Origin of the sequence: Pseudomonas sp. CYM-20-01 (assembly GCF_023169845.1) — a bacterium.
Taxonomy (GTDB): domain Bacteria; phylum Pseudomonadota; class Gammaproteobacteria; order Pseudomonadales; family Pseudomonadaceae; genus Aquipseudomonas; species Aquipseudomonas azotoformans.
In genome coordinates this window covers 2809956-3040641 of the sequence record NZ_AP025169.1, presented here as the reverse complement: position 1 = coordinate 3040641, position 230686 = coordinate 2809956, and the positions used below count along the sequence as shown (strand labels likewise).

General features: G+C 59.2%; 160 protein-coding genes and 5 pseudogenes (2 of these 165 only partly in view). 77 read left to right on the top strand and 88 right to left on the bottom strand.

What is annotated here, in order from left to right:
• The 5 genes from M2497_RS13635 to M2497_RS13615 form a co-directional block, all read right to left on the bottom strand.
• Positions 1–1877: the 5' portion of a MacB family efflux pump subunit gene (locus M2497_RS13635; RefSeq protein WP_248487951.1), read on the bottom strand. Its footprint begins 82 nt before the window's first position; the window shows 1877 of its 1959 coding nt (coding positions 1–1877); the start codon lies at positions 1875–1877; its stop codon lies beyond the left edge, outside the window.
• Positions 1878–1880: 3 nt separating this feature from the next.
• Positions 1881–3032 carry a macrolide transporter subunit MacA gene (gene macA, locus M2497_RS13630; RefSeq protein ID WP_248487950.1) on the bottom strand — a complete coding sequence of 384 codons (1152 nt, stop codon included), beginning with the start codon at positions 3030–3032 and terminating at the stop codon, positions 1881–1883.
• A gap of 421 nt (positions 3033–3453) precedes the next feature.
• On the bottom strand, positions 3454–14748 hold the full coding sequence (locus M2497_RS13625) for a non-ribosomal peptide synthetase (protein WP_248487949.1): 11295 nt from the start codon (positions 14746–14748) through the stop codon (positions 3454–3456).
• Positions 14745–27572, bottom strand: coding sequence for a non-ribosomal peptide synthetase (locus tag M2497_RS13620; protein ID WP_282579051.1), 12828 nt, complete (start codon positions 27570–27572; stop codon positions 14745–14747). The genes M2497_RS13625 and M2497_RS13620 overlap by 4 nt, the downstream gene beginning before the upstream one ends.
• Positions 27573–27949: 377 nt before the next feature.
• On the bottom strand, positions 27950–29569 hold the full coding sequence (locus M2497_RS13615; RefSeq protein ID WP_248487948.1) for a PvdJ/PvdD/PvdP-like protein: 1620 nt from the start codon (positions 29567–29569) through the stop codon (positions 27950–27952).
• 142 nt (positions 29570–29711) lie between these two features.
• On the opposite strand from M2497_RS13615, the gene pvdM reads away from it, so the two are divergent.
• From pvdM to M2497_RS13600, 3 genes are read left to right on the top strand one after another with little or no spacing between them, the layout of a single operon-like run.
• Entirely contained in the window at positions 29712–31061 is a 1350-nt protein-coding gene (gene pvdM, locus M2497_RS13610; RefSeq protein ID WP_248487947.1) for a dipeptidase, read from the top strand.
• 18 nt (positions 31062–31079) lie between these two features.
• A complete protein-coding gene (locus tag M2497_RS13605; RefSeq protein WP_248487946.1) occupies positions 31080–32351 on the top strand; it encodes an aminotransferase class V-fold PLP-dependent enzyme in 1272 nt (423 codons plus the stop codon).
• 34 nt (positions 32352–32385) lie between these two features.
• On the top strand, positions 32386–33246 hold the full coding sequence (locus tag M2497_RS13600; protein ID WP_248487945.1) for a formylglycine-generating enzyme family protein: 861 nt from the start codon (positions 32386–32388) through the stop codon (positions 33244–33246).
• 472 nt (positions 33247–33718) lie between these two features.
• On the opposite strand, the gene M2497_RS13595 is transcribed toward M2497_RS13600, so the two are convergent.
• Positions 33719–34549 carry a N(5)-hydroxyornithine transformylase PvdF gene (locus M2497_RS13595; RefSeq protein WP_248487944.1) on the bottom strand — a complete coding sequence of 277 codons (831 nt, stop codon included), beginning with the start codon at positions 34547–34549 and terminating at the stop codon, positions 33719–33721.
• Positions 34550–34750: 201 nt separating this feature from the next.
• On the opposite strand from M2497_RS13595, the gene M2497_RS13590 reads away from it, so the two are divergent.
• Together M2497_RS13590 and M2497_RS13585 are read left to right on the top strand one after the other, a co-directional pair.
• A complete protein-coding gene (locus M2497_RS13590; RefSeq protein ID WP_248487943.1) occupies positions 34751–36403 on the top strand; it encodes a cyclic peptide export ABC transporter in 1653 nt (550 codons plus the stop codon).
• Positions 36404–36547: 144 nt separating this feature from the next.
• Complete coding sequence (locus M2497_RS13585) at positions 36548–38944, top strand: TonB-dependent siderophore receptor (protein ID WP_282579057.1); 2397 nt, start codon at positions 36548–36550, stop codon at positions 38942–38944.
• Positions 38945–39097: 153 nt separating this feature from the next.
• Here the strand turns inward: M2497_RS13585 and M2497_RS13580 are convergent, their stop codons facing one another.
• The 3 genes from M2497_RS13580 to M2497_RS13570 form a co-directional block, all read right to left on the bottom strand.
• Positions 39098–53992, bottom strand: coding sequence for a non-ribosomal peptide synthase/polyketide synthase (locus tag M2497_RS13580; protein ID WP_248488202.1), 14895 nt, complete (start codon positions 53990–53992; stop codon positions 39098–39100).
• A gap of 73 nt (positions 53993–54065) precedes the next feature.
• On the bottom strand, positions 54066–61847 hold the full coding sequence (locus M2497_RS13575) for an amino acid adenylation domain-containing protein (RefSeq protein ID WP_348984774.1): 7782 nt from the start codon (positions 61845–61847) through the stop codon (positions 54066–54068).
• Between the two features lie 3 nt (positions 61848–61850).
• The gene (locus tag M2497_RS13570) at positions 61851–75887 is read right to left on the bottom strand and encodes a non-ribosomal peptide synthase/polyketide synthase (protein WP_248487941.1); all 14037 of its coding nucleotides are present in this window, start codon (positions 75885–75887) and stop codon (positions 61851–61853) included.
• A 208-nt stretch (positions 75888–76095) separates the two neighbouring features.
• Between M2497_RS13570 and M2497_RS13565 the strand changes: the two genes are divergently transcribed.
• Positions 76096–76347, top strand: coding sequence for a type II toxin-antitoxin system HicA family toxin (locus M2497_RS13565; protein WP_185710291.1), 252 nt, complete (start codon positions 76096–76098; stop codon positions 76345–76347).
• Positions 76344–76709 carry a type II toxin-antitoxin system HicB family antitoxin gene (locus M2497_RS13560; protein WP_248487940.1) on the top strand — a complete coding sequence of 122 codons (366 nt, stop codon included), beginning with the start codon at positions 76344–76346 and terminating at the stop codon, positions 76707–76709. The genes M2497_RS13565 and M2497_RS13560 overlap by 4 nt, the downstream gene beginning before the upstream one ends.
• Here M2497_RS13560 and M2497_RS13555 read toward each other — a convergent pair whose 3' ends face one another.
• Positions 76710–77882, bottom strand: coding sequence for an MFS transporter (locus M2497_RS13555; RefSeq protein ID WP_248487939.1), 1173 nt, complete (start codon positions 77880–77882; stop codon positions 76710–76712).
• Positions 77883–78023: 141 nt separating this feature from the next.
• Here M2497_RS13555 and M2497_RS13550 point away from each other — a divergent pair, with 141 nt between their 5' ends.
• On the top strand, positions 78024–78611 hold the full coding sequence (locus M2497_RS13550) for a TetR/AcrR family transcriptional regulator (protein WP_248487938.1): 588 nt from the start codon (positions 78024–78026) through the stop codon (positions 78609–78611).
• Here M2497_RS13550 and M2497_RS13545 read toward each other — a convergent pair.
• From M2497_RS13545 to M2497_RS13535, 3 genes are all read right to left on the bottom strand, one after another.
• The gene (locus M2497_RS13545; RefSeq protein ID WP_248487937.1) at positions 78595–79950 is read right to left on the bottom strand and encodes an MATE family efflux transporter; all 1356 of its coding nucleotides are present in this window, start codon (positions 79948–79950) and stop codon (positions 78595–78597) included. The two genes, M2497_RS13550 and M2497_RS13545, sit on opposite strands and share 17 nt — an antisense overlap.
• A gap of 24 nt (positions 79951–79974) precedes the next feature.
• A complete protein-coding gene (locus tag M2497_RS13540) occupies positions 79975–80547 on the bottom strand; it encodes a DUF2239 family protein (RefSeq protein ID WP_248487936.1) in 573 nt (190 codons plus the stop codon).
• Positions 80548–80628: 81 nt separating this feature from the next.
• A complete protein-coding gene (locus M2497_RS13535) occupies positions 80629–81360 on the bottom strand; it encodes a GntR family transcriptional regulator (protein ID WP_248488201.1) in 732 nt (243 codons plus the stop codon).
• A gap of 113 nt (positions 81361–81473) precedes the next feature.
• Between M2497_RS13535 and M2497_RS13530 the strand changes: the two genes are divergently transcribed.
• The 3 genes from M2497_RS13530 (at position 81474) to M2497_RS13520 (ending at position 85704) form a co-directional block, all read left to right on the top strand.
• Positions 81474–82829, top strand: coding sequence for an adenylosuccinate lyase family protein (locus M2497_RS13530; protein ID WP_248487935.1), 1356 nt, complete (start codon positions 81474–81476; stop codon positions 82827–82829).
• Positions 82830–82981: 152 nt separating this feature from the next.
• Positions 82982–84286 carry a cation:dicarboxylase symporter family transporter gene (locus M2497_RS13525; RefSeq protein ID WP_058424726.1) on the top strand — a complete coding sequence of 435 codons (1305 nt, stop codon included), beginning with the start codon at positions 82982–82984 and terminating at the stop codon, positions 84284–84286.
• Between the two features lie 11 nt (positions 84287–84297).
• Complete coding sequence (locus M2497_RS13520; RefSeq protein ID WP_248487934.1) at positions 84298–85704, top strand: class II fumarate hydratase; 1407 nt, start codon at positions 84298–84300, stop codon at positions 85702–85704.
• 61 nt (positions 85705–85765) lie between these two features.
• Here M2497_RS13520 and M2497_RS13515 read toward each other — a convergent pair whose 3' ends face one another.
• Entirely contained in the window at positions 85766–86596 is an 831-nt protein-coding gene (locus tag M2497_RS13515; RefSeq protein WP_248487933.1) for an IclR family transcriptional regulator, read from the bottom strand.
• 242 nt (positions 86597–86838) lie between these two features.
• Here M2497_RS13515 and M2497_RS13510 point away from each other — a divergent pair, with 242 nt between their 5' ends.
• The 7 genes from M2497_RS13510 to M2497_RS13480 are packed head-to-tail and all read left to right on the top strand — an operon-like array spanning position 86839 to position 93278.
• Complete coding sequence (locus M2497_RS13510) at positions 86839–87867, top strand: ABC transporter ATP-binding protein (protein ID WP_248487932.1); 1029 nt, start codon at positions 86839–86841, stop codon at positions 87865–87867.
• Complete coding sequence (locus M2497_RS13505) at positions 87864–88709, top strand: ABC transporter permease (protein WP_248487931.1); 846 nt, start codon at positions 87864–87866, stop codon at positions 88707–88709. Before M2497_RS13510 ends, M2497_RS13505 begins: the two co-directional genes overlap by 4 nt.
• Positions 88710–88713: 4 nt before the next feature.
• Positions 88714–89508, top strand: coding sequence for an ABC transporter permease (locus M2497_RS13500; RefSeq protein WP_071495296.1), 795 nt, complete (start codon positions 88714–88716; stop codon positions 89506–89508).
• Entirely contained in the window at positions 89508–89798 is a 291-nt protein-coding gene (locus M2497_RS13495) for a (2Fe-2S)-binding protein (RefSeq protein WP_248487930.1), read from the top strand. The genes M2497_RS13500 and M2497_RS13495 overlap by 1 nt, the downstream gene beginning before the upstream one ends.
• Complete coding sequence (locus M2497_RS13490; protein WP_248487929.1) at positions 89795–91138, top strand: FAD/NAD(P)-binding oxidoreductase; 1344 nt, start codon at positions 89795–89797, stop codon at positions 91136–91138. Before M2497_RS13495 ends, M2497_RS13490 begins: the two co-directional genes overlap by 4 nt.
• A complete protein-coding gene (locus M2497_RS13485) occupies positions 91135–92232 on the top strand; it encodes an FAD-dependent oxidoreductase (RefSeq protein WP_248487928.1) in 1098 nt (365 codons plus the stop codon). The genes M2497_RS13490 and M2497_RS13485 overlap by 4 nt, the downstream gene beginning before the upstream one ends.
• Positions 92233–92246: 14 nt before the next feature.
• Positions 92247–93278 carry an ABC transporter substrate-binding protein gene (locus M2497_RS13480; protein WP_248487927.1) on the top strand — a complete coding sequence of 344 codons (1032 nt, stop codon included), beginning with the start codon at positions 92247–92249 and terminating at the stop codon, positions 93276–93278.
• Here the strand turns inward: M2497_RS13480 and nadE are convergent, their stop codons facing one another.
• The 3 genes from nadE to M2497_RS13465 are packed head-to-tail and all read right to left on the bottom strand — an operon-like array spanning position 93279 to position 95930.
• Positions 93279–94088 (bottom strand): ammonia-dependent NAD(+) synthetase, encoded by an 810-nt coding sequence (gene nadE / locus M2497_RS13475; protein WP_248487926.1) that lies wholly within the window; start codon positions 94086–94088, stop codon positions 93279–93281.
• 1 nt (position 94089) lies between these two features.
• The gene (gene pncB, locus M2497_RS13470; RefSeq protein WP_248487925.1) at positions 94090–95307 is read right to left on the bottom strand and encodes a nicotinate phosphoribosyltransferase; all 1218 of its coding nucleotides are present in this window, start codon (positions 95305–95307) and stop codon (positions 94090–94092) included.
• A gap of 11 nt (positions 95308–95318) precedes the next feature.
• The gene (locus tag M2497_RS13465) at positions 95319–95930 is read right to left on the bottom strand and encodes an isochorismatase family protein (RefSeq protein WP_248487924.1); all 612 of its coding nucleotides are present in this window, start codon (positions 95928–95930) and stop codon (positions 95319–95321) included.
• Positions 95931–96062: 132 nt separating this feature from the next.
• Here M2497_RS13465 and M2497_RS13460 point away from each other — a divergent pair, with 132 nt between their 5' ends.
• The 9 genes from M2497_RS13460 (at position 96063) to M2497_RS13420 (ending at position 104537) form a co-directional block, all read left to right on the top strand.
• A complete protein-coding gene (locus tag M2497_RS13460; protein WP_248487923.1) occupies positions 96063–97208 on the top strand; it encodes a site-specific integrase in 1146 nt (381 codons plus the stop codon).
• The gene (locus M2497_RS13455) at positions 97208–98887 is read left to right on the top strand and encodes a hypothetical protein (protein WP_248487922.1); all 1680 of its coding nucleotides are present in this window, start codon (positions 97208–97210) and stop codon (positions 98885–98887) included. Before M2497_RS13460 ends, M2497_RS13455 begins: the two co-directional genes overlap by 1 nt.
• On the top strand, positions 98884–100767 hold the full coding sequence (locus tag M2497_RS13450; protein WP_248487921.1) for an integrase: 1884 nt from the start codon (positions 98884–98886) through the stop codon (positions 100765–100767). The genes M2497_RS13455 and M2497_RS13450 overlap by 4 nt, the downstream gene beginning before the upstream one ends.
• Positions 100764–101210, top strand: coding sequence for a TetR family transcriptional regulator (locus tag M2497_RS13445; protein WP_248487920.1), 447 nt, complete (start codon positions 100764–100766; stop codon positions 101208–101210). The genes M2497_RS13450 and M2497_RS13445 overlap by 4 nt, the downstream gene beginning before the upstream one ends.
• A 327-nt stretch (positions 101211–101537) precedes the next feature.
• Positions 101538–102569, top strand: coding sequence for a tyrosine-type recombinase/integrase (locus tag M2497_RS13440; protein ID WP_248487919.1), 1032 nt, complete (start codon positions 101538–101540; stop codon positions 102567–102569).
• A gap of 210 nt (positions 102570–102779) precedes the next feature.
• On the top strand, positions 102780–103067 hold the full coding sequence (locus M2497_RS13435; protein ID WP_248487918.1) for a hypothetical protein: 288 nt from the start codon (positions 102780–102782) through the stop codon (positions 103065–103067).
• Between the two features lie 135 nt (positions 103068–103202).
• Positions 103203–103520: a hypothetical protein gene (locus M2497_RS13430; protein WP_248487917.1), complete on the top strand. Its 318-nt coding sequence runs from the start codon at positions 103203–103205 to the stop codon at positions 103518–103520.
• Positions 103517–104119 carry a DUF262 domain-containing protein gene (locus tag M2497_RS13425; RefSeq protein ID WP_248487916.1) on the top strand — a complete coding sequence of 201 codons (603 nt, stop codon included), beginning with the start codon at positions 103517–103519 and terminating at the stop codon, positions 104117–104119. Before M2497_RS13430 ends, M2497_RS13425 begins: the two co-directional genes overlap by 4 nt.
• 226 nt (positions 104120–104345) lie before the next feature.
• Positions 104346–104537 (top strand): hypothetical protein, encoded by a 192-nt coding sequence (locus tag M2497_RS13420; protein ID WP_248487915.1) that lies wholly within the window; start codon positions 104346–104348, stop codon positions 104535–104537.
• 204 nt (positions 104538–104741) lie between these two features.
• Here M2497_RS13420 and M2497_RS13415 read toward each other — a convergent pair whose 3' ends face one another.
• The 7 genes from M2497_RS13415 to M2497_RS13385 all read right to left on the bottom strand — a co-directional run bounded on the left by M2497_RS13415 (position 104742) and on the right by M2497_RS13385 (position 109736).
• Positions 104742–105236 (bottom strand): GNAT family N-acetyltransferase, encoded by a 495-nt coding sequence (locus M2497_RS13415; protein ID WP_248487914.1) that lies wholly within the window; start codon positions 105234–105236, stop codon positions 104742–104744.
• A 163-nt stretch (positions 105237–105399) separates the two neighbouring features.
• Positions 105400–105834 carry a hypothetical protein gene (locus M2497_RS13410; RefSeq protein ID WP_248487913.1) on the bottom strand — a complete coding sequence of 145 codons (435 nt, stop codon included), beginning with the start codon at positions 105832–105834 and terminating at the stop codon, positions 105400–105402.
• A 57-nt stretch (positions 105835–105891) separates the two neighbouring features.
• Positions 105892–106260, bottom strand: a complete 369-nt coding sequence (locus M2497_RS13405; RefSeq protein WP_248487912.1) for a histone-like nucleoid-structuring protein, MvaT/MvaU family — start codon at positions 106258–106260, stop codon at positions 105892–105894.
• A 77-nt stretch (positions 106261–106337) separates the two neighbouring features.
• Positions 106338–106739 (bottom strand): hypothetical protein, encoded by a 402-nt coding sequence (locus tag M2497_RS13400; protein WP_248487911.1) that lies wholly within the window; start codon positions 106737–106739, stop codon positions 106338–106340.
• Positions 106732–107235, bottom strand: a complete 504-nt coding sequence (locus tag M2497_RS13395; RefSeq protein ID WP_248487910.1) for a 3'-5' exoribonuclease — start codon at positions 107233–107235, stop codon at positions 106732–106734. The genes M2497_RS13400 and M2497_RS13395 overlap by 8 nt, the downstream gene beginning before the upstream one ends.
• Before the next feature lie 34 nt (positions 107236–107269).
• Positions 107270–109528, bottom strand: coding sequence for a hypothetical protein (locus M2497_RS13390; RefSeq protein WP_248487909.1), 2259 nt, complete (start codon positions 109526–109528; stop codon positions 107270–107272).
• Positions 109529–109553: 25 nt separating this feature from the next.
• Complete coding sequence (locus tag M2497_RS13385; RefSeq protein WP_248488286.1) at positions 109554–109736, bottom strand: hypothetical protein; 183 nt, start codon at positions 109734–109736, stop codon at positions 109554–109556.
• Here M2497_RS13385 and M2497_RS13380 point away from each other — a divergent pair.
• Positions 109668–110324, top strand: a complete 657-nt coding sequence (locus M2497_RS13380; protein ID WP_248487908.1) for a histidine phosphatase family protein — start codon at positions 109668–109670, stop codon at positions 110322–110324. The genes M2497_RS13385 and M2497_RS13380 overlap by 69 nt on opposite strands.
• Positions 110325–110384: 60 nt before the next feature.
• Here M2497_RS13380 and M2497_RS13375 read toward each other — a convergent pair whose 3' ends face one another.
• From M2497_RS13375 to M2497_RS13350, 6 genes are all read right to left on the bottom strand, one after another.
• Complete coding sequence (locus tag M2497_RS13375) at positions 110385–111239, bottom strand: hypothetical protein (RefSeq protein WP_248487907.1); 855 nt, start codon at positions 111237–111239, stop codon at positions 110385–110387.
• 436 nt (positions 111240–111675) lie between these two features.
• Positions 111676–113259 carry a TOPRIM nucleotidyl transferase/hydrolase domain-containing protein gene (locus tag M2497_RS13370; RefSeq protein WP_248487906.1) on the bottom strand — a complete coding sequence of 528 codons (1584 nt, stop codon included), beginning with the start codon at positions 113257–113259 and terminating at the stop codon, positions 111676–111678.
• Between the two features lie 94 nt (positions 113260–113353).
• Complete coding sequence (locus M2497_RS13365; protein ID WP_248487905.1) at positions 113354–113947, bottom strand: DUF4326 domain-containing protein; 594 nt, start codon at positions 113945–113947, stop codon at positions 113354–113356.
• Positions 113944–114387, bottom strand: a complete 444-nt coding sequence (locus M2497_RS13360; protein WP_122768509.1) for a DUF488 domain-containing protein — start codon at positions 114385–114387, stop codon at positions 113944–113946. Before M2497_RS13360 ends, M2497_RS13365 begins: the two co-directional genes overlap by 4 nt.
• A gap of 9 nt (positions 114388–114396) precedes the next feature.
• Positions 114397–114966, bottom strand: a complete 570-nt coding sequence (locus M2497_RS13355; RefSeq protein ID WP_248487904.1) for a hypothetical protein — start codon at positions 114964–114966, stop codon at positions 114397–114399.
• A gap of 772 nt (positions 114967–115738) precedes the next feature.
• Positions 115739–118051 carry an AAA family ATPase gene (locus M2497_RS13350; protein ID WP_248487903.1) on the bottom strand — a complete coding sequence of 771 codons (2313 nt, stop codon included), beginning with the start codon at positions 118049–118051 and terminating at the stop codon, positions 115739–115741.
• Between the two features lie 436 nt (positions 118052–118487).
• Between M2497_RS13350 and M2497_RS13345 the strand changes: the two genes are divergently transcribed.
• Genes M2497_RS13345 through M2497_RS13335 form a run of 3 tightly spaced genes read left to right on the top strand, consistent with a single transcriptional unit; the run spans position 118488 to position 121235 of the window.
• Positions 118488–119489, top strand: coding sequence for a hypothetical protein (locus M2497_RS13345; RefSeq protein ID WP_248487902.1), 1002 nt, complete (start codon positions 118488–118490; stop codon positions 119487–119489).
• Positions 119486–120550, top strand: a complete 1065-nt coding sequence (locus tag M2497_RS13340) for a hypothetical protein (protein ID WP_248487901.1) — start codon at positions 119486–119488, stop codon at positions 120548–120550. Before M2497_RS13345 ends, M2497_RS13340 begins: the two co-directional genes overlap by 4 nt.
• 10 nt (positions 120551–120560) lie before the next feature.
• Positions 120561–121235, top strand: coding sequence for a hypothetical protein (locus M2497_RS13335; protein ID WP_248487900.1), 675 nt, complete (start codon positions 120561–120563; stop codon positions 121233–121235).
• A gap of 821 nt (positions 121236–122056) precedes the next feature.
• On the opposite strand, the gene M2497_RS13330 is transcribed toward M2497_RS13335, so the two are convergent.
• On the bottom strand, positions 122057–122752 hold the full coding sequence (locus M2497_RS13330; protein WP_248487899.1) for a hypothetical protein: 696 nt from the start codon (positions 122750–122752) through the stop codon (positions 122057–122059).
• Positions 122753–123032: 280 nt separating this feature from the next.
• Between M2497_RS13330 and M2497_RS13325 the strand changes: the two genes are divergently transcribed.
• Positions 123033–123518, top strand: coding sequence for a hypothetical protein (locus tag M2497_RS13325; protein WP_248487898.1), 486 nt, complete (start codon positions 123033–123035; stop codon positions 123516–123518).
• A gap of 235 nt (positions 123519–123753) precedes the next feature.
• Here the strand turns inward: M2497_RS13325 and M2497_RS13320 are convergent, their stop codons facing one another.
• Positions 123754–124197: a helix-turn-helix domain-containing protein gene (locus tag M2497_RS13320; RefSeq protein WP_122686565.1), complete on the bottom strand. Its 444-nt coding sequence runs from the start codon at positions 124195–124197 to the stop codon at positions 123754–123756.
• 96 nt (positions 124198–124293) lie between these two features.
• Between M2497_RS13320 and M2497_RS13315 the strand changes: the two genes are divergently transcribed.
• From M2497_RS13315 to M2497_RS13305, 3 genes are all read left to right on the top strand, one after another.
• Positions 124294–125235: an aromatic alcohol reductase gene (locus M2497_RS13315; RefSeq protein ID WP_248487897.1), complete on the top strand. Its 942-nt coding sequence runs from the start codon at positions 124294–124296 to the stop codon at positions 125233–125235.
• Positions 125236–125510: 275 nt separating this feature from the next.
• Positions 125511–126065 (top strand): restriction endonuclease, encoded by a 555-nt coding sequence (locus tag M2497_RS13310; protein ID WP_248487896.1) that lies wholly within the window; start codon positions 125511–125513, stop codon positions 126063–126065.
• A gap of 194 nt (positions 126066–126259) precedes the next feature.
• Entirely contained in the window at positions 126260–127075 is an 816-nt protein-coding gene (locus M2497_RS13305) for a DUF1206 domain-containing protein (protein ID WP_248487895.1), read from the top strand.
• A gap of 33 nt (positions 127076–127108) precedes the next feature.
• Here M2497_RS13305 and M2497_RS13300 read toward each other — a convergent pair whose 3' ends face one another.
• The 3 genes from M2497_RS13300 to M2497_RS13290 form a co-directional block, all read right to left on the bottom strand.
• Positions 127109–127312 carry a hypothetical protein gene (locus M2497_RS13300; protein WP_064053019.1) on the bottom strand — a complete coding sequence of 68 codons (204 nt, stop codon included), beginning with the start codon at positions 127310–127312 and terminating at the stop codon, positions 127109–127111.
• Between the two features lie 11 nt (positions 127313–127323).
• On the bottom strand, positions 127324–127731 hold the full coding sequence (locus M2497_RS13295; RefSeq protein ID WP_248487894.1) for a hypothetical protein: 408 nt from the start codon (positions 127729–127731) through the stop codon (positions 127324–127326).
• Between the two features lie 216 nt (positions 127732–127947).
• Entirely contained in the window at positions 127948–128502 is a 555-nt protein-coding gene (locus M2497_RS13290) for a hypothetical protein (protein WP_248488200.1), read from the bottom strand.
• 305 nt (positions 128503–128807) lie between these two features.
• Between M2497_RS13290 and M2497_RS13285 the strand changes: the two genes are divergently transcribed.
• Positions 128808–129275 (top strand): transcriptional regulator, encoded by a 468-nt coding sequence (locus M2497_RS13285; protein ID WP_248487893.1) that lies wholly within the window; start codon positions 128808–128810, stop codon positions 129273–129275.
• A gap of 373 nt (positions 129276–129648) precedes the next feature.
• Positions 129649–130257 (top strand): annotated as a pseudogene (locus M2497_RS13280) (histidine phosphatase family protein); the annotation flags it as partial.
• An 859-nt stretch (positions 130258–131116) separates the two neighbouring features.
• Here M2497_RS13280 and M2497_RS13270 read toward each other — a convergent pair.
• Entirely contained in the window at positions 131117–131365 is a 249-nt protein-coding gene (locus M2497_RS13270) for a CsbD family protein (protein WP_248487892.1), read from the bottom strand.
• Between the two features lie 100 nt (positions 131366–131465).
• Positions 131466–131645, bottom strand: a complete 180-nt coding sequence (locus M2497_RS13265) for a CsbD family protein (RefSeq protein WP_248487891.1) — start codon at positions 131643–131645, stop codon at positions 131466–131468.
• A 219-nt stretch (positions 131646–131864) separates the two neighbouring features.
• Here M2497_RS13265 and M2497_RS13260 point away from each other — a divergent pair, with 219 nt between their 5' ends.
• From M2497_RS13260 to M2497_RS13250, 3 genes are all read left to right on the top strand, one after another.
• Entirely contained in the window at positions 131865–133178 is a 1314-nt protein-coding gene (locus M2497_RS13260) for an ATP-binding protein (protein WP_248488199.1), read from the top strand.
• 98 nt (positions 133179–133276) lie between these two features.
• The gene (locus M2497_RS13255) at positions 133277–133486 is read left to right on the top strand and encodes a hypothetical protein (protein WP_248487890.1); all 210 of its coding nucleotides are present in this window, start codon (positions 133277–133279) and stop codon (positions 133484–133486) included.
• Between the two features lie 525 nt (positions 133487–134011).
• Positions 134012–134278, top strand: a complete 267-nt coding sequence (locus M2497_RS13250) for a DUF2790 domain-containing protein (protein WP_248487889.1) — start codon at positions 134012–134014, stop codon at positions 134276–134278.
• A gap of 166 nt (positions 134279–134444) precedes the next feature.
• On the opposite strand, the gene M2497_RS13245 is transcribed toward M2497_RS13250, so the two are convergent.
• The gene (locus tag M2497_RS13245; RefSeq protein ID WP_248487888.1) at positions 134445–135371 is read right to left on the bottom strand and encodes a LysR family transcriptional regulator; all 927 of its coding nucleotides are present in this window, start codon (positions 135369–135371) and stop codon (positions 134445–134447) included.
• Between the two features lie 316 nt (positions 135372–135687).
• On the opposite strand from M2497_RS13245, the gene M2497_RS13240 reads away from it, so the two are divergent.
• The 6 genes from M2497_RS13240 to M2497_RS13215 all read left to right on the top strand — a co-directional run bounded on the left by M2497_RS13240 (position 135688) and on the right by M2497_RS13215 (position 142090).
• Positions 135688–137124 (top strand): NAD-dependent succinate-semialdehyde dehydrogenase, encoded by a 1437-nt coding sequence (locus M2497_RS13240; RefSeq protein WP_248487887.1) that lies wholly within the window; start codon positions 135688–135690, stop codon positions 137122–137124.
• Between the two features lie 12 nt (positions 137125–137136).
• On the top strand, positions 137137–137469 hold the full coding sequence (locus tag M2497_RS13235; RefSeq protein WP_248487886.1) for a carboxymuconolactone decarboxylase family protein: 333 nt from the start codon (positions 137137–137139) through the stop codon (positions 137467–137469).
• Positions 137470–137471: 2 nt separating this feature from the next.
• The gene (locus M2497_RS13230) at positions 137472–138473 is read left to right on the top strand and encodes an NAD(P)H-quinone oxidoreductase (RefSeq protein ID WP_248487885.1); all 1002 of its coding nucleotides are present in this window, start codon (positions 137472–137474) and stop codon (positions 138471–138473) included.
• Positions 138474–138946: 473 nt separating this feature from the next.
• Complete coding sequence (locus M2497_RS13225) at positions 138947–139351, top strand: helix-turn-helix domain-containing protein (RefSeq protein WP_282579049.1); 405 nt, start codon at positions 138947–138949, stop codon at positions 139349–139351.
• 162 nt (positions 139352–139513) lie between these two features.
• Positions 139514–139903, top strand: coding sequence for a DUF2946 domain-containing protein (locus tag M2497_RS13220; protein ID WP_248487884.1), 390 nt, complete (start codon positions 139514–139516; stop codon positions 139901–139903).
• Positions 139904–140095: 192 nt separating this feature from the next.
• On the top strand, positions 140096–142090 hold the full coding sequence (locus tag M2497_RS13215; RefSeq protein WP_248488197.1) for a TonB-dependent receptor: 1995 nt from the start codon (positions 140096–140098) through the stop codon (positions 142088–142090).
• A gap of 175 nt (positions 142091–142265) precedes the next feature.
• Here the strand turns inward: M2497_RS13215 and M2497_RS13210 are convergent, their stop codons facing one another.
• Both M2497_RS13210 and M2497_RS13205 read right to left on the bottom strand, forming a co-directional pair.
• The gene (locus tag M2497_RS13210) at positions 142266–142631 is read right to left on the bottom strand and encodes a histone-like nucleoid-structuring protein, MvaT/MvaU family (protein ID WP_248487883.1); all 366 of its coding nucleotides are present in this window, start codon (positions 142629–142631) and stop codon (positions 142266–142268) included.
• Between the two features lie 283 nt (positions 142632–142914).
• Positions 142915–143670: a hypothetical protein gene (locus M2497_RS13205; RefSeq protein ID WP_248487882.1), complete on the bottom strand. Its 756-nt coding sequence runs from the start codon at positions 143668–143670 to the stop codon at positions 142915–142917.
• Positions 143671–144471: 801 nt separating this feature from the next.
• Here M2497_RS13205 and M2497_RS13200 point away from each other — a divergent pair.
• The gene (locus tag M2497_RS13200) at positions 144472–146532 is read left to right on the top strand and encodes a TonB-dependent receptor (RefSeq protein WP_348984779.1); all 2061 of its coding nucleotides are present in this window, start codon (positions 144472–144474) and stop codon (positions 146530–146532) included.
• 642 nt (positions 146533–147174) lie between these two features.
• Here M2497_RS13200 and M2497_RS13195 read toward each other — a convergent pair.
• The 3 genes and pseudogenes from M2497_RS13195 to M2497_RS13185 form a co-directional block, all read right to left on the bottom strand.
• Positions 147175–147795, bottom strand: a pseudogene (locus M2497_RS13195) (GGDEF domain-containing protein); the annotation flags it as partial.
• 213 nt (positions 147796–148008) lie between these two features.
• Positions 148009–148371 carry a histone-like nucleoid-structuring protein, MvaT/MvaU family gene (locus tag M2497_RS13190; RefSeq protein ID WP_248487880.1) on the bottom strand — a complete coding sequence of 121 codons (363 nt, stop codon included), beginning with the start codon at positions 148369–148371 and terminating at the stop codon, positions 148009–148011.
• Between the two features lie 188 nt (positions 148372–148559).
• Positions 148560–150584, bottom strand: coding sequence for a methyl-accepting chemotaxis protein (locus M2497_RS13185; protein WP_248487879.1), 2025 nt, complete (start codon positions 150582–150584; stop codon positions 148560–148562).
• 294 nt (positions 150585–150878) lie between these two features.
• On the opposite strand from M2497_RS13185, the pseudogene M2497_RS13180 reads away from it, so the two are divergent.
• Positions 150879–151316 (top strand): annotated as a pseudogene (locus M2497_RS13180) (transposase); the annotation flags it as partial.
• A gap of 407 nt (positions 151317–151723) precedes the next feature.
• Here M2497_RS13180 and M2497_RS13175 read toward each other — a convergent pair.
• From M2497_RS13175 to M2497_RS13160, 3 genes and pseudogenes are all read right to left on the bottom strand, one after another.
• On the bottom strand, positions 151724–152785 hold the full coding sequence (locus M2497_RS13175; protein WP_236295262.1) for a GGDEF domain-containing protein: 1062 nt from the start codon (positions 152783–152785) through the stop codon (positions 151724–151726).
• A gap of 539 nt (positions 152786–153324) precedes the next feature.
• Positions 153325–153486: pseudogene (locus M2497_RS13165) on the bottom strand (universal stress protein); the annotation flags it as partial.
• A 53-nt stretch (positions 153487–153539) separates the two neighbouring features.
• A complete protein-coding gene (locus tag M2497_RS13160; RefSeq protein ID WP_122757363.1) occupies positions 153540–155027 on the bottom strand; it encodes a SulP family inorganic anion transporter in 1488 nt (495 codons plus the stop codon).
• A 467-nt stretch (positions 155028–155494) separates the two neighbouring features.
• On the opposite strand from M2497_RS13160, the gene M2497_RS13155 reads away from it, so the two are divergent.
• On the top strand, positions 155495–156817 hold the full coding sequence (locus M2497_RS13155; protein ID WP_122757361.1) for a chloride channel protein: 1323 nt from the start codon (positions 155495–155497) through the stop codon (positions 156815–156817).
• 3 nt (positions 156818–156820) lie between these two features.
• Here the strand turns inward: M2497_RS13155 and M2497_RS13150 are convergent, their stop codons facing one another.
• The 4 genes from M2497_RS13150 to M2497_RS13135 all read right to left on the bottom strand — a co-directional run bounded on the left by M2497_RS13150 (position 156821) and on the right by M2497_RS13135 (position 162996).
• Positions 156821–158098: a DUF2254 domain-containing protein gene (locus tag M2497_RS13150; protein WP_248487878.1), complete on the bottom strand. Its 1278-nt coding sequence runs from the start codon at positions 158096–158098 to the stop codon at positions 156821–156823.
• Between the two features lie 289 nt (positions 158099–158387).
• The gene (locus M2497_RS13145; protein ID WP_248487877.1) at positions 158388–160028 is read right to left on the bottom strand and encodes a methyl-accepting chemotaxis protein; all 1641 of its coding nucleotides are present in this window, start codon (positions 160026–160028) and stop codon (positions 158388–158390) included.
• A gap of 705 nt (positions 160029–160733) precedes the next feature.
• Positions 160734–161951, bottom strand: a complete 1218-nt coding sequence (locus M2497_RS13140; protein ID WP_248487876.1) for a DUF1444 family protein — start codon at positions 161949–161951, stop codon at positions 160734–160736.
• A gap of 262 nt (positions 161952–162213) precedes the next feature.
• A complete protein-coding gene (locus tag M2497_RS13135) occupies positions 162214–162996 on the bottom strand; it encodes a DUF4253 domain-containing protein (RefSeq protein ID WP_248487875.1) in 783 nt (260 codons plus the stop codon).
• Positions 162997–163209: 213 nt separating this feature from the next.
• Between M2497_RS13135 and M2497_RS13130 the strand changes: the two genes are divergently transcribed.
• On the top strand, positions 163210–163446 hold the full coding sequence (locus M2497_RS13130) for a hypothetical protein (protein WP_094774137.1): 237 nt from the start codon (positions 163210–163212) through the stop codon (positions 163444–163446).
• 141 nt (positions 163447–163587) lie between these two features.
• Positions 163588–163992 (top strand): hypothetical protein, encoded by a 405-nt coding sequence (locus M2497_RS13125; RefSeq protein WP_248487874.1) that lies wholly within the window; start codon positions 163588–163590, stop codon positions 163990–163992.
• Positions 163993–164095: 103 nt separating this feature from the next.
• Here the strand turns inward: M2497_RS13125 and M2497_RS13120 are convergent, their stop codons facing one another.
• The gene (locus tag M2497_RS13120) at positions 164096–164395 is read right to left on the bottom strand and encodes a hypothetical protein (RefSeq protein ID WP_248487873.1); all 300 of its coding nucleotides are present in this window, start codon (positions 164393–164395) and stop codon (positions 164096–164098) included.
• Between the two features lie 579 nt (positions 164396–164974).
• Here M2497_RS13120 and M2497_RS13115 point away from each other — a divergent pair.
• Both M2497_RS13115 and M2497_RS13110 read left to right on the top strand, forming a co-directional pair.
• The gene (locus M2497_RS13115) at positions 164975–165676 is read left to right on the top strand and encodes a glutathione S-transferase C-terminal domain-containing protein (RefSeq protein WP_056789364.1); all 702 of its coding nucleotides are present in this window, start codon (positions 164975–164977) and stop codon (positions 165674–165676) included.
• A gap of 233 nt (positions 165677–165909) precedes the next feature.
• Complete coding sequence (locus M2497_RS13110) at positions 165910–166473, top strand: TetR/AcrR family transcriptional regulator (protein WP_056789362.1); 564 nt, start codon at positions 165910–165912, stop codon at positions 166471–166473.
• A 348-nt stretch (positions 166474–166821) separates the two neighbouring features.
• On the opposite strand, the gene M2497_RS13105 is transcribed toward M2497_RS13110, so the two are convergent.
• The 3 genes from M2497_RS13105 to M2497_RS13095 form a co-directional block, all read right to left on the bottom strand.
• Positions 166822–167442 (bottom strand): hypothetical protein, encoded by a 621-nt coding sequence (locus M2497_RS13105; RefSeq protein ID WP_048402005.1) that lies wholly within the window; start codon positions 167440–167442, stop codon positions 166822–166824.
• 201 nt (positions 167443–167643) lie between these two features.
• On the bottom strand, positions 167644–167928 hold the full coding sequence (locus M2497_RS13100) for a hypothetical protein (protein ID WP_003191463.1): 285 nt from the start codon (positions 167926–167928) through the stop codon (positions 167644–167646).
• Positions 167929–168132: 204 nt separating this feature from the next.
• Entirely contained in the window at positions 168133–168552 is a 420-nt protein-coding gene (locus M2497_RS13095; protein ID WP_248487872.1) for a hypothetical protein, read from the bottom strand.
• Positions 168553–168807: 255 nt separating this feature from the next.
• On the opposite strand from M2497_RS13095, the gene M2497_RS13090 reads away from it, so the two are divergent.
• The 3 genes from M2497_RS13090 (at position 168808) to M2497_RS13080 (ending at position 170828) form a co-directional block, all read left to right on the top strand.
• The gene (locus tag M2497_RS13090; protein ID WP_248487871.1) at positions 168808–169302 is read left to right on the top strand and encodes a hypothetical protein; all 495 of its coding nucleotides are present in this window, start codon (positions 168808–168810) and stop codon (positions 169300–169302) included.
• Between the two features lie 168 nt (positions 169303–169470).
• Positions 169471–169806 (top strand): hypothetical protein, encoded by a 336-nt coding sequence (locus M2497_RS13085; protein WP_177113987.1) that lies wholly within the window; start codon positions 169471–169473, stop codon positions 169804–169806.
• Between the two features lie 287 nt (positions 169807–170093).
• Positions 170094–170828: a hypothetical protein gene (locus M2497_RS13080; protein ID WP_248487870.1), complete on the top strand. Its 735-nt coding sequence runs from the start codon at positions 170094–170096 to the stop codon at positions 170826–170828.
• Positions 170829–170926: 98 nt separating this feature from the next.
• On the opposite strand, the gene M2497_RS13075 is transcribed toward M2497_RS13080, so the two are convergent.
• Positions 170927–171637, bottom strand: a complete 711-nt coding sequence (locus tag M2497_RS13075) for an SOS response-associated peptidase family protein (RefSeq protein WP_248487869.1) — start codon at positions 171635–171637, stop codon at positions 170927–170929.
• A gap of 99 nt (positions 171638–171736) precedes the next feature.
• Between M2497_RS13075 and umuD the strand changes: the two genes are divergently transcribed.
• From umuD to M2497_RS13050, 6 genes are all read left to right on the top strand, one after another.
• Positions 171737–172168 (top strand): translesion error-prone DNA polymerase V autoproteolytic subunit, encoded by a 432-nt coding sequence (gene umuD, locus M2497_RS13070; protein WP_169374461.1) that lies wholly within the window; start codon positions 171737–171739, stop codon positions 172166–172168.
• The gene (gene umuC / locus M2497_RS13065) at positions 172155–173435 is read left to right on the top strand and encodes a translesion error-prone DNA polymerase V subunit UmuC (protein WP_248487868.1); all 1281 of its coding nucleotides are present in this window, start codon (positions 172155–172157) and stop codon (positions 173433–173435) included. Before umuD ends, umuC begins: the two co-directional genes overlap by 14 nt.
• A 243-nt stretch (positions 173436–173678) precedes the next feature.
• On the top strand, positions 173679–173807 hold the full coding sequence (locus tag M2497_RS30670; RefSeq protein WP_256588646.1) for a hypothetical protein: 129 nt from the start codon (positions 173679–173681) through the stop codon (positions 173805–173807).
• A gap of 531 nt (positions 173808–174338) precedes the next feature.
• Entirely contained in the window at positions 174339–174707 is a 369-nt protein-coding gene (locus M2497_RS13060) for a hypothetical protein (RefSeq protein WP_038443869.1), read from the top strand.
• A gap of 61 nt (positions 174708–174768) precedes the next feature.
• The gene (locus M2497_RS13055) at positions 174769–175941 is read left to right on the top strand and encodes a DUF3800 domain-containing protein (RefSeq protein ID WP_248487867.1); all 1173 of its coding nucleotides are present in this window, start codon (positions 174769–174771) and stop codon (positions 175939–175941) included.
• A complete protein-coding gene (locus M2497_RS13050; RefSeq protein ID WP_248487866.1) occupies positions 175934–176470 on the top strand; it encodes a hypothetical protein in 537 nt (178 codons plus the stop codon). The genes M2497_RS13055 and M2497_RS13050 overlap by 8 nt, the downstream gene beginning before the upstream one ends.
• A gap of 270 nt (positions 176471–176740) precedes the next feature.
• Here M2497_RS13050 and M2497_RS13045 read toward each other — a convergent pair whose 3' ends face one another.
• Complete coding sequence (locus M2497_RS13045; protein WP_248487865.1) at positions 176741–178180, bottom strand: hypothetical protein; 1440 nt, start codon at positions 178178–178180, stop codon at positions 176741–176743.
• Positions 178177–179163 carry a nucleoid-associated protein gene (locus M2497_RS13040; RefSeq protein ID WP_248487864.1) on the bottom strand — a complete coding sequence of 329 codons (987 nt, stop codon included), beginning with the start codon at positions 179161–179163 and terminating at the stop codon, positions 178177–178179. The genes M2497_RS13045 and M2497_RS13040 overlap by 4 nt, the downstream gene beginning before the upstream one ends.
• 324 nt (positions 179164–179487) lie before the next feature.
• Between M2497_RS13040 and M2497_RS13035 the strand changes: the two genes are divergently transcribed.
• Positions 179488–180117, top strand: a complete 630-nt coding sequence (locus M2497_RS13035; RefSeq protein ID WP_248487863.1) for a hypothetical protein — start codon at positions 179488–179490, stop codon at positions 180115–180117.
• A 740-nt stretch (positions 180118–180857) separates the two neighbouring features.
• Here M2497_RS13035 and M2497_RS13030 read toward each other — a convergent pair.
• The 3 genes from M2497_RS13030 to M2497_RS13020 all read right to left on the bottom strand — a co-directional run bounded on the left by M2497_RS13030 (position 180858) and on the right by M2497_RS13020 (position 182228).
• A complete protein-coding gene (locus tag M2497_RS13030) occupies positions 180858–181241 on the bottom strand; it encodes a hypothetical protein (RefSeq protein ID WP_248487862.1) in 384 nt (127 codons plus the stop codon).
• 90 nt (positions 181242–181331) lie between these two features.
• Positions 181332–181778, bottom strand: a complete 447-nt coding sequence (locus tag M2497_RS13025) for a hypothetical protein (RefSeq protein ID WP_348984773.1) — start codon at positions 181776–181778, stop codon at positions 181332–181334.
• Between the two features lie 54 nt (positions 181779–181832).
• Complete coding sequence (locus tag M2497_RS13020; RefSeq protein WP_248487860.1) at positions 181833–182228, bottom strand: hypothetical protein; 396 nt, start codon at positions 182226–182228, stop codon at positions 181833–181835.
• Positions 182229–182485: 257 nt separating this feature from the next.
• Between M2497_RS13020 and M2497_RS13015 the strand changes: the two genes are divergently transcribed.
• A complete protein-coding gene (locus M2497_RS13015; RefSeq protein ID WP_248487859.1) occupies positions 182486–182983 on the top strand; it encodes a transcriptional regulator in 498 nt (165 codons plus the stop codon).
• A 355-nt stretch (positions 182984–183338) separates the two neighbouring features.
• Positions 183339–184031: an NUDIX hydrolase gene (locus M2497_RS13010; protein WP_248487858.1), complete on the top strand. Its 693-nt coding sequence runs from the start codon at positions 183339–183341 to the stop codon at positions 184029–184031.
• 125 nt (positions 184032–184156) lie between these two features.
• On the opposite strand, the gene M2497_RS13005 is transcribed toward M2497_RS13010, so the two are convergent.
• Both M2497_RS13005 and M2497_RS13000 read right to left on the bottom strand, forming a co-directional pair.
• Positions 184157–184930: an L-iditol 2-dehydrogenase gene (locus M2497_RS13005; RefSeq protein WP_248487857.1), complete on the bottom strand. Its 774-nt coding sequence runs from the start codon at positions 184928–184930 to the stop codon at positions 184157–184159.
• A gap of 19 nt (positions 184931–184949) precedes the next feature.
• Positions 184950–186260, bottom strand: coding sequence for a sugar ABC transporter substrate-binding protein (locus tag M2497_RS13000; protein ID WP_248487856.1), 1311 nt, complete (start codon positions 186258–186260; stop codon positions 184950–184952).
• 212 nt (positions 186261–186472) lie between these two features.
• On the opposite strand from M2497_RS13000, the gene M2497_RS12995 reads away from it, so the two are divergent.
• The 3 genes from M2497_RS12995 to M2497_RS12985 all read left to right on the top strand — a co-directional run bounded on the left by M2497_RS12995 (position 186473) and on the right by M2497_RS12985 (position 189556).
• Positions 186473–187393 (top strand): AraC family transcriptional regulator, encoded by a 921-nt coding sequence (locus M2497_RS12995; RefSeq protein ID WP_248487855.1) that lies wholly within the window; start codon positions 186473–186475, stop codon positions 187391–187393.
• 172 nt (positions 187394–187565) lie between these two features.
• Complete coding sequence (locus tag M2497_RS12990; RefSeq protein ID WP_248487854.1) at positions 187566–188513, top strand: nucleoside-specific channel-forming protein Tsx; 948 nt, start codon at positions 187566–187568, stop codon at positions 188511–188513.
• Between the two features lie 14 nt (positions 188514–188527).
• Positions 188528–189556, top strand: coding sequence for a purine nucleoside permease (locus M2497_RS12985; protein WP_248487853.1), 1029 nt, complete (start codon positions 188528–188530; stop codon positions 189554–189556).
• Between the two features lie 9 nt (positions 189557–189565).
• Here M2497_RS12985 and M2497_RS12980 read toward each other — a convergent pair whose 3' ends face one another.
• The 6 genes and pseudogenes from M2497_RS12980 to M2497_RS12955 form a co-directional block, all read right to left on the bottom strand.
• Positions 189566–190525: a zinc-binding alcohol dehydrogenase family protein gene (locus tag M2497_RS12980; RefSeq protein ID WP_248487852.1), complete on the bottom strand. Its 960-nt coding sequence runs from the start codon at positions 190523–190525 to the stop codon at positions 189566–189568.
• 30 nt (positions 190526–190555) lie between these two features.
• Positions 190556–190729: a DUF1427 family protein gene (locus M2497_RS12975; protein WP_076955279.1), complete on the bottom strand. Its 174-nt coding sequence runs from the start codon at positions 190727–190729 to the stop codon at positions 190556–190558.
• Positions 190730–190797: 68 nt separating this feature from the next.
• Positions 190798–191582: pseudogene (locus M2497_RS12970) on the bottom strand (helix-turn-helix transcriptional regulator).
• A 120-nt stretch (positions 191583–191702) separates the two neighbouring features.
• On the bottom strand, positions 191703–191873 hold the full coding sequence (locus tag M2497_RS12965) for a metallothionein (protein ID WP_248487851.1): 171 nt from the start codon (positions 191871–191873) through the stop codon (positions 191703–191705).
• An 89-nt stretch (positions 191874–191962) separates the two neighbouring features.
• On the bottom strand, positions 191963–192415 hold the full coding sequence (locus M2497_RS12960) for a DMT family transporter (protein ID WP_248487850.1): 453 nt from the start codon (positions 192413–192415) through the stop codon (positions 191963–191965).
• Between the two features lie 4 nt (positions 192416–192419).
• A complete protein-coding gene (locus M2497_RS12955; RefSeq protein WP_248487849.1) occupies positions 192420–192908 on the bottom strand; it encodes a DMT family transporter in 489 nt (162 codons plus the stop codon).
• A gap of 117 nt (positions 192909–193025) precedes the next feature.
• On the opposite strand from M2497_RS12955, the gene M2497_RS12950 reads away from it, so the two are divergent.
• The 3 genes from M2497_RS12950 (at position 193026) to M2497_RS12940 (ending at position 194815) form a co-directional block, all read left to right on the top strand.
• Positions 193026–193958, top strand: coding sequence for a LysR family transcriptional regulator (locus M2497_RS12950; RefSeq protein ID WP_248487848.1), 933 nt, complete (start codon positions 193026–193028; stop codon positions 193956–193958).
• A 123-nt stretch (positions 193959–194081) separates the two neighbouring features.
• The gene (locus tag M2497_RS12945; RefSeq protein WP_248487847.1) at positions 194082–194441 is read left to right on the top strand and encodes a type II toxin-antitoxin system prevent-host-death family antitoxin; all 360 of its coding nucleotides are present in this window, start codon (positions 194082–194084) and stop codon (positions 194439–194441) included.
• Positions 194438–194815: a type II toxin-antitoxin system VapC family toxin gene (locus M2497_RS12940; protein ID WP_248487846.1), complete on the top strand. Its 378-nt coding sequence runs from the start codon at positions 194438–194440 to the stop codon at positions 194813–194815. Before M2497_RS12945 ends, M2497_RS12940 begins: the two co-directional genes overlap by 4 nt.
• A gap of 23 nt (positions 194816–194838) precedes the next feature.
• Here M2497_RS12940 and M2497_RS12935 read toward each other — a convergent pair whose 3' ends face one another.
• From M2497_RS12935 to M2497_RS12925, 3 genes are all read right to left on the bottom strand, one after another.
• The gene (locus tag M2497_RS12935; RefSeq protein ID WP_248487845.1) at positions 194839–196161 is read right to left on the bottom strand and encodes an Nramp family divalent metal transporter; all 1323 of its coding nucleotides are present in this window, start codon (positions 196159–196161) and stop codon (positions 194839–194841) included.
• Positions 196162–196200: 39 nt separating this feature from the next.
• On the bottom strand, positions 196201–197754 hold the full coding sequence (locus M2497_RS12930) for a DUF726 domain-containing protein (RefSeq protein ID WP_248487844.1): 1554 nt from the start codon (positions 197752–197754) through the stop codon (positions 196201–196203).
• Between the two features lie 102 nt (positions 197755–197856).
• Complete coding sequence (locus tag M2497_RS12925) at positions 197857–198654, bottom strand: helix-turn-helix transcriptional regulator (RefSeq protein WP_248487843.1); 798 nt, start codon at positions 198652–198654, stop codon at positions 197857–197859.
• Positions 198655–198856: 202 nt separating this feature from the next.
• Between M2497_RS12925 and M2497_RS12920 the strand changes: the two genes are divergently transcribed.
• On the top strand, positions 198857–199759 hold the full coding sequence (locus M2497_RS12920) for an EamA family transporter (protein WP_248487842.1): 903 nt from the start codon (positions 198857–198859) through the stop codon (positions 199757–199759).
• A 45-nt stretch (positions 199760–199804) separates the two neighbouring features.
• On the opposite strand, the gene M2497_RS12915 is transcribed toward M2497_RS12920, so the two are convergent.
• On the bottom strand, positions 199805–200110 hold the full coding sequence (locus tag M2497_RS12915; RefSeq protein WP_248487841.1) for an XRE family transcriptional regulator: 306 nt from the start codon (positions 200108–200110) through the stop codon (positions 199805–199807).
• On the bottom strand, positions 200103–200468 hold the full coding sequence (locus M2497_RS12910) for a type II toxin-antitoxin system RelE/ParE family toxin (RefSeq protein ID WP_248487840.1): 366 nt from the start codon (positions 200466–200468) through the stop codon (positions 200103–200105). The genes M2497_RS12915 and M2497_RS12910 overlap by 8 nt, the downstream gene beginning before the upstream one ends.
• A gap of 243 nt (positions 200469–200711) precedes the next feature.
• Here M2497_RS12910 and M2497_RS12905 point away from each other — a divergent pair, with 243 nt between their 5' ends.
• Positions 200712–202520 (top strand): monovalent cation:proton antiporter-2 (CPA2) family protein, encoded by a 1809-nt coding sequence (locus M2497_RS12905; protein ID WP_248487839.1) that lies wholly within the window; start codon positions 200712–200714, stop codon positions 202518–202520.
• 72 nt (positions 202521–202592) lie between these two features.
• The gene (locus M2497_RS12900) at positions 202593–203147 is read left to right on the top strand and encodes a hypothetical protein (protein ID WP_248487838.1); all 555 of its coding nucleotides are present in this window, start codon (positions 202593–202595) and stop codon (positions 203145–203147) included.
• A gap of 68 nt (positions 203148–203215) precedes the next feature.
• Here M2497_RS12900 and M2497_RS12895 read toward each other — a convergent pair whose 3' ends face one another.
• The 14 genes from M2497_RS12895 to M2497_RS12830 form a co-directional block, all read right to left on the bottom strand.
• Positions 203216–203935 (bottom strand): alpha/beta fold hydrolase, encoded by a 720-nt coding sequence (locus M2497_RS12895; protein ID WP_248487837.1) that lies wholly within the window; start codon positions 203933–203935, stop codon positions 203216–203218.
• Positions 203936–203946: 11 nt separating this feature from the next.
• Positions 203947–204702, bottom strand: coding sequence for a precorrin-6A synthase (deacetylating) (gene cobF / locus M2497_RS12890; RefSeq protein WP_248487836.1), 756 nt, complete (start codon positions 204700–204702; stop codon positions 203947–203949).
• Between the two features lie 45 nt (positions 204703–204747).
• Entirely contained in the window at positions 204748–205302 is a 555-nt protein-coding gene (locus M2497_RS12885; protein ID WP_248487835.1) for a histidine phosphatase family protein, read from the bottom strand.
• 578 nt (positions 205303–205880) lie between these two features.
• Complete coding sequence (locus M2497_RS12880) at positions 205881–206858, bottom strand: LysR family transcriptional regulator (protein ID WP_248487834.1); 978 nt, start codon at positions 206856–206858, stop codon at positions 205881–205883.
• Positions 206859–206909: 51 nt separating this feature from the next.
• Positions 206910–207851: a peptidylprolyl isomerase gene (locus M2497_RS12875; protein ID WP_248487833.1), complete on the bottom strand. Its 942-nt coding sequence runs from the start codon at positions 207849–207851 to the stop codon at positions 206910–206912.
• Positions 207848–208300, bottom strand: a complete 453-nt coding sequence (locus tag M2497_RS12870) for a YbjN domain-containing protein (protein ID WP_183133336.1) — start codon at positions 208298–208300, stop codon at positions 207848–207850. The genes M2497_RS12875 and M2497_RS12870 overlap by 4 nt, the downstream gene beginning before the upstream one ends.
• A gap of 20 nt (positions 208301–208320) precedes the next feature.
• On the bottom strand, positions 208321–208947 hold the full coding sequence (locus M2497_RS12865; protein WP_071495333.1) for a DNA repair protein: 627 nt from the start codon (positions 208945–208947) through the stop codon (positions 208321–208323).
• An 18-nt stretch (positions 208948–208965) separates the two neighbouring features.
• Positions 208966–210666, bottom strand: a complete 1701-nt coding sequence (locus M2497_RS12860; RefSeq protein ID WP_248487832.1) for a putative porin — start codon at positions 210664–210666, stop codon at positions 208966–208968.
• 43 nt (positions 210667–210709) lie between these two features.
• Positions 210710–211414: an energy transducer TonB gene (locus M2497_RS12855; RefSeq protein ID WP_248487831.1), complete on the bottom strand. Its 705-nt coding sequence runs from the start codon at positions 211412–211414 to the stop codon at positions 210710–210712.
• A gap of 3 nt (positions 211415–211417) precedes the next feature.
• A complete protein-coding gene (locus M2497_RS12850) occupies positions 211418–211843 on the bottom strand; it encodes a biopolymer transporter ExbD (RefSeq protein WP_010211136.1) in 426 nt (141 codons plus the stop codon).
• Between the two features lie 11 nt (positions 211844–211854).
• Complete coding sequence (locus M2497_RS12845; RefSeq protein WP_248487830.1) at positions 211855–213654, bottom strand: MotA/TolQ/ExbB proton channel family protein; 1800 nt, start codon at positions 213652–213654, stop codon at positions 211855–211857.
• A gap of 24 nt (positions 213655–213678) precedes the next feature.
• Positions 213679–215262: a ShlB/FhaC/HecB family hemolysin secretion/activation protein gene (locus tag M2497_RS12840; protein WP_248487829.1), complete on the bottom strand. Its 1584-nt coding sequence runs from the start codon at positions 215260–215262 to the stop codon at positions 213679–213681.
• A gap of 59 nt (positions 215263–215321) precedes the next feature.
• The gene (locus M2497_RS12835; RefSeq protein WP_248488196.1) at positions 215322–215915 is read right to left on the bottom strand and encodes a transposase; all 594 of its coding nucleotides are present in this window, start codon (positions 215913–215915) and stop codon (positions 215322–215324) included.
• 942 nt (positions 215916–216857) lie between these two features.
• Positions 216858–217334 (bottom strand): Lrp/AsnC family transcriptional regulator, encoded by a 477-nt coding sequence (locus M2497_RS12830; RefSeq protein ID WP_071491274.1) that lies wholly within the window; start codon positions 217332–217334, stop codon positions 216858–216860.
• A 159-nt stretch (positions 217335–217493) separates the two neighbouring features.
• Here M2497_RS12830 and M2497_RS12825 point away from each other — a divergent pair, with 159 nt between their 5' ends.
• From M2497_RS12825 to M2497_RS12815, 3 genes are all read left to right on the top strand, one after another.
• Entirely contained in the window at positions 217494–219281 is a 1788-nt protein-coding gene (locus M2497_RS12825) for a tyrosinase family protein (protein WP_248487828.1), read from the top strand.
• Positions 219278–221011 carry a hypothetical protein gene (locus tag M2497_RS12820; RefSeq protein ID WP_248487827.1) on the top strand — a complete coding sequence of 578 codons (1734 nt, stop codon included), beginning with the start codon at positions 219278–219280 and terminating at the stop codon, positions 221009–221011. Before M2497_RS12825 ends, M2497_RS12820 begins: the two co-directional genes overlap by 4 nt.
• Positions 221012–221078: 67 nt before the next feature.
• Entirely contained in the window at positions 221079–222668 is a 1590-nt protein-coding gene (locus M2497_RS12815) for a hypothetical protein (protein ID WP_248487826.1), read from the top strand.
• 67 nt (positions 222669–222735) lie between these two features.
• Here M2497_RS12815 and M2497_RS12810 read toward each other — a convergent pair whose 3' ends face one another.
• Positions 222736–230686, bottom strand: partial view of a filamentous haemagglutinin family protein gene (locus M2497_RS12810; protein WP_248487825.1) — the 3' portion only. Its footprint extends 4502 nt past the window's final position; the window shows 7951 of its 12453 coding nt (coding positions 4503–12453); its start codon lies off the right edge, out of view; the stop codon is at positions 222736–222738.

The window sequence follows — 230686 nt, the reverse complement described above, 5'->3', positions numbered from 1 at the left end:
GTCGAACAGGCAAACGCGGTGATGACCGAGCCCAGGGAAAACACCATCTCCCATTCCTTCACAAACAACGAAAACAGAAAGCCCAGGGCATAGGACAGCGAGATCCCGATCAGCCCGCCGATCAAACACACCATCACCGCCTCCACCAGGAACTGCTGGCGAATGTCCGATTGCCGGGCGCCCACCGCCATGCGAATACCGATCTCACGGGTGCGCTCGGTCACCGACACCAGCATGATGTTCATCACCCCGATACCGCCCACCAGCAGTGAAATCACCGCGATCAACGACAGCAACAGTGCCAGGGAGCGGCTGGTTTTCTGCACCGTCTGCATGATGCTGTCGAGGTTGTTGGTGAAGAAATCCTTGGTGCCGTGGCGTTGCAGCATCAGCTTGTTGACGTTGTCTTCGACCACCTTGCTCGGTTGGCCGTCCTTGATGCGCACAGTAATGCTGTCCAGATGACGTTGCCCCAACAAACGCCCCGCCGCCGTTTCATAGGGCACCCACACGTTCAGCGCCTTGCTGGCGGCGAACATGTTTTTGTTGTCGGCCGTCACGCCGATCACCGTGCACGGCAGATTACCCACCAGGATCACCTGGCCCAACGGGTCGACGTTCGGCCCGAACAGACGATGGCGGGTGTTGTGGTCGATCACCACCACCTGGGCCTGGCGGCGTGCATCGCTTTCGCTGAAGGCGATACCCGCTTCGAGCTTCAGCCCCTTGACCTTGAAATAGCGGTCACTCACGCCATTGACCTGCGCGTCCAGGTCGATATTGCCAAAGCGCAGCAACAGGTTGCGGCCCACCACCGGCGTGGCGCTGTCGACGTAATACAACTGGTTCAACGCGTCGACATCCGAGGGCATCAACGTCTCGATGGCCGAGGCGCGGCTGTCGCCGAAACTGGTGCCGGAAAAGATATCGATGGTGTTGCTGCCGATGGCCTGGATGTCCTTGAGCACATAACGCTTGGCGCCTTCGCCGATGGCCGAGATCGACACCACCGAGGTGATGCCGATGACGATACCGAGCATGGTCAGCAAGGTGCGCATGCGATGGGACACCAGCGCGACCCAGGCCATGTTGAAGGCTTCCTTGAACAGCCCCAGGCTCGCCACCAGACGCCGGGCGCCGCTGCGCTTGGGCTCGATGGGGGTTTCGCTGGGCAGCTCCAGGCCGACACTGGCGTTGGCCTTGTCGCTGACTATCTCGCCATCGCACACCTCGACAATGCGCTGGGCGTTCGCCGCGACCTTGGGGTCGTGCGTCACGATAATCACTGTATGCCCGGCGGCGTGCAGTTCAGCGAGGATACGCATGACCTCCTTGCCGCTGTGGGTGTCGAGGGCGCCGGTGGGTTCGTCGGCGAGGATCACTTCACCGCCGTTCATCAACGCCCGGGCAATACTCACCCGCTGCTGCTGCCCGCCCGACAGCTGACTGGGACGGTGGCTGGTGTGGCCCGCCAGCCCCAGGCGCGCCAGCAGCTCGCGCGCACGGCTATGGCGCGCGGTTTCCGATGTGCCGGCGTAGATCGCCGGCATCTCCACGTTATGCAAAGCGCTCAAGTGCGCCAGCAAGTGATAGCGCTGGAAGATAAAGCCGAAGTAGTCACGGCGCAGTTCGGCCAACTGCTCGTCCCCCAGCGAGCGGGTCTCGATGCCATTGATCTTGTAGCTGCCGGCCGTGGCGTAATCCAGGCCGCCGAGGATGTTCATCAGGGTCGATTTACCCGAGCCCGAGGCACCGATGATCGCAACCATTTCCCCAGCGTGAATCGTCAGGTCGATGCCCTTGAGCGCAATGAACTCACGCTCGCCGGCCATGAAACTGCGGGTGATGCCCTTGAGTTCCAACAGTGGCTGGGTCATCCGTCAGTTCCCCGCCACAGCCGGCGTGGCATCGCCGATCACCACTTTGTCACCTTCGGCCAGGCCGTCGAGGATCTGCACCTTGACGTTGTTGTTGATCCCGGTCTTTACATCCCGCGACATCGCCTTGCCCTTGGCATCCAGCACCCGCAGCGGGTAGCTGCCGTCATTGTTGCGCGCACCGAGCGCCGCCACCGGCACCATCAACGCGGCCTGGGCGGTATCGAGCACGATACGCACCTGGGCGGTCATGGCGATACGCAGGCGGTGATCGGGGTTGGGCACGTCGAACAGCGCGTTATAGAACACTGCGGTGTTCTGCTTTGGCGTGCCGGCGGTCTGGGTTTCCAGGAAGTTCTGCGGCGCCGGCTCGGTGCCGCGCAGCTTGGCGTAGTAACGCTTGTCGGCTTCACCGAGGATGGTGAAGTACACCTGCTGGCCGGGGCTGATGTGAATCACATCCGCCTCGGAGACCTGGGCCTTGACGGTCATGGTGTCCAGGTCCGCCAGCTTGAGCAGCACCGGCGCCAGCTGGCTGGCGATCACGGTCTGGCCTTCCTGGGTGACGATGCCCACCACATCGCCGTCGATGGGCGCGACGATGCGGGTGTAGGCCAGGTTGACCTTGGCAGTGTCGATCTGGATGTGGGCGCTTTTGATCTGCGCATCCAGGGACAGCAGGTTGGCCTGTTGCACCTGGAAGTTGGACTCGGCGTCTTCAAAATCCTGGCGTGAAACCGACTCGTCGATCTGCAGGCCTTTGTAGCGCTCGTACACGGACTTGGCCTGCTTGAGCTGGGCCGCCGTGGCGCGGCGTTGGGCCTGGAGGTTTTCTTCGTCGACTTGGGCTTTGCGCAGGGTGTTTTGCAGGACCAGTGGGTCGATTTCGGCGAGCCATTGGCCCTTTTTCACTTTGTCGCCGACCTTGACCTTGAGGGACTTCAATTGGCCGGAGACCTGGGCGCCTACGTCGACCTGTTTGATGCCTTCGAGCAGGCCGGTGGCCAGGACGGCGTTTTCGATGTCACCGCGTTCGGCGGTGGCGGTGAGGTATTGGGGGGCGTCGGCGGGGGCCTGGACCGTGTAGATGATCAGGCCGATGGCGACTGTGATGACTGTGAGCATTCCTAGTTTGCGTAACTTTGACTTTTCCATGGGTGGCCTTTGATCGAGTACATATCCGTTATTTAGGTAACGGCCGCTTATGGTTCCGCCCTTACGGCGGCTCACTTTTGAAAAGCGCAAAAGTAAGCAAAACGCTCTTGCCCAAACACTCGGGCTCGGTGTGCCCGAACGAAGGTCAGCGTGGTTTTACGGGGCGTCTGGGATCAAACGCCAGATCACCAGCAGATCAAAAGCAGGCTGATATCTACCTGATGTATGGAGATAAAACTGTGGGAGGGGGCTTGCCCCCGATTGCAGTGGGACAGCCACAGATGCATCAACTGACACACCGTCATCGGGGGCAAGCCCCCTCCCACACTCGAGCCGCGAACGACAAACACAATACCGGTCGGCCCTGAGGCCGCCGGGCTAGCCGTTACCGACGCGACGGATATGTACACCGACAATCCACTCAAGAAACCACCTCCCCAACCACCACCCCATCCACCCACCAACGCGCCAACCCAACCACATTGGGCGCCTTGAGCAACGTAAAGTGATTCCCCCCGCCATACCAAACCTGCAACCCACTCCCCTGCCGCCGCCACCCCTCGACCATCAACCCTTGCTCCCGCTGATTCCCCGCCGCATCCAGCGCCGGATCCTCCGCCAACACCAACCGCACCACGCCCTTGAACCGCGCACCCGGCCGATACTCTGTACGCAACGCCGCCGCATAAGTGCGCGCCGGCCCCTCCATCGCACCCACCGCAGAACGCCCCGGCAACAACCCGACACCAACCATGCCGGCATGTAACCGCCGCCGCTGCGCCACCTCATCACTCGCGGCAAAATCCCCCGGATCAATCCCCAGCGACCTGCCGGCCGACAACTGCATCGCCTCGATCAAGCGCAGCAACGCCGCCGTCGTGGTGTACACCTTAGCGGCCCCACCAGGCGCCTCACTGTCGATCACCGTCAACGACGCCACTTCGCGCCCGGCCGCTTGCAATCGCAACGCCATCTCCAGCGCGACCCAGCCACCAAACGAATGCCCGACCAGATGCACCGGCCCCTGCGCACACTCCTGTTCCAAGGCCATCAAGTAACACGCCGCCGCCGCTTCCACCTGGCTATGGGGCACCGCCTCACCGTCCAGCCCACGCGGCTGCAAGCCAAACAGCGGCCAGTCACGCCCCAGGGCCTCGCCCAAGCCGACAAAGCCGGTGACGCTGTCTCCCGCACCCGGCACACAGAACACCGGCGCATACCCCGCCCGGCCGCTCTGAATACGCAACATGGGTTGATGCGGCGCCTGCACCACCGGCGAACAGGCCCTTAGCACCTCGCTCATCGCTCGCCCGAGCGCCTGGATATGCGGCGCCTGCATCATGCTCTGGTGGTCCCCCGGCACCTGTACCTGGCGCAATTGCCCCGGCGCCAATACCTCTTGCCAACCCAGCGACTCACTGCGCCGCGACAACTCGGTCGGGCGCTCACCCGCGCTGAACAGGTACACCGGAACCGGCAACGGGAACAGGCTGTAGTGCGCCAACGCATGCCCGTGGCCGACTTCGCGCTGGATATAGTTCAAGAGCTCCGCGTCCGTCGCCGCCGCCATTTGCGCGTGCAGCACACCTTCATCGCGACAACGTTGCAGCAGGCGCGCAAAGTCCAGCTGTCCAACGTCTGCCTCCAAGTGTTCAAGGCTCGCCAGTTCATCCGCACCTCCCTGTGCTTTCCAATACGCCGTGCACTGCAACAGCAAATGCCGCTTGAGCGCGTCCGGCCCGCTCCAGCGCGCCTTGCCCTGGTCGGTCATGCGCGGCACGTAGCTGTCGATCAGGCCGAGGAACTCCACGGCCTCATCCAGCCCCAGCAGTTGCATCGCCACTTCATAGGCCAGCACGCCGCCAAACGACCAGCCGGCCAGCCGATAAGGTCCATGGGGTTGAAGGCCGCGAATCAAGCCGACCAACCGCGCCGCCAAGCCTTCCATAGTGTTCAGGTGCGGTTCGCCCAGGGCCACGCCCGGCAGGCCGTAGATCGGGTAGTCACCCGGCAGGTGCTGGCCCAGCGCCGGGAAGTACACGTCCATGCCACTGAACTCGTGCACCAGGAACAACGGCGCCTGCGCTCCCCTGCTGCGTACCGTGATCACCGACGTGTCGCGTACCGGCGCGGCGGTACGCTGGCGCAACAACGCAGCGACAGAGGCCACGCTGGCGTGCTGGAACAGCTCGGCCAGGGACAGGTGCAACCCAGCGTCTTCCACCAGGGTGACCAGGCGGATCGCCAGCAGTGAGTGCCCACCCAATTCAAAGAAGCTGTCGTGGCGCCCAACCTGTTCCAGCTTCAGCACCTCGGCCCACAGCGCTGCCAGGGTCTGTTCCAGAGCATCCACCGGCGCTTCAAACTCGCGGCGGTGCAAGGCTTCCAGCGCGGGCACCGGCAAGGCTTTGCGGTCGACCTTGCCGTTGGCGGTCAACGGCAGGTGCTCCAACGGCACGAAGGCCGACGGCAGCATGTAGTCCGGCAACTGGCCTTGCAGGTAGGCCCGCACGCTGTCGATGCCGAGGGGCTCATCGGCCCAGGTGAAATACGCCACCAGGCGCTTGTCACCCGGTGCGTCTTCACGGGCCAGCACCACCACTTCCTGGATACCGGCGAAACCGGCCAGGCGCGCTTCGATCTCACCCAGTTCGATACGGAAACCACGGATCTTCACCTGGTCGTCATTGCGCCCGATGCATTCCAGCAGGCCCTCCGCCGTCCAGCGACCGAGGTCGCCGGTGCGGTACATCAAGGCGCCTGGGATAAACGGGTCCTGCACAAACTTTTCGGCGGTCAATTCAGCACGGTTCAGGTACCCCTTGGCCACCCCGTCGCCGCCAATGCAGATTTCACCGGTCACGCCCACAGGCACCGGCTGCAACTGCGTGTCCAGCACATGCACCTGCGTGTTGGCGATCGGTAGGCCAATGGGCACGCTGTCGGCCGTCTCGGCCAGCGACCGCACTTCGTAGGTGGTGGCGTAGGTGGTGGTTTCGGTCGGCCCGTAGCAATGCACCAGGCGCAATGCCGGTGCCTGCGCCAACAGGCTGCGGAACGCCGCCGGGTCGGCCCGCTCGCCGCCGCACAGCAGGATGCGCAAGCCCGCCAGGGCCTGGGGAATCAACTGCACGTACTGGTTGAACAACGCGGTGGTGACAAACAGCACCGTCGCGTCCGCCAAGGCCACGCCGAAGGCGGCCGGGTCGAGCAAGGTGGCATGGTCGATCACCTGCACCTGGCCGCCATTGAGCAACGGGCCCCACACGTCCATGGTGCTGGCATCAAACGCCGGGTTGGAGGCGAAGGCGACGCGGTCGCTGGCATTGAAGTCGGCATAGCCGTTGTTCAGCACCAGGCGCGTGATGCCGCGATGGGGCACCAACACGCCTTTGGGCGTGCCGGTGGAGCCGGAGGTGTACATGATGTACGCCACGCTGTCCGACGACTGCGACAGATCCGGGTTATGGCTCGGCTGCGGGTCGAGGGCCAGGGTGTCGAGGTCCAGGCGCTGCACGGGGTAGTCGACGGCAACGTCGCTGCCGGTCAACAACCAGGCCGCGCTGCTGTCCTGCACCATGAACGCCTGGCGCTCGGTCGGAGCGTTGATATCCAGCGGCACGTAAGCGGCGGCGCACTTGAGCACGGCCAGCTGGCTGACCAGCAAGTTTAGCGAGCGCGGCAGCAGGATTGCCACGTGATCGCCGGGACGCACCCCAAGGCCCAGCAGATGATGGGCCAGCCGATTGGCGCGGCTGTTCAGCTCGCCATAACTGAGTGATTGCTCGCCATGCAGCGCCGCCATGGCTGCGGGACGCGCATGGGCCTGGGCTTCGAACAAACGTTGCACCGTATGCTCACGCGGGAATGCGCGGGTGGTGGCGTTCAGGTCGAGCAATTGCTGGCGTTCGGCGGCAGGCAGGATCGGCACGTGGCCGATGGCCGTCGTACCGCCCTGTTCCAACGCCTGCACCACCTGCTCCACGGCGATGCGCAGGTAGTCGCACACGCGGCGGGCGCCCTGCCCCACGGCTTTGAAGGAGAAACCCGCACCCAGGTCATCCACGCTCACCGACAGGCCATAGTTGCTGTGTTCCTCGGCCTTGAGCAACCGGATGCCCTGCCAGGCCTCGCTCGCCACCTGCGGCGCACTGTGGCGGTAGTTGAACAGCGTATCGAACAGCGGCGTCGTCACCGGCACGCCGCTGCAGCGCTGGGCCAAGGCCAACGGCGCCTGCTCGTGGCTGAGCAGTTGAGTGAGGCGTGCGTGGGTGGCACGCAACGCGTCGCGCACGCTGTGCCGACCCAGGTCGACCCGCAGCGGCAGCGTGTTGATGAACACCCCCATGGCCCGCTCGGCCCCTTCGCCGCCTTGCAGACGACCGAGCATCACGCTGCCGAACACCACCTGCTCACGGCCCGAGACCTTGCCCAGCACGTGCGCCCAGGCCAGGTGCATCAGGCTGGCCGCGCTCACGCCGGATTGCCGGGCCTGGGTGCGCAGGCGTTGGCTCAACGCCAGGTCAAGGGCACAGTGAACCTGCTCATTGCCGCCGAGGTTTTCCAAGCGGGTCGGCTCGTCGATCTCGCCCAGCATCTCGCGGAAGAACGCCTCATGATCGTCCACCCCCAAGCGGGTCTGGGCCACATAGTTGCGATACGGCACCGGCACGCCCAGGCTGTGTTGCGTGCCCGAGAGAAACGCCTGCATTTCGTGCTGCAAAATCTCCAGGGCGATGTGGTCCATCACCAGGTGGTGGAACAGCAAGGTGGCACTGTCTTCACTCACCACCAGGCGCATCAGCGGCGCCTGGGACAGGTCGAGCCGCTCCGGCATCGGCCCACGTTCGACCCGCAGCGCGGCCTCGCGCCACACCACCTGCACCGGTTCTTCCAGGCCGTCCCAGTGGAACGACGAACGCAGGCTGTCGTGGCGCTGGATCACCGCCTGCAAGGCCAGGGCAAATGCCTCCAGGCGCTGGGCGCTGTCGAACGCAAACTGCGCCCGCAACACATAGTCGTCGCCGCCCTGCGCGGCGCGATGCTGATAGAGCATGCCGGCCTGCAACGGCGCCAACGGGTAGATGTCCTGCACATTCGCCGCGCCGCCCGGGATGCAGGCGACGATACGCTCGATGGCCGGCTGGTCCAGCTGGATCAACGGCAACATGCCCGGGGTGATCGCGGTGCAATCGGCAGCAATGCCATTGACCGGCACCGCCACTTCGCGCCCGCCGCCCAACGCGGCGGCTAACGCCGACAAGGTCGGCTGGCCGAACAATACCTTCACATCCGCCGACAACCCGAGGCGGCGCATGCGCCCCATCAGGCTCACGGCGAGCAACGAGTGGCCACCCAGCTCGAAGAAGTTGTCGTAACGGCCCACGCGCTCCACGTTGAGCAACTCGGCCCACAGGCAGGCCAGGGCGATTTCCGTGTCGCCCTGGGGCGCTTCGTACTCGCGCACCACCACCGAGTCCAGGCCCGGCGCGGGCAGTGCCTTACGGTCGAGCTTGCCGTTGGGGCTCAGGGGCAGCGTCTCCAGATGCACGAAGATCGCCGGCACCATGAACTCCGGCAGGTGCTGCAACAGGTGCGTGCGCAAGGCATCGATCTCGCTGAACGCCCCGGTGTAGTAGGCAATCAGGCGATTGTCACGGGCGATCACCGCGGCTTCATTGACCTGCGGGTAGTCGGTGAGGCGCGCCTGGATTTCCCCCAGCTCGATGCGCAGGCCACGGATCTTCACCTGGTCGTCGTTGCGCCCCAGGTACTCGATAGTGCCGTCCACCAGGTAGCGGCCTACGTCGCCAGTGCGATACAGGCGGCCATCGGTGAACGGGTCCTTGAGGAAGCGTTCGGCGGTCAGTTCCGGGCGGTTCAAGTAACCGCGCGCTACTTGCACGCCGCCGATGAACAGCTCGCCGACCACGCCCAATGGCACGGGCTGCATCTGTGCGTCGAGCACGTACAGGCGGGTGTTGGCGATCGGTTTGCCGATCGGTGTGTTGTCCGGCGTCACCGGCCCGGCGCAGTTCCATGCGGTCACATCCACAGCGGCTTCGGTCGGGCCATACAGGTTATGCAATTGGCTGCCTGGCAATTGCTGCTTGAAGCGCCGCACCAGGCTGCCGGGCAAAGCCTCGCCGCTGCACATCACGCGCACCAGTCCAGCTGCCTGGCTCACATCGCCATGGGCCAGGAACACGTCGAGCATCGACGGCACGAAGTGCAGCGTGGTGATCTGCTCGGCGGCAATCACCTCGCACAGGTACGCCGGGTCTTTGTGACCGCCTGGGCGCGCCATCACCAGGCAGGCGCCGGTGAACAGCGGCCAGAAAAATTCCCACACCGACACGTCGAAGCTGAACGGGGTTTTCTGCAACACCCTGTCGTGGGCCTTGAGACCGTAGGCGTCCTGCATCCACAGCAGGCGGTTGACCACGCCGGGGTGGTCGTTGATCACACCCTTGGGCTGGCCGGTGGAGCCAGAGGTGTAGATCACGTAGGCACTGACGGCTGGCACGTGAGGGTTGTCGACAGGTTGCTGTTGCCAGGTCGGCTGGTCCAGATCGACCACCGGCACGTCCCCCAGCAATGCCCGCGTCGCGCCCTGGGCCAGCACCGCCACCGGCGCGCTGTCTTCGAGCATGTAGGCGATGCGCTCCAGCGGGTATGCCGGGTCCAGCGGCACATAGGCGGCGCCGGCCTTGAGGATCGCGTACAGGCCGATGACCATGTCCAGGCCGCGCTCCACGCAGATCGCCACCCGCGAATCCGGCTGCACGCCCAATTCCAGCAGGTAGTGGGCCAGTTGATTGGACCGCGCATTCAGCTCGGCATAGGTCAATACGCGGTCATCGGCCTTGACGGCGATGGCGTCCGGCGTCCACGTCACCTGTGCTTCGAACAGGCCATGCAAAGTCTGCTCAAGGTCATAAGCCACTTCGGTGGCGTTGAAATCAAACAGCAGGTGCTGGCGCTCGCGCTCATCCACCAGAGGTACCTGTTCCAGCACGGCCTGGTCGTTGTCCACCATGGCCTGCAACACGCGGGTGAAGTAGCCGACGTAACGCTGCACCGTCGATGCGTCGAACAGCGCCACCGCGTATTCCAGCGCACCGATGATGGTGCCCTGCACTTCCGACAAGTCCAGGGACAGGTCGAACTTGGCAAAGTGGCTGTCCTCGACGATGCCCTCCAAGGCCAGGTCGCCCAGGGCCAGGGTCGGTGCGCTGCTGTCCTGCCAGGTCAGCAGGGTCTGGAACAGCGGGCTGTGGGCCAGGCTGCGCGGTGGCCGGGTGATCTCCACCACTTGTTCGAACGGCAGGTCCTGATGGGCCTGGGCTTCCAGGGCCTGGGCCTTGACCCGCGCCAATAGCGCTTCGGTGCTCAGCTCGCCGGAGGTGTCGATACGCACCGCCAGGGTGTTGACGAACAGGCCGATCAGCCCTTCCACTTCACTGCGCGTGCGGTTGGCCACCGGCGAGCCGATCACCACATCGTGCTGCCCGGAGAGCCGCGCCAGCAGTGAGGCCCAGGCGCTCATCAAGGTCATGTACAGCGTGGTGCCGTGGCGTTGGCTCAAGGCCTTGAGCCCGGCAGTGAGGCGTTCGTCCAGGCGCACCGCGACGCTGCTGCCGGCGTAGTCCTGCTGCGCCGGGCGCGGGCGGTCGGTGGGCAGCGTGAGCAAGGCCGGCGCACCGGCCAGGGCCTGTTGCCAAAAGGTGCTCTGGCGCTGCAGCACTTCGCCGCTGAGCCACAGGCGCTGCCACACGGCGAAGTCGCCGTACTGGATCGGCAACGCCGGCAAGGGGTCGGGCTGGCCGTGGCTGAAGGCCTGGTACAGCGCCATCAGTTCACGGGTGAGCACGCCCATGGACCAGCCATCGGAGACAATATGGTGCAGGGTCAGCAACAGCACATGGTGATCGCCGGCCATCACCACCAGGCGCCCACGCAGCAGCGGGCCGCGCTCCAGGTCGAACGGTGCCGAGGCCTCGCCATGGATCAACGCGTCCAGCGCCTGCTGCGGCTGCGGGTGGCGGCGCAGGTCTTGCACTTGCAGGGGCAGCACGTCTTCGGCGGGCACGATCACCACCTGGGCCTCGTCGCCGTGCTGGGCAAAGCGACTGCGCAGGGTTTCGTGGCGCGCGACGATGCGCGCCAGCGCCCGTTGCAGCGCTTGCACATGCAAATGCCCACGCAGGCGCAGGCCGATGGGAATGTTGTAGGCGGTGTTGGCGCCTTCCATCAGCGCCAGGAACCACAGGCGTTGCTGGGCGAAGGACAACGGCGTGGGTTCATCGCGATTGGCCGGGAGAATAGCCGGCAAGGTGCTGCGACCTGACTGAGCCAACACCTCAGCCACCGCTGCCAACTCGGCATTGGCAAACAAGTCGCCCAGCAGCAACTCGACACCCAGGCGCTGACGGACCTGCGAGACCATGCGCATCGCCAGCAACGAATGCCCACCCAGTTCGAAGAAGTGATCACGCCGCCCCACGCGCTGCACCTGCAGCACATCGGCCCAGATCTGCGCCAGCACGTTCTCGATCTCGCCTTCCGGCGCCACGTACTCGCGGGTAAACAGCGCCGCCATGTCCGGCGCCGGCAAGGCCTTGCGGTCGAGCTTGCCATTGGCGGTCAGGGGCAACGTGTCCAGCTTCACGTAGGCGACCGGCACCATGTAGTCCGGCAGGTGCGCCACCAGGTGGGCGCGGATATCGCCCACCGCCAGCGGGTCGAGTTGGCGCTGTTCGGTGAAATACGCAACCAAGCGCTCGTCACGCACCAGCACCACGGCTTCCTGGATACCCGCCAGATGATTGAGCTGGGTTTCGATTTCGCCCAGCTCGATGCGCATGCCACGGATCTTCACCTGGTCGTCATTGCGCCCCAGGTACTCGATGTTGCCGTCCGGCAGCCAGCGTGCGAGGTCGCCGGTGCGGTACATGCGCCCGGGGTTGAACGGGTCGTGCAGGAAACGCTCGGCGGTCAGCTCCGGGCGGTTCAGGTAACCGCGCGCCACGCCTTTGCCGCCCACGTACAACTCCCCCGTCACGCCCAGCGGCACCGGCTGCTGTTGCTCATCCAGCAGGTACGCGGTGGCGTTGGCGATGGGTTTGCCGATGTGCAACGGCTGGCCCGCCTCGACCTTGCCGGAGGTGGCGACCACCGTGGCCTCGGTGGGGCCGTAGTTGTTGATCAGCTCAAAACGCTGGGCACGGCCGAACTGGCGCAGGCGATCGCCACCGATCAGCAGCGTGCGCAGCGTCGGGTGTTCGAGCTGCTGGCTGAACGCATACTCGGCCACCGGCGTGGGCAGGAAGCTCACATCCAACGGCTGCGCACACCACCAGGCCAGCAGTGCGTCGACATCCTCGGCGCCGTCATGGGCCGGTGGCAGGTGCAGGGTCGCGCCCACGCACAGCGCCGGCCAGACTTCCCAGGCCATCGCGTCAAAGCCAAAGCCGGCGACACTCGCCGTATGGCGCCCGGCGCACAGGTCAAAGGCACGGCAATGCCAGTCCACCAGGTTGGTCACGGTGTGGTGCTCGACCATCACGCCCTTGGGCAGCCCGGTGGAGCCGGAGGTGTAGATCACATAAGCCAGGTTGGACGGCGTGACCGCCACCTTGGGATTGCTCGCCGAATGGTGCTGCCAGGTGTAGCGGTCGAGGTTGATCACCGGCACTTCGAGGGCCGGCAGGCGCTCCAACAGCGCCTGCTGGGTCAACACTGCCACCGGCGCGCTGTCGCTGAGCAGGTAGTTGAGGCGCTCGGCCGGGTGGGACGGGTCCACCGGCACATAGCAGGCGCCGGCCTTGAGGATCGCCAGCAGCCCGGCAAGGGTGTCGAGGCCGCGACGGGCAACGATGGCGACGCGGTCGTCGGGCTGGACCCCCAGCGCCAGCAGGTGATGGGCCAGCAGGTTGGCTTGCTGGTTGAGTTCGGCATAGGTGAGCTCGCGGCCCTGATGCACGGCGGCAGTGGCGTCGGGACTGAGCGCGGCCTGGGCTTCGATGCGCGCGTGCAGCGTGTCGCCTTGGGGGAAATCCGCCTGGGTGGCGTTGAAGTGCTGCAACAGCAAGCGCTGTTCGTCGGCGGGAACCACTGCCAGCTGATTCAGCGCGGTATGCGGCGCCTCCTCCAGAGCCGTCACCAGATGGTCGAGGGCGGTTTGCAGGTAGGCGCAGACACGCTGCGGATCGACCTGGGTAGTCGCCAACAGCCGCAGGACAAACCCTTCGCCGAGGTCATCGACGCTCAAGGTCAGCGGGTAGTTGGTGCGCTCATCCGAACGCAAGGTCTCGATGCCCTGCCACGCCGCCACCGCCTCGCTGCTGGTGCCGGTGCCGCTGTGGCGATAATTGAGCAGCGCGCTGAACAATGGCGTCGGCGCCAGCACCCCGCTGCAACGCTGTGCCAGGGCCAGCGGCGCGTGTTCGTGACGCAACAGCCCGGTGAGGCGCGCATGGGTGGCCTTGACCGCACTGCGCAGGTCGTCGTCGCCCACGTCCACGCGAAACGGCAAGGTGTTGATGAAGATGCCCAAGGCGCGGTCCGTAGCATACCCGCCCTGCATGCGCCCCATCAGCACGGTGCCGAACACCACCTGGGACTTGCCGGCCAGCACACTCAGCACCCGCGCCCAACCCAGGTGAAACAGGCTGGCGACGCTGACCCCAAGCACGCGGGCCTGAGCGCGCAGGCGCTGGTTGAGTGTGTCTGTCAGCGGCCAGTCGAGTTCATTGATGCCACGGCCATCGCCCTGCACATCCTGCAGGCCGAAGGGCAAGGTCGGCTCCAGCACATCGCCGAGCATCTGCTGGAAGAACGCCTCGTGTTGTTGCTCGCTGACCCCCAGGCGCGCCTGCGCCACGTAGCTGCGAAACGGCACGGCGTGCCCCAGTTGCCCGGCGTGGCCTTGCAGCAACGCCTGCATTTCATGGCGCACTACTTCCAGGGCGCTGTGGTCCAGGGCCATGTGATGGAACAGCAGCATGGCGACGATGCGCTGCTGTGCCGGGTCGTTGGCCCAGGCCAGGCGCAGCATGGGCGCCTGGGTCACGTCGAGGCGGTAATGGCGGGCGTCGAAACGCGCATGCAACTGGCCGGCGATATCGCCGTCGGCCGGGTCCAGCTCCAGCGCCTGCACCGGCAGCGTTGCCGTGCGCCACACCACTTGCGAGGGTTGCTGCAAGCCGTCCCAGACCACGCCGGTGCGCAGGATGTCATGCCGGTCCATCACCCCTTGCAGGGCCTGGGCAAACGCCTCGAAACGCTCGATAGAGTCGAAGGCGAACTGCGACTGCATCACATAGGGGTCGCCCTGCTCGGTGCTGACGTGGTGGAAGAGAATGCCTTCCTGCAGCGGCGCCAATGGGTAGATGTCCTGGATATTCGCCACCCCGCCGTCGACGGTGGCGACGATCCGGTCGATCTCGTCCTGGCTCAGCTCGGACAGGGTCAACATCGCCGGGGTGATCTGTGTGGCGCCAGCCGGGATGCCATTGGCCGGCACCTCGTTGGCCGCCGAGTAGTCACCAGCCTTGATCAGCTCGATCAGCGCCGGTTTATGTTCGCGCAGGGCGGCGAGGATCAACGGGTCGCTCAGCGCTTGCTTGTTGCCTTGTACCGACAATTGCTCGCCCTTGAGCGCGAGTTGCACATCCTTGGTTTTCAGCGTCGCCAGCAGTTCGAGAATGCTCACAGGACGATCTCCATTCGTTCAGTCATTGCGGCGTAGCCGGCCAGGGTCGGCTGTTCGAACAACCCACGCACATCGGCTTCCATGCCTTCCTGGCGCAAGCGCCCGATCAAGCTCACGGCGAGCAGCGAATGCCCGCCCAGTTCAAAGAAATTGTCCTGGCGCCCTACCCGTTCGACGTTGAGCAGTTCGGCCCAGAGTTGCGCCAGAAGGATTTCGGTGTCGCCCACCGGGGCTTCGTAGTCGCGCAGGGTCAAGGCATCGGCGTCTGGCGCCGGCAGTGCCTTGCGGTCCAGCTTGCCGTTGGGGCTCAACGGCAACGCGTCCAGGTGCACGAACAGCGCAGGCACCATGAACTCCGGCAGGTGCTGCAACAGATGCTCGCGCAGGTCGGCTGAGCGAGCGCCGGTGTAGTAGGCGACGAGCCGCTCTTCACGGGCCACCACCGCGGCTTCGCTGACCTGGGGATGTTCCAGCAGGCGCGCCTGGATTTCGCCCAGTTCGATGCGCAGGCCACGGATCTTCACCTGGTCATCGTTGCGCCCGAGGTATTCGATGTTTCCGTCGGCCAGGTAACGCCCCAGGTCCCCGGTGCGATACAGGCGGCCATCGGTGAACGGGTCCTTGAGGAAGCGCTCGGCGGTCAGCTCCGGCCGGTTCAGGTAACCCCGCGCCACTTGCACGCCGCCGATGTACAGCTCGCCGACCACGCCCAATGGCACGGGCTGCATCTGTGCATCGAGCACGTACAGGCGGGTGTTGGCGATGGGTTTGCCGATGGGTGTGTTGTCCGGGACGTCCGGCCGTGCGCAGTTCCATGCGGTCACGTCCACCGCTGCTTCGGTCGGGCCGTACAGGTTGTACAGGCCGATGTCCGGCAACTGCTGCTTGAAGCGCCGCACCAGGCTGCCGGGCAAGGCTTCGCCGCTGCACATCACACGGACCAGTCCGGCGGCCTGGCTTACATCACCATGGGCCAGGAACACGTCGAGCATCGACGGCACAAAGTGCAGCGTGGTGATCTGTTCGTTCGCGATGACTTCGCACAGATAGGCTGGGTCTTTGTGACCGCCCGGGCGCGCCATCACCAGGCAGGCGCCGGTGAACAGCGGCCAGAAGAACTCCCACACCGATACGTCGAAGCTGAACGGTGTTTTTTGCAGCACCCGGTCATGGGCCTTGAGGCCATAGGCGTCCTGCATCCACAGCAGGCGGTTGACCACGCCGGGGTGGTCGTTGATCACGCCCTTGGGTTGCCCGGTGGAGCCGGAGGTGTAGATCACGTAGGCGCCATGTGCCGCGACCTGTGGATTGTTGGTGGGTTGTTGCTGCCAGGTCGGCTGGTCCAGGTCGACCACCGGCACGTCCCCCAGCAATGCCCGCGTCGCGCCCTGGGCCAGCACCGCCACCGGCGCGCTGTCTTCGAGCATGTAGGCGATGCGCTCCAGCGGGTATGCCGGGTCCAGCGGCACATAGGCGGCGCCGGCCTTGAGGATCGCGTACAGGCCGATGACCATGTCCAGGCCGCGCTCCACGCAGATCGCCACCCGCGAATCCGACTGCACGCCCAATTCCAGCAGGTAGTGGGCCAGTTGATTGGCCCGTGCATTCAGCTCGGCATAGGTCAATACGCGGTCATCGGCCTTGACGGCGATGGCGTCCGGCGTCCGCGTCACCTGCGCTTCGAACAGGCCGTGCAGGGTCTGCTCCAGGTCGTAAGCCACTTCGGTGGCATTGAAACCGGCCAGCAGTTGCTGACGCTCCTGGGCCTCCAGCACCGGCAGGCGGTTGACCGCCCACTGCGGTGCCTGCTCCAGCGCGTCGACCAGGCCCTGCAAGGTCACCTGCAGGTAACCGCAGATGCGTTGCGCGCCAATCGACTGCGCGGTCATCGCGGTGAGGCGGAAACCGTCGCCCTGATCGTCCACGTTCAACGTCAACGGGTAGTTGGTGCGTTCCTCGCTGGCCAGGGTCTGGATGCCTTCCCAGGCCTGGGACACCGGCGCCAGCCGGCTGTCGCTGTGGCGGTAGTTGAGCATCGCACTGAACAACGGCTGCGGCGCGGCAACCCCGCTGCAACGCTGGGCAAGGGCCAGGGACGCGTGTTCATGGCCGAGCAGCGCGGTCAGTTGTGCATGGGTCTGCTTGACCGCAGCGCGTACGCCGCGCCCATCGATGTCGACGCGCAACGGCAAGGTATTGATGAACATGCCCAGCGCACGGTCACTGCCTTGGCCGCCTTGCATGCGGCCCAGCAGCACGGTGCCGAACACCACGTGTTCCTGGCCGGACGTGCTGGCCAGCACTCGCGCCCAGGCCAGGTGGAACAGGCTCGCGGCACTTACCCCCTGCAAGCGGGCCTGGGTGCGCAGGCGCTGGTTGAGCGACGGGTCCAGGTTCAGTTGCAGCTCTTCAATGGCGTTGCCGTCGCCGCGCACATCCTGCAAGCCAAACGGCAACGTCGGCTCGCTGATATCACCGAGCATCCCGCGGAAGAACTGCTCATGCTCCGCTTCGCTGACGCCCAGGCGGGCCTGGGCCACGTAGTTGCGGTACGGCGTGGCCGCACCGCTCGGCTGCGGCAGCCCGAGCAGGCTGGCCTGCATCTCGTGGCGTACGCCGTCGAGCGCCGTGTGGTCGAGGGCAATGTGGTGGAACAACAGGATCGCGACCACCCGCTGATGCGCCGGGTCCGGCGCATACACCAGGCGCACCAGCGGCGCCTGGTTCATCGGCACACAGTACTGACGCGGGTCGAAGCGCTGGTGCAGGTGCTCAAGCACATCCGCCTGCACCGCCAACTCGGCCTTGCGCCACACCACTTGCAGCGGTTGCGCCAGGCCCTCCCAGACCACGGCGGTGCGCAGGATATCGTGACGGTCGATCACCTGCTGCAACGCCTGGGCAAAGGCATTCAGCCGCTCAAGGTTGTCGAACGCCAGGTGAGATTGCAGCAGGTACGGGTCGCCCTGCCCGGCCGTGATGTGGTGGTACAGAATGCCTTCCTGCAACGGCGCCAGCGGGTAGATGTCCTGCACGTTGGCGGCGCCGCCGGGCACTTGGGCGACCACGTGATCAATCGTCGCCTGGTCGAGTTGCACCAATGTCAGCAGGTCCGGGGTGATGCGCCGGCAATCGGCAGTAATGCGATTGGCCGGCACCTGCACTTCGCGGCCACTGCCCACGGCGGCGGCCAGGGCGGCCAGGGTCGGCTGGCTGAACAGCACGCGCACATCGGCACTCAGGCCGACCTGGCGCATGCGCTCGATCAGGCTGACGGCCAGCAACGAGTGGCCGCCGAGTTCGAAGAAGTGGTCATGGCGCCCCACCTGTTCAACCTGCAGCACCTCGGACCAGAGGCGCGCCAGGGTGGTTTCCACCTCGCCTTGGGGCGCTGCGTATTCGCGGGTCAGCAGTGCCGCTTGATCCGGCTCCGGCAGGGCCTTGCGGTCCAGCTTGCCGTTGGCGGTCAGGGGCAATGCCTGCACCTGCATATAGGCGACCGGCACCAGGGCCTCGGGCAATTGGGCTTGCAGGTGCGTGCGCAGGGTTTCGATGTCCAGTGGTTGCTGTGCGGTGAACCAGGCAATCAAGCGGCCGTCACGCACCAGCACCACCGCTTCGCCGACGCCTTCCACGGCCGCCAGGCAGTTTTCGATCTCGCCCAGCTCAACCCGCACGCCGCGCACTTTGACCTGGTCATCGTTACGGCCCAGGTACTCGATAGTGCCATCGGGCAACCAGCGCGCCAGGTCGCCGGTGCGGTACATGCGCCCGGCGTTGAACGGGTCTTGCAGGAAACGTTCGGCGCTCAGGTCCGGGCGGTTCAGGTAACCGCGTGCCACGCCGCTGCCGCCCACGTACAACTCGCCCGCCACGCCCACCGGCACCGCACGCAAGTGCGCGTCCAGCAGGTAAACACGGCCGTTGGCGACGGGCCGCCCGATATGCAGCACCTGCCCGGCGCGTACGCGGCCGGAGGTGGCGACCACCGTGGCTTCGGTGGGGCCGTAGTTGTTGATCACCGCAAAGCGCCGTTCGTGGGTGAACTGGCGCAGGCGATCACCACCGATCAGCAGGATGCGCAGGGTCGGGTGTTGCAGCTGCTGGCTGAACGCGTACTCGGCCACCGGCGTCGGCAGGAAGCTGACGTCCAGCGGTTGCGCCAGCCACCAGGCCAGCAGTTCGTCGATGTTTTCATTGCCCAGATCGGCCGGCGGCAGGTGCAAGGTCGCGCCCACGCACAGCGCCGGCCACACCTCCCAGGCCATGGCATCAAAACCGAAACCGGCCACGCTGCTGGTGTGGCTCGTCGCATCCAGGCCAAAGGCCTCGCAGTGCCAGTGCACCAGGTTTTCCACGCTGCGGTGTTCCACCATCACGCCTTTGGGCTGGCCGGTGGAGCCGGAGGTGTAAATGACGTAGGCCAGGTGCGCCGGGGTCAAGGCGGTGAGCCGTGGGTTGCTGACGGGATACTGCTGCAGGCCTGGGTCGTGCAGGTCCAGCGTGGCGATGCTGCCCAACAGGTCGCGGGTAGTGGCTTCGGCCAGCACCGCCACCGGCGCGCTGTCCTGGAGCAAATAGGCGATGCGCTCGGCGGGATAGGCCGGGTCAATCGGCACGTAACCGGCACCGGCCTTGAGGATACCCAGCAAACCCACCAGCATCTGCGGGCCACGCCGGCAGCACAGCGCGACGCGGTCGTCGGGCTGTACACCGAGCCCCAACAGATGATGGGCCAGTTGGTTGGCGCGCCGGTTGAGCTGTTCGTAGGTCAGCGCCTCACCGTCCTGCACCACCGCAACGGCCTGGGGTTGGCGTTCGGCCTGCACCTCAAAGGCACCATGAACGGTTTGCCCCTGCGGGAACTCCTCGGCGGTGGCGTTGAAATCGCGCAGCAGGGTTTCGCGCTCCGCCGCCGGCAGGATCGGCAGTTGGTTGAGCACGGTCGTCGGTGCGGTTTCCAGGCAGTCCAGCAACTGCTCAACAGCGTTATGCATGTAGCCGCACAAGCGCTGGGCGCCGATCTGCGGCAGCGCCAGTACCGTGAGGGCAAAGCCTTCACCCAGGTCATCCACGCTCAAGGTCAGCGGGTAGTTGCTGCGCTCTTCGCCGCCGAGCAGTTGCACGCCTTCCCAGATGCCGTGGCCGTCGCGGGCCATTTCACCGGGGCTGCTGTGACGGTAGTTGAGCAAGGCGCTGAACAGCGGCGATGCACCTGCCACGCCGCTGCAACGCTGGGCCAGCGCCAGGGACGCGTGTTCATGGCCGAGCAAGGCACTCAAGCGCCCATGGGTGGCCTTGACCGCAGCGGCGGCAGTGGCCGCCACATCCACGCGCAAGGGCAAGGTGTTGATGAACATACCCAGCGCACGGTCCGCGCCGTCACCGGCCTGCATGCGCCCCATCAACACGGTGCCGAACACCACGTCGTCACGCCCGGACACCAGCCCCAGCACCTGTGCCCAGGCCAGGTGCATCAGGCTCGCGGCGCTGACGCCCAGTTGCCGCGCCTGTTCGCGTACCCGTTGGGCCAGCGCGGCATCCACAGCCTGTTCAGCTTCCTCGATATCGCGCCCATCGCCCTGCACGTCCTGTACACCAAACGGCAAGGTCGGCTCATCCACATCGGCGAGCATGTCGCGGAAGAACGCCTCGTGCTCCTCCACGCTGACACCCAGGCGCGCCTGGGCCACGTAGTTGCGAAATGGCGCCGCCTCGGGCAGGTCCTGCGCCTGGTTGAACATGAACGCGCGCATTTCCTGGCCCACCACCTCCATGGCGGTGTGATCCAGCGCCAGGTGATGGAACAACAGGATCGCCGCCACCCGGTGATGCTCCGCGTCCTGGGCATACACCATGCGCAGCAACGGCGCCTGGGTGATGTCCAGGCGGTAGTGACGGGCATCGAAGCGTGCGTGCAACTGCTCGATGATGTCGCCGTCGGCCGGGTCCAGGTCGACCGCTTGCACGCTCAACTGCGCCTTGCGCCACACCACTTGCACCGGGCTGTCCAGGCCCTCCCAGACCACCCCGGTACGCAGGATATCGTGACGGGCCACCACCTGTTGCAGGGCCTGCATGAAGCCGTGCAAACGTTCGAGGCTGTCGAATGCCATGCGCGATTGCAGCAGGTACGGGTCGCCCTGCTCGGCGCTGATGTGGTGGTAGAGAATGCCTTCCTGCAACGGCGCCAGCGGGTAGATATCCTGCACATTCGCCGCTCCGTCGGGCACGTTCGCCACGATACGTTCGATGGCCGCCGGGTCGAGTTGCACCAGCGTCAGCATCGACGGCGTGATCCGGGTACACCCCTGTGGAATGCCATTGGCCGGCACCACGATTTCCCGGCCACTGCCCACGGCAGCCGCCAGCGCCGCCAGGCTTGGCTGGCTGAACAACACGCGCACGTCGCAGCTCAGACCGACCTGGCGCATGCGTTCGATCAGGCTGACCGCCAGCAGCGAATGCCCGCCCAGTTCGAAGAAATGATCATGACGGCCAACCCGCTCCAGCTTGAGCACGTCCTGCCAGATCTGCGCCAGCTGGGTTTCCACGTCGCCCTCCGGCGCCTCGAAACCACGGCTGAGCAGCGCACTCTGGTCCGGCACCGGCAGGCCCTTGCGGTCGAGCTTGCCGTTGGCGGTGAGCGGCAACAGCTCCAGCCACACATAGGCCGAGGGCACCATGTAGTCCGGCAATCGGCCTTGCAGGTGAGCGCGCAGGGCTTCAATCTCCAGCGCCACACTGGCCGTGTAGTAGGCCACCAGGCGCTTGTCGCCGGGCTGGTCTTCGCGGGCCAGCACCACCACGTCCTTCACGCCCGGGAAACTGGCCAGGCAGGTCTCGATCTCGCCGGGTTCGATGCGGAAACCACGGATCTTCACCTGCAGGTCATTGCGCCCCTGGTACAGCAAGGTGCCGTCGGCCTGCCAGCAGGCCAGGTCACCGGTGCGGTACAGCAGGCCCTCGCCGAAGGGGTTCGGGATAAATTTCTCGGCGGTGAGCTGCGGTTGGTTCAAATACCCCGTGGCCACGCCCGCGCCGCCGATGTACAGCTCGCCAACCACACCCAACGGCAGCGGTTGCTGGCGTGGGTCCAGCACATAGGCCTGGGCATTGGCGATCGGCCGCCCGATGGGGATGCCGCCCTCGCCGACCCGGGTGATTTCATGGGTGGTGGAAAACGTAGTGGCTTCGGTGGGCCCGTAGCCATTGAGCAGGTGCTGGGGCTTGCCGTGCCTGAGCACCCGGCCGATCACCTGGGGGTCGAGGACATCGCCACCGACGATCAGGTAGCGCAACTGCGCGAACACCGGCAGCAGCGCGTCGGCGTACTGGTGGAACAGCCCGGCGGTCATCCACAGCACGTTGACGGCTTGCTCGTGCAACAACGCAGCGAACGCCGCCTGGGACAACAGCACCGCGTGCTCGACCACCACCACGCAGCCGCCATTGAGCAGGGGCGCCCACACCTCGAGGGTGCTGGCGTCGAATGCCGGGTTGGAGGCGAACGCCACGCGGTCGCGCGCATTGAAATCGGCATAACCGTTATTCAGCACCAGGCGCGAGATAGCGCGGTGCGGCACTTGCACGCCTTTCGGCGCGCCGGTGGAGCCGGAGGTGTAGAGGATGTAGGCGACGCTTTCGGCAGCCTGCGGCAGTTCCGGGTTGCGCGGCGACAGCGCGTCCAGGTTCAGGTCGGCCAGGGTCGTCAGCACCCGGTGTGCGCCACTGTCCTGCACGATGAATGCCTGGCGTTCGACCGGCGCGTTGATGTCCAGCGGCACATACACCGCGCCGCACTTGAGGATCGCCAACTGGCAGATCAGCAGGTCGAGCGAACGCGGCAGTGCAATCGCCACGCTCTCGCCGGGTTGCACACCCTGGTTGAGCAAGTGATGGGCCAGGCGGTTGGCGCGGCGGTTGAGGTCACGGTAACTCAGGGACAACGCGCCCTGCACTGCCGCGACCGCTTCCGGCCGGGCCAGCGCCTGGGCTTCGAACAACTGGGGCACGGTAAGGTGCGCCGGGTACTCACGGGCGGTGGCGTTGAAGTCCACCAGTATCTGATGACGCTCGGCCGCCGGCAGGATCGACACGGCCTGCAACGGCGTGGTCGGCGCCTGCTGCAACGCCGTCACCAGATGGCGCAGCGCGGTGAGCATATAGTCCCCCACGCGCTGCACATCCAGGCTCGCCACGCCTTGTACCGTGAGGGCAAAGCCTGTGCCCAGGTCATCGACGTTGAGCACCAGCGGGTAGTTGCTGCGCTCCTCGGAACTGAGGATCTGAATGCCGGAGGCCGCGAACGGGTTGTCTCCCGGCGCCTCCCCCGGTGCGCTGTGGCGATAGTTGAGCAAGGTGCTGAACAGCGGCAGCGAACCCGGCACGCCACTGCAGCGCTGGGCCAGGGACAACGACGCATGTTCATGCCCGAGCAACTGCGCCAGGCGCGCATGGGTGGCGCGCACGCCGGCTTGCACACCCACGGCACCGAGGCTGACCCGCAACGGCAAGGTATTGATGAACATGCCCAGCGCCCGGTCGGCACCTTCGCCACCCTGCATGCGCCCCAGCAATACCGTACCGAACACCACCGACTGTTGGCCGGACACCTGCCCCAGCACCTGCGCCCAGGCCAGGTGCACCAGGCTCGCGCTGCTCACGCCCAGTTGTCGCGCCTGTTCGCGCAGGCCCAGGCTCAATGCCGGCTCCAAGGGCAAATGGGCCTCGATGATACCGCTGCCATCGCCATTCACGTCCTGCAGGCCGAAGGCCAGGGTCGGCTCGTCGATGTCGCCAAGCATCTCGCTGAAGAACGCTTCGTGCTGCGCCTGGCTGACGCCCAACCGCGCCTGGGCCACGTAGTTGCGGTACTGCACGGCGGCGGGCAGTTGCGCGCTGTTGCCGGCCAGGCTGGCGCTCATTTCTTCCACCAGCACTTGCAGCGCGGTGTGGTCGAGCAGGATATGGTGCAACAGCAGGATGCCGACAAAGTGGCCCTGCTCTTCGGCGTAGACAAAGCGCATCAGCGACGCACGGCTCAAGTCCAGGCGGAAGTGACGCGGGTCAAAGCGTTGCTGCAACTGCGCCAGCGGTTCGTCGATGCGCTCCACGGCCAGCGCTGCCTGGCGCAATACCACCTGCACCGGCTCGTCGAGGCCTTCCCAGAGGATCGCGGTGCGCAGGATGTCATTGCGCTCGATCACGCTGTGCAGCGCCTGGACAAACGCGTCCACCGCCGTGTGGTCGTCGAAGCTGAACTGCACCTGCAACACGTAGGGATCGCCTTCGGTGGTAGCCAGGTGGTGATACAGGATACCGGCCTGCAACGGCGCCAGGCCGTAGATATCTTGCACATTGCTGACGCCGCCGGGCACGCTCTGGATAATGTGGTCGAGGCCAGCCTGGTCCAACTCCACCAGGGGCAGCATGTCCGGGGTGATGTGCCGGGTGGCGGCGGTAATCCGGTTGGCCGGCACCTGCACCTCGTGCTGCCCCCCCACCGCAGCGGCCAGTGCCGCCAGCGTCGGCTGGCCGAACAGCACGCGCACATCGGCGCTGAGATCGACCTGGCGCATGCGCTCGATCAGCTTGACCGCCAACAGCGAGTGGCCGCCGAGTTCGAAGAAGTTGTCGTCACGCCCCACCCGGTCAAGCGTGAGCAGGTCTTGCCAGATCGCCGCGATGGCCGTTTCCACCGCGCCTTGGGGCGCCTGGTAACCGCGGCGCGCCAGGGCATCGGCATCCGGCGCCGGCAGGGCCTTGCGGTCGAGTTTGCCGTTGGTGGTGAGCGGGAATTTATCCAGCAGCACAAAGGCACTGGGTACCATGTAGTCGGCCAGGCTCAGCAACAGGTGGTCGCGCAGGTCGGCGGCACGTAGTTCGCCCTCGGCTATCACGTAGGCCACGAGGCGCTTGTCGCCCGGCTGGTCTTCACGGGCGATGACTACCGCGTCACGCACGCCCTCGGCGCTGGCCAGGTGCGCTTCGATCTCACCCAGTTCGATACGGAAACCACGGATCTTCACCTGGTCATCGTTGCGGCCCAGGTATTCGACGCTGCCGTCGGCCAGCAGGCGGCCAAGGTCGCCGGTCTTGTACAGGCGCTGGCCGCTGGCCGGGTCGACCAGGAAGCGCTCGGCGGTCAGCGCTTCACGGTTGAGGTAACCCCGCGCCACCCCGGCGCCGCCCACGTACAACTCGCCCACTACCCCCAGCGGCAACGGCTCGCGGCGTGCATCGAGCACATACAACTGCAAGTCGGGAATGCGTACGCCAATTGGGCTGACGCCGACCAACTGCGCATCCGCCGCTTCCAGGGCGCGATAGGTCACGTGAACGGTGGTTTCGGTGATGCCGTACATGTTCACCAGTTGCGTGCCGGCGTTGATCGCCCGGGCGTACCACGGCTTGAGCAGGCCCGGTTCCAGCGCTTCGCCGCCGAAGATCACCTGGCGCAGGGAATGGGACTGGGGGTTCTGGCCCTGCGCAGCGATCAATTGGCGGAAGGCGCTGGGCGTCTGGTTGAGGACGCTCACACCGGCTTCGCAGAGCAGCGTGTAGCACTCGTCCGGCGAGCGGCTGACCAGTTGCGGCACGATCAGCAACTGGCCGCCGTGCATCAGCGCACCCCAGATTTCCCATACCGAGAAGTCGAAGGCAAAGGAATGGAACAACGCCCAGACGTCGTTGCGGTTGAAGCCGAACCAGTGTTCGGTGGCGGTGAACAAGCGCGCAACCTGGCGGTGTTCGATCATCACGCCCTTGGGCTGGCCGGTGGAGCCGGAGGTGTAGATCACGTAGGCCAGGTGGGCCGGGCTGAGGTCGACGCGTGGGTTGACGATGGACTCGCCGCGCAAGCCATTGAGGTCGATCTGTGGCAGGTCGCCGACCAGATGGCACGTATTGGCTTGCACCAATACCGCCAAGGGTGCGCTGTCGGCCAGGGTGTAGGCGATGCGTTCCAGCGGGTAGGCCGGGTCGATCGGCACGTAGCCGGCGCCGGCCTTGAGGGTGCCCAGTAGGCCGATGATCATCTCCGGGCCGCGCTCCACGCAGATCGCCACGCGATCATCCGGGCGAATGCCCTGGGCCAGCAGGCGATGGGCGACCTGGTTGGCACGTTCGTTGAGCTGGCGGTAGGTAACGCGCTGGTTGTCAAAGCGCAGGGCAATCGCGTCAGGCTGGGCGGCGGCGTGGGCTTCGACTTGATGGTGGATCAGTGCGGTATCGGCGTATTGGGTGGGGCTGTGGTTGAGGTCGTGCAGCAGGGTGTGGCGTTCGGCGTCGGGCAGGATGTTCAGGCCGCTGAGCGGCATATCCGGTCGCTGCTCAAGGGCGTCGGCCAGGCTGTCCAGGGCGGTATGCAGGTAAGCGGCGACCCGTTCGGCGCCAATGGCGGCATCGACCATCACCGTCAGCGCAAAATCCTCGCCCAGGTCATCGACGTTGACCGTCAGCGGGTAGTTGGTGCGCTCCTCGGCACTGAGCACGCGGATGCCCTCGGCCACCTCGATCACCTCGGCCATGTCCGTGGCGGCGCTATGGCGGTAGTTGAGCATGGCGCTGAACAACGGCGTCGGCGCCGCCACGCCACTGCAGCGCTGGGCCAGCGCGAGGGAGGCGTGTTCATGGTTGAGCAATGCCGTGAGGCGCTCATGGGTGGCCTTGACCCCGGCCCGCACGCCCTGCTCGCCCACATCCACGCGCAGGGGCAAGGTGTTGATGAACATGCCCAGGGCTCGCTCCCCGCCCTCGCCCGCGCCCATGCGCCCGAGCATCACGGTGCCGAACACCACCGCGTCACGCCCGGCGACCACGCCCAATACGCGGGCCAGCGCCAGGTGCATCATGCTGGCCACGCTCACGCCCAGCGGGCGGGCCAGGGTACGCAGGCGGCGACTCAGTGCGCTGTCGACGGGGACGCGCGCCTCGTCGATGCCCAGGCCATCGCCCTGCACGTCCTGCAAGCCGAACGGCAGCGTCGGCTCGTCGATATCCGCCAGCATCTCGCGGAAAAACGCCTCATGGGCCTGCTCGCTGACGCCATGGCGCACCTGGGCGATATAGCTGCGAAACGGCACCGGCTCACCGGCCTGGGCTTGTTCGCCGGCCAGGTACAGCTGGATCTCGTGGCGCACCACGTCAAGGGCGGTGTGGTCGAGGATGGTGTGGTGAAACAGCAACGTTGCCGCCACGTGCCCGTCCGCTGGATCTGCGGTGTACACCAGGCGCAGCAGCGGTGCCTGGCCCAGGTCCATGCGATCGGTGCGCGCATCGAAGCCCACGGCCTCGCACGACAGGGTTGCCTTGCGCCACACCACTTGCAGCGGCTCGTCGAGACGCTGCCAGACCATCGAGGTGCGCAGGATGTCATGGCGATCTATCACCCACTGCAAGGCTTCGGCAAACGCCTGCAAACGTGCACGACTGTCGAACTCGAACTGCGCGTGCAGTACGTAGGGATCGCCCTGCTCCGCCGACAGATGGTGGTAAAGCATGCCCTCCTGCAGCGGCGCCAGCGGGTAGATGTCCTGCACATTCGCCGCGCCACCGGGGATAGCGGCGACGATACGGTCGATGGCCGCCTGGTCGAGGCTGACCAGCGGCAGCATGTCCGGCGTGATGCGGTAGGCCGGGCTCAGCCAGTCACCGCCATGTTCAGCGACCAGTTCCAGCAGGCGCGGCTTGTGGGCGATCAGTTGATCCCACAGCGCATCGTCCAGCGCCTCGTCGTCACCAAGGATGATCAGGTCGCCTTCTTCCAGTTGCAGACGGATCGCGTGGGTGGAAATCGCTGCCAATAATTCGCTGAACTGCATGGGGGGAACCTGCCTGATAAGTCACGGTTGAGAAGAAAGTCCGTTTTCAGCTGCCGTTTGGATCGGGTCTGCTGGGCGCACCGCGGTCAAAAAACGCGGGCGCAGCCGGGGGCCTGGAGAGGCTTCCGGCAGGCTTGGAAAATTAAGGGATTTGGCGGGCGGGGGGTGACATGGGAAGCGGGGACAAGGTGGGACGGGGTTGGTTCAATCTCGGAGGGATTCCCGTGGTGGGCGGGTCTGTTGTAGTGAGCGGGCTTGCCCCGCGCTGGGCTGCGAAGCGGCCCTAATCCGGCCACCTCGTTTTACCTGAAAGAACACACCGGCTTTGATGGGGCTGCTGCGCAGCCCAGCGCGGGGCAAGCCCGCTCACTACAGCCTCAGGCAAGTTTCAGGTGACGGGCATACCACGGTCGTCTCGGCACCCGCTTGAACAGCCCCTGCAGCCTGTTTTCGTCTTCACCGAAGGTGATGCGCAGCGCCAGCTTCATGGTCTCCGGGTCCATCTCCATCGACCGGCCCATCTGCAACCCTGGGGTGGTGCTGCAGCCGTGGGTATCCGGCCCCAGCCAGGGGTCGCCGACTTCCACCCAGCGGCCCGGCGCGAACCAGGCTACGCCGTTGACCTCCATGCGGCGGACTTCGCCCGGATTGAAGCGCTCATGGGCGCGAAACCAGTCTTCGATGCGGTCGTCGATCCAGCCGTGGAAGTGCCAGAACACCGGGTTGACGTGGGAGGAAAACGGGTCGCCGAGGAAGTCGTTTTCCGCCGCGTACCAGCGCGGGGCGAAGTCGGAGGGGTCGCGGGCCATGGGCACCGGTGCGCCGTTGGACGGGTCGCGGGGCACCGAGGCCCAGCGCATGTGCAGCCAGTCGTGCAGGCCCAGCTCCATTTCGGAACCGAGCTGCCCCAGGGTGAATCTGGCCAGGTAGCGCGGGTCGCGGTACTGCGACTCCCACACCTGGAAATTGCTGTGATAGGTCTCGGCGGCCTTGATGTCGCTGACCCACTGGGTGTAGTCGCTGTCATCCGGCGCCCACCAGGTGGGCGGCAGCGCAAAGCCGTCGTGGTTGTCGAAGTAGCGCAGAAAGCCCAGGCGATCGCGCTCCAAGGCCGGTTGCGGCTCGGGGAATTGCGGCCATGAAGGCAGGTCCTGCATGGAGCGCGCGGTGCCGAGCATGTGGCGGTGCATGAAGAAGAAGTCGATACCCGAACCGTTGCGGTCCTTGCGCTTGCCCCGGGCGTCGCGCTCCTGGCCACGCGGGCCGGGTTGCCAGCCGATGCCGCGCAGGGCGTCGCGCTTTTCTTCGGAGAGTTTGTGCCACTGGTCACGGGTGGCATGCCACAGTTGGTGGAACAGACGGTGTTCGGGGGAGATCAGCCAGGCCAGCAGGGTCGGGTTGAGACCGATGCGTTGCCGGGCCTCGGGGAACCACTGTTTATGCGCGATAAAGCGGTTATCACGCTCGACCAGCGCCAAGGGCCGGTCGAGGTCGAGGATCTGACCGCTGAGTGTGCTGCTGCCGGCATTGGCAAAATCCGCCCAGACCTGGTCAAGGGTCATCTTGAACTCATAGGCGGGGACGCCGTCAATCGCGTCGCGGTCGATCAGGCGCCAATAGAGCACGGCGCTCTCCCCTGTCAGCAGGTCACCCAGCACGCGGTAACGTGGCTCGCCCCTGGCGCGCAGGTTGGCAGCGGTGTCCAAGTACCCCCTCAAGCCACGTCCACGGGGGGCGATGTCGAGCAGCAACTCCAGACCTTCCAACGGCAGGCCCTTGAGGCCGGCGTCGCGGCCTTCCAGGCGCAGGCTCCACACCCCACGCAGCGTGTTCGCTAGGTGCTGGCCGGCGGTATCGGCCAGGTCTACCGTGGCTTCGCCGGGGGTGATGGGCAATTCTTCTTCACGCGTCAACTCGCGATGGGCATAGAAGGCGGCCGGCACAGCGGCGCCGGTCAGCGCCAGGCCTGCGATGAACCCACGTCGAGAGATGGTCATTGTCTACCTTAGGAAACGGCTTTATCAGAGCTAGAACGTTTGCACGCCGGGGAAATTTACCGGCGCGCCCTGCCCGCCTAAATTTCCCTGCCTATCACTCGTTCTTTCCTGATAGCGAAGGCCTCAACTGACTGAGATGGCAATGACAAAACCACGTTCGAAAAAGGCGCTGTATATCGGCTTGCCGTTGGCACTGGCCATCGGTGCCGGGGCCGGTTTCCTGGTCTGGGATCACTGGTTCAAGGGCAATGCCGGTTACCCGTTGGAGGTGATCAAGCAGGCCAATGAAATGCAGGACCGGCTGTTGTCGTTCGACAGCCATATCACCGTGCCCATCGATTTCGGCACCGCTGGCAACGAGGCGGACAAGGACGGCAGCGGCCAATTCGACCTGGCCAAGGCGGCACGCGGGCGCTTGTCCGGTGCGGCCCTGACGATATTCGGCTGGCCGGAAATCTGGAACGGCCCGAATGCACCGCACAAGCCCACCGACGGTTTTGTCGAAGCCGCCCGCAACGAACAGGAAGTGCGCTACAAGATCATCAGCGGCATGGTGCGCGACTACCCCAACCAGGTCGCCATCGCCTACACCCCGGATGATTTCCGGCGCCTGCACGGCGAAGGCAAGTTCGCGATCTTCATCAGCATGCTCAACGCCTACCCGCTGGGCAACGACCTGAACCTGCTGGACCTGTGGGCGGCGCGCGGCATGCGCATGTTCGGCTTCAGCTATGTAGGCAACAACGCCTGGTCGGACTCGTCGCGCCCGCTGCCGTTTTTCAATGACTCCACCGACGCCCTCGACGGTTTGTCGGACATCGGCAAGCAAGCGGTGCACCGCCTCAATGACCTGGGGGTGATCATCGATGTATCGCAGATGTCGACCAAGGCCCTGGAGCAGGTGGCGCAGTTGAGCCGCACACCGATGGTCGCCTCCCACTCGGCGCCGCGTGCGTCGGTGGATATCCCGCGCAACCTGAGCGACAAAGAGCTGCAACTGATCAAGCAGAGCGGCGGCGTGGTGCAGATCGTGGGCTTCTCCGCCTACCTGCGCCCGTTGAGCCAGCCGACCCGGGACAAGCTCAATGCCCTGCGCGCACGGTTCGACCTGCCGCCCCTGCCCAACCTGGCCGTGGCCTTGATGCCGGGCGACGCGATCATCGCCGCCTGGCCGGAACACAAGTTCGGCGAGTACGCCAGCGCGCTGTACGGCATCCTCGATGAAGAACCCAAGGCCACCCTCAAGGACCTGGGGGACGCCATCGACTACACCGTGCGCAAGATCGGCATCGACCATGTTGGCCTCGCCTCGGACTTCAACGATGGCGGCGGCGTGCAGGGCTGGAACAACGTCGGCGAAATCCGCAACGTCACCGCCGAACTGATCCAGCGCGGCTACTCCGAAGCCGATATCGCCAAACTGTGGGGCGGCAACTTCCTGCGGGTGTGGGACCAGGTACAAAAATCCGCCAAGCCGTTGGCCAACCGTTAATCATCCAGAAGCCAGTCCATGACCGACCGCCGTACGTTCCTCAAGCAGGCCGGGGTATTTGCCGCCAGCCTGCCACTGGGCGCCGCCCTGCTGCCCCAGGCTATCGCCGCCCCTGCATCGAATGACCCATGGACGGGGTTCAAGCAACTGTTCAACCAGGACCCGGACTACCTGCATTTTTCCAACTTCCTGGTGGCCACGCACCCCAAGCCGGTGCGCGAAGCCATCGAGCGCTACCGCGCGCAGATCGACCGCAACCCGGGCCTGGCCATGGACTGGGGCCTGCAGGAAACCTGGAAACGTGAAGGCCAGGTGCGCGAATGGGCCAGTCGCTACCTTAAGGCCACGCCGGCGCAGATCGCCCTCACCGGCAGCACCTCCGAAGGGCTGGCGATGATTTATGGCGGGATCAAGGTGCGGCCTGACCAGGAGATCCTCACCACCGTCCACGAACACTACGCTACCGAGTTCAGCCTGGACTTCCGGGTGCGCAAGGAGCAGACCCAGGTCCGCAAGATCAGCCTGTTCAAAAACGCCAACCAGGTGTCCGTGGACGAGGTGCTGGGCAATATCCAGCGCAATATCCGCCCCAACACCCGTGTACTCGGCATGACCTGGGTACAGTCCGGCAGCGGCGTGAAACTGCCCATCGGCGAGATCGGCAAGCTGGTGGAAGAACACAACCGCAACCGCGACGACAGGGACCGCATCCTGTATGTGGTGGACGGTGTGCACGGTTTCGGCGTGGAAAACCTCGACTTCCCGGACATGCGCTGCGACTTTTTCATCGCCGGCACCCACAAGTGGATGTTCGGCCCACGGGGCACCGGTGTGGTGTGCGCCCGCGACCCGCAAAACCAGTACGTGACCCCGATGGTGCCGACCTTCTCCGAAGACAAGGACTTCGCCACCACCATGACCCCGGGCGGTTATCACGCCTTCGAGCATCGCTGGGCGGCGGATGAGGCTTTCAAGCTGCATCTGCAGTTGGGCAAGGCGCAGGTGCAGGCGCGCATCCACGCCCTGAACAGCGAACTGAAAGACCACCTGCTGGCGCACCCGCGTATCGAGTTGGTCACCCCGCGCAGCCCCGAACTGTCGGCCGGCTTCACCTTCTTCCGGGTCAAAGGCCAGGACAGCGATGCCGTGGCCGACTACATGATGAAAAACCGCGTGGTGATCGACGCGGTGGACCGTGATGTCGGCCCGGTGATCCGCACTTCGCCCGGCCTGCTTAATTCCTCCGATGAGATCCAGCGTTTCATGACGCTGCTGGACCAACGGGTGTAATGCACCGCTTTTCCACTTTGAATGAGAGGACCCCATGAACAACCCCCTCACGGCATTGGCACTCACCGCCCTGTGCGGCGCCTTGCTGCCCAACCTGGCCCAGGCCGCCACGCCGCAACCCGGCAAAGTATTCAAGGACTGCAAAGACTGCCCGGAAATGGTGGTGCTGCCGGCTGGCACCTTCACCATGGGCACCCCCGAGGATGAAGTCGGCCGCGAGCCGGATGAAGGCCCGATGCATGAAGTGACTTTCGCCAAGCCGTTCGCCATGAGCCGCTTCCACATCACCGCCGGCGAGTGGGACAGCTATATCCGCCAGACCGGCGTGAAGATCGCCGACGGCGACACCCGCCCCGGCCGCGAATGCATCGCCAGCAAGCCGCGCTACCCCCAGGGCCCGCGCCAGCCGGCGGTGTGCATGGACATGGACGACATCAAGCAGTACGTCGCCTGGCTATCGAAGAAAACCGGCCAGCAGTACCACATGGTCAGCGAAGCCCAGCGTGAATACGCCGCGCGTGCCGGCTCCACCGGACCGTTCCCCTTCCCGTTCGACGAGGGCAAGGACTACAGCATTGCCAAGCACGCCAACACCTATGGCCCGGCCGATGGTTACAGCTACTCGTCACCGGTCGGCAGCTACCCGCCGAATGCCTTCGGCATGTACGACATGCATGGCAACGTCTACGAGCGCGTGGCCGACTGCGAACACCCCAACTACATCGGCGCGCCCACCGACGGCAGTGCGTGGATGGAGCCGAACTGCGAGGGCTACATGATTCGCGGCAATGATTGGGGCGAGGCACCGGTGTTTTCACGCTCGGGCAACCGCAACACCATCTACCCGCAGACGCGGGGGGATTGGATTGGGTTCCGCGTCGTACGCGACCTCTAACCGCACTGGAAATCCATTTGTGGGAGGGGGCTTGCCCCCGATGGCGGTGTATCAGTCACTCCCGCCATCGGGGGCAAGCCCCCTCCCACATGTTTAACCGTGCCTGCTTTAGATTGCCTTGCCTTCAGCATGCGCGATGTGCGCGGGTTGGATGGGGTTTCGCGTCATGCGCGACCTCCAGGAACACTGGAAATCCATTTGTGGGAGGGGGCTTGCCCCCCGATGGCGGTGTATCAGTCACTGCCGCCATCGGGGACAAGCCCCCTCCCACATGTTTAACCGTGCCTGCTTTAGATTGCCTTGCCTTCAGCATGCGCGATATGCGCGGATTGGATGGGGTTTCGCGTCATGCGCGACCTCCAGGAACACTGGAAATCCATTTGTGGGAGGGGGCTTGCCCCCCGATGGCGGTGTATCAGTCACTGCCGCCATCGGGGGCAAGCCCCCTCCCACATGTTCAACCGTGCCTGCTTTAGATTGCCTTCCGGGCCAACAACGCCAGCCCTTCATGCAACGCCGGGAACAGGCTGTTGTTGAAGTTGTTCCAGCGCAACTCAAGGATGGTGTCGTCCGGCGCGATCTCGGTCTTGAGCACGTCGTGGAACACTTCACCGGAATCAATGCCGTTGTCCACGTAGTGAAACGAGGCACCGGTGAGGTACAGCGGCTCGGATGGCGTGGTGGCCTTGGTCGCCCAATCCGTGACCGTCAGCCCCCGCGCACCGTACAGCGCGTTCCAGGTGGCATAGGCGCCGCGACGTTCGTACGGCGATTCGATACGGGTGATGCCCGGGTGGATGTTCATGATGCGGCCGGCAAACGGCGCACCAGGGCGCACCAGCTCATCGAGGATCACCAGCAGGCCGTCGAGCACCACGATGTCCGCCTTCAATTCCACCAGCGTGTCGTGCAGGCGACGTTCGAAGTCCTGCTTGCCGGCGATGTGTTCCGCGCTGCCCCGTGGCAGGCGCCGATAGGTGGACGGCACGCTCAGCAACAAGTCATTGACCAGGCGCCCCTGCACGCGCAGGTCGGCCGGGTACAGCCATTGGCTGCCCGGCTGGTAGGCGAAGCCGTAGTCGCGGACCAGTTGCTGGTCGCGCGGGTTCTGCTCGTCATCGTCATATACCACGCCCACCAGGTTGTAAGCCTCGCCCAGCGGCGTGTCGTTCAGGGCCCCTGCCAGGGATTCCAGCACCGACATCATGTAGCGCTCGTGGTCCTTGTAGGCCACTGGCTGTCCTGCCTTGTCGGCGGCGGCATTGCGCAGTGACCACACGTACACCAGATTCCTTTTCGTCATTGTTTCGCTCTCGCTGGATAAATCAGGCACGCGCCAAAACGCGTGCGGCTACTCCACAAGAACGAACCAGGCCCCGCCTAATTTATCCATCCCCGCCACCGCCGGGCACGCCGCGCTAAATAGTCACGCCAATCCTTCGTTTGTCATGGGTAAGGGTCTGTGTGCCCAGCCCCCTCTTTTTTCACTTTCCGGGAAGTATTTATGACCGACCCCAAGCGCGGCGCCTTCAAAGGTTTGCTCGCATTGCTCAGGCCCTTTCGCACCATCGTGACCGTCTCCGTCGCCCTGGGCATGGCCGGCGGCCTGGCCATCACGCTGTTGCTGGCGACCATCAACAACGCCTTGCACTCGTCCACCGGGATGACGCAGGGGGTGATTCTGACGTTTGCGGCGTTGTGTGTGCTGGCACTCACCAGCTCGATCGTCTCCGATATCGGCACCAACTATGTGGGCCAACGCATCATTGCGGCACTGCGCAAGGAACTGGGTGAGAAGGTGCTTTCGGCGCCCATCGAGCAGATCGAGCAATTTCGCTCTCACCGCCTGATCCCGGTGCTGACCCATGACGTCGACACCATCAGTGATTTTTCCTTTGCGTTCACGCCGCTGGCCATCGCGACTACCGTGACCCTGGGTTGCCTTGGCTACCTGGCGTACCTGTCGGTGCCGATGTTCCTGATGATGATCGTTGCCATCGTGATTGGCAGCAGCGTGCAATTCATCGCCGGGCACAAGGGCATCCGTGGCTTCGACGAAGCCCGCGACCAGGAAGACGAATTGCAACGCTACTACTCCGCGATTGCTTCCGGTGCCAAGGAGCTGCGCATCCACCGCCCACGTCGCTACCGCATGAACACCCACCGCATCCAGGAAACCGCCGACCGCATCAGCGATATCCAGGTGCGTTCGGTGAACATCTATATCGTCGCCAAGACCTTCGGCTCGATGCTGTTCTTCGTGGTCATCGGCCTGGCCCTGGCGATGCAGGCCTATAACCCGAACCCGGACCCCGCAGTGATCACCGGCTTCGTGCTGGTGCTGCTGTACATGAAAGGCCCGCTGGAGCATGTGGTTGGCTACTTGCCGATCATCGGCAAGGCGCGGATTGCCTTTGCGCGCATCACCGAGCTGTCCGACCGCTTCTCGTCACCCGAGCCGCACTTGCTCATGGATGGCAGCGAAGCCCCCACGCCGGTGGTCAACAGCCTGGAATTGCGCGGCGTGACCTACAGCCCGCCGCCGGTGGAAGGCAGCCAGCCGTTCCACCTGGGGCCGATCAACCTGAGCATCCAGCAGGGCGATATCGTGTTCATTGTCGGCGAGAACGGCTGCGGCAAGACCACCCTGATCAAGCTGTTGCTCGGTTTGTATCAACCCCACGCCGGGGAAATCCGCCTCAACGGCGAAACCGTGACCGACCCGGCGCGCGACGACTACCGTCAGCTATTCACCACGGTATTCGCCGACTACTACCTATTCGATGACCTGGTACAGGGCAGTGCCACGCAGTCGCTGGACAGCGCCGCCAAGTACCTGGAACGCCTGGAAATCGCGCACAAGGTCAGCGTCAAGGACGGCGTGTTCAGCACCACCGACCTCTCCACCGGGCAGCGCAAGCGCCTGGCCCTGGTCAACGCCTGGCTGGAAGAGCGCCCGGTACTGGTATTCGACGAATGGGCCGCCGACCAGGACCCGGCCTTCCGCCGCATCTTCTACACGGAACTGCTGCCGGACCTCAAGCGCCTGGGCAAGACGATCATCGTGATCAGTCATGACGACCGCTATTTCGATATTGCCGACCAGTTGGTGCGTTTGAGTGCCGGAAAAGTCGTTGCAGAACTGGAGCCCGCATAAATTTTTCCGGTTTATGCGAGTGCGAACGTCTCATATGCAGCAATGAGAATTAACCGCATTAAGTACCTATCTGCTAACATCTAAAAAGAGAAACAATCCATGCCAGTACGGCTTGCCCTCAGCCCGTTGAGCACCGCAGTCTCCATGCGACGGGCTTTGAAATTAAACGTTCTCCCCAGTGCCCTGGCCCTTGCGGTCAGCCTGCCAGTGGCGGGCTATGTTCAGGCGCAAGAGTTCGAATTGAACATCCCGGCGCAACCTTTGAGTACAGCGTTGCAGGTATTCGGTCAACAAACCAACCTGCAGCTCCTGTATAGCCCGGACACCGTCAAAGACAAACACAGCAGCGCCGTCAGCGGCAAGATGGATCCGGTGCAGGCCATCGAACGCCTGCTGGCCGGTACTGGCGTGAGCTACAGCCTGCAGGGCAGCTCGATGATCATCAACGCACCCGCCTCCGGCACCGGCGCCTTGGAGCTGGGCGCGACCCAGATCAATGCCAACCAGTTGGGCACCATTACCGAAGGCACCGGTTCCTACACGCCAGGTACCATCGCGACCGCTACGAAGATGGTGCTGACGCCGCGTGAGACACCGCAGTCGATTTCCGTCGTCACCCGCCAGACCATGGACGACTTCGGCCTGAACGGTATTGACGACGTGATGCGCCACACGCCAGGCATCACTGTCTCGACCTTCGACAGCGAACGAACCAACTACTATTCCCGCGGCTTCCCGATCCAGAATTTCCAGTATGACGGCGTACCCACTACGCGCAATGAGGGTTACTCGGCTGGCCAGACCCTCAGCGACATGGCTATCTACGATCGCGTCGAAATCCTCAAGGGCACCACCGGCCTGATGACCGGCGCCGGCGGCCCTGGCGGCACCATCAACCTGGTGCGCAAGAAGCCGACCGCCGAATTCCAGGGCCACGTAGGCCTGGGCGCGGGTTCATGGGACAACTACCGCTCTGAACTGGACGTGAGCGGCCCGCTGACCGATAGCGGCAATGTCCGCGGGCGCGCCGTTGTGGCGTACCAGGACAAGCATTCGTTCATTGACCACTACGAACGCAAGACCAATGTCTACTACGGCATCCTCGAATTCGACCTTTCCCCGGACACCCTGCTGACCGTTGGCGCCGATTACCAGAACAACGATCCCAAAGGATCGAGCTGGTCGGGCAGCCGCTCGCTTTTCGATGGTGTAGGCAATGAAATCAAGTTCGACCGTGGCTACAACAACGGGCCGAAGTGGAGCAGCTGGGGGCAATACAGCCGCAGTGTATTCGCCACCCTGGAACACGCCCTGGATAATGGCTGGATCGCCAAGGCCAACTACAGCAACCAGCTCAATGGGTACAACGCGCCATTGGGTTATGCGTCGCCGATCTCGGGCACTACCGACAGAACTGCAGTCTATGGTTCCAAGTTCACCGGCAAGACCATCAGCAACAACGGTGACTTCTACCTCTCCGGGCCGTTCAGCCTGGCTGGGCGCGAACATCAGTTGGTCGTCGGGTCCTCGGTGTCGCGTTCACACTGGGAAGGCAACGACTATTACGGCTATGAAGCGACCTATCGAGACAGCAACAATTTCCCGCTCTATGAATGGAACGGTGACAGCCTTGAACCACAATGGGGCCCTGCCCACGAAAAAGACGACATCACCCGCCAGGCCGCCGTCTACTTCTCGACCCGCCTGAGCATCACCGATGATCTGTCCGTATTGCTCGGCTCACGCCTGACCGACTACCGCCTGACCGGCACCAACGATTCGCGCGAAACCGGCAAGCTCATCCCGTATGCGGGTGTGGTGTATGACCTGAACAAAAATTTCTCGGTGTACGGCAGCTATACCTCGATCTTCATGCCGCAACAACTGCGGCCCGACCGCAACAACAAGATGGTCGAGCCAGACGAAGGCGAGAACTACGAGATTGGCCTGAAAGGTGAGTTCTACGACGGCCGCTTGAACGCCAGCCTGGCCTACTTCGAGATCCATGAGTCCAATCGTGCCGAGGAAGACACTGAGTACAACAACAATATGCCGGCCAACTCGCCTGTCGAGTGGGCCTACAAGGGCGTCCAGGCCACAACCAAGGGCTATGAAGCCGAGATCTCAGGTGAACTGCTGCCGGGCTGGCAAGTGCAGGCGGGCTACACCCACAAAGTGATCCGCGATGACGACGGCAAGAAGTTCTCCACCTGGGAACCTCAGGACCAGCTGAACTTCTACACCAGCTACAAGCTGACGGGCGCGCTCGACAAACTGACCCTCGGCGGCGGCGCCCGCTGGCAGGGCGAGGCCTGGCAGGACGTCTACAACCGCGGCAAGAGAGTGACCCAGCGCTTCTCCCAAGACCCGTACTGGCTGGTTGACGCAATGGCGCGCTACCAGATCACCAAAAACCTCTCGGCCTCGGTGAACGTCAATAACGTGTTCGACAAGCGCTACTACACCAACATCGGGTTCTACACCTCGTCCTACGCCGGCGACCCACGCAACGTGATGTTTTCGACCCGCTGGGACTTCTGACCCTACACCGGCACCCCCCGACACCCTGAGCAGGCAACACCTGCGCAGGGTGTTTTTTTATGGGCGGTACGGTGCCTCTGCCGTGCACACCTTTGCCCCACAAAAAAGCCCCGGCTCACACCCATGAGCCGGGGCTTGTGGTTTAAGCGACGGTTACTCCATGGCCATCACAAAGCTGCGTATGAACTCGGCATTGTCGATGATCCGTTCGTGGTCCACATCGATCTCCACCGACCGCACCACCGCCTGGCCGAGCACCCGAGCCATACTGTCTTCGATCAACGCCTTGTGCTGGCCCGCACGGCTCATGGCCGCCCACCAGCAACTCACCGGCGCCTTGAGTGGCTTGAAGTCAGCCTGCTCCATACGCTTGAACAAGGTGCGGTCAACCTCCCAGGAAACCTGTGCCTCGTTGCCACCCAACAGCGTTTGCTGAATGTCGCGGAAAGCTTCACCCAAGGTGGTTTCAGCCCATTCGATGAACCCTGCCCATTGCTGATCCGCCGTGTCGTCGGCCACTTGCAAAGCCTGCCAGGTGCGATGGATCGCCTCTGCAAACGCAGGGAACATCACACCGAGCAAGGCCACGCGCCGATCATTATCGGAGATCTCGCGCTCATCGGTGATGACGGCCGCATCCCAATACTGAGTGAGCCAACGCGGGGGGGCCGAGTCGATCCAACCCACGAACTCCACGTTCCGGCCCGCCTGCTCCAGGCCATGCGCAACCTCTACCGCGAGGTTGCCGCCCAGCGACCAGCCGGCCAGGCGGAAGGCGCCTTCGGGCTGAGCTTCCAGTAACTGCGTGATGTAATCCTCGACCATGCTGGCCCAGGTCGGCACTTGCGCACCCTCCTCGGCCAATGCGCGACAAATCACACCGACCACAGGCCGCTGCTCACGCAACGCCAGGGCCAAAGCCTTGTAGCAATGCACCGAACCATAGCTGGGGTGGAACAGGTAGACAGGCGTGCCCGTGTTCTGACCGTTGAGCGGGACCAGCAGCGAACGACGTGCCGTCCCTTGCAGGCAACCGACTTGCGCACGCACGGTCGGGTTGAGCATCAACTGGCTGACAGAAAGGTCGATGCTGCTGGCCTTGCGAATCCGCTCCTTGAGCATCAATACCAACAGCGAATGACCACCCAACTCGAAGAAGTTGTCGTTCACCCCAACTTGCTCTACGCCAAGTACATCGGTCCAGATCGCGGCGATTTTCTGTTCGAGCTCATTCTGCGGTGCCTCAAAACGCTGGGTCGACTGAGTGTCCGGCTTAGGCAATGCCTTGCGGTCCAGCTTACCGTTGGGGCTCAGGGGCATCTGCTCCAACAACAGCCATTGTGCCGGCACCATGTAGTCCGGCAAATGGCTGGCCAGGTGGGCACTGAGGGTTTCACGCCACTGCGCATCCTGCTCCTGCAAGACCAGGTAGCCAACCAGGTATTGGCCGTCTACCGCCAATACCGCCGCTTCACGCACCGCTGCATGCTCCAGCAGCCGCGCTTCGATTTCACCCAGCTCGATGCGCAGGCCGCGCAGTTTGACCTGATGGTCGATGCGCCCGGCGTATTCGATCACGCCGTCTTCGCGGTAGCGCGCCAGGTCACCGGTGCGGTACAGGCGCTCCCCCTTGATGAAGGGATGGGCGACAAACCGTTCGGCGGTGAGTGCCGGACGGCGGTGGTAACCACGCGCCAGACCGATCCCTCCGAGGTACAACTCGCCCAACACACCCACCGGCACCGGTTCGAAGTTGCTGTCGAGGATGTAGCAGCCCAGGTTGGCAATGGGTTTGCCGATCGGTACCGCGTCACGGCCTTCATCGACGCAGGTCCAGTGGGTCACGTCGATGGCCGCTTCAGTTGGGCCGTACAGGTTGTAGAGCCCGGCTTGCGGTAGCTTGGCGAAGACTTGCTGCTGGGCATCCACCGGCAATGCCTCGCCGCTGCACACGATGCGTTGCAGGCTTTGGCAGGTGGACACCGCCGGGTCCTGAAGGAACGCCTGCAGCATCGACGGCACAAAGTGCAGCGTGGTGACCTGCTGCTGATTGATCAGGTTGATCAGCCTGGCCGGATCCCGATGATCCCCCGGCGCTGCCACCACCAGGCGCGCACCGGTCATCAAAGGCCAGAAGAATTCCCACACCGATACGTCGAAGCTGAACGGCGTCTTTTGCAGCACCGTGTCACTGACGTCCAGGCCGTAGGCTTCCTGCATCCAGTGCAAGCGATTGGCCAGGGCTGAATGCCGGTTGCCGGCGCCTTTGGGTTGGCCGGTGGAGCCCGAGGTATAGATCACGTAGGCGAGGTTTTCGCCGTCCAGCGTGATGCCTGGGTTGGCGTCGCTGTAGTGCTCGAATACAGACTCGCCCAGCACCAGGGTTTCCAGCCCCTGAGGAATCGGCAACTGTTCACGCAAATGCGCCTGGGTCAGCAGCAGTTTCACGCCACTGTCGTCCAGCATGTAGGCCAGGCGCTCACGCGGGTACTCAGGGTCCAGCGGCACATAGGCACCACCGGCCTTGAGCACCGCGAGCAAGCCCACCACCATGTCGATGGAGCGTTCTACCGCCAGGCCCACCAGCACGTCCGGGCCTACACCAGCTTCAATCAAGCGATGCGCCAAGCGGTTGGCCCGACGGTTCAGTTCGGCGTAGCTCAGGCGCTGTGCACCAAACACCAAAGCCGGTGCTTCTGGTGTCAGGGCTACCTGCTCTTCGATCAACTGATGCACGCCGCGCTGCAACGGGTACTCACGCGCCGTTGCGTTCCAGTCCTCAACGATCCGTTGACGCTGTGCGGCGGGCAGCGACGGCAAGTCCGCCAGGCGCTCCACCTGCGGCAGCGTCAAGGCTTGCAGCAATTGCTGGAAATGTTCCGCCAGGTGCACGATGTCCTGTGCGTCGAAGGCGGCGTGAGCGTAGTTGAACTCCACCGCCAGGCTGTCACCGATGCCCAGCAGCACGGTCAGTGGATAGTGGGTCTGTTCCAGGCTGTCCATCGCACCGAACCGCAGGCCCGCCGGCGAGCCCTGCTCCAGCGCTTCGGACACCGGGTAGTTCTCGAACACCAGGATGCTGTCGAACAACGCCTCGCCACCAAGCCCGGCCCAACGCTGGATCTCGAACAGCGGCGTGTGCTCCTGTTCACGCAGGCGCAGGTTTTGTTCCTGCACTTGCTGCAACCAAGCGTCGACGCTCAACTGCGGGCTTGGAGTGGCCACCACCGGTAGCGTGTTGATGAACAACCCGACCTGCTGCTCGATACCCGCCAACTCGGCCGGACGCCCCGCGACCGTGGCGCCGAACGCGACCGTGTCAAGGCCGGTATGCCGTTGCAACAGCAAGAGCCAGGCGCTTTGCACCAGCGTATTGAGGGTCACCTTGTGGCGCTGGGCGAAAGCCTTGAGCTGTTCGGTCGCCGTCTGCTCCAGCGTCAGGTGATGAACGCCATTGGCCTGGGGCACACCCGACTCATGGGTGATGCCACGGGAAAGGCGCGTGGGCTCCTGCAAACCGGCCAACTGGGCTTTCCAGAAGGTCTCGCTGGTGAACGGGTCCTGGGCCTGCAACCAACCGATGTAATCCCGGTAGCGCCCACTGGGTGCGCGCACCGACTCGCCGGCATACTGTTGCAGCACCTCGCCGAACAGCTGCGAGGCACTCCAGCCATCCATCAGGATATGGTGGTTGGTGTAGATCAAATGGTGGCTGTCGGGACCGGTACGGACCACCATCAGGTTCAGCAAGGGCGCCTGTTCCAGCACAAAACCATCGGCTCGCAGGGTATGCGCCAACGCGTCAAACGCCTCGCCACTGTCTGCGCGCTGCTGCCAATCGTGCTCGACAAACGGCACCTGCGCCGTCCGGTACACCACTTGCAACGGCTGCTCCAACTCGGTCTGCCAGAGGAAACCGGTCCGCAAGATATCGTGGTGCTCCAGCGCGACCTGCCAGGCTGCGCGGAAACGCGCCACATCCAATCCTTGCACCTCAACGCGCATTTGGTTGATGTAGTCGCCCGAGCCCTGGCCAAACAGCGATTGGAACAGCATGCCCTGTTGCATCGGCGACAGCGGGTAAAGGTCTTCGACCTGGTTCAACGGCAACCCCAAGCCATCCAACTGCGCCTGGTTCAAGCGCGCCAGCGGGAAGTCCGACGGCGTGGCGCCGGCCTGTCCGGGCTGGCAGCAGTGCTTGATCAACGCCTTGAGCTCTTCGGCGTAGTCATCGGCCAACTGCTGGATGCAAGCGGGATCGAACATCTGCTGGCTGAATCCCCAGTTCAGGTTCAGCTCGCCGCCGTACACCTGGCCATTGATTTCCAACCAGTTGCCCAGCGATGCGTCCGGGCTCTGATCGTTGCCGGCAGCGTCACCGGACGGCGCAAACAGCCCCTCGTGTTCAGGGCTATCAAAACTCGCATCGAACTGGCCCAGGTAGTTGAAGGTAATGCGCGGCTGCGGCAAGTCTGCCAATGCATCGCGTACCTCGGGCTGGCCCAGGTAGCGCAAGGCACCAAAACCGATGCCCTTGTCGGGAATGGCGCGCAGTTGTTCCTTGATCCCCTTCAATGAGCCAGCCAGGGTTGCAGCCGGCGTGAGTTTGACCGGGTAAATGCTGGTGAACCAGCCGACCGTGCGGGTCAGGTCGATCTCCTCGAACAGGTCTTCGCGGCCATGGCCTTCGAGGCGGATCAGGGTGGAATCGTGGCCGGTCCAGCGCCCGATTACCCGCGCCAGCGCCGTCAGCAGCAGGTCGTTGATCTGGGTGCGGTAGGCGGCAGGTGCATCCTGCAACAGGCGGCGCGTGTGAGCGGCGTCCAGGTGCGTGATCGCACTGCCGGCATGCCGGTTGCTCAAGCTCGCCTGCGGATTGGCGCCCGGCAGGTCAGATTCGGCGCCGTGCAATTGGGCTTGCCACCATGCCAGTTCCCGGGTCAGTGCGTCGCCTTTGGCATATCGCTGAAGCCGCTGCGCCCAGTCGCGGGTCGAACTGGTCTTGGCGGGCAACGCCACCTTGGCGCCACTGGCGAGTTGGCGATAGGCCGTTTGCAGGTCCTCAAGGAGGATCCGCCATGACACGCCATCCACCACCAGGTGGTGGATAACCAGCAGCAAGCGTTGCGTACCATCGTGCAATTGAACCAGCACCGCACGCATCAACGGGCCCTGGTCGAGGTCGAGGCTGCGTTGCGCCTCCTCACCCAAAACAGCCAGCTCTTCGATATCGTGCAGCACGCTTTGCCACAGCACGGCATCGGCCTGGTGGTGCTCGGCGGCGCGATACATACCCTGCCAGCCGTCCGTGCCCTCGACAAACCGGGAACGCAGCGCATCGTGATGCACGATCAGCGCCTGCAAGGCCTGGGTAAGCAGGCCAGCGTCAAGGGGCTCATGGGCTTTGAGCACCACCGACTGATTCCAGTGGTGACGCTCGGCAATCTCATCGGCAAAGAAAGCCTGCTGGATCGGCAGCAGCAACGTTTCGCCACTCAAGGCCGCCTGATCAATCGTCAACCCGTCGTCCCCCTGGCGTGCCACACCGGCCAGGCTTTGTACGGTCTGGTGCTGGAACAGGTCCTTGGGCGTAAAGCGGATTCCGGCCTGCCGCGCACGGCTCACCACCTGGATTGAGATGATTGAATCACCGCCCAGCTCGAAGAAGTTATCGTTCAGGCCCACTTGCGGCAAGCGCAGCACGTCGGCCCAGATCGCCGCGAGTTGTTGTTCCAACTCGCTCTGCGGTGCCACGTAGGCCTGTTGCAACAGGCTGGCGTCCGGCTGCGGCAGGCCCTTGCGGTCCAGCTTGCCGTTAGGGGTCAGCGGCATTTGCGCCAGGAACATGAAGTACGCCGGCACCATGTAGTCCGGTAGACGGGTTTTCAAGGCGCGGCGCAAGGTTTCGCGCAACTCGGCTTCGTTGGCCAGGCTGGCATCTGCGGGCACCACATAAGCTACCAACTGCTTGCCGGCCGGGCCGTCCTGGGCGACTACGACGGTTTCACCGACGTTGTCCTGTTCGCGCAGACGCGCTTCGATTTCGCCCAGCTCGATACGGAAGCCTCGGATCTTCACCTGATGGTCGACGCGCCCCAGGTAATCCACCACGCCATCCGGGCGGCCACGGGTCAGGTCGCCGCTGCGGTAGGCACGGCTGCCAGGCTTGCCAAACGGGTCCGGCACGAAGCGTTCGGCGGTCAGTGCCGGACGTTCCAGATACCCACGGGCCACGCCTTCGCCGCCCAGGTACAACTCGCCAGCCACGCCGATAGGTTGCAGGTTGAGTTGCGAGTCCAGCACGTAGCCATTGCGATTGCCCAGCAATGTGCCAATCGGGGCGTAGACCGCGCCGCATGGGTCGCCCTTGCGCGCTTTCCACAGCAGTGGCGTGACCACCGTTTCCGTCGGGCCGTAGCCGTTGAACAGATAGGTCGGCTTGAGTGCGCGCCAGGCCAGGTCGTAGCTGGCTTGGGCTACGGCATCGCCACCGAAGCAGTACACGCGCACCTTCGGCGGGTTGCCGTCACGCTCGGCATGCTCGGCCAACTGCTGCAGATAAACCGGCGGGAACACCGCCATGGTCACGTTGTGGCGATGCATTTGCTGGTAGGTGTATTCCGGCAGCCACAGGCTGTCATCGCGGATCAGCACGCTGGCACCGTTGATCAACGGGTGCATCCAGCCTTCATGGGAGCCGTCGAAGGCAAACGACATGAAGTGTAGTTCGCAATCGGCGGGCGAGGTTTCATAACGCTCGCCGGTGGCGATGATGTGAGCCACCAGCGGACCGTGGGATACCGCCACGCCCTTGGGCAGGCCGGTGGAGCCGGAGGTGTAGATCACGTAGGCCAGGTTGTCGCCGTCCAGTTTCACATCAGGCGCCGTGTCGCTGTAACCGGACCATTCCTCGGTGCGATCAATCGCCAGGCTGTCCAGACCCTCGGGAATAGGCAGTTGTTGCAACGCGCTGGTGTGGGTCAGCAGCAACTGGGCACGGCTGTCCTGCATCATGTACAGCAGGCGATCTCGCGGGTATTCGATATCCAGCGGCACGTAGACGCCACCGGCTTTCATCACAGCAAGGAACGCCACCATGATTTCGGCACTGCGCGGCATGGCAATCGCCACGCGCACTTCCGGGCCGACGCCACGGGCGATCAGCGCATGGGCCAGGCGGTTGGCCTGGCTGTCCAGTTCGCCGTAGGTCAGGGTCTGTGCGTCGAACTTCACTGCCACGGCATCGGGGGTTTCGCGGGCCCGGTCGGCCACTCGCTCGTGCACCAGGCGCTCGGCCGAGAAGCCGGCATCGGTCTGGTTCCACAGCTGCAGGATGTGCCGTCGCTCGTCCTCGCCCAACAGGTTCAGTTGGCTGATGGGTTGCTGTTGGTCGGCAACCATCGCTTGCAGCAGGTTCTGCCAATGCCGCGCCATGCGCTCGATGGTGGAGGCATTGAACAGATCGGTGGCATAACCCAGGGTGGCCCAGATACCGTCAGTGCCTTCATGCACGTCCAGGTCCAGGTCGAAGTGCGCGGTCTGGCTTGCCCATTCCATGCCTTCGACACGCAAGGTGGACAGTTGATGCTCGGTTGCGCCCAGACGTGCTTCGGTTTGATGGTTGAACATCACCTGGAACAGCGGGTTGAGGCTCAGGCTGCGCTCGGGTTGCAGTGCCTCCACCAGTTGCTCGAACGGCAGATCCTGATGGTCCTGGGCTTCCAGCGCACGGCGGCGGGCCTGCTGCAACAGTTGCAGCACTGAGGTCTGCTCGTCGATATCGGCCTTGAGCACCTGGGTATTGACGAAAAAGCCCAGCAACCGCTCGGTTTCAACTCGGTTGCGGTTGGCAATAGGCACGCCCACGCGCACGTCTTCCTGGCCGCTGTAGCGATGCATCAACGCCTGGAACGAGGCCAGCAACAGCATGAACATCGTCACGCCTTCGCGCTGTGCCAGGCCTTTGAGGTCGGCGACCAGGGCCGGCGGCAACTCTACAAACAGGCGCGCACCGCGATGGCTTTGCTCAGCCGGGCGCTGGTGGTCGAACGGCAGTTCGAGTACCGGTTGGTCGCCACCGAGCAACGCCTGCCAGTAGCCCAGTTGCCGGTCCTTCTCGCCGGCGTCCATCCACTCGCGCTGCCAACGGGCGTAATCAGCGTACTGGATCGGCAAGGCCGGCAACTGCACCTCCAGGCCCTGACTGTAGGCGCTGTACAGTTGCACCAGTTCATCGACCATGATCTGCATCGACCAACCGTCCGAGACGATATGGTGCTGGACCAGCACCAATACATGCTCGTCGTCGCTCAGGCGCAACAGCGTAGCCCGCAGCAGCGGCCCCGCTTGCAGGTCGAACGGCCGGGCGATCTCGGCTTCGACCTGCGCCTTGACCTGCGCTTCATCGCTCTGACGCAATGCAATCTCGACACGTGCCTGCGGCAGGATCACCTGCACGGTCTGCTCATCGCCCTGATGCAGATGGGTACGCAGGCTTTCATGGCGCGCCACCAACGCATCGAAACTGCGCTGCAGCGCGTTCAGGTCCAAACGGCCCTTGAGGCGCAGAGCGCTGGGCACGTGGTAGGCAGTGCTCTCGGGGTCGAGCAACCAGAGGAACCACTGGCGTTCCTGGGCGTAGGACAACACCAACGGCAGCTCGCGAGACGCGGGAACCAACGCCGGCGCCGTCGAACCGCCGCGCTTGCCCTCGGTGTGCAGCGCGGCCACAAACCCCTGCAGGCGCGGTTGTTCGAACAGCACACGCAAGGGTAACTCGATCCCCAGGTTATGCCGCAGGCGTGAAGCCACTTGCATGGCCAGCAACGAATGCCCGCCGAGTTCAAAGAAATGGTCGTTCAAACCGATACGCTCGGCGCCGAGAATATCTGCCCAGATCGCCGCGACCTGCTGCTCCAGCGCACTGATGGGGGCCACCCAGTCCTCTGTCGCCTGAGCCGCTTCCGGGCGTGGCAGGGTATGCCGGTCCAGCTTGCCGTTGGGGCTCAGCGGCAGGCGCTCCAGAAACATGAAATGTGCCGGCACCATGTAGTCCGGTAGCTCATCGCGCAACACGCCACGAATACGCTCACGCAAGCCAGGCTGCTCGGCTTCCGTCAATGGGGTGACGAGGTAGGCGATCAGTTGCTGGTCGGCAGCGATCACCAACGCTTCGCGCACGTCGTCCTGTGCCAGCAGGCGCGATTCGATCTCGCCCAGCTCGATACGGAAGCCACGTACCTTGACCTGGTGGTCGATGCGACCGATATACTCGATCACGCCATCGGCGCGGTAACGGGCCAGGTCGCCGGTACGGTACAGACGCCCTCCCCCGAGCGGGTCGAAGGGGTCGGGGATAAACCGTTCGGCGGTCAGCGCGGCGCGGTTGAAGTAACCCCGTGCCAGCAGCGGCCCGCCGATCACCAATTCACCCGCCACGCCCACGGGCACCGGGTTCAGGCCGGCATCCAACAGGTAAATCGCACGGCCGTCCAGCACGCGACCAATCGGCATCATTTGCGTAACGGTCTCGCGACCCTCCACGTAACCGGCGCAATCCAGAGCGGTTACCGTGACGGTCGCTTCGGTGGGGCCGTAGGTGTTGAGCAGGCGCACGTGGCCCAGCCCGGCATCACGCCAGGAGGCCAGCCCTTCCGGTGGCATCGCCTCACCACCGGCATGCACCTGGCGCAGGCGGCCGTAATCGCGCACACCGCGCTCGGCAAAGTCACGAGCGATCAGGTGCCAATAGGCGGTGGTCAGGTCAACCACCGAAATGTCATGTTCGATCAGTTGCGCATAGAAGGTGTCGCTGTCCCACAACTCACCGCCGCGCACCACCACGGCGGCACCGCAGCACAGCGCCGGATACAGCTGTTCGACAAACCCGTCGAAGTTGAACGTACCGAACTGCAACACACGGTCAGCCGCAGTCAGTTCGAACAGCTCGATAAACACCTCGACATGCCGTGCCAGTGAGGCCTGATCGATACCGACGCCCTTGGGCCGCCCGGTGGAGCCGGAGGTGAACATCAGGTACGCCAGGTTCGCGGGGAACGCCCGTATCTCAGGATTGCTGCCCGGGTACTCGGCCAGCCAGTCCGCACCCTCTTCCAGGCAAATCAACGTCAGGCCAGGGCTGATCGGCAAGCGCTCCAGCAGCGGCTGCTGGGTCAGCAACAGTTGCAGGCCGCTGTCTTCGATCATGCATTGCAGGCGGTCCTGGGGGTATTGCGGGTCCAGCGGGACATAGGCGCCACCGGCCTTGAGCACCGCCAACAGCGCAACGATCATCTCCAGCGAACGGTCCACGGCCACGCCGACCAGGCTGTCGGCGCCCACGCCCTGCTCGATCAGTGCATGGGCCAAGCGGTTGGCCCGCAGGTTGAGGTCGGCGTAGGTCATGCGCCGCTGATCCATGATCAAGGCGATAGCCTGGGGCTGGCTGGCCACCTGTTGTTCGAACTTTTGCAGCACGCTGCCATGGGCGGCACGCGACGGTTGCGGCGGGTTCCACGCGTACAGCATCTGCGCTTGTTCATCTCTGCCCAGGATCGGCAAGTCGGCGACACACTGCTGGGCATTGCCCGCCACACGCTTGAGCAAGTTCTGCCAATGGGCGGCGAAGCGCTGCAGGGTGCTCGCGTCGAACAGTGCGGTGGCGTAAGTCAGCGAAGCCAGCAGCCCCTCACCAGACTCTTCGGTGTCCAGGCTCAGGTCGAAATGCGCCGTGTGACTGTCCCACGTCAACCCTTCCACACGCAGGCCAGGTAGTTGCTGACCATCGCGATGGGCTTGCGCAGCCGACTGGTGGTTGAACATTACCTGGAACAACGGGTTGTGGCTCAGGCTGCGCTCAGGTTGCAAGGCTTCGACCAACTGCTCGAATGGCAGGTCCTGGTGGGCCTGCGCGCCCAGCGCCTGTTCCTTGACCTGTTGCAGCAGTTGGGCAAAGGTCATGTGCCCGTCAATCTCGGCCTTGAGCACTTGGGTATTGACGAAAAAGCCGATCAACTGCTCGGTTTCCAGACGGTTGCGGTTGGCGATCGGCACGCCAACGCGGATGTCCGACTGGCCGGTGTAGCGGTACAACAGTGCCTGGAAGGACGCTAGCAACAGCATGAACATCGTCACGCCTTCGCGCTGTGCAAGGGCGCGCAAGCCCTCAACCACCGACGACTCCAGCACCAGGTCCAGGCGTGCCCCCTGATAGTTCTGCATGGCCGGACGCGGCCGATCCAGCGGCAACTCCAGCACCGGTTGCACATCTCCCAGGCGCGCACGCCAGTAGGCCAGCTGGCGCTCCTTTTCACCCGCCTCCATCCAGCTGCGCTGCCACTGGGCATAGTCGGCGTACTGAATCGGCAACGGTGCAAGGGTGGGCTCAAGGCCCTGGCTGTAGCCGGCATACAAGCTCACCAGCTCATCGACCATCACTTGCATCGACCAGGCATCCGAGACGATATGGTGCTGCACCATGACCAACACATGCTCGCGTTCGCTCAGTTGCAGCAGCTTGATGCGCAGCAATGGCCCGGACTGCAGGTCGAATGGCCTGGCGATTTCGTCTTCTACCATCGCCTGCAACCGGGCCGGCTCAGTCGAGCCAAGCACTTGATAGTCTATGACCGGCGCGACTTGCTCGATCACACGCTGGACAGTCTGGTGCGTATCGGCAAAAAACACCGTACGCAGCGTTTCATGGCGCTGCACCAGAGTATCGAAGGCCCTTTGCAGGGCGTTGCGATCCAGCGCACCCACCAGGCGCAACGCGGCCGGAATGTGATAAGCCGCACTGTCCGGTTCAAGCTGCCAGAGGAACCACTGGCGCTCTTGAGCATAGGAAAGCAGCAAGGGTTGTTCGCGGTCAGCCAAGCTAATGTGCGCAACATCGGCGCCCTTTTCACCCAGCGCCTGTACAAACGCCCCCAAAACCGGTTGTTCAAACAGGCTCTTGAGCGCTACGTCGATCGCCAATGCCTGGCGTACCCGCGACACGACACGTGTCGCCAGCAAGGAGTGACCGCCCAGCTCGAAGAAATGATCTTCAAGGCCAACCTGTGGCACCCCCAACACTTCGGCCCAGATCGCGGCCACTTGTTGCGCCTTCTCGCCGACCGGTGCCACATAGCGTTTTTGCAGCAGGCTGGCGTCCGGCTTCGGCAGCGCCTTGCGGTCCAGCTTGCCGTTGGGCGTCAACGGCAGGCGCGCCAGGAACAGCATATGCGCCGGCACCATATAGTCCGGCAACACCGCGCGCAGCGCGGTCTTGAACGTCTCGCGCAGGGTGCCCTGATCGGTTTCCGATGTCACGGCGTGCGTCACCAGATACGCCAGGAGCTGGTCATTCTCGGCCACCACCACCGCTTCACGGACAGCGCTCTGCTCACGCAGGCACGCCTCAATTTCCCCCAACTCGATACGGAACCCGCGCACCTTGACCTGATGGTCGACGCGGCCGATGTACTCGACCACACCATCCACGCGATAACGCGCCAGGTCGCCGGTGCGGTACAGCCGCTCACCGTTGTGTGCAAAGGGGTTGGGTACGAAGCGCTCGGCGGTCAGCGCAGCACGACCGTGATAACCCCGGGCCAGGCCGACACCGCCGATCAGCAGTTCGCCGCTGACGCCGACCGGTGTCGGAGCGAGTTCGGCATTGAGGATAAACAGCGATGTGTTGGCAATTGGGCGACCGACAAACGGCAACGGTTCAACCAATGGGTGGGCCGCCGACCAGATGGTGGTTTCCGTCGGGCCGTACAGGTTCCACACCGCGCCCTGCTGGGCCAGCATGCGCTCGGCCAGGTCGGCCGGCAGCGCTTCGCCGCCGCACAGGCACTTGATCCCGTGCAGCACGGCACGGCGCTCGCTGTCGAGCAGCATGCGCCAGGTCGAGGGCGTGGCTTGCACGACCGTGATCGCCTGTTCATGCAGCAGGCTCAGGATGGCTTCGGGGTCCTGGGAAACAGGCTTGTCCGCCACCACGACCGTGCCGCCCACCGCCAGGGGGACATAAAGTTCAAGGGCGAAAATATCGAAGGAGAAGGTGGTCAACGACAGCAACCGCGCCTTGGCGTCGATGCTCAACGTGTCGGCCATGCCCTGGGTAAAGCTGCTCAGGGCGCCATGGCGCACCATCACACCCTTGGGCTTGCCGGTGGAGCCGGAGGTGTAGATCACATACGCCAGGTGCTCATCGGTCAGCGCGACCTGCGGGTTGTCACTGCTGTAACGGGCGTCCTCCTGTTCACTGATGAACAGCACCTGTTGATCGGCTGCCAGCGGCAGGCGCTCGTGCAGGTCACCGGCGGTCAACAGCACACGTGCGCGGCTGTCTTCGAGCATGAACGCCAGGCGGTCGGCCGGAAACTGCGGGTCGAGCGGCACATAGGCGCCGCCCGCCTTGAGCGTGGCCAGCAAGGCCAGCACCATGTCCACCGAACGCTCCAGCGCCACGGCCACCAGCACATCCGGGCCGACACCGGCCGCGCGCAGGCGATGGGCCAGGCGGTTGGCGCGCAGGTTCAGTTCTGCGTAGCTCAAAGACTGGCCGTTGCAGACCAGCGCTGTCGCGTCCGGACGGGCCTGTGCCTGGGCTTCCAGCAGGCGGTGCACCCCGACATCCTGGGGGAACACCTGATGCGTGTTGTTCCAGGTGTGCACCAGTTGCTGCCATTGCGCATCGTCCAGCAACGGCAGCTCGCCGACGCGGACGTTGCAATCCTGCACCACCTGTTGCAACAAACGGTGCCAGTGCGCGAGCAAGCGCTCAAGGCCCGGCGCGTCAAACAGGTCAGTGGCGTAGGTCAACGACGCCTGGATGCCCTCAGCCGATTCCTGGGTGTCGAGGTTGAGGTCGAACTGCGCGGTCTTGCTCTCCCATTCCAGCCCCTGCACGTGCAGGCCGGTGACGCTGCCGCCGCTGCGCTGGGTATCGGTCTGGTGGTTGAACATCACCTGGAACAACGGGTTGTAGCTCAGGCTGCGTTCCGGCTGCAGCGCTTCCACCAGTTGCTCAAAGGGCAAGTCTTGATGCGCCTGGGCTTCTACCGAGCGCTGGCGGGTTTGTTGCAGCAGTTCATGGAAGGTCATCTGGCCGTCGATATCGGCCTTGAGAATCTGCGTATTGACGAAAAAGCCGATCAGGCGCTCGGTTTCCACCCGGTTACGGTTGGCCACCGGCACGCCGATGCGAATATCACCCTGGCCGCTGTAGCGATGCAACACGGCCTGGAACGACGCCAGCAACAACATGAACACCGTCACGCCTTCGCGCTGCGCCAGGCGCTTGAGGCCCGCCACCAGCGACGCTTCGAGCGTCAGGTCGAGCCGTGCACCCCGGTAGCTCTGCACCGCCGGTCGCGGTCGGTCCATCGGCATTTCCAGTACCGGTTGCTCGCCACCGAGCATGCCGGTCCAGTAGCCCAGTTGGCGCTCACGCTCCCCCGCCTCCATCCAGCTGCGTTGCCACAGCGCATAGTCGGCATATTGAATCGGCAAGGCCGGCAATTGCAGGTCCTGGCCCTGCACATGGGCCGCGTAGAGCTGGACCAGCTCGTCGACCATCACCTGCATCGACCAGCCATCAGACACGATGTGATGCTGGACCAGCACCAGCACATGTTCCTCAGGCGCCAGGCGCAGCAGCTTGACTCGCAACAGCGGGCCTTGCTGCAAGTCAAACGGCTGGGCAATTTGCGCTTCCACCAGGTCCTTGAGCTGCGACTCCCGGGCGTCGACCACGGCGATCTGCACCCGCGCCTGCTCGGCAATCACCTGCAAGGCACTGTCGCCGTCCTCCTGCAAATGCGTGCGCAGGCTTTCATGACGCATCATCAGCGTGTCAAAGCTGCGCTGCAATGCGGCCACGTCCAAGGGCCCGCTCAGGCGCAGGGCCCTGGGCACGTGATAAGCGGTGCTCTGCGGCTCCAGTTGCCACAGAAACCATTGCCGCTCCTGGGCATAAGAGAGTCGAAGAGGCTCACCGTCCTGACGCTTGAAAACCGGGGCTATCTCAAACAGGTTGATGCCTTGCTGCTTGAGCATTACCGCCAACGCTTTCTTCTGTTGCGCCGAAAGTGACCCTACCGACTCGATTAATGCTTGCACGCCACGCCCCTCAGGAAATCAATTTATCCAAATCTTCTGCTGATAGACGTTTGAGGGCCTCCAAGGATTTAGCCAATGCGTCCTGCACCGGCGAATTATTTGTCTGCCGGGCCGCCACATAGGCACTGAAATCGGCCAGGGTCGGGGTGGTGAAGATCGATTTGACGTCGAACTCCGCGTGCAATTGCTCGCGCAGGCGCACCACCACCTGGGTGGCCAGCAGGGAATGCCCGCCCAGTTCGAAGAAGTTGTCGTTTAGCCCCACACGCTCAACGTCCAGCACCTCGGCCCAGATCGCGGCAATCTGTTGTTCCAGTTCGCTGTGCGGGGCCAGGTATTCGCGGGCTTGCAGGTTGGCGTCGACCTTCGGCAGCGCTTTGCGGTCCAGCTTGCCGTTGGGGCTCAGGGGCATCTGCTCCAGCAGCATCCACTGGGCCGGCACCATGTAGTCCGGCAGCTGTTGCGCCAGGTGAGCGCTCAGCACATCGCGCCAATCGTCGCCGGCGTCTTGCAACACCAGGTAGCCCACCAGGTGCTTCCCGTCCACCGCCAGTACGGCGGTTTCACGGACCCAATCGTGTTCCAGCAGGCGCGCTTCGATCTCACCCAGTTCGATGCGCAGGCCGCGCAGTTTGACCTGGTGGTCGATGCGACCGGCGTATTCGATCACGCCGTCAGGGCGATAGCGGGCCAGGTCACCGGTGCGGTACAGGCGCTCGCCCTTGATGAAGGGATGGGCGACAAAACGTTCGGCGGTCAGCGCCGGGCGGCGGTGGTAACCACGGGCCAGACCAATCCCACCGAGGTACAGCTCGCCCAACACACCCACCGGCACCGGCTCGAAGTTGCTGTCGAGGAGGTAGCATCCGAGGTTGGCAATCGGGCGTCCAATCGGCACGGCATCGCGGCCTTCATCGACGCAGGTCCAATGGGTCACGTCGATGGCGGCTTCGGTCGGGCCGTACAAGTTGTAGAGCCCGGCTTGCGGCAGCTTGGCGAAGACTTGCTGCTGGGCATCCACCGGCAAGGCTTCACCGCTGCAAACAATGCGATGCAAGGTGTGGCAGGTTGCGACCTTCGGGTCTTGCAGGAACGCCTGCAGCATCGACGGTACAAAGTGCAGCGTGGTGACCTGCTCTTGATTGATCAGGTTGATCAGCCTGGCCGGATCGCGGTGATCGCCCGGCGCTGCCACCACCAGTCGCGCGCCGGTCATCAGCGGCCAGAAGAACTCCCACACCGATACGTCGAAGCTGAACGGGGTCTTTTGCAGCACGGTATCGCTGACCTCCAGCCCATAGGCTTCCTGCATCCAGTGCAGACGGTTGGCCAGGGCTGAATGCCGGTTACCGGCGCCTTTGGGTTGGCCGGTGGAACCCGAGGTGTAGATCACGTAGGCGAGGTTTTCGCCATCCAGCGCGATGCCTGGGTTGGCGTCGCTGTAGGCTTCAAAGGTCGACTCACCCAGCACCAGGGTTTCCAGCCCCTGAGGGATCGGCAACTGTTCACGCAAGTGCGCCTGAGTCAGCAGCAGTTTCACGCCACTGTCGTCCAGCATGTAGGCCAGGCGCTCACGCGGGTATTCCGGGTCGAGCGGCACATAGGCGCCACCGGCCTTGAGCACCGCCAGCAGGCCCACCACCATTTCAATGGAGCGCTCCACGGCCAGGCCCACCAGCACGTCCGGGCCTACCCCGGCTTCCATCAGGCGATGGGCCAGGCGGTTGGCGCGACGGTTCAGTTCGATATAGCTCAAGCGCTGCCCGGCAAACACCAGCGCCGCGGCATCCGGCGTGCGCGCCACCTGTTCTTCGATCAACTGATGCACGCCCTGCTGCAACGTGTAGTCCCGCGCCGTGGCGTTCCAATCCTGAAGCACCTGCTGACGTTCAGCCGTATCGAGCATCGCCAGGTCGCCCAGACGTTGCTGGCCACCCTCAAGCATGGCGTGCAGCAGATTGACCAGGTGACGTCCATAGGTGTGTACCGTGCTTGCATCGAAATGCGCACGCGCAAAGCTGAACTGCACCGACAACGTATCGCCGACGTCCACCAGCACCGTCAGCGGGAAGTTGGTCTGTTCGCGGGATTCCGGCAGGCCAAAACGGATACCGCTGCCACCGTTTTGTTCCAGGGCCTTGGACACCGGGTAGTTCTCGAACACCAGGATATTGTCGAACAGGGCTTCACCGCCCTGCCCGGCCCAGCGCTGGATGTCGTACAGCCCGGTGTGTTCATGCTCGCGCAGGGCCAGGTTGCGGTCCTGTACCGCTTGCAACCAGGCCGCCACGCTCTGCTGGTCATCTACGGCGCTGATCACCGGCAAGGTGTTGATGAACAGCCCGATCTGCTGCTCCACCCCCACAAGCTCCGCCGGGCGGCCGGCCACCGTGGCGCCGAAGGCCACCACCGACTGCCCGCTATGGCGCTGCAACAGGATCAGCCATGCGGCCTGGATAAGCGTGTTGAGCGTCACTTTGTTGTGGCGTGCAAAGGCCTCGAGACGTTCAGTCTGAGCGCGATCCAGGCTCAGTGGGTGCTCGCCGTGCCCGTCTGCCGCCAGCGGCTGGCTGCTGCCCAGGCGAGTGGGTGCTTGCAGCGTGCCCAACTGTTCGCGCCAGAAGGTTTCGGTGGCAGCGGCATCACGCTGCTGCAACCAGCCGATGTAGTCGCGATAGCGCCCCGCCGCTGGCGGCACCGCCACGCCAGCGTAGCGTTGCAGCACTTCGCCGAACAGGCGCGAGTTGCTCCAGCCGTCCATCAGGATGTGATGGTTCGTGTAGATCAGCTCATGGCGTTGCTCGTCGGTGCGTACCAGTACCAGGCGCACCAGCGGCGCCTTGGCCAGGTCAAAGCCCTGGCGGCGCTGGGCTTGCTGCAGGTTGTGCAATTCCAGTTCGCGTTCTGGCATGGCGCGCCAGTCGAGGTGTTCAATCGGCAGTCGGGCTTCGCGGTACACCACCTGGCACGGCCATTCCAGCTGGCCTTCCCAGAAGAAGCCGCTGCGCAACACGTCATGGGCTTGCACCGTGGCGTCCCAGGCCTGCTGGAACCGCGCCACATCCAGGCCCTCGGCGGTCACGCGGATCTGGTTGATGTAGTCGCCGGCTGCTTGCTCGTAGAGGGTGTGGAACAGCATGCCCTGCTGCATGGGCGACAGGGTGTAGAGGTCTTCGATGGCATCGGCGGCCAGCGGCAGGGATTCCAGCTGCGGCTGGGTGAGGCGCGACAACGGGAAGTCAGAGACGGTCACGCCGTGGTTGCCAGGCGCGCAGCAATGCTCGACCAATGCAGTCAGTTCACGGGTAAACGCCTGGCTCAAGGCTTCGATCTGCGCAGGGTCGAACATCAGCGGGCTGAAGGTCCAGCCCATGTGCAGCTCGCCGCCGTATACCTGGCCGTTCAACGTCAACCAGTTACCCAGCGGTGCCTCCGGGCTCTGCTCGGCACCGGTGCTCTCCGCCGCCGGTACGAACAAAGCGTCCGGCTGATCAAAGCTGCCATCGATCTGGCCCAGGTAGTTGAAGGTAATGCGCGGCACCGGCAACTGGCCGAACACCTGGCGCGTGGCGTCGTCGCCCAGGTAGCGCAGCGCACCGAAGCCCAGGCCCTTGTCCGGCACGGCGCGCAGTTGTTCCTTGATCTGCTTGATCGAGGTCGCCAGGGAGTCGGCCGGGGTAAGGCGCACCGGGAACAGGCTGGTGAACCAGCCCAGGGTGCGAGTCAGGTCGATGTCGTCGAACAGGTCTTCGCGGCCATGGCCTTCCAGTTGGATCAGGCTCGAAGCCTGCCCGGTCCACTGGCAGATGACACGTGCCAGGGCGGTCAGCAGCAGGTCGTTGATTTGGGTGCGGTAGGCCGTGGGCGCCTGTTGCAGCAGTTGCCGGGTGCGCTCGGCATCCAGTTGGCTGACCACGGTCTGGGCCAGGCGCCCGGGACGCGCGCCCTGCGGATCGCGGCAGGGCAAGTCGGTCGACACGCCCTGGAGCTGTTGCCGCCAGAAGGCTTTTTCCGGCGCGACCGCTTCGCTGCGGGCATGGGCCTGCAAACGCTCGGCCCAGGCTTTGAACGACGAAGTCTTGGCCGGCAAGCGCCGCTGGCGATACAGGCTTTGCAGGTCCTCGAGGAACACGCGCCAGGACACGCCGTCCACTACCAGATGATGCATGACTAGCAACAGGCGCTGGGAACCGTCGGCCATCTCGGCGAGCACTGCACGCAGCAGTTGGCCTTGTTGCAGGTCGAGGCTGCGCTGGGCGCGCTCGCACAGGGCATGCAGTTCGGCCGCATCCTCCACGCTGGCCTGCCAAAGCAGGGTGGCAGCTGGCGCGTCGTGGCGTGCGGTCCAGCCTTCGGCCTGTGGGGTGAAGCTCAGGCGCAGCACATCGTGGTGCTGGGTGAGTGCCTGCAACGCCGTCTCCAGTGGCTCGGCAAGCAGCGGCTGGCGCGGCGTCAGCAGCAAGGACTGGTTCCAGTGATGGCGGTCCGGCAAGTCCATCTCGAAGAACAGTTGCTGGAACGGCAGCAACGGAGTCGCGCCCTGCACCGGGCCCTGGTCGATCACTTGCGCGGTCTGTAATTGCGCCACGCGGGCCAGGCTGCGCACCGTCTGGTGCTGGAACAGCGCCTTGGCGGTGAAGTGGATACCGGCGGCACGGGCACGGCTGACCACTTGAATGGAGATGATCGAGTCACCGCCGCGCTCAAAGAAATTGTCGTTCAAGCCGACTTGCTCGACGCCGAGCACCTCGGCCCAGATCGCTGCGATCTGCTGCTCCAGCGCACTCTGCGGCGCTTCGTAGTGCTGGGTGGATGCGGGCTTGGGCAGGGCCTTGCGGTCCAGCTTGCCGTTGGGGCTCAGCGGCATCTGTTCCAGCAGCACCCATTGGGCCGGGACCATGTAGTCCGGCAGGTGCTGGCCCAAGTGGGCGGCCAGCACATCGCGCCAGTCATCGCCGGCGTTTTGCAGCACCAGGTAGCCCACCAGGCATTTGCCCTCCACCGCCAGCACGGCGGTTTCGCGGACCCATTCGTGTTCCAGCAGGCGCGCTTCGATTTCACCCAGTTCGATACGCAGACCGCGCAGCTTGACTTGGTGGTCGATGCGCCCGGCGTATTCGATCACGCCGTCTGCGCGATAACGCGCCAGGTCTCCGGTACGGTACAGGCGTTCGCCTTTGACAAACGGATGCGCGATAAAACGCTCGGCAGTCAGGGAAGGACGACGGTGGTAACCACGGGCCAGGCCGATGCCGCCCAAGTACAGCTCGCCGAGCACGCCGACCGGCACCGGTTCGAAATTGCTGTCGAGGATGTAGCAACCAAGGTTGGCAATCGGACGGCCAATCGGTACGGCGTCACGGCCTTCGTCGACGCAGGTCCAGTGGGTCACGTCGATGGCAGCCTCGGTCGGGCCGTACAGGTTGTAGAGCCCGGCTTGCGGCAGCTTGGCGAAGACTTGCTGCTGGGCATCCACCGGCAAGGCTTCGCCGCTGCACACGATGCGTTGCAGGCTTTGGCAGGTGGACACCGCCGGGTCCTGAAGGAACGCCTGCAGCATCGACGGCACAAAGTGCAGCGTGGTGACCTGCTGCTGATTGATCAGGTTGATCAGCCTGGCCGGATCCCGATGATCCCCCGGCGCTGCCACCACCAGGCGCGCACCGGTCATCAAAGGCCAGAAGAACTCCCACACCGATACGTCGAAGCTGAACGGCGTCTTTTGCAGCACCGTATCGCTGACCTCCAGGCCATAGGCTTCCTGCATCCATTGCAGGCGGTTGAGCAACGCCGAATGACGGTTGCCCGCCCCTTTCGGTTGACCGGTGGAGCCCGAGGTGTAGATCACGTAGGCGAGGTTTTCGCCGTCCAGCGTGATGCCTGGGTTGGTGTCACTGTAGGTCGCGAATGCAGACTCGCCCAATACCAGGGTTTCCAGCTCCTGGGGAATCGGCAGCTGTTCACGGATATGTGCCTGGGTCAGCAGCAGTTTCACGCCACTGTCGTCCAGCATGTAGGCCAGGCGTTCACGCGGGTACTCAGGGTCCAGCGGCACATAGGCACCACCGGCCTTGAGCACCGCCAGCAGGCCCACCACCATGTCGATGGAGCGCTCGACCGCCAGGCCCACCAGCACGTCCGGACCTACCCCAGCTTCGATCAGGCGATGCGCCAGGCGGTTGGCACGGCGGTTGAGTTCGGCATAACTCAGGGCGATATCGTTGAAGCGCAACGCCGGCGCATCCGGCTGCGCCAGCGCCTGGGCTTCGATCAACTGATGCACCCACTGCCCTTGCGGGTAGTCGCGCTCGGTGGCGTTCCACTCGACGAGGATCTGCTCGCGCTCTTGGGCGTTGAGGGTCGCCAGGTCCTGCAACGGCAACGCGGTATCTGCCACGGCGGCACGCAGCAGGCTCAGCCAGTGCTCGGCCATACGCGCTACGGTGGCGGCGCCGAACAGGTCGGTGGCGTAGGTCAGGGACGCCCAGATCCCGTCGCCGCTCTCCTGGGTGTCCAGGCTCAGGTCGAACTGGGCACTGTGACTGTCCCATTCCAGGTTGGCCACGCGCAGCCCCGGTAGCTGCTGTGCCACGGCCGGAGAATGGGCCTGATGGTTGAACATCACCTGGAACAGCGGGTTATGGCTCAGGCTGCGCTCCGGTTGCAGCGCTTCTACCAACTGTTCAAAGGGCAAGTCCTGATGGGCCTGGGCTTCCAGCGCGCGGCGCTTGGTGTGTTGCAGCAATTGGGCAAAGCTCATCTGGCCATCGAGGTCGGCCTTGAGCACCTGGGTGTTGACGAAAAAGCCAATCAGCGATTCGGTCTCGACGCGGTTGCGGTTGGCAATCGGCACACCGACACGAATATCCGGCTGGCCGCTGTAGCGGAACAAAAATGCCTGGAACGAGGCCAACAGCAGCATGAACATCGTCACGCCTTCCCGCTGGGCCAGCGCCTTCAACGCGGTGACCAGTGCCGGCTCCAGCGTGATGTCCTGGCGCGCCCCGCGGAAGCTCTGTTGCGCCGGGCGCGGCTGGTCGAACGGCAATTCCAGTACCGGTTGCGTGCCGCTGAGCAATTCACGCCAATACTCCAGTTGCCGCGCCTTCTCCCCCGCCTCCATCCAACTGCGCTGCCACAGGGCATAGTCGGCGTACTGGATCGGCAACGGCGCCAACGCACAATCCTGGCCCTGGCTGTAGGCGGCATAGAGCTGCATCAGCTCCTGCACCATCACGCCCATCGACCAGCCATCGGAGACGATATGGTGCTGCACCAGCACCAGCACGTGTTCCTCTTCACTCACGGCGAGCAAGCTGACCCGTAGCAACGGGCCGTGCTGCAGGTCGAACGGACGGGCAATCTCGGCCTCGACCCATGCCTTGAGCTGTGTTTCGTCGACGGCATGCTCGGCGATTTCGATCACCCCATGCTCCAGCACTTCCTGGGCACGCTGCTCACCGTCCAGGTGCAGGCGCGTGCGTAGGCTTGCGTGGCGGGCCACCAGGGTATCGAAACTGCGTTGCAGGGCGGCCTTGTCCAGCTGGCCGCTCAGGCGCAGGGCGCCGGGGACGTGGTAAGCGTCGCTGTCCGGGTCCAACTGCCAGAGAAACCACTGGCGTTCCTGGGCGTAGGACAGCGGCAGGTGTTGGCCATCCTCACGGATCGACGCAATCGGCAATTGAGCGAAGCTCATGCCCCGGCTTTGCAGGCGCTGGTAAAACTGCTGGCGCTGTTCCAGAGGCAGGCGAAGAAAGCGCGAAACCAGATCGATGTTAGGGTTGGAAAGCATGGGTCAAATCGCCTCTAGTTCGCTCAAAAAGTCACGAAGATCATCAAAGTCTTCCGCGCTGCCGGCGCGGAAGGTGGCGGCGGCCTGCACGTAGGCACGCAGCGTTTCGGTCTGGAACACTTCCACCAGCGGCACTTCCAGGCCCAGCTCGGCCTGGACCCGCGAGGTGATCTGGATCGCCAACAGGGAATGGCCGCCGACCTCGAAGAAGTTGTCGTTCAGGCCCACTTGCGGCAGGCGCAGCACATCGGCCCAGATCACGGCGATCTGCTGCTCAAGCTCGGTTTCGGGAGCCACATAGGCCTGCTGCAACAGGCTCGCATCCGGCTCGGGCAGGCCCTTGCGGTCGAGCTTGCCGTTGGGGGTCAGCGGCATCTGTGCCAGGAACATGAAATGCGTCGGCACCATGTAGTCCGGCAGGCGGGTCTTCAGGGCGCGACGCAGGGTGTCGCGCAACTCGGTTTCGTTAATCAGGCTGCCGTCTGCGGGCACTACATAAGCCACCAACTGCTTGCCGGTCGGACCGTCCTGGGCCACCACCACGGTTTCGCCGACGTTGTCCTGCTCTCGCAGGCGTGCTTCGATTTCGCCCAGCTCGATACGGAAACCTCGGATCTTCACCTGATGGTCGACACGCCCCAGGTAATCCACCACGCCATCCGGGCGGCCACGGGTCAGGTCGCCGCTGCGGTAGGCACGGCTGCCGGGTTTGCCGAACGGGTCCGGCACGAAGCGTTCGGCAGTCAGTGCCGGGCGTTCCAGGTAACCCCGCGCCACACCCTCGCCGCCCAGGTACAACTCGCCGGCTACGCCGATGGGTTGCAGGTTGAGTTGTGAATCCAGCACGTAGCCGCTGCGATTACCCAACAGCGTGCCAATCGGGGCGTAGACGGCGCCGCATGGGTCGCCCTTGCGCGCTTTCCACAGCAATGGCGTGACCACCGTTTCCGTCGGGCCGTAGCCGTTGAACAGATAGGTCGGCTTGAGTGCGCGCCAGGCCAGGTCGTAGCTGGCTTGGGCAACGGCATCACCACCGAAGCAGTACACGCGCACCTTCGGCGGGTTGCCGTCACGCTCGGCATGCTCGGCCAACTGTTGCAGGTACACCGGCGGGAACACCGCCATGGTCACGTTGTGGCGATGCATTTGCTGGTAGGTGTATTCCGGCAGCCACAGGCTGTCATCGCGGATCAGCACGCTGGCACCGTTGATCAACGGGTGCATCCAGCCTTCATGGGAGCCGTCGAAGGCAAACGACATGAAGTGCAGCTCGCAATCGGCGGGCGAGGTTTCATAACGCTCGCCGGTGGCGATGATGTGAGCCACCAGCGGACCGTGGGATACCGCCACGCCCTTGGGCAGGCCGGTGGAGCCGGAGGTGTAGATCACGTAGGCCAGGTTGTCGCCGTCCAGTTTCACATCAGGCGCCGTGTCGCTGTAACCGGACCATTCCTCGGTGCGATCAATCGCCAGGCTGTCCAGACCCTCGGGAATAGGCAGTTGTTGCAACGCGCTGGTGTGGGTCAGCAGCAACTGGGCACGGCTGTCCTGCATCATGTACAGCAGGCGATCTCGCGGGTATTCCACGTCCAGCGGCACATAAACGCCACCGGCCTTCATCACCGCCAGGAACGCCACCATGATTTCGGCACTGCGCGGCATGGCAATCGCCACGCGCACTTCCGGGCCGACGCCACGGGCGATCAGCGCATGGGCCAGGCGGTTGGCCTGGCTGTCCAGTTCACCGTAGGTCAGGGTTTGCGCGTCGAATTTAACGGCGACTGCATCCGGGTTTTCCCGGGCGCGGTCGGCCACCAATTGGTGAACCAGACGCTCGGCCGAGAAGCCCGCGTCGGTCTCGTTCCACAATTGCAGGATGTGCTGTCGCTCGTCCTCGCCCAACAGGTTCAGTTGGCTGATGGGTTGCTGTTGATCGGCGACCATCGCCTGCAACAGGTTCTGCCAGTGGCCGGCCATGCGTTCGATGGTCGCCGGGGCGAACAGGTCGGTGGCATAACTCAGGGACGCACGCAGCGTCGCCTGGCTTTCCTCCACATCCAGCGCCAGGTCGAACTGCGCCACACCTTCATCCCAGCTCAGCACCTCGACATCCAGTTCGGCGAGCCGCTGCAAATGATTGGCGGCCGAGGTCACGCGATGGTTGAACAGCACTTGGAACAGCGGGCTCAGGCTCATGCTGCGCTCGGGCTGCAAGGCTTCGACCAGTTGCTCGAACGGCAGGTCCTGATGGGCCTGTGCTTCCAGGGAACGCTGGCGCACCTGCTGCAACAGTTGCACCACACTCATCTGCCCATGGATATCAGCCTTGAGCACCTGGGTGTTGACGAAGAAGCCGATCAGCCCTTCGGTTTCCAGGCGATTGCGGTTGGCAATCGGCACGCCGACGCGCACGTCTTCCTGGCCGCTGTAGCGGTGCAGCAGCGCCTGGTAGGACGCCAGCAGTACCATCGGCAAGGTGACTCCGACGCTCTGCGCCAACTGACGCAGACCGCTCAGCAGCAGAGGTTGCAACTCAATGCCCAGGCGCGCGCCACGCTGGCTTTGTACTGCCGGGCGCAAGTAGTCGAAAGGCAGCTCCAGCACCGGCTGTACGCCACCCAGCTGAGCCTGCCAGTACGCCAGTTGACGGGCCTTCTCACCGGCTTCCATCCAGTTGCGCTGCCACAGGGCGTAATCGGCGTACTGGATCGGCAAGGCTGGCAAGTCGGGCATCCGGCCCTGGTTGAAGGTGGCGTACAACTGCACCAGTTCCTCGACCATCAATTGCATCGACCAGCCATCGGAGACGATGTGGTGCTGCACCAGCACCAGTACGTGGTCATCAACAGCCAGGCGCAGCAACTGGGCCCGCAACAGCGGCCCGCGCAGCAGGTCGAATGGCTGCGCAACCACTTCTGCGACCCGCGCTTTCAGGCCATCTTCCTCGGTGTCAAGCAGGCTGATCTCGATCAGGCCCGAGTCTTCAATCACCTGTACCGCGCCGCCAGCGTCCTGGCGCACATGGGTGCGCAGGCTTTCATGGCGTGCCAGCAAGGTGTCGAAACTGCATTGCAGAGCAGGCAGGTCGAGCAGCCCTTTCAAACGTAATGCGCTGGGGATGTGATACGCCGTGCTTTGCGGGTCCAGTTGCCAGAGGAACCATTGGCGCTCCTGGGCATAGGACAACGGCAGCGGTTGATTGCGGTCAGCCTTGAGCAACGCGGGTGCAACCACGCCCTCCTCGCCCAGCGCCTGAACGAAATCCTCCAACCGCGGGTGTTCGAACAGGGTCTTGAGTGCCACTTCCAGTGCCAGCACCTGGCGAACCCGCGAGACAACACGGGTGGCCAGCAGCGAATGCCCGCCGAGCTCGAAGAAGTGATCGTCAAGGCCGACCTGCGGCAGCTCCAGCACCTCGGCCCAGATCGCCGCGACCTGCTGCTCACGCAGTGTCACTGGCGCCACATGGCCATTGCTCAACTGTGCCGCGTCCACCGCAGGCAAAGCCTTACGGTCGAGCTTGCCGTTGGGGGTCAGGGGCAGGCTGTCGAGGAACACCAGGTGCGCCGGCACCATGTAGTCCGGCAGGCGCTCGCGCAGGGCCGCCTTGTAGGCTTCTACCGTGTCGGGTACCGAGCTGACCAGGTAAGCGATCAAGCGGTCGTTATCGGCCAGGACCACGGCCTCGCGCACGCCGGCATGCTCGCGCAGGCAGGCTTCGATTTCACCGAGTTCGATGCGGAAGCCACGCACCTTGACCTGATGGTCGACGCGGCCGATGTATTCCACCACGCCATCGGCACGGTAGCGGGCCAGGTCGCCAGTGCGGTACAGGCGTTCTCCTGGCGCACCATACGGGTTGGGCACAAAGCGCTCGGCCGTCAGCGCGGGGCGCTCGTGGTAACCACGGGCCAGGCCGACACCGCCCATCAGCAGTTCACCGGCAGCGCCCACCGGGCTCGGTGTCAACCCGGCATTGAGGATAAACAACGTGGTGTTGGCGATAGGCCGCCCGACAAATGGTTGTGCGTCATGCAGACGATGGGCCGCCGACCAGATGGTGGTCTCGGTGGGACCATAAAGGTTCCACAGCGGGCCTTGCAGGTCGAGCATGCGCTGGGCCAGGTCCGCCGGCAGCGCTTCGCCGCCGCACAGGCTCTTGATACCGTGCAGCAGCTGGGAGCGTGGGCTTTCCAGCAGCATGCGCCAGGTTGACGGCGTGGCTTGCAGCACGTTGGCCGATTGGCTGTGGACCAGGTCGATGATCGCTTCCGGGTCGAGGGCAAGTTCCTGGCCGCTCAGCAATACGGTGGCGCCGACGGTCAACGGGACGTACAGCTCCAGGGCGAAGATGTCGAACGAGAAGGTGGTCAGTGACAACATCCGTGCGTCAATGCCGATGTCCAGGGTATCGGCCATGCCGCAGGTAAAGCTGCACAGCGCCCGGTGGCGTACCATCACACCCTTGGGCTTGCCGGTGGAACCAGAGGTATAGATCACATAGGCCAGGTGTTCCGGCGTGACCTCGACCTGCGGGTTGTGCTCGGCAGCGTCGGCGGCGTCGACCATCAATACCTGCACACCCTGCGGGTGCGCCAGGTGACCGATCAAGTGTGGCTGGGTCAGCAGGACCTGTGCGCGGCTGTCGTCGAGCATGAAAGCCAGGCGATCCGCCGGGAATTGCGGGTCCAATGGCACATAAGCGCCACCGGCCTTGAGCGTCGCCAGCAGGCCGACCACCATGTCCAGGGAGCGCTCGACATGCACCGCCACCAATACGTCCGGCCCCACACCCGCCGCGATCAGGCGATGGGCCAGGCGGTTGGCGCGGCGGTTGAGTTCGCCGTAGTTCAGGGCTTGGCCATTGAATTGCACCGCAAGGGCTTGCGGCTGTGCCACGGCCTGGGCTTCGAACAATTGGTGCACGCAGCGTTCGCGGGGGTAGTCGACAGCGCTGTCGTTCCACGTTTCGACCATCTGCTGCCATTGCGGCGCGCTGAGCATCGTCAGTTCATCAATGGTTTGGGACGCATCCTGCACCACCGCGTGCATCAGGTTTTGCCAATGCTCGGCCAGGCGATCCAGGGTAGCGGCGTCGAACAGGTCGGTGGCGTAGGTCAGAGAGGCCCATAGGCCAGCAGCGGACTCCTCAGTCTCGAGATTCAAGTCGACCTGAGTGCTGTGCCCTGCCCAATCCACCGCTTGCAGGTCCAGGCCAGGCAACTGCAGCGGCGCGGCGCGCAGGCGGTCCTGGTGATTGAACATCACCTGGAACAGTGGGTTATGGCTGAGGCTGCGCTCCGGTTGCAGGGCTTGCACCAGTTGCTCGAACGGCAGGTCCTGATGGGCCTGGGCCTCGAGGGCGCGCTGCTTGACCTGGACGAGCAATTGGTCGAACGCCATCTGCCCGTGCACATCGGCCTGCAGCACCTGGGTATTAACGAAGAAGCCGACCAGGCGCTCGGTTTCCAGGCGATTGCGGTTGGCAATGGGCACGCCGACCCGGATCTGGGATTGACCACTGTAGCGATGCAGCAGGGTCTGGAACGACGCCAGCAGCAGCACGAACAAGGTTACGTCCTGACGCTGGGCCAGGGCCTTGAGCCCGGCGACCAACGCGCTGTCCAGGTGCACCTGGCGGCGTGCACCGCAATGGCTTTGCACGGCCGGGCGTGGGTGGTCCAGGGGTAGTTCCAGCACGGCATGCTCGCTGCCCAGGCGCAGGCGCCAGTAGTCGAGTTGGCGTTGTTGCTCACCGGCTGCCATCCAATCACGTTGCCACTGGGCATAGTCGGCGTACTGGATGAGCTGCGTCGGCAGTTCGGCCCGGCCCTGATACAGCGCCACCAGCTCATCGACCATCACCTGCATCGACCAACCGTCGGAGATGATGTGGTGCTGGGTGATCACCAGTACATGGTGCTCGGCCTCGATTTGAAGCAATTTGACGCGCATCAGCGGGCCATTGACCAAGTCGAACGGGCGTTGGATCTCCTGCGCCACGGCAGGCTCGATCGCCCAGGCCTCGACCTGTTGGTGTTCGATCGGCAGCGCAAGGTGCGGGTGAATCCGTTGCCAAGTGTGCTCGCCCTCTTCCACAAAGGTGGTGCGCAACGGCTCATGGCGTTGCACCAGGGCCTGGAACGCCTGTTCCAGCGCCGCGACATCCAATCGGCCACGCAGGTGCAGGGCGCTCGGCACGTGGTAGGCGGCGCTGGACGGGTCCAGTTGCCAGAGGAACCATTGGCGCTCCTGGGCGAACGACAGTGCCAGCGGCTGGTCGCGCGTCACTGCCACCAGCGGTAGCGCAGTGGTCGCCTGCAACCCTGCGCAAACATCGGCGAACGCCTCCAGCGTCGGTTGTTCGAACAATGCCCGCAGCGGCACTTCCAATTGCAGTGCGTGGCGCACCCGCGAAATGACTTGGGTGGCCAGCAACGAATGACCGCCACGCTCGAAGAAGTGGTCATTGAGCCCCACCTGGTCCACTTGCAACACCGCTTGCCAGATGGCGGCCAAGCGCGTTTGCAGCGGGGTTTGCGGCGCCAGGTAGGCCCGGCGTGCGTGATTCAAGTCCGGTACCGGCAGTGCGCGACGGTCAAGCTTGCCATTGTTGTTCAACGGCAAGGCGTCGAGGACGACCCAGTGCCCCGGCACCATGTAATCCGGCAGGGACTGGCGCAAGGTGGCCGCCAATGCCTGAGCGTCCACGGTCTGCCCGTTGGCGGCAACCACGTACGCCACCAACTGCGTGCCCGTCGCGCTGGATTGCGCGATGACCGCGGCTTCACGCAGCTGCGGCAAAGCTTGCAGGCTGGCTTCGATCTCACCCATTTCCACGCGGAACCCGCGGATCTTCACTTGATGATCGATGCGCCCGACATACTCCAACGCACCCGCCTGGTTATAGCGCGCCAGGTCGCCACTGCGGTAAAGCCGTGCGCCGGGCACGGCGGAAAACGGGTCCGGCAGGAAGCGCTCGGCGGTCAGCGCCGGGCGGTCGAAGTAACGTTGGGCCAAACCGTGTTCGGCGCCGATGCACAACTCGCCCACACCCTCGGTGGCGAGCAATTCGAAACCACTGTCCAGCACATACAAGGAGCGACCGTCGATGGCCCGGCCAATCGGCACGCCAAACGCATCACTGGCGTCCGCCAACTGGCAAGTGTGCACGCTGGACACCACAGTCGCTTCGGTCGGCCCGTAGGTGTTGACCAGGCGCACGTCGCACAGGCCGGCGGCGTGCCACGCACGCAACCCTTCCACCGACATCGCCTCGCCGCCGACATGCACCTGACGCAGGTTGCCCAGGGTGCGCTGGTCGAGGGTGCATTCCTTGGCCAGCAAATACCAGTAGGCCGCCGGCAGGTCCGCCAGGGTCACCCCCTGCTCGACGATGTGCCGCGCCAGTTGCCCTGCGTCCCACAATTCGTCGCCACGCATGATCAGCGCCGCGCCCACACACAGCGGCGGGTAGCATTGCTCGACAAAGCCGTCGAAGCTGAACGTGGCAAATTGCAGCACCCGGTCTGCCGCGCTCAAGCCGCTGTAGACCTCGGCGCTGTCGCAGAACTGGCCGAGGGCGGCATGGTCGATGGCTACACCCTTGGGCAGCCCGGTAGAGCCCGAGGTGTAGATCACATAGGCCAGGTCGGCAGCGGCGGCATGGTTGGTTGGATTGGTCGACGGGTAGCCTGCCAGTTCTTCTCCGGACGCGGTGAAACTCTCACGCGCCAGCCCTTGGGGCAACGGCAGGTCGGCCAGCAGCCCGGTTTCGCTGAGCAGCAGGTCGAGCCGGCTGTCTGTCAGCATGTAGGCCAGGCGTTCGGCCGGATAGTTCGGGTCCAGCGGCACATAGGCGGCGCCGCTTTTGAGCACCGCCAGCAGGCTGACGATCAACTGCGGGCCACGTCGTGCCGCCAGGCCGACGCGCTGGCCTGGGCCAACGCCCAGTTCCAGCAGGCGATGGGCAAGCCGGTTGGCGCGAGCATTGAGCTGGGCGTAGCTCAGGTGTGCGTCACCCGCCTGCACGGCCAGCGCGTCAGGCGTGGCGGCGGCCTGGGCGGCGATGCGTTCATGCACGCGCAGTTGGCGCGGGACGGCACCGGTCGCCCGGCTATGGGCGAGAACGTCGCGGCGTGTGGCGGGGTCCATCAGGCGCAGGTTGCCCAGCGGTGCTTGCGCGTCTGCGAGCATCTGCACCAGCAGGTGGTGCAGGTTGCCTCCCAATCGAGCGACCTGTTGAGCGCTGAAACGGGCCTGGTCGTAGCCGAACTCCAGGCGCAGGCTGGCGCCCAATTCGATCCCCAGGGTCAGCGGGTAGTGGGTCTGTTCATGGTTATGCAGGCGGCCGAACGTCAGGCCGGCGGGTGCGCCTTGTTTCAAGGCTTCGGCCACCGGGAAGTTTTCGAACACCAGCAAGGTGTCAAACAGCGCAGCGCCCTGCTGCCCCGCCCAGCCCTGGATGTCGTAGAGCGGCACATGTTCGTGGTCGCGCAGGCTCAGGTTGAGGGCTTGCAGCTCGCTCAGCCAGCCAGCCACCGACAGCGCTGGCGAGGCCGCGCTGATGATGGGCAGCGTGTTGATAAACAGGCCCAGTTGTTGCTCGATCCCCGGCAACGGTGCCGAGCGCCCCGCCACCGTGGCTCCAAAGGCCACGCAGTCCTGCCCGGTATAGCGTTGCAGCAGCACGCTCCATGCGCCTTGGAGCACGGTGTTGAGGGTGACTTTATGGCGGCGGGCAAACTCACTCAGGGCACGCGTGAAGTCGTCACCCAGCACCACCTGATGGTCAGCCATGCCCTTGCCTTCGACCGGCACACGCAGCGCCTGCGCAAGCAGGGTTGGCGCTTGCAGCGGCGCCAGGGCAGCCTTCCAGAACGCCTCGCCCGACGCTTGCTGGTGCAGCCAGCCCAGGTAATCGCGGAACTGCCCCAGCGGCGCCGGCACGCTGTGCCCGGCGTAATGAGCGATGACCTCGCCGAGCAACTGGGCGTTACTCCAGCCGTCCATAAGGATGTGGTGGCTGGTGAAGATCAGGTGCCAGGCCTTACCGGCACCGCGTACCAGCATCAGGCGAAACAGCGGCGCGGCATTCAGCGCGAAACCTTTCTCGCGCTCGGCAGCGGCGAGCGCATCGCAATCGGCGTCGATGTCTTCGATCACGTGCAACTGCACATCGACTCGGCGCTGGATCACTTGATGCGCGCTGTCCAGGCCAAGCCAGTGGAAGCTGCTGCGCAGGATGTCATGCCGGTCCAGCGCGGCTTGCCAGGCACGGCCGAACGCCAGCAGGTCCAGGCCGTCGATATCCAGGCGCAACTGGTTGATGTAAGCCTCGGCCTCGGGCTCATAGAGGGTGTGGAACAACATACCCTGCTGCATCGGCGACAACGGGTAGAGATCAGCCATCGCCGGCCCGGCGATGGGCAAGGCATCCAGTTGCTGCTGGGTCAGGCGCGCCAGGGGGAAGTCCGAAGGCGTGACCTGCCCCGCCGGCGTGGCGCAGCAGTGTTCGATCAGGGCCTGGAGTTCAGCGTCATAGTCATCCGCCAGGCGTTGGACAGTCGCCACCTCGAACATCTCGCGACTGAACCCCCACCGCAGGGCCAGCTCACCGCCGTACACCTGCCCTTCCACCGTCAGCCAGTTGGCCAGCGGCGCCTCGCAATCCTGGGCCTGCCCGCTGCCCTGGGTCGCCGGAACAAACAGCGCTGCTTCGTTGAACTGGCGGTCGAACTGGCCAAGGTAGTTGAAGGTGATGCGCGGTGCAGCCAGGGTCGACAAGGTCTCACGCACGTCAGGCGCACCGAGGTAGCGCAGCAGGCCGTAGCCAATGCCTTTATGCGGCACCGCACGCAGTTGCTCCTTCACCGACTTGATCGCCGCCGACAGCTCGCCTTCGGCTTGCAGGCGCACCGGGAACAGGCTGGTAAACCAACCCACGGTGCGGCTAAGGTCGAGCGTGTCGAACAGGTCTTCGCGACCATGGCCCTCCAGTTGGATCAGCGCGGCGGGCTGCTCGCTCCAGCGGCTGATGACGCGCGCCAAGGCGGTCAGCAGCAGGTCATTGACCTGGGTGCGGTAGGCCGCCGGGGCGTCTTGCAACAGTTGGCGGGTGTGATCGGCGCTGAGGCGGATTTCGAGGGTGCTGCCCAGGCGGTTTTGCAGGCTGCCCTGGGGGTTGTCGCACGGCAGGTCGGCGCTTGCGGTCTGTGCCTGCCAGTACGCCAGTTGCGCGTCCAGCGTCTGCGCGTGGGCCTGCAATTGCTGCGCCCACTGCTGATAGGCGCTGGTCTTGGCCGGCAACGCGGCGTTGCCGTAGGCCTGTTGCAGGTCTTCGAGCAGGATACGCCACGATACGCCGTCCACTGCCAGGTGATGCACCACCAGCAACAGGCGCTGGGTGCCGTCGGCCATGCTTGCCAGGACCGCACGCAGCAGCGGGCCCTGTTCAAGATCGAGGCTGCGTTGAGCCTCATCGCACAGTGCGGCCAACTCAGCCTCGCCGGCGACCTGGGACTGCCATAACGAAGCGCTCGCAACCGGCTCGGCATGAGCCTGCCGCCAACTATCCGCCTGCTGCACAAAACGCAGGCGCAGGGCATCGTGGTGGTTGATCAAGCGGGTCAAGGCGGCGTCAAGGCGCACGGGCTCCAGCGTCTCTCGCGGGGTCAGCAGCAACGACTGGTTCCAGTGCTGGCGCGCAGGAATCGCCTGCTCGAAAAAGCTGTGTTGCACAGGCGTGAGGAGCACCTCGCCGGTGACCGGTCCCTGATCGATGAGGGGCGCCTGCTCGAAGGTCGCCACCAGCGCCAGGCTGCGCACGCTCTGGTACTGGAACAGGTCCCGCGGGCTCAGGCGAATGCCCGCCTGGCGCGCACGGCTGACCACCTGGATGGAGATGATCGAATCACCGCCCAGCTCAAAAAAGTTGTCTTCCAGACCGACTTGCTCCACGCCGAGCACATCGCTCCAGATCACTGCCAGGGCTTTTTGCAAGTCGCTTTCCGGGGCGACATACGCCTGCTGAGGCGCGGCGTCGGGCAACGGCAAGGCCTTGCGGTCGAGCTTGCCGTTGGCGGTCACTGGCAGCCTGGCCAAGTGCACTATATGGGTCGGCACCATGTATTCCGGCAGGCTGTCGAGCAGCCAGGCCTTGAGGTCGGCCGGCGCCTGGTCTTCCAGCACCAGGTAGGCCACCAGTTGCTTGCCGCCTTGCACCAGCACCACGGCTTCACGCACCGAGGGGTGCTGCATCAGGCGCGTCTCGATTTCGCCCAGCTCGATACGCAGGCCGCGCAGCTTGACCTGATGATCGAGGCGACCGAGGTATTCGATCACCCCATCGGCACGCTGGCGCACGCGGTCGCCGGTGCGATACAGGCGCGCACCGTCACCGAACGGGCTCGGCACAAAACGCTCGGCGGTCAGCGCCGGGCGCCGGTGGTAACTGCGCGCCAGGCCGGCGCCGCCCAGGTACAGCTCACCGCTGACCCCAGCAGGCACCGGGTTGAGCTGGGCATCGAGCACGTACGTAGCGAGATTGGCGATGGGCCGGCCGATGGGCACGCTGTCGGCGCCTTCGTCGACGCAGGTCCAGTGCGTCACGTCGATGGCGGCTTCGGTCGGGCCGTAGAGGTTGAACAGACCCGTCTGTGGCAACTTGGCGAACACTTGCAACTGCGCATCCAGCGGCAAGGCTTCGCCGCTGCAGACGATGCGTCGCAGGCTGTTGCAGGCTTGCACGCCCGGTTCATGGATAAACGCCTGCAGCATCGACGGCACGAAGTGCAAGGTGGTGATGCGGTGTTGCCCGATGGTCTCGATCAGGCGCGCCGGTTCGCGGTGTTCACCGGGCGCGGCAACCACCAGGCGGGCGCCGGTCATCAGCGGCCAGAAGAACTCCCACACCGACACGTCGAAACTGAATGGGGTTTTCTGCAGCACCGCATCGCTGGCGTCCAGGCCATAGGCCTGTTGCATCCAGCACAGGCGGTTGACCAACGCGCGATGGCTGTTGCCGGCGCCCTTGGGCTTGCCCGTTGAGCCGGAGGTATAGATCACATAGGCCAGGTTCAGCGCCTGCAGATCGACGTGTGGCGACTGGCGGCTGTAACCGTCGAGCCAGTTCGCGGATTGGTCCAGGGCAATCACCTGAATGCCCTCGGTGGGCAGCAAGGGCAACAGGGCGCGCTGGCTGAGCAGCAACTGAATGCCGCTGTCTTCGATCATGTAGGCCAGGCGTTCCCGTGGGTATTCAGGGTCCAACGGGACATAGGCGCCGCCGGCCTTGAGAATCGCGAGCAGGCCGACCACCATCTCGATGGAGCGCTCGACGCAGATCCCCACCAGCGCGTCAGGGCCGACGCCCTGCTCGCGCAAGGCGTGGGCCAGTTGGTTGGCACGGGCATCGAGCTGGGCGTAGGTCAGCGTGGTCGCACCGAACACCAGCGCCGGCGCATCCGGCGTGGCCTGCGCCTGGTCTTCGATCAGGTGATGAACGCCGCGTTCGGTCGGGTACGCCTCGGCAGTCTGGTTCCATGCGTGGACCAGCACCTGTTGCTCATCCGCAGCCAGCATCGGCAGCTCGCCGATGCGCTGCTCGCCTTCGCCCACCATGGCCTGCAACAGGCGTGTCCAGTGCAGGGCCATGCGCTCGATGGTTGGCGCGTCGAACAGGTCGTTGGCGTAGGTCAACGCTGCGTGCAGGGTGCCGGATTTTTCATAGGTGTCGAGGGTCAGATCGAACTGAGTGGAGCGGCCTTGCCACTCCACCAATGCCAGTTCCAGGCCGGAGGCGGTGCTGACACTGGTAATGTCGGCCACCACCGGCTGGTGGTTGTACATCACCTGGAACAGCGGCGTATGGCTCAGGCTGCGCTCGACCTTGAGAGCTTCCACCAGGCGCTCGAACGGCAACTCCTGATGGGCGTGGGCGCCCAGTGCGTGTTCCTTGATGCCTTGCAGCAGCTCATTGATGCGGGTTTGCCCGGTCAGCTCGGTACGGAAGACCTGGGTGTTGACGAAGAAGCCGATCAACCCTTCGACTTCAGTGCGGTTGCGGTTGGCGATCGGCACGCCGACGCGGATATCGCCCTGCCCGGTGTAGCGATGCAGCAACACATTGAAAGCACCGAACAACAGCATGAACAGGGTGACGTTGTGTTTTTGCGCGCAACTACGCAGCTGTGTGGCCAGCGCAGGTTCAATCGCGAAGTTGTGGCGCGTGCCCTGGTAGCTCGGCATGGCCGGGCGCGGGCGGTCGGTGGGCAGCTCCAGCACCGGGTGTTCATCGCCCAGGCGCGCTTGCCAGTAATCCAGTTGGCGCGCCTGCTCCCCGGCTTCCAGCCAACGGCGCTGCCACAGGGCGTAGTCGCTGTACTGGATCGGCAAGGCCGGCAGTTGCGGGGCTTCATTGCGCTCGTGGGCGTCATAGCAGCGGATGAACTCGTCGATCAGCACGTTCATCGACCAGCCGTCGGAGACGATGTGGTGCAGGGTCAGCAGCAGCACGTGTTCCTGCGCGTCGAGCTTGAGCAATTGCACGCGCAGCAGCGGACCGTTTTCCAGGTCGAACGCCAGCAGGGATTGACGGGTCGCGGCCTCATTGACGGCCTGTTCGCGCGCGGCGGCGGCCAGGTGACTCAGGTCCAGGTGCTCGACGGTCAACCAGGTATCTGCCGGCACTTGCAACAGGCGCTCGTCCGCCTGGCGCTGGAACACTGTGCGCAGGGTTTCGTGGCGCGTGACCAGGCTGGCGAACGCCTGCTCCAGCGCGCCGAGGCTCAACGCCCCCTTGAGTCGCACCGCTCCCGGCAGGTTATAGGCGCCGCTGGCCGGGTCCAATTGCCAGAGAAACCACATGCGCTGCTGCGCGTAGGACAACGCCTGGCGATCCTGCGCCTCCACCCCTGCCGGAATCGGGAACCGGGAAAAATCCACGCCTTCTTTCTGCAGGGCCTGCAGGAACAATTGGCGTTTTTCCAGGGGCAACCCGATAAACCGGCGAGCAAGTTTCAAGGAGTCTTCAGCATTCATTTCTTGGAGTCCGGAGCAGTAGGCAGGAAGCACAAAGGCACGTCGTCCCTATAAAACGAACCGGACAGGGAAAAATTAGCGGGGATGGCAGGCGCGGCGCACGGTGTCATCAAGGGTTACATCAATCTCGGGAAGACCACCCGAACACGAGCTAGCATTGACGAACACCACTTTTTGCAACTACATTTAGTTACACGCAGGGAACGCCGTGTCCAAAAATGAAAAGCTGCTCGCCAAATTGCTCAACGAGCAAATGACATTTACCTGGCCCGAGCTCGTCACGCTGCTGCGTCGGCTGGGCTACACACAGATTGAAGGGGCTGGAAGCCGCGTCAAGTTCGACATCGGCGACCCCAGTGCAATGATCACCTTGCACAAGCCTCACCCTGGCAACGAACTGAAACACTACATTCGGCGCCAGATCATCGAACAATTGAAATCAGGAGAGCTGATTCAGTGAACAACCAACTGAAACACAACGGCTACATCGGCTCCATCGAAGCCAGCCTCGAAGACAACTGCCTGTTCGGCAAGGTCTTGTTCATCAAGGCGCTGGTGAGCTACGAAGGGAAAACCGTCGCCGAACTGGATACGGCCTTTCGTGAGGCGGTGGATGATTACCTCGCCACCTGCCAGACCCTGGGGCATGCACCAGAGAAACCTTGCAAAGGTTCCTTCAATGTCCGGGTCGGCCATGACCTGCACCTGGCGGCGGCGCTGGCGGCAACCCGCAAAAAGGTCACGCTCAATGACCTGACCCGCCAAGCGTTGAACGAGTTTCTGCAGCATCACTGCGCAGACGCTTGCCCTGCGATCAACTGATCATCCTAGCCGCCGATACCCCAACACCGCTGCCCCCAACACGACCGCTCCCGCCGCCAGCGCCACCCAGAACCCGCTGGTGGCGCCAAAGTGGTCGATCATCCACCCGGAGCTCGCCGCACCGATGGCCACGCCGATGCTGAGGCCGGTGATCAGCCAGGTCATGCCTTCGGTCAGTCGACTGGCGGGCACGACCTGTTCCACCAAGGCCATGGACACAATCAGGGTGGGGGCAAAGAACAGCCCGGAGACAAAGACCGCCACCGCCAGCCCTGCGATGTTGGTCACCAGCAGCAACGGCAAAGTGGTCAACGCCGTGGCGATGCCGCACAACAGGAACTGCCGGGGCAACGGCGCCTTGAGCTTGAGGGTGCCGAACGCCAGCCCCGCCAGGCACGAACCGATGGCGTAGACCGACAGTACGATGCTCGCAGCCGCCGGCTGGCCCTGATGCTGGGCAAAGGCGACGCTGACCACATCTACCACGCCGACGATCACGCCCATGGCCAGCAGCAGGATCATCAGGATCAGCACCGAGGGCGAGGCGATCAGCCAGCGACCGTGATGCCCCTGATGCGCGTGCACCGGTGGCTCGGTCTCGCGCTGCAACACAAAGGTGGTGACGCCCACCGCCAGCAACAACGCGGCCACCAGCGGCCCGGCTTCCGGGAACAGCACCACGCACAGACCCACCGAGATCGGCGGGCCGATGATAAAGCACACCTCATCCAGCACCGACTCCAGGGCAAATGCGGTCTGCAACTTGGGCTGGCCGCGGTACAACTCGGTCCAGCGCGCCCGCACCATGGCCGACATGTTAGGCATGCAACCGGCCAGGGCAGCGAACAGGAACAACGTCCAGTTCGGTGCCTGCAAGTGGGTGCACAGCAGCAACATCAACAACGCCCCGCCGCCGATCGACGCGGCAATCGGCAACACCCGCCCTTGGCTGTAGCGGTCCACCAGCCTGGATACCTGCGGCGCGCAAAACGCCGTGGCCAGGGCAAATACCGCCGCCACCGAGCCCGCCAGGCCGTAACCGCCGTGCACCTGCGAGAGCATGGTGATCAAGCCGATCCCCGTCATCGAGACCGGCATGCGCGCCAGCATTCCCGCCAGTACAAAAGCCCGGGCGCCAGGGACCTGGAACAACTCGGCATAAGGGTTTGCCATCCTGCTGACCTCTTCCTGAATGCCCCGGAACTTGCTATTTAATAGGTTCGAGGCAAAATACATACGGTGCGTATGTGACAAATCATGCGTAACATACGCAGCGTATGTCAATCTTTCACTTGCCCATTGCGAGCCCTACCTATGAGCCGAGCCCGTGCCGAAATGATCGAAGACACCCGCGCCAGGCTGATCGCCAGCGCCCGCGAAGCCTTCGCAGCCCAGGGTTACGTCAACACCTCAATGGACGATTTCACCGCCCGCGCCGGCCTGACCCGGGGTGCGTTGTACCACCATTTTGGTGACAAGAAGGGCTTGTTGGCTGCCGTCGTGGCCCAACTCGACAGCGAGATGGATGCGCGCCTGCAGCGTATTACCGATGAGGCCAGCGATCCCTGGGTCGGCTTTTGCGAACGCTGCCGCGCTTACTTACGCATGGCCCAGGACAGTGAGGTCCAGCGCATCGTATTGCAGGACGCGCCCGCCGTCCTGGGCGATACCGGCGCCCAGCAGCACTGTGTCGAATCGCTGCGCGAACGCCTGGAGGCGTTGATGCAAACCGGTGTTATCCACCCTGCCCCGAGCCACGCACTGGCGCAGTTGATCAATGGAAGCTTGCTCAACACCGCTTTGTGGATCGCCCGGGGTGAACACCCGGACGAGCGGCTGGAGCAAGGCTTGCAGAGCCTGGAACTGTTGCTGCGCGGCCTGAGCCTTACACCAACCGCTTGATCTGCTTGTGTCGCCACACCAGCCGGTAATACACAGTCTGCAACGCCAGCATGGCCAGGTAGGTCACCGGAAACGCCATCCACACCCCTTCCAGGCCGAAGTGGGCGTTGAGCACGTACGCCATCGGCAGTTCCACGCAGAGCACGCAGAAGATCGAGATCGCCACCGGCATCAACACCACGCCGCTGGCGCGCATGATCCCGCCCACCACCGCCTGGAAACCGAACACCAGGATGCTCCACAACATAATGTGCAGCAGGTGCTCGGCATTGGCCCGCGCCGCGTCATCGGTGATGAACAAGCCGAGCAGCCAGTGGGACAGCAGGTAGCCGAGCACGATCAGCCCACCGGTGAGGCAGGTGTTGATCAGCAGCCCGGTGCGCAGGATCGGCCCGATGCGCTCCAGGCGGCCGGCACCAATCGCCTGCGCGCCGAGGATCGATGCGGTGATGGCAATCGACAGCGCCGGGAACTGCACGTAGTTGACGATCTGCGTGACCGCGCCATAGGCCGCGGTGGCCTGGGAACCGTGACCGTTGACCAGGGCGAGGATAACCAGCTCCGACAGCGACAACACCACCATCTGCAAGCCCGTGGGCAAGCCGATGCGCAGGACCTTGCCGAGAATGACCCGATCCAGGCGCAGGGCCGCCAGTAGTTCGCGATCCGGCGCCATCACATGATGCTTATGCCGCAGGCGCAGGATCAAAAACAGCATCGCCGCAGCATTACCCACCAACCCGGCGTAGACCGCGCTCTGGATACCCAGGGGCGGCAGGCCGATCCAGCCACGGATCAGCGCCGGTGTCAGCAGCAGGCCGACCAGGGTCGAGACCATCAGCGCGAGCAATGGCGAGATCGTGTCGCTGACGCCACGCAGCAATTGGGTATAGAGAATAAAGACCAGCAGCAGCGGCATGATCAACATCATCATCTGCGCATAGCCCACGGCATCGTCGAGCACATCCACCGGCGTGCCGAGCGCCTGCAACGCCGGGCGTGCAAACAGACTACCGAGTACTGCTGCGATCACCCCCACCAACGCGCCCAGCGTCAGGGTGGCGCCAGTGATCACCTTGACCAGCGCGGTTTCCTGCGCGCCCCACGCCTGCCCGATCAGTACCGAGGCGCCGGCCCCCAGGCCGATCACCAGGGCGATAAAAAAGAACACGATGGGAAACATCCCCGACACCGCCGCCAGCGCCTGGGTGCCAAGCATCTGCCCGACATAGATACCGTTGAGGGTGCCGGAAAAACTTTGCAGGAAGTTGGACAGCACCATCGGTGCCAGAAAGATCAGGTAGATCTGCCACAACGGCCGTTGCTGGGTGACGTCCATGAGGTTCGAATCCAGGAGTTGTTGTCAGACAGGGAACGCGTCGCGCGACAGCCAGGCCAGGTAGGTCTGCACGTCTACAGGCCAGTGCGCGATCTTGCGGGAAAAGTCCGCCGCATCAAAGGCAAATAACGCGCGCGAGGCGTCTTCAAAACCGGGCAGGTCACCGCCGACGGCACTCATGAACCGATAGCCGGCTTCCTTGGCCTGGCGTATCCGGTCACGAGAAGCATGGGCAGTGCGCGCTTCATCCACCAGCCGCCGCAACGCCGCCGAAGCACCGCCGCGTTGCTGGCCCAGCCATTCCCAATGACGCGGCAACAGCGTGACTTCCCGCGCGACCACCCCCAGTTTCGGGCGTCCGACCGAGGGGGGAGTGGGAGGCTCGTCGGTCACGTCGACCTGGGCGGGTGGTTCGGGCGCATAGCCCGCAGGCCAGGGAAAATCGACCTGATTGCCGGTGGCATCGTCGAAGACCAGGAAGCTGCCCGTGGGTTGGTCAAGCTCGGCGAGCGTCGTGGCGACGTCGGCATAGGAACCTGCCGCCACACGCTGGTGGCGGACAAAGGCAGTGCAAGCAGGAAAAGTGTGCGTAGGCATGCTTATTACCCGGATTATATTTATTTTACCCGGATCATATTAGCCAAAGTTTTGCCACATGCAAGGTTATTGTCGTAGGGGTCAGACCTTGTCGCGTTTCATCTGCATGGTCAGGGTGAACCGGTCTGCCGGGTAGACCGTTTCCGACACTGCAATCACCCCTCCGGCCTCATCACGGTACTGGCGGATGATATTCAGCCCCAGCGCCCCGCCCTGTGCCTTGAGGCTGGCCGCCAGTTCGGTCGACAACTGCACCGGCCGCACCTGCTGGTCCACCACATCGATATGCCGTGAGAACGCTTTGCCGATCAGCGCGGCGATCAGTTCGTCCGGGTGCTTGCGCGCTTCGGGGATGACTTCTGCAAAGGCCTGTTCGGCGTATACGTCGGTCCAACACAGCGGCGCATTGCCAGCACCGGCATCGACCTTGATGCTCGACACGCAGAAGTAATGCCCACCCGGCTCCAGCCCCAGGCGCCGGGCCTGGGCGATGTCGACGACAAACTCGCGCACGGCCTGGATATCACGGATATGGGTTTCGGCGACCTGCACCAGGTCGGCCACAGAGGCCATCGCCTGGGAATACCCGCCCTGGGGCGACGCGGCTTCGACCCGCGTGCCCACACGCTTGCGCCGCGAGACCATGCCTTGCCCCTGCAACTGGTCAATGGCCGCGCGCACGGTGTGCCGGCTCACCGCGTACAGCGAACAGAGTTCGAACTCAGTCGGCAGCAACGACCCCACCGGGTAACGGCCGCTGCCAATCTGATCGATCAAGTCCTTGGCCACCGCCGCATAACGCCTCTGGCTCACGCTTTCCATTTTTACCCTCGTTGTCGAGTTGACAGTGTATCAGCACAGGCGTAATCATAATGTACGGACATATTAAATATGTATGATTTAAAAATAACAATTAGGATTTGCCCATGTCGAGTACCGTTTTTGATTCCGCCCTGTTCCGCGACATGTTCGGCACCGCCGAAATGCGCGGCGTGTTCTCTGATAAAGCACTGATCGAGCGTTACATCGAAGTGGAAGTCGCCCTGGCCCGCGCCGAAGCGCGGTGCGGGGTGATCCCCGGCGACGCCGCCGAGCAGATCGCCGCGCTGTCGCGGTACGAAGCCCTGGACCTGGCGCTGATGCAGCACGAGACCGAGATAGTCGGTTACCCGATCCTGCCGCTGGTGGAGCAACTGTCGAACATCTGCGGTGAAGCCGGCCGCTACGTGCACTGGGGCGCCACTACCCAGGACATCATGGACACTGCCGTGGTCCTGCAAATACGCGCTGCGCTGGCCATCGTCGAGCGTGATATCCAGACCGTGCGCGGCCTGCTCGCTGGCCTCGCCGCGCGCTATCGCGACACGCCGATGGCGGGTCGCACCCACTTGCAGCACGCACTGCCGATCACCTTCGGCTACAAGTGCGCGGTGTGGCTGAGCATGTTTGATCGCCACGCCGAGCGCCTGGTGGAGTTGCGTCCACGGGTCGAAATCGGTCAATTCGCCGGCGCGGCCGGCACCCTCGCTTCCCTGGGCGACAAAGGGTTGCAGGTGCAGGAAGCCTTGATGGCCGAACTCGGCCTGGGCGTGCCGCAAGCCACCTGGCATGTGGCCCGTGATGGGCTGGCCGAGACCTTGAACTTCCTCGGCCTGGTCACCGGCTCCCTGGGCAAGATCGCCCTGGACATCATGATGATGATGACCAGCGAACTGGGCGAAGTGTACGAGCCCTTCGTCAAGGGCCGTGGCGCCAGCAGCACCATGCCGCAGAAGCGCAACCCGATTTCCTGCGAGCTGATGTATGCCGCCGCCAAGGGCGTGCGCCAACACGCCGGGCTGATGCTCGACGCGATGATCCAGGACTTCGAACGCTCTACCGGCCCGTGGCAGGCGGAGTGGATCGCCATCCCCGAAGCTTTCGCCCTCAGCGCCGCGTCCCTCGGCCAGGCGACCTTCATGCTCGCCGGCCTGGAAGTGCGCCCCGAGCGCATGCGCAGGAACCTCGACATGACCCAGGGCCTGATCGTCGCCGAAGCCGTGATGATGGGCCTCGCCCCGGCCCTCGGTCGCCAGGTGGCCCACGATGTGGTGTACGCCGCGTGCCGCATGGCCAACGACCAGGGCACCAGCCTGCTCGACGCCCTGCTCGCCCAGGGCGAAGCCACTGCGCAATTGGATGTGGCCGAACTGCAACGCCTGACCGACCCCGCCAACTATCTGGGGCTGGCGCCGCAGATGGTGGATATCGCGCTGGCGCGCCAGGGCGCGGTCCCCCGCTGACCTGAAAACCAATGGAGGTCCAACTGTGGGAGGGGGCTTGCTCCCGATAGCGGTGTATCCGGGAAAAATCAGGTGGCTGACACCCTGCTATCGGGGGCAAGCCCCCTCCCACAGAGCGTCATCCGAACCATAACAACAATGAGATCACAGACATGTCATCCACCCCCGCCAAAAAACCGCTCTACAAGGACCTGACGTTCCAGGTCGTCGCCGCCATGTTCCTCGGCATTGCCTTCGGCTTTCTTGCTCCGGAGCTGGCCGCCAGTTTCAAGATCCTCGGCGATATCTTCCTCAAGCTGATCAAGACCGCCGTCGCGCCGCTGGTGTTTTTCACAGTGGTCCACGGCATCGCCTCGGCCGGTGATATCAAGCGGGTCGGCAAGGTCGGCCTGCGCGCGCTGATTTACTTCGAAGTGGTGTCGACCATCGCCCTGGCCATCGGCCTGTTGTGGGGCAACCTGCTGCAGATCGGCTCCGGCATGCATGACGCCCACCCGAGCAGCGCCGCTGCCGCCGCCGCGAGTGCCGCCGTAGCCAAGGGGCATGCGCCCGCCTCGACCATGGACTTTATCTACGGCATCTTCCCGGACAATTTTGTCGGTGCCTTCGCTGGCGGCCAGTTGCTGCAAGTGCTGGTGATCTCGGTGCTGTTCGGCTTCGCCCTGCTGGCCCTGAAGCCCGAGCGCCGGGAAGTGATCGAGGACGGCCTGAACCGTATCTCTGAATGCTTCTTCGAGTTCATCAACCTGATCATGAAATTCGCGCCCCTGGGTGCCTTCGGTTCGGTGGCATACGCGGTGGGCAGCAATGGCACAGCGGTGCTGATGTCCCTGGCCAACCTGGTGTTGATGTTCTACGTCGGCATCGCCTTCTTCATCTTTGTGGTGCTGGGCGCCGTGTGCCGGTTGAGCGGCTTCAGCCTGTGGCGCTTCCTCACCTATATCAAGGATGAAATCTTCATCGTGCTCGGCACCGCCTCGTCGGAAAGCGCCCTGCCGCGCCTGCTGCAAAAGCTCGAGAAATTCGGCTGCTCCAAGCAGAGCGTCGGTCTGGTACTGCCTACCGGGTATGCGTTCAACCTCGACGGCACATCGATCTACATGTCGCTGTGCGTGCTGTTCATCGCCAACGCCTACGGTGTGCCGCTGAGCTGGGAACAACAACTGGGCATCATTGCGATCATGTTGGTGACCTCCAAGGGCGCGGCGGCGGTGTCGGGTGGCAGCTTTGTGGTGTTCGCCGCGACCGTGACCGCCATCGGCGTACTGCCGGCCGAAGGCCTGGCGCTGCTGTTCGGCGTGTACCGCTTCATGTCCATGGCGATTGCCACCTGCAACACCATCGGCAATAGCGTGGCCACGGTGGTGGTATCGAAATGGTCCGGCGAGTTCTCCCAGCAGACCGCCCAGGGTGAATATCAACGCGTGCTCGGCCGTGCCGCCGGCGCTGCGCTTTAACGAGGCTCCTGATGACTACTCAGCGAATCGAACACGACGCGTTCGGCCCGGTGTCCATACCAGCCGACCGCTACTGGGGCGCACAAACCCAGCGGGCACTGGAGGTGTTCGGCGGCAAACAGCCGTTCCCAGCCAGCGTGATCCGCGCCTTCGGCCACCAGAAACGCGCGTGTGCCCGTGCCAACGCACGCCTCGGCGCGCTGGCACCGGCCCTGGCGCAGGCAATCGAACAGGCCGCGGACGAACTGGCCAACGGCGAGCTCGACCTGCACTTTCCGCTGTCGATCTGGCAAACCGGCTCCGGCACCCAGACCAACATGAACGCCAACGAAGTGATTGCCAACCGCGCCAACCTCGCGCTAGGCGGTGAACTGGGCAGCAAGTCGCCGGTACATCCCAATGACCATGTGAACCGCTCGCAGTCGTCCAACGACAGTTTCCCCACGGTGATGCACCTGACCACCGTGCTGGAACTGCGCGGTCGCCTGCTGCCTGCATTGGGCCATCTGCGTGATGGACTCAACGCCAAGGCAGACGCCTGGCAGGACGTGCTGAAAATCGGTCGCACCCACCTGATGGATGCGGTGCCCATGAGCCAGGGCCAGGCATTTGGCGCGTTTGCCCAGCAGATCCAGCACGGTATCGCGCGCATCGAAGCGTGCATGCCGCGCCTTTGCCTGCTGCCCCAAGGCGGCACGGCGGTGGGCACTGGGTTGAATACACCTGTCGGTTTTGACGTGGCGTTCTGCGAGGAAATCAGCCGGCTCACCGGCGAACCCTTCGAAACCAACCCGTGCAAATTCGAAGGCATGGGCACCCACGATGCCCTGGTCGAAGCCTCTGGCGCGCTGAATGTGCTGGCCGTGTCATTGACCAAGATCGCCAATGACATCCGCCTGCTCGGTTCGGGTCCGCGCTGCGGCCTGGGTGAATTGATCGTGCCGGACGATGGCCTGACCTCCTCGATCATGCCCGGCAAACGCAACCCGACCATTGCCGAAGTACTGGTGCAGGCGGCGATGCAGGTGATGGGCAACCACACCACGATCACTCTGGCGGGCGCTTCGAGCACCTTCGAATTGAACGTGGCCAAGCCGGTGCTGATCCATAACCTGCTGCAATCGATCGACGTGCTCACCGACGGCGTCGACCTGTTCACCCACAAGCTGCTGAGCGGCCTGGAGGTGAACCGCCCGCAGTTGGCACACAACGTGGAGCATTCATTGCTGATGGCGACGGTGCTCAACCCGCTGCTGGGTTATGACCGCGTGGCCCAGATCACCCGCAAGGCCGCGGACGAGGGCTTGTCACCCAAGGAGGCGGCCGTGCAATTGGGCTTGATCAGCGCCGAAGAGTACGAACAACGGGTAAGGCCGGAAACGATGATTAATCCCACTGCGCCGACAAACAAGGGCTGACCCACCTCACTCGCGAGCCAGCCCGCTCAGACTTTTTGATCTTCATCGTGGCTGAAATGGGTTATCCGCCAAAGGTTTGTGAGGGCCTGCGCAACGTCGGATCAAACGGATTGATCCGTGGCCCGATCGCCGCCGCTTCGCGCTTGAGCAACTCCACCACCATCGGCAACCGGCCCGGCCCCAGGCGATCGCTGATGGTCGCCACACTCAACGCCGCCACCGCGTGCCCATCCCGATTGAGGATGGGTACGGCCAACCCGGCCATGCCTTCCAGCACCCCGGTATTGCGCGCCGCATACCCCAGGTTACGCACGTTCTCCACTTCCGAGCGCAACAGCACTTCGTCATACAGGTGGAAGTCCTTGAGCCGTGGCAGGTTGTAGCGGATCACGGTTTCGCGCTCTTCCTCCGGCAGAAAGGCCAGGATCGCCAGGCTGCCCTGCCCCACACCCAATGCCACGCGCCCGCCGATATCGCCGGTGAAGGTGCGGATCGGGTACGGGCCTTCGCTGCGGTCCAGGCAGATCGCATCGAAGCCGCTGCGCGCCAGCAGGAACAGCGAGTCACCCAATGACGCACTCAGGCGCAGCATGCTCGGGCGCACCAGGTCGCGCAGGTTGCCGGTCTTGCTCGCGTTTGCCGCCAGGGCGAAGAACTCCAGGCTCAGGCGATAGCGCTTGCTGCGGGCGTCCTGCTCGACCATGCCTTCGTCCAGCAGGCTGCGCAGCAGGCGATGGGTGGTGGGTTGCGACAGACCCACCTGTTGCGCCAGCTGGGTGACGCGTTCGCCGCCCTCCGGCACGTCACCCAGGGTGCGCAACAGCGCGAATAGACGAGACACCCCGCCCGCCCCGACTTCTTTGCGGCTTTGATTTCGATCAGTGGAATCCATAACACTCAATCTCTTGGTAAATTCCGGTGAGTGAATAAATCTGAAAATAATAGTCCGTTCAGTGAAATTCCATCTTCCGCCCATCCTAGTCTTCGTCCTAATCTGCGTCCACAGGGGCGAAATGAACAACAACCGGCAGCCGACTCAAGATCGAGCGCCAACGCACCGGCAACAGCTCATTCGCATCTGCCCAAAACAAAAAAGCGCGTTTCGACGCGACTCAAAAAAGGTGGAACGCAGACATGGCATTTCTCCAACTCAACGCCTTGAGCAAACGCTACGGCGCCGTCGACGCGGTGGTCGCCACCGACCTGGCGGTGGAAAAAGGCGAGTTCGTTTCCCTGCTCGGCCCCTCGGGCTGCGGCAAGACCACCACCCTGCAAATGATCGCCGGCTTCGTTGACGTGAGCGGCGGGCAGATCCTGCTCGATGGGCGCGACATAACCCACGCCAAGCCCGCCAGCCGTGGCCTGGGCGTGGTGTTCCAGAGCTATGCGCTGTTCCCCCACATGAGCGTGCGCGACAACGTCGCCTTCGGCCTGAAGATGCGCAAGGTGCCGGCCGCCGAGATCGCCAGCAAGGTGAAAACTGTGCTGGAACTGGTGCGCCTGGCCCAGCATGCCGAGCGCTACCCCCGGGAACTGTCCGGCGGCCAGCGCCAGCGCGTGGCCCTGGCCCGTGCGTTGGTGATCGAACCGCCGGTGTTGCTGCTCGATGAGCCGCTGTCCAACCTCGACGCCAACCTTCGCGAAGAGATGCAGTTCGAGATCCGCCGCATCCAGTGCGCCGTCGGCATCACCACCTTGATGGTCACCCACGACCAGGCTGAAGCGCTGTCCATCAGCGACCGCGTGGTGGTGATGCAGGCCGGGCGCGTGACCCAGATCGACGCGCCGTACAAGCTCTACGAACACCCACGCACGCGCTTCATCTCGGACTTCGTCGGCAAGGCCAACCTGCTGGCTGGCGATTACGATCAGTTGGGGATCCCGCAAGTACGGCATGAACGCGGCGATGGCGAGTTGGTCCTGAGCCTGCGCCCGGAGAAGATCACGCTGGTGGATGTGGGCGCCGGCCGCCTGCAAGGCAAGGTGCTTGATCGCTACTTCTTCGGCAGCCAATGGCTGTACCGCATCCACACCGACCTGGGCGAGATCACCGTGGTGCGCAGCAACGATGGCAGCGCACCACTGGGCTGCGGCGCGGCGGTGGGCCTGGACTGGCATGCGGACTTGCTGCGCGTACTGGCAGCCGACGAGGTGCACGCATGAGTCGCGGTTACCTACTGTCGCTGCCGGCGCTGGTGCTGTTTGTCGGGCTGCTGATTTTGCCGCTGGGCCTGACCCTGGTGCTGTCGTTCAACGTGTTCGACTACCAGGTAGGCGTGAAGGCCGATGAATGGACCTTGGCCCATTACCTGTCATTGTTCAGCGACTCGTACTTCTACGAGATCTTCTGGCGCACCTTCTGGATCAGCGCGCTGGTGACCCTGCTGTGTGTGGTGATCGGTGTGCCCGAGGCCTACATCCTCAGCCGCATGGGCACGCCGTGGCGCTCGATCTTCCTGATCCTGATCCTCACGCCGCTGCTGATTTCGGTGGTGGTGCGCGCCTTCGGCTGGAGCCTGCTATTGGGCGCGGATGGCCTGGTGAACCAACTGATCCAACTGCTCGGCGGGCGCCCGGTGAAGCTGCTGTACACGCCGTTCGCGGTGATCATCGCGCTGGTGCACGTGATGCTGCCGTTCATGATCATCCCGGTGTGGACCTCCCTGCAGAAGCTCGACCCGTCGGCGGAACAGGCCGCATTGTCGCTGGGCGCCAGCCAGGCCACGGTGATGCGCAAGATCGTGCTGCCGCAGGTCATGCCCGGCGTGCTGTCCGGCACTCTGATCGTGTTCGGCCTGGCCGCGAGCTCCTTTGCGATCCCCGGCCTGCTTGGCGGGCGCCGCCTGAAAATGGTCGCCACCGTGGTGTACGACCAGTACCTCTCGGAACTCAACTGGCCCATGGGCGCGACCATCGCGGTGGTGCTGCTGTTGGTCAATCTGCTGATCATGCTGAGCTGGAACCGCATGGTCGAAGGCCGCTATAAAAAGTCCCTGGGGGTTTAAGCGCATGTCCAGAAACGGTCCTTTGGCCCTCGGTTTCCACGGCTTGGTGGTGCTGTTCATGATGGCGCCGCTGGTGGTGGTGTGCCTGGTGGCGTTCACCCCGGAAAACACCTTGAGCCTGCCCACTTCGGGCTTCTCGCTGCGCTGGTTTCGCGCGGTGTTCGAGCGGGCCGACTTTATCCAGGCGTTCTACAACAGCCTGGTCCTGGCCTTCACCGCAGCCAGCCTGGCCACGTTGATTGCGGTGCCGGCGGCGTTGGCGATCAGTCGGTACACGTTCCCGGGGCGCAACTTCTTCAGCGCGTTGTTCCTGTCGCCGATCATCATCCCGCACCTGGTGCTGGGCGTGGCGATGCTGCGCTTGTTCGCATTGATGGGCGTCAACGGCAGCTTCACCTGGCTGATGCTCGCGCACGTAGTCATCATCACACCCTATGTGCTGCGCCTGGTGCTGGCGGCCGCCATCGGTATTGATCGCAGTGCCGAGCAGGCCGCCGAATCCCTGGGGGCCGGCCGCTTTACGCTGTTTCGCCAGATCACCCTGCCGATGATTCTGCCCGGTGTCGCCGGCGGCTGGTTGCTAGCGTTCATCAACAGTTTCGATGAAGTGACGCTGTCGATCTTCGTCAGCTCGCCGGCCACGCAAACCCTGCCGGTGCGCATGTATGTGTACGCCACCGAGTCCATCGACCCGATGATGGCGGCGGTGTCGGCGCTGGTGATTGCGTTGACGGCGGCCACCATGATTCTGCTGGACCGGGTCTACGGCCTGGACCGCGTGCTGGTGGGGAAACATTGATGGCCTTGTTCAAACGTGTGGCCGAGACCGGCCGCCCTGCCCTGTCCTTTACCCTGGACGGTCAACCCGCCAGCGGCTTGCTTGGCGATACCTTGCTCACCGCCGTGCTGACCTGCGCCGAACACCTGCGCGGCAGTGACTTCAGCGCCGAGCGCCGCGCCGGTTTCTGCCTGATGGGCGCCTGCCAGGACTGCTGGGTGCGGCTTGAGGACGGCCGCCGCGTGCGCGCCTGCTCGACGCTGCTGGAAGAAGGCCAGGCGATCAGCCGTGACCCGGGGCGCCAGCCATGAAGCCGGTGGTGATTGTGGGCGCAGGCCCGGCCGGGATCAGCGCGGCGCGCACCCTGCTCGACCATGGCATCACACCGTGCCTGATCGATGAAAGCCTGCGCGGCGGCGGGCAGATCTATCGGCGGCAACCCCTGGGCTTCCAGCGCACCGCCAGGCAGATCTACGGATTTGAAGCGAGCAAGGCCCAAGCCGTGCACCGCACGATGGATGAGCTGGCGCCGCTGATCGACTATCGACCGCAAACCCTGGTGTGGAATGCCGAGGACGGTCGCCTGGACATGCTCAACAATGGCCGGGCCGAGAGCGTCGAATACACCAGGATCATTGTCGCGACCGGCGCCACCGACCGTATCCTGCCGGTGCCGGGCTGGACCCTGCCCGGCGTGTACAGCCTGGGCGCGGCGCAGATCGCCTTGAAATACCAGGGCTGCGCCATCGGTGAGCGCGTGGCGTTCTGCGGCAGCGGGCCGTTGCTGTATCTGGTCGCCTACCAATATGCCAAGGCCGGGGCCAAGGTGGTGGCGGTACTCGACAGCGCGCCGTTCAGTGCACAGTGCCGTGCGCTGCCGGCGCTACTCGGGCAACCACTGACCTTGGCCAAGGGCCTGTATTACCGCGCCTGGCTGAGCGCCCATGGGATTGCCGTGCATCAGGGCGCCACGCTGCAGAAGATCGACGGAGAACAGCGAGTCAGCGGCATTCGTTGGGGTGAACACCGTCTGGAATGCGACGCCGTGGCTTTCGCCCACGCGTTGCGCAGCGAGACGCAACTGGCGGACTTGCTCGGCTGTGAGTTCGCCTGGAACAGCTTGAACCGCGCCTGGTTGCCGCAACGGGACAACGCCGGGCGCAGCAGCGTCAACGGTGTGTACCTGGCCGGCGATGGGGCCGGCATCATGGGTGCGGACGCCGCGCAAATGGCCGGTGAACGTGCGGCATTGGCGGTGCTGGAAGATTCTGGCGTGGCGATTGATCAGCGCCGCCCCGCCGTATTGGAGCAGCAACTGGCGCGCATCCAGCGTTTTCGTCATGGGTTGGAAACCGCGTTCCCCTTCCCCGAGCAATGGGCGGCCCAGGCGCCGGACGCGTTAATGGTGTGCCGTTGCGAAGAAGTCAGCGCCGGCGAGATACGCGCGGTGGTGGATGAAGGCCACTGGGAGCTCAACCGGGTCAAGGCCCACTGTCGCGTCGGCATGGGCCGCTGCCAGGGCCGGATGTGTGGGCTGGCGGCGGCGGAGATTGTCGCCGAACGCAGCGGTCGCGCCATTGAACACGTGGGCCGCCTGCGCGGCCAGGCACCGATCAAGCCGCTGCCGTTTGGCGTGGAGGTGCAGCCATGATCGACGTGATCGTCCTCGGCGGCGGCATTGTCGGCGCCTCGGCGGCCTTGATGCTCGCGCAGAAAGGCCAGCACGTGGCCTTGGTGGAGCGGGATTTTTGCGGCTCGCATTCCAGTGGCGTCAACTATGGCGGCGTGCGGCGCCAGGGTCGGCCCTTGCACCAACTGCCATTGTCCCAGCGCGCCCATCAACTGTGGGCCGACTTGCCAGGGTTGATCGGCATCGACGGCGAATACGTGCGCTCCGGGCATTTGAAGCTGGCGCGCAGTCATGCCGATTTCGCCGCGTTGCAGGCGTACGCCGAGCAGACCCGTGGCTTTGGCCTGGGCCTGCAGTTGCTGGATTACGCCGAATTGCGCGCACGCTTCCCCTGGGTCGGCGATATTGCCGTGGGCGCCTCGCTGTGCCCGGAAGACGGACATGCCAACCCGCGCCTGGTGTCTCCTGCCTTCGCCCGTGCCGCACAGCGTTATGGCGCCGTCGTGTACGAGCAGGCCGAGGTGATCCGCATCGAACATGACAGCCGCCGGTTCCAGGTGAACTGCGCCAACGGCCTGCACCTGCAAGCGCCATGGCTGCTCAACTGCGCCGGCGCCTGGGCCGGAAGCGTCGCCGCGCAGTTTGGCGAAGCGGTGCCGATCACCTCGGCGCATCCGGCGATGCTGGTCACCGAGCCCTTGCCGGTGGTGATGAACGTGAGCACCGGCGTTGAAGGTGGCGGGATTTATGCGCGGCAGGTCGCTAGGGGCAATTGCATCCTCGGCGGTGGTCGCGGCTTTGCCCTCGGCCCGCTGACCGCGCGCCCAGGGCAGGCGGCGGTGCTGGAGATCCTGCGCAACGCCGGCGAACTCTACCCCTTTCTCAAGGGCGCCCAGGCCATCCGTACCTGGAGCGGCACCGAAGGTTACCTTCCCGATCACGAACCGGTGATCGGCCCCAGCAGCACCCAACCCGGCTTGCTCCACGGTTTCGGCTTTGCCGGCGCCGGGTTCCAGCTCGGTCCCGCGGTCGGTGAAGCCCTGGCAGAGATCGTCTGCAGCGGGGCCAGCCGCCACCCCATCGAAGCGTTTTCCATCCGTCGTTTCCAAGCCTGAGAGGAAAAACATCCATGAACCCACGTATCGCGCTGTCCTGCTTGTCCCTCGCCCTGCTCGCCTCAACGGCGCACGCCGCGCCCACGCTGTACCTGGGCATGAACGGCGGCACCATGGAACGGGTGTACGCCGACAAGGTGCTGCCCGCGTTCGAAAAAGCGAATAACGTCAAGGTGGTGATCGTGCCCGGCACCTCGTCGGACATCCTCGCCAAGGTCCAGGCCAACAAAGACAACCCACAGATGCACGTGATGTTCCTCGACGACGGCATCATGTACCGCGCGATCTCCATGGGCTTGTGCGACAAGCTGGCGCCGAGCCCGACCCTGGAGCAGATCCCGGCCAAGGCGAAGATCAAGGACGAAGCCGTAGCCGTGACCCTCGGCGTAACCGGTCTGGGCTACAACGCGAAAATGTTCAAGGAAAAAGGCTGGGCCGCGCCCACTTCATGGATGGACCTGGCCGACCCGCGCTTCAAGGAGAAAGTGGTGTTCCAGTCCCTGGCGTCGTCCACCTTCGGCCTGCACGGTTTCCTGATGTTCAACCGCATCCAGGGCGGCGACGAAACCAACGTGGAACCCGGCTTCAAGGCCTGGCCAAAGACCGTCGGCCCCAACGTGCTGGAATACATCGCCAGCTCGGCGAAAATCTCCGAGATGGTGCAGACCGACGAAGCCGCGATCTTCCCCCTCACCCCAACCCAGGTCGCCACCCAGAAACTGCTCGGCGTGCCCATGGAATACGCGCAGCCCAAGGAAGGCGCGGTGGTGCTGAACGTGGCCGAATGCGTGATTGCGCGCAATGACCAGCCGGAACTGGCGCAGAAACTTGCGGCCTTCCTGCTGACCGCCGAAGCCCAGGCCCCTGCGCTGGAAGAAGGCGACCAGATCCCCTCGAACCCGACTACGCCGACCACCGACAAGACCCGTGCACGGGTGGAGGCGATGCAGGGTTACTTGCAGACGGCGATTTCGATTGATTGGGACCAGGTCAACCAGGCGCGACCGGAGTGGAATGCGCGGTGGAGTCGGTCAATCGAGCGTTAATCAAAGGGGCGCAATCGGCAGCGCGCGTTTGTGCGCTGTCTTGCTGTACGCCCCCTCGACAATCGTCCTCACCCGCTCGCTCACCGGTTCGCCCATCAGGTAGGCGTCGATCTCTGCGTAGGTGCAACCGTAGGCATGCTCATCCAGCTTGCCCGGCACCAGTTCTTCCAGGTCGGCCGTCGGGTGTTTGTGCACCAGATTGGCCGGGGCGCCGAGGGCCGTGGCGAGCAATCGCACCTGGGTCTTGGTCAGGCCCGACAACGGGGCCAGGTCGCAGGCGCCGTCGCCGAACTTGGTGAAGAACCCCATCAACGCTTCGGCGCCGTGGTCGGTGCCCACCACCAGGCCATTGTGCAGGTTGGCCACGGCGTATTGCGCGATCATGCGCGTGCGGGCCTTGACGTTGCCCTTGATGAAATCGACATGCTCGGCGCTGGCTTCGGCGGCGGCCAGGCTGGCCATCAGGCCGTCGACGCTGGCGGCGATGTTGAGGGTGTCGATGTGGTCCGGGGTGATGAAGTCCAGGGAGGCCTGGGCGTCACGTTCATCGGCCTGGGTCTTGTAGGGCAGGCGCATGGCGATAAAGCGTGCGGTGTAGCCCTCGCTGCGCAGTTGCTCTGCCGCCAATTGGCACAGGCGGCCGGCGGTGAGGGAGTCGACGCCGCCACTGATGCCCAATACCAGGGCCTTGCAGCCTGAGTGGCGCAAGGTGGTCTTGATGAAGTCGATGCGCCGTTGGATTTCCTCGGGTTCGCCGCCTTGGGTCAACGCGCGATTGATGTTCAGTTCCCGTGCGATACGTTCTTGCATGTCACACCTCCACACTGCCAACGTTGAACACTTGTGCTGCGTACTGCAAAAACGAGGCGTCTTCGCAGACGTTCTTGATCGGGTCATCGGAGAATTTCACCACTGGCTCGCCGTGCACCCGCACCAGTTTCATCACGATGCTCAGCGGCTCCACGCCGTCCACATCGCAGGCCAGGCTGGTGCCCATGCCGAAACCGAACTTGGCCTTGCCGCGCACGTGACGCAGGATCGGCAGGCATTTTTCGAAGTTCAGGCCGTCGGAGAACATCAGGTCCTTGGTCATCGGGTCGATACCCAGCTGCTTGTAGCGAGCCAGTACCTTGTCGGCCCAGACGATGGGATCGCCGGAGTCCTGGCGCAGGCCGTCGTAGAGCTTGGCGAAGTACAGATCGAAGTCCTTGAGGAAAAAGTCGGTGCTGATGCAGTCGGTCAGGGCGATCCCCAGGCGGCCACGGTACTCACGCACCCAGTTTTCCAGGGCGGCGTTCTGGCTCTCGCGCAGGCGCCCCAGTTGCTGGTGCACCATCAGCCATTGGTGAGCCATGGTGCCGATCAGCGGCAGGTCGAATTCGTAGGCCAGGTGCGCGTTGCTGGTGCCGACGAACTGGCCGGGGAAGTCGCGGCGCATGATGTCGACCACTTCGCGCTGGGCCTTGAACGACAGGCGCCGACGGGTGGAGAAGTCCGACACACGCAGGTCGGCCAGTTCATCGCGGCTGAGGTTTTTCTCCAGCCAGTCGAACTTCTGGTAGAGCTTGCGGGTGACGTCTTCGAGGGTCACATCGGGGTATTTGTCACGGTTGCGCAGCTCGCTGACCAACGCCAGCACCGGTTGCTCGAACATGATGCAGTGCAGCATCGGACCGACCACGCGGATGTTGAGTTGGCCGTCGACTTCACTGACGTGGATGTAGCGCAGGTTGAATCGGAACAAGCCGAGGAAGCGCTCGTAATCCGGGGTGAGGTATTCGCGAAAACGAGGGTTGAACAGGAAGCGCAGTTCGCCTTCGCGCATCCGCAGGCTGGCGAGTTTCTCCAGCTCGGCACGGATTTCAGGAATCAGGTGGCCGAGTTTTTCCCTGGAGCGGACGATGAAGTTGTATTCCACATCGACGTTAGGGTACTGGTGCAACACTGCCTGCATCATGGTGAAGGTGTAGTAATCGGTGTCGAGCAAACCCTGGATCACCGGGGATTCGTAGTCGTAGGCACTTTCCATGGTGTTTCTCCTTAACGCATGGCCATCGCGGCCAGTTCTTCGCGGGTGCGGCTGATCGCAGCACCGGCCTTGAGCAACTCATTGACCGCCTGTACACCGCCCTCCTCGCTGATGCCTCGGCACGCCGGCAGATGCAGTACCACTTCCAGGCCGGCCTTGAGCAACTGCAGCGCGGTGGTCTTGACGCAGTAATCCAGGGCCAGGCCGCCGACGATCACGCGAACCACGCCTTGGCCTTTCAAATACTCGATGACGCCGGTGGACAGCTTGTCGTGCAGGTCGTGGTAGCAGGCGCCGTAGGGATGCAGGTCGGGTTCGACGCCTTTCCAGATGAAGTAGTCGTAGTCATAGGGCGTGGGCAACTCGTCCAGCAGGTTGAAGCCTTCGGTGCCCGGCACACAGTGACTCACCCAGGTCACATCGGCGTGGTCCAGGCCGGTGGGTTGCAACATGTCGCTGTGCTGCGCCACCACCCAGGGCGCGTGCGGGGTGTGGGCGTCCTTACTGCCGATACGATGGCCGGCAAGGCTGGCCATGTAGTTGAGCTCGGCGCCGATCCGGTCACCGCCGGCCACCGGCAACTCGTTGGGGCACAGCGGCGTGAAGCTCTTCTGTTCTGACACCTTGTAACAGTTATATCTGCATGGTATTAAAGATCTTAGGTCTATCTGACGGGGAGTAGAGGGCAGCAGTAATAGCCTTCATGCAATCCATGCAGACAGAGCAAACGTGATCGGTTGATGAATGGGTGGTAGATGGAGCTTGTCTGGGGCACAGAGGATTTCTTGATCGCAGGACATCCGTACCGAGGATTTCCGATTCTGCTGTGGGACTCGATGGAGAGCTGCACTCCCGCCAATCAGTTCTTCCGCTTCTACCTACTTCGCGGAGAAATCGGCTCGAATCTATCCCGGCCGAATACCGGACGAGCACTTTACGACTACTTCAGTTTCCTACAAGCCCATCAACTTGATTGGTGGGACGTAGATCGCGGAGAGGCCAAGAGCCTTCTGGCCGCTTACAGAGATTACTGCCTGAAGACATGCGAGCTGGGATCAAACACTACTCGCCAGCGAATGATGTACATCTGCAAGTTCTACGAATTCGCTCTAGAAAAAGACTGGGTGAAGCGCCTGCCGTTCAGTCACGAAGAACGTGCAGTGCCACGCCAAAACAGCTTCCTTGAACATATCGACGCCAGTGGCGGCAAGGCCTTGGTGAACGATGTGATGCCGCGCCATCACAAGCAACTTCCCAAGTTTCTGAGCATGGCCGAGGCCAAGTCGCTCCTGACCGCAGCAGAAAATCCACATCACCGAATCATGATTCAACTGGCACTACGCACAGGATTGCGTCGTAACGAACTGGCTACTTTCCCGGAGGCGTATATTTTCGACCCGGACAAAGCTGGTCGAATCGAACGCAATCTCCGAATTAAGCTTGATCCGTGCGACGGCACCGGGATGGAGACCAAGGGTAGCAAGGAGCGATATATCTGGATTAGTCGCAAGTTCATGTCCGAGCTCTACCGCTACCGCTCTAAGGTGCGTGGCGAGCGGGCATGTCTGGGCAAGAACCAAAAGGCGCTTCTCCTCAACCGTCTCGGAGAACCCTATAGCAGTGCTGGCAAGAGCCTGAATCGGATAATCAACCAGACTGGCAAGCATGCAGGGTTTGAAGTCCATGCGCATATGCTGCGCCATACCTACGCGACCCACACCCTGTTCAACCTTCAGCGCACCCCAGAGAACGGGATCGATCCTCTAACGTATCTGCAACGTCAACTTGGCCACAGCTCGATTCAAACCACGATGATCTACCTGCATTTGGTTAACGAAATGGCCGATGAAGCCGTGCTGGCATATGACGACGAGCTGAACGAAATGGCGGGTGTTGCCTGATGGGGAAGCGCAAAGTATTTATCAAGACTGATCTCAGCGTCCCGAAAGTCGAACACGGCTTCGACACAGAGGGCAATGTGTACATTCTGCCCGAGGTGATTCCTCCGGCGAACACCTCTGTAGCATTCGGACGTAATAGCTCCAGCCGTCGAGGATTTGATTTTGCAAGATGGTATGGATCTGGAATTGACTCCATTACCTATGCCTGTCAGCGCCAAATTGAGCGCTTCCTAGCGGGGCAAGAAGGCGACCTCGCGGTACCTACGGTCGTTGGCCATTGCAACGCTGGTCTGACATATTTCCTGGATTTCTGCATTCTCCAGTCGATGGCTTTCGAACGTGACTTAACATTGAATGATGTGAGCCGAACGCTCATCGACAGCTATCTTGGCCATTTATCCGGAAACGGTCTAACGACTACCGGACAAAAGAACATCTACACAAAAACTAAAACTGTACTGGTTGCTCTCGGGCAACGGGGCATCTTCCCCTTGGTCGCATCTGGCGACGAAGCCACCTTTCCACGTAATCCATTTCCGAACTCCAGCCGTAAGGCCAAGGGCGAGACGGCACTGTCCAAGCGAGAGCGGCAAGAATTCGCGGCGGCTCTACGACAAGCCATCAAGCCAATATGGGCCGATGTCCCGACGGTAACCAGCGAACTATTGGTCTATGCGTTACTTATAGTTGCTCTGCACACTGGCCGTAATACCACTCCTTTGCTGGAAATGGGCCGCAATTGCTTGCGCGCGCACCCTAAGGACGACACGGTGTTTGTGGTGCTATGGAAGCGACGTGGCTATAGCTCCAGCAAAGTAGTTTTGCGCGCTGAGTCGAAAGCTGAACGTCTATTAGAAGCAACACCCAGCGTTAGAACTAACGTTGAGCGTTTGATCCGCCGCGTGATCGCCTTGACTGAGCATTTGGATGCAGAAGCACCGCCTGACATCAAAGGCCGTGTATGGCTGTTTCGAAGTCGAACCATAAGATCAATCGGTCAAGTCACAGAGCTGCAGGCGCGTATGGTGGATTACGGAATAAACCGTCTTGTAGCTGATTATGGCCTGAAAGATAGTGATGGAAAGCCACTGCGAATTAATATTTCCCGCTTGCGCAAGACGTTTGGAAATCGAATTTTTGAGCTTACTGATGGAGATCTAGCAACCACCGCCGTTGCTCTTGGGAATACCCCACGGGTAACCGACCAGAACTATTTAGCTCCGACTGAGGAAGCCCGTCGAAACTGGCGGTTTATGGGGGAGGTACTGGTGGGAGAACTACTGACTGCGACCATTGGTGCTACCTATAAGGAAAACCCTCTGGGCCACTGCGGCGATCCAGCAAATGGTCAATTCGCTCCGAAACGTGAAGGAGCTACATGCATGAATTTCATGAACTGCCTCCGTTGCAAAGACTACGCAGTGACCGCCGAAGACCTGTACAAATTGTTCAGTTTTTACTTTCGAGTGTTGAGCGAACGCTCTCGCATGGACAAGGGGCGCTGGGCACGTGAATACGCGCATATCCCCCGCCTTATCGATAACTATATCGTTGCCGAAGGACTTCGTCGCGGAGTTTTCAAAACGGCAGCAGTAGACGCTGCTCGTCAGCGCGCCCGTACCAATCCACATCCGTTCTGGTCGGTTGACCTGATTGCCAGCTTGGAGATCTTTTCATGAGTGAAAAGGTATCAGAAGACCTGCCGTGGCCGCCCCTGAAGGATCAGCCGAGCGATGTTCGCGGGCTTAGTAACTCTGAGCGCGACAAGCTAATCATCACGGCAACTCAGGTCGATGGACAGTGGATCATCCGCAGCCGGTACGGTGACGACGTCTGGCACCTTGAAGGTTTTCCAAGCAACGTGAGGGCATCCTCAAAACAGCTCAATTTCAGCAGCATGCCACCAGTATTCCGAGCAGTGATGAAGGCTATACTTTATCGCTACATCCGACGAGGTCGACTAGAGGCAGGCCGACCTAGGGGCAATACGATTCGAGATCTGGCTAATAGCATGCAGCCATTTCTGCGTCACTTAGAGAAGCTTGATATCGCAAACCTTGGGGCGGTAACTCCCTTGATCGCAGCAACCTATGTGACCGCCTGCAAGGCCTATCGGCAAATCAAAAAATCTGAGAAACCCCTTACACTCAATGCGCTAAAGAGCCGCTACGACGCAGTAGAGGCGATTTATGAGTTGAGCCAATATACAGACGATCAGATGCCTGGGCATCCGTGGCACGGCACTTCAGCGAAGGCGATGGCAGGACAACTTGGTATAATCAGCAGCGGCCGAACACCGCTTATGTCCGATGAGATATTTTGCACGATCTTCGAGCGAGCATACAGACAGGTTGAAGACGGAAGGTTGTTACTAAACCTCCGGGATGATCTTGATGTTATCGCATTAGAGCGCAGGGGCCGCCTTGCTACAGGCATATATAAAGCAAAAAATAAGCACTTGAAAGCTAAGGGCTGGGATGGTGGTGTGCAAACTTTAAGTACGGCGCTGATATCCCTGCGGACGGCCTGCTATATAGTCCTGGCGAGTACCTCGGGTTGTCGGAACCACGAGCTGGCCAATCTGCAGTCGAACGCCCACCACCGCACTGAGGACGACGAAGGTACGACCTATCATTGGATGCGCTCTAAATCCGAGAAGACTGATGAAGGGATCCACGACTGGATGATTCCAGAGATCGCAGTACGGGCCCTGCGTATCATGGAGCGTTGGGCTGTTCCATATCAAGCGAAGATCGCGGCTGAGATTATCCAGCGACGTCGCACCAACCCCCACGACCCGCTCATCGCAGAAGCTCAAAAGCATCGCCATTCACTCTTTCTCACTACAACCGCTTTCGAAGGGATTGGTTCGCGTACCCTTTCTGGTGGCTCTTGGGACGACTATCTCAAAAGCTTTTCCCACGACTGCAAGCTAAGTTGGAATCTTACCAGCCATCAATTTCGTCGTAAATTCGCTAACTATGCCGCGCACAGCCGCTTCGGAGACCTACGATACCTCAAAGAGCATTTTGCCCATTGGTCATTGGACATGACCCTTGGCTATGCCATGGACGATGGCTGGGGGCAGCATCTGGATCTTGACCTTTACATGGAAATCCAAGATGAGCTGGAGGACATCAAACTCGGCGTGGTCGATAACTGGATGGGCGATGAATCGTTGGCAGGAGGCTATGGACACTCCATCAAGGGATGGCGGCGAGATCCTCAAAACCTGCTGATCTTCAAAGATCGTGCCTCAATGCTGAAGTCCGTCTCTGAGAGCACAGCCATCCGCAGCAACGGCCATGCCTGGTGTACGGCAGACAACGACGGCTGTGTCGGCAATACCCTCGAACGCACGCGTTGCACTGGCTGCGAACACTCAGTGATTGGGAGCACTCATGCACCTATGTATCAGCGGCTCTACGATGATCTTAAAGAGCTTCTGCTCTGCAAGGACATCGGTGAAGGTGGTCGCCAACGCGTCGAGCGCGACCTAAAACGTTGTCGAGATGTGTTGGTACAGCTGGGTATGCCTCCTGAGGATCTGAGCGCATGAAGAGCAAGGACAAAACGTCCAACTACAAGCCTGCCATGGATCGAGCGAAGGATCTGAAGCTAGCCATCTATGCTATCCAGAATGGTCGGGCTCGTACCGGTGAAACTAAGGTGACCATCGCCGCTGTGGCCCGTGAGGCCGGAGTATCGACGGCGCTCATCCATAATCATTACCCAGCAATCGCTGAGGAGATACGACAGATCCAGGGGCGATCTAGTCGTGCCATGCGAGATGTAAAACATCAGGATCTGATTGCCGAGCGTCAGAAGTCTAAGGGCTACCGTCATGAGATTGAGGAGCTTCAGGCCAAGCTCGCCAGACTCGCATCCATCAATGAGGTACTGCTGTACGAGAACGAGACCCTAAAGGCTAAGGTGAAAGAGCGAAACGTGGTTGAACTGGTTTCGTCCACCCGCACGGATAAATCTCGAAATAGTCATTGATGCTACTGTTGCCGTGGCATGCCCTGCGCGGACGGCTGTCGTTAACCAAGCCTGTCTACGACGAGTCTTGGCCCTGCGGGCTTCCATCCTCATGCTCTGCCCGCTCCGCGTGCCTTATCAGTCACGTGGACGCATCTAGGTCGTCCATTTGATCCAATAGACAAGCGCTACGAATATGCTAACTTGACCGCCTCGGTTCCCTAGTCGAGATCGGGCGGTCGGTTCGCCAAGGCGGTATAGCCACAGGGTGCTTCATCTCTTTCGCTTCATATGCATTCCGACAATAGTCAGAGGGCAGCCGACACCGCTGGCGAATTGGAGGATGCTATGCGCGTACCAATCTCTCTTGCTGACCTACGTATCAAATACGGCTTCAACCGTATCGCCAAAAAGCTCCAGCGCAATTGGCGGAGCACTTTTTCCCTATCCCTCGCATCCTCGCAAGAAATCCTCTCGAAGGGTCTTGGCTATCAGGATCTTCATGATCTGCAAAAATCGGCTAACGAGCACCCCAAGACTGTCGCCGTGCCTACTCAGGATGAAGTCAGGGACGGGATCAGTAGCTCTATTACCGATTTCTGTCAGTCGAAGAAAGTAACTGACATGAGCGAGCGCGACGTCAACCACTTGGTAAGGTTGCTGCCCCTACACGAGCTTACCGTGTTCCAGACTTCACGCTCACAACAGGCCGGTACTCTCGCTTCTCAGTCCGTCTTTGAATTAATCACAAGGTCAGCCAATGAGCTGGCTGGGGCTGCCAATCAGGGACAGTCGAAGCGTCCCGCACACCTACGCGACGATCTGAGTGCAGAGCTTCTGAAGCCTCCAGCAGACCCCATCAGCCAAGAAGAACTGAAAAGCTTTTGGGAGGTTGTAGAGCGCAAGGGTAGTCTTCATGACCAATGTTTATGCCTGGGTTTGCTGCAAGGTATTCGTCCGCTTGAACTGCTAAACGTCAAAGCTCATGACGTTCACACTACTGACCAGCACTCTCTCCTACGGATCAAGAATTTTAAAACGCGCAGTCGTAGTGGTCAGCTATTTATGCCTCCCGTATTCAGTACCCTTATTGATCAGTACGTACGCCAAGCGAAGATTACTCCAATGGGTTACCTCTTCCCTTCTCACAACGACGCCAATGTCCCAATGTCGCTCGAACAAATGCATCGGATTATTGGAGTCTATCTGCGAGAGGCCATAGCTAATCCATCTCAGAGGCGTGCATCCTCCATTCGCCAATCCATGCTCCACGTTGCTGCGAAACATATTCTCGAGCGGATAGCGCAAAACATGGGACATCAGGGTAGCGGGATGACGATGAAGTATCTGCGCATTCCGAACTCAAGCTCTCAAAAGTGATGATTTGGCAGGGGCCACGGTTGGTTTATGCCGTGCCCTAGCGGGCCGGCTGTCGTGAACCAGGCCCGGCGATACTCGCCGTTGTCCTGGCCCTGCCGGGCTTCCATCCTCACGCCTGCGCGCTCCGCTTGCATCAAAGATAAGACGAAGTCGCCTGCTGGAAAATAAGAGGTCTCCCCAAGCTGGGAGACCTTGCTAAGGGAGAACTCTATGATGCCTCAGTCACCATACGAACAACACCGTGAAATCCTTCTGAACGGTATGTACGGAACAGCCTATCGGTTGCAAGAGTTCGTCCTCTATCAGCTTGATCCTTGTAGGTACACTTTCGACATCGATGAGCATCGCGGTGGGTTCGACAGCGTCCACCTTCAGATCTATAAGGATATGAAGCAGTGGTACTGGGACAACGGCCCATCAAGCGCCGGTTTTAAAGAAATCGCCAAAGCACTTCAAGCCAGGTACACCCAGTATGAAATCGGTTTTCAAACGCTGTAGCTAGGTAACAGTCCTCCAACAAATCAGCTCCAGCAGCTGCGCTTGAGCAAACCTATATCTCTTCAAAAAAATCGCTTCAGGCTCAAGGTTTTCCGAAACCAACCGTTTGTGATGGATAAGTACCTTTTTTGAGCGATGGCTTTGACCCTCTCTACAGATGACTTCGCACAGCGCCTGAGCGGCGCCTTATCGCTCCCTTCCACGACTCTCGGCAACCGCCAACGGCGCACTTTGGAGCGGCTGATCAGCTACATCGAATCGTCAACCTGCACATCCGAATTCGACAAAGCGGCGGCCTACGCTGAGGGCTATGCACATGCATTGGCCGATAGCGGCCAGATCGATATCTCCACAAATCGGGATCTGGTGATCATTGCAACGGTGGATGCATGGCGATGCGCCCGTACTTACCCGAATACTTCAACCAACCTGAGCCACCCAGGAAAACTATGACTTCCATTTTTAAACGCTACGCCGACGGCGGAACATCAGACAGGCACATCCATATGCCGCAGCGTGTTTTGCCCACGACCGTCAGTCATTGTCCCCTCGAGGTTTTGGTGGGCCTGTGGGAAAAGTATCTCGTAGACCCCTCCTCTGCTCATGAGCATTGTCCATGGGCAGCGCGCTTCGTTATGGGTATGCCTGTTCCAACTTGGGCGCGAGGCGTGGAATGGAACCTCGGTCAGAAGTCTCGCTTCATCTCAGCAGTATGGTCAGGCGCGGATCTTGGGAGCTACCTCACGAATGACTGGTACGAGCCAGAGATCGCTGGCAGGGCATTGGCCGAAAACAGCGAGATTCTGGTTGATGGTCAGCAACGGCTTCACAGCCTTGAAGAGTATTTCCTTGATCGTCTTGCGGTGCCAGATGCACAAGGTCAGCCAAGGGTCTGGTCTGAACTCGGCAATGGTGAACGGAAGCGTTTTTTGTCGACGATCTTTACCCACGCGAGGGTGTCTTCTGGCGATGAGGTAGCATTACGCAAAACGTATGATCTTTGCGCGCAGGGGGGTGTTCCTCGGTCATTTGAACAGCGCGCCTTGAGGTAGTATTCGACACTGCGGTTGTCGTGGCATGCCCTAGCAGGGACGGCTGTCGTTAACCAAGCCCTGTCTACGACAGGTCTTGGCCCTCCGGGCTTCCATCCTCATGCCCTTCGACCCTCCTGGTCTGCGCGCTCCGCTTGCATGATGATCAAACTCACCACCTAGCTTGGACATTCCCTGCGGCTACCACATACTAGCTTCCATCCATCGTGGAGTGAGGCTAGGCGAAATGGCATGGTCATTTTGGAAGGACAAACGCCCTGAATGGGTTCAAGCGGAAGAACGAGATTTCATCAAAGCTGCGAACGGCCTGAAGACACTGCAGGTGACACCACGAGGCGGCATGAGAATCGACCCGGAAGAACTCAGGGATCAGATCCTCGCGGCCCGTGAGTTATACAAAGACCTGGTTCAGAAATAACGGCAGCGTGTAAGCAACCTGCTTGCAGCCACCGCCATTTAGCATGCTTTCAGAACGGCAAAAAAAGGTGTCCGAGGAAGCTCGACTCACTGAAACCATGGCGCCCACGTCAGTGGCTTACCGTCCCGAGCCAACTGCGTAGCTTACCCACGCGGAGGTAACGCAGTCATTCGATTGAGCCGCACGCGCGATGGACTCCAGTGATCAATCCCATCTCTTTTTGATTCCCATCTCATGCCAAGTGCTGATCTCGTCGGAAGTCATCGCCTGGATATATCGATAACCCTGATCCTTGAAAAAGTCTACGTACTGATCTCTGCAACGCAGGTGCATCGACTTTTTGCCTAGCCCCTCGGCGATGGGCTCAACGTTAGCGATCAGTGCTGCTAGGTCATCGCTGTGAAAGGACGGATCGATTGCGATTGATCTGATGTGGAAGCAAGGTGCGCTCGCATCAGCATTGCACTGATCTTTGAACCCTTCTTCCGTAATGAAATCGTCATCCGAGTGGCCAAAATGAGCAAAGCCTACGAACTTTCCTTCATGCTCATATATGAGGAAGTTCTCGGGATTGCGCTGAATCCACTCCTGAAATTCTTCCAGGGTCGCGTTCGCGTCGCCAACCCAGGCTAAGCTCTCGACGCGGAAGCAATTCGCTGCATCGTCAGGGGTGGCAGAGCGGTATACAGATGCCCACATATCATTACCTCGATGATCCTAGAAGCGGGCATGGTAATGGGTATGCAGGTTCCACGCACCACATGAAGCGGGCCGTAATGCCTGCCCTAGAGCCCTCTCTGCTAAATCTGCGCCGTTAATTTGCCTGACCCATCGAGCGTATCAGAAGAGCCCTATGGCGAGTTCAGGAGGCGAATGATGATTCACGGCTATTGAGCTGCGCCAGCACCCGTTCTAGAAAACGGCGCTCTTCCCCATAGAAGAATGCAGAGGGTTCATGAACCGCCAAGTGCTTGATGTCCTGCTCCCACCCGCAATACCAAGCGTCTGGTTTGTCGACATAGATACCAGGTCGGTCGGCGAATTGGTCGCCGGTGATGTCGACGATCAGACCGTCGACTTCAAGCCAGGCATGTGAAGCGCCGTCCTTCATCCCGCAAACGTAGAAGAATTCGCCGATCCCTTCGGTGTTCAAATAGTCGCCCATGAGCTCAGAAATGATCCCACAGCATCCGCGTGGAAAACCTTGGATGTGCATAGGGACATTGCCAGTCTGTACCATCGTCTCGACTGCCGACCTGAAGGCACCTGCCAACTCAAACACGGCTGAACGAAGCATCTCCTATCCCCCATAAAGAAGGGCCCCGCAGGGCCCTCTATTTGTACTCAAACGATTTCACTGCGCCAGCCAGCTCTCGACGGTGTCGGAACCGTATTTAGCTTTCCACTCCTTCAGAACCTTGTGGTTGCCGCCCTTCGTCTCGACAACTTCGCCCGAGTGAGGATTTTTGTAAACCTTCACAGCGCGAGCTTTACGGGTGCCCTTGGTTTCAGCCGCTGCTGGAGAACGGCGGTTTGAAGAATGCGGATCGAGAATCGCGACAATGTTGCGCAAGCTGTAACCATACTCACCTAGCAGGTCACGAAGTTTCGTTTCGAATTCTATTTCACGCTTCAGACCATCATCGTTTTTCAGTGTTTCAAGCTCTGCCAATTGGGCAGCAAGCTGTTGTTCAAGCGCGCGGAATTCAGCGAGACGGGACATGTAACACCTCAGATATTTAGTGTTACCAGTATAGTCAGCACTATCCAAAGTAGACAATCGAAGGTGCCCTCCGACGCCTAACGCTGACGCTCACGCCTTGCAGACATGTGAGCATCCAAGTGCTTCATTTCAGCCTGCCATTGAGTCAGAAATTTGTCCCAGTCATGAGCGTACGGGCCATCGACCAAGCGCGTCGAGCCGATGCTCGCTTGTAGAAAACGCTCACGCCACGGCTGAGGAATATTGGCCTCGTCAACGATGTTGATACCGGAACTGTGGCGCTCAATCAGGACTGCTTTGCGGACAGCATCAATATCGAGATGTGGATGACTCTGGTTTAAGTCGACGCGCTCTTGGTCTTCAATGTCGTCAAGCACATTCAAAATAGCGACAGCTTGTGGGTTGCCCGGCACCAGGTGCGAAAGTGTCCAGAGGGCTTTGCGCCTAACAGACTCACGCGTACGAAGATCATCAGCCATGTTCAGTGCCTCGATTGGAACCGGCAGTCAGTCGACGATAAAGGTCGGCTAAGAGGCGAGCATCCAGCAGCGCGTGATGTGGAAGCTCCGGGAGCGTCACGTTGCAGATATCATCCGCTTCGAGATGCCTGAATAGCAGGATCAGGTTAGTCGCGCGATTGGCAACGTTACCTGGCCAACGATGATCTACGTAGGCTAGTTGGCAGAAGAGATCCCAATCCCATTCTGGAGCATCGGAGCAAACCTCGAGGGGGCCTTCCAGGTCGCTCAGAAAAGCAAGCAGTGATGCTTGAGCTTCGGACAGAGTTTGCCCATGCAGTGACAGGTCAAGCTGTGGCAGGACGTTTTGAATTACAAAGTCGCTACAGTCCTGAGTCACGTACGTGTCTGTGAGCTCGACGTAGTATTCATGGCCGACTTCAGAGACTAGGGCCAAGGAAATCAACTTCGTGTCTCGGTTGAGCTGAGTGAACTCACAGTCCAGGAATAGCTTCATCCTCTCCTCCGTAGCCCTTACCTTTTTACCTAGTTTAGAGATCTACATCGTCAAAGATGTCACGTCCTCCACCCGTTGCAGATGGCCGAATCAAATCGCTCCGTCCGACTGCTGGCTCCTCATACCGCTCTTGCGAGACCTCACTCACCCAATCGTCGACTCGACGCCGTTGGGTATCGAGCACATCCTCGATACCGGGCCATTCCGGAAAGGCCGCGTAAATACCCTCTAGCTCATCAATAAAATCACAAAAGTGGTTATCAGGATCGTTTTCGTAGCAATACGATTCCTGCAGGGATTTGCGAACCCTGTCCAGGTCAGGCAGCACATATTTCTGTACATCGCTGTAGAATTCTTCTCGCTCGTGGCTAGTGAAGAACTCATGCATCTCGTTATCGTAGATGTGCCCGAGTTCATCATGATCAAAGACAAAGTCCCGAATCTTGGTGGAAAACGCTTCTCGTGCTGACTCAGGTAAAAGCCCTTGCCGTAGTAGGCGGAGCGCTAGATCAGACGACCTCGTAAACAGGTTTATCGCGAAGTCACGAACCAAGCTGGAGTGCAGCTTTCCATCAGTTTTCGAGTAGATGTCCAAGAACACGTCATTTGTCCTGCGCTGCAGAAAAGAATACAGCCTTCCCCGCCTGGTGCGCTCCATGTCGCCCTCGCATGCAACGTATTCACAGCACCGGTTCGCGACTTCTGCGAACATACTTGAAGGCAAAATCGTAGCGTTTTGAACCCCAGCGTTGCCGCATGTCACCAGTTCCATCAACCGCTCAATCGGTGTTCCATCCACAAAGATCTGCAGATGTTCAGGACTCTGGGCGAGTATCAACGCAAACGCATCCCCAATCGTAGGATGCTTGTATCGCCAGAAACGTCCATCAGCTGTATCCGCTATCTGAAGAAAACTTCCCCGGAGGCTACCAAGAGCTCGGATACACCCGGCCTGGCTACCGCCCAACCTCTCAATTGTCTGCATCTCGCCGCTAGACAGACTCACCGGGCTTTCGATTGCTCCATGCTTCATGTAGAGAAGAGCAAGTGCGGCCTGGCTCTCGTCATCCATTCCCTGCATCGTCTCGACGAGCCATCGCTCCTGCTTCGCGACAAATTCGTCGATATTTTTCTGGTCAATCTTTAGCGCTTTGGTGAATTCAACGCTCCCCAAGCGCCGAGCAGTCTCCGGAGCGAACCGACTGTGAGCTGCCACTGCAGGAAGAAATTCCTTCAAGACCGTCCGAACTCGCTGTGGTTGGTTTCCAAGCTTTACATGGTTGTAGAGGATTTCTGACCTTTCCTGGGAGGTCAGCTCTTTCACGTCGATGACAACCTGGCTCTCTTCCATCAGAGGAAATGCTGTTTTCTTGAGGTCACGTCGGGCGCTGTTGTAAATGTAGTCACGGCTGGTCAGAACTATCCGATGCCCGCCTCGGATCATGGTCGTGAGAGCGGGAAGAATCCGGTTCCACTCCATCACCAAGTCCGCTTCGTACTGCATCGCCCCGAAGGCGTCATCAACCCATACGAACTGCGATGCTTCTTCAGTATTCCAGTGATCTCTTATCTGCTCAGGCCTCTCCAGCTTCAATACTAGGCTTCCCCATTTGTCCATCGCACACATTGCCATGAGTGAGGCAATCGTTGTCTTACCTGCTGCGGGCTCTCCAACCAAAAGAACAAAGCCATGCTGCTGAAGGGCTTGAAGCGCTTTGCGATAGGTGCCCGTCACCACGAGCTTTGAAAGGTCGGGAAGCTCCGTCAGCAACGCCTTCGTCTGCTTGTACCGTCTTTCATCCAAGATCTGGCTAAGGTCGCCAAGACCATAGAGTCGGGGCACGTTCATGCGCAGATCACTATTCAGTTGGATCCTCTCGCAGATCCAGGTAGAACCCAGCAAAAGCACGTGCTTGGCCCCAGCATCCTCAAACGCCAACCGTATTTTGAGATTGCTATCCCCTGTCCAGCTTGCGTTTGTCATCAGGACATAGACATCACACTTTCCTTTGGCGACGAGTCTGCGCACCTTTTCAAGCTCACCAGTCACATCAGATAGAGTGAGATTGTGATCGCGGCGCGATGTGAACTTGCATTGGATGACGAATTCGCCTGCATACACTTCGTTTGGCTGAGGAGACCACGTCCCCTTGAACCCACCATCGCGGCCTCCGTCATTTCCTTCAAGGAACGTCTCGACTGTTTGGCCCAAAACTGTTGAGGCCACCGCCATGCACAGTTGCTGAAAACTATGCCAACCTAAGAGATGAAGGTCGTATTTTGGGGGTGTCATGGGCATTCGATCCTTGCAGCTAAATCTAGAGGTAGGACATAAAGCCATCATAGCGGAACTGCAATAATGCCGGGGCTGTGGTGGCAGAAACCGCAATTACCTGGTTCGAGGAGGGGAGAATTGTGAGGATAATTGACATATGAAACATATCCGGCTGATTCGCCATGGAGAGAGCGCCGCGAACGCGGGCGAAGCCAGTACGGATCATGCGAAAATCCCTCTTACGGCGAAGGGGGTTGAACAGGCGTACTTGGTGGCCAACTCCTTCACCGGTGCTCCCGGTCTGATCGTTGCCTCTTCCTTCTTGCGAGCTCAAGCAACAGCTATGGCTACCGTAGCGAAGTTCCCAGACGTCCCGTACGAGATCTGGCCCATTCATGAATTCACATATCTTGAGCCAACACGGTGTGTGAACACGACCGTTGCCGAGAGGCGAAGGTGGGTCGAAGCGTATTGGTCTAGATCGGATCCTGCGTTCGTGGACGGTGCCGGTGCGGAATCTTTCCTAGATTTCATAGCCAGGGCTCAGGCTTTCCTGGGTAGGCTTTCGGATCATCCTGCACAAAACATCGCTGTATTTTCACATGGGCAGGTCATCAATGCAGTGGCTTGGCTGATTGAGCGTAAACCGCAGCAGATAGATGACCGAGCTATGGCTGATTGTCGTGAGTTCGAAATCCTGAGCCGCGTCCCCAACTGTGGCGGTTACACGATGACTAAGCCGGCTGAAGACACCCATTGGAGAGCGAGACTCTCAATGCCTGAAGAAAGAGGCGAGGCGCGCCCGGAGCGGTGATGCCAACCTCGTTGCAAACCGAGTTGGCATTAATATACTGAGCAGCGGCTTCGCCAGCTTCTACAAGATGGTACCCAGCACCTCTTTCAGGCTCTCGCCCTCACTGTTCTCAAAAATGCCGGCCTCACCGAACAGCACCTGGATGTTGGCTTGTGCGAAGAATTCGGCTGCCGCGAAGTCGGATGCAATGCTCGCCGGCAGTACCAAGAATAGCTTGGTTTCGGCACTACCGAAGCGATGCCGGTAATACGCAAGCTGACCAAATGCGGTGTAAAGCTGTGCCGACATCGAGTCGCTGGTTTTGACCTCAAAGATCACCTTGGCCTTGTCAGTAGCTTTGTCCACTAGCGCCAAATCGACCTGATGCTTACCAACCTTGAGTTCGGAATGCCCCTCAACAAGCTCATCCAGCTTGCGGTGGAGGGCGTTGCAAAGCGGGCCGTGAAGATATTGGTACTCGCAGGTGTCCTGGCTTCGGGTATAGGACTTAGTTCCTTCAAATTCTTCCCGACCCCGCCACTTCGCATCCGATTCATCTTCGTCGTCGAGGGCTTCACTTGAACCCTCGGCATCATCCTCCAATTCCGCTTTTCTCTGTTCCTTGAGTTGCTTTACCTTGAATAGGAACTCGGCGATGTCATTCGCGATGCTAGGAGAATTCGTTGAAGAGACTGCAATCACATCTGCCGGTCGACCGTCATCATCAACCTCCATCAGCCAATCCTGGAAGTGCTTGAACGCATCTGCGCGGGGCACTCGGCCACGAAATGCTGTGAAGGTGCCGCGATGTCCGATTAGAGTTTCACCGTCAGGAGCAGATACCAACACTCCTGACACCTTGCGATTGATGCCGTTGGGAATGTTTATCTCAGCATCAGGTGAGAGTGTGCCGCCCTCAAAGTTCAGCTTGAACAAGTGAGCTTGTCGCCCATCCCAAGGTGGAGGGACGGCGAACAGAATCTCCCCAAGATCAGTCTTCAAGGCATAGGTGCGGCAAGGTGCTCTATCTCCACTTGGAAACGCCCACTCAACACTCCCACGAGACTCTGCTCTCTCAATGAGAGCCTGCTGAAAAGAGCGAATTCCTCTACGAAGCCGAGCGTTCCTTGCGATGACCTGTACCACTCTATCCCCTCGCTGACCAAGAGCCCCTCAGATGCTCGGAAGCATCCATGGCGCTCATAGCTGACGATAGTAGCACTTTGACGCACTTCAATGTCTAGGGCGACATTTACCTATGCCTGAAGGTTGGGGCAATTTATCAAAAATGATCGTCGTTATGTTTCATAACCAACGCTTCGTGCTGGGTAACTGCCTACTGAGGAACTCTATGGAGCTCCTCTCCGGGCTGCTAATCAGACAAAAAAGTTTTCTTTTTAGTGAGTCGGATCGCAGACTCAATCACCTCGATAATCTCAGATGGAATTTTATCACTTTCCACCAACACAGATATCTTTTTAGCAAAATCCACCTTATTAAATTTCGCCTTCTTCTTTTCATGAAGAACACGATCCACATTTTTATCAAACGTCTTAGATGGATCAAAATCACCCACAACAATCTTCTCCCCATCGGGATAAATCTCATTAAGAACCGCCACTGAAGACTCAAGATCAAATAAATCTTCGTAAGCGCCACGCTCTATATAAGTTAAGTGATATTTATTTTTATTGCCTTTGACTTTCCGAGCAATCCCTTCACGCTCTTTTCTAGCATCAGAATCCAGAAGACAGACCAACTTCAAGTTCGGATACTTCTGCATGTTGCTCAAGAAATCAGCATAGAGCTTTTGCTTTGATGCCGAGTTATAGACCTTGATCCCATATTTAGCAAAAATTACTCCTCGCCGCAATGCGATTAAGGGAATCGATATTTCTTCAGTATCCCCTTCAACCAATATCAGGCAACGAGGTCTTTTTACTGAATTAAGGCCAGATACAAAGTTACCAAAACCTTCTACCACCCTACGCGTATAGCTGGAGAGATAAAAATCAAAAAATAGCAGCCCCAGCCTCCTTATAAGCTCACGATTTTGCATGAGCAGCATATACTGGGCAATTTCTTCAGGAAGTTTCATTTCCTGATCTAGCCCACAGCACGGGCATATAAAGGAGTCTACTAAATGAGGAGGATACAAATGAGCCTGCTCTCGGATAGCAGAAAAATCCTTAGTAAAGCGGTCATCATTTAGCTTTTTCTCTAACCCTTCCAGGCCCAGATCCCGAAACACACTGTGCTCTAAGCAATAATATGTTTGAGCCAAAGCACCGCTTAATTCTAGCCCAACAGCATCTGGGGTAATCTTTCGAACAGTAAACGCTGAACTTATTTCACCCAGCCCCTGAACTGTGACACCTCTGTACAACTGAAAGAACACCGACAGCTCTTCCAGTGGCGGAAAATTCATTAGGCGGAAAATTAAATTCAGCTGCCTCGACCGTGTGCCTGGAACCAAATCTGCTGGCAGAAACTCCTCGAGCCCACCGTCAAGGCCAAGCCTATCGAAGTTTAGATACTCTTTCACAAGCTCGTAATTATCATCAATAGCTGAATGAGGAACTTTCAAATGCTCCTCGATTGCAGCAAATGCACTCGACGCCACATTTCCATCTGAAAGACTACAAAGCATTAATGAATAGGGGGTAACCTCAAGCCTCCAAGCAAACTCATACTTCACTCCCGGAAGATAATTCTCATAAAGACGACGCATTGCTTGAGCCCAAAACTCCCTGTACAATAGAAACTTATCTGTTGGAACAAGACCCGTACATGTGCCTTCAATCATCGAAACAGATTGAATCATCGAATCCATAAGATGATCAAAACCATGCAAGGCTATGCTCTGCAGCGTAACCTCAAGACTTTTCAATATCTCATCGAACGGTATGAAATCCCAGACACCTTCCAAATCCCTTTCACCCAATCTTACACCCACAACCTCATCCTTATAAAAATCGGAAAACACACTAAGCGGCAACATTATCCATTAGCAACTCACCGCCAAGCTAAACGCCAATACAAGTGGAGTTTCACAGCCCATCATCTAGAGCATTCAAATGCGAAGCAAGTACATCACCATGGCATGCAGCAGGCTTACAGTGGCACGCGATCACCTTGCCCCTGATGATGCCAAGGTTGTGTTCGAGGTTTTCAGATGCCTTGAGGAAGCCACGACCGAAGTCGTAAGCAAATTTCCGAATGACCTCATCACGATCACCATCCTGCCCCATCTGGTATGGGTTGCCCCAGATACTGCCTCGACCAATGTAGACGTCGTAAAGGTCTCCCCGATCCTTGTTCACCACAAAGGTGAGCTGCAACGGAACGACGCGGGTTGGTATGGCGACTAGGCTCAATGCTTCTCTCAACCCAGCAAAGCACTCGCGATCCTCGAACAGAATCGCGTGCGTTGCTTTTTCCACGGCCAAGGCCTGGTCTTCCACCAGCTCGAACGGGATGCTCTGCTCTTCCGCGTAAGCGTTCACGTAACCGTTGGGATCAGCCATGGCCAAAAGCTGAACCTCGAGTGATTGGCTGGTGTAGAACTGCACCTTCCTCTGCAGCTTCGAGTAGCAGAGGAATTCCTTTGGGTAGGCGATGAGGATGGTCTTGGTATCACTCATACGAGATGCTTGACGTCGATGGACTCGTCGCTCCAATGCTCTTTCAGGTATTCGGTTACCAGCCGGCGATGGCATTGGTGCGGTTGGTGCTCACTGCAGAGCAGGCATCCCCCTTCCATCAAGTCACGGCGCACATGCTTTTCGATGTTGCGCTTAGCCATCAGACTCATGAACTTCTCCTCGTACTGCTGCCAGGTGATGTCCTTCTTCTGGTAGGGCGAGAGGATCTCCTTAGTAGGAGCCAGGTCAGGCAGGTGGACGTAGTCGACGTCACAGATCTCCTTCAAGAAATACTTCAGATCGTCACGCTTGGCGAAGCCGGATAGCTGTGAGATGTTGTTCAGTCGAACGTCCACAACACGCTTGGCGCCAGAGAGTTTGATCAGAGAGAAGAAGCGCTCCGCCTTCTTCTCGGTGAAGCCGATAGTCAGTATTTTCATGATCATCCGTTAAAGAATGGCTGCTACGAGCTTGTAGGCATATCCAGTATTGGGATCGATGTCGCCAAGGCTCACCGTAAAATAGGTGATCCCTTCTGGGTGATGGGTGCCAGCCCCTAAGCCTAAGAAATGGCGTTCCGCGAGCTCATCTGTCACGCTAAATGCGTACTGGATCCGGCTGTATGTGAAGGATGCGCGAGCCTTAAGCCTGGGATTACCCCACTGGGCACTTTCCGCTGAAACCCTAACAGAAATCCTCTCTGGCCGAATCAGAAATAGCGACTCCCTCCGGACGCGCAAGAATTCAGGAGGAACACGGTCATTTACCCCGCATCGACTATGATGACCTGACTCCCAAAGCCTCGCCGGGTGATCTTCAAGCTGCGCAAGGTCACTCAGACTCAGATGGCCATGCGAAGTCCACAAAGGCGGGTGAAGGATGAGATGATTTTCGTTCTGGTAGGGATGGTTCTGCGGGCCAGAGAACGTCGCCGAGGTGAGATCCCGAACCTGTGCAGCCTGGCCATTAGTGTAAGTACGCTCCGCATCCGATATAGAGTCGTGCTCGCGATTGCTCACGGGACGAATCCAGACCCCATGGTTCTCCCCGCCCCATAACTTTCCAGCTATACAGTGACCATAGGGCTTCTTTGAGCTGGCCAAGCATACGAACTGATGCGAATACGGCATTTCTGAGATTCCTTCCATGGTAGCGATGCGCCACCCGTATCCTGCTCGTATATCATTCCCTTATCAATATCCTCGTCGCGCAGAGATAGTCGGTGGCGCAGCCTGTACCCTGCTAGGCAACCCTAAGAACGTCGTCCTACCGAAGCGAAGGAATCGTCAATTAGATTCGACGACGAGATACGTTGTCTCCTATTGCCGTTAGGTACCTGGTTGAATTACAGGGTGTGCGGTAATCGAGTAAAACTTTGCATCGCTGAAATTCGAGTGTCTGGCCTTCTGGACGTCCTGAAATCAGTCATAGTTCACGAGGCTACCTGGTACCTGAAGATAGCTGAAGTCATGAACTTCTTGCGTTTGAGAACACGCCCAACTCTATTGAACAACAACGAGCTGAAATGGAACCCCCTGAAATCCACGCCCCGTTTATCCCCAGCGACTGCGAGAGAAACCTGTTCGCGGAGGCACTCAAAAAACGCATCAAACTGCAGTAAAATCTGGCGCAGCCAATTCATTGCCACAATCAGACTTAACAGTTGAACGTTTTCGGACTTCCCCCAAGCCAGGTCATGTCAGTTAGCGGACACCGCGCCACGCCTACCAAGCTGCTCCAGCACCCGCTCGAGGGATCGGTGCTCTTCGCCCACCGCTCATGTAAGGGGGTTTACCGAAACGTTCTCATCTGAATAAATCCTAGAGCACCTTTAGCAAACGGAAGAAGCTCGGCCTGGTTGATCTCCACCCTGGTGTAACCGCCTGACGTATCGTGATGAAAAGCCGCAGCAAACTCATTAAAACTAACAAGATCCGCATGCAAAGGCAGCAGTAACGCCAAGGGGTTCGGCGGCACGGCTGCTTTGACCTGGCCCAGCATGTCACCCACCGTCTGGCCTTCCTTGAACTTCTTCGGAAAGCACCGGTGGAGATGCCCTTCTACCAGCAGACGCAACGCCTTCGCCACTTCAAGTAAGCTGCAAGTCGTATCCCCGGCGATGAAGCGCTCAACTAACTGATAGTGTTTGTAGTAATCCGATGAGCAGTATTCATCCAGATCAAAAATATCCAAGTAGCTGTACTCTTCCGCATCGCGATGGAGAGAGTATTCGCCGACACTCGCACATTTTTTCCGCTCCACTCGACGTTTGACCTCCCTTAGGAAATGCGCATCATGCCCAAGGGCGATTACCTGCGAACACTCAGCTACCATTTTCAGTACCGCATCTACGGTGTTGTGTCGTCGGTGTCTATCCAAACTGGTGAACACGTCATCCAAAACGACTGACGTTTCAGCTCGCTTCGGATCTGCAAATAGGCGCGCAAGGAAGAAAGCGAAAGCGAGCGTTCGCTTGTCACCCTCACTCAACGCGGCATGGAACGACAAGTCGCCAGTAGTTTTAGGCCCGATCACCACACGGGCACCTCTGATCTTGAGCACGTATTCCGAACGCAGGCCGCCTCCTAAATGAGTGGAGCCTAGGGCATCAATTTCAAAAGGCGCTGAAAACTTCCTTAACCAACCGTTAATCGCATCTTGGAAAGTTAGCAGGGTTGCGGCCATCAAATTGTCTAGCTCAGTGCGTGCGGCTTCCCTCGCACGCTCCGCAGTCCGCAACTGAATCCTTGAAGCATCCAGCCCTTCAATCAATTCCAGCACCGCAGGACTGAATCTGTTTTTCGTGATTGCAAGCACTTCCCTTTGTTCACTCAGAGCAGCTATATCAGGTGCTACGAGCCTTTGTTTATAAGCCGAGATGCGATCATTGAGTTCACCAATCTGCTCATTAAACATGCGAGCTTGATCGCTCAGCTCACTAAGCATAGAGACGGCAGCCATAAATGGCTTTGAATCCAAAGCATCGAGAGGATTACCTTCCTTGGCGGCTACAATTTCGAGCAACGCCGCCTCAACACATTGAAGCAGCGAGGCTGCTGTCTCGAAATCCAGCTGGGGAATTTCATCAATTAGCGACGTCTCAGACCAGACGCTGCGTAGCCCTAGGTTGTACTCATTGCATGCGCGCCAGCTTGCTAACTGCTGTTCTCCGACACGCTCCTTGACCAAATTACGAAGCTGAGTAACGCGTTTTTGGTACTCCGAATAGGATCCGTCAAAGTAGAGCCTAAATGCCTTAAGCAGGCCGAGATCCTGAGTTGGCTGGCCGCAGAATGGACATTCACTATCTGGTTGGTGCTGCAGCCCTTCAGCAGCCCAGCGCTCTGTCGCTGTCCCATTATGCTTCGCGAAGTGAGCTTTCGCTGTTTCCTCTGCAGTGATGGAGATACTCTCGAATGAACTCTCCAACAGGCTAGGAATATCGTCAAAATTGAAAGCTGGATACGGCGCTGGCCGGAATTCAGGGCGCCGACGAATTTGATCAGACGCTCGAGCTTCGGCTATTAGCTTATCAGTTTGAACTATCAGCTCATCCACATTTGGAATAGAGGCAAGCTTGATGTACTGAGCGAGCGGAAGCTGTCCTCGATATCCTTGAAGAGCTGCCTCCGCTGAGTTAACCGTTACTGCGCTCTCTTTCACTGCAATAGTCTCAGCATCAAATTTAGTGCGCTGTAATACTGCTGCATCACCTAGTGCAAGATCCAGCAGCGCCTCCCTCTGCTCCGGAAGGACACCTGAACTGGCATACACATTTCGATCAACGAAAGCTTGGTTAAATACATGCAAATTGGGTTTCTGCCCAGACCAAGCATTGCCGTCGAACTGGGCATTGAAAGCAGCGCCCGTGCCCCCTTGGTTAAACCGTAAAACGACTTTTTGAGGGTGTGTCGCCCCTACAGTCTTCCTATCTGAGAGATCCTTGGCATCGAAAGTAGAGCAGGCTAATAGCACAGACGACAATGTCGACTTGCCCCTAGCGTTATCGGCATAAATTAGGCTGACTTTCTGAAGGTCGACAGGTCGCTGAGCTGCTTTTTTCAGAACTCCGACGTTGTCGATGCTTATGACTTTCTCGAGCAAGAGCACACCCCGCTAAGCTGTCCGTACGCTTCAGCGAACCCCACGCGCTGAGAGCTCGCGGGGCACCACTGACCTTTGCCGAACGAATTTAACTCATCCTGGTGAGTTTGGATGGCATAGCGCCATATTTTTCTAGGGACGCACGCTCTACAGCCGTGCTGACTGTGCGCCCTCGATTGAGCCTCGTAAGCCACGGTTATACGCTACGTCTTGGCCCAGTAGGCTGACATCCCAGGTTCTTCTGCATTAGTAGCCCCAAACCTTGCCCGAAAGGAGTTTCGGTAGGAGGCTCAAATGGCGCCTTAATCCACCTGCATACCGCGCTACCTGGGTGCAACAAAGGTATCAAGCTGCAAAGTTAGCGTACTACCTGAAACCTCCTGCTATGATGGCCATTAGCCTATTGGCCAATCCGAAAATTTGCTAGGGATGCACCATGTCGGAAACAGTAAATATCGGCGAAATTGCTGAGGCGCTAGTCCAAGACATATTTTCTTATTTTAAATGGGAAATAAAACCCCGTTGGAATGAAAATTTCAGTTGCCACTGCCCTCACCATCTTACGCCTACAAAAAAACCTAAGGACAAGCATCCTGGCGATGTGATTTTTTTCTATGAAGATCCATACCTTGGATCGACTATCTACCTGCATTCCGATTTGAAAGCTTACAAAGAAGAGTCAATCACCAAAACAAAGGTTCGCGACGCTTTTAAAGCGTTGGCCATGTCTATTGAATGCGCGCAGGACTCTGAGTCTTGGAGAAGTACGTTCAGCATAGATACATCTGAAGAGCATGAGGTTCGCGGACTACTGGTCGTCCACAATCATGATCATGGCTACCACAAAGTGTTTAGCGACCTGATCGATAACATAGGCTTCGATTCCATCCCAATTCCGGCAAATGTTTGCCTTCACTTCTTTGGCCCTGAAGATTTGATGCGCTTATACAGCATCGCAAATGACATTATGCGATTAATGCACCAGCGCAAAATATCGCCTGACTATACATTCTATTATCCAGACTTAGTAATGCGACACCGGCAGGGTGATGTTTGGGGACAACCAGCAACTGTAGAAGCGCTTACCAGCCCCTACCTTATTCTGCAGCACAGCAACCTACAGGCAGGGAACAACTCACAGGCTGGTTACGTCGTATATTACAACAGACCCGGTGCATCGCCTGAAGAGTTTGAATATCTCCTCGATAGTCTGTCCAGATACCAAATGCTAGAATCGGGAAAAGAAGTCCAAATTCGTGTCACCCATAAATCCCCACATCACGATGTGACGGCGAACTTCAACCTTGCGAAAACAAAATACGCAAAAATGTGGGGATTCGATCCTATACGGGAGCAGGTTCTAAACGACATAAAAATCTCTTCTATCACATCGATGGTAGATGGTTACAATATCGCATGGATGGGGTGGAGAGAATGAAAAAGGGAAAATTTGGCCCCGCACTTTACTTCGCATCTGACAAAAACGTATTTGATGCGCTCGTACAAAAACATAAAGTTGACGCACAGACGTTGACCACTCTATTTAGAAATAGAAATACTATCGTCTCCAAGGCAACAGACCGCGAAGTATTGGCTGATTATTTTTCCCGACTTACTCATGACTACTACGATCACAAGCTCATTTCCGAAAAAATCGGAATAGCTCCACGTAGGGAGCGCTCAACAACAGTAGAGCTCGTGGGAGAACTGGATGTCAACGATGTTCGCTCAGCTATCGAGGAATTAAAACGTGAGATTATCGAATCAGGAGATAACGCTTACATCTCACGAGATGGTGACAACTTTAGTTTAACTATCCAATACTCCAGATTCGACTACAAAAAATCTGAGTTCGCACAGCTCGTTGTTAAGGATGCAGTAATCGAGTTTACTAAAACAGGAAACGGATATAGTATTGTTTCGCCCCAGAATGATTTCACCAACGAAATTCGGGATGAAATAGTATCAAGCATAACAACGCAAGCATCTACCCAGATTGAAAAGTTTATCGTCACACTTTTTGACAAACCATCACCTCAGGCAAGAACAAAATTCTTTATTGACTTAATCGATGGCCTTGACGGTTTTAGCAAGCGGGATGTTACGGATGTTTACGTGTATAAGCCTAAGCCATCCGATGACGATAGAGACGACCTAACAAGCGACGAAGACGAAACGCACATAGAAAAAGTATTGCTCCGTGGAAACGGTGTGAACAGGTCAGGCATCCTTAATGACTTAGTATCATCGGACACTTACTTTATTGTAAAAATTTGCTGGCTAACCAAGCGAGTATTAGGGAACGGCGATATTTATAAGCTCGAGGCGTCTTTTGCAGACCCTAAAGACTGTCATAAATTCTCTGTTCTGTTGAAGTCAGTCCACCCAAACATTGATGGAAAATTCCCTCGTTCCAGAACTCCTTTAAAACCTGAAATTGATGAACTATCCAAGGCGATTGAGACGTCCGCTAAAAAAGCCATGTTAGCTATAAAATAGTGAGGCAAGCATGATCTCAAGACTCAAGTGGTATGCCGTTCGAGTTCCTTGTTCTGTGGATGAGTTTCTACAGAAACTGGCGCAGAACCGATACGATCCCTCACTAAATAGTGGTTTCATAGTAAATATTCCAGATCGCTCATTCCAATTTTTTTGGAGAACATCTATATATGCTACGTCTATAGACCTTGACGGTATCAGCAAGCAAAATGAAGTCGTGTCAACGTGTAGTCAAAAGGTAACACTACTTGGTACTGATCAGCTGATGTTCCGAATGGAAGACCCGCCCCGCTCCTCTAAAGAGCTTCTCAACAGTTTAGACAAAATACTTGGCTTCGGATTTAGCTGCGAGCAAATATTTGTCACTGATAAAATAGTCAAAGACTCAATCAAAAGCTTCCAGACGATCACTCTGAACTCGTTAAAACTATCCGGATCCATTAGCTCCATTGCTGCAACCGCACGTGTTGAGATCGCCTCCAAGGTCGGAATTGATCCCGAGAGCGTCGAAGGTTTTGGTTTGTCGCATTCAGTAGTCGACGCAGGATCCTACTCCGTGCGCTACAAAGGTCTGACGGGCCAGGTAGGGTTCACGAGAACCGGAATTTGTAAGCTGAGCGGTGACCTTTCCCCTCGAGTGCAGGCTTACATTGAGACAACTTTAATGGCCCACCTCAAGAAATGAATGCATCCCAGCAGAAATTCGGTAGTGAGATCTGCCTGAGTCATCCTCGGGGAGATCTCTCGTTCCATTGTTGAACATACATTAGGCAAGACGATGCGGATATATATTGGATACCAGGACGGCACAGGCACAGTCACAGAGAGGGAAATATCAGACCTGCGCAAGGAAGCCGATAAGACTATCGATGCTTTTTGCCACCTTCGAAGCGACCGTAGAAGTTTCAATCTTGACCGAATAATACGCTCGGTGGCAGTTGACACGGGCGAGCATCTCAACCCATATCAGCTAGTCCCGCTCATGCGAGCTCCAGACTCCCTTGACTCGCTTACCTGGCAAGTCAGACCAGCTATAAAGGCTTTGAAGTTTTTTAGCCTAACCACCCGAGGCTTTTCGAAGAGGGAGCGTCAGCACCTGAATAAATTCGTCAAAGAATTGGTTGCCCTTCCGCAAAGCGACGAGGAAATCAGTGACTGGGTCTACGATCTTTGGTGCGCTGATTTGTACCAGTACCGTGACGGGGACTACAAAGAATACAGAGGGATACTGGAATACATCCCGCCCTCGCTTTTGGGGGTGTGCCGCGCATACGCTATTAGAATAGTAGGAGGGGCCGCTAACAAACCTGAAAACTCAGCATGGAGTGAAAGGATTGAAGAAGAATTCGGGCCACGCCCGCTGGTCTGAATCCTCGATAACCGTTCCATGGCTGTTGACGCAAAGAAACAACCAGCCATGGTACAGTTAAATTATGAGTTATCTTAATCGCTGATCTACAAGGACGTAACGCTAGCTAGCCAACCAATCAATCAAAACATGGTTAGTCACTTTTCGCCTAAGTAGCCGCAGACCACTGCATACACTGCAGGCTCTTGGATAAAAATAACGGCTAAACTTAAGAATACCATCCCGAAAATCGCGGACACCACTCCCCTTACGATACCGAAGTCATTGACGCCTCGCTGAAGTTTTACCGAGCAAACAGTAAATGCAAGGTAAAATACGCCGATTAAAAAGTTCGACGTCCTGGAAACAGAACTTGCGGATATTGTTGCAGTGACATTCGCTCCAAATTCCCCGAGCTCACAGCTATGCGCTAAAGCGGTCATTCTCGAACCCAGCGCTGGCATCTCAGCGATCTTCATAAAGACTAGGCAAATCGAGATATAAAAAAATGAGTTGATCGTAGAAAACAGCGCCCCCTTTCCAAACATGAAACGTGCGCCTAACCAGAAGCAAGCTCCATAGAGGATCAGGAGCATGCAATTCAGGGCAACCATGACGGCTACAAAGTCTTTACTCAGCTCTATCCCAATCCCTTTCAGCGATGGAAAGCTTAGTAGTGATAACGCAACGGCCATTACGAGCCCGATCAAGCTGGCTTGCGCACACCAGTAATTGCGCAGCTTCATATCTTTGAAAAATTCGCTCGGAGTAATTATGGAACGCTGTAGATCTTTAGCTCCAGCCACGAACGTGGGAAAAACGCTCTTGATCACAGAAAATATACCGTCAGACACGCACAGCCCCTTAGCTAATTAGTGAACATTTATCATCGGCGGCACTCACTAATTCCTTAGCGAAACTACAATATTTTTTCACTGGTATTTTTCGAGTGTTACCTGTTCGTTCGCAGCATTCTTCTTAAAGCGTAGTGATGCGCCACGCGCTTTAATACGGTTATGATTTACATCAACTAGAACAACGTGATCCTCCACCCTTCTATGGGCTGCTATACCACGAACTGGGGGTGTGCTCCGCTTAAACCGAATCGGCGCTCAAAAATTCAGGAAAGCCCTCATGGCCCAGCCGCTTTTCGACTTTGACCTCAAACGCGTCTCGCACAAGCACTACATAACAGGCAAAGCCGCCATCAATTTCCCCCATCCTGGAAGCACCACGGGTGGATGGCATTTCCTTGCATATTTTGATCGGGAATCCGGCGTGGCCAAGGTGTCGTTAGCAGGCATTCATTACCCTGACACCACAGCCTACTTTGGCGATCTGGGCATCATCGACGTGACCGATGAGCTCGCAAAGCGTGGATGGTCTGTGGATGGCCATCGCCTGTGCATGGCAGATCACTACAGAGCCGCTGCGGACATGATCGTGAGATGGGCATTGAGCGCGTCCAACCACTGCAGCGTCGAGATTGATGATTGGTTTCCCTCTCGAGCTGAAAGACAGCGACTGCTTGAGATTCTAGATACAGGAAGGTCAAAGCTTTCCGAGGTTGGCCGATGGCAAAAAGTAGAAGTGTGGTTGCGTACACAAACCTTCAGCTAGGCGCTTGAACAATCCAATTGGCTGTCGCCGACTCCCTGCGTGGCAGCTGCCGAGCCGACCGTGATCATGAGTCTTATCCAGTCGGCGCGCTTCGATGGGCTGAATCCGTGTGAATATCTGAGGGACGGTTGGCTAGCCTGCGAGCGCAGGTGGCGAGAAAGCTTGAACAGCAACGACTTTGCCAATGGTCACAGGCCCATTCGGGCGGTGTGAGCAATGATTATCGAGGCGGTTCTCAATCCAATGGAATCGACGTGGGTATTTGCCATTCAGGTTTTTTATCAACCTGGCTGTCGAAAATCTGCCGTGCCTTGCGGAAATCCTCGACGTTGGAGACTACCCAAGTCCAGATAGGGGACATACGAACCAACAGCCCCATACCGAGCGGAGTCAGCTCATACTCGACACGTGGCGGAACCTCACCGAACTCGCGGCGAACCACTAGGCCATCTCGCTCCATGGAGCGTAGCGTCTTGGTCAACATCCGCTGAGTTACACCAGTCATCTGCCTTTTTATTTCGGCATGACGCATGGTGCCGTACACCCCCAAGGCGTGCAGGATGCCCAACGACCAGCGGCTGCCTGCGTGAGCAAGCACTTCCCGCCTGACACCATCATCATCTTCTCTCAAGGTTCGGCAGATTGTCTCTGCCTGACTAAGAGCCTCCTGATCGGTCATTTCATTGTCTGGTATCACAGGTGTGCCTTCTTACGAGCGTTTCCTAATCGTGCAAGCATTGGTTCATCTTACAGGCAACAGGTCTCAGGAGAAATCATGACCGAAGTGACCCAATTTTCGCCGCAATCCATTCTGGTTCTAGGCGCCGGTGAGCTTGGGCTCCCGGTCTTGCGCAATCTCGCGAGCGTGGCAGCGCGCGCGCCCGGTTCCACAATCAGCGTCCTTCTCAGGGACTCGACCATCAACACTAAAGTGCCTGAGAAAAAGGCCGAAATCGATGGGCTTCGGGGCCTAGGCATCCAGATGGTGGCCGCAGACCTTGTGAACGACTCTATCGATCAACTGGCTGAGGTATTCGCACGCTTCGATACCGTAATAGGCTGTGCGGGCATGGTCGCAGGCCGGGAAACTCCGATGAAGCTGGCTACCGCTGCGCTCAAGTCCGGTGTGAAGCGCTACTTCCCGTGGCAGTTTGGTGTCGACTTCGAAGTAATCGGTCGGGGCAGTCCTCAGGATCTGTTCGATGCTCAGCTTGATGTTCGCGAATTGCTTCGTGCCCAGGATAAAACTGAATGGGTAATCATCTCGACTGGTATGTTCACCAGTTTCCTGTTCGAGCCTGTATTCGAGGTGGTTGATTTCGAAAATAATACCGTGAACGCGCTTGGTAGTCTCGAGACCAGCGTGACGCTCACGACTCCAGACGACATCGGTGCATTGACAGCGGAAATCGTTTTCTTCGAACCTCGCTTTCGCAATGAAATCGTTTATCTATCGGGAGACACAGTGACATATGGAGAGGTGGCGAGCCTCCTCGAACGCGTACTGGGCCGTCCATTCAAACGTAACGTGTGGACTGTTCCGTACTTGCTCCAAGAGTTGGAGAAAGATCCAACGCATCACATCAAGAAGTATCGCGCTGTGTTTGCCCAAGGCAGAGGCGTGGCTTGGCCTAAATCGGGCACTTTCAACGCACAGCAGTCGATTCAAGTCACGACCGCTGAGAAGTGGGCTCAGGCAAATTTAGCAACCTCTTAACACAAGGGCGTTATGCACATATATGCCAACGTCCTTCTAGAGTTTCATGACATGTCATTTGAAGAGGCGCAGAAGTACGTCTATGCGTTCTGCATCGGGCCTGAGGGGGGCTTGGCCAACCTTCTAGCCGAGTCTGGCCGAGGTGAATGGGGTGGGCAGGCTGGGAAAAATCGAAGCTTGGCCCACCTCGCTGTAACCTCATCACAGCAGTTGGTGCAGGAGCCCGCCCCGCTAGCCAAAGCTGGACGGGCAATCTCTCATTTCAAGGACGACAAATGTTTCCACCAATGGCAAATCCCAACCTCGAAATCAACGCCACTGAATTCGAATGCTTGGTCAGGGACTGGATCGTAAAGCAAGGTGGTGAACTGACATCGCTGGAGGTGAGGCATGACGTCAAGGTGGAGGCCTTCGACTCAACCTACCAGATCGATGTGCTGGCGAAATTCCAGGCCTTTGCGGGCGCCGAATTTATCGTCCTGATTGAGTGCAAAAAATACCGTAATGCAGTCGAGCGGGAGCTGGTTCAGGTATTGCACGACAAGGTGCGATCTGTGGGCGCTCATAAAGGAATGCTGTTCACCACAACAGGGTTTCAATCTGGAGCGATAAAGTACGCTACGGCACATGGTATAGCCCTGGTCTCGATAATCGACGGTGTAGCTACCTACGAAACTCGCTCGGCGTATCCGGTTGCGGCGAAGCCACCGACTTGGCTCAACCTTCCGAAATTTGCGCTTTGGCACGTCGGTGAAAATGACGCCGGCAACATCACGATGAAATCCTTGGGGCGTGCTGATACAGAGCTCAACGAGATGTTTGGTGACTAAACCTAACTCTACAGCCTAGGTACCTATAAACCTCCCCGTTAGTTGGTTCTCCAAGAAATGGATGGGCGTACTGCACTAATGTTTTATGCCGGCAGTCGTCTTGGGTAACGAATTCCCCGCAGTCACGGGCTTTATATAGAACCCTACCCTGCAAGAAGGGTCTGCTCTAGTATCAGATCTCGGGAATACATCGAATGTCCGCGCAACACAGCCTAGTAATACTCGCTCGGGGAGGCTACGCCGCTCGGGGAATGCTGTATTTGATCATCGGTATTTTCGCGTTGCTCGCAGCACAAGACTCGACAAAACCGAAGGACAGCCACAAGAGCCTGGAAGCATTGCTGAGCCAACCATTCGGCTATTTTTTGGTTGGGCTTGTGGTGGCGGGTCTGCTCGCGTTTGCGGCGTGGCGCGTGCTTCAGGCAACGCGTGATGTCGATCATCATGGCAAAAAATTCAAAGGTTTGGTAATTCGCGCAGGCCTGTTCGCGGGAGGTATGGTCAACGGCGCTCTAGCGTTTTTTGCGTTGGGCCTACTCATTAGCGGTATTAAAAGCTCGGGCGATTCCGGAGGGCAAACCAAAGACTGGCTAGCGCATTTCCTATCCTGGGATCACTCGAATTTGTTGGTGTACCTGATCGCTCTCGTTCCCCTTGGTGTGGGTGTTGCTCACATCATCAAGGGATGGAAGGCGTCGTTCGAGAAATATTTTGAAGCTGACGAAGACGTCATGCGGTATGTCCGTCCGGTGTCGCGGTTCGGCCTAATAGCCCGAGGGGTTGTTTTTATAGAGATTGCGTTGCTGCTTGCAATCAGTGGTTCCACTTATCAAGCCATGGATCCACCTGGTATGAAGGAATCACTGGATGCGCTCCAAAATCTACCTGCTGGTTGGTTGATTTTGATGGTGATGGCCTTAGGGCTGATTGCTTTCTCGGTTTACAGTTTCTCTGAAGCCTTTTGGCGCAAGATCAACATGGATGTGCCGGGAGTGCCGAGCAGGGGTTGATGAGAAACGGAAGTCTTACAGCCATGCAGAGCCTTACTCGCACCAAGGCCCCCATGTTGGCGGGTTATCTACGATATCGATGGACGTGCTGAGTTCGTCTTGCATGTGCTCGAAGACTCTGTCGAGACGCGGATGAGCTCTCGATTCTCGGAGTGCATTTACTAATTCCAGAAGCTCTCGGCCCTGGGCTAGCGGCATCTGGATATCGCAGTACACCGTGTCATCGTCTTGTCCCATGCCCTCACCGCTCAGTCTTTTTTAGATTTATTTCTTGCGGCCCGATGCTGCTCCAGGTGTCGCATCTCTTCTTCCCAACTCGCCAGGAATTTATCCCAGCCTGAGGCGTATGGCCCATCGACCAACCTGGTCGACCCGACGCTTGCCTGGTAGAAACGCTCTCTCCAGGGTTGCGGAATAGTCTGCTCCAAAATGATGATGATTCCGGAGTTATGGCGCATCACCGAGACAGAGTTACGAACCTGAATGAGGTCGAGTGGCTTATCGCTAGAGGGGGTGTCGTTTCGCTCTTGGTCGTCGAGATCATCGAGGATGGCAAGGAGGTCGGATGCAGTGGGATCGCCAGGACGGAGGCATGCAAGGGCCCACAGAGTCCTTCGTCTAGCGCCCTCAAGCTGACGGAGTTCATCGTGGGTCATTTCAGCCGCATCCTTGTTGATTTGATATCTGGCAGTAGCTATGGCGTGCCGCCTGCGGCGGAAGGCTGGCGAGAACTGAGCCACGGCTGCGCCGCGTCTCAGCCCGTTGGGCGCTCATCCTGCACGCCTGCGCGCTCCGCTTGCCTGATACTCGCATGGAAAGGCGCAGCGAGCCGAAGCCAGGGCAGGTTTAACCGTGCCCTATGTACAGGACTATTACTTATGGAGCTTACTGAAGCGACTCGATAGCACTGCAGCTTCGGTAGTTTCCCAAGCTTCAGGATTAGACGTAGCGTTGAACATCACCCATGCCCTCCACAGGAAAAAGGCGGCAACCAAGCTCGACTCAATTACTGCAAATACCGTAGTGGTATACATATAATCTGAATTTTCCCCGAAGAAAAACAGCACTGGAAAGATCGAAGCGATCCAGCCAGCGACGAAAGTTAGACAAAATGCGATGGCCGCAGTGACCGTCAGGAAAATCGGGACTTGATATCTATACTGGGTTGCAAATAATTTCTCGCCGTTTTGCTTCGCTAGGCCGTACAAGATGCCTGTGTTTTTTTCTTTGTCATTGTTTCTTTTAAACAGGCCATACAAAGTTACACTCTCGCCGACCTCCAACTCTTCATAAAGCTTGTTCGACACTTGCAAATTCGGGATAACTGCACCGTCAATGCTGACTTTAGCTTTATGCCCGCCGTTCATTCGATCAATAGATCGAACGTAGTCAACTTTTCCTGAAACTTTCACGCAATCGAACTTCATCACTCACTATCCCTGCCTTCGCTTAAAAAAGTGGATCTGGTTCTTGCCAAGACGTCGCTCAGTGACGATTGCAGGCAGGCTTACGCGGGCCATAAATGTCGGACTTGATGAGCGCGTCTCCCATCGAGACGTCCCTGGCCGTGTCTTAGGTGCTGCTCTCATGACCAATCCATCATCAATCCAAACATCCCGCCGCTATGTTCAAACGACTGCTTGGCAAACCATATGTCACGATAATATCACTATGATCTGTTTATCGAAACACGCTTGCCGTGGCTCTATCCTCAGTTTTGAGGATCCGACTCATGCATCTGAAAGAAGCGCTGGCAGGAGCATTGCGTGGAGCTCGTGCTCATCAGGGGTTGAGTTACGAAGAGTTGGCGGGGGCAACGCACAGAACGTACGTGGGGAAGCTTGAGCAGGCCCGAGCGAACGCGACGTTGGAGAAACTGGACGAGATCGCTGACTATCTAGGCCTCGACCTTTTGACTATGGTCACTCTCGTCATTGCTGCGCAGGGTGACGAACTTCCATCCGAGGCTTTGCAACGTACTGCCCTGCGAATCAGGGAATTCGAGATGTCTGGAGGGTGGCAGTTGGTAGAGGAGCAATTCAGTGATGGAAAGCTCATCAAGCGCTCCCAAGGTAAGCCTAAGCAGCCGCTTAAAGCGGACTACGTTCGAGTCCTGAAAGCGCAAGGTTTCGACAGAAAAACAATCGCTGAAAAGCTCGGCATTGCCAGAAGCACAGTCCAAAAATACTGGAATACATAAGCCTGCAGAACATCAGCAATCCTGCAATCTAAGCAAATCGAGGTTTATGGCGCGCCCTATCGGGTCGGCTGTCGTAAACCATGCCATGGCTGACGCTAAGTCATGGCCCTCTGGGCTTCCATCCTCGCGCCTCCGGCCTTACTGGCCTGCGCGCTCCGCTTGCTCTCGTATATTTCCTTCGACGGAAGAAAATCCAGGGATATCTTCAGCACTGCGCAATAGAGTGTAGTCATCCTGTCTGTCCATATTTCTGTTGGAAGGTGCAGTCGCGGGGTGGACAATAGGGTTTTGGTCACTTGATAGATGGCCATTGAGGAAGGAACCTTGGGGATCTAAGAGAAATGAGGGCCGAATCTGTGCGAGTATTTCGTAAATGAAGCATGTGAGACTAATACGACATGGAGAGAGCGCTGCGAACGCGGGCCAAGCCACTTTAGATCACTCGACCATTCCTCTGACTCCGAAAGGATTCGAGCAAGCGCACCTGGTGGCTCTGTCGCTCAACCATCCTCCGGCTCTGATCGTTGCTTCGCCTTTCACCCGAGCGCATTCAACCGCTATGGCGACTGCAGCGGTGTTTCCTCATATCCCTTTTGAAACTTGGCCCATTCAAGAATTCACTTACCTTGAACCCGCGCGGTGCATTAGCACAACCGTCGCTGATCGGCGCGAATGGGTGGAGGCGTATTGGGCCAAAGCAGATCCTGGTTTCACGGATGGTGAAGGCGCTGAGTCATTTCTTGATTTCATAGCTAGAGCTCAGTCTTTCTTGGAGCGTCTTGCTGAACATCCCGCCCAAGACATCGTTGCTTACTCTCATGGCCAGTTCATTAACGCTGTAGCCTGGCTAATTGAGCGCAAATCGCTCGGCATTGACGGCGGAGCTATGGTGGACTGGCGTGAGTATGAGATCGCAAACCACGTGCCCAATTGTGGTGAGTGTCTGCTTTCGAAAGATACCGACGAAGCCGGTTGGAAAGTAAGCCGGTCAGCCACTAGGGAGCCACGAATGGACTCCACTTGGCGCGTGCCGGGCAGAGCTTATCAAGTCACTCGAGATCCCGAACGTCTGCTCATTGAGGAGCGCGCCGAGACTCTCGCAGCAGCAGGCTACCCTCCGCCAGACGATGATCCGGCTATGTACGCTGAGCAAAGGCTGAAAGAGGCCAGAACCGCAGCTCGTTCATCCCAAGTAGGTAGCGTTAGCGGAAACACTACGGCGGAGATCTCAGCGAGAAAGGTATGCCAATTATTGCGAGAGGTCATCTTCGAGCGACGGTCGATGACCAAGGTCAGTCAGCCGTCTTGGGATGAGATTTATGCGGGCCATTTCGTGGTGAGCGTCGAGGGTTGGCGGATATCGATCTACAACGACTGTGACACGCTCGACTACTGCGAAGAGTGCATCAGCTCTGATGGGCGACGCTGGTCGTTTGACTCTGGAGATCGCTTTGGTACTGACCCAATAGCGTTGCTCAGCACTTGGGAACATCAGACGCTTGAGCGTCTCCTGAAAGCGCTCTAGGGAGCCAAGTTCGAACGGGCCTCTACGAGGACGGCTGTCGTAAACCAAGCCTCGATGTTGCCGAGTCTTGGCCCTGTGGGCTTCCATCCTCCCGCCTGCGCGCTCCGCTTGCTACTGACCCCAAGTCACCCTTCCAAGAGATTTGTGGCCCAATAGCTTCGACGTAATTTGGACGTGCTGCTTGGATGGAAGTGAGTTGTGCATACCTGCCCTCGTACGCCCGCAGCCCGCTGATAGACAGTTCTAGGGGACGGAGGCGATAAACGTTAAAGGAACGTTAAAGGGAGCACCCCTGTCGAAACGTCCTTTTCCTTACTCAGCGACGAAAGAGACGGTCTAGAACCAGCAGAGCAATTGCACCAATCGCGATTGCAGCAACTGGTTTCTCTTTAACGAACGTGGATACGCTGCCCAGGGCATCGCCATAGGTTTGAGTCAGCTGACCGGCAGCTTGGCGTCCCGCACCTTCGGCTTCCAGCTTCGAATCACCAAGCAGTTTTCCGACTGCGCTTTGGGCTTTGCCGGCAACCTTTTCTACAACGCCTTCTACCTGCTCACTTCTCATGATTGATTAAACCTTCGTATAAGTTGGAAGCTCAGAATGATTGAACTGCGATGGCTACCATCCGATAGCCATCCCAGCGAAACGGTGTTACCGCCTAGAACTAATTTTTGTCTACGGCGTCTTTGACCTTGCCAGCCACTTGCTGTGCTTCACCTTTCTTTTCTTGGATGGCACCTTCGACCTGTAGCTTCTCATTGCCTGTGACCTTGCCGACACCTTGCTTCACGTTACCGATAGCTTCGTTGGCCAGGCCTTTGATTTTGTCTGAAGTACCACTCATGGTTGTCTCCCGGTTAGGAATAGGTGTCCTATCTGGACAGAAAAATTGACTGGCGACTGCGACCGGGAGTTCCACGGTTGACGACTACCACTCGTCGCCGGCCCTTCGAGTGCTATCTGGAAACAGGTACATCGCTGTTCGGATGGAGAAACAATTTCTTGCTGTCCAAGCCATCAAAACAGCATGATCGCCCTACTGCCCTCAGCGATGCATAATCAGATGCCCCACATTCCTGCCCCCTTTCCTCCGAACGAGGATGAAAGAGCCCTGTCGCTAGAGCATCTCGGGGTGCTGGACTCAGCTCCGGAGAAAGAATTCGACGATATCGTCGTGCTCGCGAGCACCTTGTGTGAAGTACCGGTCGCGCTGGTTTCTCTGGTGGACAGAGACCGTCAGTGGTTCAAGGCGTGCGTCGGGCTCGACGTGAGGGAGACGCATCGGGATCTGGCGTTTTGCGCGCACGCGATCCTGGCTCCCGCCGATGTGTTGACTGTCGAAGATGCCAGACTCGACCCGCGCTTTGAACACAGCGCACTGGTGCTTGGCCCGCCCTACATTCGCTTTTACGCGGGAGCTCCTATCATTGACGATACGGGGCACGCTCTGGGTACGGTGTGTGTAATTGATACCAAACCGCGAACCCTGACAGCACCGCAGCGCACGGCGTTGTTGGCATTGGCGAGACAGACCGTTTCGTTATTGCAATTGCGCCTGCTAAGACATCAACGAGAGCGTCGAGCAGAAATTCTTGAACAAGAACTGGCCCAGGCAAATGCGCTTAATCAAGTGGCCGAAGAGTCACTGCGTCACGCCAAGCGTATCTCCTCCCTTGGAATGGTCACGGCCAGTATTGCGCACGACTTCAACAACATTCTTCACGCGCTTAGTGCAAGCTTGCAGATGATCCGCTTGCGCGCCAGACGACCGAAAGACGTAGAGAAATTTAGTGATACCGGGTTGCAGGCGGTCGAACAGGGACGACAGTTAGTAAGTCATCTGCTCTCGTGTGTTCGACTCGACAGCCCAAATCTGGTGTGCATTGACGTTAATGCCCGACTTGAGGCAATGCGCGATGTGTTGTTCCGCACCGCGACCGAAAGTGTTGAGCTGACTTTCGACCTGTCAGCCCCCAATACCGCTGTGATGTGTGAAGAGGCCCAGTTGAATGCGGCTGTGTTGAACCTTCTCACGAATGCCAGGGATGCGCTCGGGTCAGCAGGAAGTATCTGCATTTCAACTCGACTGGTACGGGTTGAGGATGATGTTGCACTGGCTGGAGGCAATTACGTGGTGCTCAGCGTTACTGATACTGGGCCAGGTATACCGGGCGACCTGGCGGCTAAAATTTTTGAGCCTTTTTTCACCACAAAGGAAAGAGGAAAAGGTACGGGCTTGGGTTTATCTCAAGTCCGTGAGTTCGCAGAAAATGCTGGGGGCACCGTCATCGTAGAGACTGCTCCCGACAAGGGAACAGTCGTATCTTTGTACTTGAAATCATTGGGTCGAATCGATTCTGCGGTTAACCCCACATAATCAGCGTAGTTTGAAGATTTTGGCAGGTAACGTTCGTGACATGATTCGCGTGTATGCCGGCCCGATACGCTGTTGTTCCCAACATGGAGGTGACCCAAATGCATGCTGAGTATTCGCTATCAGATGTGCTGGAAAGGATGTACCAGAATCAGCTCGCCCTTGAGGCAGCCTTGATGGAGTTGACGTTGCACGCTGAAGCTCAAGGTAACGCTGATGTCGGAGACAATGTCCGAGGGGCGCTTTACACAATCGGTGAGAACGCTGGCCACATCAAACAAGGTTTGGCTCGCCTCAAAAAAAATGAATGATTATCCCGTTTACAATTTTTTCACATCCATCGGCGTACGGTGAACTCAGCTCTTTTTACGTTTCAAAGCCCGCTCTCCCCATCGCGGGCTTTTTTTTGCCCGCAATAATGCTGCGAGTAACCTAGATCCGACCTGACTTACGCAATGTGAGCTCGGTGGAGGCAGACAATGATCAGGCATTAAGTAGCTGACGTAGGAGATGACCTAGGAGAGAGCGAAGGCCAATTTGCGCGCTACGTCACCAACAAGCATCTCATCGCCTATTTTGGCCCATCCCGCGATTATTGTCTGAATGCATAACAGTCTTTCCCAAATTCGCGTCTATTTCCCGAGGGTGCGCGAGCATAAAGTTTGTCCTGTCAGCGCAGCAAACAGCTTATAGCACGCGGCTCTGCAACTGACGCGTAAGACGCTTGAAATCGTCAGCAAACAACACGCTTCGCTTAGAGCGATCAGTAGCTCTGTGCGTCTTATCGACCAAACTTACGATTTCTAACATCAAACTTAAATTGAAGGCAATCCCCCATGAAAGCTCCGATAGTAATGATCGCACTCTTTGGTTTTAGCTCTTTGGTTATGGCGCAGGAAAGCACTACTCAAGTTCAAGATCAACAAGTGCCTGTTGAACAATACAGCTACTCCACGCATCTTGACGTTGCTAAGGTGGTTTCTAAAACTGAGGTAGCGGACGTGTGCGGTGTTGTGCCGATGCGCATGACCTATGAGGATTCTCAAGGCAAGCGGCATATCTTGGCGTACGAAGTGATGGGCAGCGGCTGCAGCAACGGTTGACCAATCAATCCGTAAAATAATTGCGCCTCAGAGCTTTTTACACTGAGGCGCAAAATTAAATACTCGCAACTCTGGAGCTTAATTCTGCGGAACAATTTATATTTGGCCTTATTTAACCTCACTAATCCTGAAACTACAGCCCCCATCAAATCTTAATAGGATTACTTCAGGCAATGAGTTCCTCAGAGGTATTCATTAGCTGAGTACCTACCCGACTTTTTAACGTATCGATGAAGCGAGTAATTTTTGCATCGATGAACTGGCGTGATGTATAGACGGCGTAAACGTTACGCTCGTAGGTATGATACTCAGGCAACACGCGGACGAGCCTGCCCGAACGCAAGTCCTCGATGGCAGAGAAACCGGCCAGCAAACCTATGCCTGCTCCCTCTCGTATGGCGACCGCCATCGCTTCCATATCATTGACGCTGAAACTCGGGCCCTTGGGGGCAAACGTGGCATCCCCGGTCTTGCTCTTCAATTGCCACTCATCCCGCACATAATCGACGGTACCCAACAGCAAACACTGATGATCATCGAGATCTTCTGGCGTCACAGGGGCCGCGTGCCGCTCTAGATACTCTGGAGACGCAACCAGCACACAATGGCTAACGCCGATCTTTTGGCTGACATACGCTGAATCAGGCAGTGTTCGGGCAATCAGAATCGAGACATCCAATTGGTCTTCCAGCAGGTTAGGCATTCGCTGAGAAAGCATTAAATCCACGGTAACATCGGGGAATTCTCTGCGGTACTCCAGCACGGCAGAGGTGACCAGTTGCCGCGCAAGCCCCGGCACACAATGCACACGCAATGTCCCCCTAGGTTTCAACGCCGCGTTACTCGCCTCAGCCTCTGCATTTTCAAGGTCTGCCAGAATTTTGGTACAGCGCTCATAGAAGCGCCGGCCAGCGTCTGTCACCGAAAGACGGCGGGTCGACCGCTGCAACAGGCGAGTGTCGAGCACGTTTTCAAGCGCGGAAACCGCACGCGAGACGTTGCCAACCGTAGAGTCCAGATGGTTTGCCACAGCAGTGAAACTGCCCATCTCAACAACTTTGACGTACACGGACATGTTCGTAAGCTTATCCATCCAACTCTACCTATCGATCTAATTCCAAGCGTTCTTCACTTCAGAAGTACGCAACCCTAGAACCATTGAAACCTTGAACCTCGAGCCGGACTGCCTTCACCGCGTAACGTGGGCGGTGTTTGCAGATGCTACACGCTCCTGGCCGTGCTCGATATTACCTCCAGACACAACAATGATTCCCTCCTTGCCGGCTAAATCAAACGGCTCGTACTCCATAGACTTGGTTGCACAGGGCGCCTGAACAAGCACTGCAGGCTGACAACCCAGGCGCCGAGTTTTGTACGAACTTTTGATAGACCAACCGAAGGGCAACCCCATGAACACGTCTTACGACCCGCTTTATCTTTTTATCGGTGGTGAATGGATCAGTGCCGAAGGGCGCGCAACCGCCGCTGTCGTTAACCCCGCAACCGCACGTGAGATAGGGCGCGTTCCACTCGCCACAGCAGGCGACCTTGATCACGCACTCGAAGTGGCAAAACTGAGCTTTGAACAATGGCGCCAGACCGTCCCTGACCAGCGCGCAAAGATTCTCAAACGAGCCGCTGATCTCATCCTGGAACGGGCCCCACATATTGCCGAGCAAATGACACTTGAAGAAGGCAAACCGCTTGGGGAAAGCCTGGATGAAGTAACGCGTACGGCTGAATACTTCGAGTGGTTTGCCGAAAGCGCCCGCCGTATTGATGGTCGTGTAGTCCCGGCCAACCGTCCCGGTGTGCTGCAAATGGTAAAACGCCAAGCCATCGGCCCAGTTGCTGCATTCACGCCTTGGAATTTTCCGGCTATTACCCCAGCTCGCAAACTCTCGGCGGCATTGGCCGCAGGTTGCAGTGTCATTCTCAAACCCGGTGAAGAAAGCCCCTCCACAGCGCTGGCCCTGGCACGAGCTCTAGATGACGCAGGATTGCCTAAAGGCGTGCTGCAGGTAGTGTTTGGCGTGCCGGATCAAGTGTCCAGCCACCTGATCGCTTCCTCCATCATCCGCAAGGTGACCTTCACAGGTTCTGTACCCATCGGTCGGCTACTGTCAGCCCGCGCTGCCGAGGGCGTCAAGCCGATCACCCTTGAATTGGGAGGCCATGGGCCGGTGTTGGTATTCGATGACGCAGACATCGAAAAAGCAGCCGTCGAAGGTGTTGCCAATCGGTTTCGCGGGACTGGTCAAGTCTGCATCTCGTCAACGCGGTTTCTTATTCAGCGTGGCACCTATCAAAGATTTGTAGATCAATTTGTGACGGCCACCCTCGCGTTGAAAATTGGTGATGGCCGGACGCCTGGCACCCAGGTCGGGCCGCTAGCCAATCCAAGGCAGCTCGCCAAGATGGAAGAGCTGGTGGCTGATGCTGTTGCCAAAGGTGCACGCGTATTGGCCGGTGGTAAGCGCCTGGAATGCAGCGGCTACTTTTTTGAGCCCACCGTGTTGGCGGATGTACCTATGAACGCCCGAGTCATGCATGAAGAACCATTCGGGCCAATCGCCGTGCTGATGCCATTCGATCACTTGGCTGATGGTTTGAAGGAGGCTAATCGCCTGCCCTACGGGCTTTCAGCCTATGCGTTCACTTCTAGCGCTCGGACTGCCATTGATGTCGCTGACGGGCTAGAGGCCGGGATGATCGGTATCAACCAATACCGCATCGTCGCCACAGAACTTCCTTTCGGCGGCATGAAAGAAAGTGGCCATGGTTCGGAAGGTGGCATTGAAGGCATCGAGCATTACCTCACCAACAAATTCATCAGCCAGGTTTAAGGAAGCATCATCATGTCCAATATCAATTTCAGCAGCCCTCGTGAAGCGGCCCGGGCGTTTACACCAAAGCTTTCGCAATTCGTTGATTCGACGCTGTACCCGCAGATATGGAGCGATCCGGCATTGTCACCACGCGACCGGAGCTTGATCACAGTGGCCGCATTGATTGCCGGTGGTCACTCTGAAGAGTTGCCTGCGCATCTGCGAAGGGCTTTGAGCAATGGGGTGAACCATGACGAAATCGCCGCCGCGATAACTCACCTGGCTTTCTACGTAGGCTTTCCAGGCGCCATTACCGCATCCGCTATCGCCAATGCCACCTTTACCGAACCGGAGAAAAACTGATCATGAAAGCCATCAACATTAGAGAGTTCGGCGCGGCGGACGTACTTGAGCTAGCAGATGCTCCCAATCCTGAAGTACGCCCGACTGACTTGCTGGTGAGGGTTTATGCCGCTGGTGTGAACCGTGCAGATCTGACTCACCGAACCGGCGGCTATGGTCATCCTAATTTTGGTGATTCACTGATCATCGGGCTTGAAATCGCAGGTGAGGTAATCGCCAAGGGTGATTTGGTCTCGGGCTTCGAAGTCGGTGATCGAGTGATGGGCGTCGTTGGAGGTGGGGCCTATGCCGAGCTTGCACGCATCGACTACCGCATGGCCATGCTGATACCTGCGCAGTTGGACTATGTGCACGCAGCAGCTATTCCCGAGGTCTTCGTCACCGCCCATGAAGCAATGATGCACCTGGCTCGCCTCAAGTCTGGCGACTCGGTATTAATCCATGCCGCTGCGGGTGGTGTGGGTTCTGCCGCCGTCCAACTAGCATACGCCACCGGAGCCACGGTATATGCGACAACCGAAGGCAGCAAGCTGGCGCGTGTCGAGCATTTAGGCGCGGATGTCGCCATTGACTACAAGACGCAGGACTTTGCTGAAGTAATCGCAGACAAAACCAATGGCCGAGGGGTTGATGTCGTCATTGATTTTGTTGGCGAGCCCTACTTTGCACGCAACATCGCATCACTTGCTCATGGAGGCCGGCTTGTCCAGGTCGGCATCCTGGGCGGAGGCGGCAAGGTCAGCGTCGAGTTGGAGCATATCCTTTACCGCCACTTGCAAATCATCGGTACTGTCATGAAGTCCCGCACACAGCCAGAGAAGCACGACATGATCAAGCGCTTCCGCGAGCACTGGCTTGATCGCTTCGATGGCGCAGGAAGTCTGGAGCCGGTAGTTGATAGCACTTTCCCGCTGTCACGATCTGCCGATGCCCATCGCCGAATGGAGTCTTCCGAAAACGTTGGAAAAATCATCCTGACGATGCAACCTGCTGACTTGATTTGAGCACGGCTTTAGATTGCGCTCTTCAAAGAAAGGCCAAGGTGCTTCCTATGCATCTTTGCACTCTCCAGGTGATGGGCGTGCTTTGTACGCCGAACTCACCCTGGACTTTTAATTTGCATAAGTGCTGGGGCCATTTGGCCTCAGCAGTACCGAGTGGATCCGCATCAAACCTTTAATCGTCGTGAATCAAGGGTAATAAAGATGCCAACTCATTTCGCGAAAAAATCCTGACCTCATTTGCGTTGCTTGCATCATTCGCAACGGCAACATCGGTGTTTGAATATACCCACCTGAAGAGCGAAACACCGGCTGCTGAAAGCACGCTACATATAGCTCGAGCAAGCTGCATGTTTCATCTCTGCTTCACTGGAGCATGGAATGCAGGCATACCGTGATAGGCTTCCACGTAACTAGAATGGCTCCTTCCAGGGTATCCACGCCCGAAGGGACAGGCTCAAATCAGGAACGTGTTTATGTCACTCAAAAATGCCTTCGCTGCCGTGCTTAAAGCGATGCGAGCTGGTAAAGGACTGACTCAGCGGAACCTGGCTGAAGTCAGCAGTCGGACATACGTCTCGAAACTAGAACGCGGTCAATCGAGTCCAACGCTAGAGATGATCACCGCGCTTAGCGGCCCACTCAATGTGCATCCTCTGACCCTAGTAGCCATTACCCTTTGCGCCGAATCGGGGGAGTCCACCAACGCTTTGCTGCGCCGGGCTCAAGATGAATTAGCAGATCTAGCCCGTGACGGAATTCTTATGAGTTTGTCGATTTCGTCGCACGATGGCTCGCCGGTGGCACGTCCTTTTACTAAGATCTCAAGTCGTCGCTCAGTGACGAACTCTCCGCAAGTAGAATTCTGCTTCGTGGAGTAGACGATCCCCGACGCAGTGACACCGTATGGACTGATCGTACTCGTCAGCCAGCTATCTCGGGAAAGGAATGGCGTTACCTGTGGCGAAATAGCGCACGCATGAAACTTTTACATTGCTCCTTAATTCCGGCTAAATAATCGCCCCTCTACGCTGACCTTGAACATGTCCTCGTTGAAACGCATAAGCCCTTGGATCGCCTGCCTGGCCGTGTTGCTAAACATGTTTGCCATGCCGTTGAGCCGCGCTATGCAGACGCCGGATGTTCAGCTGATGCTTTGGGGTGGATTCTGCTCGGGAGGTGGTTCTCAAGCTTTACCTCCAGCCTTCGAGAAAACAATCGACACTGTCCAGCAAGCCCCTTCAAAAACGGTTATGCAGCACGGTGATTGCTGCTGTGGCCATGCTGGAATGGCAGCGCTTCCCTCTAACTACTACCGACACTTCTTACCGCAATACACATCCGACACTTCCCTCGACAATCCTGAACTGCCGAAGCTCCATCCCAGGATTCGATGGCCAAGCCTCAGTCCACGCGCCTCTCCCTTCGCCTGATCACAACGCCGCGACATTGCCCGGTGCTGTCTTTTTAAATCTTTTAGCGGCCTCGATGGACGCTAAACGCCCTTGAAGTTTCTTGATCATCAGGAAGTGCGTGCTATGCCTGCTTCACTTACTTTGCGTCATGCAAAGCGTCTGTCTGTGTCCCGTTCCCTATGGCCGTTGATGTCGGTTGGCCTATTCGCAATGAACCCTTTGTGCTCGGCTCTGGCCGATGTCGGTAAAGTCGAAGACTCGACCCTGACTTTGGGCACCGTGAACGTTCAGGGCACAGCCAGCGGCCCCTTGAGCACCAGCAGCGTGCTCAGCTCAGTGGATATCCTCGGGGGAGACATCTTGGAAAAGATGCCGGTCAATTACAGCTGGGAGTTGTTCAGCCGAGCTCCGGGGGTGATGCTCACGGAGTTCAACCAGGGCACGACCTCAGGGAAAATTTCCTTCCGGGGCTTTAACGGCGAAGGCGAAGTGAATGCCGTCAAACTGTTGATCGACGGCATTCCGAGCAACAGCAACGACGGCAACATGCCGTTCATGGACATGATTTTCCCCATGGAGCTGGACAGCATCGAGGTTGTCCGAGGCACCAGTGATGCGCGCTATGGTCTGAATAACATCGCCGGTAACGTCAACATGCTGACCCGCACCGGTGGGGACTACAACAAGGCGCGGATTCGGTACGGCAGCTTCAACACTCAGGAAACCCAACTTGCCAAGGGCATCGAAAGCAGCAACTGGACTCAGAACTACTTCTTTGCCTATCAAAAATCCGATGGCTACAGGGATCATTCCCAAGCAGACCGCTTTTCTATGTCTGGTAAGTGGTTTTACACACCGGATGACGACAGCTACCGAATCGGTTTGATCGCCCGTCACTACGAAGCTGAGGCTCAGGAGCCTGGCTATTTGACGGAAGATGATGCCCGCCATCATCCGACCATGACCAACAGTTTCAACGCCACCGACAAGGGCACTCGGCGTATGAATCAGGTCAGTCTGCATTTCGATACGGACTTGGCTGAGAACCTCGCATGGTCGGCGAAGACCTACGTCAACACCTTCGATGATCGACGCTGGACGCAATATTGGCGCACTAGCTCCCAACAGGAGCGTGATGCCTATGAAACTCAATATGGCGCCCTCACATCTCTGACATGGCGACCGGAGGTCAGCTGGCTGTATGACTTCGCCTTGGAAGGTGGTGCAGACGTGCAGCAGCAACAAAACAAGAGTGAGCGCTATCGCACCAAAGACCGTGCTCGTCTGGCAACTACCAGAGATCAGCAGTTCGACTTCGACACCTACGGCGCCTACGTCCAGGCCGAGATCAAACCTTTCCAGTCGCTGAAAATCGTACCGGCGTATCGGGTCGATAAAATCCAGGGGGATTTCACCAACGAAATGACCGGCCTAGATTACGATATCAACGACTATGGCCTGATCAAACAACCTAAGCTTAGCGTGGTCTATTCGCCCTGGGACGTGGCCAGTTTTTATGCTAACTGGGGCCGTACCTTCCAAGTTGGCACCGGCGCGGCAGCCTACAAAATCCCGCCAAGAGATACCGATCTGGCACCTTCAATCAATGAGGGTTGGGAAACAGGCATCAAGTTCACCCCGGCGGACTGGATTGATGGTCGCGTCGCCTACTGGCAGCAAGAAGCCTCGGGTGAAGTCAGTCGCCGCCTCAACGACCCGAGCGGCGAGTCGGACAACGTCGGTGAAACGCGACGGTGGGGTTATGACTTGCAGATGAACCTGCACCCAAACGAACGCACTGAAATATGGATGGCCTACTCTTGGCAGTATTCGAAAATACTCCAACCAAGCGCCACTTTGCCCAACAGCAAAGGCCAGGAAATCGACCATATCCCCCATCACCTTTACAACGCTGGGGTCAGCTATGACGCGACACCTGCGTTACAGCTGACGGCCTGGATGAACGGCCAGACCAACTACTACCTGGAACGAGAAAACACTAAAGGAACGTATGGCGGATACGTGCTGATGAACCTCGGCGCAACCTACAAAGTGACCGAGTCAGTGAGCGTCGATCTGCAGTTGAAAAACCTCACCAACCGCTATTATGAATACGTTTGGTACGACCCTGATGGTGCCCAAGCATCCCTGCACTCACCAGGTGATGGGCGCGCTTTGTACGCTGGGCTCACCCTGGACTTCTGAAGTGGTAACGGTTGAGAAACAGCGACTATTCTGAATACGCCTGATCACCGCAAGATGAATTGATGAGGAGAAAGGTTAGCAAACGAACTGCTCATAGCCCTATTCGACAAAACCAGTTCGTCATCCGTGAGATACAAAAGGGCCCTTGAGGGCCCTTTTGTTGTACTCACAAAAATCACTTGCTCAGCCAAGACTCAACAGTCGCGGCGCCGTGCTTCGATTTCCAATCTTTAAGCGTTTTGTGGTTACCACCCTTGGTTTCGACGACTTCACCTGTATGTGGGTTTTTATAAACCTTCAACTGGCGAGGCCTGCGGCTGCCTACCTTGGAATCGGCGGCTGGAGCGCGACGGCCAGCTTGTGGATCTAGCAGGTTGATCACGTCCTTAAGGCTGTAGCCGTATTTTACGAGCAAATCGCGCAGCTTCTTTTCGAAATCAATTTCTTTTTGCAGCCCTGCATCGCCTTTCAGAGCTTCGAGGGCTTGGAGCTGTTCCGCAAGGTGTTTTTCGAGCTGACGAAATTCTGCGAGCTTAGACATGAGATCCTCCCAATTAATTAGTATTGTGAAGTTACACCAAAATATACACTTCAATGAAGAAGGATTATTAATTCAGACATCGAATAAACTACTTGGTTATTTGCCATTGAGGGGGATGTAGCAAAAACTCTTGGTAAACGGAGACCCTATTAACAATAGGGGCGCTAGATTTCACGTCTATCCATCCAGTCAGTCACTGACTGGAATGGGGCGGCGGCGATTCAAGGTCAACGTCCGGCTGGTCAAAAGCTTTGATTTGCATGTAAGTGCCTAAACAAACTGCCTAGAGCTGCATGACGGCAAGCGCCCTACGTAGGGGGGCGTCGGATATCTGGATGGGGCCGTGGAATGGCACATCCATGTCCAATACAAGGTAAACAGAAGCGGCGATGAGCAATGAAGAGATGATGAACATTCCAATTACCATCGAGTTCCGTGGTGCGCGGTATCCAAAACTGGCGAAGATGAGTGTCAACCACGCGACCAGCATACCGATCAAAGGGCCCGGAATCGCCCCCTCTGACTGTTCGACGATCCTCCAGCGTTGCTCAATGAGCGAATGGTACTGCTGACGGATATCCTGAAGCATCGTTTCATGGAAGCGATCCGGAGGGGTTATACCGGTCAATGACTTCCCGATATCGTCCAAGTATTTGGCCGCCTCACTATTACGGTGCTGCAATGCTTCGTCACCTCGATATGGGGTCTCGATAGCACGCTCAAGGTAAGCGATCAGATGGCTCCTAGTATCTTGTGTCGCTTCTCCGTAGCCACGCAGAGTCCGGTCAAAAATTATCAGGCTGGTTGCATACCCATGGAAGTTTGCGTCAATTGACTCAAAGGTGTTCTTGGCAGAGTTGATCATCAGACCAAAGACCAGCGAAGTCATAACCACAAAAATGTTGGCTACCAAGCGAATGACGGTGTTGGTGTCGTCATCCCTATGGTGGGTCGCCAGCCTAGGGTACCAATGCATCATTAGAAGCGAGGCAGCAACTAGGCACGTGAAAATGGCCAGTGCGATCCAGAGTGAGTTCATGCATCCGCGCCCTGATCAATGGGGTCAAGTATTGAAGGATAGACTGTCGATTGTTCTGCGAATTCTGTTCGTCTAAGTTTTGAAATAGCCGCGATATTGGGCGGGGATCCGGCGTTGGTGAAAGACAGGTATTGGCTCAACGCAGACGTACCGTATGAGCCAGACGAGTTAATTTGAGCGAGCCACAATCTTGGAGGAGCGAACCCAGCCCCCCTCCCAAACCTGCCTTGGCTGTACTCGGCTACGTAGTGAGCAAACAAAATCATCAGCAATTGGCCAGTTACATGACATTTGAAGAGCTCGTCGCGTGTGACCTCAACCCGATATCGGCACCTGCACGACAGACCGCCAACTAGCATTCTGGTTGGTGTCATTTGCCGTGCTCATGATGTTGCTCGGGCCATTGATTGATCAGGGTGCTGCTTGGGTGAAGCATGCGGGATCGGCGGACGATCACTGCATGACGATGCAGAATGATTCGTACCGCCTTCAAGGCGCCCACCTTGACCACCTGCTAGATGCGTGCGGCTATTGCTCGTTGTTCTTCCACACTCCAAGTATTCCTCAGGCGCATTACCGCGATTGGGGCGCAGCGTTGCGAACTCTATGTGCAGTTGATCTGCTTAGAGATATTTAACATTCGGTTACAAAAGTCAGTGGAAGCGTTACGTTATAACGAATTAAGGTGCTGGCCGTTTGGCTCCGGACGTCAGCACGCTCTTGATCGCTGCTTCCGCGATATTGATTACCGTCGCCAGCCAGTTTCCCTTAATCACTGCGATCTGTAGTTTCGGAGATACCATGAAATCCGCCCCGGCCTCATTCGCTGTTCTAACAGCGCTGGCCTCAGCCGTCCTCCATGCCGCCGAGTCTGGAAATTCAACGATCACTCTGGGAGAGGTACGCATTTCGCAGCAGGAAAGTACCGCTTTGCGCACCGAGAACATACTTACTTCTGTCGATGTCCTAGGCGGCGATCAGGTAGAAGACAAGAACGTAATGAACAGCTGGCAGTTGCTGGGACAGATGCCCGGTATCCAGCTGACCGAGACAGGCCAAGGCGCCGAGTCCGGCAAAGCTACTTTTCGTGCGTTCAATGGCGAGGGCTACATCAACGGCATCAAGGTGCTGATCGACGGTATTCCGAGCAACGTCAACAGCGGCAACCAACGCTTTGTCGACATGATCTTCCCACTCGATATCGACCATATCGAAGTGGTACGTGGGACTAATGATCCGCGCTACGGCTTGCACAACATTGGCGGCAATATAAATTACGCCACCCGCCAGGGCGGAAACTACACCGATAGCCGCCTGACCTACGGCAGCTTTAATACCCGTGAAGTACAACTAGCCATCGGCCACGAAGACGGCAACTTCGCGCAGAACTACCTAATGGCCAAACAGGATTCGGACGGATCCCGCGATCATAGCAATTCGAATAAATATGCCTTGGGTGGCAAGTGGTTTCTCAGCAACGACGATCAAACCCTCCGGATCGGCGCCATCGCACGCCTCTATCACCATCAGGCTGACGAAGGTGGGTTCCTCACTCGCGAAGAGCTGCACGCCAGCCGTAAGGATTCGCCGGAAAAGAACGACAATGACCGTAGTGACCGCGACATGAAGCACTTGAGCCTGCACATGGACTGGCAGCCAAATGACGATCTGAACCTGAGCAGCAAGCTGTACTACAACAGCTACAACGATGACCGCTCGATCACCTTCACCAGTTATCAGCCTGGAAATGCTCCGCGCCAGCGTCGATTCTGGGACGAACAACAGCTTGGGATGCTGAACAATCTGACTTGGCGCGCCAACGACTGGCTCACGCTCGATGGCGGCATAAACTATGAGGAGCAGAACAACTCATACGAACGCAGACGTTTTGCGTATGGGGTGCCGACCGATTTCGATGCGCCACCAGCGCGCATTCAGAATGACGATCACTACACGTTGTATAACGTGGGTGGCTACGTTCAAGCGATTATCCAGCCGACCGACTCCCTTAAGATTATCCCCGCGATGCGTGTGGACAGGTTCAGCGGTAGTACCAAGGCGTTCAACGGCACTTCAATTGCAAAGGGGTCTCTGCAGGATTACGGTTGGATCGAGCAGCCCAAGCTCAGCGTGGTCTATAGCATCAATCAAGATATTGACGTCTATGCCAACTGGGGTCGCACCTTCCAGATACTCACCGGCAACGCCGATCCCGGTTATCTAATTAACGGGGCTTCCCACTACGATCCGTCAATCAATACCGGTAAGGAAGTAGGCATAAAATACCGCCCATTCGCCGGTACAGAGACGCGAGTTGCAGTATGGCAACAAGACGCAACCGATGAAGTGTCGAACATGCCAGCGACAGGCACGACAGTTGGACTCGGAGAGACTCGTCGTCGAGGTGTCGATATGCAGTTCACTACCCAGCTTAATGACCAATGGATGATATGGGGCTCGCATGCAATCCAAGAGGCCAAGGTGGTTAAAGCTTTTGATGCCAACGGCAAATCCTTGGCGGGCAAGGAAGTCTTCTCCACGCCAAGATATATCAGCAATCTGGGCGTCGATTATCGCATGAACGATGACTGGCGCTTCGGCATGCAGGCCCGAGCTCAAGGTGATTACTACATCGACACGGCTAATGAAGCCGGGAAATATGGTGGCTTCGCCGTGCTAGATGCCAATGTCAGCTATCGCTTGAGCGCAACGACCAGTATCGACCTTCAGGTTAAGAACCTGACCGACCGAGACTATGAGTACGTCTGGTACGACAACTTCTTCTGGGGAGGCGACGACCAGGCGATGTTTTCACCAGCACCAGGCCGTTCGGCTTATGTATCGCTCAATATGAAGCTTTAACACTGTGTTATCAAAGAGAGCAAAGTCAGAGGTATCTCTGGCTTTTTGGTTCTTGAATGTTTGACTCATTTAGCATTACGGGTAGAGCGTCGCATTCCTGCGCATTCGGCCCCTTCTGCGAAGATGCGCACTTTTAAGAGGCCTGAGCGCAATCCGCTCGGCGTTGGTAGTGGAGCTATGATGGCCTGGCGTGAGGATGAAATCGCGAACCACGTGCCCAATTGTGGTGGGGGCCTGTTTTCGAAAGAGCCCTACGAAGCCGGTTAGAGAGTAAGCCGGCCTGCCCCTGAGGAGCCAAGAATAAACGCCAATTTGGAGTGTGCCGGGCAGAGCCTACCGAGCTGCTCGTGAGTCCGAGTGCTCATTGATTGAGGAGTTGCTATGGCTCTCTCAGCTGTGTGAAGCGCTCTAGGCCAAGGCAGGCTTCCAGGCTATCGAGCTGTAGTTGGTAATCGGGCCAGAACAAGGATGGCCCCAGATCGAATCGATTGGTCTAATCTGGCACGGCTTCGCCTGTACTCGTAAGCCCTACACATAGCGCCTTTCCACCAAGCCTCTCACGCGCGTCAAAAATAACGTAATCATAAATTCCTTGGGATTGGAGTAGATACGCTGCGTATAGAACCCTACGAAACTCTACGTTTAGCGCTCTGAGACAGCAAACCCCAGAGCTTCGCTCGGTTGGGGCGGCGGCGTTGCAAACCGCAAAGTATTCCGACCGGAGCCCTTTGCTTCATAAAGTGCCGAATCTGCGATGGTAAGCAGGCTGGCTGTGGTGTCTCCTTCAGTGGGAACCACACAGCAAACACCGATACTGATGCGCAGCGAAATCTTTGTCTTATCATACTGAGCTGGCGATTCGGCCAACGAAGCGCGGAGCTCATCTAGCACAGCTACGGCCCCTTCAGTATTAGTGCTCGGCAGCAAGATCAAAAACTCCTCACCTCCATAACGACCAATACTGTCGGAATGGCGAATGCGCAGGGTTAGATGATTGGCACAGTGCCTAATAACTTCGTCTCCTGCCAGATGGCCATACCTGTCGTTTATGTGTTTGAAGTGATCGATATCGACCATAGCAACTGCCAGGCTCGAACCGTCTCGGCGCGCACGCTCCAACTCCGTCGAAAACTGATCAAGGATGGCTCGACGATTTAGGATACCGGTCAGCACATCTCGCAGCGCCATGTGCTGAAGCAAAGCCTCGCTGCGCTCTTTAGCCAGGAGCACCAAGCCCAGGGAGATCATCATCGCAGTGAAGGTATTTCCACAACCCACCTAGCAGTTCGTATAGGTGAAGCAATGGAAAGAGTGAGCTTCTTGTAAAACCTACCTTACGTGCGGGGTTCCATTTACCTGGAGAAAAAATGGGCGCGCTGCTGAGAGGAAGTCCGGTAATGCTGAGAGCGCTGCCGGCGAACCAAAAGTTAAGCCCAAAAAAGGGCCATCACTGGCCCCTATGTACTCAACCCCAAATCACTTGCTTAGCCAGGACTCGACAGTCGCTGCGCCATGCTGAGTTTTCCATTCCTTCAGGCCGCGATGGTTCCCGCCTTTCGTTTCAATGATTTCACCGGTGTGTGGGTTCTTATAAACCTTCACCTGGCGAGCCTTGCGTGTGGCTTTAGGCTCAGATACTAGAGCGCGGCGACCAGCTTGTGGATCAAGCAGGTTGATCACGTCCTTCAGGCTGTAGCTGTATTTTGCGAGCAAATCTCTCAGCTTCGTTTCGAATTCGATTTCTTTCTTGAGGCCGGCGTCACCCTTGAGAGCCTCAAGCGCTTGGAGCTGTTCGGCGAGGTGTTTTTCGAGTTGACGAAATTCTGCGAGTTTGGACATGGGAGTTTCCTGAGCAATTAGTATTGTCACGTCACATCAGAATAGACACTCGAATGAAGGAGAAGACTCAACTCTTAGACCCTATAAAATGCTGGGTGTCCTTCGCTTCTGATTGAATCAACTCGCTATCGGTAGGCGCGTAAGAAAAAGCTGGAGGAGCCAACAAGTTGGGCTCCCCATTTCTCGCGCTAGAGCTTGAAACGCGAAACGACAGTACGCAGTTCCCCTGCCAACAGCGACAGCTCCTCAGCAGTCAAAGCGTTGTCCTCTATGCCTTCCATTAGCGCCACACTGCCGTTACGAATCTCGGTCACATTGCGATTGATATCCTCCGAGACAGCATGCTGCTGAACCGCCGCGCTGGCTATCTGGGTGTTCATGCCGACGATTTGCTCAACGCCGTCATTGATTGCATCCAGGCTGGTCGAGGCCTGATCAGCCGACTCGATGCATTCCTGCGCGCGCAGCTTGCCCGCTTTCATTTGCTCGACGGCGTCGCCTGTCGCCAGTTGCAGCTCCTGGATAATCCGGCGGATCTCTTCAGTGGAGTTTTGTGTGCGCGAGGCCAGCGTTCTGACCTCGTCGGCGACCACCGCGAATCCTCGACCCTGCTCACCGGCGCGGGCCGCCTCAATGGCCGCGTTCAACGCCAACAGGTTTGTTTGATCAGCAATGTTACGGATCACCTCAATAACGCCGCCGATCTGCTGGCTGTGTTGCGCAAGCGCCGAAACCTTTTGCGCACTGCGATCCACCTCATCGGCCAAGGCTTCAATAGTCACGCGGGTTTCCTGCATCCTCGCCAGGCCGGTGTTGGAGGACTGGCTGGCGTGCTCTGCGGCGTGGGCGGCGCCCTCGGTGTTTTGCGCCACGTCCGCAACGCTGGTGGTCATCTCGTTGATAGCCGTAGCGACTTGTTCGGTTTCGCTTTGCTGTGCGCTCATCGCGCGTTTAGCCGTGTCAATCGACACCCCAATGCGCTGCGCCGCATCGGAGACCGATTGTGAACTGCGCTCGACCTGAGCCAGCGAAGAGCTAAACGCCTGCGCCATATGGTTAAGGCCGTTGCCCACATCGGCCATTTCGTCTTTACCGCGCACGTGAATGCGCACGCTCAGGTCGCCCTGAGCAATGAGTTGGGTGGCAATCAACACATCGTTGATAGTGCGACGCATGGCGCTGTAAATGCCGCTGAACACATACACCAGCAACAGGCCAAGAACCACAAACATGCCGAGAATGAATAGGCGTTCCGAAGTTTTTTCCTGAACACGGCGTTCAAGCGCATTCAGTAGTGCTTCTTGCAACGTGTCTTGCGCCTTGTACAACTCAGCCACCACCGCATTGCCTTTGGCTGGCAGATTCTGAACGCCGGTGATGGTGTCGCTTGGTGCGTCAATCAATACTTCAAGGTCGGCGCGGAAACTGTCCAGGCTCACAAAAGCACTGGTGATCGGTGCCTGAATACTATCAGCGAGGGCAGGTTCTCTGCGACGCAACAGGGCCAGGCTTTGTTGAAGTTCTTTGTGGATGAGTAACTCATTTTTGAGCATCGACTTAATAACGCTGCGCGCACCCGAACTCAACTTTTGTCCGTCATGCAGTCCGCTGGCAAGCCCCCGCAATTGCCCGACGATGTTGATTTGCCGTGGCAGCCTCAAGGTGCTCTGGTCGATCATGAAAAGCGATGCGTAATCTTCATCCAACACCATGCCCGACGTGGCCGAGACGTAGTAAACGAAGTTCAATGTCTCGGTGAGTTGATCGTTCCAGTTGTCGAACATCTCGTTTGGGTTGGCATCGGCCTTTGCCTGCTCGATCAACCGCTGTGCCGCCGTGTACAGACGCTGCACGCGATCACCGGTTTCCAGCTGCGTGTTGAATTGCCTGTCGGTTGCGGCCAGTTTCGAAAACGCGTCCTCCAGCTTCATCTGGTTGGCCGATAGATCGGCTTGAGCGGTTCTATCACCGCTGAGAAAGCGGTTCGTCAACGCACGTTGCAACATTGATAAGCGCAGTACAGGTGTGACGTCCAACAGATAGCGCTGGCCCAATTGTTCCGAGCGAATAACCTCAAGGCTCTCGTTTATCTGATGGATGACGCGCGTACCGAGTAGAACCAGAGGGATGAAGACAATGATTGCGAGCACACCAAATTTCGTGGGGAAGCGTAATCGGTTAGCCAGGTGTACGGCAGGAGCAAGGATATTCATAGAGTTCTCACAGCCCGGAACGGGACGGTTTGTAGTTGGTTTTTGTTGAGAACGCTCCATTTTCTCGAGTGCCTGGCTCTGTCTGGCTCATTCGGCTAATCACGTTTTATGTAATTAAACGTTTCAGTCATCCTGTCGGCATTCAGATTGATAACTTTATGAAAAGTTGTACATATATTTATTTTTGTACAACCTTGGAACGCCTCGAGAGCGGTGATGTCGATGAGCCATCAACGCTTCAAAACGGCTCTTTATCGGGAAGCGCTGCAGTCGCTAATTTAGTTAGGCGAATGGATCGCCGAGCAGGCCTTGCGGTACATCCAGTTGCTGTACGAAATCGAGAGCGAAGTCCGCGACCTGGAACCGGATTTACGACGCCAAATACGGCAGGAAAAAGCTGTGCCGGTGATGGATAGGCTGCATGCCTGAATGATCGCCCAGCGCGATCTGGTGCCCGAACGTTCGGCCATCAGTAGAGTGCTGGATTACAGCCTGAAGCGCTGGGCAGCGCTGTCGCGCTACCTGGAAGACGGGGTCGTCCCCATAGACAACAATTGGTGTGGAAATCAAATCAGGCCATGGGCTCTTGGACGCAAGAACTGACTCTTCGCCGGATCGCTGCGCAGCGGAAAACCGGCGGCGGCGATCATGATTGTGATCCAGTCTGCGCGACTGAATGGGCATGATGTTTATGCTTATTTGAAGGACGTGCTCACGCGTCTGCCGACGTAGCGGGCGAGTTTGATCGATCAGTTGCTACCGCATAAGTGACAACCGGTTTAATCAAGCTAGGCGTGATGGACGGACGCATACGCAGGGTCTTGAAAATGACTTAATCGTACTGATACGACGAATGGAGATTTTGTGTAGGGATACCACCAACTCTGGTCTATATAGCAAGAAAATTGGCGTGATGTAGTCGAGGATAGCGCTCTTTGCCTGGGACGTGTGAGCGCCCGCCTGTCATTTGTGGTGTGGCGGTTACAGGATGAACGGTAACGTTTACACCACTCATTCGCGCGACTCAAGCAGTGACTATAAGTGACGTCGCGATTCGACACGTTGAACAGAAATTGCGAAAGTACCCTCGCAACCTGCTTGTTCAACTCTACGACTGCCCATGTGAAACGTGAACAGCCCTAATAAGCACTGTCGTTAGCGCGTATTTCTATCTGTGGTGGGGGGTCGATACCGACCACTCGATTACGTCCCGCACGCTTGGCTGCATATGCACGACCATCTGCAACTTTTAACAGATCGTCAAGGTGCTCGCAATTACTACCGAAAACTGCGACACCCGCACTCAGGGTCATGTTCAGTTGCTGGTCAATGAGCTCTAAGGGCGTCGCGGCAAGGTGCTCGCGCAAGGTTTCTGCGATTAGCATGGCCTGTTCCGCCCTGGCCCCCGGCAACAGAGCGGCGAACTCCTCTCCGCCCAGACGACAAAGTAGATCGGTGGCTCGCAGACGTTTCGTTAGTACGCTGGCAAAATGGCAGAGCGCTTGGTCACCTGCGTCATGGCCAAAACGGTCGTTAATTTGCTTGAAGTGATCTATATCCAGGTACACCAGCGCTAGGGGCGAACCATTGCGTAGGGCCCACTCTGACTCACGCTGAAATACCTCGGCCAGCTTTGCGCGATTAGCCAACCCGGTTAAGTGGTCGGTAGTCACTAGCTCTATCAGACGCTGTTCGGTAAGAACTCGGGTACGCTCATAAGTGTGCGAGAAAATGGTGATTGCCAATGTCGCTAGACCAATGTCGAGAACGAAGCCAATATCGTCCACTGGACTCTTTTCTGCATGGTGCCTGGTGATCATGTACAGGCCAAGACTGACGAACAGCAGAGAACCAATCAGCCCCAGACGTAAGCCAAGCAGCAGGTAAAGAATTATCGGTATGGTCTGGATCCAGGCAAATATTCCTACCGATGTCTCTGGCGAGGCGAGCGTGAACATCATAACAGTGAAAAATGGCAGCAGATAAATGATGGTCAGGGCTTGTAGTTGTTTGGTGCGGTCAATGATCATCAGCATGTACAGCGAGATGAACGCGTAAGCTAGTTCCAGCCCGGCCAGCAGCCAGTAACCACGGTTGGCGTTGAACAGTGAGAAGAAGATACCAAAGCACAGAGTTGTCCAAAGCAGCGACTTGAGCATCATGCGTCTGTGTTTCTCGCTATGGTCAATACGGTTGGGCATCGTATTTCCTTCGGTCATGCAAGCTGTAGTGGCAATTGGCTACCACCAGTGTACCTCTTATCCACACTGAAATTGGCAACTCCGCCAACCACCTATCTATTACCGTCGAGAGTCGATTTTCGGTCGCGCTGAATTAAGCGGGCCGCCGAATCACATCGACCTGATTTGGGTATAAGGTAAAAGCTGTCCGCTAGGCTCTATTTTGTGACCTAGGAACCGTGAGGTAGCCCTGGAAAAGTCAACTGTCCCCAATGCTAGCCCCCCCCTTGAGTGTTGATGTGAAAGAAAAGAATCCCGAAGCGGTAGGATTTATTTACATTGCGGGTGTGTTCAAACAGGTCTTTCTCCGCTGGATGGCGAGGGCCGCCCCTCCCCTTGCTGTACCTGAGCCTGCCCGGCTAGAGCTGTAGTAGTGAATCGCTCCTAGCTTATGCTTCGGGGCGATTCATTATTCAACAGGCCGGCATCCTTTGATTCGGTAGCAATTGCACGATCTTACTGGCTCTCTGTGTCGGCAACGTGTCAGCACATCTTTGAGATAATGTAGCCAGCTCCTCCAGCAAATGCTCTTGACTGCCAAGGCCGATATTGCCGCTCAGGTCTGCAGATGCAGGGCATTTCTCCTCATCCAATACATGCAGCAAGGTCAGGGGAGCGCTGAGGCGTAGCCAGGCCCATGCTACGTAATCGAAGACCGCCAATGAGGATTATGAGTTATCAATGCATGCCGTTACGTGGGTCATTGTCGTTCTCCTTAGTGGCTTATGAGCTTGTCGATGGCACCGGGTTTGTCATGAACAGCGAATCGGTCAACGATTGTTGCGCTGGCTTCATTGAGACCGAGCACTTCAACCTCCGCGCCTTCACGGCGGAACTTGATCACGACCTTATCCAGCGCTGCGACGGCGGTGATATCCCAGAAATGCGCCTGTGTCAGATCGATGGTGACTTTGTTGAGAGCTTCCTTGAAGTCAAAAACTTCAGTGAACTTGTCAGCAGAGCTAAAGAACACCTGGCCCACGACGCGGTAAGTCCGATGCGATTCCGTCTCTTCCAGTGTGCTCTCGATATCTAGGTAGTGCCCGACCTTATTGGCAAAAAACAGCGAAGCCAGCAGCACACCTACAAGTACGCCATAGGCTAGGTTGTGAGTGGCAACGACGACCACGACAGTCGCCACCATAACAAGGTTGGTCGACAGCGGATGCTCTTTCAGATTGCGCAAGGAATCCCAGCTAAACGTGCCGATGGACACCATAATCATCACTGCTACCAGTGCCGCCATAGGGATTTTGGAGAGCCACTCGCCAAGAAATACCACCATCAGCAGCAGGAAAATGCCGGCACACAATGTTGATAGACGGGTACGACCACCGGATTTCACGTTGATGATCGATTGGCCGATCATGGCGCAACCTGCCATGCCGCCAAGCATGCCGGCAGCGATGTTGGCCACACCCTGGCCTTTGCACTCGCGGTTTTTATTGCTGGTGGTATCGGTCAGATCGTCGACGATAGTCGCGGTCATCATTGACTCGAGTAGACCTACTACGGCCAAGGCAGCCGAGTAAGGGAAAATGATGCGCAGGGTTTCAAAGTTCAGCGGCACTTCGGGCCAAAGGAAAATCGGCAACGTATCCGGCAGTTGGCCCATGTCGCCTACAGTGCGGATATCCAAGCCAAGGTAAATGGCGATGGCAGTCAGGGTCAGGATGCACACCAACGGTGACGGAATCAGCTTGCCGATCTTCGGTACGTATGGGAACAGGTAGATGATCCCGAGACCCGCTGCGGTCATGGCATATACGTGCCAGGTGACATTCGTAAGTTCCGGCAACTGCGCCATGAAAATCAGGATCGCCAATGCGTTTACGAAACCTGTGACTACCGACCGTGAAACAAACCGCATCAACGAGCCAAGCTTCAGGTAGCCGGCAAGGATTTGAAGTACGCCACATAGTAGGGTCGCGGCCAGGAGGTACTGAAGTCCATGCTCTTTTACCAGCGTAACCATCAGCAGTGCCATGGCGCCTGTCGCCGCCGAGATCATTCCGGGACGCCCGCCGATAAAGGCGATGACGGCACAAATACAGAAAGAGGCGTACAGACCGACTTTGGGATCTACCCCGGCGATGATGGAAAAGGCGATGGCCTCCGGGATCAGCGCGAGTGCGACGACGACTCCTGCGAGCACGTCTCCGCGAACGTTAGAAAACCACGTTTGATTAATTTTTTGCAGCATAGAAATATCCAAGGCAATGCACCGCACGCACACCACACAAATGGCGAGCGCATCGATACGAATTCAAATTGTGAGGATTATTTGACTGTGTGCTTTGGGTGTAAGAACCGGGCATACAGCAGCAAGCACCGCGGGCGAAACAGGCGGGTGCGAGGTGTTGCGAGGGGGCGTAGCGCTAAGGTGGCGTAGGCTGCCAGTAGATCGTTTGGAGTACAGTCATGCTGATGTTCCTGTAGCTCAAGGCGGAGGCGGCACTGATAATACCTTAAAGCTAATTTTGATTGCGACCCGTTACCTGACCGACGGCGCTTCGCATTAAGTGATGCCCTTCAACGGCGCTTCTTCTACTCCGCTCTACCTGCCGGCCCCCTCCTTATCCCACTCGCTGCGCTCCAAGGCCGTTTGGAGCCAACGTGTTATTTGTATAGTCTTGCCCTGAATACGGCCACTTGAACGGGGGTTCCGGATTGATCAAACCGATAATGCTGTTACGCCGAGGCTTCGCCTCCATGCGCTGGCGCACCAGGGTCACGTTGTGGATTGCGGCAACCATTGCCGGTCTGCTAGTGGTGGCTTTTGCAAGGTTGGCCGACGTAGCCCTGGCGCAGTTTGCTCAACAGACCGCTGAGAGAGCGTGGCTTCCTCTTATTTACACCCCACTGATCGGCATGCTCGTAGTCTGGGTGACAACACGTTTTTTCATTGGCGCCCAAGGCAGCGGAATTCCTCAGGTAATCGCGGCAACACGGCTTGCGCGTCAAGGTAAGCCCATTAACCGACTGGTTTCACTACGCATTGCTTTCGCCAAGATAAGCCTTGGAACTCTGGCGCTGACGGGTGGCTTTTCGGCGGGGCGTGAAGGCCCCTCAGTTCAGGTTGCCGCGTCCATCATGCACTTCTTTCACCGATTCCTGCCCAATGCACGAATCGTACGCAGCGAGGATCTCATCCTGGCGGGAGGTGCGGCGGGTATTGCAGCTGCATTCAATACGCCCTTGGCAGGGATTGCATTCGCGGTAGAAGAACTGGGACGCAAGCTGGAAACCCGTACCAGTGGCGTTCTTCTCAGTACCATCATCCTTTCCGGGATGGTCGCGATTGCGCTGCAGGGAAACTACAACTACTTCGGTCATTTCGGCATTCAGGACATCAACCTGGACATAGTCATCCCGGCATTAGTGATAGCCATTGGATGTGGCCTGTTGGGTGGTTCGTTTAGCCGGATGTTGTTATGGCCACAACGGCATCCACATTTCATGATCTGGCAATGGAGGCGCCTGCACCCAGTGTGGTTTGCCGGAATCTGTGGATTGGTCGTCGCAATATTGGGTTGGTTGAGTGGCGGAATGTCGTTCGGTAGTGGGTACGGCATTACCTCTCAGGTCATCGCATCTGATGTAGCCCTGCCATGGCACGCCCCCATTACTCGCTTCTTGGCGACCGTAGTGACGTATTTTTCCGGTATTCCAGGAGGTATTTTCGCCCCCTCGCTCGCTGTAGGGGCCGCAGTCGGCGCCAATACCGCAGAGCTATTCCATCTGGCCGCGCAGCCCACTATTGCACTCTGCATGGTCGGATTTCTGGCTGCCGTTACTCAGTCGCCAATCACCTCAGCAATCATTGTGATGGAGATGATTGATAGCCACAGTATGGTGATCAGTCTCATGGCCGTCGCTTTGATTGCCAAGGCTGTCAGTTCAAGAATGGGCCCTGAGTTGTATCAGCAATTGGCGCGAGGCTTTCTCGAGAGTGCAGAACCTGCCGCTGCGCCAAAGAACCCAGCTCGATAGGCCTTATCGTGTCATCGTTCTAGCCAGCGAGCTCAGTTGATCCTTCTCATGCTGCAGCGCTAGCGTGGTCTCCGCACGAGCGATTAGAAGATCCACGTGCCTGTCGCATGCACCTTTAAAAATCGCTGGGTTTATTTCAGCGAGACTGATGAGGGCTTTCAACAGGCGTACGTTAACTTCCAGCAAAGCTGCACCGTCCCTGCTGATCGGGGCAAAAAAATCATCGAACAGATCATCAACCGTCAATCTTCGGACAAAGACCTGTTTACACCCTTGGTCTGTTTGCGAGCCGGAGACGTGAGGCTTGCCCCAGCGAGTTAAAGTCCTCACTCCCCGGCCAATGACATCGATGGCTGTTCCTGGGTCGTTCACCGCAGGCGATAAGGCGCGAGAAGCGATTTCCGAGAGCACACAAAGTCCGAAGCGTGGATCATTTTCAAAGGTTCGACGGACGCCGATGGTTAGGGTTGCAAGAATCCTCTCTCTTGCAGTATCGGTATCACCGGCCATCGTGTTGCCCAAGCTCACAATGTGAAGGAGTGGCATTCCCTCGTGCACAAATGTCCCCGGAAGCACCTCCAGATAAATCTTTACTTGATCGTCCTGCGCGAAAGCTCCGAGTGCACTTACATCAATATGTTGCACGTAACCTGTCAGCTCACTTTTGACGGTTATTGCGCCGAGAGGTAGCGACAGGTCTGTCGGGTAAGCTGAACCGCCCAAGTAAGGCCACTGAACTCGTTGAGTGATTGCCTCTATCGCAGCCTTCTCGACGCGGTCGATGGTTTCCCCAACCCTTCCGAGCTTTGACAGGTGATCGATCCAGCGCAGGAGGGTGTAAACGATCAGGATGACCACAATTATCGTTACTGCGAACAGCAACACCCGACCTTGCGTGCCATAAGCACCCGTGCTCAACGCGATGATCCCCACCAGGCTAAACAGGAATGAGCCTATAAACGTGGCAAGGGCATTTTGGGTCGTGGTGTCTTCCATTACCAAGGTGGTGGCGCGCGGTGTCACTCCGCTGCTCGCGGCCCCATAAGCGGTGACCATCGTGCTCAACGAGAAGGTTGTGACGGCCAGCATGCTGGAGGCAATGATCCCCAGAATTTTGTCTACGGCATCTGCGCCGACGCGCGCTGGCAATGACTCCGGAATGAAGTCTTTGAATACAACAGCGAGCAGAGCCGTAGCCACCCCTAAAAGGGAGAACAGGGAGGCTCTGAACCACAACCGTTTGGTAAGTTGATTCGTTACCCAACGCCAACGAGCAATCATGTGCAATCCTTCAGTGACTACGTCAGTTGAGTATCGGGCGGCGCAGAAGTTTTATCGGAAATTTGAAACGGGTTTACATCCTGGCTAGAGATGAAGCATCTCACAGGTATGAGTGTTGCCGCGATTGCGCGCGTAACGTTCACGAACCCTTGCAACTTGATGAAGAGAAGTTGTTAAAACGTTGATGTTGTCTGTTCAGATAATGGCCGTATCAGAACGTCAGGTTATTCCGCGCTCGTGTAACGTAGGGTGAAAAGTGCGCCAGCAAAAGCGCACTTTTTTACAGGATCTAAAGCTTAAATTTGGCTACCAACTGGTTGAAGGACACTGCTAGCCTCGAGAGTTCGTGGCTTGAGGCATTTGTCTGATGCGCTCCGGTAGCAGTTTGAGCTGACAAGCTTTGAATGTTGACGAGGTTACGATCCACCTCACGAGCAACCTGTGCCTGCTCTTCTGACGCGCTTGCGATCACTAGATTGCGTTCTGTGATTGCAGCTACCCCCTCAGTGATTGACTCCAGAGCAATGCCTGCAGCCTGCGCAAGCTGACGTGTGTTATCTGCCTGGCTCTGACTCTTAGTCATGGTTTCTACTACAGAGGTAGCGCTTGTCTGAGCAGCGTTAATCATCCCCTCGATTTCGATAGTCGATGATTGGGTACGATGAGCTAGAGCTCTTACCTCGTCAGCTACTACTGCAAATCCGCGACCTTGCTCGCCCGCTCGAGCAGCTTCAATGGCCGCATTCAGAGCTAGGAGATTGGTTTGGTCAGCAATCGACCTGATGACCTCAAGCACCTTGCTGATTTCTTTCGTCTGATGAGCAAGCTCTTGAACCTGTGAGCTCGATGAGTTGATTTCCCCAACCATTCCTTCAATCGCTATAACAGCTTCTCCAACCTTAGTTTTGCCAGCCATGGCGTTTTGATTGGTTCTTTGCGATATTTCTGCTGTAGAAACGGCATTGCGAGCGACTTCATCGACCGCAGCTGTCATTTCATTCACAGCGGTAGCAGCCTGTTCGATTTCGCTATTCTGCTGAGTAAGACCCCGTGTGCTCTCGTCCGTTACGACGCTCAGCTCTTCTGCTGCCGAGGCTAGCTGATCTGATGCACTGGATATATTTTGAATTGTGCTTCGAAGGCTCGCCTGCATCTCATCAAGGGAGGACAGTAATTTCCCGGTTTCGTCCTGGCTACCTGCGTCAATACGTTGCGTAAGATCTCCAACTGCAATACGCTCTGCAGCAGATACTGCATAGGAGAGTGGCCGGGTAATGAGTCGCGTAATAACAACACCCAGGCCCATTGCCAGGACGAACGCGATTACCATACCTGCAATCATCGTTAGCTTAGAACTTTGAATAAGAGCATCGCTTTCACTTCGGAGATCGTCCGCTTGATCATTGTTAGATGCAATTATCCCTAGCATCTCTTTCTCAGCGAAACCGTACTTATCGCTGACGTCTCCTATCAGTTGCAATCTCGCCCCTGGCAAATCCCCCGACATCAAAGTATTGGCGAACTTCTCTCCCGCATTTATATAAGCAGGCCAATCCCGTTCAAAATTATCACCTAAGGCCTTTTCGTCATCGCGCAGCGGGGTGCTACGATAAATAGCAAATGCTTTCTCTACAGCACGCTGGCGGTCAGATAATGATTTTTGAGTGGTTGCGAGTTCCCCCTCAGCTGCACCACCAGCTTTTTGTGCCAGCAACAAGTACAGGTCTCTATTGTGATAAATTACTTGCTGCAGAGCTTCATTCACCTTGTTAATTGAAGTTATATTATTGCTAAACACAGATGAGATCGCATCGCCCAGCCGTGAGTTTCCGTTCATCCCGACGAGCCCAATCGCGATAGTTATCAATGCGCATATCAAGAATGATATGGACAGTTTTGCCGCAAGGCGTAAATTCAGGAACCAAGTCATAGAGCTTTCTCTTCATAGGGGAGATCTGGTTAACCTTGAGGCACGCCATTGATCAGGAGAGGTATCGGCAAGAAGGGACGATTATTGAGCTTTTTTCTCACGCGCAGCTTAAATATATTTATTATTATGTTTGTCACCCTAACCTCAAATAATATTGATTTTAATAACAATTCGCGCTTCATATTAAGGTTGTTGAATATTCACTGATAACAACTTGGCTGATTTAGCTTCTCATCCATTGAAGGCCGCCTTTCCCAGTTGGGTGCGAAGCAATCTGAATAGCTGATGCCTCTCTGATCCTTCCACTAGATCGAGTCAGCTAGGAATCTGAGAGCGCCATTCCAGCTTAACCAGAGTAAGTCGGAAAGCGCTGAGTAACCGGAGCAAGCGGAGCGCGCATGCTGGCACAGCCGAAGGCGTGAAGGATGGACGCCCGCAGGGCCGAGATACGGCGGGACGCGGAAGCTCGGTTCACGACAGCCTGCCCGCGCATAGCGGCTCGCCAACTGAAGTAAGTCAGTCAGATCTTGCGGCCCGACTCAGTAGCGCTAGAGAAGCCACCAACCCCACATCGGTAAACTCCCAAATTTTCCCACCAGGATAAGCAATCAAAATGGGGAGTGTATCGTAATGATAAATTGCGACTGCTGCTTTGCCAGCTCAGCGATACCTCCATTGCAGTGCGCCAGAGTAGTAGAGCACTGATCACAAGGTAGTCAGGCGATTAAGCTGCTCAACCGAAGGAAATCCCAGTGTCCGATAGCGACGTGGATAGCCCGCTTCTGCAGCCAGCAGATCGCCAAGCTCGGATTCAAGTTCACTCCAGGAGACGGTTTTGACTGTCGCTTCCCCACCCTCAACAGGTTCAACCAAAGCGACGCGATCTGTCTTGGGCAACAGCGTCAGCACACCTTTTGTCCAGGCGCTCATCGATACCGTTTGGTTTGGTTGGTCAGCCATTTGGAAGAGGTTGTAGGAGGCGACGAAGATGTCGATGCCCTTTTCCAGATTGAGCTTGTCGAGCAACTCTTTCTGATTGGCATAATTACTCTGCAGCAGCAAATGCTCCAGTGTAACCAACCGACTGCTGACCCCTTCATCATCACAGTTAAACGGTATGATATCGCGACCTTCGTAGGTGTAAATATCGGTAGAGACAGCACGCCCCCTTTCAAGAGCCTGGAAAGCAAGCTCTACCATCTGACGAATTCCCTGTTCGTCCTTGTCTCCAGTGACCATCAGGACGTCTCGACTGGGCACCATGAACACTGGCCGACCTTTAACTGGCACGCGCTGAAGGACATCTGGCAACAACACCCTGCTGGTGTCGTACCCATCCGCCCACTCCCCAGCGTATAGGCCTGGAATAATCTCACCGAAGGCTTCGTTTGTCGTATCACGCAGGTTCTCGATGGAGATCTTTACCGCCTCTTCCATCGTCACACCCCAATGTGCTTCGGGGCCATTGGTAAGGGTGGCAGTGGACTCGGGCGAATCGACAGCAAGCAGAATAACGCAGTCTCGGCCCAAAGGCTGTGAAACATAATCGTACTGCTTGTCGCCATTTTTACGGGCGTGTTCCAGTCGAATTTCTTCAAGCATGGCAAGGTTGCGAATCACCGGACGCAGCTGTGCTTTGACATTATCAAACACAGTCTCGGTTTTTCTACCCGCCTCTAACAGCGTCGATACGTATCCGGTCAGAACGGCGGACTTCTGTGCTTTGTCTGCATTTTGATAGTCGCGAAAGGCATTATGGAGATTGAAGTACGATCCATCCCCATGGCGGATGCGAAACTCGTTCTTCTCAAAATTCATATTCTCGCTGAAGCCAGCTTTACGAGTCGAATCCATAAATTTTTTGGCAAATGCTTCATCAGTTAGCGGTCGATTGAAGAATTTGTCGAGCAGGGAAAAAAGCATGTACAGAATCCTTTTTGTCAGCAGGCAATTGTAAACAGCGGGAATTGGGTAGGCTTAAACTTGTTCAGAGCTTGGGACGGCTGCTCTCCATATCGACAGCTATCAGACGAAATTGAGGTTACGTAGCGGAAAACGAGCAGCGCCAATCATGTGCCTGATTGTAGTGGATGTGTGGATACTGCCCTCATACAAGGCGGCAAAAAGCTCCAGACCTCTCACAAGCTTTGTTAACTATTCAGCCGGACTTTGGATGCGACGAAGCTCACTCCACGTAACGGAGCCAAAGATGCGTCCGACCGGAGATCGCCTGCGCAACTTTGGAAACACGTCCCTTTAGGTTTTCATCGCTAGTGTTATAGAGCGCACAGAAGTCTTTGGCTACGACGTTAGCAAGTGATGTATCAGGCGGTTCAGCACGAATGAAGCCGATGTAAGAAGCACCTACGCCCATCAACTCATAGCCATGCGCTTCTGAAAAATGACGCGCAACGGCAAAGTTTTTCGCGGGATCCAGATCCGAAGTGAAATAGCCATTCGGAAAAGCCGCGAGTGCCTGGCAGGACTGCTGAACGGGTACCAGGAGCGCTGAAAGAGGCTGCTCTAGAAGAGAGATAGGGTTGTTCTGGTAACCGATCCACTCCTGGAGGGCCTGCTGATCTAGCGTCAAACCATGAGTACAAGCATCCTCGAAAGACGTGGCTGCAACCAGGGTCATGAAATTGCGAAGACAGATTGCGAACTCCTCTTTCGTAGTCGGATAGCCTATGTATTCACCATTCTCAAAGCACTCTGGAGGCAAGCCCGCTATGTCCTGCTCCGATGCATCGTCCATCCCTAAATTATTGCGCACATGTCCCGAGGTGTAGCGGGCTTGGTGCAGATCATCGAGCGAGAACAGAGGTTTAAAGCCTGGATGCGCCTCAGCAATCTTACGACGAGCTTCGGTCAGATCGTCAAAGCTGGTAATCCCGCTCACGCCGTACTCATCGCATGTACCTACAGACGGATTATCACGCTTGCCGTTACCGCGAAATTCGATATCCATAAACCGTGGCCAGCTCCATTTTGGTACTGAATTGAGTGAGTAATCCTAAGCGTTTCAGGATCATCATTGAAGGTCTGCCGCCAAGCGACAATAAGTCTTCCTGCCACCACATAGCAGCGCGCTACGCTAACTTTGACGTTCGCACTTCGAGGTAATGTTGATGTCCGAAACTGGCCTACCATGCGATTTCTAATCGACTCAGGGAAGAAACTGATGACTACAGATCCGTTATGTCTAGTCTTTGTGCCGGCTCTGGCGGCAGTGCTGCAAGCCGCCGAGGATAAAAAGGGCCAGCCGCTTACCGAGATTGAGGTGTGTGAAATCCGAGACAGATCCACCTGCATCGCTTTGCCTTTTAGCGCAGCCTTGGCAATGGAAGAAGATCGTGGTTATCCAGACATCGTCGCGGAGGACTGCTGGAATGAATGGCAACGTCTACGCTCCCAGTGATTTGCGCCTGTACCAAAACAATGCAGCCCTTCTGTGATCAGACAATCATCCGACTGTAAGCAACCGTTGCTCTCTGTCGGCCACGAGACGCTAGTAGCACACCGAGTACCTCCCTATCTGCCAAAAGTGAGTCATCCCCTCATGAACGAAGGTTGGCAAAACGACGACTATTTCATCATCTTCGCGGAGGATGAGAGCTTACCTGCCATGAAGGCCTACGGATTTGATCATCATCTTCCGGGGTACACGCTATTAGGTCTAAGAGGATGGGACGACTTTATCGTCATCAACTCTTCCGGAGTAATGTTTACCATTCCGACGCTGCCACTCGATGCGTCCTATGCCGCGCCGTTTGCCCTTCCCCAGCAGATTTCCCTTGAGCCGGACGAGCGGTTCGCTGGCAAGATCAAGTGGTATACGAAGCCCTTAGTCTTTGGGGGCGACCCGGCGGACAAAACAAATTTCGCATGGATCACTCACGAGCAACATGCTGAACTTGTCATCTGGTGGAACGAACAGTACAGGAGCGCCAAAGCACAGAGCTAGTGCAATTTGCCCATAAAGCGGAAATCGCAACACATGCTCAAATGGCGTACTGAGGCACTCACGACTAGCCGAGACCCTATTTTTTTACCAGAGCTGCTGGGTGCTATCGATGAGTGTCCGTCTCCTCAGCCGGATAAAACTCGCCTTCCTTCCCCATCTTTTCCAGCCGTTCGCGCACCATCAACTCAACGTTGGCCACAGCAGCGTGACCGCCAGGGTTGACCACCTTCACGCAAAGACGTCTGACATTCTGATCGTGGGTGCCCTCGCTCATCATCTCGTGGGTGAAGACCTGTTCGCCACGCCATAGGCATAGCTGGGTATGAGTCCCGCCGAGCCATATCTCGTTGATTGATCTCAGGTCAGTGGTCGCCAGTTGATCGACGGTGATTGTCTTATCCATTGCGCTGTACCTTACCCGTGAGTAGACACAGGTAGACTTACAGGCATAGCGGGTCGTTCCAAGCGTCTGCAGCTCAACCGCGCCAATGGTGGAAAGCAAGCCCCGGATCAAGCTCGGAAAATCGAAGGAGGACAGTACGAACAGATCGGGGGAATCCCATTACTAAAGCGCCTGGGCCTAAATGCGGATGGCAGCGCCTGGATAACTTTAATCACCTCTCACCAGGCCAATACCGCCGGCTCAATAATTAGCAGAAAACGGAAGAAAGCACTGACCTCAGACGCGTTCCTGCAACGCTCGCGATGGCGTGACGCCTGTGGTGCGATAGGAGCTATCGGTCATCAGCCTCCTCTCGCTTCTGGGGAACGGCATGAAAACTCAACTTTTAGAAGCAACACCTATCCGTCAAACCTTGCATCTACCAGTAGCATCCGCGTAAGCCCTATGGGCTGAATTAATTGTAGACACAGCCAAAGCCTAACAAATGTTAGGTATGTTCTTGACTCAGGTGGGTTTGACTCGTATGGTCTACCTACCTAACAACAGTTAGGTTTGAATTCACCTATTCAGGACTGAGCCATGACTACCAAATTGCAGCTATTCACTTCCCCTTCGGCTTTCCCCAATCCGCAGCGACTTCGGTTATTCATGCATGAAAAAGGCATTGCCGATCAGTTCGATGAAACCATCTATGACATGGCGCCTGGTGGCGAGCAGCGCGGATGGCGTCACCTAAATATGAATCCATGGGGTGAAACACCCACGCTCCAACTGGCAGATGGCAGCTTCATCTCTGAAACGCCTGCTATCGTTCGTTTTCTCGACCAGTCTTATCCGGGCCGCAAAATCATGGGTGAGACTGCGTTAGAGCAAGGCCTGGACAACATGTGGGATAACAGGATCTGGGTGCATATCCTCTATCGGATCGTCACGGCTTTTCATGTGTTGCACACAGGGCTCGGCTTCAAACTTGAACTGACGAAGAACGAGGCATGGGGCGAGCACTGCCGTAAGGAGGCACTGACACACGCGGCCTTGGTGAATCGTCATTTGGCTGACGGTCGAGAATGGTTGCTGGGCGGTACCGATCCCACGTTTGCGGATATCACGCTGGCAACCGCCATTGCGTTTTCCAAGTTCCCGGTAAACGCCACCCCGCTAGACGAACGCTTTGAGCATCTGGATGCGTACTGGCAGCGCTGGCAGAAACGCCCAAGCTTCCAGACTGCATACGCTGATCGCAACAGTGGTATACCAGAACTGGATCTGCCCTCAGACTAATCTGTCTTAATGGGCAGTATGAGCGGTCGGGATCGCCATCACATGGCGGTCTCGGTGCGAGTGATTCAGATGGTTGAAAATGAGCGAAGCATGACTCGTTCGATTTATGCCAGCAATGTGGACACTGAACAGCTTAAATACTCTGTTCTTTACTGACTTAACGAATGTTAGAACTTTTTGCTTTAACATAGCCCGCCTCCCCAGAACTCGTCCGACGTACGAAAGGCACGACTATGAGCAACAACGCCCGCGAGGCCATACTCCTGGCTGCCCGAAACATCGCCCAGTCACAGGGGTACAACGGCCTGAATTTCCGCGATTTGGCGCATGAGGTTGGAATCAAGCCAGCCAGCATCTATTACCATTTTCCCAGCAAGGCGGATCTGGGAATTGCTGTTGCCAAGAGGTATTGGCAAGACGGTGCGGCTGCGCTTCAGGCTATATCTGAGCAAACCCCGAACCCCGCCGAAGCTCTGCGCCGATTTCCTGAGATCTTTCGTCGCTCACTTGAGGCTGAAAACCGGCTTTGTCTTGGCAGCTTTGTGGGGGCGGAAATCGATAATCTCCCCCCTGCAATGGCCGAGGAGATTCAGGCTTTTGCACAGGTAAATATTGCCTGGTTGAGCCAGATGCTTGTCGCTGCGAAATTCTGCGAGGCAGCCGATAGCGAAGTGCGCGCGCGCGCTATTTTTTCGGCTGTGGCGGGTGCTCAACTTATCGCAAGAAGCAGGTCAGACATCTCACTGTTCGATACTCTGATTGAGGCCTATCGTGCCTATGGGCCGCTGCCGGCGTAGTGGCAGCTTTTAGCCGACTGCGGCTCATTGTGAACGGGCTTCGGGCTGAACACGCCAGTCGTATAACGTAGTTACTAGCCGAACACAGACGCCCTTTCGAGCAGTCAAATTGAGTTGAATAGACCGAGATATGAAATGGTTGCGGTGCTCTCCGGTAAGCGCACCAGCGGCTCTACATCGGTAGTGGTCGAACGTCGGTCGCCCCAGATGGCATTCGAACCCAGCCTCTTCAAGGGCGGCTTTCGCGAGCCGAGCCGCCGGGGCGTCTCGGCCCTTCGGGCATTCATCCTTCACACCAACGGGCTTCGGCATGCGCGCACCGCTTGCGAGGGAACGCGCCACTCCTCGTTAATCTGTAACCTGCGGGCAAGGGTTAAAAACCTCGGTTACGTCGAGTGTTGTATGCCACGGGATGGCAGTGCCTGACACCATTCCGCCTACGGTTTGCTTTCGACCCGACTTGCGCACATATCCGCCATCCGTCCCAGTGAAGACGTGCTGCCCTGGCTTCGTCAGATAATCAAAGAAACTGACTTTCACAGGCACATTCATTTGCCCACCCGGCGTAATGACGGCGAGCATGATCGCTCGGTCTTTGGTGAATACAACGAACGGTTCGACTCCAGTGCGACCACCAACTGTCTTCACGCACTGCACTTGTTCTGGGAGGATGCGTGCGGTTTCAGTGTAGGTGTGGTTGTTGTAGAGGCTGAGGATCAGGCCTTTGCTGGTCAACACTCCCAGGCCTTGAGTGGCCCTGCAGCTGCCTTCGCTTCCATATGGGAACAAGCACCAGTTAGTTTCCGATACGGCTTGAATATCCGATGGTGCAATTTTCAGATCGCGCTGGATTTGGGCTTTTGATTCCGGCGTGTCGTAAGGGATCATGACGCATCCGCCGACTGTCACTGCTGCGATGAGGCCTATGGCCGCAGCTACGTTTTGAACTGATGATTTGAAGGTGTTCATTGTTCGCGCTCCTTGCTGTATTACCACCACTGGAAGGCTATGGCGATTTTGGTAGCGAACCTTACGGCATGGGCGAAAAGCAGTCATCCTCGTGCTGATAACTGGATCGGTAGATGACTTGATTGGACGCTTACCTATTTCTGACCGATTGCTGCATCCTGGCAAAATCGTACGCAATACCTTGCTTAAAGAGCAAGCAACTCAACGCTCGAGCCTGTCGTCACTCTCCTCCGACATTTTGGTACTCGCTTTCATCGCAGATAGCGTCGGCTTGGCAGCAGCGATGACAAGGCGCCATTGAGGGAGCGCAATTGCCGCAGCGTCGTTCTCTATGAGTTCAGGTGTTGCTTCGCAAAAATCCTCGATGGCTGCGCTTACATTTACCAAAAAAACGCTCTGCATTGGAGTGAACCCCTGATCGACGAAGTATCCTTTTGGCGACGGAGTTGGCACCCAATCTTCCCATGAATTGATTAACTCATTCATACCACACCGAGGTGGCTCATTCTCGCACTCAATAAGCCACTCAAGTAGCTCGACAATTCGATTTCGTATTCGTTGGTAGACAAGCTGTCTGGTCATAATTTCACGTCTGGTTGAATCGTCATCCGCCCCTAATGAGGACAATTTTAGCCTTAATCCAGTGCCCGCCCCTGGTCAAAAACGGGCCTAACCTATGAGGCCGTCAGCTCAGTTGAACAGGCCGAGATATGTGATGGTTGCAGTGCTCTCCGGCAAGCGCACCAGCGGCTCTACTTGGGTAGAAGTCGAACGACGGTCACCCCAGATGGCATTCGAACCCACCATTATAAAATGCGTGAACTCTCCTGCCCTAGAGCTGACCAACGCTCTCTCGGACTGACTGCGGATTTGCGCTATGACGTCTTGTGGGGTGCCGGCAAGCTCAACGAAATCTGAATCCATAGAGAACCCCAGCTCCTCCGCTAGACGCCAGGTTGGATTGCGGTCTTCCCACGAAATGTACTCGGCTACGCTTACGCTTTCAGGGGGCTCTGGCTCCCACTGCTCAAACACAAATTTCTTCGCCTCGGATTCAGTGGCGAAATTGGCACCGAAGAGATGGAAGGGCCAGCAGCCGTCTTGCATCATACGATCTCGATTATTGATGAGTCTTCAGGATCGTACCTGATTAAAGTTGGAGGAGCAGCTTGTCAGGAAAACCCGAATGGCACGGATGCTCACAATCCAACCTCATCATTGTGACTAGGTTGAAAGCTGCCAATACGCCCCGGTGCAATAGGCTGCCCCTCAAGCGTGGAGAGTAGCGATCTGAAACGCGGGGTGATATCACTGGAGTATCATCATTCTCTATGACCCAGCCGCACCGCACTAAAGGACTTCGCCATGCACCAAGTTATCAGCGCCGCTTACTACCGACCTGGATTCGCCAGGAGCGCTTGCGCATGGTTAATGATTGACGGCATTGGCATTGAGCAATGGCTGTCCACTCATCTCGAATGGTCAGACGTCGCAAGCCTTGGTCTTTCTCTGATCTGGCTTATCGACGAAGACGAAGACGCTCTTGCGAACCGTCGCATCATCCCGATGGAGGATGGGAGCTCCACAATCGTGCCGTTGCTGGTCTGTAGCGATGACATGAATTTCGACTGTATCGTCTTGGTCGCTGAGCAGATAATCGAAGGTGACACAGTACACTGGCGGCGCTTTGGTCGTAGTATTTCGGCCAAACTGGAAGTTGGAATCTCGACAAAATGGATCGCCGAGAGCAAGCCGGTAAGCTTTGCATTGGAGGATTTCCAAAACGCATTGGAGCAGTTCACTCAGTTGTCGAAGACGAAGCCAGACAACCATTGCGATGAACCCTTAAGCCCTCAATAGCCTAGATTACGTTGCATCATTTTTATCGCTATCTAGCCCACTACCACGTTGAAATGTTGACCACGTAGCCCGAATTCACAGTGACCATACATGCTCCCAGAGGACACGCTGGAGCCGCCATCCTAGTAGAATTCGTCGAGCTGATTACCGCCCACTTTGAGATGTTCTATGAGCTCTGAATTAACTGAAGAAGAAATGCGTCATGCTCTATTCGGTACCCCTCAGCCAGCAGAGCAGATATCTGCTCCTCTAGCGCAGGAGCCAGCGGAAGAAGTTGTGCTCGCGAAACCCGTGGTCGCTCCAGCAGCCAAGAAGAAGGTGGCGAAAGCATTTACGCCCAAGCTGCGGGTCACGCTACGGGTTGGAAACGAGTTCGAGGGGAAAATGATCGAGTTGATTCACGAGGCCGATACGTTGAGCTCGTTGCTTGCTGAGCAGGAGGCTGTGAAGGCTGCTAGGAAGAAGTACAAGTACGTGGATGTGGTATGGGTTAAATCGATGTAGACGAGCCACTGGGCCGATGAGCTTTCTATCTCTAACGAGCGCCCCCCCTTAACTCGGTGGCGTCGTCGACGAACAGCCCTTCATTTCTGAGTAAGTCTGGCAAACCAGCATAATTTTGTTTTTAGGCTCAAACCCACGATCAATCATGCAGCGCTGCACTTTCGCAGTGCATCCGATGCTGACAACGCACAGACTTTCAAGAATGACTCCTCGGCGCTTGGTTGAGACGTAGGCATGACAGGAGGGCTGCACCGTGCTCTCTAGGACTTTTAGATAATGAGTGGAAAATGTCAGAAGACAGACTGAAAAAGGGTTCGGAACAAAAAGCGGCTACGTTCATGGGTTGGGGGAAGCTGGGAGCCCTAGCGTTGGCCATTTCAGCCCCCATTTTTTACTTGAACGGAAAGGCTTATCACGAGGGCTATCTCTCCTACTTGAACCTTGACCCGTCCATGTTTCCTCTGCAGGCAACGGAGTATATCGGTGAGACCGCTGTGGCATGGTTCAGGGTCGTTGTAAGTTGGTTTACCTCCGGACTCGACAGCTTGGGACGAAATTGGCTGTTGGCGCTTCTAGGCATGGTTGGCCTAAGCCTGATTTTTGGTCTCGTTGATTTCATGACAGACCGTACGGGCTCTGTTAATCAAAGAAATCAGAAGCCTATAAAAGCGAAGAAACGGTCTTTTCTTAAATCCTGGCGACGGGCAGGACTGTTTCTGTTCGTTGGAAGTTATGGTGTTTTCATCATCCTGTGCTTGATCTCAATGTCACTCGCGATGGTAATTATGCCTTTTAGCGATGCAGGACGAGAAACCGCTAGGGAAGACGTTAAGCAGGGTTTTAGTGATTCCCCCGTCGTGACTCTAAAACTACCCGGATCTGAAGAAGTCACCCAGTTCCGGATCATCCAGTGCTCGGATAAATTCTGCGGGCTTTTTGCTAACGGCAGGGCATATACCGTACCAGTATCAGCCATTACCTGGGCGGTCTCAGGTATGCCGGGTGTCAAAACTGGGGGTTGATCTAAGCGACGTCCGTTCTTAATAAAATCTAATATCCGCTACTCATGGAACGGCTGAGCAACGCTGCAGCTGCCCTCCATCAACATTACGGTACGTACTCATCCATCGCCGTCTGACGCCCCTGCGAGCGGCTCGACCAATTCTGGGCCCTGATTGCGAACACTACCCACAGCCTTGCTTACCTTGTACCAATGAAAATCGGTAGCAGGCCAGCAGTGTTCCATCGCGATTTCCCGCGCGCGTTCAGGGGAAGTATCTGAGGCGATCCATTCGCGGGCGTGCTCAGGAGCCAAAACCAGCGGTTTCCGATCATGGATATCTACCATCCCTTGATCGCTGGCGGCGGTGATGATGACGAAGCCGTCGCGAGGGTCTGGCTCCAAGCCCTGGTGAACCTCAGCTAACCCAGCGAAGAACATCGGAGCCTGCTCCTTCAGGGTTATGAAGTAAGGCTGTTTTTTCTTTGGATCAGCCGGATCGTTGACCCACTCAAACCACCCGTTTGCCGGTGCAAGTACACGACCGCTTGGCCAGAGCTGATTGAAAAACTTCCCAGTCATGACTGTTTCAACCCTGGCGTTTATCGGGTCAGGACGCTTTCCTTTCGCCCAAAATGGTGACCATCCCCATTTCACCTTATCTACGCTTAATTGGTCGTCCACTGGCCGAATGATCTCCACACGGGTCGAGGGTGCGACGTTGTATCGCTCTACTGGCCAAAGATCGTAGCCGTTGATCACCAACTGCTCTGGCGCAAGCTCCTTCAGGTAGTGATCCATCGATTCGTAGATCGAGTAGCGTCCGCACATGCTGTCACCCGTCGAATAGTGATGCTTATGAGATTGACCACAAGCGAAGCAAATCGTTAACTGTATATACGTACAGTCTACCAATCTAAGGCTTGCATCATGAGCGTCACCATCCTCGGCCCTCTCGCTACTGGCGGTAAAAAGCTGCCCCTTTATTCATCCAGGGTACCGGCGGGCTTCCCCTCCCCTGCGGCTGATCACATCGAAAAGCACATTTCCCTCGATGAGCTATTCGATATCCGCGCGCCGCACGTGTACTTGGTGAGGATTGACGGAGATAGCATGCAGGGCGCCGGAATCTATTCAGGGGATCTGGTGGTTGTTGATCGAAGCATCGATGCGGTCAGTGGCGATATCGTCATCGCCGCGCTGAACTCGGAGCCTTTCTGCAAGCGCCTGCTTCTGCGTGAGAACGCCGTACTCCTCCTGTCGGAGAATCCGAAATATCCTGTAAGACATGTCATGGAGGGCGATGAGCTGGTGATCTGGGGTGTGGTGAAATACAGCGTGCGCGATCATGACAACACTTGAGCCTGTCTTCGCCCTAATTGACTGCAACTCGTTTTACGCGAGCTGCGAGCGAGTGTTCAGACCCGACCTAGCCAAGACACCCATCGTGGTGCTGTCCAACAACGACGGCTGTGTGATTGCGCGCAGCTACGACGCCAAACCTTTTGTGAAAATGGGCCAGCCATACTTCCAGATCAAAGACCATCTACGCCGGCATGGAATCGTGGCCTTCAGCAGTAATTACGCGCTCTATGGCGACATGAGTGAGCGCGTCATGACGATCATCGAATCGATGGTGCCAGCGTTAGAGGTTTACAGCATTGATGAGGCGTTCGCCGATCTCACGGGCCTCCCAGGTGATGTGTCTGCTTTTGGACGGCACGTGCGCACCACCCTGCTCAAGCGCACGGGAATTCCAGTCGGGGTGGGTATTGCCCGCACCAAGACCCTAGCGAAGCTCGCAAATCATACCGCCAAGCGCCTGTTAGATATCACCGGTGGTGTGGTCGATCTCTGCGATCCGTTCAAACGCGACTGGACGCTGCGCAACACCGATGTCGGCGAAGTCTGGGGCATTGGCAAGCGCATGAAGGCCCACCTGGAAACGATGGGCATCAAGACCGCAATGGACTTGGCGAAAACCGATCCGTGGATGCTTCGCCAGAAATTCAGCGTGGTAATCGAAAAAACCGCTCGAGAGCTTGCCGGCACCTCCTGTCTGGAACTGGGTGAAGCTGACCCACCCAAACAAGAGATTTGCTGTAGCAGGATGTTCGGCACCCGGCTCACACAGATCGAGCCGATCAAGGAGGCCGTCGCCACATACACCCAACGCGCGGCGGAAAAGCTCAGAGCGCAGAACTCGCTGTGCAAGAAGATCCGCGTGAGTATCAGGACAGGCATGTTCAATCCAGAAGAAGCGAAGTACGCGAGCGGCGCACTGGTCGAACTCCCCTACCCGACAAACGACGTTCGACTCATGACCAAGGCTGCAACCGAAGCGGTCAATCGCCTCTTTCGACCAGGCTTCAAGTACAGCAAGGCGGAGGTTCTGCTGATTGATTTGCGGCAGCCTGGCGAATTCACGGATGACCTGTTCGTGCATTCGCAACCCGTAATGGCTGATAAGGTAATGAGCGTCCTGGATGAGATCAATGGCCGGTGGGGAAAGGGAGTCGTCCGGTTGGCTAGCGTGCCTGCGGCGCCTGGATGGGCGATGCGTAGAGATTTGATGAGCCAGAGCTACACGACGAAGGTAGATCAGTTGTGGACGGTAAAGGCTAGGTAGCAGACAGGTGCGGTCTGGCGATGCTCGAATGATTCTGGAGGTGCAGTGCTACCTGCAAGATGTAATCAATGAACGTAAAATCAACACGTTACCTGTCGTTAGATTTCCAGTAGATGAGCCAAAGCTAATTCGAGTTTTCACATACCTAAAATCAAGTATCTCTTGCCTATTGAAAGTATCCGTCCGTACCAATAGGATGATCCCGCAGCAACTAAAATAAAACTAACATCAAGGAGAGATTTTATGGCGCTTAAACCAGGCCCCAAACCGATTGCCAAATCAACCGGCGAAGTTGATAAGCGTCGTCGTGACAATAAAGACACGCCAAGTAACAATCCTGACTTGAAGCCTAGCAAGTCTACAAAAAAATAGCTTGTCGCTGGCAGAAGCTACTTTAATGGTAGCTTTTGTCATTGAAGCTTATTGGGTGTGAATGCATAGTCTGTAATTTCGCTTTATCTGACGATCAGTGCCCTTTCTATGACCGCTACAACGACATATTGAATAGCATCATTGCGGCACTGCCTGAGAGTTGAATTACACTGGCTCATCAAGATACCCTCCTGGTTGAGTGCGTACAGTATTTTTCAATACGGTTGAACTGCTGCTGTTTCGCGAAGAAGCTAAATGACCGCTTTTGGCCGTATATAGCCGTAGCAGATATGCTCATAAACGAAAACCAGCCGGTTGCTAACCGAAAGTACCGTTCTTACATGAAGGCACCCTTGCTCCCACGATTTAGAGCTCAATGGTTCGGAGTTTTTATGGTCTGCCCTGCCTCGAGTGCATTTATTTATGTGTGTGGTGCCCTGTCGGCGAGAGCGAGCACAGGTGATCAAGGAGACGATGGCTTTTAGCCTCGATGCCAGCTAGATTTGGAGCTTTCTACGATCAAGGAAGGATATGAAAAAGCTCATCGCAGTAATGGGAATCTGTGTTGCACTTGGCGGTTGCGCTACGTCCCACTACACCGCAGGACGAGACTTTCCGTCGGCCAGTGTAGCGAGCATCACCAAAGGCAAAACGACAACTACTGAGTTGAAGTCCCTGTTTGGTGAGCCCTACGCCAAGAGTGCTGTCAGCGAGACTGACGAAAAGTGGATCTACACCTACACCAATGGCTCAGCCCACGCCCAAAGCTACGTGGTCACCATGAAGGTGACGACTACGGGCACTCAGAAAACCCTCGACGTCTTGATCCGCAATGACGTGGTAATCAATTACACGTTCAGCGAAGGCCCCGCTCCAGGCACTACCACTGCGACGAACTAAGTTCGCCACCTTGCCATTGGGCGACCCACCGCGCTCAGTACGTTGTTGATGGAGCAAGATCATGGACAGAACATATGCCTTCGTGGATGAGTCCGGGAATTCCGACATTGATACGTCAAAGGGAGGAAGCTCGGGCTTTTTCATCGTGTGCTCCATTCTGGTGGCAGAGAAAGACCTGGAAGCTGCTTATGCCCAAGCTAAAGCACTCCGCATGCGTCATTTTCAAACAGGTGAGATCAAATCCAGCAATCTGAAGCCCAAAGATTCAGATCGCCGTGCCCGAATCCTCAACGAGCTAGCTGAGCTGCCATTCAAGCTCTATTTCACCGTCGTTGATAAGTCCAGAATTCACAAAGACGGCGGCCTCCGTATCAAGACCTCGTTCATAAAATACGTGAACGGGTTGCTCTATGAACGTTTGTTCCGCGCATACCCTGACCTCCAGATGATCGTAGACGAGCATGGTGGCCAGGAATTTCAGCAGAGCCTCAAAAGCTACGTTGCAGAACGATTCGTGGACGACCTATTTGGCGATAAGGATGCCTTCCAGACGATGGCCAGCAAGGACAACGTTTTGGTTCAGGTTGCAGATTTTTTCGCTGGTTCAGTCGCTCAGATCTACGAAGAGAAAGCTTCGGAAGAAGCAGTTCTTGCCTACAAGAAAATCCTCCGCAGCCTGACTCTTGGAATGCTTGAGTGGCCATCCAAGTACCAGTCTCTTCTGCCACCGCCTACGAATGAGTCTGGATATGCTGACTACCAGGTACACCAGGAGGCTCTCCGCCAGGCCGACCGTTTTAGCGAGCGGGTTGGTGACCACCCCGATGAAGATGAGCGACTGCAGCTAAGCATCTTGCGGTTCTTGAGATTCCAGAGCGAATTTGTCACCAAGGACTACGTACTGACTACGGAGATCATGGCCCATCTAAAAGACAGCGGATTGGGAGAGGTCAACGGCCAGAGAATCCGATCCAGTGGCATTGCCAAGCTTCGGGATGCGAACGTCATCATCACAAGCGCGGCCAAAGGCTACAAGATCCCTCAAACACGGGCAGACATTAACGAATTTCTTGAAAGAGCGTCAGGCATTGTTGTTCCTCTACTGGAACGGGTCAAAAAGGCTCGAGAGGTATATCGACTGAGTAGTCGAGGAGAATATGACATCGTGACGGCGGCCAACCTGGCTGAGCTAGCGAAGCTGCTGGCTGCGCTTGAGGCATTTGCAGATGACTGAACTGAGTCATGGCCAGGAACCTCACCAGGCTGCATTGATCCAGGATGAAATCCTAGAGATTCTGAAAGAGGCCAAGGTACTCGCGCGTAGATTCTATAGCCTGACCGGCAAGCCGCTGGGCGTGACCGGCGAGGTCGCAGAGTACGAAGCTGCTGTTAGGCTCGGCCTGTTACTACATCCTGCAAGGCAGGCAGGTTACGACGCTACAGAGGCGCTGGAAGATGGTGTCGCGAGAATCCAGATCAAGGGGCGATGTATCCTGAACCCGCAAAAGATTACGGGCCGTATGGGTGCAATTGATCTACGACAACCCTTCGATACAGTGCTCTTGGTGCTGCTTGATTCTGAGTTCAACGCATTTGCAATGTACGAAGCGAGTCGTGCCAGGGTAGAGCTAGCATTGACCCTGCCTGGCTCGAAAGCCAGAAATGAACGGGGAGCGCTGGCTATTAGACAATTCATGTCGATAGCGGTGTTGCGCTGGGCTCGCAAGGAGGCGAGCGAATCCGAGAGACAACTACCCTCCTAGAATCGAACGCCAGTGGTACTTTGCTCTGGGATACATATTTAATGTCCCAAATCAGTCACATCAACCATCATTTTTAGGCTTAATGACCCTATTGGGGTACATTACGGACGAGCAACGGAATGCGGACAGTGATGGCTATAGCCTCTGCCTCAGCCAGACTATCTTCTGATGCGTAAGCAAGCCCCTGACGGTTCCTGGCATAGCTTCTAAATATCTGTGCAGCAACACTGCTGCCACAAAGAGTTAATCGTAGTTGTATTTATAGTTTTATTAAAAAAAGGCGGAGATGTAGTTCCACGCGTAGAAAAAATAATAATCGATGTGATTCGCTACAAAGCTAGGCGCCGCAAGCGATAGAAAGTAGTGGACAATGGTTGCGTATAGACAGAAGCACACAGCCCAAGCAAGCCAGTAAACAGTGCGTCCGGACGATATAGGTTTTTCAACCAAGCGCTTCCAGTCGTCGGCAGACATAAAGTTGTAGATCTTCTTCCGCCATCCTTCTCTACTGCTGTCAGCAAGACTGTTAAAACGCAAGGTTGATAGAGTGTTGATAACCATGCTCAATATGAGAAGTACAGAAACGCCTAGATACAGAATCGTGGTAGCTGTATCCGCTACGCCTGTAGTCGCTATCGGAGTCTTGAGAGCTAAGACAACACCCGCCACCGCGAAATCACGCCAGAGAGCTGATATTAAATCCCTTGTCGCGGTTTGTGTCTTATTAACCTCGTCCTGCAAACCCTTGCGCAGATCCCCAAGGCTTTTGACAGCCTCCTTGCTCTGATCCTGGAGATGAAAGGCGAACGCTTCCTTGGCCCCCGAGAGGCTATTTTTCAAGAGTGGCGTTGAGCCAGAGGGCCACGTCGTCCCACTGTTCCAGTTGATAGCAATGTGGTTATTGAAAAGTTGGAATTTCGTTTCAGACTCCCTAGGGGTGGAGTAAATCCACTGGCAGGTGTCGTGAATTGTTTCAAAATTGATATCAGCCCAGTTAATAGGCTGGTCTATAGCTATGGGGAGTGAGCGCCCGCCTCGAAATATTACATGAGTCTCATCATCTTCCTTGCGAATCTCGGCTGGCAAGCAAAAGGAAAGCTTTTCCACCGCCACGCGTTTCCAGGCTGTAAAAGGTTCGCTTTCAGTAATTGGCTCAGCGGTTAGCAGCCATGGCTCAAGCGACGGTGGGGTAAGGGAGTGGGTAAGATCCCGTACCATTTTCCAAGGCTTTTCAGGATGTTGAGTGGCGGCAGGTAAACTTTTATCTCCACCCATTTCTTTAACTAGAAACTGATGAGTGGAAAACTCAAAGGTTTCACCTGCAACCCATACACACATTTTTTTCTGTGAGGTCTGTGTTGAGAATTGATTTGTTCTCAGCCAGTTTTCGAAACCTCTTAAAGTGAGGAAATAACACCAACCATCATCCGCTGGCTTCTCCAAGATTAGTGTTAGTCTGTCATTTTCTACATCCTCCAAATCTAAATCCTTGATCTCGATGCTGTCGGAAACCTCTCCAAAAAGCTCTATCGTTCCGATGCCATCAGAACAAACACGCTGGGCAAGATCTTTCAACTCTCGAACAAACTCAGAAGATATAACGCTTATTTCATCAATTCGAACAATATGCGCAGTCTCAATCTGCGCAGAACCGCCCGACGCCGCAAGTCGCTCAAAGAAGCTGCGAAGTTCCAGCGCTAGCTGTTTCATGATTCACGCAAGCGACTTGTACGAATAGTAATGACAGTTTCATCCTTTCCGTTTTCGATAGTTAAGCTTCCCTTTGCCCGTGCAGGCATATTGATGATGATGCCTTCGCTTGTTACGTATTTCTTTGCCTCATTGGTAGGTAACTCTTCCTCATCATAGGAGAACACCTCACCAGTCAAATTTAGGCTTTCCAATTCTTTGTCGAAGGTCGCCCGAATTTCATCTTGGCCATTGATGCCAAAAAAATCTGTGAAGAATTCGTCGACTTCAAAGTCTTTACGCTTTTTCGCAATCTCAACGACTTTCTCAGCGACTTTTGATGTGATAGCAGGCGGTAGATCACCCAGGTGTGTCCTTACAGTTTTTTTGATTGCCTTAACCAAATCTACCGTCATTTCCTTTGAGTTCCGGAGACGCTCTACACCCAGGAATTCCTTGAAGAAGTCACTGATTCCTGAGCGGCTCATTTTATCAATGATCACTACTTCTGAGTCTTTGGAATCCAAATCAATAAGGGCTGATTTCTGCAACGCTTTTGGTGATTCAGTAAAGTTGTTAGTAACTGCCTGAAGAATTGCCTGGGCGCCCGTGGTTTCAAATGTGACAACTTTTTCAGAGTCATACTTGATTAAAGAATAAAACTTTTTAGCGCCTGTAACCAAGCCAATTACAATCAACACGCCTGATTTCATCCGTTTATCGCCAAGGCGATGAAATTGTCGCGCCAAGCTCTTGGAGATATCGACAAAATTCGACTCACCCTTCTCCCAGCTATTCAATTTGGCCTTTACTTGAGATATTTCAGCGAAAGAAAATTTATTGCCCTTGAGGGTTTCTTTGATGCGGTCAATGAAGAACGGCTCGAAGGTGCTCAAGGGAGTATCGTCAAAAAGTATCGGATCATCATCTCGATGATGCACCACGTGAAAAATGAAGTTCTCGATTTTCAGGGCTTCTATTTCTTTATCGGTAAGAGTGGCCAAGTTAAATCCTCTTCCTTGCTGGTGGCGACATGACATTAAGCATTGATCTAAGCACCTTTCCAGCGTTATGCCAGCGCCCTCCGCTGGGCATAACATGATCACTGTATGAATATACACCTACAAGGAGCAATTGGCTTCCGTATGCCCCATCCAGGATCACCTGTCCGATGGAAGGATCTCTGGTCAGCGTGTTCAAGCGGGCATGAAATCGGAGCGTCTGGCTTACTTTTTTTAGCTTCTTTTTATGCTTTTTTAAAAAAGCACCATTTGATTTTAATTTTATACCATGGGATGCTTTACTACATCTGACAGGAGATCCATCCCATGAACGACATTATTTCGCTCATCGAAAACGCCGCGAAGATGAAGAACGACCTAGCGTCCGCATCTATCCGCATGCCCAAGGAGCTTTACTCCTTCATCGAAGGTTTAGCTGATCAGCTTGATCTGAGTCGCCAGGAGACAATGCTTAAACTGCTTGAGAAGGGGGTTGAAGCCGCTAAGGTTGCTCTTAAGCTTGATGACGAAGAGCAAGCGGCGGTAGACATCGAGTCACTCGAACCATCGAGCTTCCACCTTCTAAATACGAACAAGCGTCACTCATTGGAAGACCATGACCGCATGCTCAGCGAGGGTAGCGCAGCAGCCTTTTATAGCCCCTGGAAGCACAACATTGACCGTATACAGAAAGGTGATGTGGTCTTCTTGTACGAGAATGGCAAAGGAATCGTCGCATTCGGCCAAGGCACTGGTGAAACTGAAAAGCGTGAGCATCACGGCTATCTCGAAGAGTGCCACTTTCAACGACTGATGGATTTCACCATCCTGGACAAGCCAATTTCAGCCGCTGAGATCAAGAAAACGGTGCAGAAAAACGTCGTATTCTTGCGCACCATGTCCCCCATGCCCGATGGCAAGTTGCTGCTGGATCTCATCCAGAAGCGTTCTGCGTGAAGTCTCCTCGGGCCTAATATTAAACACGGTACTCTGCCCCCGATTGATGCGGCGTCAAAATACAAAGCCTCTAGCGCAGTAATACGCAGGTGAGGCTTGCTTCTACAATCATCGAGATAACGCCGCACGTTGTGGCCAAAGGTGCGAGCAGAGCGCTCCGGCCAGACGGGCCAAAGGCTTGAGGATGTAAGCCCGGAGGGCCAAAACCTGGCGCAGTCAGGGTTTGGTTCACGCCAGCCGTACCCCGGAGGGGTCAAGCCCAAAGCAGAAGCAATGTGAACTGCTGCCTCACTCCCTTTTTAAGGGCGAGATATCATTGACTGTAGAATTTACATTGAGCTACGGAAGTACAAGGAAGCGAGACATACTCACCATCGCTGAAAGGGTCTAGTAAAGATGGACGCATACCAGCGCCGCCGACGTTTCCAATTTTGGCTGGGCTCATTTCCAATTTTAGTGGGCTTTACCGTTCTAATTCTTGCGATGATTCTGGCGGGCAAAGGGGCCACGGTAACCCCTCAAGAACCCGATGGGGTGAGCTTGAGTCAGCAAACGAAGTCTGCCTCTCAAAATACCAACCAGAAAACATCAATTCTGGCAGTGTCCCCAATAGCAAGTGTCCCGATGCTGCAGGCTCAGTAGCTCATCCCAACGCATGCCTCGGAAACACGTCGGTAAACGTCCGGCGAAGCCATCTACGCTCTAAACTCCGCAGTTAGCGCTTTCCCTCCACTCTAAAATCACTGCAGCACTCGCGGGGTTATGTGATGCTGCCCTTGTGAGAGACGCAGGAAGTCACGAAGACTGGCACGCCCATTACCCCTCTGAAACGTCGCTAGTACGTACCGCGAGTTCTCCGTCGTCATCACCCAGAATCTCCCCTCGCGCTCGACCTTCAGCACATCAGAAGTCCTGATCAGATGACCATCACAAAACCGCCCATACTGGTCTTTACGCTTGTGGCCAAACACCACACCGATGCCTGCGCGCGCCCTTATGGATACACCACATAGGTAAGCGGTAACCGGTAAGTCGAAGCCCTGCTCTTGCGCTTTTATGATTCGCAAGAGGTCGAAATCTGTATGGCGCTTTCCGTGGAAATTTACATCTATCGTGTCGAGCATCACTGCCCTCCGGCTGCGTTCTGTATGGAGATATCAGGAATTGCACACGCAACCAGGCGCGTTGTTATCGTGGAGGATTACTGGTAAATTTCAGGCTGATCGAATCATGCTTGAGAGAAAGACAGGCCTTACGTTCGCCAGCGCTTCGATCTGGAAATCTGGTTGGTGCGAGGTGTGGTAAACCTCGCCCTCACCCACCTCTAGGACACAGACCTCAGAGCCAATTCCGTCCTCACCTACGCTTAATCTGGTCAACCGCTCCATCTGCCAACCTCCTGTCTTATTCATCCAAGACGGCGTCACAGCCATGATTTCGGTGATACCTAAATCAGAGCCTTGGCTCACCAAAATTTCTTGAAGCTGGCGCGTGTCGTCAATCATCACCGCACACTCGCTGTGCCGCCCCTGGTGTTCGACGCTAAGGGTCAGGTGGTACCAAGGAGTTCGGAGCAACCTCGACACTCCACGCCAGTTGGATACGCCCTCGCCAAACATTCCTGGGACACCTATGAGGTCGCTGTCTATGGTTCTGAACATGTGTCGCCTCAAGCTGCTGGAGCACGTCAGTTGCTCAGCAGAACCGGTTGGTAATCAGAAAAGGGAAAATATCGCTTCGATAGAAGCAGACTTACGATGGCCTGGGCCAAGCAAGACGTAGACCGTGTTGCGTGTTTCGAATAGGTAGCCTTCTTTGAAAGCGGTGCCCATGCTTGAGCGCACCCAATGGCCTGGTTCGAAACGCCGCTGCTCGTCGTGCACAACTTTGTGGGCAAAAAGAAAGATTGGCTGGCAGCCTGCGGCGGTAACTTTCGCTCGCTCTTCGTCGGTGACGATGGCGTCTAGGATGATCCATTCCTCGACGGCGCAGAGGGGCATCCATTTGTAGCGCTTTCTGGCTGCAGCCATTGCGTCTTCCAGACTGAGTTCTGAGCCAACTAAAGGAACTCCACTGCCTTCCAAAAGCCCCTCATCAATAACTTCAACCATGTGCAGCCTCTTGAATTGGTTAGGAGCGATAGATCGTCCGCACGAGGCTCTGAAGCTCACTGAAGGGCCAGCCCGCTGCGCTCCATGGAGGCTGACCGCTCACCTACATTTTCCATAAATTGCCAAGAAAGACTTTGCGGATGCATCCAAAGGGCTTGTGAATTCTGCATTCAAATCAAACTATGCGCAATACTACCTCATTTTGATATTTAACGGAAACCCTCCTGTGTGGCTATATCCTGACTTTTGAGTGAGCCATGCAACTTAGAATCGCTCTCGCAGGCGCAATCAGGGCCCTGCGCCTGCAGCGTCAGCTTCGACACGAAGATCTTTCGGACGCCTCCGCGAAATCCAAGCTGAGCGCCCTCGAGCGTGGCGAAACAAGCATCACTCTTGAGAAGTTCGAGAGCCTTGCTGAGGGCCTTCGAATTGACCCTCTAGCGCTCCTAGCTCTATGCATGTCCAAAAAGCTAAATATCCCCTATCCCGCTCTTATGGAGACTGCTTTAAAGCAGCTCCGAGCTTTCGAGAAAGAAGGAGGTCTGGGAATTCTTGCTGAACAGCTCCCTGACGGAGAGGTCGCCCACCGTAACCCAGGCAAGCCTCAGAATAGACAGAACGAAAGCGTCGTTCGCGAGCTTAAAGCGGCAGGTATGAATCAATCGCAGATTGCACGCGAGACCGGCCTAGCTCTATCGACTGTCCATCGATACTGGAACAGGATTAATGCTACCGGTTCTGGCGCAGATGAGTGATGGGGAACAAGCAAGTTTATCGCTTGCAGTCTGCAAGCGATTCGAGCACAGATAGAAAAAAGCCGTACTAGACAGAAATTCGCGCAAAATCGTTAGATTGGTTAAGTGATTGTTTTACATCAAGTAATTCCATCCTAACAGTTAGTAAGGTTCCAGAACTTCTGGGCGTCGACGTCGAATGAGGCAATGGCAGTTGTCGCGAGGGTCATGGTGGTTCTCCTGTGGCCTGGAAACAAAAGTACACGTCATGTACTTTCATTGCAAGAAACATTTACTTATCTATCCTGGAGTCAGTACATGACATATCTGTTCGATCCGTTAGACTGTGCCGCACTGCTGTTTAGAAGGACATCACATGCCCCGTAGCGCCTACCTCCATACCGTCGACCTGTGCGTGCTGTTTTACTGCCGTGCCTCTGGCGAACTGAAACTGCTGCTGAACCAGCGCGACGCCGAGCCCTTCGCCGGGCACTGGGCGTTGCCGGGGGTGGTGGTGAATGGCGGCGTGCAAGATCTGAGCCTCGAGGATGCGGTGGAGCGCTTGCGAGCAAGTGACAAGGTCGGGCTGGACCTGGCCTGGAGCGAACAGGTGGGGACGGTGGGGGATGCGTTTCGCGATCCGCGCTGCTGGTCGTCGTCCACCCATTACCTGGCGATCGTGAACGAGGACGTGACGCTGGGTGAGCACCAGGGCTGGTTTTCGCTGACGGCGGTGGCGAGTGGCGGCATCAAGTTGCCGTTCGATCACAACAGCATCGTGGCAGCGGTGCAGGAACGTTTGTTTTCCAAGTCGTTGTACAGCAGCTTGCCGCTGATGTTCCTGGGCAATGAATTCAGCGCGCCGGAGGCGACCACGATTTTTTCCTTGGTGCTGGCGCGGCCGGTGTTGAAGACCAGTATTCGCCAGCGGTTGCTGAAGCTGGCGGAGGCCGGGTACTTACGTGAGACCGGGCGCAAGAAACAGGGTGAAGGCGGCAGGCCCCAGGCAACGGTGGAGAACCTCAAGCCTGGAGAGGTTTACTTCTTCGACCGCAGCTTTGCGGATTAGCCCCGAGTCAACGAACAAAGAGGCTCAACTGTGGGAGGGGGCTTGCCCCCGATAGCAGTGGGTCAGATTGCACAACTGTGACTGCCCAACCGCTATCGGGGGCAAGCCCCCTCCCACATTGGGTCCTAGTTCAACCAGTTGCCGCCATCGACGTTGTAGGTCTGCGCCACCACATAGTCGGCCTCCTTTGACGCCAGGAAGATCGCCATCCCGGTCAGATCCTGCGCCGTGCCCATCCGCCCAAACGGCACCTCGGCCCCTACCCGCTTCTTCTTTTCGCCAGGTGCCAATCCTTCATGCTTGGCAAACAACGCATCCACGCCATCCCAATGTTCCCCGTCTACGACCCCAGGAGCAATGGCATTGACGTTGATACCCTGCCTGATCAGGTTCAACCCCGCCGATTGCGTCAGGCTGATCACCGCCGCCTTGGTCGCGCAATAGATCGCCACCAGCGGTTCGCCGCGCCGTCCGGCCTGGCTGGCCATGTTGATGATCTTGCCGCCATGGCCCTGGCTGATCATCTGCCGCGCCGCGGCCTGCAGGGTGAACAGCGTGCCGGCGACGTTGATCGAGAACAGCCGCTCGTAGCTGTCGCGGGTGATGTCGACGATGGGCGCCAAGTCGAACAGCGCAGCGTTGTTGACCAGGATATCCAGCTTGCCAGCCTGGGCCACCACGGCGGCAATCGCGCCGTCGATAGAGGCCTGATCGGTGACGTCCATGGCCACGGCGTAGGCCTGCGGGCCAAGTTCGGCGGCCGTGGCCTGGGCCCGTTGCAGGTTGATATCGGCGATGGCCACCGTGGCGCCTTCTTCGATGTAGGCCTGGGCGAAGGCGCGGCCGATACCGCGTGCCGACCCGGTGATCAGCGCGCTTTTACCTTCCAGTCGTTTCATGGGTATGTCCCGTCAAAAGTTACTTCGGATAACCGGCGCGTTTCATCTCGCGTTCGGTGGTGGACTGCGCTTCCAGCAAAGCCTGGTCAACCGACATGCCGCCCGTCAGCGCCGCCGAGAACAGCTTGCCGACCGAGGTGCCGATGGCCTGGAACTCGGGGATGGTCACGTACTGGATGCCCACGTACGGCACCGGCTTGGCGGATGGGTGTGCAGGGTCGGCGTGTTTCATCATCTCCAGGGTCACCTGGGCAAACGGGGCAGCTTTTAAATACGCCTCGTTGTAGGTGGACTGGCGGGTGCCTGGCGGCACGTTGGTAATGCCTTCTTTGTCGGCGACCAGCTGGATGTAGTCCTTGGACGTCGCCCAACTGATAAAGGCCTTGGCGGCGTCCTTGTGTTTGGAAGTGGCCGGGATCGCCAGGGACCAGGCGTAGAGCCATGACGAGCCTTTATCGGTGACCTCGGTGGGCGCGGCGGCGAAACCTACGCTGTCGGCCACCTTGCTCTGGCTTTTATCGGTGGTGAAGGAGCCGGCCACGCTGGCATCGACCCAGATCGCACACTTCCCGCTGTTGAACAGCGCCAGGGTTTCGTTAAAACCATTGCTGGACACGCCCGGCGGGCCGTACTGCTTGAGGGTGTTGACGTAAAAGTTGGCGGCTGCGGTCCACTCGGGGCTGGTCAGCTCGGGTTTCCACTGCTCGTCGAACCAGCGCGCGCCAAAGGCATTGGCCATGGTGCTGAGCAAGGCGATGTTCTCGCCCCAGCCGGCCTTGCCGCGCAAGCACATGCCGTATTGGCCCTTGTCCTTGGCGGTGAGCTTGGACGCGAACTCGCCGAGCTGGGTCCAGGTCGGGTGCGCCGGCATGCTCAGGCCCGCCTGCTGGAACAGGTCGGTACGGTAGTAGGTCACGGTACTTTCACCATAGAACGGCAAGGCATAGAGCGTGTCGTTGACCGACAGGCCCTGGCGCACCGAGGGGAAGATATCGTCGGCATCGTAATCGGCCGGCAGCTGGGTCAAGGGTTCCAGCCAGTGCTTGGCGCCCCAGAGCGGGGTTTCGTAGGTGCCGATGGTCAGCACATCGAATTGCCCGCCTTGGGTGGCGATGTCGGTGGTGAGGCGCTGGCGCAGCACGTTTTCTTCCAGCACCACCCAGTTGAGCTTGATGTCCGGGTGCTGGGCTTCGAACACCTTGGACAGGCGCTGCATGCGGATCATGTCGCTGTTGTTGACCGTGGCGATGGTGACGGTGTCGGCGGCGTGGCTGGGCATGGCCAACGCCAGGCCGGACAGCAGGAACAACACTTGCGGGAGCTTGAACATGGCGGTTTCCACCGGTTGTTTTTGTTGTTGAGCGCCGATTACAGCAGCTTGGCCAGGCCCTCACAAACCCGTGGCGGATGCTCGACTGGTACTTTTTTAACCGGGGGCGCGCGAGTTAAAAAAGTATCAGTGCGGGACGCAAGCGGGGGTAGCGCCTGAACGCCCGAGGCGCGTATTTTGAAGCGATTACAAGAACCCCAAGAAGCCCGCTCATGCCCATCAGCCGTGCCACGCTGTTCGAGCACCGCCCCGCCGAACTGGAAGTGATCCTGCCCGAGCCGGACCACTGCTTCCGCTGGTTCGAACATGACTATCCCTACGACCTGGCCCGCTGGAACCACCACCCCGAATTCGAAATCCACTTGATCCGCCAAGGCAGCGGCAAACTGGTGGCCGGCGACTACATCGGTGCCTTCAGCGCCGGGCATGTCGCACTGATCGGCCCCGACCTGCCCCACGACTGGATCGGCGAACTGGCCCCCGGCGAATACCTCACCGGCCGCGACGTGGTGCTGCAATTCGACGGCGCCGCCCTCCTCGCCTTGCGCAGAACCCTGCCGGAGCTCGGCGACCTGCAGCCGTTGTTCGAACAGGCCCGCCGTGGACTGGAGTTCACCGGCGACACGGCGCTGCAGGCCGCGCATTGGATGGAAGCCATCGGTAACGCCCAGGGCCTGCAACGCTTGATCCTGTTCCTGCAATTGCTCGACACCCTGAAAAACGCCCCGCCCCAACAGGTCAAGGCCCTGGCCAGCCCCTGCTACGCGCCGACCCTGGATGCGCGCAGCGCGGAACGCATCAACAAGGCATTCGACTATTTGATGCGCGAGCTGACCGGCGATGTGCGCCTGTCGGTGATCGCGCAACAGTTGGAGATGAGCGAACCGGGCTTTTCGCGCTTCTTCAAGCGCAACACCGGCCACGGTTTTATCGACCTGATGCGCAAGTTCCGGGTGCAGCGCGCCTGCCGGCTGTTGCTGCAAAGCGATATGTCGGTGGCGGACATCTGCTTTGAAGTGGGCTACGCCAACCTGTCGAATTTCAACCGGCACTTTCGCATCGAGATGAACCAGACGCCGAGTGACTATCGACGGGAAACCGCGACGCACCTGTTTCACCGCATCGAAAAATGACACCCGGTCAATTCTGACCAAAAGGTCGACTAATCCTGTTTTTTTCCAAGCTGATCAATCGATTGAGCAAAGTTGGTACAGCCTGTGCAAACGTTTGCGGTACGAACTTGGCGACCAAGTTCACCTCTACCCGAAGAATCGGGTTCAAACCGCGTACGAATAGGGATTTTCAATGCATTTCACCTCAAGGCGTCCTACCTGCTTTGGTGTTTCCTTGCTACTGGCTGCCGTTACAGGACTACTCAGCGCGCCCCTTTTGGCGCAGGAAAAACCCATCGATGACTCAGCACAGGGCGAAACCCTCAGCCCCGAAGCCAGCCCGGCGAAAAAAGGTGTGTACCTGTCGGACTGGTTCAATCAGGACCTGACGTTGATCGGCAGCAAAGACATCAGCTTCGGCCCCAAGCCGCAGGATGACGTCTATCTGGAGTACGAGTACTTCGGCCGCAAGGGGCCTTTCGAGCTGTACGGCTACATCGACGTGCCGAAGATCCTCACCATCGGTAACAGTAATGACAAGGGCGTGTGGGACCATGGCTCGCCGGTGTTCATGGAACATGAGCCGCGTATTTCCATCGACTACCTGGCGGGCCGCAGCCTGGCCATCGGGCCGTTCAAGGAATGGTATGTGGCCTTCGACTGGATCTACGACCACGGCAGCAACAAGGCCAACCGCGCCAATACGCTGTACAGCGGACTGGGCACCGATATCGACACCCACTCGCGGGTCAACCTGTCGGCCAACTTCTACGGGCGTTACCAGTGGGAAAACTATGGCGCCAGCAACGAATATTCCTGGGACGGCTACCGTGCGCAAATGAAGTACATCGTGCCCATCGGCAAATTCGATAACGGCGCTTCGCTGACCTACATCGGCTTTACCAACTACGATTTTGGCTCGGACCTGCACAAGGACAACCCGGCACGCACTGCCAATTCCCTGGTGGCCACCAACGTGCTGCTGTATTCGTTCACCCACCTGCGTTTCACCCTGGTCGGCCGTTACTTTCATAACGGCGGCAACTGGGAGGACGGCAGCGAGTTGAATTTCGGCGAAGGAAATTTCCGCGCGCGCTCGGACGGCTGGGGTTACTACGCCGGCGTGGGCTATCAATTCTGATCAAGGAGCTTTAGATGAACGCGTTTACCCGTCTCTCAATGGCTGTTGGCCTGGCCGTTCTGCCCCAGCTGGTGCTGGCCGATGCATCTGCACCGATCAAGCCCAAGGTGATGCTGATCACCATGTTCGCCCCGGAGGCGCAAACCTGGATCGACCGCCTGGAACTCAAGCAGGAAGTGCGCGTACCGGGCTTGTCTGCCGAGTATCCGGTGATCCGCTGCAATACCCGGGATGTGTGCCTGCTGGTCACCGGCATGGGCCAGACCAACGCCGCGGCCTCCACCCTGGCCTTGGCGCTGTCGCCCAAGTTCGACCTGCGCCAGAGCTACTTCCTGATCGCCGGGATCGCCGGTATCAGCCCCAAGCACGGCACGATCGGCACCGCCGCGTGGGCACATTACCTGGTGGAATTCGGCACCCAGTGGGAGCTGGATTCGCGGGATGCGCCGAAGGATTGGCCGACCGGCTATCTCGGCATCAACACCAAGGGCCCCAACGAAAAACCACCGCTGGACTACAAGACCGAAGTGTTTGAGCTGAACCCCAAGTTGCAGGCCAAGGCGTTTGCCCTGTCGCAGAAAGTCGAGCTGACGGAAAGCAAGGAATCCAGCGCCTGGCGCAAACACTACCCCGCCGCGCCGGCCAACCAGCCGCCGCAAGTCACCCGCTGCGACACCCTGGCGGGCAACACCTGGTTTTCCGGCACACGCTTGAGCGAGCGCGCCGAGGTGTGGACCAAGCTGCTGACCGACAACAAAGGCGAATATTGCACCACCCAGCAGGAAGACAACTCCACCTATGAGGCCCTGCTGCGCGCCAGCCGTGAAGGCTTGGTGGACATCCAGCGCCTGGCGGTGGTGCGCGCCGGTTCGGATTTCGACCGGCCGTACCCGGGCTACAGCGAAGTGGATAACCTGTTGAAGTACGCGGACCAGGGCGGTTTTGTCCCGGCGCTGGAGAACCTGTACCGCACGGGCAACCCGTTGGTACAGGCGATCCTCAAGAACTGGTCAGCCTGGGAGAAAGGTGTTCCCGAGGCATGACCGCCAGGATCAAGGCAGGAAGATGATCTTGTCTGCGCTGCCCTGGTTCACCTCTTCGAAGCACTGCACCCCATCGGCCAGCGCCACTTCACGCAGGCCGGTGGGCAGTGGCAACAAACCTTCATCAAAGAAACGCCCGAACTGCTCCAGCATCACGGCGCACTGCTCGCAGTTGTAGAGCAACGAATTGATCCCCACCACCGAACCACCCTTGCGGTACAACGCCAGCGCCGGCAGTTGTACATGGCCGTCCACCGGCGCGGCGATAATGGCGATGCGGCCAAATGGCGCCAGGCCTGCCACGGCGGCCGGCAGCCAGAAACCGGTGGTGTCGAAGATCACATCCGCACCGCCCTTGAACACGGCATTGACCTGCGTGCCCAGCTCTTCCGGCTTGCCCAGGGCAATCGCGTCGAAGCCCTGGCCCTGCAAGACGTCGACCTGTTCCGGGCGACGCACGGCGGCCAGCACCTGGGCACCACGGATTTTTGCCAGGGCCAGGGCCGCGCTGCCCACCGCGCCATTGGCACCGATCACCAGCAGGCGTGTGCCTTGGGTCACGCCGCTGCGCTCCAGTGCATCCCAGGCGGTGGTGTACGGCACGCCAAGGCTCGCGGCCTGGGCGAAACTCAGGTGGGTAGGCTTACGTGCCACGCCCTTGGCCGACACGGTGAGGTACTGGGCATGGGAACCGTCGGCAAAAAAGCCCAAGTCACGGCCGGTGCCCCAGACTTCCTGGCCCACCAGCGCCTGCGGACCTTCAACCACAACCCCGGCGAAATCACGGCCGGGGATGCGCGGCAAGGTGGTGTAGGGGAAACGACCGAGCACGTTTTTGACGTCGCTGGGGTTGAGGCCCGCGGCCTTGATCTGTACCAGCACTTCCCCCACGGCCGGCACCGGGGTGGCGACGTCGACAAAGCGCAGGTTGTTGAGGTCGCCGGTGGCAGTAAATTGCAGTGCTTTCATGGCCAATATCCATCGAAGAGAAAAAAGAGATCAGGAGAACCAGGTGCCCACCAGCTGCCGCCCCATGGGCCAGAGCTTTTCACCCAGCAACATGCCCATCAGGCCGATCAGGGCGATGGCCGGCGGTGCGGGCGAGCGGAAGTCGAGGGCGCCGTAGATCACGCCGACAAACAGGCCGATGGCCAGGGAAATGAGGTAGTTCATGGGGCAGCGCCTTGTGGGTGGATGCGCTCAGTGTAGAGAGCACCAGCCTGAAGCATCGGCCAAGTGCTTCAGGATTTCGGCCAACCCCTCAGCCCACGTATTGCGAGGGCGCCACACCGAGTTCACGCCGGAACATGTCGCTGAAACTGCTGGGCGAATACCCCAGGGAACGCGCGATGGCGCTGACCGACTGGCCCTGGATCAGCTCCGCCACCGCCGTGGCCAGTTGCACCTGGCGGCGCCACTCGGCAAAGCCCATGCCCAAGTGGTTCTGGAATAGCCGCGCCAGGGTGCGCACGCTGGCACCGGCGGTTTCGGCATGCTGCTCGAAAGGGATCTCCAGTGACGGCGCAGCCATGACCGCCTGGCAGGCGTTGATCAGCCGGCGGTCGGCCTCCACCGGCATGGCGATGCGAATCGGCGAGCGGCGCGCCCGTTGCAGCTCCAGCAAGGCCAGGCTGACCAGCGCGTCGTAGTACGCCACCTCACCGGTGTCGCCCTCGCCCACCAACGTGACGATCAGTTCGCGCAACAACCCACCGACTTCGATCACCTGCACCTGGCTGTCCAGCGTTGCGGCCAGGGCCGGGCGCAGGTAGATATTGCGCATCTGCAAGTCCGAGACCACGCGGATACCATGTTCTACGCCGGGCGGCAGCCACACGGCACGCTGTGGCGGCACCACCAGCGCTTCCTGCGGGGTCTCGACCCACATCACGCCGCTCATGGCATAGAGCAACTGGCCCCAGTCGTGGCTGTGGGGCTCAACGTAGAGCCCGCGCGGATAGGTGCGCGCCAGGGGTTGCACGGGAACGGCAGGATCACTGAGGTCAGGCGGCGCGGCCAGGGCCATGGGGTGCACATCATTCGAGGGAGAGTCGCTATGGTAATCACCGCGGCACGACAATCCGAGTGATTTTTGCGGCCGGTAAACCGTGTGGGAGCACGCAGGCTCCCACCGGTTCAAACACCGCTAGCCTCTGGCAGACTTGGCACACTCACACCCCGTCGCAGCCGCACACGGCTCACCATGGGCATGGTGCTCGGCACAGCCCTGACAGCAATATCCCTTGCCGTCCTTCATGACCGCATCAGGTCCCAGCACGCATTTGCAGTGTGGGCAGGCACAGGTTTTATCTGGCATGGTCAGACTCCTTCTTCATGGTCGTCTCGGTGCGGCGGGCGCCGGCACCTTAAGCAGTGACTGCGGCCCGCCGTCGATGGTTCAACCCCTCAGTCGGTGCGGGTATTGCTGCGATACATGAACACCAGCGCCAACGCGAGACAGGCCATCGCCACGATGCGGCTGCTCGACAGCTCGATGGCCGGGTTGCCCAGCCAGCCGAAGTTGTCGATCAGCATGCCCATGCCCAATTGCCCGACGATCACCGCGACGGTGGCGACGGCCGTCCCGACCACCGGCACCGCGCCGACCATCACCATCATGTACACCACACCGAACAACGCACCGGTCAGTTGCCATTTCGGCACGTCCAGCAGGCTCACCGTCTGGACGGGTTCAAAGAAGAAAATCATTAACGCGGTGACAATCGCCCCCACCGAGAAGGTCACCAGGCTGCCACGCAATACCCCAACCGCCTGGCCCAGGCGACCGTTGATCGCCGCCTGCACGCTCAACACCGCACCTGCGGCAACCACCACGACCAGTAACAGAATCAGATTCATCGCCTTAACCTCGTGCAATCAGAACAAGTGCCACCACAATCAACGCCAGGGCAATCCAGCGTTCGCCATTGACCCGCTTGCGCGCCGCGCCGAACCAGCCGAAATGGTCGATCAGCACACTCTTGCCGACCTGCCCGGACAAAATCGCGATCATGGTCATCGCAATACCGATATGTGGCGTGGCCAGGGTGAGCACCACCACATAGATCGGCCCCAGGAACCCGCCGATCAACTGCCAGCGCGGCAGTTCGGAGAGCGCCGGGCCCTTTTGCTGGCCACTGAACAACAGCAGCAGATACAGGATCGCCGAGCCCACCCCGAAAATGCTCAGGGTCGCCCACAAATGCCCCACCTGCACACCCAGCGGGCCGAGCAAACCGGCCTCTACCGACAGGCCCATGCCGGCCAGGATCACCAGCGGCAACAACAGCAACCTCAAGACGTTTTTTTTCGGTTTGGCTTGCGCCACACCCTCGATGGAACTTGCCTGCATACAACACCTGCGCTTCAAGAAAGGAAACATGGCACGCATTATCCGATGGCCGTGCTGTGCGATAAATGGGAGCATGCTGACAACACCTTTGCGCAAGACGCACAGCCTGGAGACATGATGCAAGGCTTGAATGAATTGAGTTTCAAAGCACTGCGCCTGTTCGTGGCCGTGCTGGACCTGGGCAGCTTCTCCGAAGTGGCCCGCCGCGAAGGCCTGGCGCCCTCCTCCATCTCCCGACAGATACAGCTGATGGAACAGGCCCTCGGCCAACAGTTGCTCTACCGTCACACCCGCGCGGTCAGCCCCACCGAAGCCGGTCGTCTGCTGGGGCGGCATGCGCGGTTGATGCTGGAACAACTCGAAGCCGCCAGCCAGGCATTGCAGGAACAGGAAAGCGAACCCAGCGGCCTGGTGCGCATCAATGCCCCCATGGTGTTCGGCCAGCGCCACCTGTCGCCGTGGCTGGGTGAGTTGTGCCGACGGTATCCGAAGCTGCAACTGGACATCCAGCAGACCGACACGTACGTCGATCCACTGCAGGACGGCACTGACCTGCTGTTCCGCATCGGCGTGCTCAACGATTCGAGCATGCAGGCTCGCATCTTCGCGCCCCAACGCTTTCGCATCGCCGCCAGCCCCGCCTACCTGGCCCGGCATGGCACGCCGCAACATCCCGACGAACTGATCGACCACCAATGCCTGGCCTACAAAGGCATCACCGGCCAGCAACGCTGGTTTTTCCGCAAGGGCCAGGGCGACTGGACGCCCTACAGCGTCAAGGGTCCGATCACCGGCAACCATGCCGACACCTTGACCCATGCCGCCGAGCAAGGCCTGGGGCTGGTGGTGTTTCCCTCCTGGTTGATCGGCGAAGGCTTGCGCGCAGGCACGTTGCAGGCGGTGCTGACCGACTATGAAGTGGCGACAACCCTGGAGCCGCAGCAGATTGCGGCACTGTGGCCAGGTAGCCGGCGCCTGTCGCTGAAGGTGCGGACGGTGATTGATTATTTTGTGGAGTGTTTTGGGGCCGTGCCGTATTGGGATCGGTGAACCAAGTGGTTCGGGAATTTTCCTACAGCAGGAAGTAGTTCCATTCTGTTTTTTCGGGCCAGTATTCTTGTGGCCAAGCCTATTACGGCAGACTTGCGCAACATCCTCTTTTAGAGAACTGCCATGAAAGTCACGTATCACAAACCATCGCGATCTGAGCGCGCCGCGTCCGCCAGCGGTCTGGCCGTCTTTGATAGCGCACCCAGTTTTGGCTATATTTGGCCAAAATATGGGGATAACCACATGATCACGGTTCCTTTGGGCGAAGCGAAAAACAATCTGTCAAAACTGGTGGATGAGGCCGCTGCTGGCAAAGTCATCACTATTGCCAAGCATGGACGTGCGATGGCACAACTTGTGCCCGTGGGGAAATGCAAAAGCCGGAGAATCGGTGCCATGAAAGGCAAGTTCGTCATTCCCGAAGACTTCGACGCACCCCTGCCTGGCGCCCTGCTGGATGCCTTCGAAGGCAAGCATCCGTGAGAGTGCTGTTAGACACCCACATCCTGCTCTGGACCCTGACGGAAGACCCCAGGCTATCCAGCAAAGCCAGGAAGCTGATAGAGAATGCAGCGGAGGTTTACATCAGCGCTGCGACATTCTGGGAAATGGCAATCAAGGTCGGCCTGGGGAAACTCACCGTAGACCTGGAGGAAATCCGTGAGTACTGCCTGGAAAGCGGATTTGCCGAACTGCCCGTCACCTCGGAACATGCCATCGCAGTCAAGGATCTCGAGCAGCATCACAAGGACCCTTTTGATCGGCTCATTATTGCGACAGCCATAAGCGAACCCATGAGGCTATTGACGGCCGATCCACACATCGCCCAATACACGTCCTTGGCGATTCTGGTCTAACTCATCTAGAACGCTGTACCGCCTCAAGCGAACACCCACTGCCCAATCAACCAGGCATTCGCCCCACTGATCAGCGCAAACAGAAACCACGCCAACAAGCGCGTCGGCAGCCGATTCACGAATGGCCCCATCAGCTGTTTATCGCCGGTCATGCGGATCAACGGATACAGCGCAAACGGCAACTGCAGGCTGAGCACCACCTGGCTGAGGATCAGCAGCTTGCCGATGGCATCGTCGCCCATCAGCCACACCCCCAGAAACGCCGGAATCAGCGCCAGCCCACGCGTGATCAGGCGGCGTTGCCAGCAGGGAATACGCAGGTTGAGGTAGCCCTCCATGATCACCTGCCCGGCGATGGTGCCGGTAAAGGTGGAGCTTTGCCCGGAGGCCAACAGCGCAATGCCGAACAGGATGCTGGCGAAGGCACCGCCCACCAGCGGGTCAAGCAGATGGTAGGCGTCCTGGATCTCGACCACCTCAGTATGGCCGGTCTTGTGGAAAGCAGCGGCGGCGAGAATCAGGATCGCCGCGTTGACCAGCAGCGCCAGGGCCAATGAACCGATGGTGTCGATGCGCGCCAGCTTGACCGCGTCCAGTTTGCTGGCGAGGTCCTTGCCGATCAGACGGGTTTGCACGATGGAGCTGTGCAAGTAGAGGTTATGGGGCATCACCGTGGCCCCGAGGATACCGATGGCCAGGTAAAGCGGCGCGGCGTCGCTGATCGCGGAAAGTGACGGAGTGAAACCACTGAACACGTCGGGCCAATAAGGTTTGATCAGCACCAGCTCGATGAAGAAACACACGCCGATGGTCGCCACCAGCGCCAGCATGATCGCTTCCAGGCGCCGGAAACCACGATTCTGCAGGGCCAGGACCAACAGCGTGTCAAAGGCGGTGATCACAATGCCAGTGGTCAGCGATACCCCCAACAGCAAATGAAATGCCAGGGCACAGCCCAGCACTTCGGCAAGGTCGGTGGCGATGATGGAGATTTCCGCCAACACCCACTGGGTGCGTGCAGAACGCGTGCTGTAACGCTCTCGGCACAGCTGCGCCAGGTCTTTGCCGGTGGCGATGCCCAGGCGCGAGCACAGGCACTGCACCGCCATCCCGGCAAGGCTGGCCAGCAACACCACAAACAACAGGCTGTAGCCATAGCGCGAACCGGCCTCGATGGCCGTAGCCCAATTGCCCGGGTCCATATAGCCGATGGAGACCAGCAGGCCAGGGCCGGCGAACATCAACATGCGCTTGAAGAACGAAGCCTTGGGGTCCACGGCGACGGAGCCGGCCACTTCCGGCGGGCAGAACGGGGCGGTAGCAATTTTCGGCAGGCTGAATTTCACGCGGTATCCCAGGCACACACAAGACAAGGGTGCAGCTTATCAGTCAGACACGACCGTGCGCATCACCGTGTCCCGTGGCAGGTCGAACGCCTCCACCACCTGCACCACCAGGTCCATCTCCTGGTTCAGCGCTTCACGCTCCATGCGCTGGCGAATCACGCCGATCACCAGCACGGCCAACGTGGTGATCGAATACGCCGGGCCGGAAAATGCACGCACGCCGCTCACCACCAGCATCGCCGCCGCCAACGCCTGGCCCACCACCGGGATTGCCGTGGCCGCGCCACGGCGCAGGATAAAACCGGTGAGCCCGGCCAACGCCGTGCCGCTCAACGCGGTGGTGGCCGACCGGCCTACGTCAAAACGGCTGAACAAGCCCTGCTCCTTTTGAGCGGCCGCTTTGAGTTCTGCGTCGAACACCTGTCGGTCCGTGTTGCTGAGTTTGTCCTTGTACTGTTCGATGAGTTTCTCGGCGACCCGGGCTTCGAGATCGGCCAGTGCGACCGTATCCAGCGGATCGTCGAACTTGATCCCCAGCCGCTGCACCACATCTTCGGCGATCTGGCGATAACCCACGCCATGTCCACGGGCCAGGTTCATGAAGGTATCGCCGCCCATGCGTTGCAGCTCAATAGCCAACTTGAGCGGCTCGCGCACCGTGGCGTCTATCGATGCACTGCGTTTTTGCGCCATCAATTCGGCGAGGAACTTCACCTCTTCCGGCCGGGCCTGCATCAGCGCAGGGAACAAATCGATGTCCTCCTCGGCAAAACGCACTTCAGCACTGCGCTGGTCGGAGCGGATCATGCCACGCCGTTCATGCAGCAGGTCGGTGTACTGCACCACCGTCTGCAATTGCGGCCAATAGGCGGCGTGATCGAAAGTCGCCAGGTGCACGTTGGTGACCTTGGCCTTGAGGGCCGGCGTCACCGGGATCGCATAACGACCGATGCAGCGTTCGGTGTCCGGCTTTATGGCCAAGGCCCAGTCCTTGCTGGAGTGACAGTTGATTACCCGCCCCTTGAGCGGCGCCGACACGACATCCCAAGGGCTCGACGTACAGATCGCGCCGCCCATCAACAGCAGGTTGTCCAAGGGTAGCTCCCGCGCGGTTTCGGGGCTGGCGAGCAGGCTCTTGACCAGGATCCGCGCGCCCAGGGAATGCCCGATCAGGTTGATACGCCGCACATCAAGGGATTCACCGTGCAGGTAATTGGCCAGTTCCGGCAGCAGGCTTTTGGCGACTTCGTCCACCCGCGCCTCGACGCTTTTGTAGTGATCAAGAAAATAGGCAAGCGCCTTGCCCACCCCGACGGTTGCCGCGCCCAGGCTACCGCCGCCCAGCATCGCGCCGATCACCTCCTTGAAAGGCGCAAACAGGTTTTCCAGGAAATGCCCCGCCGGCCAGAACAGCATCAGGTTGGTCGAACCTTCGATACTCGCCAACTGCGCCTTGAAGTTGCCCAGTTGTTGCCGGTTGAAGAACGCCGAATAACCGTGAACATAGAGATTGAGCACGTCGCCCTGAGGCTCGCCGCACAGTACGAACGTGGGCTTGCGGGTGCGGTGCATTTCATCCCACTGGTGCTGCATGGGGCCGTGACTCCTGGCGACAAGGGACGGCGATAGTAACAAAGGGCGAGGCTCAACGCCGTACCGCTGGGAAAAAGGCACCAGGGTCGCCGCCTCCTCCGTTCAGAACAGGGAAGCTGCCTTGGACTTGGCCAGGTAGCGCGCCGGTGAGTCGCCCAGGTTACGCCGGAACACCGACGTAAACGCGCTGGAACTGCTGAACCCCAATTCGAATGCCACATCGGTGATGGACGAGCCATGACTGAGCCGTGCCGTGGCCTCCAGCAGGCATACCTGCTGGCGCCACGAAACAAAGGTCATGCCCGTGCACTCGCGGAAGTGACGGGTAAAGGTACGCCGACTCATGCCCGACCAGTCGGCCATCTCACCGATGGAAATGTTCTGCGTGGGCGCCTCCAGGAAGCGTTGACACGAACGGGCCAGGCGCGCCTCGGACGGCAACGGCGCACTGAGTGGCAACTCGGGCATGGCACCGATTTCGTCGATCAACAGGGTCAGCACGCAGCAATCACGGACGCTGGGCGAAGCCGATGGCCCAATCGCCAGCGCCGCTTCCAACAGGTGGCGCAATAACGGCGATACAGCAAACACCTGGCAATGGTCCTGCAACCCTGCACGTCGGGCCGCGTCATCGTCCAGGTAGGTATTGAGCATCACCACATCGCCGCGCATGTGCATCTCGTGCGCCACCCCGCCCGGTACCCAGATCGCCCGCTGCGGCGGCACCACCCAATTGCCCAGCTCCGTGAACATCTTCAACGCGCCGGTGGATGCGTAGGCGAACTGCCCGAGCCGGTGGGTGTGGCGTGGGAACACCGTGCCGGACGGGTACTCGCGCAGCGTCACCACCGCAGCAGGGCTATCGAGTTCGTAAGGGGATAAGGTGAAGGTCGGCGACATGGCCCGATTTTGTCAAAGTATGACCTGACATAGCAAGCGGGCCAATCATCTGCCACCTAAAATCGCCTCTGCCCAAGTTTGGTTCGTTCGAAGGGGTATCCGGAAATGCCGGGCTGCGCCTGACGCAAAAACGGTTCGCCTTGAACTGACTTCCCGGCGGCACATTGCAACTGCGCTGTGCCGCCTGACCCAAGGAGGGTCCATGCTGAAAAAACATTTGTCACTCGCCGTGCTCGTCACCCTGGTCTGGGGGGTCAACTTCCCCATCACCAAGCTGGGCCTGCGTGCCATCGACCCATTTGTGCTCACGGGAATCCGTTTCGCCCTGGCCGCCTTGCCGCTGGTGTTCTTCATCAAGCGCCCCGCCGTCAAGTTCAGCTACGTGGCCGCCTATGGCTTTATCTTCGGGCTAGGCATGTGGGGCGTGATCAACTACGGCATCCAGGTGGGTGTGAGCCCGGGTATCGCTTCGCTGATCATTCAACTCAGCGTGTTCTTCACCATGGGCTGGGGCTTTGTGCTGTTCAAGGAGAAGATCCGTGGCGCACAGATGATCGGCGCCGTACTGGCCTTGATCGGCCTGGCGGGCATCATCTCCACCCAGGAAGGCAACCACGCGGTGCTGGGCGTCATGCTGATCGTCCTCAGTGCAGTGGCCTGGAGCGTAGGCAACGTGATCATCAAGAAATCCGGGGTCAAGGAAATCTTCTCGTTCATGGTCTGGGCCAGCCTGATCCCGCCGATCCCGCTGTTCCTCACCGCCTGGCTGCTGCACGGCAGCGCCGCGTTCGAAGGTTTGCAAAGCAGTCTCGACCTGACGGCGATCCTGTCGATACTGTTCCAGGTGTACCTGGCCACGCACTTCGCCTACTGGGGCTGGAACTCGCTGCTCAAGTTGTACCCGGTGTCCACCGTGGCGCCGCTGTCGTTGCTGATTCCGGTATTCGGCATTACCAGTTCGATGCTGATCCTGGATGAGCGTATTTCCACGCCGAACCTGATCTCGATCGGGATCATCATCGCCGGGCTGGCGGTGGGCTTGTATCGCCGGCCGGTGAACCTCGCACCGGTCGGGCAAGGTGCGGTCATGCAAAGCGATAAATAGCCGGATAAAACAAAGCCCGGCACGCGCCGGGCGTTTGCAATGCTTTCAATAAGTGAAATTATCGATCTTGACCTGGCCATCGGGGAAGGTTGCGATGATTTCCAGTTCGCCCCCCATCGCACGGATGTAGTCACGCAACGTGCTGATGTACATGTCTGTGCGGCGCTCCATCTTGGAGACGGCCGCCTGGTTGATATTCAACGCCTTCGCCAGGCTCTGCTGGCTCAACTGCTGGGCTTTGCGCAGCTCATGCAGCGGCATTTCCTGCAGGTGTTGCTGGAACAACTGCTTGGCTTCGGCGCGGGCTTGTGACGTCATGCCCGCTTGAAGCTCAGCGAATTTCTTAGCCATGGTTACGGCCCTCTTTACGCATTGTTTCCAAATGCACGTCATATAGCTTTTCTGCCATCGGGACGTGTTCCTCATACCACCGATGTTGTCCTGTCTTGTCTCCACCGATCAGCAACAACGCACATCGGCGTGGATCAAAGGCATACAACACACGAAACGGCCGACCGGCGTGCTGTATGCGCAGTTCCCGCAGGTTGCCATGCCGGGAGCCCTTGATAGCGCTGCTGTGGGGAAAGCCCAGGCCCGGACCTAAAAGCACCAGCAGATCAACGCTAGCGGATACGGAAACTTGTTCCTTTGCTCCCAAATCCTCCCAACAGTCTCCGAATTCATCCGTGTATTCAACGTCCCAGCTCATGAAATATGCCACCCATGGAATATAAACTCAAGAGCATAAAAATTAGGAGACGAAGTGCCCGGCCTTCCACCTGCGGCGCTTGGGAAATTGTTTGTACATCCTTCCACTGCACCGGCAGAAAGCTCGCGCCCTTGAAAAACACTGCGCTATCCCCCTCCTACGCCGCAAAAACACAATTATCGAAATGTAAAAAGCGCTCTAATACCCGCCTGTTGATTGGTTTTAAAGATCCTGGAGTTCGCAATGCCCCATGAAGGCAACCTGTTACAAGCAGCCGTGGTGTTCCTGCTCGCCGCCGTGCTGACCGTACCGCTGGCCAAACGCCTGCAACTGGGCGCGGTGCTGGGCTATCTGTTTGCCGGTGTAATCATCGGCCCGTCGGTGCTGGGCCTGATCGGCAACCCGCAAAGCGTCGCGCAGTTCTCCGAGCTGGGGGTGGTGTTGCTGCTGTTCATCATCGGCCTGGAACTGTCACCCAAGCGTCTATGGGTGATGCGCAAGGCGGTGTTCGGCGTCGGCCTGGCGCAGGTGCTGCTGACCGGCCTGGTGATGGGCGTGGTGGCGTTGTGGCTGTTTGGCCAGTCGTGGAACAGCGCCATCGTGCTGGGCCTGGGTCTGGCGCTGTCGTCCACCGCCTTCGGCCTGCAAAGCCTGGCCGAGCGCAAGGAGCTGAACCAGCCCCACGGGCGCCTGGCCTTTGCCATCCTGCTGTTCCAGGACATCGCCGCGATCCCGCTGATCGCCATGGTGCCGCTGCTGGCCGGCAGCGATCACCCGACCACCGAAGCCCAGGGCCTGCAGCATGTGTTGCAGATCCTCGGCAGCATCGCCGTGGTGATCATCGGCGGACGCTATCTGTTGCGGCCGGTGTTTCGCATCGTGGCCAAGACCGGGCTGCGTGAAGTGTCCACCGCCACTGCGCTGCTGGTAGTGATTGGCACGGCGTGGTTGATGGAATTGGTGGGCGTGTCCATGGCTCTCGGCGCCTTCCTCGCAGGCCTGCTGCTGGCAGACTCGGAGTACCGCCACGAACTGGAATCCCAGATCGAGCCGTTCAAGGGCCTGCTGCTGGGGTTGTTCTTCATCAGCGTGGGCATGGGCGCCAACCTCAGCCTGTTGCTCAGCTCGCCGCTGGTGGTGATTGGCCTGACGCTGCTGTTGATAGGCCTGAAATTGCCGCTGCTGTATGCCGTGGGCCGCATGGTGGGTGACCTCAATCGCGAAAGCGCCCTGCGCCTGGGCGTGGTGCTGGCGGCCGGCGGTGAGTTTGCCTTCGTGGTGTTCAAGATCGGCCGCGACCAGGGCCTGTTCGAACCGCACCTCTACGACATACTGGTGCTGACCATCACCCTGTCCATGGCGGTGACGCCGCTATTGCTGCTGGTGTGCCCGAAGCTGTTCAAGCCCAAGGTCAAGCCGGTGGAAGTGCCCGAGGAATACCGCACCATCGAAAGCGATGCGCCACGCGTGGTGATCGCCGGCATGGGCCGTATGGGCCAGATCGTGGCGCGAATCCTGCGTGCGCAGAACATCTCGTTCATCGCCCTGGACACCTCGGTGGAAACCATCGAGCTGACCCGCAGCTTCGGCGGCATGCCGGTGTTCTACGGCGACCCGCAACGCCCCGAGATCCTGCACGCGGCCAAGGTCGACCAGGCGGAATTCTTCGTGATCGCCATGGACGACCCGGAAATCAACATCAAGACCGCCGAACTGGTGCGCAACCTCTACCCGCACATGCAGATCATCGCCCGCGCGCGTAACCGCCAGCACGTGCACCGCTTGGTCGACCTGGACGCCTCGCCGGTGCGCGAGACCTTCTATTCCAGCCTGGAAATGAGCCGCCGTACCCTGGTGGGCCTCGGCTTGAGCCAGGCCCAGGCCGACGCGCGCATCACCCGCTTCAAGAACCACGACCTGCAAGTGCTGGCCGCGCAACACGCGGTGTACGACGACGCGGCCAAGGTGATGCAAACCGCCCAGGAAGCACGGGCAGAACTGGCGCGGCTGTTTGAGATGGATCGACTGGAGGAAGAGTCCGACAAGGTGTGAGGCTGCCAGTGAACGAGATTGCGATTTTTCTGACAGAATACGCCGCAATCTCGTTCATCCCTGGAGCGCTTCATGGCCACTTTCACCAAGACCGCCGTCCTGCTGGCCCTCGCGCTGACCGCCGGCAGCGTGTTCGCCGCGTCCAAGCCGACCACCCAAACCATCTCCACCTTGGGCGGCAAGTTCATCTTCAACTTGCCCAAGGCCTACTCCGCCGACACCCTGCCGGCCGGCAAGGCCGAGGATGGCACTGCCGACACCCAAGGCACGATGTACGCCAACCAGACCACGAAAAGCGTGGTCATCGTCGCCGAAACCGTGCGCAACGATGGGCTGACCATTGGGGATAACGACACCAAATTCCTGGATGGCGCCGTAGCCGGCTTCGTCAAGGACCAGAGCGCCGCCCTGCCGGACTTCAAGAAACAGAGCGAAAAGAAGCTGACCTTCAAGGGCCTGGGCCTGCGCCAGGTGGACAGCACCGCCACCCAGGGCGGCGGCAAGACGCTGAACTCCACGTTCCTGGGCGGTTCGGGCAACCACCTGCTGGTGATCCAGGCAATCTCGCGGGCGGATGACGCAAAGGGGCATGCGGCGCTGGTGAAGCAGATTACCGGCGGAAAATAACAGTCTTCCAGGCAACCCTGGTCCAAGTGTGGGAGGGAGAAGCCCCCTCCCACAATGTTTGAGCGCGTTTAATTCAGGCTCTTTTCCAGCCAGGCTTTCAGGTCCTGCACTTGCGCTTCACTGATGGTATGCGGCATGCCCGGATACCCGTGGAACTCTGGCTTCAACCCCAGTCCCGTCAACACCTCATTCGCCCGAGTGGCCGACGCATAAGGCAGCGCCTGGTCCAAGGTGCCGTGGCCAATGAAAATCGCCAGTTTGCCCAGTGACACATCCGGCTTCAGCTCAGCCTTGAGCACCGGCAGCACGCTGCCACTCAACGCTGCAATCCCACGCAGCAGTTCCGGCCGACGCAACCCCACCTCGTAAGACATGATCGCGCCCTGACTGAAGCCCACCAGGAACACCCGATCCGGCTGGGTGTGGTACTTGGCGGTGGCTTTACCGACAAACTCTTCGATCAACCGGGCGCTGCGTTGCAGGTCGGCAGTCTCGCCATCGTAATCGCCATCACCGGGTTTCCTGGCAAACCAGCGATAGCCATGCGGGTCCACCGGCATCGGCGCGCGGGCCGACAGGTACGTCCAGGTCGACGGCAGCGCGTCCTTGATGCCGAACAAATCCTCTTCGTCACTGCCGAAACCGTGCAGGAAAATCACCAGCGGCTGGTTGCGCGCATCGCCCTGGGTCTGTTCCAGGTACGACAACGGCAAGTCAGTGTGCAGCGTATCGTCGGCATGAGCGACGCCGACCACCAGGGTCAGTGCCAGGGCAAACAGTTTGAGCATGGGACGTGACCTCAGGGTTTGCGCAGCAGATAAGTGTCCATGATCCAGCCATTCTCCAGGCGCGCCGCCTTGCGCACCCGTTCGATTTCTTCTGCCACTTCACTGACCTTGCCACTGATAAGGATCTCATCCTGCGTGCCCAGGTAGGCGCCCCAGTAGATGTCCAGGCCTTGATCGGCCACGGTGCGGTAGGAGTCTTCCGCGTCGAGCATCACCACCAGGGTGTCGGCATCACTCGCCTGCCCCGCCGCCAGACGGCGCCCGGTGGTGATCTCGACCGACTTGCCGATGCGGTTCAGCGCCACTTTGTGTTGTGCGGCCAGGGCCTGCACGCTGGTGATACCGGGGATCACCTCGAACTCGAAGGTGCAGCGGCCACTGGCCAGAATCGCCTGCAAAATGCGGATGGTGCTGTCGTACAACGCTGGGTCGCCCCACGCCAGGAAAGCACCTACTTCACCGTCAGTCATTTCTTCGTTGATCATGCGCTCGAAGGTCTGCTGCTTGTCGCGGTTCAGGTCCCGCACGGCGGTGGTGTAGTCGATATCGCCGCGCACACGCTCGGGGCACTCGGCCTCCACGAAGCGATAGCCCGGCTCAGTGATGTAGGTCTCGCAGATCTCGCGGCGCAGGTCGATCAACTTGTCTTTGCTCTGGCCCTTGTCCATCAGGAAAAACACGTCGGTACGGTTGAGCGCCTTCACGGCCTGCATCGTGATGTAGTCAGGGTTGCCGGCGCCAATGCCGATGATCAGGATGCGTTTCATGGGTTGCTCTCAATGCGGGGCTTGGATTCTGCCATGTTCAGGCGCTCAGGCGTGAGTTTCCAGGCGCAGGCGCCAGACGGTGTTGAAGCGCAGTTCGGTGGCGGCCAACGGTTCGACGTCGATGCGGTAGAACATCGACAGCGGAAACTGCATCACCTGCAACAGCGCGGCGCGGATCACAAAGGGGTGGGTGATGGCGACAATATGGCCGGGTTGGGATTCGAGGGTTTTCAGCCACTGCGCTACGCGTGCACACACGTCATCGACTGACTCCCCACCCGGGGGCGCGAAGGTGCTGTCGGTGAGCCAGGTATTCAACTCATCACTATTGAGTTGGCTGATGGGCTGGCCTTTCCACTGGCCGAAGTCGGCGTCGCGCAGGGCGTCTTCGATCACAGCGTCATTGCCGAACAAGCCAGCCGTCTGCCGAGTACGCAGCTCAGGAGCGCACAATAAACGCGGTTTTTTCCTGTAACGCCCAGCGAGAGAGCCGGCCGCCCCCTGCCAATCCATCGCCACCGGCTCGTCATCGCAGAAACGCCCCTGTTTCTGCAGGGGCGTGAGGGCATGGCAAATGAGTGTCAGACGTGTGGCTTGCATCGCAGCGTGCTTGGACCCAGGGAATGAGGCCACCAAGACTGGCGCAGTTATCCCAGTTGCGCAACGCCGGCGACCGTCAGTCTGCTTTTCTTGTGAGAGCTTGCCTGCGATACGCACGCCGCGGTGCATCGGTGACAACTGTTCTTTGTGGCGAGCGGGCTTGCCCCGCGCTGGGCTGCGCAGCAGCCCCAAAACTCGACGCTGAGTTCTTTCAGAAATACCTCGGTGCCTTCACTGGGGCTGCTGCGCAGCCCAACGCGGGGCAAGCCCGCTCGCCACAGGGGGATTTGATGGCCTAAGAGAAATCTGTCAATCAAACCACTCACGCCCCCCCTAAAACGACGGTCAGTCTGCTTTTCCTGTGGGAGCTTGCCTGCGATAAGGACGCCTCGGTGCATCGGTGACAACTGTTCTTTGTGGCGAGCGGGCTTGCCCCGCGCTGGGCTGCGCAGCAGCCCCAAAACCCGACGCTGAGTTCTTTCAGGAATACCTCGGTGCCTTCACTGGGGCTGCTACGCAGCCCAACGCGGGGCAAGCCCGCTCGCCACAGGGGGATTTGCTGGCCGAGGATAAATCTATCAATCAAACCACTCCCGCCGCCCCTCAAACGTTCCGACGATCAGTTCCACAATCATCCGCACCGCCTCCTCATTCCGCACCTGCGCATTCACCGCCAACCACACCTGGCGCTGCATACGCTCATCCAGCAACCCCGGCAACGCCACCAGCCCCCGGTCGAAACTGCTCATGTAATGCGGCAGCAACCCAATGCACGCGCCACAACGGATCATCTCCAGCATCAGCGAATACGCATGCACCTGCACCACTGCCGCCAGGCGCTGCTGCACCACCTGGTTCCACGCCTGCAAAGCCCCCACCTGCGCATCCGGCTGCCATTGCACCAGCATGTAATCGTCGAGGTCCTCCACACTGTCCGGCCGTGTGGTCAACCGCGAATAACGCTTGGCGATATGCGGCAGATACTGCAAACGCGCCAGGGCCCTAGGCGGTTCAGTGGCAAAGCTCGGACCGGGCACCGGCCCGTCGGCGTCCGACAGCCACAGCACCACGTCCACATCCACCACCTGCAACGACAACTGGCTGTCGATGGAGATGATCTCCAGGCGCACGCTGGCATTGCGGCGCAGCAAGGCGATCAAGTCACGCCCAAGGATGTCATGCAGGATCGGCTCAGCCACCGCGAGCCGAATCAACGGCTGCTCCGTCACCGGCAAGCGTCGTTCATGGGCCAGTGCAATCAGCTGCGCTTGCAACTGCTGGCCATCGCGACTGAGCACCAAACCGTTGCCCTGGTAGCTGAACAGCGAATGCCGCAGGTGTTCCTCCAACTGCGCCAGACGCTTGCGCAACAGCGTCGCCTTGATATTCAAACTGCGCGCCGCCTGCATGAAACAACCGCAGCGCGCACTCACCAGGAAGTAGCGCGCCACTTCCGGGTCGATCTCATGGGCCAGGGTCAGCCAACTGCTGCGGCCCTCGGTTGACACGCGATAAACGGAGGGCCCCTGGGGGGCAGACGGTTCTAGAAATGCCATGGGAGACTCCCTGTCTTGTTGGTCTGTGCATCCAATGCGGGTTGACGCGTGTTACTCCAGCACTTTGTTCAGCTCGGCGCCGTCGATACTCAGGGTGGCGGTATTGAGCATGCCTTCGAGGTAAGCCTTGGCGATCTGTTCCTGGCGCTGGGCACGCAGGGCCTGGGTGAGGCGTTCACGCAGTTCGTCGAGGGTCGCGGTGCGCGCCGGTTGCTGGCCGGTGAGTTTGAGCACATGGAACCCCGCTGCACTCTGCACCACGTCCGACACGGCACCGACCTTGAGGCGCGACACCGCACTGCGCACTTCCGGCACCAGTTGCTGCAACGGCTGCATGCCCGAGTCACCGCCGCGTGCGGCGGAGTCGGTGTCCTGGGAAAACTGCGTAGCCAGGGCGGCGAAATCATTCGGTGCGGCCTGGGCGCGACGGCTCAGCTCCTGGGCCTGGCGGCGTACACTGTCGACGGCTTGCGGGTCATTCACCGCGAGGAAAATCTGGCTCACTCGGTACAACGGCGGTGTCACCCACTGCGACTTGCCGCTGTCGTAGGCCTGCTGCAATTCGGCGGCGCTGGGGTAATCGGCCGGCACCTGGCTGACCGACAACATGTAATCGCGAAATACAATCTGCTCGGCGGCGGCGCGGGTTTGCTGCTCCACGTCCGGGCGCTGGCGCCAGCCCTGGGCGTCGGCCTGTTCGAGCACGGCCTTTTGCGCCAGGCGCGAACGAATCCAGGTTTCCAGCGCGCCACGGTTGCCGCGCAATTGTTCGCGGGACTCGGCAGGCAGGCTGGCCAGCACGGTTTTCAGTTCCGTCAGGTCGATCTGCTGGTTACCCAAGCGGGCCACCGCCGGTCCGACCGGTACAGGGTGGGTCACCGGCGCCGGTTGCTGTGCCGCCACCGGGTCGCTGCCCGGTCGCAGGCTCAAGCCCACCGCCACCACCAGCAAGGCCAGCGCGCCCGCTCCGACCATCAGGGTTGGCTTTTTCACAGTACCGGCGCCTCGGCTTCCGCCTGCAACTGCGCGGCCTGTTGGCTGTACTCACGCAGGTAGACGATAAATTCCTGCAACAGACGGTCCCACAACTCCAACTGGCTGCGCAGGTGCGTAGCGCCGACACCGGCCACCACCACGTCCATTTCCATCAGCAGGAATTCACCCTGCACCGACAACCGTGCAAAACGGCGTGAGGCGTTCCATACCTGGGCCAGACCTTCGGGCAATTCGCCCTGGATCCGCAGCGCGCAGCTGTAAGTGAAATCCACATAGGCGCCCTGCTCTGCCGCCGGGTTGCCGAAACGCACCGCAAAGCCGATGCCCTGGCTGGCGCTGAGCAATTGCACGATGCCGTTTTGCTCAGTCTGGTTGACCCGGTAACCGGCTTCCTGCAGCAACTCGGTGAGGCTCTGGGTGGTGACGCTGGTGATCAATTCGCTCATGGAGATCTCTTCCCTGTCTATCAATGATTGGCAGTTGCCTGGGGCGCATCGAAACGGCTCTTGTACAAATCGTCGCCAAAGCCTTGGGCCAGCTCCTCGAACTTGACCCGGGCGCTGCTGGCGAACGGCTGGCGGATGCTCATCACCTCGGCCACGTCAATTTTTTCGTAGGCCGCGAGCAACTGCTGGGCTACGCCGTACATCTGTTGATTCTTGACTGAACATTGCTGCACTTGTGTGTCACGTTCGCTCAGTTGGGCCTGCAAGCGCGCCCGCTCGGCCTCTTTGCCCTTGGCCAGCACCAGCAGTTCGTCATAGGCCTTCTTGAACTTGCCGATCTGCTCGTTGCTGGCCGCCACCTGGGCCTGCGCCTGGCTGTGCAGGCTCTGTTGCTGGCCGGCCATTTGCTCGGCCACGCCACGGGCCTTGTCCAGCTCGGCCGTCAGTTGCTTGATTTGCGCCTGGGCCTGCTTGGCCTGGTTTTCCGCAGCCAGGCGCGCGGCGCTGGCCTGGGCCTGCTCGCTTTGCAGGGCCTGCAATTGCTGGGTGGTGCTGCGCAGTTGCGTGCGCAGGCGCTCCTCCATGCCTTCAGCCGACGCGCCAGTGGCGACCAGCAGCAGTAACAACCCGCAGATTCGCGTGTTCATGTGGCATCTCCCTGCGCATCAAAAGCGCGTGTTGAGTTCCAGTTGCATCACATCGACTTCGAACGGCTGGCCGTAGACTTCGGACGCGCTCAACCAACGCGCACTGGCGTAGATGTTCTTTTCGATGCCGTAGTTGGCGCCGATGAAGTAGCCCTTGGCGTTGGTGCCGCCCAGGTGGAACGAGGAATCGTTGAAGCCGTCGGGCAAGGCGTCGGGCTGGATGTACTTGTAGCCGGCCAGCACGTTCCAGTCGCCGCGCTTGCGCATCTCCAGCGCGCTGCCGAGGGTGAACGAGACCATCAGCGCATTGCCGCCACTTTCAAACTGGCCCTTGCTGTTGATGTTGTTGACGATCTCGCCTTCGCTGCGCTTGAGCATCTCGCCCTTGTCGTAGGCCAGGTTGTGGATGAAGTTGGCCTGGGAGCGCAACTTGAAGTCGCTCGGCAACTCGCTGTCCCAGACCAGGTTGAGGTCCAGCACATTGAACTTGGACGCCAGGCCGACGAATTGAGGGTCCGGCGTTTTCGCCGGGTCGGCCGGGTTGGTGGTGTTGTTGCGCAGGTTGAACACCGAGTTGCCTTTTTGCATGAACGCCACCCGCGTGCCGTCCGTGTCGCAACCCGCCGCACCCGCCCAAGGCGCGCAAGGGCTGGAGCGCTCGCCTTCGATGTCCTGGAACTGGTAATAGGCCGCGGCCAGCTTGAGGCGGTTGCTGCGATTGATCTTCCAGTCCGCGCCAATCTGCCCGCCAAACAGCCACTTGGTCTCGCTGTCTTCCTTGTCGATGCCGTTAGCGCTGGCGGTGTCGGAGGTGTATTCGATCGGGAAGGCGCCGAGCGTGCCGAACACGCCCCATTCGCTGTTGAGGGAGTGGTTGAAGATGGCGGCCACACCGTCGAAGTTGAGGTCGTTGGAATACATCATGTCAGTGGAATAGAACGGGTTGCCGATACGCCCGGCGGTCAACTTCATGTAGTCGGTGGTGGTCCAGGTGAGGTAGCCCTGGTCCAGCCAGATATCTTTTTTGCCGAAGCCGCCGCCCAGGGTCTGGGTGGTGGACACCGGGTTATTGTCAGAGCCGGTGGCGATGCGGATACCGGCGGTCCAGTCCGGCGAGAGCACCGCTTTCATGCCCAGCCGGGCGCGCAGGCGGAACAGGTTTTCACGGTCCTGGCGGGTGTTGAGCAAGGGTGGGAACTTGGTGTTGGAGTTCTTGTTGACGTCATAGGGGCCGGTGTCATTGACCTTCGCGAAGTCCGTGATGTTGTTGCTGTTGTTGCCCGAGAAGTAACGCGATTCATCGCGCAGACGAATGTCGCCGTCAAAGCTGATGCGCGAGATCCAGTCCGGAAAGGTATTGGGCTGGGCCCAGTTTTCCTGCTTGGCGGTGGCCATGACCTCGGCCTTGACCTGGTCACGAATCTGATCCTTCACTGCCTGCGGCACGTATTGCACCCGCACATCGCCGGGGGCTGCGGTCGGGCCTGCGGCCACCACCGGCGCGGCATTGGCCTGGCGCGCCTGCTGGGCTTCTTTTTCGGCCTGGGCGATCAGCCCGTTGGCGGTGTCCTGGGTCAGCACGCCCTGCTGCACCAGCAGGCGGATCAGGTTGATGGTGACGTTTTCCGAGGGCGCGACCGGGGCCGCAGCCGCCTGGCCGACCAGGGTCGCGATGACCATGCCGACCGCCAGGGTCAGTCGATTCACGGGGGAAATCATGTGTACGCAACTCCTGTAAAAAACCGTTGGAAAAAGGATTCAATCAATCCGGGCGCCGGCCCTTGAGGGACAGGCGCATGGGCAGCGTCAGCGACGCCGGTGGTTTCTGCGTGGCACGCGGCGTCTGGATCAAGGCGAGCATCTGCGCATCGGTCTCGGCATCGCCGCTGGACTTGGCCACCAGTGCCTTGGTGACCTGGCCATCGGCGCCCAACCACAGGTCTATCTGTATCGAGAAGGCCTTCTTGCGCAGCTCCGGGTCTTCGCGCATCAAGCGCTGGTAGGTGCCGGCCAGGTACTGCTTATAAGTACCGGTGCCCAACCCGCCGCCACCGCTGCCGGCCATACCGCCGCCCTTGCCGGCACCGATGTTGAAACCGTCATTGCCAGACTGGGCGTCGCCATCGATCTGCATCGGGTTGGCCAAATCCTCGTTAGGCGAAGGCGGTGCTTCCTCGGCGGGCTTGACCTCTTCGGGCTCCGGGCTCGGCACCGGCTCCGGGACTTTTTCTTCGACCTGGGGCTCAGGTTCCTTGGGTTTCTCCGGCGGCGGTGGAGGTGGTGGCGGCAACGGAATAATCGTCGGCACCTTGGGCGCTTCACGGCGCACGCCGCTCATGTCATTGGCCCACTGCCACAGGAACCAGGCGGCGACGGCGCCCAGCAACAGGCCGGCGCCCCACTTCAACGGGCGCCACGGCGGCGTGTTTTTCACAGGCGGTGGCCTGATCGGCATCTGTGCAGTCATGACTCAGCCCTGGCTCGGTTTGCCGGTGACCAACCCGACCTGGGACAGCTCCAGCCGGCGCAGCAGGTCGAGCACTTCGATCACCTTCTGGTACTGCACCATCGCATCGCCGCGCACGATCACCGGGAAGTCCGGGTTCAGCGCTTTCTCGATGCGCAGGCGCTCTTCCAGCTCGCCGAGGGTCACCGGGTAGGCGTCGAGGAACACCTGGCCGCCGTCATTCACGGAAATGGCCTTGGTCTTGGCCTCCGACAACGACACCGAGGCGCTGGCCTTGGGCAGGTGAATCTGAATGCCCGACACCTGGGCGGTCGCGGTGAGGATAAACATCACCAACACCACCATGAGCACGTCCACCAGGGGCGTGATGTTGATGCTGTCGACGGCCGCGTCATCGTCATCGTCGTGGGAGGCATTTACGGAAGCCATGGCGATTCTCCTCAGGCCGGAACCGATGCGTGATGTTCGCGGCGGTGCGCGGTTTCACTGTGCTGGCTCTCGCCGTGCATCTCCGCCAGGCGGGTGATGAACTCGTCGACGAACACGCGCATGTCCGCACTGACTTCCTTGTTGCGCGTGATCAGGCGGTTGTAGCCAAACAGCGCCGGGATCGCCACGAACAGGCCCATGGCCGTGGCCAGCAGCGCCGCCGCCATGCCAGGGGCGATGGCGTTGATGTTGACGTCACCGGCCATCGCCGTGCCGAGGAACACCACCATGATCCCCAGCACCGTACCGAGCAGGCCGATGTACGGGCCGCCGGCGATGGCATTGGACAGGGTCGAGAGCTTGGAACTGAGCGCCTGGTTCTCGCGGGTGCGCACGCCATCCATGGAGCAGCGGATGGCTTCGATGGTGGCGGCCGACACCGACGACGTGTCGGCGCCCTGGGCACGGCGGGTACGGATTTCCTTGACCGCCACCAGATACAGACGCCACAGCGACGAATGGGCCAGGCGCTCACCCAACTGGGCGTCGTCGGCGTACATCTCCAGGCGGGTGCCGATCTGCGCGAAGTGCTCGCGGAAGATCTCGTTGGCACTGCTCACGCGGCTGACCTGGCGGTTCTTGCGCAGCATGATGACCCACGACTGGAACATCATCGCCACCAGCACCAGGATGATCACCCAGGCATCTACCGGTACGGCGTTGAGCAAAAAGCCCAGGCTGCCGAAACCAAAGCCGGACTGTTCTTCATCCACGCCGTAGGCCACCAGTTTCGACTCGGCGCCCTGGGCGCTGGCATCGGCCAGCAACAGTGCTGCCGGGCGTGCCACCTTGGACAGGCGCAGCTCATCGATGGCCCCGGCGAATGGCAAGTGGGTGCTGCCGGCTTCCGGCAGGTCGGCGCCGATGGCGATCTGAGAATTGAACGCCGGCAAGGCCTGCGCCAGGGTCGCGGTTTCGCGGCCATTCACATACAGCGTGAGCTTGTCGCCCTCGGCGGTGAACGCCAGGTGTTGCCATTGACCGGGGTTCAGCGGTTGGGTGGACACGGCGCGCTGGCCGTCGACTTCCACGAACGGCACGCCCTGGTTCAGGCCCAGCAACAGACTATGGCCGCCGTCGCGACGGGCTAGCACCGCTTGCTCGCCGCTGGCCTGGTCCAGGCGCAACCAGGCGCTGAACGTGAACGCGCCGCCCGCCGCGTGCTGTAACGAGGGGCTGGCCGGCAACATCAACGCTTGGCCGTTCAACTGCAAGGCGCGACCGATCACGCCGTCGATGCTCGCGCCGGTGGCGTTCAACGCGGTGTTGGCATAGGCCGTGGTGTCCCGGGCCGGTGTGCCATTGGCCCCGTCAAAGTGGTACAGCGCGGTGTAGTTCGGGTCGAAGGTCAGCTGCCCATTGGCCGTGGCCGGTGCCTTCTGGTTGCCGTAGTACATCCACAGGTCCTGGCGCTGGCCGCCTTCGACCTTGGGCACATCGACCCAGATCAGCGCCATGCCCATCAGTGGGTCGAAGCTTTCGATCTGGTGGTTGAACACGGTCTTGTCGTCGGCACTCACAAAACGCAGGTCAGAACCGTCGTCCTTGACCCCGTCAAAAGTGAAGTTGCCGGTGTGCAGGCGCACCAGCAGTGCAGTGCGGCCCAGGGCCTGGCTGATCGCGGCGCCTTGGGCGGTGGTGTCTACCGAAATCTGTTTGCGGTAGTGCCAGTCGTCCTGCCACCAGGCATGGGCGGTGGCCGGGAGCGCGAAGCCCAGGCAGATCAACAGGCTCAGGAATAGGCGTTGCATGGGTGAAGTCTCCGGAAGAAAAAGTCAGAAAGTCGCCTGCACACTGAAGTGCAGTCGCGAGTCCTGTTTCTGGGTGTTCGGTCCATCGAGCAGCGGGTAGCCCCAATCCAGGCTGCCGGACAACCATTTGCTCAAACTGGCGCGGGTGCCCAGGCCGACACTGGCCAGGCTGTATTCGTCTTCTTGCTCGGGCAGCGGGTCGTGCAGGCGCATGCGCGCGCCTTCGGCGAACGCATAGAAGCGCCACTCCTGCACATAACTGCCGAGGAACTTGGCCAGGGACGGCGTGCGCAGCTCCTGGGAAAGCAAGTAGCCCTCATCCCCGGTACGCTCCGCCGCCAGGTAACCGCGCACCGAGGTGGCGCCGCCGGCGGAATACTGCTCGTTGGAGACCAGCGGCCCCGACGCGAGCTGGAAGCCGCCTTTGGTTGCCGACTGCCAATCGTTGGCAAAGGTGTAGGTGTAATTCAGGTCGCCCTTGAGCACGGCGAAACTGGCGCTGGCCTTGTAGCGCTTGTAGTCGAACTCTTCGGCATCGCTGCCGTAGCCAAAGAACGCGCGGGTGCCCACCACCAGGTTCAGGCCCAGGCCCAGCTGCGATTGTTCGGTATAGCGAAAGCCGTTGTAACCCAGGGTGAACGGTGCGTACTTGAGGGGCACCTGGTCGCTGCTGGAGCCGAATTTCATCTGCTCGTCGAAGTCCTTGAAGTCGACGCCGAACGAGAACGAATTGGCCCAATTTCCCGCCGCCGGCAGGTTGTAGATGGCCGACACGCCGTAGGAATGGCCCTTGCCCAACACGTTGCTGCCGCCGATGGTGGCGATGTTGCTGTCGGACTGGTAACCGGAGAACTGCAAGGTCCAGCGCTCGTTCAATGGCGCGCTGTAGGAACCGGACCAGACCTTGGCGTTGTCGGTGTCCTGGGGCGCGGTGAAATAGGTCAGGGAAATGCTGTGGCCCAGTTGCCAGAGGTTGTCGTAACCCAGCGTGGCGACCGAACGCAGCTTCTCGGTGTCGGCGCTGTAGTCGTTGTTCAGGCCGAGGCTGGCGTGCCAGGGATTCTGGTCTTCCACTTGCAGATCCACATCCATCGTGCCCGGGCGCTGGCCTTCGCGCACCAGCGGCGTGACCTGGCGCCCGGCGCTGCGGTTGAGGCCGGCCAACTGGGTTTGCACCGTGGCAAAGTCCGGCACTGCGCCCTCCTCCAGGGCCGGCACCTGCTCGCGGATTTCCACCGGTGAATAGTGCTTGGCCCCGACCACACGTACGCGGCCGACCTTGGTTTCGCTCACTTGCAGGTAGACGATACCGTCATCGACCTTCTGCTCCGGCAGCTCGACAAACACTGACTGGTAGCCACGCGCCTGGTAGATCTTCTGCAACGCATCGCGAGCGCCTTCGATATCGCCCAGGGTCTTTTGCGGCCCCAGGAATGGGTACACCGCCTCCTCGATCGTCGCCGCATCGAGCACGGTATTGCCGCGCACGAAGTACTCGTTGACGTCGACCTTGCGCGCCGCCGCCTCTTCCTCGGCCAACACCGGTTGCGCCAGGCTCCCCAGCGTCACGCAACACAGCGCCAGCGTTAATTTGAACAGATGCTCCACACCGCCCCCTGACTGTCTGATTGTTCGCACCGTCGCCGAATCCCCGGCGTGCGGCCTGCTCAATTGCTGGTGATCGCAGTGTTGCCGTGGCGTGCCAGCCAGGTGTGCAACAGGGCGAAGTTCAAGGAGAACTCCGGCATGTGCAGCAAGGCGCCACAAAACACGTCACCGATGATTTTCTGGATGAGTTGCACCGCACGCGGGTTGTTCAGCAGCGTGGCGATGTCGCGCGTCAGGACATGAACGCTCCAGACCTTCTGGTTGAGGTCCAGGCCGACGAACCAGCGGAACAGCAGGTTGTAGTTCAGCTGTTCATGCAGTTGCTGCTCGCTGGGCACCGAATACAGCAGTTGCAGCAGCAGGATCTGCAGCACGGTCTGCGCAGGGATCGACATCGCGGGTTCGGCGGTGAGCCAGTCACGGTGCTGGTCGAGCACTTCGTCGATCTGCGGGCGCAGCAATACCAGGGAATGGCCAGCCGGGATGTAGCTTGAGACTTCCTTGCGGGCGCCCTGCCAGTCTTCCTGGGAGACGATCCATACCCAGGGCGCGCCATAACGATAGACCGACACCGGCTTCTTGCGCGCCGCTTCGACGATCTTCGACAGGCGCTGGTCGAGCTCCTGCATGCCCACTTTCGAGTAACGTTCCATAGTTCCCATCGCCCCACTCCTGGCATCCTGCTTGCGGCTGAAAAGCTCACCTTTCTGGTGGGCTCAAGCGCGTTACACAGAGGAGACGGGAGTGGCCATGGGCTACCGAACTTTTGTCATGAAAGCTTCATTTTTGATTGGGTGGGGGGCATTTTTTTCGGGGGCATATCCGTTATTTAGGTAACGGCGGCTTATGGTTCCGCCCTTACGGCGGCTCACTTTTGAAAAGCGCAAAAGTAAGCAAAACGCTCTTGCCCCAACACTCGGCACCTCGCCCAGGCTCGGTGTGCCCGTAATCCGACAGTGATTTTGGGGGCCGCCGCCACGCGCCATCCATGGCGCGGGGCGGCTAAACCGGCATCCCTGCCGGTTTACCCCCCAAATCCCTGCCGAATTCCGGCCAGCGTGTTTGACGGGGCGCCTAAGATCAAAATCAAAAGCAGATCTAAAGCCAGAGCCAGAGCCAGAGCCAGAGCAAACCACCCTTCAACTGATACATGAAGATCAAACTGTGGGAGGGGGCTTGCCCCCGATGGCGGTGTGTCAGCCAACTCATCAGTGACTGACCCACTGCCATCGGGGGCAAGCCCCCTCCCACACTTTGACCGAGTACCGGCCATACAATCCGGTCGGCTCTAAGGCCGCCGCGCTCTTGCTTTTGATCTGGGGCGCCCCGTCAAACACGCTGGCCGAACGCAGGCTTGAATCCGTGGGTAACCCGGCAGGACGCCGGGTTAGCCGCACTGGGCCATGGATGGCCCATTGCGGCGGCCCACGGATTCAAGCCGGAGTGAGGGCATGCCGAGCCTAAGCGAGGCACCGAGTGTTGGGGCGAAGGCCTTTTGCTTACTTTTGGCTGGGCCGGCATTCCGGCCTTTCCAAAAGTGAGCCGCTGTAAGAGCGGAACCATAAGTAGCCGTTACCGAAGAAACGGATATGTACTCAACTCCGAGAACAAAACCCAACCCCCTGCAACGGCAACTCATAAGACTTCTTAACCGTCCTAACCACCAACGTAGAAGAATAAGTCCGAATCGGAATATCCCGATAAGTCTCCAGAAACCGATAGATATACTCGGTGTACTCCGCAGCATCCCGAAACTTCGCCACCATCACAAAATCAAACTCCCCGGTCATCAAGTAACAATCCTGAATCTCCGGATGAGTCGACAGGATGTGCTGCATCTTGCGGTCAATATCCTGGCTGTCCCTGTCCAGCTTGATCAGGAAAAACGCCGTCACCTGGATCCCCAATTTGCGTTCATCCAGCACCGCCACCTTGGCCTTGATGATCCCTACGCTCTCCATGCGGCGAATCCGCCGATAACAACTGGTGGAAGACAGCCCCACGCTGTCGCTCAACAACTCCAGGCTCTGGTCGCAATCCTTCTGCAACTTGCCCAGGATCTTCAAATCCATGGCGTCTGTCATCGGTTCCAAATCGTCCTTGAAAAAATGCAATGAATACGTCGCAAAGACGGGCCAATTTGCACAAATCCTGCGCAGTGGCTAGTTAACATCGATCCAGCTTAGCAGCCCGGCCAACACCTGGCCTGAAGGCGGCATGAGAGGGATCTTATGATAGTCGCGAAACCGACATGGACCGGTGATATCAAGGCGCTGTTCAGCGCCCCCTACTGGATACCCGCCCCCCAGCGCGCCGCCGTCGCCGCCACATGGGTCGGCTGCATGAACGCCTACGATGTGTTCCTGGAAGACCCGGCTTCGGTCAAGACCTGGTCGCAAACCATCTACCAGCACCTGGCCTCGCGCAACATGCCGCTGACCACCGATCAGCAGCAGTTCTGGCCGCTCGATGCCCTGGAAACCTTCCGCCTGTGGGTCAACCAGGGCTGGCGGCTGGACAGCATTTCGCCGTTCGACCCGGCCGAGCGCATCCCGCCACCGGCGCTGCCACACCCGGTCAAGCGTGTGCGCCAGGACATCCGCGCCCTGAGCCCCGAAGCACTGAACCTGTACCGCGCCAAGCTGGATGACGTGATGCACATTGGCGACGCCGACAGCGGCTCACCCTGGCAGCGCTATGCCTACATCCATACCAACTGGTGCCTGCACTACCAGGAAGCGTTCGCCCTGTGGCACCGCGCTTACCTGCTGTACCTGGAAGCGTTGATCGACTGCGCGATTCCCTACTGGGACTGGATGGCCGCAGACGCCAGTATCGACGGCAGCCCCCAGGCCGGCTTGCCTCAGGCGTTCCTCGATGAAACCTACGTGCACCCGCACACCGGTGAGGTGCGGCATAACCCGTTGCGGTATGCGGCGGCCAAGGATGGTTGCTCCAAGGTCTGCGCCACCGCGCCGGTCGAGGGCGTCGACTGCCGGTATGTGCAGCGCAACCCGCTGTTCTACACCCAGGGCGAGGCCTTCCGATTCGAGCGCACCCAGTTGTATGGCATGAGCCGGATCTTCCAGCAGCAGGTGGTCGACGCGCTGGCGTTCACCACCTTCAGCCAGCCCCAGGGTGTACCAGGCTATCCGTGGGCCAACATCACCAGTTTCGACCCACCGCAACCGAACAATCTGTACCCCAACCGCGCATTGAATTTCGACGGGCTCTACGAGCAGCCCCACGACAACTATCACGGCTGGATCGGCGGCGACATGGCCGACAACGCCTACACCGCGTTCGACCCGGTGTTCTGTTCCTATCACGCCAATATCGATCGCATGCTGGAGGTCTGGATCCGTGCCAACCCGGCGGCGCAGTACACCACCCAATGCCTGTTGCAACCGTTCGCCGGGCATCAGGCCGATGACGTGACCTTCACCAGCGCCGATGCCTGGCGCTACACCACCCTCGGCGACATGGCCCAGGACAGCCGGCACATCGGCTACGACTACGGCACGCCCGTCGCCCCACAGTTCGGCGCGGCCAAGGCTGCGTGCTGCCATCAACCGCAGGCCGCAGGCACAGGTCCCTGGGTGGTGTTCGACCATGTGCGCTGCACCCATGACACCTACCTGATCGACGTCTTCCTCAACCAGCCGGACGCCACGGCGCAGCACGCCAGCGCCGACAACCCGCATTACGTCGGGCGTTTCAGCCGCATCGGCATGGGGTTGGTAGACGACAAGGGCCGCTGCATCACCCAGGGCGTGTCGCGGGCGCTGAATGCTGCGCGCAATGCCCAGGTACTGAAGCTCAAACCGACCGACGCAGCGCAGTTATCGCTGGTCGTGACCCACTCCGATAGTGGCCAGGTGTTGACGGCCGATGCATACGCGCCGCTGCCTGGCTTTATCGCCGAACTGGTGTGGGACGACCCACGCCAAACCTCTGCCGGCCCCGCTCCGGACGCCGGTTGCTGCTCCACCAACACCCCTGCTGGAGAACCGACATGAGCACACCCTTCACCCAATTCACCTCCCCTGCCGAACAAGCGCCCAAGGACTACAACAAGCTCGGCCTGGAGGACCAATTGCCGACCTTCGAGACCGACTGGAACAACAACGTCACCGGCTGGACCCAGATGTCGATCATCGGCAACCCCTGGTCCAACCTCAACGATGCACCGCGCTCGGGCTATTACAACCCGCTGGAGAGCGGCTACGGCACGCTGACGCCGAAGACCATCAGCTGGCAGCCCTTTCCCAATCGCCTCTGGACGTTCTTCTACAACAACGGCGCCGCCGTGGTCCCGCAACTGGGCGGCAAGGCCATGACCCTGGACCAGGTGATGCAACTGACCGACCACGGCCAGATCACCCTCAATAACACCCTGTATTCGCTGTACCCGGACCCGCAGGCGACCCAACTGCAGATCCCCAGCGTGCTGTGCAAATCCATCAACTGGAACGGCCCCTACGCCGACTTTTCGCCCTCTGGCCCACGGGGCTGGCTGGATGAATACTGCGAGTGGTCGATCACCCGCGACCCCGACGGCAACATGCGCAGCATCATGTTCACCAGCGAGAACCCGGCGTACTTCCTGACCATGTGGAACATCGACCCGGGTGCCGTGCTGGGCCTGTACCAGGCGTATGTCGACCCGCAGGTGAAACTCGAAGACCTGTACCTGCGCTACACCGCCGACGGCCCGACCGGCAAGGCCGGCGAACCGGTGCTCGACCCCACCACCGGCCAGCCCGCCTACGACACCGTGAACAAATGGAACAGCGGCACCGTGCGCATACCGGGCGTGTCGGGTGGCGCGATGCACCTGACCTCCGGCCCCAACACCCTGAGTGCCGAGATCTACCTGGCGGCGGCCGCCACCATCCTGCGGCCGCTCAGCAGCAGCCAGAACCAGCAGAGCCTGATCTGCTGCGCGCAGTACGGGCAGAACTACCGCAACTCCGACCCGCATATCGGGTTCTCAGCCAACCAGGCGGCGGTCAACAACCTGATCTCGTTGACCAACCCCATCGGCCTGTACCTGCAGCAACCCAAGTCCTTCAGCACCTGGAAAGGCCCGCAAGGCCAGGATGTCAGCAGCTACTGGCGCGTCACCCGTGGCACCGCCGGCACCGGCCCGAACAACTCCGACCAGATCCTCCAGGCGGTCTTCGAGGTGCCGGCCAGTGCAGGGTTCTCGATCAATGACATCACCATCAGCGGCACGCCGATCGACTACGTGTGGGTGATCGCCAACGAACTGAATGTGGCCCTCAGCGTGACCCCGGCACCGCTCACCGCCCAGCCCAAGGAGTGCGCCTGCGTGGCGGCCAACACCACCGATGCGCAGCCCTGGCCGGTGCAGTTGCTGCCGATTGACCTGTTCTACGGCCAATCCCCCAGCGACTTGCCGGCCAGCTTTGCGCCCGGCAGCTCAAGCCAGTTCGTGCTGGTGGTGCAAGGCGCCGACCCGAACACCACGGCGGCGGATGCACGGGTGCAGTTCTCCAACCCGGGCATCACGGCCCAGGTCACGCAGTTCCTGCCGGATGCCTCGGCGATTCCCGGGCAGACCGACGGCGGCGGCACCCAGGGCTACATCATGACCATTACCGTCAGCAGCAACGCGGCGCCGGGGCTGGTCAGCGTGCGTGCGCTCAACCCCAACGAAGCGGCCAACCCGAGTGCCACCGAGCACCCATGGGAAAGCGGCCTGGCCCTGGTGCCCAGCGCCTGAGTTCCACCCGGCCGCCCATGCCTGGCGTGGGTGGCCGCCCCTTAAGTCTTGAGCAAGGAATGCGACCATGAACGGATGGCTTCGCCCGCTGCGCCGGGCACGCTTGCGTATTGTCTGCACAATCACCTGCGCCCTTCTCCCGTGGCTGGCCCCCGCACCGGCCAGTGCCGCCTCGGATGCCCAGAGCTGCGTCAGCCAGTTGGTGTTCGACCCCACCAGCGGCGGCTTCCTGCCGGTGAACAATTTCGGCACCGAGCAGGCTTTTCTCAATTGTTTCGGCTGGCAGTTGTTCATCGCCATGAACTGGCCGGTCAACCCCGGCTGGCCCGCCAACCCGAGCCTGGCCGGTGAGCCGGATACGCAAAGCAGCGCGGCCCAGTTCGGCGTGCCGCCAACCCCAGGCCAACCGATGAGCAAGGCTCCAGTGTGGGCCAGCTACAAGGATGCCAGCGAGATCTTCCTGCCCGGCGCGGCCAAGCCGTCCGGCTGGGGCGTGGAAACCCTGGTGCCGTCCAATTGCACCGCCACCGGCAATCTCAAGGCGTTTGCCACGGGCGCGCGTAAATTCATCACCGCCACCTCGGAAAGCGCGATCAACCGCAAGCACCGCTTCCACCTGTCCAGCGGCACCCAGGTGACCCTGCCCGATTCGATCATGGAAGCCTCCGGCGGTTGGCTAACGGACCAGTCCGGCAACCTGGTGTTTTTCGAGCGCAAGGTGGGCAAGGCCGAGTTCGACTACATCGTCGACAACGGTTTGTACGATGCGGCCAACCAGCTGATCGTGGCGCAGAACAGCGACAACCGGCACCCCGCCGGCCTGTCACTGCCGGCCGGCAAGCTGGTGCGTGAACTGCCGGCCAAGGCGCTGCCGCAGGAAGAACTCGGCGCCCTGGAACTGAAAGCCGCCTGGCGCGTGCTCACCAACAAGCCCGCCCTGTACGGGCGCTACCTGACCACCGTGGCCTGGCTGCAACGCCCGGACACGCTGCAATGCACCCAGGAAGTGATTGGCCTGGTGGGCCTGCATATCATCAACAAGACCCAGACCCAGCCGAATTTCATCTGGACCACCTTCGAGCAGGTCGACAACGTGCCTGACGGTGGTGCCGCGCCGCCCGAGGGCTACAGCTTCAACAACCCGGCATGCACCGGTGATGCCTGCACGCCGAATGTGCCCCGCGTGCAGTGCGACGCCACGCACACGCCGCCCAACTGCACGCCCCTCGACCAGCCGGTGCAGGCCACCCGCGCCAACGCCACGCCCCAGGACATGCAGGCGCTGAACACGGCAGTGCAGCAGACCTTCGCCCAGCAGACCCAGGGCCAGTCGGTATTCCAGTACTACAAACTGGTGAATGTGCTGTGGTCCAAGACGCCCAATGCGCCCAACGACCCAGGCCCAGGGCCGAACGTGCAGGTACCGCTGTCCTATGGGCCGTTTGTCAGCGACCAGAGTGTCGTCGTCGCCAACACCACCATGGAAACCTACGTGCAGACCGACAACTGCAACGACTGCCACCAGTACGCGGCGATTGCCGGAAAATCCGGGCTGGCGTCGGACTTCTCCTTCCTGTTCAGCAATGCCGACTCGGCGAAGAACACGCGGCTGATCAAACGCATCGAGTCGTTCAAGACCCTCAAGGACAACCCGTAACCGGCGCAAAAAAAGGGGCGATCATTGATCGCCCCGAACGGTACATCGAGAGGTCCTTTCCACAGCCTTACAAACTGATCTGCTTGCGCTCCTCATCCGTCAGCCGCGCTCGCGCCTGTTCGCTCAGCGGCCCTGCGCCCAGCACCTGCACCGGGCTGTTGGGGTTGTAGCCGGAGGTTTTCTGCGCCGGCGCAGGCTCTTGCGGCAACGGTTCGTTGCCCAGGCTCAACACTTCCACAGTCATGATCGACGGCCTGCCCTGCTTCGCGGCCGCCTGCTGGCTGCGCGCCGCGTCTTCCGCCGCCTGGGACGCCGCCGCCCCGGCCGCGCTGGCCGAGCTCATGGCGCCGGTGTTGACGCTGGCGGCCACCGGCACCCCGGACGACTTGCCCTGGGTCTGGATGTTCGCCGCGTTCACCACGCGCAAGGCGGCAATGTTGACGTTGCCGGACACACGGATCCCCGCCTCGCCGGCGTCGATGGTGCCCAGCGGCGCGATCAGGTCGATGTCCCCCGCCGGCACTTCCGGGATTGGGTTGAGCGTGGCGATCCCCGCACCGGTACTCGGCACCGACGGCGACAGGCCGACGTTGCCCCAATTGTCATAGACACGCTTGGGCGGCGTGTACACCACGGTGGTCTTGGAACCGCGCCCGGCGTTGATGTCGCCTTCGCTGGTCCAGCCCATGATCGAGCCGCCGAAGGTGGTCATGATGCGGCTCTGACCCAGCAGGATGCTGCCCAGGGAATACAGCTGGATATCCCCCGCGCCCTGGGTGATCACCCCCGCCGTCGACGGTGGCGCCGCGCCTTCGATACCGAAGGTCTGGCTGCCGCCCGGGGTGAGCATCTGGATCGAACCGCCGAAGTTGGTGTGTACGCCCGCGCCACCGAACATCGTGATGTCGCCTTTGTAGGTGATCGGGTTGCCGGCCACGTCCTTGTCCGGGAACAGCGCCGCAATCGCTACGCGGCCACGCAGGTAGCTGCCCTGGCGCACGCTGCCAGCGCTGTTGTACTCACGGCCAGCGGCCTTGAGCTCGGCGAAGTAAACGTCGCGGGCGAACACCCGTTGTTGCTCGGCGGGGAGCGCCGCGTAGTAAGTGCGCGCCTGCTCGGTGCCGCCGACAAAACCAAAGCGCTCGGCGAGCCAGCCGACCAGTTCGTTCTCGTAGGTCTTGGCGACCTTGCCGCTCTGGATCGACTCACCCGGCTGCGCCAGGTTCACAGGGTCCAGGTAGGCCTCGACGAAGCGACGGTAATCCGGGCCGTCGGGGCCGACGCCGGCTTGCATGACAATGCTCGCGCCGGGGCGGTTATCGCCCGAGGCTACGGGGCCAAGGCTGGTGACGCTGACTTTGTCGTCCATCTGGATATTGCGCCCGGCCGTCAGCTCCAACGCGCCCGGCCCGGCGACCTGGAAGTTGCTGTAGAGGATGTCGCGCCCGGCAGACACGATGGAGATATCGGTGGGGCTGTTGTGGACAAACAGGTTGCCCATGGACGTTTCTCTCTGGTAACCGCTGATTCGGTCAAACAGGCTGCCACTGCTGACAATATCCCGGCCTGCCATCATCCACACGGCACCACCGCCCTCGTACCAGGTCTGCCCTTGATGCAGATCGCCGGGGTTGACCCCAAACGAGATGATCCGCCCACTGCTGACACCCACCAGGTCACCGGTCAATGCGTAGAAACGCGCAGCGGAGGCCGGAGCATAACCGCTGGTCGACGCGCTGGCGGAACCAAACACAAACAGTGGTAGAAGCGGGACGTTGTCGGAACTGCCGTTTGGCGAGAGGTTGCTGGCGACAGGCTTGATGTCGGTACCGAGCCTGCCGACAAATGCCGGTTGCCAAGGCGTGGCCATGATCGCTGGATCAGCTGCCGATTGGCTCACGAACGTGCCGCCGGCATAGATCGAATCATGGGCAAGCAACTGCAACTGGCCGTTCACGCCCGGAGCAAGCAACAACGGGAATTTGTAATCGTTGTCCGTCAAGGAAGAGCTACCCGCCTTGCCGTAGTACAGGCTGCCGCTGGCGGCCGTCGCACGCAAGATCGACGGATAGACCACCGCCAGGTCAGAGGCCAGCCCCGTGGAATTGGGCGACAGGTTGCCGCCGGCGGAAAACAGGTCGATCGCCGTTTGCCCGGTCCACAGCGAGAACCAACTGGTGCCTGGGCCGTGTTCCTGCCCGCGGACAAATGACGAACTGTTGGGCAGCAATACCCGGCCGGGGTCGATCACGCTCTGCAACGCCAGGTCGCCCAGGGTCGCCAGGCTGAACGTCGCATCACCCGGCACCAGCACCATGCCGCCGCGCGTCAGCCCCCGGGTGGCCTGCAACGCGTCGAACGCCCGCACTTCACCCGGGCTGTGGTCGGTATTGGCAATGCCGTACTGCAACTCTATCCGGCCCGAGGCGCCGCCCAGCAGTTGAGCGTTACCGCGCAGGTCCACCAGTGTGCCGTTCAAGCTGCTGCTATCAAGCTGGCTTTCAGGGTTAAGCGCCCCGCCGATATGCACCCGCAGGTCACCACCACCGGTGAGTTGCAGGCTGCCATCACTGGCCACCCGCCCGGTGCTGCCGACCGCCAGCACCAAGCCCTGGCTGCGTGGGTTGGCATTGGCCGCCATGGCATTGCCGGCCAGCGAGCGAAGCATCCCGGCGTCACCGCCTACCCGTACATCCACGTCGCCACCGCCCAAGGTGCCGAAACCGGTAAAGCCCACCAGTTGGTCAGCTGTGGCGGTCGCGGTGTAACTGCCGAAATTGATCCACCAGGCCGTGGGCTGCGCTGCCCCGCCCGTATCGACAGTGCCGCTGCCCTGGCGCCACAACCAGTTGCCGACACTGGCCGAATCGTAGCCGGTATCCAGAGGGTTTGGCCGACCAGGCGCGGAAGCCGTGACGTTGAGGATATTGCCTGTCAGGTTGCCACCCACCTTCACGTTCAGGTTGCCGCCCGCTTGCGGATACCAGGCGCGGTACAGGCTGGTGGGGCTGGCGTTGACGAATTGCTCGAAATAGCTGCCCTCGTCGTTCAGCACGGTCTTGCCCCGGCCGTTGGACTTGGGCTGGTTGTACGGGTCGCCCGCGAAGGTGGCGGCAGACGAGGTGCCGGCGGTGTACACCCCGTACAGCGAGTCCATGCTCAGGTTGCCGGCGCTCAACAACTCCAGATCGCCGGTGCCTGTGCGGATCACACTGAAGCGCGTCGCGGCGGGGCTTGCACCGAACTCCTTGACCGATTGGGAAAGGCAGTAAGCGGGGTTATCCGCACAGAACTGCGTGGTGGTGGTGTTAAATTGCGCCAGGAATGCATCGGTAATCGGCGCGCCTTCCGTCAGGCCGTACTCGGCCAGGTCCGCCACCGCCTGGGCGGTCCAGACAAACGATGGCTTCACCGCGCAGTATTCCGGCGAACCCGCACAGAAATCGGCGATCGGACCGCCGCCCAGCTCATCGAGCAGCGACTGTTCGATCGGGTCACCCACCTTGACGTCCTTGCCCAGGCTCGCCAGCAGCTCGACCCCGGCCGCAGACCACGTTTGCACGACCTGGGACGGCAGCTCCTTGGCGAACATGCCGTAGTGACTGTCCGCCAGGCGCAGGTCACCGGTTGTGGGATGAGGTTGCAACAGACGACTGTCGGCCGCCTCGGTGTCGGCGCCCGCCACCAGCCGCAGCGACCACGACTGCGAACCCTCGGCCAGCATCGGTGCAATGGCCCAGTTCTGGCCCTGGCGCCCCGCCACTTCGGGACGCAACTCGACCGATGTCGCATCGTTGAGCAACTTGACGTTGGTACCGGAAGGAATCAGTGCACCCTTGGGCAACAACAAATCGCGGGCCAGGGTCACCACGTTCTGGGTGGGGCCAGGCGCCTGGAAATTCTGCGGCAGCGGCACGCCCTTGGGCCAGGTCATCGCCTTCAACAAAGTGTTCTGGGTCAACACACTGCCGGCGTCCAGTTGCGACCCGCTGACCAGGGTCTGCGCCTGGCTCAGCAAGGTACCAGCGGCAAACAGCACGTTGCCCGTGCTGTCGAATACCGCCGCCGCCAGCACGGTGCCGGCTGGCAGCACCAGGTCCTGTCTGAGGGTGGCGCGCACCGGCAAACGGGTGCCTGCGCTCACGCCGATGTCGGCGATCGGCAGGTCGTAGTTGAGCACCACACCCGCCGGGAAGGCCGTGCCGATTGCCAGGCTTACGCCCTGCCCCGGCACTACGATATCGCCACCGGTGAAGTCAACCCCCGGCAACAGCACCCAGCCCTTGTCGTCTACAGTCTCCGGCGGCAGCGCAAAGCCATCGTTGATACTGCCGTAGATGCTCAGGTCGCCCCCCGCGCGCAAGGTCAGGCTGCCGGCCTCGGTCTTTTCATGGGTCGGCGACTTGAGGCTGGCGTAGCGATAGCCGGACAGGTCCAGGTCACCCTGCACCACCAGGTCGCCGTCTGGCGTCTTGCTGACGATTTCCACACCGGGACGCAGGTGGAAGGTGTCGCCGTAGGTGTCGTTATTCAAGCCGGCGAGCTTGTTTTGCAGCAGGTTGTTGTTGAGCAGCGCCGCGTTGATAAAGTCCGTGCTCAGTCTATGTTTGTCGTTCAGATAATCCTGGGTGATTTGCTGGTACGGTTTGCCGCTGGCGGTTGGATCGGTTTTCTCGGGCGCATCGTCATAGGTGGCCATGCCATTGAGGGTGATCGCGCGAGCACCTTGAATGTCCACGCGGCCATGGGCGTCGATGGCGATGTCGTTGATGACGCCGCCGGCCCCGGCCAGGCGCGGTGCGTTGAGCTCCAGGGTGCCGCGATTGCGCCCATCGTTGCCGCGAATGGCTGCGGTGCCGTGGCGCAGGTCGATGCGCGCGCCTTCGGCCAGGGTCAACACGCCGTTACCGGAACTCAGCGCCACCATGGCCCGGTTCGGCGAATCGATGATCTTGCCGTAGCTGTCCACCCGCAACTTGCTGCCGTGGGCATCCAGCACCGCACTGCCCGCGAGGGTCAGGCCGTTCTTGCCGGCCAGGCTGATACTGCCGACGCGTTCGCCGCTGGCGTCCACCAGGCCAGTGACCCGCAGGCTGCCGTTGTCGACCGAGACGTTGATGATGCCCGCCTTGAGCCCCTCGCCGATGGTCAGGTCGCCCTGTTTGAGCTGGAAGCTGCGCGCACCGAACACCTGGCCGGCATTGAGACGCTGGTTGAGGTCGGCAAACTGTTGGTCCAGCGAACCATTGCCGCCCAGGCGTTGTGCCTGGATTTCCACGCTGCCCGCCGTATAAGGCATCAAGGTGCCGCCGGCGTCGTAGTAGCCGGTGCTGCTGCCGAGAACGCGGCCTTGCAGGTCGACAATACCGCCTGCCGCATCAACGGCAACCGCACGCAGTTTGCCGGCCTGGTTATGTTTGGCCGACAGGTCGATGGTCGAACCCGCCGCCTGCAAAACATTGCCGCTGCGGCTGTCGAGCAATACCTCGCCCCCCCAGCCGTATTGAGTGAGGTCGTTGAAGACCACCGAGCGTCCGGCGACGTCGATCAATGCGCCGTCCGTCAGTACCACGTCGCCCCGTGCGCCGAGCTTGACCTTGCCGCTGGGCAATACCACGGCGCTGGCTACTCGCACACTGTCGCCTTGCAGGGACAGCTCGGCGCCCATGCCATTGGCGGTCCCCCGCGCACCGGCGGCGGCGGCGACATCAATGGCGCCGCCGGCAGTGATACGGTTGACCGAGCCGGCTTCACCGGTCATCAGTGGTGTGAGGATATTGAGGTTGCCGCCGCTGTACTGGAAGCCCTTGACCGGGTCGTAGCCGGTCAGGTTCCGGTATACCGACAAGCTGCCCTTGTAGTTGGCCGTAATGCGGTCACTGGCATTCAGGTTGACGTTGGCAAAGCCCAGGGCCAGGCGGTCGAAAGTCTTGGTGGTGCTGGGCTGGGCAAAGGCGCCGTAGCCGAACTCGATGCGCTCGGCATTGATATCCAGGCGCCCACTGCCGGTGCCGGCACCGCCGGCAACCACGGCGCCGGGAGGCGCCTCGGCGCCCTGCCAGATCAGGTTGGCGGTGTGGATTGTCGCCACGTCATTGGCATTGCCGGCGCCGTAGATCGCCGGCGTGGACAGCAACAAGTTGTTCAGCAGCGACTTGCCGGTCTGTGCATCATACGTGTCCAGCGTCGTGGTGCCGTAGAAGTTGAATGCCTGGGCCGCCGACAATTGCAGGGTTTCCAGGGCCGGTGCGCCAGACTGGGTATCACCGCGCAGCAAGCGGTTGATCACCTGCTGGTTGAGGGTCAAGCCCGCCGGCAACACGTTGCGTGCGGCGGCATCGGCCAGGGCCTCGACGCTGCCGACGTTGATGTTGCTCAAGGCCAGTGCGAGGTGGCGAGTGCCGTAGCGCACCTGGTCATTCAGCTCCAGGGCCTGGGTGGTCGAGATCACGATACTGCCTTCGGAATACAACGCAGTCTGCCCACTGCAAGGGCTCGTGACGCAAGCACCGATCCGGATGCCGCCGCCCCTGCCGGCCGTTTCCGGATACGGCAGCACATTGATCAAGCCGTTGGAGACCACGAGCATGTTGGGCGCGCTGCTGTAGACAAAGCCATCGCGTGAATCATAAGACGCCGCGCCCTGGCCGAGGGTATTGATGGAGGCGCCTTGCTCAACCACGATATCGCCATTGCGCGAAACCATCATCACTTCCGGCGCCACCAGATTCGCGCCTGAACGCAGGGTGATGGTCCCGGCCATGCTGGTGGCAAATCCGACGTTGTTGCCACTCTGCCCATACAGCACCATCGACAAACCGCCCACCAGCAAACGCTTGGCACCCATGGCGTTGAGACTTTGCGCATCCACCGTCACACCGCTGAACGCTTCGGTCAACGGGCTGTTGGCGTCGACAATCTGTATTGCGCCGTTGGGCACCCTGCTGGTGACCGCAACCGTGCCGCCATAGCCACCCGGGGCTGCTTCGAACCGGCCAATGCCCTTGAACGAAAAGGTGTCACTGCCGCCGCCGGCATCCAGGGCCAGCTTGAGCGTTTTGGCGTCCACCGGCATCAGCGCCCGTGGCACACCGAGCTTGGCCGCATCCCCGACGGCGAATTGGGCATAACTCATTTCGTTGTACTGGGAATAACGGCGCAAGGTATCGGCCGACGTGATGATCACTTGGCTGACCTGGCTGTTACGGATCCCGGTGTTGATGATCGACAGCTGCCCGGCGGTGGACCATGAGCCGTTGCGCATCGCAATGACACCGGCACCGCTGCCGGTCCCCGCCAGGCCATTGATCTCGACCCGGAAGGCGCCGGGCATCAGGGCATAGGTGGACGGCATCAAGGTATAGGTGCCGGCCGGCAGTCCCGGCACACCCGCGCCGATGGTGATCTGCTGGCCGACCAAAGGTGCTACCGCACCGCCCTCGGCGGCCACGGGCGCATACCCTGGCTGCGCGCCCGGCACGATGGCGTACACCGGGTTGGTGCTCAATCCCGGCAGCACAAACCCGCCGTTGGCGCCGAACTGCACCAGTGGGTTATAGCGCGCATCCGTAGAGCCCCCCCGGCCGGAAATAAACCCGGCCCCCAGCAGCTCACCGCCGCCGGACAAATCCAGGGTAGCGTCGGGCAGTACCGCCACCGACTTGCCGCCCAGGATCACGCCGACCGTCAGGTCGCCGTTGCCATTGCGCACGCCGCCCTGGCCGATGAAGTTCACGGTCTTACCGTTGTAACGGTAGACCTGGCCGTCCACGGTTCCGCCGTACGGCAGCACCAACCCCTTGCCGCTCACGGACGTCAGGCTGCCGGGCAGCAGTTCGACACGGGTGCTGCCCTGGTTGCCGATTTCGATCAGACCCAACGGGGCCTGCAACACGCCGCCCTGCTTGATGGTCGCTGCGCCCAATTGCAGGCGACCGAAAATCGAATACGGAGCGACCACGCTGGCGTCGCCGTTTTTTTCCAGGGTGAGGGTACGCGCGGGATCGAACAATAAACCG

Excerpts from the sequence above, each read along its gene's own strand:
- macA (WP_248487950.1), bottom strand. The coding sequence starts at position 3,032 with ATGGAAAAGTCAAAGTTACGCAAACTAGGAATGCTCACAGTCATCACA.
- M2497_RS13620 (WP_282579051.1), bottom strand. The coding sequence starts at position 27,572 with ATGCAGTTCAGCGAATTATTGGCAGCGATTTCCACCCACGCGATCCGT.
- M2497_RS13615 (WP_248487948.1), bottom strand. The coding sequence starts at position 29,569 with ATGACCATCTCTCGACGTGGGTTCATCGCAGGCCTGGCGCTGACCGGC.
- pvdM (WP_248487947.1), top strand. The coding sequence starts at position 29,712 with ATGACAAAACCACGTTCGAAAAAGGCGCTGTATATCGGCTTGCCGTTG.
- M2497_RS13605 (WP_248487946.1), top strand. The coding sequence starts at position 31,080 with ATGACCGACCGCCGTACGTTCCTCAAGCAGGCCGGGGTATTTGCCGCC.
- M2497_RS13600 (WP_248487945.1), top strand. The coding sequence starts at position 32,386 with ATGAACAACCCCCTCACGGCATTGGCACTCACCGCCCTGTGCGGCGCC.
- M2497_RS13595 (WP_248487944.1), bottom strand. The coding sequence starts at position 34,549 with ATGACGAAAAGGAATCTGGTGTACGTGTGGTCACTGCGCAATGCCGCC.
- M2497_RS13590 (WP_248487943.1), top strand. The coding sequence starts at position 34,751 with ATGACCGACCCCAAGCGCGGCGCCTTCAAAGGTTTGCTCGCATTGCTC.
- M2497_RS13585 (WP_282579057.1), top strand. The coding sequence starts at position 36,548 with ATGCGACGGGCTTTGAAATTAAACGTTCTCCCCAGTGCCCTGGCCCTT.
- M2497_RS13580 (WP_248488202.1), bottom strand. The coding sequence starts at position 53,992 with ATGCTCAAGCAGCAAGGCATCAACCTGTTTGAGATAGCCCCGGTTTTC.
- M2497_RS13575 (WP_348984774.1), bottom strand. The coding sequence starts at position 61,847 with ATGCTTTCCAACCCTAACATCGATCTGGTTTCGCGCTTTCTTCGCCTG.
- M2497_RS13570 (WP_248487941.1), bottom strand. The coding sequence starts at position 75,887 with ATGAATGCTGAAGACTCCTTGAAACTTGCTCGCCGGTTTATCGGGTTG.
- M2497_RS13555 (WP_248487939.1), bottom strand. The coding sequence starts at position 77,882 with ATGGCAAACCCTTATGCCGAGTTGTTCCAGGTCCCTGGCGCCCGGGCT.
- M2497_RS13550 (WP_248487938.1), top strand. The coding sequence starts at position 78,024 with ATGAGCCGAGCCCGTGCCGAAATGATCGAAGACACCCGCGCCAGGCTG.
- M2497_RS13545 (WP_248487937.1), bottom strand. The coding sequence starts at position 79,950 with ATGGACGTCACCCAGCAACGGCCGTTGTGGCAGATCTACCTGATCTTT.
- M2497_RS13540 (WP_248487936.1), bottom strand. The coding sequence starts at position 80,547 with ATGCCTACGCACACTTTTCCTGCTTGCACTGCCTTTGTCCGCCACCAG.
- M2497_RS13530 (WP_248487935.1), top strand. The coding sequence starts at position 81,474 with ATGTCGAGTACCGTTTTTGATTCCGCCCTGTTCCGCGACATGTTCGGC.
- M2497_RS13525 (WP_058424726.1), top strand. The coding sequence starts at position 82,982 with ATGTCATCCACCCCCGCCAAAAAACCGCTCTACAAGGACCTGACGTTC.
- M2497_RS13520 (WP_248487934.1), top strand. The coding sequence starts at position 84,298 with ATGACTACTCAGCGAATCGAACACGACGCGTTCGGCCCGGTGTCCATA.
- M2497_RS13515 (WP_248487933.1), bottom strand. The coding sequence starts at position 86,596 with ATGGATTCCACTGATCGAAATCAAAGCCGCAAAGAAGTCGGGGCGGGC.
- M2497_RS13510 (WP_248487932.1), top strand. The coding sequence starts at position 86,839 with ATGGCATTTCTCCAACTCAACGCCTTGAGCAAACGCTACGGCGCCGTC.
- M2497_RS13505 (WP_248487931.1), top strand. The coding sequence starts at position 87,864 with ATGAGTCGCGGTTACCTACTGTCGCTGCCGGCGCTGGTGCTGTTTGTC.
- M2497_RS13500 (WP_071495296.1), top strand. The coding sequence starts at position 88,714 with ATGTCCAGAAACGGTCCTTTGGCCCTCGGTTTCCACGGCTTGGTGGTG.
- M2497_RS13495 (WP_248487930.1), top strand. The coding sequence starts at position 89,508 with ATGGCCTTGTTCAAACGTGTGGCCGAGACCGGCCGCCCTGCCCTGTCC.
- M2497_RS13490 (WP_248487929.1), top strand. The coding sequence starts at position 89,795 with ATGAAGCCGGTGGTGATTGTGGGCGCAGGCCCGGCCGGGATCAGCGCG.
- M2497_RS13485 (WP_248487928.1), top strand. The coding sequence starts at position 91,135 with ATGATCGACGTGATCGTCCTCGGCGGCGGCATTGTCGGCGCCTCGGCG.
- M2497_RS13480 (WP_248487927.1), top strand. The coding sequence starts at position 92,247 with ATGAACCCACGTATCGCGCTGTCCTGCTTGTCCCTCGCCCTGCTCGCC.
- nadE (WP_248487926.1), bottom strand. The coding sequence starts at position 94,088 with ATGCAAGAACGTATCGCACGGGAACTGAACATCAATCGCGCGTTGACC.
- pncB (WP_248487925.1), bottom strand. The coding sequence starts at position 95,307 with ATGGAAAGTGCCTACGACTACGAATCCCCGGTGATCCAGGGTTTGCTC.
- M2497_RS13460 (WP_248487923.1), top strand. The coding sequence starts at position 96,063 with ATGGAGCTTGTCTGGGGCACAGAGGATTTCTTGATCGCAGGACATCCG.
- M2497_RS13455 (WP_248487922.1), top strand. The coding sequence starts at position 97,208 with ATGGGGAAGCGCAAAGTATTTATCAAGACTGATCTCAGCGTCCCGAAA.
- M2497_RS13450 (WP_248487921.1), top strand. The coding sequence starts at position 98,884 with ATGAGTGAAAAGGTATCAGAAGACCTGCCGTGGCCGCCCCTGAAGGAT.
- M2497_RS13445 (WP_248487920.1), top strand. The coding sequence starts at position 100,764 with ATGAAGAGCAAGGACAAAACGTCCAACTACAAGCCTGCCATGGATCGA.
- M2497_RS13440 (WP_248487919.1), top strand. The coding sequence starts at position 101,538 with ATGCGCGTACCAATCTCTCTTGCTGACCTACGTATCAAATACGGCTTC.
- M2497_RS13435 (WP_248487918.1), top strand. The coding sequence starts at position 102,780 with ATGATGCCTCAGTCACCATACGAACAACACCGTGAAATCCTTCTGAAC.
- M2497_RS13430 (WP_248487917.1), top strand. The coding sequence starts at position 103,203 with ATGGCTTTGACCCTCTCTACAGATGACTTCGCACAGCGCCTGAGCGGC.
- M2497_RS13425 (WP_248487916.1), top strand. The coding sequence starts at position 103,517 with ATGACTTCCATTTTTAAACGCTACGCCGACGGCGGAACATCAGACAGG.
- M2497_RS13420 (WP_248487915.1), top strand. The coding sequence starts at position 104,346 with ATGGCATGGTCATTTTGGAAGGACAAACGCCCTGAATGGGTTCAAGCG.
- M2497_RS13415 (WP_248487914.1), bottom strand. The coding sequence starts at position 105,236 with ATGTGGGCATCTGTATACCGCTCTGCCACCCCTGACGATGCAGCGAAT.
- M2497_RS13410 (WP_248487913.1), bottom strand. The coding sequence starts at position 105,834 with ATGCTTCGTTCAGCCGTGTTTGAGTTGGCAGGTGCCTTCAGGTCGGCA.
- M2497_RS13405 (WP_248487912.1), bottom strand. The coding sequence starts at position 106,260 with ATGTCCCGTCTCGCTGAATTCCGCGCGCTTGAACAACAGCTTGCTGCC.
- M2497_RS13400 (WP_248487911.1), bottom strand. The coding sequence starts at position 106,739 with ATGGCTGATGATCTTCGTACGCGTGAGTCTGTTAGGCGCAAAGCCCTC.
- M2497_RS13395 (WP_248487910.1), bottom strand. The coding sequence starts at position 107,235 with ATGAAGCTATTCCTGGACTGTGAGTTCACTCAGCTCAACCGAGACACG.
- M2497_RS13390 (WP_248487909.1), bottom strand. The coding sequence starts at position 109,528 with ATGACACCCCCAAAATACGACCTTCATCTCTTAGGTTGGCATAGTTTT.
- M2497_RS13380 (WP_248487908.1), top strand. The coding sequence starts at position 109,668 with ATGAAACATATCCGGCTGATTCGCCATGGAGAGAGCGCCGCGAACGCG.
- M2497_RS13385 (WP_248488286.1), bottom strand. The coding sequence starts at position 109,736 with ATGATCCGTACTGGCTTCGCCCGCGTTCGCGGCGCTCTCTCCATGGCG.
- M2497_RS13365 (WP_248487905.1), bottom strand. The coding sequence starts at position 113,947 with ATGAGTGATACCAAGACCATCCTCATCGCCTACCCAAAGGAATTCCTC.
- M2497_RS13360 (WP_122768509.1), bottom strand. The coding sequence starts at position 114,387 with ATGAAAATACTGACTATCGGCTTCACCGAGAAGAAGGCGGAGCGCTTC.
- M2497_RS13345 (WP_248487902.1), top strand. The coding sequence starts at position 118,488 with ATGTCGGAAACAGTAAATATCGGCGAAATTGCTGAGGCGCTAGTCCAA.
- M2497_RS13340 (WP_248487901.1), top strand. The coding sequence starts at position 119,486 with ATGAAAAAGGGAAAATTTGGCCCCGCACTTTACTTCGCATCTGACAAA.
- M2497_RS13335 (WP_248487900.1), top strand. The coding sequence starts at position 120,561 with ATGATCTCAAGACTCAAGTGGTATGCCGTTCGAGTTCCTTGTTCTGTG.
- M2497_RS13325 (WP_248487898.1), top strand. The coding sequence starts at position 123,033 with ATGGCCCAGCCGCTTTTCGACTTTGACCTCAAACGCGTCTCGCACAAG.
- M2497_RS13320 (WP_122686565.1), bottom strand. The coding sequence starts at position 124,197 with ATGACCGATCAGGAGGCTCTTAGTCAGGCAGAGACAATCTGCCGAACC.
- M2497_RS13315 (WP_248487897.1), top strand. The coding sequence starts at position 124,294 with ATGACCGAAGTGACCCAATTTTCGCCGCAATCCATTCTGGTTCTAGGC.
- M2497_RS13310 (WP_248487896.1), top strand. The coding sequence starts at position 125,511 with ATGTTTCCACCAATGGCAAATCCCAACCTCGAAATCAACGCCACTGAA.
- M2497_RS13305 (WP_248487895.1), top strand. The coding sequence starts at position 126,260 with ATGTCCGCGCAACACAGCCTAGTAATACTCGCTCGGGGAGGCTACGCC.
- M2497_RS13300 (WP_064053019.1), bottom strand. The coding sequence starts at position 127,312 with ATGGGACAAGACGATGACACGGTGTACTGCGATATCCAGATGCCGCTA.
- M2497_RS13295 (WP_248487894.1), bottom strand. The coding sequence starts at position 127,731 with ATGACCCACGATGAACTCCGTCAGCTTGAGGGCGCTAGACGAAGGACT.
- M2497_RS13290 (WP_248488200.1), bottom strand. The coding sequence starts at position 128,502 with ATGAAGTTCGATTGCGTGAAAGTTTCAGGAAAAGTTGACTACGTTCGA.
- M2497_RS13285 (WP_248487893.1), top strand. The coding sequence starts at position 128,808 with ATGCATCTGAAAGAAGCGCTGGCAGGAGCATTGCGTGGAGCTCGTGCT.
- M2497_RS13270 (WP_248487892.1), bottom strand. The coding sequence starts at position 131,365 with ATGAGAAGTGAGCAGGTAGAAGGCGTTGTAGAAAAGGTTGCCGGCAAA.
- M2497_RS13265 (WP_248487891.1), bottom strand. The coding sequence starts at position 131,645 with ATGAGTGGTACTTCAGACAAAATCAAAGGCCTGGCCAACGAAGCTATC.
- M2497_RS13260 (WP_248488199.1), top strand. The coding sequence starts at position 131,865 with ATGCCCCACATTCCTGCCCCCTTTCCTCCGAACGAGGATGAAAGAGCC.
- M2497_RS13255 (WP_248487890.1), top strand. The coding sequence starts at position 133,277 with ATGCATGCTGAGTATTCGCTATCAGATGTGCTGGAAAGGATGTACCAG.
- M2497_RS13250 (WP_248487889.1), top strand. The coding sequence starts at position 134,012 with ATGAAAGCTCCGATAGTAATGATCGCACTCTTTGGTTTTAGCTCTTTG.
- M2497_RS13245 (WP_248487888.1), bottom strand. The coding sequence starts at position 135,371 with ATGGATAAGCTTACGAACATGTCCGTGTACGTCAAAGTTGTTGAGATG.
- M2497_RS13240 (WP_248487887.1), top strand. The coding sequence starts at position 135,688 with ATGAACACGTCTTACGACCCGCTTTATCTTTTTATCGGTGGTGAATGG.
- M2497_RS13235 (WP_248487886.1), top strand. The coding sequence starts at position 137,137 with ATGTCCAATATCAATTTCAGCAGCCCTCGTGAAGCGGCCCGGGCGTTT.
- M2497_RS13230 (WP_248487885.1), top strand. The coding sequence starts at position 137,472 with ATGAAAGCCATCAACATTAGAGAGTTCGGCGCGGCGGACGTACTTGAG.
- M2497_RS13225 (WP_282579049.1), top strand. The coding sequence starts at position 138,947 with ATGTCACTCAAAAATGCCTTCGCTGCCGTGCTTAAAGCGATGCGAGCT.
- M2497_RS13220 (WP_248487884.1), top strand. The coding sequence starts at position 139,514 with ATGTCCTCGTTGAAACGCATAAGCCCTTGGATCGCCTGCCTGGCCGTG.
- M2497_RS13215 (WP_248488197.1), top strand. The coding sequence starts at position 140,096 with ATGAACCCTTTGTGCTCGGCTCTGGCCGATGTCGGTAAAGTCGAAGAC.
- M2497_RS13210 (WP_248487883.1), bottom strand. The coding sequence starts at position 142,631 with ATGTCTAAGCTCGCAGAATTTCGTCAGCTCGAAAAACACCTTGCGGAA.
- M2497_RS13205 (WP_248487882.1), bottom strand. The coding sequence starts at position 143,670 with ATGAACTCACTCTGGATCGCACTGGCCATTTTCACGTGCCTAGTTGCT.
- M2497_RS13200 (WP_348984779.1), top strand. The coding sequence starts at position 144,472 with ATGAAATCCGCCCCGGCCTCATTCGCTGTTCTAACAGCGCTGGCCTCA.
- M2497_RS13190 (WP_248487880.1), bottom strand. The coding sequence starts at position 148,371 with ATGTCCAAACTCGCAGAATTTCGTCAACTCGAAAAACACCTCGCCGAA.
- M2497_RS13185 (WP_248487879.1), bottom strand. The coding sequence starts at position 150,584 with ATGAATATCCTTGCTCCTGCCGTACACCTGGCTAACCGATTACGCTTC.
- M2497_RS13175 (WP_236295262.1), bottom strand. The coding sequence starts at position 152,785 with ATGCCCAACCGTATTGACCATAGCGAGAAACACAGACGCATGATGCTC.
- M2497_RS13160 (WP_122757363.1), bottom strand. The coding sequence starts at position 155,027 with ATGCTGCAAAAAATTAATCAAACGTGGTTTTCTAACGTTCGCGGAGAC.
- M2497_RS13150 (WP_248487878.1), bottom strand. The coding sequence starts at position 158,098 with ATGATTGCTCGTTGGCGTTGGGTAACGAATCAACTTACCAAACGGTTG.
- M2497_RS13145 (WP_248487877.1), bottom strand. The coding sequence starts at position 160,028 with ATGACTTGGTTCCTGAATTTACGCCTTGCGGCAAAACTGTCCATATCA.
- M2497_RS13140 (WP_248487876.1), bottom strand. The coding sequence starts at position 161,951 with ATGCTTTTTTCCCTGCTCGACAAATTCTTCAATCGACCGCTAACTGAT.
- M2497_RS13135 (WP_248487875.1), bottom strand. The coding sequence starts at position 162,996 with ATGGATATCGAATTTCGCGGTAACGGCAAGCGTGATAATCCGTCTGTA.
- M2497_RS13130 (WP_094774137.1), top strand. The coding sequence starts at position 163,210 with ATGACTACAGATCCGTTATGTCTAGTCTTTGTGCCGGCTCTGGCGGCA.
- M2497_RS13125 (WP_248487874.1), top strand. The coding sequence starts at position 163,588 with ATGAACGAAGGTTGGCAAAACGACGACTATTTCATCATCTTCGCGGAG.
- M2497_RS13120 (WP_248487873.1), bottom strand. The coding sequence starts at position 164,395 with ATGGATAAGACAATCACCGTCGATCAACTGGCGACCACTGACCTGAGA.
- M2497_RS13115 (WP_056789364.1), top strand. The coding sequence starts at position 164,975 with ATGACTACCAAATTGCAGCTATTCACTTCCCCTTCGGCTTTCCCCAAT.
- M2497_RS13110 (WP_056789362.1), top strand. The coding sequence starts at position 165,910 with ATGAGCAACAACGCCCGCGAGGCCATACTCCTGGCTGCCCGAAACATC.
- M2497_RS13105 (WP_048402005.1), bottom strand. The coding sequence starts at position 167,442 with ATGAACACCTTCAAATCATCAGTTCAAAACGTAGCTGCGGCCATAGGC.
- M2497_RS13100 (WP_003191463.1), bottom strand. The coding sequence starts at position 167,928 with ATGAATGAGTTAATCAATTCATGGGAAGATTGGGTGCCAACTCCGTCG.
- M2497_RS13095 (WP_248487872.1), bottom strand. The coding sequence starts at position 168,552 with ATGATGCAAGACGGCTGCTGGCCCTTCCATCTCTTCGGTGCCAATTTC.
- M2497_RS13090 (WP_248487871.1), top strand. The coding sequence starts at position 168,808 with ATGCACCAAGTTATCAGCGCCGCTTACTACCGACCTGGATTCGCCAGG.
- M2497_RS13085 (WP_177113987.1), top strand. The coding sequence starts at position 169,471 with ATGAGCTCTGAATTAACTGAAGAAGAAATGCGTCATGCTCTATTCGGT.
- M2497_RS13080 (WP_248487870.1), top strand. The coding sequence starts at position 170,094 with ATGTCAGAAGACAGACTGAAAAAGGGTTCGGAACAAAAAGCGGCTACG.
- M2497_RS13075 (WP_248487869.1), bottom strand. The coding sequence starts at position 171,637 with ATGTGCGGACGCTACTCGATCTACGAATCGATGGATCACTACCTGAAG.
- umuD (WP_169374461.1), top strand. The coding sequence starts at position 171,737 with ATGAGCGTCACCATCCTCGGCCCTCTCGCTACTGGCGGTAAAAAGCTG.
- umuC (WP_248487868.1), top strand. The coding sequence starts at position 172,155 with ATGACAACACTTGAGCCTGTCTTCGCCCTAATTGACTGCAACTCGTTT.
- M2497_RS30670 (WP_256588646.1), top strand. The coding sequence starts at position 173,679 with ATGGCGCTTAAACCAGGCCCCAAACCGATTGCCAAATCAACCGGCGAA.
- M2497_RS13060 (WP_038443869.1), top strand. The coding sequence starts at position 174,339 with ATGAAAAAGCTCATCGCAGTAATGGGAATCTGTGTTGCACTTGGCGGT.
- M2497_RS13055 (WP_248487867.1), top strand. The coding sequence starts at position 174,769 with ATGGACAGAACATATGCCTTCGTGGATGAGTCCGGGAATTCCGACATT.
- M2497_RS13050 (WP_248487866.1), top strand. The coding sequence starts at position 175,934 with ATGACTGAACTGAGTCATGGCCAGGAACCTCACCAGGCTGCATTGATC.
- M2497_RS13045 (WP_248487865.1), bottom strand. The coding sequence starts at position 178,180 with ATGAAACAGCTAGCGCTGGAACTTCGCAGCTTCTTTGAGCGACTTGCG.
- M2497_RS13035 (WP_248487863.1), top strand. The coding sequence starts at position 179,488 with ATGAACGACATTATTTCGCTCATCGAAAACGCCGCGAAGATGAAGAAC.
- M2497_RS13030 (WP_248487862.1), bottom strand. The coding sequence starts at position 181,241 with ATGCTCGACACGATAGATGTAAATTTCCACGGAAAGCGCCATACAGAT.
- M2497_RS13025 (WP_348984773.1), bottom strand. The coding sequence starts at position 181,778 with ATGTTCAGAACCATAGACAGCGACCTCATAGGTGTCCCAGGAATGTTT.
- M2497_RS13020 (WP_248487860.1), bottom strand. The coding sequence starts at position 182,228 with ATGGTTGAAGTTATTGATGAGGGGCTTTTGGAAGGCAGTGGAGTTCCT.
- M2497_RS13015 (WP_248487859.1), top strand. The coding sequence starts at position 182,486 with ATGCAACTTAGAATCGCTCTCGCAGGCGCAATCAGGGCCCTGCGCCTG.
- M2497_RS13010 (WP_248487858.1), top strand. The coding sequence starts at position 183,339 with ATGCCCCGTAGCGCCTACCTCCATACCGTCGACCTGTGCGTGCTGTTT.
- M2497_RS13005 (WP_248487857.1), bottom strand. The coding sequence starts at position 184,930 with ATGAAACGACTGGAAGGTAAAAGCGCGCTGATCACCGGGTCGGCACGC.
- M2497_RS13000 (WP_248487856.1), bottom strand. The coding sequence starts at position 186,260 with ATGTTCAAGCTCCCGCAAGTGTTGTTCCTGCTGTCCGGCCTGGCGTTG.
- M2497_RS12995 (WP_248487855.1), top strand. The coding sequence starts at position 186,473 with ATGCCCATCAGCCGTGCCACGCTGTTCGAGCACCGCCCCGCCGAACTG.
- M2497_RS12990 (WP_248487854.1), top strand. The coding sequence starts at position 187,566 with ATGCATTTCACCTCAAGGCGTCCTACCTGCTTTGGTGTTTCCTTGCTA.
- M2497_RS12985 (WP_248487853.1), top strand. The coding sequence starts at position 188,528 with ATGAACGCGTTTACCCGTCTCTCAATGGCTGTTGGCCTGGCCGTTCTG.
- M2497_RS12980 (WP_248487852.1), bottom strand. The coding sequence starts at position 190,525 with ATGAAAGCACTGCAATTTACTGCCACCGGCGACCTCAACAACCTGCGC.
- M2497_RS12975 (WP_076955279.1), bottom strand. The coding sequence starts at position 190,729 with ATGAACTACCTCATTTCCCTGGCCATCGGCCTGTTTGTCGGCGTGATC.
- M2497_RS12965 (WP_248487851.1), bottom strand. The coding sequence starts at position 191,873 with ATGCCAGATAAAACCTGTGCCTGCCCACACTGCAAATGCGTGCTGGGA.
- M2497_RS12960 (WP_248487850.1), bottom strand. The coding sequence starts at position 192,415 with ATGAATCTGATTCTGTTACTGGTCGTGGTGGTTGCCGCAGGTGCGGTG.
- M2497_RS12955 (WP_248487849.1), bottom strand. The coding sequence starts at position 192,908 with ATGCAGGCAAGTTCCATCGAGGGTGTGGCGCAAGCCAAACCGAAAAAA.
- M2497_RS12950 (WP_248487848.1), top strand. The coding sequence starts at position 193,026 with ATGCAAGGCTTGAATGAATTGAGTTTCAAAGCACTGCGCCTGTTCGTG.
- M2497_RS12945 (WP_248487847.1), top strand. The coding sequence starts at position 194,082 with ATGAAAGTCACGTATCACAAACCATCGCGATCTGAGCGCGCCGCGTCC.
- M2497_RS12930 (WP_248487844.1), bottom strand. The coding sequence starts at position 197,754 with ATGCAGCACCAGTGGGATGAAATGCACCGCACCCGCAAGCCCACGTTC.
- M2497_RS12925 (WP_248487843.1), bottom strand. The coding sequence starts at position 198,654 with ATGTCGCCGACCTTCACCTTATCCCCTTACGAACTCGATAGCCCTGCT.
- M2497_RS12920 (WP_248487842.1), top strand. The coding sequence starts at position 198,857 with ATGCTGAAAAAACATTTGTCACTCGCCGTGCTCGTCACCCTGGTCTGG.
- M2497_RS12915 (WP_248487841.1), bottom strand. The coding sequence starts at position 200,110 with ATGGCTAAGAAATTCGCTGAGCTTCAAGCGGGCATGACGTCACAAGCC.
- M2497_RS12910 (WP_248487840.1), bottom strand. The coding sequence starts at position 200,468 with ATGAGCTGGGACGTTGAATACACGGATGAATTCGGAGACTGTTGGGAG.
- M2497_RS12905 (WP_248487839.1), top strand. The coding sequence starts at position 200,712 with ATGCCCCATGAAGGCAACCTGTTACAAGCAGCCGTGGTGTTCCTGCTC.
- M2497_RS12900 (WP_248487838.1), top strand. The coding sequence starts at position 202,593 with ATGGCCACTTTCACCAAGACCGCCGTCCTGCTGGCCCTCGCGCTGACC.
- M2497_RS12895 (WP_248487837.1), bottom strand. The coding sequence starts at position 203,935 with ATGCTCAAACTGTTTGCCCTGGCACTGACCCTGGTGGTCGGCGTCGCT.
- cobF (WP_248487836.1), bottom strand. The coding sequence starts at position 204,702 with ATGAAACGCATCCTGATCATCGGCATTGGCGCCGGCAACCCTGACTAC.
- M2497_RS12885 (WP_248487835.1), bottom strand. The coding sequence starts at position 205,302 with ATGCAAGCCACACGTCTGACACTCATTTGCCATGCCCTCACGCCCCTG.
- M2497_RS12880 (WP_248487834.1), bottom strand. The coding sequence starts at position 206,858 with ATGGCATTTCTAGAACCGTCTGCCCCCCAGGGGCCCTCCGTTTATCGC.
- M2497_RS12870 (WP_183133336.1), bottom strand. The coding sequence starts at position 208,300 with ATGAGCGAATTGATCACCAGCGTCACCACCCAGAGCCTCACCGAGTTG.
- M2497_RS12865 (WP_071495333.1), bottom strand. The coding sequence starts at position 208,947 with ATGAACACGCGAATCTGCGGGTTGTTACTGCTGCTGGTCGCCACTGGC.
- M2497_RS12860 (WP_248487832.1), bottom strand. The coding sequence starts at position 210,666 with ATGATTTCCCCCGTGAATCGACTGACCCTGGCGGTCGGCATGGTCATC.
- M2497_RS12855 (WP_248487831.1), bottom strand. The coding sequence starts at position 211,414 with ATGACTGCACAGATGCCGATCAGGCCACCGCCTGTGAAAAACACGCCG.
- M2497_RS12850 (WP_010211136.1), bottom strand. The coding sequence starts at position 211,843 with ATGGCTTCCGTAAATGCCTCCCACGACGATGACGATGACGCGGCCGTC.
- M2497_RS12845 (WP_248487830.1), bottom strand. The coding sequence starts at position 213,654 with ATGCAACGCCTATTCCTGAGCCTGTTGATCTGCCTGGGCTTCGCGCTC.
- M2497_RS12835 (WP_248488196.1), bottom strand. The coding sequence starts at position 215,915 with ATGGAACGTTACTCGAAAGTGGGCATGCAGGAGCTCGACCAGCGCCTG.
- M2497_RS12830 (WP_071491274.1), bottom strand. The coding sequence starts at position 217,334 with ATGGATTTGAAGATCCTGGGCAAGTTGCAGAAGGATTGCGACCAGAGC.
- M2497_RS12825 (WP_248487828.1), top strand. The coding sequence starts at position 217,494 with ATGATAGTCGCGAAACCGACATGGACCGGTGATATCAAGGCGCTGTTC.
- M2497_RS12820 (WP_248487827.1), top strand. The coding sequence starts at position 219,278 with ATGAGCACACCCTTCACCCAATTCACCTCCCCTGCCGAACAAGCGCCC.
- M2497_RS12815 (WP_248487826.1), top strand. The coding sequence starts at position 221,079 with ATGAACGGATGGCTTCGCCCGCTGCGCCGGGCACGCTTGCGTATTGTC.